Origin of the sequence: Spongiactinospora rosea (assembly GCF_003315795.1) — a bacterium.
GTDB classification, from domain to species: Bacteria; Actinomycetota; Actinomycetes; order Streptosporangiales; family Streptosporangiaceae; genus Spongiactinospora; species Spongiactinospora rosea.
Genome location: NZ_QMEY01000015.1, coordinates 1 through 199,366, shown reverse-complemented (window position 1 = coordinate 199,366; position 199,366 = coordinate 1). Strand labels below are relative to the sequence as shown.

Sequence of the window (199,366 nt, the reverse complement as noted above, 5' to 3'; positions counted from 1 at the left end):
CCTGACCAGCGGGGCTTTGCCGTCATTTCCCGGCGTTGGGTGGTGGAGCGGACCTTGGCCTGGCTGACCGCCTGCCGCCGCCTGGCCCGCGACTACGAACGCGACCCCACGGTCTCCGAAGCTCTCATCCGCTGGGCGGCCATCGGCGGCATGGCCCGGCGTCTCACCCGGGGCGGACCCGCACGACGGCAACCCCGCTACATCTGCCCATGAACCACCCTAAGCGATCTTCTCAAACACGCTCTGAGGGGTCACTCCGTTAAGCCTCCCAACGAACCACGACATCTTGTGTCGTGTATTGCTGCAAAGCTTTCAATGCGCGCCGACCGGTTGGTCTCGGTGATCCTGCTTCTGCGGTAGTGCGGTCGGCTGTCCGCAGTCGGCGCCCCGGTCTCTGCCGAACGCGGCCCACGGCGGGATCGCGTTGCTGCCCGGTTTCCAGACCGACCTCACCGGGCTGAACCACGACGAAGCGTTCGTCCTGCTGGTCGCCGGATCACGGCGTGGCGCGCAGGCATTCGGCCTCGGCTCGGGACTGCTTCGGCCATGCTCAGTGGCCGACGCCCCACCCGAAGGCCATCGAGACATCTCGGCCCGTTTCTGTCGTATTCCGGTGGTACCCCATCAGGGCTGGGTGGTTTCCATTGAGGCGTCCAGTCATCGACCCCAACGTTCGCCCTTACTGGAGCCTCGAAGGTGGACCAGTACGTGGCGGCGGAGGCGTTCGCGGCGAGCAACGGGTCATCCTGGCGCTGGCCGATGAGCCGGCTGCAGGCACCATCGAGGGGATGTTGGCCAGGTCGGACTTGGAGCTGGGTGTGGAGACATTGGCGGGGCGACGGCCGACGACACCGATGAGGCGTCGTGGCCGTGGTTGACGGAGCTGGTGGTGGCATGGTCGCTCCGGGGGAGTGGGAGATCTTGGCGCCCGATGACCGCCTGGTGGGGGGCTGGATGCCGGCGGGAATCCGGTCTATCCGGGTTTCCGCCGTGCGATCGAGGCGATCCGCCCGCGATGTGCTTTGGCGTTCAGCCGTTCTGACGGGCCTTGAGGGGCCCGGCCGGTCAGGTGTCGGTCCGCTGGTCGGGGTCGCGCAGAATGCGGCTGTTCGCGGCTGTCAGGACCCGGCTGTGGCGTGGTCGCGGTGGGCGCGGATCTCGTCGTGGTGGTCGGAGGCCCAGCCGATCAGTTGTTTGACGATGTCGAGCAGGCCGCGGCTGAGGGGGGTGAGGGTGTACTCCACGCGCGGCGGGACCTCCGCGTAGGCCGTGCGGGTGATCAGCCCGTCCTGCTGAAGCTGGCGCAGGGTGTGACTGAGCATGCGCTGAGAGATGCCGGAGACATCGTGCTGCAGGTCGGTGTAGCGCAAGGCGCCGTCCGCTAGGGCCGCGATGATCAGCATGCTCCACTTGTCGCCGACCCCGTCCAGGATCTGGCGGATGAAGGCCATCTGATCGGCCGGGATCGCCGCGCACGGCCCCCGGCTCGCGGCGGCCGCGGATCCACCTGCGTGCTCCATGACGCACATTCCCTTCCGTGACGCACAGCGATGTGCCTTTTGTAAGCCTCTCCATGCTGTCCTATCTTGACGTTACGCACAAATAGTAGGAATCGAAGGGGGTGTCATGAAGGTCGAGATCTGGTGCGGGGTGGGTGGTCATCGCCTGGAGCGAGCCGTCGAGCGGTTCGGGCACGGCGAGCACGTAGAGGTGGCCCACCGGTCCTTCCCGCTCGGCAGCGGCTTCCCCGAGGGCTCTACCTTCACCGTGCGTGACGCTCTGCAAGTTCGGTACGGCATGGGCGGCGGTCAGGTCGAGGTCTCGGCCCGGCGGACAGAAGCGCTGGCCGAGAGCGGGGCGGTCTTCCGCACCTACTTCGGCCGGGCCGAGCCCGTCTTCTCGCTGGAGGACCTGCTGACGCTCGCCGGCGAGCGAGGCCTGGACCGTGAGCGGACTCGCCGGGCGGCGCTTACGGCAGCAGGTCCTCCACGACGCCCGCCACGCGCAGGACAGCGACAGCGTGCTGCAGCTCCTGCGCAAAGTCTGGGATAAGGCCTATCCGGTCACCTTCGCCCTAAGCGGCCACGCCCCTGCCCGCGGCTCCGACGGCTGCACCGCCCCCTCCGCAAGCTCCTGACCTCATACTTGATGGAAAGTGAACTGATCATGCCTACTCTCGCCATCGTCGGCGCCGGCCCCGGCATGGGCCTCGCCATCGCCCGCACTTTCGGCGCCCAGGGCTACGATGTCGCTCTCATCGCCCGCAACCGAGCCAAGCTCGACGACCTCGTCGGCCGGCTCACCGCAGAGGGCATCACCGCCGCCGCGTTCCCGGCGGACGTGCTCGACCACGACGCGCTGACCCAGGCCCTCAAGGACGCCGCCGCTCACTTCGGCGGCATCGATGTCCTGGAGCACTCCCCGGCTCCGAGTATCGGCTCCCTGACCCTCGCCTCCCCGTCCGAGAGCAGCCCTTCCGATGTGCAGGCGCTGATCGACTTGCTGCTCTACAGCGCCATCACCGCCACCCGGGCCGTCCTCCCCGCGATGCGTGAGGCCGGCGCGGGCACCCTGCTCTACACCAACGGAGGCGGCTCGGTCGATCCCCACCCGGTGCTCGGCAACGTCAACGCCGCCCAGGCAGCGCTGCGCAACTGGGTGCTCAACCTGCACAAGGAACTGGCCGGCACCGGTATCCAGGCCGCACACGTCGCCATCGGTGTGTGGATCGGCGCGGGCGGCCCTCCCGGAGCCCCGACCGCGGAGGCCGAGGAGATCGCCCCTCTCTATTGGGACCTGCACACCCAACGCGACGAAGTCGAGCGTGTCTTCACCGTCTGACGGCTCCCAGCTTTCCTCCTTGCATCCTGATCTGTTCGATTCCCATCCGCTGCGGCGTTCGTGAGGTGCGACCGGCTCGGCTGGACCGCCGACTGCCCAGCTCCCAGAGTCCTTCAGCGTCGATAGGGGCGATCGCCCCGGCCTCACTGCCCCAGCGGACCATCGAACGGATGGGCAACTCCGCGCCACCTTGGTGATCTACTTTGTAAAGGCGCGCCGCACTTAGTTGATCAGTGGGTACGGCAGTGAGACCTCGGTGACCTTAACGATTAACGTGCTGGAGTCGCGCATCGCTCCGGTGAGGGGTTGCCCTGGTCGCCGCGCCGCCATGATCGCTCATGTCCGGGGTAAGTCCCTTAGCCTGCGGTGGGCCCGGGGCGGCCGGGCGTCACACCGAGTCGATGCCCGGCGCCAGCATCGCGGGCACGGGCGCTCCCTCGACGTCACCTTGCCCGCAGATGGGCGGCCAGGGCGGCGGCGATGCCGAGGGGACGCCGAAAGATGCCAATCAGGAGCCCGAGCGCGCCCGCACCGGGGCGGGTCCCGGATGAGTTCGGCGCGGCCGGAGCCCACCAGAGGCAGCGACAGTGAGATCGCGAAGACAGCGTGGGGCGTTGAACATGATTCCTCTACAAGAAAAGAGGTGCGGTTGTCGGACGGCTGAGAGATCAGCTCTGTCGCGACGGGGATGAAGCGCGGGTATGGGCGGCAGGACTGGAGAGGTGATCGGTGGCGGTCCGCCGCCGGGACGGGGCCAGGAAGGTCCAGACGACCAGTGCGATCAGGGCGCAGAGGGCGGCAATTGACCACAGGGCGACGTGCCAGGCGTCGGTGAACAGGGCGGCATGCCGGGCTCGGTCTGGGCCGGTGAGGTCTCCTGCGGCGATTCGGGTGGCGAGTCCGGCGGCCCCGATCCATGACTGGAGCAGGGTGATCAGGCCGGTGCCGAAGGTTGTCATGATCAAGGTGGAGCCGCCGGCGCGGATGGTGTTGAGCAGGCCGGTGGCCATCCCGATGCGGTCGGGTTCGATCTGGTCGAGGGCCTGGGCGTCGGCGATGCCGGCTCCCAGCCCCAGGCCGATGCCGATAGTGGCCAGCGGGCCGAGGAGCTCCGGGGCGGTGATGGCGGGGTGCAGCACGGTGAGCCAGGCGTTGCCGCCCGCGATCAGCAGCAGGCTGAGGGTGATGAGGGTTCGGGGCGGGATGCCGCGGTTGATCAGCCTGGCGGCGACCTGTGGCAGGAGGAGGACGGGGGCGGTCAGCATCAGCATGCTCAGGCCTGCCGACCGGGCCGAGGAGCTGCCCGCGCCTTGTAGGTAGATGGGCAGGTAGACCTCCACTCCGGCGGGCCCGGCGGTGACGAACAAGCCGGCCAGCGACCAGGCCATGAACCGGCGGTCGCGCAGCAGGCTCAGGTCGAGCACCGGATGGGAACTGTGGTGTTCGATCAGTGTGAAGGCCGCCAGCAGGAGCGTTCCGGCGATGACGGGTGCGAGTACTCGCGGGTCGCCCCACCCGGCCCCGGCGGCCTGGTTGATCCCGAACATGATCAGCGCGAGAGCGCCGATGAGGGTCAAGGTGCCGGGAACGTCGATCCTGCGCCGGTCGGCCGCCCGGGATTCCGGCATGAACCACGTGGCCGCGTACAACAGGATGCCCACGGTGGCGAAGGCGGCGAACGTGGTCCGCCAGCCGAGCGAGTCCACCAGGGCGCCGGACAAGGTGGGGCCGGCGGCCAGGCCGATGCCGGCGGTGGTGCCCATGGCCGCGAACGCCCGGGTGCGGGCCGTCCCGGTGAAGGTGGCGCCGAGGATCGCGCCGCCTCCGGCCATCACGCCGGCCGCGCCCACTCCCGACAGGGTTCTGGCCGTGTTCAGCAGCAGGATGTCACCGGCCAGGGCGCTGATCCCGGCTCCGGCGGTGTAGAGGACGGCGCCGGCGGCGAAGATGCGGCGACGTCCGAACAGGTCGCCCAGCGAGCCGGCCACCAGCATCAGCGACGAGGCGGCGAGGAAGTAGCCGACCAGTACCCACTGCAGGGCCGGGCCGGACGTGTGCAGGTCGGTCCCGATCCGCGGCAGCGCGACGGTCGTGCCGGACATCAGCATCGGCAGTGCGAGGTAGCCCAGCAAGACTGCGGCCAAGGTCACGGTGGGTCGGCCCGGGCGTGGGTGGGCGGGGGCCGCTGGCCCGCGTTCTTCGCTCATGGCAGGGGTCTTCCGTCGAGCCTGGCCGAGGCCTTGCCGGGCACCGCTTGGTCGGCTTGGGTGGGGAAGTCGCCGGGGGCGCTGGGGGTGAGGTCGGTGGCCGCCTCAAGGCGTCGTACGGCGTGGTCGGGCGGGGTGAGGTCCGGGGCGCGAAGGGTGTCTTGGGGTTGCGCCGCGTTTCTGGCGTCCAGGGTGGGGGGCACGGTGGCCGATCGTGTCCGGGGCCAGGGGATGGCCACTTGCGCGGAGGTGGCGTCGAGTTCGTGGGCGGTCTCCCGTACCGCCTGGGGGACGGCGTGCTCGGGGGCTCCGAGGGAGCGCGGGCCGGCTTGCGGTCCGCCGGCGGAGGTGGACGTGCCGGACGGGACGCCGTGGGCGTGCGGTCCCCGGGCGGGGACCGTCAGGCCGAGTGTCTGGGCCATGGGCGGCGGTTCGCGTTCGATGTCGCGGTCCTGCAGGTCCCCGAATGGGGTCCGGCTGTGCCGCTCGGCCAGGGTGTTGGCCTGCGTGGTCCCTCAGGCCGGCGCGTCGGACCTGCCGGTGTGGAGGATCTTCCCGGCGGGGACGGCGTCGTCTGGCGCCCGTAGCCGGTTTCACAGGTCGACCCAGTACAGGTCGAGATGGTCGGTACGCGGCCGGCGCAGGCCGGCTTCCAGGGGCAGGGTGGGGTTCTTGCGGTGGCTGTCCGCGGCGTTGGGGGCGCTGTGGAAGTCGGCGCCTCTGCGTACAGGTCCAGGATGCGGCGGGCCTTCTGGGGGAGGGCGCCGGTCTCCTCCTCACCGGAGGTCCTCGCGCGAGGGAAGACCTCTGGGACCCGTGGTCCGGTACGGCCGGGCAGCCGGTGTCGCAGGTTCATGCGCCCACTGCCTGACCGGTTTCCTGGCGCAGCGGCCGCAGTGCCTGTGACCAGGCGATGACCTCGTCGAGCAGTTCGTTCAGGGTCGGCTCCTGGTGCGGGCCGGGGGCGATGGTGCCGGGCTCGGCGGGGTCGGTGATGTCGAAGTCGGTGAAGGCCGACAGCGCGACCTGGGTGCGTACGTTGGCGACCTGGAGTTCGGTCATGATGTGCCGTAGGTGTTCGACGGCGCGCACGCCGCCGTGGACGCCGTGGCTGACGAACCCGGCGGCCTTGTTGTTCCACTCGGCGTACAGGAAGTCGATGGCGTTCTTCAGCGCGGCGGGGGCCGAGTGGTTGTACTCGGGGGTGACGAACACGAACCCGTCGAAGGAGGCGATGGTCTCGGCCCACCGGTTGGTGTGCGGGTGTCGGTAGTCGCCGAACAGGGCGGGCAGCGGCTCGTCCAGTACCGGCAGGCCGTGTTCGGCCAGGTCGACGACCTCGAAGGCGGCCTGGCCCGCGGTGACGGCGGGGTGGTGGGCGGCGACTTCGGCGACCCAGCGGGCCGCTACGGCGGTCCGGCGCCGTGGGCGGGTGCTGCCGATGACAATGGCGATCTTGATCATGCGTGGTTCTCCTCGTAAGGGGCCGCCTGTGTGCGGCATGAGGTAAAGTACAACGTGTATGGCAAATAGTAAAACGCTCACTGCAAACTTGTTGAAGGACCCCGGATGAGCACGGAAGACAGCACGACGCCCCGCCCTCGCCGAGGGCTGACCGGAAAGCGGCAGGCGATCCTGGACGGCGCCCTGACGGTGTTCGCCCGCGACGGTTACACCCGTGCCAGCGTGGATGCGATCTCGTCCGGGGCAGGAGTGTCCACCCGGACCATTTACAACCACTTCACCGACAAGGCCGAACTGTTCCGTGTCGTGATCCAGGAAAGCGCCAGACAGGCCGCCGACATCCAGGTCGCGATCATCGACCGCCACCTGCGCAAGGTCACCGACGTGGAGAGCGACCTCATCGATTTCGGACGGGACTGGGTGACACCGAGGCCCGACAGCGCCGTCCACTTCGCCCTGGTCAGACAGATCAACGCCGAAGCGGACCACATCCCCCAGGAAGCCGTCGACACCTGGCAGGAGACCGGACCACGGCGGGTCCGCCGCGAACTGGCCGCCCACCTGCGGCGGTTGGCGGGCCGAGGAATGCTCCGCATCGACGACCCCGACCGCGCGGCGCTACACCTGCTCCTGCTGATCTCGGCCGGGTTGCCGACGCCTCACACCACCCTGTCCGATGAGGAGATCACCGAGACGGTCACGGCGGGCGTCCACGCCTTCCTGTACGGTCACCTGCACCGCATCAGCACGCCCGGACACGAGTGACACCTGACGCAGCCGCTGACGCGAGCCGTAGAGGGCCCCTTGCGCAGCCATCGAGCTGGGATCGGGGTCCGCTGGCCGCCGACCTCAGACTCCACGTCCCGAGACCTGGCATGTACTTCGCCGCCGCGCCGCGCTGCTGCGTCGGCCGGACTGGGAGGCCGGCAGCGAGGATGCCACGGCTCTGCCGGGTCCTCGCCGGTCGCGGTGCTCGGCGACGACGGCCGCTACCACCTGCGCCTCGGTACGCGGTATTCCTGCGCCGAGGTGTGGCGGGGACGGAAGCGGCCACCGGCCATTGAGGAGTTCGACGCCCGCCACACCTGCGCCGAAGTCACCGGGCAGCGGCAAGGCGAATACGCCCAAGCCCGCACCGCCCGCGACGGAACAGAGGGCCGATGCGTCTATGGACGTCTTCAGCGCCATGGCCGAGAGCCGCATGGCCGCCCGACGGACGCTGTCGCTGCTGCACAAGCAGCGTGCAGCCGCTCCGCGAGGGTCGGTCAGCCGAACCGCAGGACGAACCGCCCGCGAACGCCGCGTCGTTCGAGCGAGCGGTGCGCGTCGGCGGTTCGGGAGGCCGGTAGTTCGCCGGCCACGCGGACGGTGAGCCGTCCTTCAGCGGCGAGTTCGGCGAGCCGGTCGAGCTCGGCCGCGGCCTCGACGTAGTCGCGGACGAAGATCGGCGCGACGTGGACCCGGCCGGTCCCGTCGCCCTGGTAACCGCGGAGGGTGACGACGGTGCCGCCGTCCTTGACGGCGGGGAGCACGGCGGCCTCCAGCACGGCGGCGTCGACGAGCCCGTCGACGCCGTCCGGGTGGTGGCGGCGGACCATGGCGGCGAAGTCGTCCCCCCGTGGCACGACCTCGTCGGCTCCGCACTCGCGGACGAAGGTCTCGTCCTGTGGGGCGGCGTCGGCGACGACGACCAGCCCGGCCTGCTTGGCGAGCTGGACGAAGTACCCGCCGACGGTGCCGGCGGCGCCGGTGACGGCGACCGTCGCGCCGGACGGGAGCGCCAGCGTGTCGAGTGCGAGCCGGGCGGTGAGCCCGTTCATCGGGATGGTGGCGGCCTGAACGTCCGAGAGCCCGGCCGGGATCTTCGCGACCGAGCGCGCCGGTACGACCAGGTCCGCCCGGTAGCCGCCGTGCTCGCCGGAGGGCACCACGATGGCCATGACGGCGTCCCCGATCGCGAACGGGCGGTCGACGGCGGGGCCGATCTCGGTGATCACGCCGGCGATCTCCATGCCCGGCACCCGCACCGTGTCCGCCTCGTCCTGCCGTGGACGAGAACGGATCATTGCGTCGGCCGGGTTCACCGTGGCGCTGGTGACCCGGATCCTGACCTGACCGGGACCGATCGTTTCGGCCGCCAGATCGAGCTCGCCGAGAGCGTCCGGTCCGCCTGGTCGTGTCACTCCGATTGCTTGGACCATGGTCGTTCGTACTCCTTGTTCGTTGCTGCCCGGGTGGTGTGATGGGCAGGACTTACCGCGCCGCTGACATCGGCCGCGGCGTGTGCTCACCCCATTCCGGCTACGCGGACGTGGGGGCCTGAACGCCTTTGAGCAGCAGGCTGCACACCTCGTCGAGCTCGGCGCCGATGCCGGGGTTCTGCCATTCGGCGGCATGGGCGATGTGGTGGAACTTGGCGGTGGCGTTGAAGACCACGCGGGCGGTGGCCTCCGCGTCGTCGGTGCGGAGGCTGCCGTCGGCGGCGCCGTCGGCGATGATGTCCGTCAGCTGGCCCAAGAGGTCGGCGACGTGGTCGGTGGCGACGCTGCTGTGCGCGGCCGCGAGGATTCCATAGGCGGCGAACAGTTCCGGGTCCTCGCGGATCTTGGCCTGCTTCACGGTCAGGACGGCGTGCAGCCAGGTACGTAGTCGCTGCACGGGCGGAACCGCGCTGTCGGCGGCGGCGACGGCGAGGGCGTCGCGGTTACGGTCGAGCCAGCGCCGGGTCACGGCCTCGCGCAGCGCCTGCTTGGAGGGGAAGTGCTTGTAGACGGCGGCGTGGCTGACCCCGAGTGCCCGGGCGACGTCGACGACGGTCGCCTTGTCCGGTCCGTGGCGGCGCAGGATCTCCTCGGTGGCGGCCAGGATGACGTTCGCGTCCAGCGGGGTTCGGGCGGGCATCAGCGCCTGCCGCGCGTTCGCCCGCCGTCCAGGAGCGCGAGCAGGTCGGCGCCGAGTGTTCTCTGCTCCATGCGAGGAACACTAAGCAAGCTGGTAACAGATGTCAAAACTTGTAACCTGATACCTTGGCCGCTATGGGTCCAGGGTGTGCAGCCGCCGCCGGTCGCGCGGGAAGCCTCATCCTGGGCTCGTGGAAGAGCGGCGAATCGGGTGGCGTTTCACGGCCGCGCCGCGAGCTCCTCGCCGCGTGCGGGGCAGGTCGGAGCACCAGCGGGCACGCCGTACTTGCCTGAGGAGATCATCTCGCCCTGACCTGCGAGAAGGGACCAGGAACCCTCTGCCGTACGAGGGATGCGTCCTGCTGGTGCCGGCCAGCACGACACCGAGCCGCGCGCATGGCTGCGCCCCTTCCGGAGGCGCAGCGGACGTTGTCGGCCGGGTGTCGCGCTGTCGGCAGGCCGCTCACGGCGGCGCATTCGTCTCCGTCACAGATGCGGGCGGAGGTGCAGGACGTGACCGATCCTCCGGCAGGGCTTCGAGGAGCAGGATCAGAGCCGGATGCCCTTGATGATCTTCGTCAGCCCCGGCACGAGAGGCGGGCTCGCCATCACGGTGACGACGACTCCCGGGCGCTCGACCCAGCCCGTGTACACACCGGCCCCCAGCGCGCCGTCACCCTTCTGGCGGAGCACCCGGCGATCGCCGACCTTCGTGGTGGTCGTGTCACCGGAGAAGGATCCGATGTTGAACGGCGCGTTCTTGAGCTGCGCCAACGAGGTCGCCTTCGGCCAGCACACCACCCTGACCCACAGCGCCCGGTGCCGGCGGCTCGCGTCGTCGCGGTCGTCGGACCACTGGTAGCCGTACTCGACGATGCCGTCGTGCTTGTTGACGATGACCTGCCCGTACGTGAAGCCCTTCGGGATGTGGTCGACGCGGACCCCCTTGATCGCTGTCGCGCCTCTCGCGGGCTTGTCGACCTTGTCGGCCGACGAGCGCCGCACCTCTGCCTTGGAGGGGGCGGGACAGCTCGGACGCTCCGCCGCCTGCGCGGGGAGGGCCACGAGGGTCGCGACAAGGGGGAGCACGGCCAGGGCGGCAAGTTTCCGAATCTTGTTCATGTCGGGGTTGGATGCGCCCGGATCGAGAAAGGTTCGGAAATCTTTGGAGTTCCGCCTGCCGGAACGTAGGCCAGACGGCCCGCTCCGGTGCGCCTCGAGGATGGGGGCGCTCGAAATCAGTGATGCGCAAATGGGGATTTGGGCGAAACTTCGTCCGTGATGAGCGCATCAAACCAAGCGTGTTGATAGAAGGAGACCCTCAGCGGCTCGGTCGCTACTGGCTGGCCGGGCGGCTCGGCGCCGGCGGCCAGGGCGTGGTGTACGAGGCCTACACCGAGGACGGCCGCCGGGTGGCGATCAAGGTGCTGCACGGCGATCAGGTGGCCCAGCTCGGCCGGGAGGCGGCGGCCGCCCAGCGGGTGGCCTCGTTCTGCACCGCGCCGATCATCGAAGCCGAGCTGGAGGGCCCGCGCCCCTACATCGTCAGCGAGTACGTGGAAGGCCCGAGCCTGCGCACGGCGGGCAGGATCTTCGCGGGTGATGACCTGCACCGCCTGGCCACCGCCATCGCGACGGCACTGACCGCCATCCACGACGCCGGGGTGATCCACCGCGACCTCAAGCCCGACAACGTGCTGCTGGGCCCGGACGGTCCCCGCGTGATCGACTTCGGCATCGCCAGGACCGCCGAGATGTCGCTCACCGCGACCGGCGTGGTGAGCGGCACGCCCACCTACATGGCCCCCGAGGTGTTCATCGGCCAGCGGGCGGACGCCTCGGCGGACGTGTTCGCCTGGGGAGCCGTCGTCGTCTTCGCCGCCACCGGCCGTGATCCTTTCCACGCCGAGAGCCTGGGAAGCGTCATGCACCAGGTGCTGTCCGCCACTCCCGACCTGTCCGCGCTGCCCAGGACGCTGCGCCGGTTGGTCTCCTCGGCACTGGCCAAGGAGCCGGCCCAGCGGCCGACCGCCCGCGAGCTGCTGCTGGCGCTGGTCAGCGGCGACGGCGACCTCGACACCTCCCGCCTGCTCGCCCAGGGCGGCCACCGGGCCGCCGGGATCGGCGCGCGGGGGCACGATCCCGCGCTCGGCACGCTGGCCGAGCAGGCGTACACGATGCTCGATCCGGCCGAGCGCGAGCTGGCCCCCGAGGTGTTCCTGCGCCTGGTGACCGTGGACGAGGAGGGCGAGCTGTCGGTCCGGCACGCCGAGCTGGCCGAGCTCGTCGAGGGGCGGGCGCCGCACGAGGTGGCCGCCGTACGGAGGATCCTCGCCGCGTTCGGCTACCTCCTGGCCAGGCAGGACAGCGGCGTACGGCTGGCCAGGCCGGCGCTGCCCCAGGCCTGGCCGCGTTACCGCCGGTGGATCGAGACCAACCGCGACGGCCTGGCCGTACACCGGCAGATCCTCGCCGCGGCGCGACGCTGGGAGGCGGCGGGACGCCGGGACGGCGACCTGTTCCAGGGCAGCAGCCTGGAGAACGCGTTGCAGTGGGCGGCCACCGCCCGCCGCGACATCACCCTGTCGCCCATCGAACGTGATTTCCTGTCCGCGGCGGCCGTCCTGGCCAGGCGCAGGGCCAGGCGGACCCGGCTGGCCTCGCTGAGCCTGGGCGGGCTGCTGGTGATCGCGCTGGTGGCCGGCGGGCTGGCCGTACAGCAGAGCGCGGTGGCCGATGACCGGGCCGAGCAGATCGCCAGGCAGCTGACCAGGTCGGAGGCGGCCAGGCTGGCGGCGGTGGCGGCCACGACCCGCGGGAGCGACCCGCACCAGGCGATGCTGGCGAGTGTGGCGGCCTGGCGGCTGGACGGCACGCCGGCCACCAGGGCGGCCTTGGTGGCCTCACTGGCGCAGCGCGAGACGGCGATGTTCCGCGACCCGTCGGCCGCGGGCGACACGGTACGGACGCTCGGCGCCGACGGCCGGACGCTGATCAGCGCCGATTCCACTGCGACGCGCGTGTGGGACGTGCGGAACGGCCGGCTCCTGCGGACGCTCGGCGCCCGGTCGGCCGAGCCGATGGACAGCGTGACGCTGAGCCCGTCGGGCAGGGTGCTGGTGATCGTGACGGCCAGGCGCGCCGCCGCGGTGGACCTCCTCAGCGGCAGGCTGATCAGCGACCACGCCTTCCCCACTGCCAAGGATTTCCTGGACGAGCGGGTCGACGTGGCGTTCGAGCGCGAAGGTTCCGTCCTGCTGGAGGAGGCCGACCGGCGTACCCGCTGGGACCTGCGAACCGGCGCCGCCCAGGAGCTCGGGCCCGCCCCTGCGGGCACGTTCAGCCGGGACGGGGTCTGGCGGGCCGCGCGGCGCGGTCGCCATCTGGAGCTGACCGACCTGAGGACGGGGGCGAAGGACTTCATCGGCGACACGGACGGCGCCGGCACCCAGGGCACCTGGAACGGTGGCGCGGCCGTGTTCGGCGCCGGCCTCGTCGCGACGGTGACATCGCGGTCCGTCCAGTTCTGGCGCAGGGCGGACACGCAACTGCTCACCACGGTCCAGATACGGGGGGACGGTGAGGCGGTGCAGGGGGCCTTCGACGGAAGCACGTTCCGCTACCTGCTGGGCGACCAGGTCTTCTCGGTGAACGTGGCCGACCTGACCACCACGGACGACGATCACTTTGCGGGCACGGCGGCGCTGAGCGGCGACGGGCGGCTCGTGGTCCGCGACGGCGCGCTGTGGGCCGTCGGCGGGCGGAAGGCCGGCGCGTTGCCAGAGGCGGAGCATGCGGTATTCAGCCCGGACTCCCGTTTCGTCGCCACCTACGGGCCCGGGGTGCGGATCGTGGACACCGCCTCGGCCGCCGTCCAGGGCACGCTGCGCACGTCCGCTGTCCAGGCGGCCTTCTCTCCCGACGGCGCCAGGCTGGCCGTGGTCACCGAGAAGGGCGGGGTCGAGCTGTGGGACCGGCGGGCCAGGCGGCGCGTGTGGTCGGCTGATGCGGGCGCGGCGAAATACGCGGCCTTCTCCTCCGACGGGCGGACGCTGGTGGTGGCGGGCGATCGCCTGCACCTGCTGGAGACGGCCGGCGGCAAGGCGTTGGGGTCGGCGTTCGGCGGCGGCGGCAGGAACGCCGAGGGGGTGCGCGCGTATTTCACCCGCTCCGGCAAGGCGGTCGTGGTGCTCGACGCGCGGCGGCGGATGACGGTCTGGGACCTGGCCACGCGCCGCAGGCTCGCCACCGCACGCGGGTTCGGCGCTCCCGCGGCCTACTCGCCGCGCGAGGACCTGCTCGCCACCTTTCAGGTGGGGGGCAGGGTGCGGCTCGTCGAGGTGATGTCGGGCACGGACCTGGGCGCGCTGCCCGACCAGGGTGGCGGGCAGGACCCGGAGGTCGGGCAGCCGCTCGACGTGGCGTTCACCGGCGACGGGTCGGCGGTGCTGACCGTGGACGGCAGCGGAGCCGTCAGGCGGCACGCCGTGGGCGGGGAGGCGCTGGCGGCGGCGGTGTGCGCGAAGGCGGGCGGGTTGAACGCGGCCCAGTGGCGGGAGATCGTACCCACACTGCCGTACAGAAAGGCGTGTCCCTAGCCTGGCGATCGTGACGAAGCCGGTACCGCACAGCGCGTCCAGAGCAGGCGCGGTCGCCACGGGTGTGGCCGCGCAGCGCGGCCAGGCGTACGGCGGTCCCCTCTGGCGAACGAGCGGCTCGATCCGGTTCCCCGGTTCTGCCGTGACGCCGGCCGATCCCGGCAGAATCGGCTTGGGACACCCCGGTCGCCGCGGTATCCGCTGCGAGCGTCCGGCTCTCGGGGTGTTCACGAGTGGGTCCGACGTGGGAGGAAGGGCAGCGTAAAAGATCGCTTCCCGGACGAGGAACGGCCGTTTCCCGATCCTCCACGGCCTACAGCGGGACGTCGGCCGTCGTGCGGACGCCGGCGGAGCATCGGAAAGTGCACCGATGTCGTCGAGGGACGGGCCGAGCTCGCCGTAGATGAGCACCCGGCGGATGCGTGCGACGTCCGGATTCGGCAAGTGCGCGCCGGTGCGCTGTCGGCCATGGCCGAACCGGTTCCTTTGATCGGCCGCCGATCGACTTGAGTTCGCCTATGGGCGAACTTCTAGCGTCGACGCCATGACACAAGACGATTTCAGCGGGCGGCTCCGGATCGCCGTGGTGGTCGGCAGCGTGCGCAGGCCCAGGCTGGCCGATCCGCTGGCCGCGTGGCTGGAGCGCGAGCTCGGCGCGATCGACTGGCTCGAACTCGACATGATCGATCTGGCTGCGGTCTCGCTGCCGATGCACGAGATGCAGCCGGGGGGCGCGGTCCCGTCCCCGATCGGGAGCCGGCTCGCGAACGCCGACGCATTCGTGTTCCTCACTCCGGAGTACAACCACAGCTTCCCGGCACCGGTGAAGAACGCGATCGACTGGCACTTCACCGAATGGGCGTACAAACCGGTCGCGTTCGTCGGATACGGCGCCTCCGGCGGCATCAGAGCCGTCGAGCAACTGCGGACGGTCCTCCCGGAGCTGCGGGCGACCACGGTGCGTGAGTCGGTACTGCTGCCGATGGCGTGGGAGCACCTTGACGCCGACGGCCGTTTCGTTCCTCCGCCGGGCACGGTGCACGCGCTGCACACGATGATGAACGAGCTGCGCACATGGGCCCGCGCGTTGCGCCCGCTCCGGGCGGCGGATCCGGCCGGTCGGGCATGAGCGGGCTGACAGGTCCGGAGCTGCGCGCCGCGAGCGTGCTGGCCTCCGGCGGGTTGATGGCGGTCCTGGACGCCACGATCGTCGCGGTGGCCTTGCCGCAGCTCATGACGGTGTTCGGCGCATCGCTGACCGCCGCCCAATGGATCATCACCGCGTACACGCTCGCGATGGTCGCGACGATGCCGCTCGCCGCCGGACTCGCCGGACGATGGGGAGCCCGCCGCGTGTATCTGGGGGCGCTGGCCGGTTTCGCGGTCGCCTCCGCCGCCGCGGGCATGGCCGGCGACCTGGGCTGGCTGCTCGCCGCACGAGCGGCGCAGGGCCTCAGCGCCGGCCTGATGACACCTTTGGCGATGGCGATCGGGTTCGGTGCGGTGGCCGCCGAGCGCCGCGGCCGGATGATGGCGGTCACCGGCCTGCCGCTGCTGGTCGGACCGATCCTGGGCCCCGCACTGGGCGCGCTGCTCTTGGGCACCGGGTCGTGGCGGGCGTTGTTCTTCATCACCGTGCCGCTGGCGCTGCTGGGCGTCGCAGGCACGCTGGCCTGGCTGCCAGGCGATGCCGCACCTCGGCGGCCGGGCCGGCTCGACCTGGCCGGAGCCATGCTGCTGGTGCCGGGCATCGTGATGGTGGCGTACGGCATCAGCGCCCAAGACGGCCCGGCCTGGGTGCGGATCGCCACGGCCCTCCTCGGTGCGGTGCTGGTCGCGGTGTTCTCGGCTCGGGCGCTGGCCCATCCTGAACCGCTGTTGCGGATCACCCTCCTGCGGAACCCGACGTTCGGCCGGGGCGTCGCGGTTCTTTCCCTGTACGCGGCTCCCTACTTCGGTTCGGCCTTGCTGATCCCCGCCTATGTGCAGATCCTGCGCGCGGACGGCGCGTCGGTGACGGCCGCGTTGATGGTTCCCGGCGCGGTCGGCATGGGCGTCAGCCTGCAGGTCGCCGCCCGGTTGCTGGAACGGCTCGGTCCCCGGCCGGTCGTCGGCACCGGGCTCGGCGTCGCGATCGGTTCCGGCCTCCTACAGGTGGTCGTTCTCCGGCCGGACACTTCCTACCTGGTGCTCGGCGTGCTCGGATTTCTCCAGGGAGCGGGCACCGGCGCGATCACGATGCCGACGATATCCAGCTCCAGCCGCGATCTCAACGGCTCCGATCTGGCCTCCGGCTCCGCGCTGTTGTCGCTGGTGACCACGATCGCCAACGGCATGGGCACCGTGGCGGTCAGCGTGCTGTTCACGGTGCTGGCCGCCACGATGACCGGCGGCGGGTCGCTCGCGGCCCTGGCCGGCCTGGGAACGGCGGACAGAGCCGCCGAGGTGGTCACCATCGTGGACGCCCTGCGCCTCACTCAGGTTGCGGGCCTCATCATCATGTCGTTCGCCCTGGTCGTACGGTTGCGTTCCCCGGGCCGGAGCTCGGGGATACTGGATCGGCGGGATTCATCGGCGAAGGCGGGAGGTGTGCGATGACCGTCACCGACCGCCCCGGCTTCGAGACGAGCCAGGCCCTGCTCACGGTCGGTCAGGTGGCCAGAGCCGCCGGGGTGACGGCCAACGCCGTTCGCTTCTACGAGCGCTACGGTGTCATCAGCGGTTACCGGAGCAGCGGCAACGCCCGCCGCTTCACCGTCGACGCGATCTGCCGCATCAAACTCGCCCTCGCCGCGCAGCGGGTGGGAATCACGCTCAAGGAGAGCGCCGACATCCTCGCCGGCATCCCGCCCCTCTCACACGATCTGGACGAGTGGGCCGGCGCGGGTGAAAAGCTCGTCCGGATCGGCCACGCCCGCATCGCCCGGCTTCAGGCGACCGTGAGCGAACTGGCCACCCTCGACTTCCTCCAGCGGGACACCCCGGAGGGCCGGCCTCGCCGTTGATCCCATTCGGGGAAGCGATCAGCGCGCGACACTCGCCATGATCGCGGCATCCGGGTTCCGCGTTCTCTGGCCGAGGCGCGGCGATCTCGTTTCTTGATCCTCACAGGTGACAGCCCGCCGAGCCCCGTCCGCTCGCACCCGTACTTCTGGCCTGACCCACGCGGCCCCTTCCTCGCACGGCCACCTGCCCGGCGTCATCGCACACCACCGGCAGACGACGTCCGTCCACCTCATCCCACCAGACACGGCAGGGAAACATCATGCACACTCTGCACGGCAAGGCCGCCCTCGTCACCGGCGCAAGCAGGGGGATCGGCCACTGGCTGGACGCCTCAGGAGGGACCCTGCTGTAACGGGCCCCTGTCATCCGGCCCGCGGCGAGCCACAAGAGTGGGAGGCGAGCCGGCGGAACGCCTGTGAACTCCGACCTCCCTCGGGCGAACGCCGCCAATCCGAGAGTGTAAATGGCGGAGGGCGTGAATGAAAAACTCCACAGCGGCCCAGGGCTCCATGGCGGCACTACCGCAAGAAAGGGAACCGCCGGACCGGCACGATGAAGGTGCCGGAATTACCGGGGGAGATCAGTCCGTGCGAGGGTGAGGCGAGGACACCGGCCCAGTGAACGGACCGCCGACCTCTTGACGCCTCGGGCACGACGCCGGCATGGCGAACGGCCCGCCAGGGCGCCGCGCGGATTCAATGCCGGATCAGGCCGCCGACCGGGACGGGATCGACGTGGCCGGTCGCCGGAAGGGTCCGGGCGAGGGTGAGGCCGATGTCGACCAGCGATGATCGGCGCAGGCCGGGAACGTCGGTGATCGGGGTCCAGGCCGATTCGGCGATCTCGCCGTCCGGTTCGGCCCGCGGCCGGCCGCCGGTCATGCGGACCTGGTAGAAGACGCCGATGTTCTGGTGTTCGGTGCCGGCGCGGGCGACGGCGGCCGGGATCACCCGGGAGTCCACGCCCAGCAGGCGTTCGACGACGGCGTCGCAGCCGGTCTCCTCGGCGACCTCCCGCACGACGGCGTCGAACGGGTCCTCGCCGTGCTCGACCCTGCCGCCGGGAAGCGTCCAGGTGGATTCGCCCTGCGGCGATACGTGCCGGGCGAGGAGCACCCGCCCGCCCTCGACGCACACGGCGTACGCCGCCAGCCGGAAACTCACTCCCACGCCTCCCTTGACGCATCGGCACCCGGCTACACCCTAAGGTCCGCCTCCAGCAGGCCGCGCCACGCGGTAAAACCACGCACTTATTGAGTTTTCAATGTTTCGGCGTACGCCGCCATCCGGATCAAAACCATCACGCGCCAGAAAGGAAGGAAATAGGCTGCCCGAATGGGTGACGACTTATTCGACCTCCCGCAGGCCGGTGAACACCTTCGTGGCGTCATGATCGGGCCGCCGGTGGGCGGCTACATCGCGCTGTGGGACGAGCACGACGTCGGTTTCTGGCGGCTGTCCGGCTCACCGCCCAGCATGCTGGGGGCGGGGGCGATGATCCGGATGGGCGATGAGACCGGCCGTTACCGCGAACTCGGTCTGCTCAACGAGGAGTCCGGCCTGCTGGTGCTGCGGGATCGGGATCAGGGGCCGGAGGCGACGCCGGTGGTCCAGCTCGTCCCGCTCACACCGGTCACGATGGAGGAGGCGAAGGCCGAGTCCCTTGAGGACGACATCAGCGTGGCGCGGTGGCTGGGCGACATCGCCTTCGCCGCCGCCACTCGGGGCGAGTGGCTGGCGATTCACCCGGGCAGTTGGCAGGGGCCCTTCGAGCCGATCGTCGTGGTCGAGCTGTTGCGCGACGCGGGCGGTAGGTGGTCCTCGGCGGTACGCGCGACGCCGGTGCCCTATGGAGCGGAGTTCTGGAGCGACCATACGGTGGGGGACGACTGGGCGGCTCAGCAGATCGCGACGGCGGCCAGCTCCAAGGCGTTGATGGACAGCGGGATCATGGCCGTCGCGGCGTTCCTGTCGTGGGGGATCCATCCGCTCATGCTGGGCATGACGTTCGGGCCGAACCCGCATGGACCTTGGTCGGAGCTGGTTTAAGAAAATCAAGACCAACCTCTTCAAAGTTGAGGTATTCTCTGGGATATCTTTGAGATATGACAGAGCAGGCGATGGACTGGCAGGAACTCACGAACCTGACCGGGGGCCGGCCGTTCGTCGTCGAGCGGGTGCGCCTGGCAGAGGGCGGCATCGCGATCGAGGGTGAGTTCGAGCTGCCGCAACTGGCTCAGCTCACGGTCGAGGACCAGGTCTTCGTCACGGCGTTCGTACGGTGCCACGGCTCCATCAAGCAGATGGAACGGATCTTCGGGGTGAGCTACCCGACGATCAAGTCACGACTGAACCGGATCACCCGGGCGCTCGACTTCGTGGAGACCGATCCGGCGCCGTCGCGGGCCGACATCATCGATCGGCTGCGCCGCGGCGAGATCACCGCGCAGCAGGCCCTGTCCGAGATGGAGGCGCTGACGTGATGCCGCGGTCGGCGGCCTTACAGGTGAAACGCGCCGGCCGCCGGGCCGTCCGGATCTGGATCCCGGTCCTTCCCGCGCTGCTGGCGCTCTCACCGATCGTGCTCCTGGTCGTCCTGGGGGCGGTCGTGGCCTGCCTGGTGTACCGCATCGACGTGGTGCGGGCCCTCGGCGCGGGCCGGCGCGTCTTCTTCGCGTCGCCCGGCACCCGGTTCGACATCGAGTACGGCGGCACGGCCGTGCTCGTGGCCATCCGATAAGAGAGGTCGCGATGAGCGAACAGCGCAAGGACATCCTCGACATGCCGGCCGAGGGCAAGATCACCGCGACGGAGGCCGAACGGCTCATCACCGCGCTCGACCGGGGCCGGCCGCCGGTGGCGGCCGGCCCGGTCGTGCGGCCGAAGGGCAGGGCGAAATACCTGCGGGTGGTGATGGAGTTCCTTGAGGACGGCGACGCGGGCCGGCTCAACATGCGGATCCCGCTGCAACTGCTGCGGGCGGGCGTACAGCTGGCGGCCCTGGTCCCGCCGCAGGCACTGGCCCGGGCCAACGCCGAGCTGAACAGATCGGGCGTGCCGCTCGACCTGACGCAGCTCAAGCCCGAACACCTGGAAGCCCTCGTGGAGCACCTGGACGAGGCGATCGTGGAGCTTGAGCAGTCCGACGGCCACCTGCGCGTCTTCTGCGAGTAGACGCCCCCCGCGCGCGCACCGCTGCGCGCCGTTAACCTGGCCGCATGCGCCTGGAGTGGATCACGAGCCTCAGAGCCACCCGTACGTTCACGCCCGACGACGTCTCCCAGGACCAGATGACCGCGGTCCTGGAGGCGGCGCGATGGGCCGGGTCGGCGCGCAACCGGCAGCCGTGGCGGTTCGCCGTGGTACGCGACCGCGCCCTCCTGCGCGAGCTGAGCGCGCTCGGCGCCTACGCCGGGCACCTGGCGGGGGCGCCGGTGGCGGTCCTGCTGGCCGTGGACGCCACGTTGAGCACCCAGGACGCCGAGTTCGACGCGGGACGGGCCGCCCAGAACCTCATGCTCGCCGCCCACATGCTCGGCCTCGGCTCCTGCCCCGTCTCCTTCTTCCCCGCGGGCAACGCCGAGACCGCCACCAGGCTCGCCGGGTTCCGGGAGCCGTGGCACGTCCGTACGGGCATCTCGCTCGGCCACCCGGCGCCCGCCGCCAAGGGCACCCCCGCCATCCCCCAGGGCAGGCTCCCGCTGGGCGACCTGGTCATCGACCTGCCCTGACCGGCGCGATGACGCTCACGACGATGAGCCGGGCGGGGTGCGGCCCCGGCTCTCCACCGCCGGGTCGTGGCCGGCGACGTGGGTGGTGACCGCGCCGGTCCGGCCTCGTCGCCGGTCGCGACCCCGAGCAGGTGACGCACCTCGGGCGAGGGAGCGGGCTACTCCGCGTAGGGCTGGTCCTTTCCCCGGGCGCTGTGGCCGAGGCTCCAGATGTAGCCGTCCGGGTCGGCGAAGGTGCCGCCGTACCCGCCCCACGGCAGGGCGCCGGCGGGCTTGAGAATCGTGGCGCCGGCCTTCTCGGCCTCCGCCATGACCTCGTCGACCCGCGCCTCGCTGCGGACGACGTAGGTCAGCACCAGCCCGCTGAAGCCGCTGCCCGCCGCATCCGTGCCCACCTGCTCGGCCAGCCCCTCACGGCCGTAGAAGCCGACGGGCGAGGCGCCGTCGGACTCGAAGAACACCGAGATGCCGTAGTCGTTCTTGATCTTCCAGCCCAGCCCCTCGGTGTAGAACCGCTTGGCCCGGTCCATGTCCTGGACGCCGAGAAGGATCGAGCTGACGTGCGCTTTCATGCCTTGCTCCCTGTGCGTTGGGTCGGTACGTGCCGGCCGGCCGGATGTACGGCTGTCACATCGGCGCGTATTCGCCGGTCAATCGGTATGACAGGCACGGACAGAGGAATGTGACGGATGGTTGAGCAGGACTGGCTGAGCGAACGGTTCGCCGAGCACCGGAGCCGCTTGCACGCGATGGCCTACCGGATGCTCGGCTCTCCCACCGAGGCCGAGGACGCGCTGCAGGAGACGTGGCTGCGGGTCAACCGCGCCGACACCGGCCAGGTGGAGAACCCGGGCGGATGGCTGACCACCATCGTCGCCAGGGTGTGCCTGAACATGCTGGAAGCGCGCCGGGCCCGGCGGGAGGACCCGGCCGGGACGCTGCCGCCCGATCCGCCCGATCCGCAGCCCGGTACCCACCCGGCCACACCGGAGGATGAGACGTTGCTGGCCGATTCGGTCGGTGCCGCGCTGACGGTGGTGCTGGACACGCTGACCCCCGTCGAGCGGCTGGCGTTCGTCCTGCACGACGTCTTCGCCGTGTCGTTCGCCGAGATCGGCGCCATCATCGACCGCTCTCCGGCGGCGGCCAGGCAGCTCGCCAGCCGGGCCAGGCGCCGGGTACGGGGCACGGCCGGCGCGTCCGGCACCGCACGCTCGGCGAAGCGGGAGATCGTCGAGGCGTTCCTCGCCGCGGCCCGGGGCGGGGACTTCACCGCCCTGGTCGAACTGCTCGACCCGGACGCCGTGGCCCTGGAGATCCGCGGCGCCGAGGCGGTGGCGGCGTTCTTCGCCGGACGGGCCCAGGCCGCCAGGCTCGCCCTGGTCGACGGCGTCCCGGCGGCCGTCTGGTCGCACCGCGGCCGGCCGAAGGCGGTCATCGCCTTCACCGTCCGCGCCGGAAAGATCACCCGCATCGCCATCGACACCGACCAGGACCGGCTCTGCGGCCTCCACATCGTCTACCTCCCCGCGGGCGGCAGGGAGGGGCGTTGACGGGCACGGACCTCAGGCTCTCCTCCTGCACCCTCCTCGTGCACGACCTCGGCGCGGCGCTCGCCTTCTACCGTGACGTGCTCGGCCTGGAGGTACGCGACCACGCCCGGCCCAGCGTCGGCCCCCCGGCACAGCCGGACGTGCGGATCATCCTCCAACCGGCCGACCGGCAGGTGATCGAGGACCTGACGTCCAACGGCCTGCTGGGCGGTCTCGGCTTCGTGACCGGCGACTGCGACGCCACCTTCGCGCGCATCGAGGCCGCGGGCGCCGAGGTGATGCAGGAACCGATCGACCGGCCCGGCGGCGTCCGCGACTGCGCCTTCCTCGATCCCTCCGGCAACCTGCTGCGATTCACGCAGCCTGCGGCAGATCCAGTGAGCGGATCCAGGCGGACACCGCCGCGGCGGTGTCCACGGCGCTTTCTCCCAGCATGGTGAAGTGGTCGCCGGTGACCTCCGCCGGGTCGTGGCCGAATGGCCACACCGCCCGCCAAAGGCCCGCGCGGTGGTGTTCGTGGAAGGGGGTGCTCGGCCGCACGAACAGGGTCGGGACCGGGAGCGGGGCCGGCCGCCAGGACGCGAACATCCGGAAGTACCACCCCATCGCGGTCAGCCTGGTCTGCCCCAGCGGGCCGGCGTCGCCGGGTACGCGGACCATGCCGGCGATCAGCTCCGGCAGGATCGCCGCGGTCTCGGCGTTGCCGGGCAGGTAGGTGTCGATGAGGACGACGCCCGCCGGGGCCGGTCCCTCCCGGGTCAGCCGTTCGGCGGCGAGGTGGGCGGCCCAGCCGCCCGAGGAGTGGCCGAGCAGGACGTACGTCCCCGGCCGGTGCCCCTGCCGCCGCACGCTCGCGGCCAGCACGTCGGCGAGCGCGTCCAGCGAGCCCGGCAGTTCCTCACCCGGGAGGTAGCCGGGGACCGTGAACGACGACAGGGAGCACGTCGCGCCCAGGGCCGCGGCCAGCCGGTCGTACTGCTGGGCCCCTGAGGTGACGTTGAGGGAGGGCAGGCAGATCAGCGCCGGTCCGTCCCCGCCGAGGGAGACCGGTTCCAGCGGCGCGATCGCCGCGTCCGAGCCGCCCAGCATCGGCCGCAGCGCCGCCGCAGCGCCGATGAGGTGCAGGGCCTCCACCGCGCGGCTCTCGCCCACCGCCTGCCGGAACAGGGCCGAGACGCTGTCCGGGGGCTCGGCCACCACCTGCGGTGCGCTCTCGTCTTCGGCCGCGACCTGGCTCAGCAGGTACTCCGACAAGGCCTGCACGTTGGGATGGTCGAAGACCACGGTCGCGGGCAGTCGCAGCCCGGTCAGCGCGCCCAGCCGGTTGCGCAGCTCCACCGAGGCCAGCGAGTCGAAGCCGAGATCCCGGAACAGCGCCGTGTCCTTGATCTCCTCCGGGTCGGTGTGCCCGAGCACCGCGGCCACCTCGCCGCGTACGGCGTCGGCCAGCGCCGAGGGCGGTTCGCCACCAGGCAGGCCCGCCAGGCGGCGCGGCGGGGCCGGTTCGCCGGCCGCGTGTTCTGCCGTGGCGGCGCGCTCGCGCAGCCCGGCCACGGTGCTGAGGATCGGCGTGGAGGCCGCGCGGACGTGCCTGCGCATCGCCGCCGGGTCGAAGGAGATGGGCACCAGCAGGCTCTCCGGCCGGTGCAGGGCCGCGTCGAACAACGCCATCGCCGCGTCGCCGACCAGCGGGATCATGCCGGAGCCCGCCAGCCGCGCCCGGTCGGCCTGGGTCAGCCTGCCGGTGATGTCGCTTTGTTCGGCCCACAGCCCCCAGGCCAGGGAGACGGCGGGCAGTCCGAGCGCGCGCCGGTGCCCGGCCAGGGCGTCCAGGAACGCGTTCGCCGCGGCGTAGTTGCCCTGCCCGGCGCCGCCCAGTACCGCCGAGGCGGAGGAGAAGAGCACGAACGCCGTCAGGTCCAGGTCCTTGGTGAGGTCGTGGAGGTTCCACGCGCCGTCCACTTTGGGGCGCAGCACCTCGTGCAGCCTGTCATCGTCCAAGGTGGCGATCGTGCTGTCGTGGGTCACCCCGGCGAGATGGATCACGCCCCGCAGCGGCCGGTCGGCGGGGACGGCGGCCAGCAGGCCGCGCAGTGCCGTACGGTCGGCGACGTCGCAGGCCGCGACGGTGACCTCGGCCCCCAGGGCGCGCAGCGCGTCGCGCGTCGGCGCGGCGGAGGGCGCCTCCAGGCCGCGCCGGCCGGTGAGGAGCAGGTGGCGTACGCCGTGCGCGGTCACCAGGTGCCGTGCCAGAATGCCGCCCAGCGTCCCGGTGCCGCCGGTCACCAGCACGGTGCCCGCCGGATCGAACGCGGTGCTCGCCTGTTCGCCGGTGGTCTCGCCGGTCAGCCGGGGCACCATGATCGTCCCGGCGCGCAGGGCGATCTCCGGTTCGCCGCTCTCCGCCGCGAAGAGCAGCGCCGCGCCGAGGCCGTCACCCCCGTCCACATCGACCAGCGTGATCCGTCCCGGTTCTTCGGTCTGGGCGCTGCGCACCAGGCCGCGGGCGGTGGCCGCGGCGAGGTCGAGGACCGGTTCGGCCGGGCCCGCCGCCACCGCCCGCCTGGTGATGACCACCAGGCGGGCGTCCGGGCCGGGTGCCTGCGCCGGCCGGCACCGCACGAGGCCCAGCGTGCGGGCGGCGCAGTCGTGCGCGTCGGCGGCGCCCGAGCCCTCGACGCAGGCCACCATCACCTGCGCCGTGTCCGGGCCGTCAGCCGCGGCCGGGCCGTCGCAGGTCACGCCGACGGCCGCCAGCGAGGACGCCACCGTGTGGACGTCCTCGCTGGCCAGGCGCCAGGTGTACGTGCCCCGCGGGCGTCCGGGGCGTACGGTCTCCCATGTCAGGCGGAGCAGGGCCGTCGTGGCGGGACGCCCGGCCTTGGCCAGGTCGTGCGGGCGCAGGGTGAGGGAGTGCACGGCGGCCACGGGACGCCCCAGGGCGTCGGCCACGTGGATGGAGATCCGATGGCCGTCCTGGCGGCGGACGTGGGCCCGCAGCCGCCTCGCGCCGGGCCGGTGCAGTTCGATGGCCGACCACGCGAAGGGCAGCCCGGCCTCGCGTAGTCCCAGCCGCTCCGACGCGATCAGGCCGGGGTGCAGGGTCGCGTCGAGCAGGGCCGGGTGCAGGCCGTGGCCGCCGGTCTCCAGCGACTCGGGGGCGGTGATCTCGGCGTAGATGTCGTCGCCGAGGTGCCAGACGGCGCTCACGCCCTGGAAGGCCGGACCGTAGTCGAATCCGGCGCTTTCCGCGTGCTCCTGGTAGAGGCCGTCGAGCGCGAGCCGCCGCGCGCCCGGCGGTGGCCAGGCCGCGGCGAACGCGAACGCGTCGGTGTCCTGCGTGTCGGTGTCCTGGCCGGGCGCGGCGCTCGTCAGGGTGCCGGTGGTGTTGCGCACCCAGGCCGTCCGCGCGCCGGCGGACTCGGGTCTGGAGTCGACGCTGATCGAGCGGGTGCCGTCCGCCTCGGCGGGGCCGAGGTGCACCTGCACGAGCACCGCCTCGTCCGGTTCCAGGATCAGCGGGACGTGGTGGACCAGCTCGCGGACGCCCGGGTACCCGGTCAGCCGTCCGGCGTGCAGTGCCACCTCGACGAACATCGTGCCGGGCACCACGATCTTCCCGCCCACCCGGTGGTCGGCCAGCCAGGGCCGCTCGGCCGCCGACCAGCGGCCGGTGAACAGGGTCGTGCCGGCCGCGGCCACGTCCAGGCGTGCGCCGAGCAGCGGGTGGCCGCCGGTGTCCAGCCCCGGCGCGGTCGCGTCGGCGGCCTGGGGGACGTCCAGCCAGTACCGCCGCCGCTGGAACGGGTAGGTGGGCAGGTCCACAGGCCGGGGCGAGGTGCCCTCGAACCACGGGCGCAGGTCCACCGCCAGGCCGTTGGCGAACATCTGCGCCATGGCGGACAGCAGTCCGCCGGTCTCCGAGCGCCCGGCCCGCATCGCGGCGAGCGCCCGCTGTCCCGCTCCGAGCGCGTCGCCGGCCAGCGCGGTCAGCGACCCGCCGGGACCGACTTCGAGCACCTGCCCGATCCCGGTCCCGAGCAGCGCCCGCACCCCCTGGCCGAACAGGACGGGGGCGCGGACGTGCCCGGCCCAGTACGCGGGCCGGGCCACGGCGTCCGGGTCGGCGATCCGCCCGGTGACGTTCGAGATGAGCGGGATGGCGGGGGAGTGGAAGGCGATGCCCTCGATCTCCCGCCGAAACCGGCCGAGCACCGGATCCATGGCGGGGGAGTGGAAGGCGTGGCTGGTGCGCAGCCGCTTGGAGCGCCGTCCGGTGGCGGCGAAGCGTTCGACGACCCCCCGTACGGCCTCATCCGGCCCGGACACGACGACGGAGGCGGGGCCGTTGACGGCGGCGACCACCACCGGCGTCCCGCTCAGCAGGGCGGCCGCCTCCTCGGCCGTGGCCTCCAGCGCCACCATCGCCCCGCCACGGGGCGCCTCGTTCATCCACCGGGCCCGCGCGCCGACCACCCGGCAGGCGTCGGCGAGGGTCCACACCCCGGCCACATATGCCGCCGTGACCTCCCCCAGGGAATGCCCCATCACATGGTCCGGCCGCACGCCCCAGGACTCCAGCAGGCGGGTCAGGGCGACCTCGAACGCGAACAGCGCGGCCTGCGCGTACAGCGTGTCGTTCAGGGCCTCGGGGTCCGCCGCCGACCACATCGCCTCGCGTACGCCCGGCACGCCCCCGGCCTCGGCCAGCAGGCGGCACACCTCCTCCAGTGCCGAGCCGAAGACCGGGAACCGCTCGGCCGCTTCCCGCCCCATCCCGATGCGCTGGGCGCCCTGCCCGCTGTAGACGAACCCCACGCCGGAGCGCACGGTGCCCTCGGGCACCGGCTCGACGACCCCGGCGTGCGCCTGACCGGCGGCCAGTGCCGCCAGGCCCCGCCGCGCCTCCTCAAGGGTCGCGGCCAGGACCACCCCACGGCTGCCGAACACCGCCCGGGTCGTGAGGGCGGACCAGCTCACGTCGGCGGGCGGCAGGTCCGGTTCGCGGTCCATCAGCGCGTGCAGCCGTCCGGCCTGGGCGCGGGCCGCCGGTACCGACGCGCCCGAGACGACCCACGGCAAAAGCGTCTCGGCCGCGGCGGGCCGCGGCTCGGGCGGGGCCTGCGGTGTGTGCTCCACGATCACGTGGGCGTTCGTGCCGCCGACGCCGAAGGAGGAGACCCCGGCCCGCCGTACGCCGTCGGCGGCGGGCCACGGCATGGCCCGGGTCACGACCCGCACGGCCCCGGCGGCCCAGTCCACCTCGGGCGACGTTTCGTCGGCGTGCAGCGAGGGGGGTACCGTGCCGTGCTCCATCGCCATGACCATCTTGATCACCCCGGCCGCGCCCGCGGCGGCCTGCGTGTGGCCGATGTTCGACTTGACCGACCCCAGCCACAGCGGGTCCGGCCGCCCGCGGTCGCGGCCGTAGGTGGCCAGCAGCGCGTGCGCCTCGATCGGGTCGCCCAGCCGGGTCCCGGTGCCGTGGGCCTCCACCACGTCGACGCCGTCGCCGCTCACCTCGGCGTCGGCCAGCGCCGTGCGGATCAGGCGCCGCTGCGCCGGGCCGCTCGGCGCGGTCAGCCCGTTGGAGGCCCCGTCCTGGTTGACCGCGCTGCCCCGGAGCACGCCCAGCACCCGGTGCCCGAGTTCCCGCGCCCGGGAGAGCCGCTCCAGGACCAGGAGCGCCGCGCCCTCCGACCATCCCGTCCCGTCCGCGCCGCGGCCGAACGCCTTGCTGCGCCCGTCGGGGGACAGCGCGCCCTGCCGGGAGAAGTCCACGAAGATCGACGGGGTGGACATGACCGTCACCCCGCCGGCGAGCGCCAGGTCGCACTCCCCGCCGCGCAGCGCGCGCATCGCCCAGTGCATCGCCACCAGGGACGAGGAGCAGGCGGTGTCCACGGTCACCGCGGGTCCCTCCAGGCCCAGCACGTAGGCGATCCGCCCGCAGACCACGCTGTGCGCGCTGCCGCTGCCGAGGTACCCCTCCAGGTCGCCGGCGTCGGCGCCACCGGCCATGAACCTGCCGCCGTAGTCGTTGTGCGCCACTCCGGTGAACACCCCGGTGTTCGATCCCCGCAACGAGGTGGGATCGAGGCGGGCCCGTTCCAGTGCCTCCCAGGCGACTTCGAGCATCAGGCGTTGCTGCGGGTCCATCGCCAGGGCCTCACGGGGCGAGATCCCGAACGGCTCGCGGTCGAACATCGCCGCGTCGTACAGGAAACCGCCGTTGCGGGTCGTGGACGTCCCGCGGGCGCCGGGGTCGGGGGCGAAGAGCCGCTTCATGTCCCAGCCGCGGTCTTCGGGGAAGCCGGAGATCGCGTCGCGGTGGTCCAGCACGAGGTGCCAAAGGTCCTCCGGGGAGGTCACCTCGCCCGGGAACCGGCACGCCATGCCGATGATCGCGATCGGCTCGCGCAGCCGCGCCTCGGTCTCCATCAGCCGGCCGCGCACATCGTAGAGTTCGGTGGTGACGCGGCGCAGGTAGCGGCCGAGCCGTTCGTCCTCGTTCATGTGAACACCCCTCCGCGCCGGGCTCACTCGGCCAGGCTCTCGTCGATCAGTCGGAAAAGTTCTTCGTTCGTCGCCGCCTGGATCTTGGCGGCGACGGCGGCGGAGCGCGGCTCGGCCGGCGTCTCCGGGGCCGCTTCGGCCGCGCCGGGCGCGTCGGGCGTCAGCCGGGTCCGGATGTAGCGGGCGACCGCGGCCGGGGTCGGATGGTCGTACACGGTCGTCGAGGGCAACCGCAGGCCGGTCGCCGCGCTGAGGCGGTTGCGCAGGTCCAGGGCGGCGAGGGAGTCGCAGCCGAGGCTGAGGAACGTGGCCTCCGGCCGGATCGCGTCCGGGCTGGAATGGCCGAGCACGTCGGCGACGTGGCCGGTGACCAGCGCGAGCAGTTCGCGCTGCCGCCCCTCCTGGCTCAACCGGGCCGTCCGCCGCCCGAGGGGATCGGTGGGCTGTGCCGCGCCGGTGGTGGGGCAGATCGCGTCCTCGCGTCGCGGGTCGAGCCGGATCGGCAGGACGGCGGGCGCCGAGCCGGCCAGCGCCTCGTCCAGCAGCGCGAGGGCGCGCTCGGTGGACATCGGCGACAGCCCGGTGGTGCGGCGCATCCGGGCCATGTCGCCGGGGGCCAGGTGGCCGGTCATCCCGCTGGGCTCGGCCCAGGGGCCGAAGGCCAGGGACACCGCGGGCGGCCCTTCGGCGCGGCGGCGGGCGGCCAGGGCGTCCAGTACGGCGTTGGCGGCGGCGTAGCCCGCCTGCCCCGCGCTGCCCAGCACCCCGGCGGCGGAGGAGTACAGGACGAGCGGCACCGGGTCGTGCCGGGTGAGGCGGTGCAGGTTCCAGGCGGCGTCCACCTTGGGGCGCAGCACCGCGTCGATCCGCCCGGGGGTGAGATTGCCGATCACGCCGTCGTCGAGGACTCCCGCGGCGTGCACGACGCCCGCCAGGGGATGGCGTCCGGGGATCTCCTCCAGCACGGCGGCCAGCGCCGCCGGGTCCGCCGCGTCGCAGGCGACGACGGTGGCATGACAGCCCAGCGCGGCGAGTCCGGCGACCAGCCCGGCCGCGCCCGGGGCGCCGGGGCCGCTGCGGGAGGCCAATACGAGGTGGCGTACTCCGTGGCGGGTCACCAGGTGGCGGGCGGTGATCGCGCCGAGGGTGCCGGTGCCGCCGGTGATGAGCACGGTCCCGCCGGCGGCGAACGTCACGGGGGCGGCGGTGGCCGTACCGGCCCGCCGCAGCCGCGGCACATGGGCGACGCCGTCGCGGATCGCGACCTCCGGCTCCCCGGACATCGCGGCGGCGCGCAGCGCCGAACGGCTCGCCGGGGCGCGGTCCAGGTCGATCAGCTGGAGCCGTCCGGGATCTTCCGCCTGCGCCGAGCGCACCAGGCCCCACACGGCCGCGGCGGGCAGGGCGGGCGCGGGATCGGCGTCGCCCACGGCGATGGCGCCGGTGGTGACCAGGGTGAGGCGCGTCCCGGCGAGCCGGTCGTCGGACAGGAAGTCCGCGACCAGGGCCAGGGCGCGATGCGCGGCGGCGTGCACGGCCGGTACGACGTGCTCCTCGTCGTCTTCGTGCTCGGCCGGGCCGGGGGACAGGAACGCGATGGCCACGTCCGGCGGCGAGGCGGCGAGCGCCGCGAGATCGGGATGGGATGGAATGTCGTCGATGCCCGGCTCCTGGCCGATCACCGACACGGTGCCGGGCCGCTGTCCGGCGGGCGTCTGCGGTGTCCAGTCCAGTTCGTGAAGGGCACCCTCGTGGCCGGTGCCCGAGGCCCGCACGGCGCAGGAGGCGCGCAGGGTCCACGCCTGGCCCGTGGCCTCGGGACGGGTGTGCAGGGTCACCGATCGGTGCCCGTCGTCTGTGGGCGGACCGGCGAGGACGCGGATCTCGTACGCCGCGTCGTCGCCGGGCGGCGGCTCGTGGACCGCGAGGTCGCCCGCGACCGTCGCGCCGAGCGTGGTGGCGGCGTGCCGCGCCAGGTCGAGATACGTCGTCTCCGGCCATGGGCGCAGATCCCGGCCGATCCGGCCGGTGAAGCAGGCGCCCCCGTCCGGAAGGCCGATCATCGCGGGCAGTAGCGGATGCCCGCCCGCCTCTTGGCCGAGCCCGGCGGGGCCAGGGGTGCTTTCGGCATCGAGCCAGAAGCGGGTGCGCTGGAAGGCGTACGTGGGGACATCGACCACGCGGGCGTCCGTCCCGAACGCGGGAGTCCAGTCCACGTCCACGCCCTGGGTGTAGGACTCCGCGACGGAGGTGAGGAACCGCTTCGCCCCACCGTCGTCGCGGCGCAGCGAACCCACCACGATCGCGTCGCCGCCGCACCGCTCGATCGTCCCCGCCGTGCCGAAGGCCAGCACCGGATGCGGGCTCGCCTCGACGAACGCGCCGATGCCGTCGCCGACCATCGTCTGTACGGCCCGGTCGAACCGGACGGTCTCCCGCAGGTTGCGATACCAGTAACGCGCGTCCAGGAGCAGCGGATCGACGCGTTCCCCGGTGACGGCCGAGTAGAACGGGATGTCCGCGGCGCGCGGCGTGATCGGGCCCAGCAGCCGGGCGAGTTCGTCTCGCAGCGCCTCGGCCTGCACGGTGTGCGAGGCGTAGTCCACCGCGATGACGCGGGACTCGGTGACGGCGCCGAACTCGCCGAGCGCCCCCGGCTCGCCCGAGACCACGGTGGAGGCGGGACCGTTGACGGCGGCGATCTCGATCCGGCCCGCCCACGGCCTGATCAGTTCGGCGACCTCCTCGACCGGCCGCGCAACCGACGCCATCCCGCCATGACCGGCCAGGTGGCGGCCGATCGCCCGGCTGCGCACGGCCACGACGCGGGCGGCCTCCCGCAGGCTCAGCGCACCGGCGACGCACGCCGCCGCGATCTCCCCCTGCGAATGGCCGACCACGGCCGAGGGGTCGACGCCGTAGGACCGCCACAACGCGGCCAGGGCCACCATGACCGCGAACGACGCGGGCTGGACGACGTCCACCCGCCGCAGCGCATCGGCGTCGCCCAGCACGTCGAGCAGGTCCCAGCCGGTGTGCTCCCGCAGCGCCCGCGCGCATTCGGCCAGGTGGCCGGCGAACACGGGCGAGGAATCGGCCAGTTCGAGGGCCATGCCGGTCCACTGCGCGCCCTGGCCGGGGAACACGAACGCCACCCGGCGCGGCCCGCCGCCCGCGCCGGTGATCAGGTCCTCGCCGAGGAGGACCGCGCGGTGCGGGAACCGGGCGCGGGCCGTGGCCAGGGTGTATCCGATGTCCATCGCGTCCGGGCCGCCGTCCCCGGCGTACGCCCTCAGCCGCTCGACCTGCGCGCTCAACGCCGCCGCGGTCGGGGCCGAGACCGTCAGCGGCACGATCGGCGGCCGTGGGCGTCGGCGTTCCGGCGCGGGGGCGGCGGGCTCGGCCGCTTCGATGATCACGTGCGCGTTCGTCCCGCTGACGCCGAAGGAGGACACCCCCGCCCGCCGGGGGCGCCCTGAGGCCGGCCACGGCCTCGGCTCGGTGAGCAGTTCGACCGCACCGGCCCCCCAGTCCACCTGGGGGGTCGGCCGATCGACGTGCAACGTCGCCGGAAGCACCCCGTGCCGCATCGCCTCGGCCATCTTGATGACCCCGCCGACGCCCGCGGCGGCCTGGGCGTGCCCGATGTTCGACTTCAGCGAGCCCAGCCACAGCGGACGCTCCCTGTCCCGGCCGTAGACGGCCAGTAGGGCCTGCGCCTCGATGGGGTCGCCGAGCGGTGTCCCGGTGCCGTGCGCCTCCACGGCGTCCACGTCCGCCGGGGACAGGCCGGCGTCGGCGAGCGCGGCGCCGATCACCCGCCGCTGGGCGCCGCCATTGGGGGAGGTGAGCCCGTTGGACGCGCCGTCCTGGTTGACGGCCGTGCCGCGGACCACGGCGAGGATGCGGTGCCCGTTCGCGCGGGCGTCCGCCAGGCTTTCCAGCACCAGCACGCCGGCGCCCTCCGACCAGCTCGTGCCGTCGGCCGCGGCGGCGAAGGACCGGGACCGCCCGTCCGGGGACAGCGCGCGCTGCCTGCTGAACTCCACGAACAACGACGGGGACGACATCACCGTCACGCCGCCCGCGAGCGCGAGTTCGCATTCGCCGCGGCGCAGGGCCTGCACCGCCAGGTGCAGCGCGACCAGGGACGACGAGCACGCCGTGTCCACGGTCAGCGCGGGACCTTCCAGCCCCAGGACGTAGGAGACCCGGCCGGACGCCACCGAGGCGGCGGTACCCCCGGCGAGGTAGCCCTCGAACTCGCCCGAGCCGGAGCCGGAGCCGGCCGGGGCGTGCATCTGCCGGGCGCCGTAGCCGCCGTTCATCACGCCCGCGAACACCCCCGTCCGGCTGCCCCGCAGCGAACCCGGGTCGATCCCGGCCCGCTCGACGGCCTCCCAGGAGGTCTCCAGCAGCAGCCGTTGCTGCGGGTCCATCGCGGTGGCCTCACGCGGTGAGATCCCGAAGAACTCCGCGTCGAACAGCGCGGCGTCCCGCAGGAAGCCGCCCTGGCGGACGTAGCTGTGCCCGGTCCGCGCCGGGTCGGGGTCGAACAGATCGCCCAGGTCCCAGCCGCGGTCGGCGGGGAACTCCCCGATCGCGTCGGTGCCGGACTCCACCAGCCGCCACAGGTCCTCCGGCGAGCCGACCGCACCGGGGTAACGGCAGCTCATGCCCACGATCGCGATCGGCTCCCCGGACCGCTCCGCGCGGGGAACGTCCGTGCGGCCCGCGCTGTCGGCCCGCGGTACCAGGCGGTCGGCGACCGCGGCCGGGGTCGGGTGGTCGAACACGAGCGTCGCCGGGAGCCGGACGTCGAACCGCGCGTTCAGCCGGTTGCGCAACTCCACCGCGGTAAGGGAGTCGAAGCCCATCTCCTTGAACGCCCGGCCGCTCTCGACGGACGCCGCCGAGTCATACCCGAGGGTGCTCGCCACCTCCTCGCACACGAGCCGCAGCACCGCCGCGCGCCGTTCCCCCTCGGGCAGCGCCGTGATCCGGCCGGTCACCGCCCGACCCGCCGCCCGGCCGCGCCCGGCCCGGGAACCGGCCATGCCGCGCAGCATCGCCGGGATCGGGCCCTGCGTGCGCAGCGTGCCGTGGTCCAGCCGGAGCGCGGTCACCGCCGCCGGTGCGGCGAGGGCCGCGTCGAACAGCGCGAGCGCGTCGCCCGTGGCGATCGGGGCGACCCCGAGCCGGGCCAGCCGGGCGCGATCGAGGTCGGTGAGGGTCGCGGTCAGGGCGCTCGCCTCCGCCCACAGCCCCCAGGCGATCGAGGTCGCCGGAAGTCCTTCCGCCCGGCGGATCTCGGCCAGCGCGTCCAGCACGCTGTTGGCCGCCGCGTAGTTGCCCTGGCCGGGGGTGCCCAGGACACCGGCGACCGACGAGAACATCACGAACGCCTTCAGCGGCTTGTCCCGCGTGAGCTCGTGCAGATGGATCGCTGTGGCCGCCTTCGGCGCGTGGACCGTGGCGAGCCGTCCGGGCGTCAGCGACTCGATGACGCCGTCATCGCGCACGCCCGCGGCGTGGACTACGGCGGTGATGGGGTACCGGTCGATGAGAGCCGCCAGCGCCGCGCGGTCCGTCACGTCGCACGCCACGACCTCCGCGCCGAGTTCCTCCCGCAGCTCCCGCGCCCTCGGCGCCCGGGGGCCGCCGCGCCCGGCCAGGACCAGCCGCACGCCGTGCCGGGCCAGGTGACGCGCCACCGACGCGCCGGCCAGGCCGGTGCCGCCGGTGATGATGACACAGTCGGCCGCCGTCCACTCCACCGGTTCCCCGGTGCTCTCGGCGGGGCCCAGCCGGGGTACGGCGAACGTGCCCTGGCGGATCCACACCTCCGGCTCGCCGGTGGCCAGGACCGCGGCGATGTCCACCGCGCCCGGGGAGTCGGTGTCGACCAGGACGAACCGGTCGGGCTGCTCGGTGATGGCCGACCTGATCAGCCCGCGGATCGCGGCCTGGCCGAGGTCCGTCCCGGCGTCGTGGGTGACGATCACCATCCGCTCGCCGGGGCGGCTCTGCACCGCCGCGAGCACCCGCTCGGCGGTCGGCTCCGCGACGACCGTGACATCGGCGGGGCCCGCCGCGGCCGGGGCCGGGATCGCCACGGGCCGGACGGTGAGCAGCGTGCCCGCGCCGCCGGCGGCGGCGAGCCCGGCCGGCTTCGGCCGCAGCGCCAGCGAGCCCACGGTGAGCACGGGCTCGCCCGTCTCGTCCGCGCAGCGGATCCCCGCGGGCGAGAGCCGGACGCGCAGGCGGGTGGCACCGGTACGGTGCAGGGCCACGTCGCGCCACTCGAAGGGCAGGCCGTCGGAGTCGAGCAGGAGGGCGTGCAGCGCCCCGTCGAGCAGCGCCGGATGCACACCGAAGGGGCCGGGGCCGCCCGCCAGGGCCACCTCGGCGAAGATCTCCTCGCCGCGGCGCCAGGCCCGGCGCAGGCCGCGGAACGCCGGGCCGTACCGGTAGCCCCTGTCGTGCAGGGTCTCATAGACGCCGGTCACGTCGATCTCGGCCGCGTCCGGCGGCGGCCACTCGCCGACCGGCGCCGCCTCCGGCGTGCCGCAGGCGAGTACGCCGGTGGCGTGCAACGTGCGGCCCGGGTCATCAGTGCCCGGATCACCAGGGCCCGGATCACCAGGGCCCGGATCGCCGAGTGAGTAGACGGCGATCCGGCGTCGTCCCGACTCGCCGGCGGCCGCCACCATGGCCTGCAGGCGGACCCCGCCGCCGGGCGGCAGGACCAGCGGCGCCTCCAGGGTCAGTTCTTCCACCAGGTCGCAACCGGCGTGGTCACCGGCACGCACGGCCAGCTCGGCGAACGCCGCCCCCGGCACGACGACCACGCCGTCCACCGCGTGGTCGGCCAGCCAGGGCAGGTCGCGCAGCGAGATCCGGGAGGTGAACAGCAGGCCGCCGGAGTCCGGCAGCTCGACCGCGCCGCCGAGCAGCGGGTGCTCGGTCGCGACCAGGCCGAAGTCCCCGGGCGCGGCGGCCGGGCGGCCGGCGTCGAGCCAGTGGCGTCTGCGCTGGAAGGCGTAGGACGGCAGCTCGATCCGCTCGCCGTGCAGTGTGCTCGCCCAGTCCACGGCGACACCGTGGGCGTACGCCTCGGCGAGCGCGGCGGTGAACCGATCGGGCCCGCCCGCGTCCCGGCGCAGCGAACCCACCGCGATGGCCTCCAGGGCGGGCACCAGCACGGGGTGCGGGCCGCACTCGATGAACACGTGCCCGTCCAGCGCGCCGACCGCTTCGGCGAACCGGACCGGCCGCCTCAGGTTCTCGTACCAGTACCCGGCGTCCAGGGAGGTGCCGTCCACGAACTCGCCGGTCACCGTGGAGAAGAACGGGACGTCCGCGCGCCGCGGCGTGATCGGCGCGAGCGCGCCGAGGAGGTCGTCGCGGATCGCCGTGACCTGCGGCGAGTGGGAGGCGTAGTCCACCGGGATGCGTTTCGCCCGCTCCCAGGTGGCCAGCAGTTCGTCGATCGCCTCCAGATCGCCGGACACGACCGTCGAGTTCGGGCCGTTGACCGCGGCGACGGAGATCCGGCCCTCCCACCGGCCCAGGGCCGCTCGCGTCTCATCGGCGGGCAGCGGTACCGAGGCCATGCCGCCCCGCCCGGCCAGGGAGTCGCGGATCGCCCGGCTGCGTGTCACCACGACGCGGGCCGCGTCGCGCAGGCTCAGCGCGCCCGCGACGCAGGCGGCGGCGACCTCCCCCTGCGAGTGCCCGACCACCGCGGCCGGTTCGACGCCGTGCGCCCGCCACAGCGCCGCCAGCGACACCATCACGGCGAACAGGGCGGGCTGGACCACGTCCACCCGCCGCAACGCCTCCTCATCCCCCAGTGCCTCGAACAGATCCCAGCCGGTGAACTCCGCCAGGGCCTCGGCGCACTCGGCCATCCGTGCGGCGAACACCGGGGCCGAGCCCATCAGCTCCAGCGCCATCCCCGTCCACTGCGACCCCTGGCCGGGGAACACCAGGACCGCCGCACGGCGGCCCGCCGTGCCCTGGACGACGTTGCCCGCGGGATCGCCCGCGGCCAGGGCGCGCAGCCCGGCCAGCAGCTCCGCGGTGTCCCGGCCGAGCACGACCGCCCGATGGTCCATCGGCGACCGGAAGGCGGCGGCGGAATAGGCCACGTCCGCCGCCCGTGCCGCGGGTAGTGCCGCCAGCGCCTCCGCCAGCCGGGCGGCCTGCCCGCGCAGCGCGTCCCGGCCGCGCGCCGACACCACCAGCGGCAACAGCCCGGACGACCGCCGGACCGCGGCGGTGGCGGGCGGCTCGAACCGCTCCAGCACGACATGCGCGTTCGTGCCGCTCACCCCGAACGACGACACGCCCGCCCGGCGCGGGCGGCCGGTCGCGGGCCAGGGCAGCGGCTCGGCCAGCAGCCCGGCGGAGCCGGCCGACCAGTCCACGTGGGAGGTCGGCCTGGTGACGTGCAGGGTCTTGGGCAGCAGCCCGTTGCGCATCGCCTGAACCATCTTGATGACCCCGCCGATGCCCGCGGCGGCCTGGGCGTGCCCGATGTTGGACTTCAGGGAGCCCAGCAGCAGCGGCCGCTCGCGGTCTCGGCCGTAGACGGCCAGCAGGGCCTGCGCCTCGATCGGGTCGCCCAGGCGGGTGCCCGTGCCGTGCGCCTCCACCGCGTCCACCTCGGCCGGCCGCAGCCCGGCGTCGGCCAGGGCCGCCCGGATCACCCGCTGCTGGGAGCGGCCGTTCGGCGCGGTCATCCCGCTGGACGCGCCGTCCTGGTTGACCGCGCTGCCCTTGACCACGGCCAGCACCCGATGTCCGCCACGGCGGGCCTCGGACAGCCGCTCCACCAGCAGTACGCCGGCGCCCTCGCCCAGGCCGAACCCGTCGGCGCTGTCGGAGAACGCCTTGCACCGGCCGTCCGGCGCGAGGCCGCCCTGCCGGGAGAACTCCACGAACATCCCCACCCCGGACATGACCGTGACCCCGGCCACGACGGCGAGACCGCACTCGCCCCGTCGTACCGCGCCCACGGCCAGGTGTAAGGCGACCAACGACGACGAGCAGGCGGTGTCCACGGTAATCGCGGGCCCCTCGAAGCCGTACAGGTAGGACATCCGGCCGGACATGACGCTCCCGGTGGTGCCGGTGAAGACGTACCCCTCGACCTCGGCGCCCTGGCCGGCCCTGGGCCCGTAGTCCATGGTCATCGCGCCGACGAACACACCGGTCCGGCTGCCGCGCAGCGACTCCGGGTCGATCCCGGCGTGCTCGAACGCCTCCCAGGAGGTCTCCAGGAGCAGCCGCTGCTGCGGGTCCATGGCGGCGGCCTCGCGCGGGCTGATCCCGAAGAAGCCGGCGTCGAACAGGTCCGCGCCGGTCACGAACCCCGCTTCGCGCTGGTAGAAGGTGCCGGGCCTGCGGGAGGCGTCGTCGTAGGAGGCGGCGAAGTCCCAGCCGCGGTCCTCCGGGAACGCCGACACGGCATCGACACCGTCACGGACCAGCCGCCACAGATCATCGGCGCTGCCGACACCGCCCGGATAGCGGCAGGCCATGCCGACGATCACCACCGGATCGTCGTCGCCGTCACCACCGGCTCTGGCCGCCGCCGGCGCGTCCTCCTGGGGGTCTGTGCCCAGCAGCGTGGTACGCACCAGCTCGGCCGCCCGCGCCGGTGTCGGGTGGTCGAACACCATGGTCGCCGGCAGGGCGGTGCCCGTCGCCGCGGCGATCCGGCCGCGGACCTCCAGCGCGGTCACCGAGTCGAAGCCCAGCTCATGGAACGACATGCCGGGCTCCACCGGCGTGGCCGGGTCCAGCAGCGCCCGGACCTCCTGGCACACGAGCGCGACCAGGAACGCCCGCTGATCCGTCTCCGGCATGCCGGCGAGCCGTTCGGCCAGTGAGGTCTCCGGAGGTGCCGCAGGCCGGGCATCGGCCTGCGGGAGCGGCACGAGCTGCGGGGCGTGGCCTTCGTACACGGCCGCCCAGTCGATGGGGACGCCATCGACGTACAGCCGACCCGGGGTGCGCATGACCTGGTCCAGGCCGGCCTGGCCGCGGCGGAGCGACGCGCGGACGGCGGGGCGCGCACCTGCGGCCTCGGCGGTCTCCTCGATGGCCGCGGTGAGCACCGGATGCGGGCCGACCTCCAGGAACACCCCGTGCCCCGCGGAGAGCGCGGCGCGGACCGCCTGCTCGAACCGGATCGTGCTCCGCAGGTTGCGCGCCCAGTGATCCGCGTCCAGCGGGGTTTCGGACGGTAACCGCCCGCCGGTCAGCGACGAGTAGAAGGGCACCGCGGGCGGGCCGGGGCGCAGCGGGGCCAGCGCCGCCCGCAGCGGTGCGATGATCCGGTCGATGTGCGCGGAGTGCGCCGCCAGGTCCACACCGATCGTCTTGGCCGCGACGCCCTGCGCGGCGAACTCCGCGCACAGCCGGGCGGCGGCCCCGGCGTCACCGGAGACGATCACCGCCCTGGGGCCGTTGACGGCGGCGATCTCCAGGCCGGGCGTCAGCCGCGGCAGCACGACGTCGAGCGGAGCCGGAACGGAGATCATCGAGCCCTGGCCGGACAGGGTGGCCTGCAACCGGCTCCACAGCGCGGCGATCCGCGCGCCGTCCTCAAGGGACAGCGCCCCGGCCACGACCGCGGCGGCGATCTCGCCGAGGCTGTGCCCCAGCACCGCGGACGGCTCGATCCCGTACGCCCGCCACACCGCGGCCAGTGACACCATCACCGAGAACAGCACGGGCTGCACGACATCGGTGCGATCCAGCGACGCCGCGCCGGGAACCGCGTTCACCACGTCGAGCAGGGACCAGTCCAGGAACGGGGCCAAGGCCGCGGCGCACTCGGCCATCCGCGCGGCGAAGATCGGCGAGGACGTCATCAGGCCGGCCGCCATGCCGGGCCACTGCGAGCCCTGGCCGGGAAAGACGAACACGACGCCGCCCTCGACCGGGGCGCCTTCGATCAGCCCCGCTGAACCGCGCCCCTGGGCGAGCGCCGTCAGCGCTTCGGCGAATCCTTCCCGGTCGGCAGCCACGAGCGCTGCGCGCCGCGCGCCGGGCGGGCGGTGGGCCAATGACCAGCCGATGTCCTGCGGCCGCCGGGCGGGCCGTTCGGTCAGCTCGTCCAGCAGCAGGCCGGCCTGGGCCCGCAGTGCGCCCGTGCTGTCTGCGGACAACGCCCACAGCAGCGAGTCAGAATCGCGCCACATGGCGTCGTTCCTCCTCTGTCACCACTGAATGACAAATACCTTTCCGGCGCCGGCGCTTTTGCGGGCGAGGGAGAATCGCTCATTCTGCCGATCCCGCACAGAGTCGGCCCGGCCGACCATGCCGGCCGTATATGCCGAGGTCAGGGGCGGGTGTTTGATGCCACCCGCGGCCGAACCCCGGTCGTGACGCACTTGAGGTCTTTCGTAAGTCTTTTGGAAAGTATCATAGCGATGAAGGGAGAAAGAAGAGGCTTTTCGCCGTGGCCTCCGGGTGGCGGCCGGAAATCGTTTGCCAGAAAGCGCGGAAAGCAGTGAAATGAAACGTGGAATGGCGTGGCAGCAGATACACGCGTCCTTCAGTGGAGGCGGAGGGTCAGGGACTGCCGGGCGCCGGGGGGAAGGGCGGGAGCTCGGGTGGGGGAGGGCCCGCCGGGTCGGGGGCGGTCCAGGTCGTTCCCCAGGTGGCGAGCGCGTGGAGTACGCCGGTGAGCGCGGTGCCGGCCGCGGTGGGCACGTACTCGAAGCGATCGGGACGCTCGGCGTAGATCTCCTTGCGGAGGATGCCCGCCTCGGTCAGCTCGCGCAGCCGGCGGGCGAGGGTGTTCTCGCTCACCGGCAGGCGCTCTCGTAGCTCGTCGAACCTGCGCGCGCCCTTGAGGATCTCGCGCATGACGATCAGCGCCCAGCGGTCGCCGATCACGTCCAGGGCGCGGGCCGCGGGGCAGTTGTCGTAAGCCAGGTTCCGGCGCACCGCCATGAGTCGGACAGTAGCAGCTTCCATAAGAGAAGCCACGCGGGTATCGTCCTTGCTCGTGACTTCCAAAACAGAAGTAACCGGCCGGGAGGTGGCGCCCGGCATCCACCGCTTCGGCGACTCCCACGTCAACTGGTACGTCCTGGAGGACAAGGGCGCGCTCACCGTGATCGACGGCGGCATGCCGGCGCACTGGTCCCAGTTGCTGGACTGGCTGGCCCGGCGGGCCCTGTCGCTGGACGCCGTCAAGGCGGTCGTACTGACCCACGGCCACGCGGACCACCTGGGCATCGTCGAGCGGCTGCGCAGGGAGACCGCCGCCCTCGTCCACGTTCACGAGGCGGACCGGCCGCTCAGCCGGGGCTTCGGGCTGCGGCGGCCGCCCCGGCGGATCGTCCGCAACCTGTGGCGTCCGCACAACCTGGCGCTGTTCGTGGCCTGGGCGCGCGACGGGGTCCTGCGGGTGCCGCCCGTGCTGCACGCCTCGACCTTCGGCCACGGGGAGGTGCTGGACGTGCCGGGCGGACTGCGGGTCGTTCACACGCCCGGGCACAGCGCGGGCAGCAGCACGCTCATCACCCGGGATGAGACCGTGGCGCTCACCGGCGACGCGCTCGTCACCCTCGACGTGGTCACCGGCCGGACCGGGACCGGCATCATGCCCGGCAAGCTCAACGACGACCCGGCCCAGGCGCTGGCGAGCCTGGACAATCTCAGGGGAGTGGAGGCACAGATCGTACTGCCCGGCCACGGACGCCCATGGCTCGACGGCCTGCCCGAGGCGCTGAACCGGGCCCACAAGGCGGGCATCGACTGGAGCGACGTCTCATCCTGCCACCACGGCCACGACCACGCCGCGCCATAGCCCGCCGGCCGGTGCCATTGACTGGGCGACCTCCCTGGGCCGGCATCCGGTGGCGTGAGCGACCGTGCCAAGAGCCCGCATATCGCCGTCCTGGTGTATGAGACCAAGGTCGAAGGGGGCTACGCGCCTCCCCGGTACAGCGAGGACATCGTGCTGATCCACGCCTCCTCCGTCGAGGAGGCGCGTACCACGGCCGAGGCGATGGGCCGGGCGGAGGCGACCTCGTACCAGAACGTCTATGACGAGACCGTCACCTGGTCCTTCGTGGGCGTCGCCGACGTACGCGCCGCCCTCTACGACACCCTGGGCGAGGACACCGCCCTGTACTCACGCGGCTTCGAAGACCTCAGGCGGTACCGGGAGACCTTCGCCCTCACATCGCTGAGCGACCCGGCGGCGGACCCCGGCGCCGCACACTAGCGGGCCCGCGACATATCGCGTTTCCTCCTACCATGTCTGATGGAGGTGGGCGGTGTGCGCACAGTGACGATTGGCCGGACGTCGCCACGGCTCGGCACAATTGCCGATGTGAGAGTCGGACTGCTCGGACCGTTCGAGGTCACCGGCCGCGATGGGGATCTGGTGCAGGTCCCCGGGGTCCGGCTGCGCGCACTGCTGGCCGCGCTCGCCCTCCAACCCGGCCGGGTCGTCACCCGGGCGCGGCTGGTCGACTGGATCTGGGGGGCGCGGCCGCCCGCCGACGAGGTGAACGCCCTGCAGGCGCTGGTGTCCAGGCTGCGCAGGGCGTTGCCGGACGGCGTGATCGAGGCCGGGTCCGGCGGGTACCGGCTGGCCGTGGCGCCTGAGGCCGTGGACGTGTGCCGGTTCGAGCACCTGGCCGGGCAGGCCCGTGCCGCCGAGCCCGCCGCGCGGGCGGAGCTGCTGCGCTCGGCCCTGGCGCTGTGGCGCGGCCCGGCCATGGCGGACATCGCGCTGCGCGACAGCGACGCCTTCGACGCCACGGTCGCGCGCCTGACCGAACTCCACCTCGCCGCCCTCGGAGACCGGGTGGACGCCGACGTCCGCCTCGGCCGGGGCGCGGAGCTGGTGTCCGAGCTGACCGGGCTGGTCGCCACCCATCCGCTGCGGGAGGGATTCGTGGCCGCCCTGATGCGCGCGCTGGCCGAGGCCGGGCGCGCGAGCGAGGCGCTGACCCTGTACCAGCGGACCCGCGAACGGCTCGCCGACGAGCTCGGCGCCGACCCATCACCCGAGCTCTCGGCGCTGCACACCGCGTTGCTGCGGGGCGAGCCGGGGGAGCGGGCCGAAGGCCACAAGACGAACCTGCGCGCCGGCCTGACCAGTTACGTCGGCAAGGACGACGACGTGGCCGCGGTCGCCGCGTTGGCGGGCGGGCACCGGCTGGTCACCCTGACCGGGCCGGGCGGCTCGGGCAAGACGCGCCTGGCCACCGAGACCGCGCGGACGATGCTCGCCGGGCTGCCGGACGGGGCCTGGCTGGTGGAGCTGGCCTCCGTGGGCGCGGGCGGTGACCTGGCGCAGGCCGCCATCACCGCGATCGGCCTGCGCGACCGGGCGGTGCTCGGCGGCGCGCGCGGCGGCGGACCGATCGACCTGCTCGTCGGCGCGGTCCGCGAGCGTTCGATGCTGCTGATCCTGGACAACTGCGAGCACGTGATCGAGGCGGCGGCGGCGCTCGCGGACCGGCTGCTCGGCGAGTGCCGCGGGCTGCGGATCCTGGCCACGAGCAGGGAACCGCTCGGCATCATCGGGGAGGCGCTGTGGCAGGTCGAGCCGCTGGCGCTGCCCGCGGACGGGGCCGGTCCCGCCGCGGCCGGGGCCTCGCCCGCGGTGCGGCTGCTGCGCGAGCGCGCGGGCCTGGTACGCAAGGACATCGGCTCCGGCGCGCCCACCCTGTCGGCCATGGCGCGGATCTGCCGGGCGCTGGACGGGATGCCGCTGGCCATCGAACTGGCCGCGGCGCGGCTGCGCACCATGTCCATCGACCAGCTCGAACGCGGGCTCGATGACCGCTTCCGGCTGCTGACCGGCGGCAGCCGGACGGCGCTTCCGCGGCACAAGACACTGCGCGCGGTCGTCGACTGGAGCTGGGACCTGCTGACCGAAGCCGAACGCGGCGTGCTGCGGCGGCTTTCGGTGTTCTCCGGCGGGGCGAGCCTGGAGGCGGCCGAACGGGTCTGCGCGGGCCCGGCGCTCGCCGGGGAGCAGGTGCTCGACGTGCTGACCGCGCTGACCGAGAAGTCGCTGCTGCTCGCCGACGGCGAGGGCGCCCCGCGCTACCGGATGCTCGACACCATCAGGGAGTACGCCGCGCACCGGCTCGCCGAGGCGGGGGAGACCGAGGCGGCGCGCCGGGCGCACCTGGCCTACTTCACCGACCTCGCCGAGACGGCCGAGCCGCACCTGCGCCGGGCCGAGCAACTGGAGTGGCTGGCCAGGCTCAAGGCCGAGCACGACAACATCGGCGCGGCCCTGCGGGTGGCGATCGCCGAGGGCTGGGCCGAGGAGGCGATGCGGCTGGTCGTCCCCGCGGGCTGGTACTGGTTCCTCAGCGGGAACAAGGCCGAGGGCACCGAGATGTGCGTCACGGTGGCCGCGCTGGACGGTGAGGTCCCCGACGAGCTGCGCGCGATGGCGTACTTCACCGCGACGGTGTTCGTGTCCTCCGGGCACGGCGACGAGTATCAGGCGCAGGAGTGGATCCACGAGGCGTACCGGCTCACCCGGCGCGGCCGGTACCGCAACCCGCTGCTCGGGTTCGTCGGGCTGCTGGAGCGGCTGCTGCGCGAACCGACGGGGTTCCTGCCCGCGTTCGATCCGCTCATCGCCGACGCCGACCCGTGGGTGCGCGCGCAGGCGAGGCTGACGCGCGGCAAGATGCGGCTCGCGTACGGCCGCGACACGACCGACATGGACCTCGACATCGACATCGCGCTCGCCGAGTTCCGCGCGCTGGGCGACCGGTACGGGATCTCGCTGGCGCTGACCTACCTGGCCGACCGGCTCGCCATGCGCGGCGAGCCGGCACGTGCGTGCCGCCACTATGAAGAGGCGATCGCGGCGCTGGCCGAGCTGGGCGCGGCCGAGGACGTGGTCGGCCTGCGGTCTCGGCAGGCCCGGCTCTACTGGCAGCTCGGCGACGAGCGCTCCAGCGCCTTCGCGATGGCCGAGGCGCAGCGGGCCGCGGAGGGGATCGCCTGGCCGGACGCGCTCACCGAGCTGGAGATCTCGATGGCGCAACTGGCGCGCTGGCGCGGTGAGCCGGAGCGGGCACGCGGGCACCTGGCCAAGGTCCGGGCGATGCCCGGCGCCGACGTCCTCCAAACCACGATCACCACGCAGTACGGCTACCTCGCCGAGGATGTGAAGGAGGCCCGCGCGCTTCTGGCCGAGACGTTCCGCGTGGCCGCCGATCACGCCTTCCCGCCGCTCATCGCCGAGGTGCTGATCGGCATCGCGGATCTCGCGCTGCGCCAGGGGCGGCATGAGCAGGCCGCACGGTTGCTCGGGGCGAGCGAAGCCGTGCGCGGTACGCCGGATCGTTCACACCCGGACGCCACGAGGATCGCCACGGCCGCACGCGAGCACGTGGGGGACGCCGTGTTCGCGGAGGCGGCCCGGACCGGGCGGCAGGGGGATTGGAGGGAACTGGCCGAGGCCGCCCTGGGCGGCTGACCCGGCGTCAGCGGGGGGATCCGGCCCAGGCGAAGTCGATAAAATTCGGACATATTATACTTTGTAAAGGCGTCGGGTTTAGAGCGGCCGAGCCTCCGGCAAAATCAAACGATCAACAGCCTCTCTACGACGATGCTCAGGGCGCCGGTCGTAGCGGGCCGTGGTGGCCGGGGAGGCGTGGCCGACCAGGGCCTGCGCGGTGGCCAGGTCGACGCCGGCGTCGAGCAGTTCGCCGATGAAGGTGCGGCGGAAGTCGTGCGGCGTCTTCCTGGACGCGCCCGCGGCGGCGAGCCTGCGGCGGATGATGTCGGCCACCGCCTGCCCGGTCATCGGCGCGGGCGCGCCGTCGCGGTGGCGCAGCCGTCCGGTACGGCCGATCGGGCAGAACAGCGCGCCCGCCGTTCCCCCGCGTACGGCCAGCCAGCGTTCCAGCCGGGCGACCGCCGCGCCGGTGAGGTAGGCCAGCCGCTCGCGGTCGCGTTTGCCGCGTACGCGCAGTGAGCGGGCGGCCGGGTCGTAGTCGGCGAGGCCGAGGGCGGCGATCTCGGCGCGGCGGCAGCCGGTGGAGTACAGGACGGCGACCAGGGCCGCGTCGCGAAGCCCGGCGGGGCCCTCGTCGGCCTCGCAGACGGCCAGTACCGCGGCCACCACCTCCGGCGGCACGTGGGAGCCGGTGGGCAGCCGGGTGTGCTGGACGGTCGGCAGATCGGCCGCGCGCTGGTACTCCTCGGCGGTCATCCGGCCCAGGCGCCAGGACTCGCGCAGCACCCGGCGCAGCGCGACGAGGTGTTTGTTGACGTGGGCGGGGGACCAGCCCTGCCCGATGAGCAGGGCGCGCATGCGCACGGTGTGCTCGTAGCGCAGCAGGTGCCAGGGCTGCCCGGCTCCGGTGGCGGTCTGGTCGCCGGTGAGGATGCGGGCGATGCGGTCCAGGCAGCCGGCCATCGTGCGGCGTGACTCGGCGCTGGTGAGGGAGTCGAGGTAGGCGTGGTAGGGGTCGGCGGCGGCCGGGGCCAGATCCGGGTGCCGCGGCGGTGCGGGTCGGGCGAGCGCGTCCACCCGGCCGATCTTAACCGCCGATCTTGGTCATGCGCCGGGCGGTACCTGTTCGGCCAGGGCGAACGGGTTGCCGGACAGGCCCCTCGCCGAGGCCGTCCGCGCACATGCCGAGCGCGGCGAGGACGGCGGAGAAGACTAGGCGCCGTCGCCCTCGCGGGCCCGGTCGTCGATCTCGCGCGCGCGTGCGGTCTGGGGTCGGCCGCTCCGGTCGCGGCCCAGTTTGCCCGCTTCGACCGAGGCGGCCAGTACGTCGCAGATCAGGCGTACGCCGAGCAGGGAAGTCACGTCCGAGCTGTCGTAGGGCGGTGACACCTCCACCACCTCCATGCCGAGGAGTCCTTCGGCGGCGAAGCGGCGGACCAGTTTGAGCGCTTCGCGTGGGTAGAGGCCGCCGGGTTCCGGCCAGCCGGTGCCGGGGGCGAAGCCGGGGTCGATGGCGTCGATGTCGAAGGACAGGAACACGCCTTCGGCGCCGTTGCTCCAGGCCACCTCCAGTGCGAGGTCGGCGACCGCGTCCAGGCCGTGCTTCTCCACGTCCTCGACGGTGATCACGACCGAGCCGCCCTCGCGCGCGCCCGCGACGCCGGGTCTGGGCACCTGCCAGCCGCCGATGCCGATCTGCACGAGGTTGCCCATGTCGAAGTGCAGTTCGTGCGCCGCCCAGTACCAGGGGGTGGTGTGCATGCGTTCGTCGAGGTCGCGTTTTTGGGTGTCCAGGTGGCGGTCGAAGTGAATGACGCCGATCTTCCGGCCGAACGCGTTCATCACGCCTCTGGCGGTGGGGAATCCGATGGAGTGGTCGCCGCCGAGAATGGCGGGGAAGACGCCGTTGGACACGATGTGCTCGATGCCCTTGGTGATCTGGTCGAAGGCCTTTTCGAGGTTGGCGGGGGTGATGAAGATGTCGCCGACGTCGACGATGTCGAGTTGTTCGCGTAGGTCCACGCCGCGTTCGTAGTAGTAGGGCGAGTAGAGGGCGGAGATGCTGCGCATGCCTTCGGGGCCGAATCGGGGTCCGGGGCGGTAGGTGGTGCCGGTGTCGAGGGGTACTCCGACGACGGCGACTTCGTGTTCTCCGACGAGGGTGACGTCTTCCAGGTAGGGGGTCTTGAGGAATGTCTTGATGCCCGAGAAATGGGGCACTTCGCCGCGTTGGAACGTCGAGGCCAGTTCCTTGTCCTGGATGGAGCCGGCCGGTGGCAGGCCCAGGCGGTGGATGCGCCGGAGTTCTTCCTGGTATTTGCGGTCGCTCAGTTCGCGCTCGAGGCGCTTCGCCCGCCCGCCGGTGAGATCTTCCGGATTTATGCCCATGTGGTGTACCTGCGCGCACGGCGGCCATGGACAACGTGGGAGAGCGCCTAGGTTCCGGAAAGCATCCGCGCGGCCCGCACCCGCAGCGCCGAGGACCGGCCTGGGGGATCGTGGCAGGTCCTGGGCGTCAAGAACGCATCAAGATCACAGGAATTCCCTCAGATGCCGTATATGGTCGCCTACCGGTTCTCTGCCGAGAACGAGCCGTGGCACGCCCGCCTGCCTGGGGGGATGGTGGTGGCCACGCCGCTGTGACGATGGAGGCGTTGATGCGACCGGGGCGAGGCTGCCATGGGGGGCGGGCGTGCTGAGCGCCATCGGCGCCGTCGTCTCAGGGCGGGGACGTCATCCCTCACGGGCGGTCGTGATCGGCTTCGCCGCCGCCGTGCTGGTCGGCACGGTCCTGCTCGACCTGCCCATCGCCACCGCCACCGGACGGTCGGCGGGCTGGGCGGCCGCGCTGTTCACCGCCACCTCCGCGGTGTGCGTGACGGGGCTGGCGGTGGTGGACACGGCGGGCCATTGGTCGGTGTTCGGCCAGGTGGCCATCGCCCTGCTGATCCAGGTGGGCGGGCTGGGCATCATGACCTTGGCCACGTTGTTCACCGCCGCGGTGTCGGGCCGGTTGAAGCTGCGTTCGCGGCTGATGGCCCAGGCCGAGACCAAGGCGCTGGAGGTCACGGGCATCGGGCGCACCGTGCGCGATGTCGTGCTGTTCAGCCTGGTCTGCGAGTCGGTGGTGGCGGTGGTGCTCACCGGCCGGTTCGCCCTGGGGTACGGCGAGCCGCTGGGGCGGGCGGTCTACCTCGGCGTGTTCCACGCGGTGTCGGCGTTCAACAACGCCGGGTTCGCGCTGTGGCCGGACAACCTGATGCGCTTCGTCACCGACCCGTGGATCTGCCTGCCCATCGCCCTCGCGGTGATCGTGGGCGGGCTGGGGTTTCCGGTGGCGTTCGAGTTGCTGCGTTCGCGGCGTCCGCGGAGCTGGTCGCTGCTGACCCGGATCACGGTGGGGTTGACCGGGGTGCTGCTGGCGGCCGGGACGCTGGCGTTCGTGGCGGGGGAGTGGCACAACCCGAGGACCCTCGGCCCGCTGGACGCGGCGGGCAAGGTGCTGGCCGGTTTCTTCGCCTCGGTGATGCCCCGTACCGCCGGTTTCAACAGCCTGGACGTCGCGGGGATGGAGCCCTCCAGCTGGCTGGTCACCGACGTGCTGATGTTCGTCGGCGGCGGCAGCGCGGGAACGGCCGGCGGCATCAAGGTGACCACGTTCGGCATGTTGCTGTTCATGGTGTGGGCGGAGTTGCGCGGGCGGCCTCGCGTGGACATCGGCCATCGCGCGCTGGGCATGGCGACCCAGCGTCAGGCCATCGCGATCACGGCGCTCAGCACCGCGGTGATCGCGCTGTCCACCCTGGTACTGCGCCGGCTCACCCCGCACAGCCTGGACTCGGTGCTGTTCGAGGTCATTTCGGCCTTCGCGACGGTCGGCCTGTCGACGGGGATCACGGCGACCGTGCCACCGGCCGGGCAGCTGCTGCTGATCGCGTTGATGTTCGTGGGCCGGGTCGGCCCGCTCACGCTGGGGTCGGCCCTGGCGCTCAAGGAGCGCAGGCGACGCTACGAGCTGCCCGAACAGCGGATGATCGTCGGCTGACCCGCCCGGCGGGCAGCAGGTCCCCCGTATGAGATGGATTTCACGTCCCGGGTGTGACATTTGGGCCATATGAGATAGTTCACGCACTTTGAAGGGGCCGCGCAGCTTATGTCCGTGTAATGATCTTTCAAAGCCAATGTAAGGAAAGGGATTGTCATGAAGCGCATTATCAAGACGATGTCCGTTGTCACCGCGACGGCCGCCGCCGCCCTTGTCCTCGGATCGGCTCCGGCGTCCGCGGCGACCCGGGTCATCGTCAAGACCTACCCGGGCACGGCCGCCGGTGCGAGGGCTTGTCAGATCGATCTCAAGCTGGCCCCCGCGAATTACTTCTGCACGCGCATCGAGGCGACCGGGCGTCACGCGCTCGCCTACTGGAAGTGACGATCGCCGCCGGTGCGGCGAACGCCTTACGCGCCCCGGTGAATCGGTGCTCCCGCCGCAGGCGGCACCTGGTCGCGTAAAGATTTGACACGGAATCCGGCGTTAACACGGTTCCCACTGCCCGGCGGGCCTTTTGGCCTCTCTTTCCGGCCGTGGTGGTTCGCGCCGGATTCCGATGTATTTCATGGGGAAATCCCGGCCTCATTCAGGGTTCTTTCCGGCGAGACATTCGCTGAGCGATCGCGTTTGGCGTACCACCTGCCCCATTCGTCGAGCAGGTGGACGATCCGTTCCAGCCTCCTGCCGGTATCGGTGAGCGAGTACTCCACCCGGGGCGGCACCTCGCGGTAGACCGTGCGCGAGACGATGCCGTCCTCCTCCAGTTCGCGTAGCTGGCGGGTGAGCATCCGCTGGGTGATGCCGTTCATCTCCCGCCGAAGCTCGCCGAACCGATGGGTGCCCAGAAGCAGCTTGGAGACGATCGACAGCTTCCAGCGGCCGCCGAGGATCTCCATGGCGACCTCGACCAGGCAGCCGTCCGGCATGTCCTGCAGCTTGGAACGCATGCTTCTGACCTCCATTGGTATACAAAACGGCACTATGTCACAAGAAAGACTGTACTTGTGGGTTCCATAGCGTCGTCCCCAGGCTGGGGGGCATGCACCGAGACGAACGCCCCCGCAGGTGGGCGATCCTGGCGGTGATGTGCGCGAGCCTGTTCCTGGTCGGGATCGACCTGACCGTGCTGCACGTCGCCCTGCCGACCCTGGCCGGGGAGCTGATGCCCTCCGCGACCGCGCTGCTGTGGATCGTCGATGTCTACTCGCTGACGGTGGCCGCGCTGCTGGTGACCTGCGGCACCCTGGGCGATCGGTTCGGCAGGCGGCGGATGGTGCTGGCCGGGTTCGCGGTGTTCGGCCTCGCGTCCGCCCTGGCCGCGGTCTCGGGTACGACGGCGCAGCTCATCGGCGCCCGGGTGCTGCTCGGCGTGGGCGCTGCGATGATCATGGCGTCCACCGTGGCGATCATCAGGTGGGTCTTCGCCGACGGCCGGGAGCGGGCGGTCGCCATCGGCGTGTGGACCGCCGCGCACAGCGCGGGGGCCGCGATCGGCCCGGTCCTCGGCGGGGCGCTGGTGGAACGCTGGTGGTGGGGCGCGGTCTTCCTGATCAACGTGCCCATCGTCGGCATCGCGCTGGGCGCGGGCGCCCGGCTGATCCCCGAGTCCAGGGACCCGGCACCGCGCCGCTGGCGGACCGCCGACGCGGCGATCTCCATCGCGGGCCTGGGACTCGTGGTCTACGCCGTCAAGCAGGCCGGGGAACACCCGTCACCGGGGGCGGCGATCACCGGGGCCGCGGGCCTGGCGCTGCTGGCGGCCTTCGTGCGGCGGCAGCGGCGTTCGGCGAATCCGCTGCTGGACCTGTCGCTGTTCGCCGACCGCCGGTTCACCGCCGCGACGGTGTGCGTACTGGCCTGCTTCGGCTGCTACACGGCGCTGTTGTTCTTCCTCACCCAGTCCTTTCAGCTCGCGGACGGGCTGGGCCCGCTCCGGGCGGGGCTCGCGCTCACCCCTCTGGCCGTGGCCAACGCGCTGGGCGCGGCGGCGGCGCCGTGGCCGGCGCGCCGGTGGGGTGAGCGCGCGACCGTGGTGACGGCGCTGGCGGCGTTCGGTGGCGCGGTGGCCGTACTGGCGGCGGCGCGCGGCGGGCCGGTCGTCCCGGTGGTGCTGGTCGTGGCGGGGGTGGCGGCCGGGACGGTGATGACGCTCGGGGCGGATCTGGTGATGTCGGCCGCGCGTGCGGAGCGGGCGGGGGAGGCCGCCGCCATCCAGGAGACCTCCTTCGAGCTGGGGGCGGGGCTGGGCATCGCGATCTTGGGTACGGTGCTGTCCGTCGTGTACCGGGCCGCGTTGCCGGCCGTACCCGCCGGGGCGGACCGGTCGCTGTCGGCGGCCGGTGAGATCGCGCGGACGCTGGCCCCCGCGCAGGCCGGTGACCTGCTCCGGGCCGCGCAGGGCGCCTTCCAGACCGGGCTGGGCGCGACGCTGGCCGGTGCGGCGGGACTGCTGTGGGCGACCGCCGCCGCGGCGGCGGTGATGCTGCGAACCCCGTTGCGGACCCCTTGAGGCCGCGTCTCCGGCAGGATGACCGCATGGCGGTCAACAACGGCAAGCGGTGGAACCACAACATCCACTACCACCCGCAGATCCTGCGCGCCGTCCCCGCGGGCGCGCGGCGGGCCCTTGACGTGGGGTGCGGCGAGGGCATGCTGGCCCGGGGGCTGCGGCGGGCCGTACCGCACGTCACCGGCATCGACCTGCACGCGCCCAGCGTCGAGCAGGCCCGGGAGCATCCGGGTGACGTGGAGTACATCGTGGGCGACTTCCTCACCCACCCGTTCGAGCCCGCGTCCTTCGACGTCGTCGCGTCAGTGGCCACGCTGCACCATATGGACGCCGCCGCCGGGTTGTCGCGGATGCGTGAGCTGCTGCGCCCCGGCGGTGTCCTGGCGATCGTCGGCCTGGCCCGCAGTGTCATGCCCCGCGACCTGCCGCGCGATCTCGCCGGGGTCATGGCCGGCACCTTCCATCGCGCCGCCAAGGGCAACTGGGAGCACCCCTCCCCGATGGTGTGGCCGCCGCCGGTGACGTATCCGCAGATGCGGGCACTGGCCGCCGAGCTCCTGCCCGGGTCGCGGTTCCGCCGTCACCTGCTGCTGCGCTACAGCATCATCTGGCGCAGGCCCCCGCACTGACACGAAGATCGGTCGCCGCGCGGACGAGCGATGCGACCTCCAGGGAGCGGCTGCCGGGCGGCCAGGCGATCACCGTGGTGACCCGACGTCACCTCCGATGACAGCGTCGCCGCCGCGGCGGTGATCGAGCGGGCGGCGGGGCGGCTGGACGTACTGGTCAACAACGCGGGCATCGGCGGCCGGGTCGCGGACGCCCGAGCAGGGCGCGGCGATCGCGATCCGGCTGGCCACCCTGCCCGATGATGGTCCGCGCGGCGGCTTCTTCGACGATGCGGGTGTCGTCGCCTGGTGAGCGCTGAGCGGGGCCGTTCAGGTGGTTTCGGCGCTGAGGGCCTGCGCCACGGGGCGGCGTGCCGCCAGGCGCGCGGGCAGGGCGGTCAGCGCCGCCGTGGCCAGCAGGATCGCGAGCGCGGCGCCGAGCAGCCAGGAGGCAGGGGGCTGTGTCGCGTTCCTGGCGGCGAATAACGCGTGCAGGCCGATGCCCAGGGGGACGCCGATGAGGGCGCCGGGCAGGCTGGGCAGCAGTTGGGCGGCGGACAGTCCCGTGGTGATCTGCCCGGGGGTGGCCCCGAGTGTGCGGGCGATGGCCATGTTCGCCTGGGCCTCCATGGCGGTGGTCCAGGTGAAGACGATGGTGTTCACGACGGCGAGCGCGACCAGCAGGACGGTGACGGCGAGCATCAGCCGCCGGTCCTGCGCGCCCCGCAGGTTGGGCAGGGCGGAGGAGCCGTCCAGGCCGTACCCTCGCTCTTGCTGGGCGTGGACGGTCAGCAGAGCGCTGATCGCGATCACCGTGGTGGCGGTGGAGCACGCGTGGAGTACGGCCCGGCCCGGCCGCCGGGCGGTCAGCCGCAGCCCGAGAAGGAGCGGTGTGGGCAGCAGCGCCGACAGCGCGGTGAGCCAGGGCCGGTGACGGGGCCGGTGCGCGCCGGCGGTCAGCGCCGTGACGGTCGCGGTGCGCAGGGCCCGCAGGGACGGGCGCAGCGTGGACAGCAGGGCCACCGCCATGGCCAGCGCGGTCGCGATGACGATGGTGACGCCGCCGGGCCCGGCCGCGTCGCCGATCCGGCTGGCGGTGGGGCTGGCGATGGCGGGCATGGCCAGGCGGGCGATCAGCAGTCCCAGCGCGTCACCGGCCAGGGCCAGCGCCAGGTACTCGGTGAGCAGGACGACGGCGATCAGGCCGGGGGTGGCGCCGACGGCCTTGAGCAGCCCGGCCCGGCGCGTCTGCTCGGCGGCGCGTCCCGCGGCCAGAGCCACCACGCCGGTGACGGCCAGGAAGCCGAGCAGCCAGCTGCCGATGACCAGGATCGGCTCGCTGTTCCTGAGGATGGTCATGTCCTGCTGGGCGGTGAACTGCCAGGAGTGGAAGTTGATCCTGACGGTGGCGTCGCGGTGTGCGTCGCGGAACGCCTCGGTCGCGGCGGGGTCGCGCAGCTTGAGGTCCAGGGCGGTGGTCACCGGGAGATTGTGGGAGGAGGCCAGTACGCGGGCATCCGATCGGGTCATCCAGGCCAGGCCGCTGTAGTCGCTGGGGCCTCCGTACGGGCCGATCTGCGCGGCCCAGGGGTAGATGGAGGTGGCCGTGGTGACGGCGATCCCGACGACGGGGTACCTCCGGCCGGCGATGGTGACGTGGTCGCCGACGCCGACGCCCAGCGCGGTGGCGAAGCCGCGTTCGAGGACCGTGCCGCCGGGGCGGACCCAGCGCCCCGAGGTGACCAGCGGCCGGTTGATCGCGCCGGGCGTCTCGGTGAAGCCCTGTACCACCACCGGGGAGGAGATGGAATCGCGCGCGGTGAGGTCGGCGTAGACGACGCGATAGGGGCCGTGGTGGGCGGCCACCTCGGGCGCGCTCGCCAGCGAGGTGAACGCGGAGGTCAGCGCGGGGCCGGTGTCGCCGGACAGCGCCACGACGTCCGGCCCGGCGGTGGCCGCGCGGGTCTGCGCGTACAGCGTGTCGCTCACGCCGCGCAGGGACAGGCCCAGGGCCAGGGTGGCGGTGGCCGCGGCGACCGCGAGCAGGAGCATCGCGGCCTGCGCCTTGTGGCGGCGTACGTCGGCCCACACCAGCAGCGCGACGAGCGCGAGGGAGCCCATGGCGTTCAGCCCTCCAGCCCGATCAGGCCGCCGAGCCCGCCGAGGCCGTGTGGGTGGGAGCCGGCCAGCCGGGTGTCATCGACGAACATCCCGTCGCGCATCGAGATCAGCCGGTCCGCGGTGGCCGCCACCCGCTCGTCGTGCGTGACGATCAGCAGGGTCTGCCCCGCCGAACGCAGTTCCTGGAAGATCCTCAGCACCTCAAGGGTGGCCGCGGTGTCGAGGTTGCCGGTCGGCTCGTCGGCCAGGACGACCAGCGGGTCGTTGGCCAGCGCGCGGGCGACGGCGACCCGCTGGCGCTGCCCGCCGGACAGTTGCGACGGCAGGTGCCCGGCCCGCTCGGCGAGCCCGACCCTTTCCAGCAGCAGGCCCGCACGCCGCTTGGCCTGGCGGCGCGAGCGCCCGGCCAGCAGCGCGGGCAGCTCGACGTTCTCGGCCGCCGACAGTTCCTCCACCAGGTGGAACGCCTGGAAGATGAATCCCACAGAGCGGCGTCGCAGGCGCGCGAGGGCCCGTTCGCTCAGCGTGTCGATGCGCCGCCCGGCCAGCCGCACCTCTCCATCGCTGGGCCGCTCCAGGCCGCCCAGCAGGTGCAGCAGGGTGGATTTTCCGCAGCCGCTGGGGCCCATCACCGCGAGCGTCTGCCCCTGGGGCACGTCCAGGTCGATCTCGTCCACGGCGCGGACCCGGCTCTGGCCCTGGCCGTGCGTCTTCACCAGGCCGCGGGCCTGCAACACGTTCATGCGTCCTCGGTTTCGCCTGCGGCCTTGGCCGTCCAGGCCCGTTCGCAGGAATCCAGCCAGCGCAGATCCGCCTGCAGCCGCAGCACGACCCCTTCCAGCAGCAGGCCCGCGCCCGATCCCGCCGGCTCGGCCAGCGCCGCCTGCTGGACCTCGCGCAGGCGGCGCAGCAGCGCACGGCGCTGCGCCGCCACCAGCTCGACCGGGTCGGCCAGCCGGGCCACCGCGGCGGCGGCGAGCTTGAGGTGGAACTCCGCCAGGTCCGGTTTGGGCCAGCCCACCTCGGCCAGCCAGGCGGCCACCCGCTGCTGCCCGGCGGCCGTCAGCGCATAGACCTTGCGCTCCGGCCGCTCCGGCAGGCCGTCGGCCCGCTCACAGGCCACGAGCCCGGCTCTTTCCAGCCGGGCCAGCGTCACATAGATCTGACCTCGGTTCATCGACTCACCGAGCGGGCCGAGGCTCCGCTGCAGCCGAGCGTGCAGGTGGTACCCATGCGACGGTTCCTTGGCGAGCATCGCCAGCACTGCGTCCTGCATCACACCCCTAACGGTTGGCCCATAGATAGCGGTTACCTATAGGAGGTGTCAAACGCCGCATCAAGGTCCGAGCGGCCTTTCGCCCTGCTCGGGCGCCCTAAGGGCTTGCTGGGGGATGCGTGAAACCATTCCGGCCCATCGGGCAATCAGAGGTGACCGCCTTTCCGAATCGGATGGAGAGCAGTGCGTGACCCAACTACGGATGCCAATGGGGCAACTGGGATGAGCGTTCCGACCCAGCTGGGCATCGACCTCGATCGGATCTTCGACGCGCACTTCGCCGAGATCCACCGCTACATCGCCCGACGGCTTTCCATCGACGACGCCGACGACCTGGCGGCTGAGGTCTTCCTTGTCGCGGCCAGAGGCGGATACGAATCCTCGCTCGGTCAGGTCAGGCCCTGGCTGTACGGCATCGCCACGAATCTCGTCTCCAGACACCGCCGTAGCGAGATCCGCAGGTGGAAAGCGCTCAGCCGGACATCTGAACGCGAGGCGCAAAGCCACGAGGACGCGACGCTCACTCGTGTCGCGGCCGGAGAGCTCAATGGCAGGCTCGCGGGGGCGCTTGCCGGTCTGAACCGTGGTGACCGGGACGTGGTGCTGCTGGTGGCGCTGGGTGGGTTGACCCACCAGGAGGTCGCCGCCGCCCTGGAGATCCCCTGCGGCACCGTCGCGTCCCGGCTCAACCGAGCACGTAAGCAGCTTCGCAAGGCGCTAGGCGACGTCAACCCGCTCAAGGAGGCGCACGGTGGATGAGGTCACGATGCTTGCCCAGGCGATACCGGACGTGCCGCCGCCGTCAGCCGAGACCGTGGCCAGGGCCCGCGCGCGGCTGGCCGCTCGCCAGGCTCCCGCACGGCGGCCTCGCACGCGCTGGGGCTGGACGGCAGGCGCCGCCGTCGCCACCACGGTGGTCGTCATGACAGTGGTCATGCTGGTGTCGAACCTGGTCGGCGTTTCCGAACCCGCGCCGCCGCCCGCGGCTTCCCCGGCCTTCGAGCAGGCGCCGCGTGTCTACAAGGGGCTGGATCGTCTGGCGGGAGCCAGGATGTCACAGTCGGCGACGAAAGTGAGCCTCCGGTTCCGTCCCACAAGCAAGAAGATCACGGTCGTGATCTTCTGCCAGATGCCTGGCTCGATCTTCTTCAGCACTGAGGGAGGGAGCGGCGCTGGCGGCATGTGCGGCCCGGACGGTGCGCTCAGCATGCTCGCGGACAAGGCGTATGAGCCGGGCTGGCTAGGCCGCGATCACAAAATCACGTTCTGGGTCTTCCCCCCCGATGCGCCCGTCGCGCGCGGACGCAGTTCGTGCCCGCCCAAGGGTGCATGCGAGAGGAAGTACGACCTGTCCAGCGCGAAGACAGCCGACCGGCTGGCCGCCAAACTGGGTAAGCGTCTCGGAGCCTGGTCGGTCGCGGCATACGACGTCCCGGCCGCGCCGACGGTCTCATCCGCCGATTAGGGGTGTTCCCCCGAGCGCAACCTTAACCGCCAAGTAACGCTCAGTAACCGGGCTTACGACGGGCGCGGAGCAGCCAGCTCAGCGTCCTTTCCACTACCCAGCGGCGGGGCAGTACGACGAACCCGCGTTGCCCGGGCGGGCGGGAGACGACCTTGATGGTCAGGGCGAGGAAGGTCCGCGCCCAGGTGACCAGCTCGCCGCCGTAGGCGCCATCAGCCCAGGTGAGCGTGATCTCGGGGTGGGTCAGGCGGGCCCGCCACAACAGCTCACGGGCCACCTCGCGGTCCGGGGTGCCCGCCGGGGTGACCATCACCGCCACCGGCAGCCCACCGCCGTCCACTAGAACGGTCCGCTTGCGACCATTAACCTTTTTGCCCGGATCGTATCCGTGCGTCGCCTTACTCATCGTCTCGGATGCTTTGACGCTTTGCGAGTCGATGATCAGCGCCACCGGATTGGGGCAGCGCCCCGAGCGCACCCGGATCGCGCGGCGCAGCTCACCGAGCAGATGCCGTACCACCCCGGCCCGGGCCCAGCGGGCGAAGAACCCGTACACCGCCTGAAAGGGCGGGAAGTCCGCCGGCAGGCTGCGCCACTTGCACCCGCTGTCCACCAGGTAGCGGATCGCATCGACGATGTCACGCCGCGGGTGGGCTTCCGGACGGCCACCGCGCGGCGTCCGGCAGGACGCGACCGGCAACAGCGGCTCGATCAACGCCCATTCGGCATCGTTTGTATCGGAGGGGTACAGGCGGGGTCGCACGGGTTCACGCCCCCGCCTTGGACAGCAAGGTGAGCGCCGCCTGGACGACGTTGAGCTGGCCCAGCACCAGATTGACCCATTCCTCCTCCGGCCGGGTGGCCGCGTGCGGAGCGACCGTCGCCGACAACAGCCGGCTGATCCGGGTCAGCTCCGAGCGCAATCGGGAGCGTTCGTAGGCGATCCAGTCCTCCGGGTGGGAGGAGAACCGGTACCTGTCCGGGTAGGTCCAGATCAGCGGGGTCAGGTGCGCCATCGCCGCCGGCTGGACCAAGACCTTCACCGAGCCGCGGCTCTGCGCTCATGCTTGGGTCTTCCCCCTCAAGATCATCCCAATGTGGGTTTTGGGCTTATGTGGGCTGACCCCCTGACACACCCACGAGGAGTGCTGGTCCGGGTCGAGCCGCGCCCAGACGTCGGCGAGGCCGCGCAGGTGCTCGTCGTCGAGCGGGTCGAAGAAGAGTCTGCGCAGATCGCCGTACTGCCGGCGCCATGCCTTGCCCAGGAGCGCCCTGCCGTCCTTGGTCAGGACCACCTCGAAGCCGCGCCCGTCGTCGGCCGATCGTCGTCTTTCGATCAGGCCGCGATGCTCGAGCCGGTCGGCGAGCCGGGTGAATCCACCGGTGGACATCAGGCGCTGCTGGGCGAGCTCCGACATCCGCATGCCGTTGCGACCGGCCTCGCCCAGCAGCGCCAGCACGTTGTATTCGGCCATGCTCACGTTCAGGGGAGCGAGACCCGCCTCGATCTCTCGCCAGATCCGATCGTGGGTGAGCAGGAACCCTCGCCACGCCTGGTTCTCGAGCTCTCGCAGTTTGTCGGTCGCCATGAGGAGCACGGTATCGGCAGCTCATCTCGGTGACGAACCGATGTGCCCGCCCACACGGGTGTGGCGGCCCGCGGTGAACCGCGGACCGCCACGTGGCCCTACTTGGCCGCGTGCTCCCGGACGCCGGCGGTAAGGACGCCCTGCTGCTTCCACGCGGGGGCGTGATCGTAGATCACCTCAGCGAACGCCTTCGCGGTCTTGCTGTCCTCGGTCCAGCCGCGCTGGAACTCGGACCCGACGGCAAGCCACCCCACCGGAATCGCTCCAGCCTGGATGAGCCGCTGCATCGCGAGCTCGTGAGTCTCCTTGGTGCCGGCGGCCGACGCGTCCCCGACCAGGTACACCTCGTAGCCGCGGTCAAGGGCGGTCAGCGCGGTGAATGACAGGCAGACGTCAGTCTGAACACCCGCCATGATCAGCTTCTGGCGTCCGGTTGCCTCGATGGCCGCGGTGAAGCCCGGGTCGCCGAAGCCGTCGTACATCGGGGGAATGCGCTCAACGACAGGGTGGTCACCCACGACCTGGGCAAGCTCCGGGTAGAGCTGACCTCCCAGGCCGTCGGAGGGGCCTGCCGTGACGACGAACGGTGCGCCGAAGATCTTCGCCACCTTGGCCAGGGCGACAGTGTTGTTCAGGTGCTCCTCCAGAGTGTGGGAACGGAGCAGGTTGGCCATTCCGACCTGGTGGTCGATCAGTACGATCGCCGCGTTGTCGGCGGAGAGCGGGTTGCGTGCCATCGTCTTTTCCTCTTCTGAATCGTGTCGAGTACAGAAAATGCGAGTGGATCCGACACCTGGTCAGTCGGCGTCCACGCCTACTGTAACTTGTCTGCGCAGGCAGGTATTCCAAGATTGTCGTGCGAAAAGCTGCTACCGCGCCCGGCCCGTACGCAGCAGCGCGCGCCCCGGCCAGCAGTACCAGCATGGCCGCCCCGAACACGAGTACGGCGATGGAGACCGGGACAAGCTGCATGAGGACGCCGAGCACGACGCCCTGGCAGCCGTCGGCGTCACCCGGATCTTCGCCGAGAAGATCTCCACCCGCGCCACCACCCGGCCCGAGCTCGACAAGGCCGTCGCCCTGGCTCATGAGTTCCGCACCGCCGGGATCGCGGTCACCCTCGTGGTGCACAAGCACAAACGGCTCGGCCGCGGCCTCGACCTGGCCGCCCTCGCCGAGCAGCTGCGCGCCACCGGCATCGGCCTGGAATTCCTCACCGGCGAGCTTCAGGGCTCCCACGACCCGTCCGGCGTGGTGTTCACCGTGCCGGCCGCGCTGTCGGGCATGGAGCGCAAGTACATCCGCGACCGCACCCTGGAAGGCCACGAATCGGCCCGCGCCCGCGGCAAGACCATCGGCGGCGCCACCGTCACCGACGAGAACATGCTCGCCATGGCCCTGCACCTACGCGATCAGGGGGTCAGCCTGCGCGACATCGCCGCCCGCCTCGTCATCACTAAGGCGCCAAGAAGGGACGGCACCCCTCCCCGGCCACCGTCCTGCGCATGCTGCGTGAACACGACGGAGCCGCCGCCGTGCCGACGACCATGGGGTAGGGGAACCCCTTTATCTCCTGCCGCTCACCATGGTTCGTCGCGGGCGGCCAGCCCTTGCTTGGTGACGAGCGCGGCCAACGCGGTGCGCAGCACGGTGATCCGGGCGGCGGCGTCCGTGCCGTAGATCCCGACCGTCACGGTGGTTTCGGTGGCGTGGAAGGTGGTGCGGCGCTGTTCGGCGGCGCTGCGTGCGGCCGCGAGGATCCGGCCGCGCAGCCGCATCGCCTTTCGCGGGTCGCCTTCGCGGTCCAGGCCGTCGATGGTCAGGTAGGCCAGGAACAGAGGATCCGAGGCGGTGTCGGTGCTGCCGGGCTCGGGTTCGGCGTCCAGCGCACGCCGCAGTTCGGCACGCTCGTCACGGGTCAGGGGCCGCCGTCCGAGCAGGTCGGGCCATCCGTCGGAGCGGGACGGCACGGTGAAGCCGGCCTGTGCCGCGTCCGGGCCTGGAGGGGAGTCGTCGCCCACCATGTGCTCTATTCCTCCGGCTCGTCCTCGACGGCGTTGGGGTCGCGCAGGTCCCGCAGGCTCCTTCCTCCAGTTGGGGGCGGTGGAAGGGGTGGGAGCCGTGGAAGTTGATGTGCTCGAACAGTAGAGGTGACAGGCGGGCCTTGATCTCACGGCCGATGCCCAGGCCGCCAGCCTCCAGCCGGGCGACGGCGGCGTCGATGTAGAGGCTGTTCCACCAAGTGATCGCGTTCAAGCCGAGGCCGAGGGCGCCGAGCTGGTTCTCCATACCGCGTTCATAGGCTTGGCGCAGCTGCCCGAGGTTGCCGAAGAACACGCGGCGGGCGAGCTGGTGGCGGGACTCTCCGGTGTTGAGCTGGGCGCCGATCATCCGCCGGTAGGACTCGACGTGGATGATCTGGAGCAGGTGCAGCGTCTTGAAAATCCGGCCGTAGGCGGCGAACGCGTTGCCCAGACCGGTGAGCCGCCCGCCCGCGGTCATCATCTTGATCAGGTCATAGGCGCGGACCTTGTTCGTCGACAACGATCCGGCGACCCGGACCATGTCATCCCAGTACTGGACGATCGCGGGGACCGACACCCGCCGCAGCTGAAGTTCGTTGAACGCGCCCCACCCGTTGGAGCCGCGGTGGTCGCGGGTGATCTCGCCCTTCAGCATGGCGGCGTCGACCCACCACAGCTGGGTGTCGGTGATGTCGGCATGACGGGGCGCGAACTGGTAGCCGCAGATCGCGAACATGCCGTAGACGACGTCGCTGTAAGAGCCGGTGTCGGTCGTGACGATGTCGGGCGGCTCGGTGGCGTCCAGGCGGTGGATGGCGTCCAGGATGAACATCGAGTCCCGCATCGTCCCCGGCACCACCAGACCGCCGAGCCCCATCACATTGTCCGAGACGGTGTTCAGCCAGGTCGTGCCGCGCGGCCGCTTCCCGATCCCGAAGTACAGCGGAGACGGCCGCGAGTGCAGGGAACGGACGGGGACGACGAACCGCAACCCGTCGGTGGAGGCGACCAGGCCGCCGCCCCAGCCCGCGGTGATCTCGATGCCGGCCTGCTTGTCCACCAGGATCGACGACGCCTTCCCGATGCCCTCACCATGGAAGTAGCCCTTCTCCACCCCGACCAGACGGCTCTCGCCCAACGCGGCGGTGCCGGGCTTGGCCACCGGCGTCAGCCCGATGTTGCACGACCTGACCACCAGCAACGCCGCCAGGCTCAGATCGAGGTCCTCGCGGCGCGCCTGCGACCCGGAGATGTGCGGCATCGCGTCCAAGAACCCCGTCCGGGCGTTGACCTCCAAGATCAGCTCCGGGTAGTCGATCCGGGGCAGCATCCCCGCGACCGCGTCGTGGATCGCGGCGAAACCCTCGGGGTGCGGGGCCGCCTCCAGCCGGGCCAGCGACAGCTTCCCGCCCGAGATCCTGGCCGTGTCGTTGCCCGCCAGGCCCTCCCCGACCTGCCGGAACGCGCCGTCCAGAAGGTCGGCGAGGTCGGCCAGGTGCTCGGCAGGATCCGCCGGGAGGCCGAGCGCGGTCAGCACCGTGTCCCGCTCCCGCGCCCACAGCCGGGGTTCGATCAGCTGGACGCGCGGATCGGCCCACTTGTCGGAGCCGACCGCGTAGACGTCCCGGCGGCGCAGCGCGTCGTGCAGCAGCTCCAGCACGCAGAACACGTAGGCGGGCCGGTCGATCGCCCGGGCCTGCAGCTTCGGATTGGCGAACACCAGCCGCCGCCACGACCCCGTCACCAGGCCCTCGAACCCCCGGACGTGCTCGGCGCCCGGCTTGCGGGCCGCGATCACCTTCGGCAGGCCGCGCAGCGCGGAAAGGACCTCGGCGCCGGCCTCGGTCGCGCCCCAGGGGATCACCGCCGACAGCATGTCGATGAACGGCCTCACCGTCGCATACCGATCGACCAGCGACGCCCGCCATTCGGCGTCGCCGTCGTCGTCTTGGCGTGCAGCCCGTAGGAGGCCAGCTCCGCCAGCTTCACCGGCGCGACCGCCGACAGATCCACCGCACCCGTCCCCAGCCCCAGCACACAGGAGGTGCGATCCAGCGCGGCGACCATCCCCTTGCCGGTCAGCTGCACCACCGGGGTACGCATCCACTCCAGCGTCGAGACCCGCTTGCCCTCCGGCACCTCCAGCGTGCCGATCAGCTCCCGCCGCGTGTGCACCGGCGTCGGTGCCACCACCGCCGCGTTGATCTCCTCCAGCGTCGACAACTGCACATCCCGCACCAGCCGCGCCAACGTCGTGAACCCCGGCAGCTGCACCCGCTTCTCGATCAGATGAAGCACCGCCCGGTCGAATAACTCCCGCCGCGAGTCGCGCGTCGTGGCTACCCGCGAGGCGACGAACCGCACGATCTCCTCTTCGGCCTCGGCGAACTCCCGGAACTTCAACAACTTCCGGATCTCGCCGGTGTGCTCGTACTGCGTCTCACTCCGCTCGGCGTACCGCTTGATACACGACGGATCGTCGATCCCCAGCTGCTCAGCGACGTAGTCGACCACCGCCCACGGGACCTCGATCGGATCCTCCAGGAACGTCCCCAGCATCCGTACGGTGCCCCACTGAACGCTCCAGCCCAGCCGATTGTGCTTGCGCCGCTTCTTCCGAGCCTCCACCAGCCCCTGCTCATCAAGAAAGAAGAACTGCTCCAGCTCCTCGGGCGTCGGGTCGGCCACGAACGCCCCATACCGCCGGACCTGCTCGTCCGAGAGATAGTCAACAGCCACAGAAACGCGACGCTATGGATGCAGACAGCCACTACCGGTCAGTACACCCAAATCGAAATCAAACCAAACGTCGGTCAACCTCACCCCTGCCGACCTGCGGATCCGTCCTTAGCATAGCTACCCGTCAGTAGAGTCCCGGTCCCCCTGATCAGCACACCACGTACGGCACGAAGATCATCGTTGCGACGAAGCGCGAAGCCCATTACGTCCTCGATGAAATCTTGGGGCACGCAACCGACATTCCCGTCACGGAGCACGCGACTGACACGCATGGGGTGACGCTGGTCAACTTCGGCCTGTTCGATCTGCTGGGGTTGCAGCTCTCGCCACGCATCCGGGATCTAAGCAAGATCACTCTCTACCGCGCCGGATCACGAGCACAGGCGGAGGCCGACTTCCCGCACACCGGGCCGCTGCTGACCCGCAAGCTGAACACCGACCTGATCGCCGAGCACTACGACGACCTGCTGCGGCTGGCGGCGTCGCTGAAGTTCGGGCACGCCACCGCGTCCCTGCTGGTCGGCAAACTGTCGGCCTCAGGCAGGCAGAACGCGCTGGCGGCAGCACTGAAGGAGTACGGGGCGCTGCGGAGAACGATCTACGCCGCCCGGTACTTAGCTGACCCGGCGTATCGGCGGAAGATCTCGCGGCAGCTGAACAAAGGCGAGTCGCTGCACGCCTTGAAGCGCGATCTGCTCTACGCCCACGAGGGCACCGTCCGGGCGCAGCACCTGGAGCAGCAGACCGAGCAGGCGTGGTGCCTGACACTCGTGACCAACTCCGTAGTTGCCTGGACGACGGAGTATTACGGCCTGGCCGTGGACTCGATGCGCGCCACCGGGCGGCGCGTCGACGATGAGGTGCTGGCCCACATATCCCCGGCGCACAGCGAGAACATCAACTTCTTCGGGTCCATCGACGTCGACATCGAGGGCGAGCTGGCCCAGCTTGGCCCCACTGGCTACCGGCCGCTGCGGGTGCGCGACACCCTCTTCTGACGTGCCGAGTCGGCAAGGGCGCTGTCGTTCGGGGGCATCTGATTGAAGGAAGAGTCGGGCAGTTTGATCAGGACGGGCCAGCAACGGACCGACCTACGCCACGCAGAACTCGGTCCTGCATGATCCACTGCTCGCCCTCTACTGGACGGCTTGCAGAAGGCAGTGACAGTCCTGCGCCAGGCCGTCCGGTCACCGTGATGAGGCGATAATTGGTTTCAGATGCGGGGCCGAAGGGTGCGCCGGACGGCGACACCGCCCAATGCGAGAGCGGGGATGAGCAAAATTCCCGCTTCGGTCCATTGGAACTGCCAGAACCTGCTCGCGCGGTGGAATTCTGCCACTCGTCGATAGCCGTGGCTGAAAGAGCACTTGGCGTACTTCTTGGTCGTCTCGTCTGTCCCGCAGGGGCCGGCGAGTGCGAGCTCTGCCTCCTGAGAGGTGAACTTCGCGCCGCTCCTGTCGATCCAGTAGCTGGCCACATATAGCGAGCCTTCCGGTTCGAGTTCGTCGATGACCTCGGCCTGCACGGCTCGTTCCGGCGTCGCGTAGAAGGACGGCGCCCTGAGGAGTCCGAAGAATGCCAACGCGCACACCGCCAGGATCACCGCCATCGCCGGCAGAGTCCGCCGGAACAGCGCGCCCGCGGCCATGCCGAGCACGAACGCGGCCAGCCACCACGCCGCCGGCACAATACCGACGAGACGGAACCATCTCAAGTCGAAGCGGTCGACGTCGAAGGGCGGAACGTCGAAGGCTGCCAGCCACGGACCCACAACGCCGGCCAGCGCCAGCCCTCCGAGCGTGACCGCGGCACCGAGCCCGACGATCTTGGCCGCCAACCAGTGGCGCCGCGTCACTGACTGGGTCCAGGTGAGCTGGTGCGTGCCCTGCTCGAACTCCCGGGCCAGCAGCGGAGCGCCCCAGAAGGCGCCGATCATCGCCGGGGCCAGCAGCGGAAGCCAGCCGAGGAGTTCACCCACCGGCCGTATGCGCTCGTTCATCTCCACGAGGTAAGCGCTGCATGCGGGCGTGTCCGCCACGCAGTCGGCCGCCGGAGCGTTCTGGGCGGCGAAGTCGGCCGCGCCCAGACCGTTGATGAGCAGAACCGCGCCGAGGACGGCCAGCAGCGCCGTGGTGACGAGCACCTGCATGCGGTGCTGCCTCCAGGTAAGCCACAACACTTCCATGTCTCCTTAGCGGTCAGGAAATGGTCAGGGTTGGACGAGGCAGTGAGGTGGTGTCGGGGCGGCGCAGGTAGGCCAGCACCAGTTCCTCCAGGCTCACACCGGACGCACTCCATCGGGGGTCGTGCAACGGCGTTCCCGGGCCGGTGCGGACCAGCAGGTCGGCCTGCCGTTCGCTACGGCCGTCGCTGATCACCGGCATCCGGGCCGCCACCCCGTCGGCCAGTTCGGCCGGACCGGACAGCATCTGGTGGGTGGCGAGCAACTCGTCGACCTCGCCGCTGATCTGGACCTGGCCGCGGTTGAGCACCACCAGCCAGTCGCAGGCGTTGGTCAGGTCGGACACCACATGGGAGGACAGCACGACGGTCAGCTGAGTCTCGGCCACCGCCGCCATCAGGGAGCGCATGACGTCGTGCCGGGCCAGCGGGTCGAGGTTGGCCAGCGGCTCGTCCATGACCAGCAGATCCGGCCGCTTGGCCACGGCGATGGTCAGCGCGACCTGCGCCTGCTGACCTCCGGAAAGCTTGCCGACCTTGCGGTTCAGCGGGATGTCCAGCTCCGCCAGCCGTTGCCGGGCGAGGGCGGCGTCCCACCCCGGATTGAGATGGTGTCCGAAGCGGAGCATCTCAGCGACGGTGAAGCCGTCGTAGAGGGGTTTGTCCTGGGCCAGGAACGCCACCCGCGCCAGGGCAGCCGCCCGCTGCCCGACCGGTTCGCCGAAGACTCGCACGCTGCCCCGGGTGGGGGCGATCAGCCCGGCGACCAGGTGCAGGAACGTGGACTTGCCCGCGCCGTTCGGTCCGACGAGCGCGACCACCCGGCCGGCGGGGACGGACATCGTGCACTCGCGCAACGCCCACGTGCCCCGATACCGCTTGGCGAGCCTCAATGCCTCCAGAGCCGTCGGGCTCCGTGCGGGGGCGGTGAGCTCACCGGATCCGCCGCCGAACATCCCCACTGTCCGATCCAGCATCATGCGATCCCCTCCTGGGCGGAGTCGGCGAGCACCGAGGCGAACAGCGCCTCCATATCTCCTTGGTCGAGCCCCGCCTCGCGGCAGTCGCGCACCCACCGGGCGAGGCCGCGGCGGAACCGGATGTGATCGGCCGTGGATCCGCCGCCCAGGGACCGCTGCACAAACGTGCCCAACCCGGGCCGGCCGACGACGAGGCCCTCGTGCTCCAGTTCTCGGTAGGCCTTGGCCACGGTGTTCGGATTGATCGCGAGGTCGCTGACGACCTCCTTGATCGTCGGCAGCCGATCGCCCGGCATGAGCACACCGAGCCGCAAGGCGTGTTTGACCTGATGCACCAGTTGCAGATATGTCGCCACACCAGAGCCTGGATCGAGGCGAAGCTTGATCACAAAAATACCCTTTTCCTATTGGATTGGTAAAAGGGTATTAGCACCCACGATCTTCGTCAACTCGGCCTCCTGGCCTCTCGCGCGGATTGTCGTCGCCTCTTCCCAAGAGCCCGTGCATTGCCAACCGCAAAGCAACTCTGCGACCAAGACGACAAGGCTTGGGAGGGATCGACGGAGGCCCGATTTCATCTCAGAACTCGTTCTCACGTGAACTGGGGTTTTGCGAGATGTTTGTGAAACGATTTCAGGGTGAGTAAGCCGGAAATCACTGCCGTGTCCGACGCCGATGAGATCGAGCGGCACCCGTGCCCGCGCTGCCTGGTGGAGCCCGGCTCGCCATGCCGGTCGCGCTCCGGCACCGTAGCCGGGACCTACCACACCGGGCGGTTCACCAAAGTCCCTCGGCTGGCGAAGCTGCTGCGCGCGCCGACCCCGACCGACCGAGGGCCGGGGCGGCTGTGGCGGCCAGGCACCCCGCCGCCGGCGCCGATCCCCGCCGACACCCCGGCCACGGACATCCGCGTCGCCTACGCGCGCTGCTCCCACCTCACCCAGGAACTTCAGTCCCAGATGGACGCGCTGGCCGCACACGGCATCCCGCGCGAGAAGATCTTCGCTGAGAAGGTATCCACCCGCGTGCGGGTCCGCCCGAAGTTCGAAGCCGCTCTGGAGGCCTGCCGCGAGATCAAGGCGCATGCCCCGCACTGCCGGGTCATCCTCACCGTGTACGAGATGAAGCGGCTGGGCCGGGACTCGGCCGAGCTGACCGCGCTGGCCGACCACCTCACCGCGCACGGCATCGCCCTAGAGATGCTCGCCGGGCCGCTGACCGGGATCTACGATCCGTCCGGCACTGGGCGGGTGCTGTTCGCATTCTTCGCCGCGATGGCCGAGACCGAACGCGAGAACATCCGCGAGGCCACCCTGGAAGGCTTGAATGCCGCCGCCCGCAAGGGAAACCACGGCGGACGCCCGCCGGTGATCACCGACGACATGCTGCACACCGTGCTCCGCCGCCGCGCAAACGGCGAATCGGTGGAGGGCATCCGCCCGGACCTGATCATCCCCACCGGCAAGCGCAAGGGACAGCACCCGAGCCTGGCAAGCATCTACCGGGCGCTGGCCGAGCACAACAAGCGGCAGGCATATCCCAAGGCCGTGGAGCAGGCCCACGCCGACTTCGCCATGCTCCAGGCAAGCACCTGATCGGCACGGCCAACCGGCCTCATATCGCTGGCCAGCCATATCCGCCCGATTTTCGGCGGCAACTACGCCTACCCCCAGGTGAGCGCCATCATCTGGTCGCGCAGGCCGTTGTTGCCCGAACCGGCGTACGCGCTGTCCATGCCGCCCAGCTCGGTCCAGCCGAGCACGCCCAGCCGGTAGTTGAGGGTGACCACCACCGCGTCGCCCTTGCTCGCGAGCCGGTCACCGGCGTATCTGGGCTCGTTCGCTGTGCCGAACCTGGCGGCGCCGCCGTGGATGAACACGATCACCGGCCGTTCGCGGCCGTCGTTCCTGGGGGCCCAGATGTTGAGCGTCAGGCAGTCCTCGTCGGCGTAGACCTGCCGCTTGTCGGGGTACTGCTCGGAGGTGTCGTCGCGGAACTGCGGGCAGACGCGGCTCCCGTCGTCGGCCTTCAGCGTGCCGGTCCGGCGCGCGACCGGCTGAGGGGGGCGAAAGCGCAGGTCGCCGACCGGTGGCGCGGCGTACGGGATGCCCTTGTACACGCACAGGCCGTGCTCGGCGATGCCCTCGGTCCGGGGGGCGGAGCAGGCGGCGGGGGCGGCGGGCCCGGCCGCCGCGCAGGACGTCATGGCGAGCAGAAAGGCCGCGGGCAGGGCCAGTGAGCGGGCGAACGTGACCATGGGGGCCAGGGTGCCGCCGGTCCGGGCCCGCGCGGATCGCCCTGGCGGGCGAACCGTCCCTCACTCTTGGGTGCCGGCCGCGATCAGGCCGGACTCGTACGCGAAGACCACCGCCTGGGCGCGGTCGCGCAGGCCCAGTTTGGCCAGCACGTTGCTCACGTGGGTCTTGACCGTGTGCTCGCTGACGACCAGGGCGGCGGCGATGTCGGCGTTGGACAGCCCGCGCGCGACCTGGGCGCAGCGTGTCGGTCTCGCGCTCGGTCAGCTCACCGAGCCGCCGCGCGAGCCGGGGCCTGGACGACGATGACGGTGACGCGCAGCGGCGCCGGGATCGCCGCCGCCGCGAACGTGTAGGTCCACACCAGCGCGCCGAAGGGGAGGAACAGCAGCATGATCGGGTGCGGCGGCGACGGGTAGCCGATCGTCAGCAGCGTGGTGGCGGTGCCGATGACCAGCCCGGAGGTCAGCAGCGCGGCCCGCCGCCACAGGGTCGGCGCCGAGGCCAGGAGCGCGAGCAGCACGACCCACCAGGGCTGCACGTACGGCACCAGCGCCGGGCCGACCATGGCGACGCCCACGACGCCGGCCACCACCGCGTCGACCGGCGCGACCTCGAAGACCCCGCGGATCCCGCCACCCTACCGCCCGCCCCCAGGCCGTCACCTCACTCCGCGGGGCGAGGGCTGCGGCGCGTCATGCGCCCTGATCCTTCCTGGCGAACAGCCTGTCCAGATGCAGATCGATCACGGTGAGCGCGTCCGGGGGCTTGATCACGTCCAGTTCGATGAGGGGGGTGAGGCCGGTGAGGGCGAGGAGCAGGTCGGTCTCGGTCACCGGGTCGCGGTCAGGGTCGATGTGCCCGTCGGCGACCGCGTGGCGGACCAGCCGCTCGATGAGGGCCCGTCCGTGCAGGAGGCCACGGCGGGCCTGCTCGTGGACGGCCTCGTCGTGCAGCGCTTCCAGGAGGTAGGCGGCGGTCATCCGGCTGGTGGCGCGGGCGCCGGCGTGCAGGGGGAGCATTTCGGTGAGCGTCAGCCGCAGCACGTCACGGGGGTGCGGACGGTCACCGAGCCTTTCGAGTCCCTGCTCAACGCGCCGCGCGGTCTGCTCGGACGCGAATTCCACGGCGAAGGAGAGCATGGCGGCCCGGGAGGCGAAGTAGTGCTGCAGTTGCCCGAGGGAGATGCCCGCCTCCTGCGCCACCACGCGCATCGTCAGATGCGCCACGCCGCGCTGCTCCGCCACCCGCCACAGCGCGCGGGCGATCGTCTCGCGGCGTCCGCGGTGATCCACCTGTTTCGGCATCGCCGGCCTCTCCCTCGTACCCCGGAGCCGTTCCCATACAGGTGACATAATACAGTTGACTTATAACCTTGGGGTTCACTTGAGGAGGAAAGCGTCATGCCTGAACAGCCGAAGGTGCGGACCACGGAGGGTGTGGTGCAGGGCCGCCTGCGGCAGGGGCACGCGGTGTTCCGCGGCATCCCCTATGCACAGCCGCCGGTGGGAGATCTGCGCTTCGCCGCGCCCGCCCCGCCACAGCGCTGGGAAGGGACGCGGCAGGCGGCGGAGTTCGGCCCGGTGGTGCCGCTGTCCCTGCCGATCGACGTGGGCCCGCCGCAGGGCACGGACTGGCTGACGCTCAACGTCGGCACCCCGGACCCGGGCGCGGCCGGACTGCCGGTGCTGGTGTGGATCCCCGTGGGCGGCTACGTCTCGGCGGCGTCGAGCGACCCGATGTTCGACCCGGCGGCGCTGGCCGAGGCGGGACTCGTCGTGGTGACCATCAACTGCCGGGTGGGCGCGGAGGGTTTCGCGTTCCTCGACGACGTGCCGCCCAACCGCGGGTTCCTCGACCAGATCGCGGCGCTGGAGTGGGTGCAGCGCAACATCGCCGCCTTCGGAGGCGACCCCGGCCAGGTCACCGTGGCCGGGGTGTCTGCCGGGGCAGGGTCGGTCGCCGCCCTCCTGACGATGAAGCCGGCGCGCGGCCTGTTCCGGCGGGCCATCGCCCATTCGGTGCCGGGGCTCCACAGCACCCCCGCGCTGGCCCGGCAGACCACCGCCGCGCTCGCGGACCGGCTCGGCGCGGCGGCTCCCACCGCCGCGGCCTGGCGCGACATCGACCCATGGCACCTGGCCGCGGAGCTCACCTCCTTCAACGCCGGCCTTCACGCGCACCGGGAGAGCTGGGGAGGCATCACGGTGACCGGAACCTCCCTGTGCCCCGTCATCGACGGCGAGGTGCTCCCTGAGACGCCCTGGACCGCGCTGACCGGCGCGCGCGCGAACGGGATCGAGCTGCTCGCCGGCCACACCCGGGACGAATTCCGGTACTTCAGCGTCATGGCCGGGCGGCAGGGCAGCTACACCGAACAGGACGCCCGTACGGCCTTGGAACTGCTCGCCCCGAAGCCGCACGGCGCACAGGCCTACCGTGCAGCGTTTCCGCAGGCCGGCCCGGAGGAGCTGGTGGAGACGGTGTACTCCGACGCCCTGTTCCGCATGCCTTCACAGAAGCTGGCCGAGGCCAACGCCGCGGCCGGCGGCACCTCCTACCTGTTCGAACTGTGCTGGGTTGCCCCGGCCCTCGGCGGCGCCCTGGGCGCCTGCCACAGCCTCGACGTGCCCCTGGCGTTCGGCACGCTGGACAGCCCCGTCGGCGTACAGCTCATCGGCGAGGAGCCCACCCCCGAGGCCATCGCGCTCTCCCGCGAACTCCAGGAGGCATGGATCCGCTTCGTCACCACCGGCGACGCGGGCTGGGCCGCCCACCGGCCTGGCCGGCGGCTCACCCGCGTCCTGGACACCGAGTCGAAGACTCTGCCCTACCCCGAACATGTCTCCCACGGGGTCTGGGAAGGCCACTTCCCCGCCCCGTTCGATCTCCCATAGTCAGGGGTGGGCGTGGCGCTCCAGGCCGAGTGTGGCGATGAGGTCTTCGTGAAGCTCGAACCAGACGCGATGGCAGGAGTCGACGTGGGTGGCGTCGACCCAGGCGTTCTCTCCGGCTCGTGCGCGGGCGAGAGCGCCGGCGAAGCGGGTGTCGTATCCGCGCAGCCGGGTCAGGACGCCTTCGAGCCGGGCCGACAGCGGGGTGAGGGCGAGTGAGATGCCGGTGAGCTCGTCGAGGATCTTGGCGTCCCAGGCGGGGTCGGAGTGGTCGTTGGGGGCGAGCCTGTCGCCGGCGGTGGGGCGGAGCTGCCAGTCGGTGCAGGCCCGCAGGAGGCGGGCGTTGAGCGGGAGGAACTCCCGGTGGACCTCGCCGACCTCCGCGGCTCCACCGGTGCCGGTGAGCTCGGCCGCGAGCAGGCGTTCGTTCTCGGCGCGGCCCCGTTCGGTGAGCGACCAGCCGCCCTCCCCGGCGAAGGCGGAGTAGGAGGCCCAGCCGTAGGCTTCGGCGTCGCGCAGCAGCTCCTCCGCCTCGGCCGCGTCGAGGCCGTACCGGGCGGCGACCGCCGGGGCCTCGGCGAACCCGAGGATGCGCACCGCGTGCAGGACCAGCAGCAAAGGCTCTGAGCTTCGGGTCACGGGGCCGTGTCCTGTCGCGCGGTCAGCCGGTTGTAGTGCTGCTGGCACGCCTGCGGCGAGTTGAACCCCAGCGCCTGCGCGATCTGCGCCCAGGTCAGGCCCGCGGCGCGCGCCGTGAACAGCAGCGCCGACTCCAGCCCTTCGACCTCGGCGCGGGCGGCGGGCATGAGGGCGAGCGCGGCCAGGACGTCCTCGGCGCTCAGCTCGGCGTTGCGCCAGACGGCGAACTGCACGAGGTCGAGCGCCGAGGGCGGGGCCGGCGCGGGCCGCCAGGGGCGGGGGCCGAGCCGGTCCGCGCCCATGGCCAGGAGCCGCTGGGTCGCGTCGCGCTCACGACCGGCCTGGGCGCGATCCGCGTGCCCGGCTTGAGAGAGTTCCGGCTTGCTTGACATGCCTCTATGATCCAGAATCAAGTAAATGTTGTCAACATTTTGTTGACGGGGAGGGGGATGGGGTGCTCGTGCCACTGATCTCGGCCGTCGCCGGGGAGTGCGGGGGCAAGGCCGGCGGACTCGGCGCGTTGCTCCGGGCGGGCCTGCCGGTTCCCGGCGGCTTCGTGGTGCCGTTCGCCGCCTACCGGGACGCCGTGCGGGAACTGAAGGATCCGGATGCGGCGCGGCGGGCCATCGAGAGCCGTCCACTCGACCCCGCCGTGGCCGAGGAGCTGGCGCGGGCACTGGAGGAGCTGGGCGATCCGCCCGTCGCCGTACGGTCGTCCGCGTCGGACGAGGACACCGGCCAGGTCTCGGCGGCCGGTCAGCACGAGAGCTTCCTGGCCGTACGCGGGACCGCCGACGTCGCCGACGCCGTGCGCGCCTGCTGGGCCTCCCTGCTCGCGCCGCGCGCCCTGGCCTACCGGGACGCCACCGGTCACGGCCGACCGTCCGGCGGGCCCGCGATGGCCGTCATCGTGCAGCGCCAGGTGGACGCCGACGTGTCCGGCGTCATGTTCACCGCCACAGGTCCAAGCGAGGAGACCAGGATCGAGGCGTCCTGGGGGCTGGGCCCCAGCGTCGTCGGCGGCACGGTGACCCCCGACGCCTACCGGATCGCCGGGGACGGGTCGGTCGAGCAGACCATCGCCTCCAAACGGACCCGGCTCGACCGGCAGGGCGGACGGCTCGTCGCGCGTGACGTCCCGGCCCCCGACCGGGACCGGCCCGCGCTGGACGCGGCGACCGCCGTCGAACTCGCCGGACTGGGCACGAAGATCGCCGAGGTGCGCGGCGGGCCGCAGGACGTCGAGTGGGCGATCGCGGGTGGGCGCGTCTGGATCCTGCAGGCCCGGTCGATCACCGCCGCACTCCCGTCCCGCGCGCCCGGCGAGGTTCAGGCCGCACTGGCAGGTACGCCGGGCAGTCGCGGAACCGTCACCGGCCCCGCGAGGATCGTCCGCGGCCCCGGCGACTTCGCCCGCGTGCGCCCGGGCGACATTCTCGTCTGCCCCTTCACCGACCCCGCCTGGACGCCGCTGCTGCGCGTCGCCGCCGGCGTCGTCACCGAGGTCGGCGGCGTGCTCTCGCACGCCGCGATCGTCGCCCGCGAGCACGGCATCCCCGCCGTCCTGGGCGTCGAGAAGGCCACGGGCAGGCTCCGCGACGGGGCCGCCGTCACCCTCGACGGCACCGCCGGCACCATCACCGTCATCCGAGAGGAGAAGGGAGGCGGGGCCGCACGACCGCCCCGCCCGAGCCGCCCATGACCACGCGACACCTCTACCTGGCACGCCACGGCGCCGCCGACGCCTTGGGAAATCTCACCGACATCGGCCACCGGCAGGCGGGCCTGCTGGGCGAACGCCTCGCCGGCCTGCCCATCGACGCCGTCTGGCACTCCCCGCTGCCGCGCGCCGTGGCCAGCGCCCACGAACTCGCCCGCCCCCTCCACCCGCAGGTGTTCGTGGACGAGGCCCCCGAACTCATCGACCACGTCCCGTACGTCCCCGGCGCGGCGGAGACGCCCTCCTCGTGGGCCGGTTTCTTCGACGGCTACGACGAGGCCGAGGCGGCCTCGGGGCACCGGATCGCCGCGGCCCTGCTCGCCCGCTTCGCCGAAGCCCCCGGCCAGGGCAGGCGCGACACCCATGAGGTCCTGGTGACGCACGCGTACCCGATCGCGTGGCTGGTGCGGCACGCCCTGGACGCGCCGCCGTCGCGGTGGCTCGACCTGAACAGCGCCAACGCCGCGCTGACGGTCGTCCACTACCGGGCGGGCCTGCCGCCCACGCTCGTGATGTTCAACGACATCAGCCACCTGCCCGCCGGCCTGCGCTGGACCGGATTCCCCGACGCCAGATGGCCCTGACCCCCATTGCGTTCGCCATGAACGTAGCGATACTGAGCGAACCGCGCTGGTTCTCCCGTTCCGCCGCCGAGATCAACGGCTGGGCCCCGGGCGGGCTGCCGGACACCTGACCCGCCTGGTGCTGAGCGACCACGGGTCCGGCAGGAGATCGTGTTCACCGCGCTGACCCACCGGTGTCCCGCAGGACGCCGCCGTGAGCGCGCTGCTGGACCGGTTCGGGTGATTCACCATAGTTCGAGCTGGCGCACGATCGGGGTGACGGCCTCGTTCAGCCGGCGGACCAGCAGCACGATCGTACGGCGGGCGGTCTCGGGCAGGTCGTCCTGCGGCTCCTGCGGGGCCTCCGGCAGCCCGTCGAGCGGGATCGGGGTCTGGGCCAGCAGCGTGCCGCGCAGGTAGGAGGTCTTGACCAGGTCCTGCTCGGAGGGTTCGAGGAACTGGCCGAAGGTCTGCGGCCAGTCGCGCCACTGCCGGTCGCCCTGCCAGTCGGGGCTCCAGGCCAGCGTGGCGGGCCGCGGGGAGACCAGCTCGACGCGGGCGGTGAGCGTGCCGTCCCACTGGTTGCGCACGCACACGGCCGACAGGATGCGCCGATGCCAGCGCACGTACCCCGGCGACAGCTCGGGCGAGGTGGCGATGCGCCAGGCGGTGCAGGCGAAGGACACCGGGGAGATGTCGTCGAGCGCCGGAGCGAACTCCTCGGCGTTGCGCCGCAGGTGCTCGCCGTAACGGCTGCGCCCGTCCGTGGCGCGCTCACGGTCGTATTCGTGGTCGATCCAGAAGGCCACGGGTTCGCTCATGGGTCACGGACCTCGCACAGGGACTGGACGCGGACGGGCAGGGGCCCGGCCGGTACGGCCGGGCCCGGCGTTCACTCTACGCCCGGTGCCGCCGGGTGCGCGGGGTGACCGGATGAGTACCATGGCGGGGCTGAAAGGAGCGCGACATGAGCGGCCTGGTGACCTCGGTGTCCCGCAGCGCGGGCCACACCTTCTCCAAACCGGTGAGCGACGGCGTGCGGCTGCTGGCCGGGCTGGGCGTCGAGGGCGACGCGCACATGGGCGAGACCGTCAAGCACCGCTCGCGGGTGGCACGCGACCCGAGCCGCCCCAACCTGCGGCAGGTGCACCTGATCCACGCCGAGCTGCACGATGAGCTGGCTCAGGCGGGCCTTGAGGTCTCGGCCGGCCAGATGGGGGAGAACATCACCACGCGCGGCGTGGACCTGCTCGGCCTCTCGGCCGGGGCGCTGCTGCGGATCGGCGGGCAGGCGGTGGTGCGCGTCACCGGGCTGCGCAACCCGTGCGTGCAGCTCGACGACTTCATGCCCGGGCTGATGGCCGCCGTCCTGGACCGCGACGAGCACGGCCATGTGGTGCGCAAGGCCGGGGTGATGGGCGTGGTGGTCACAGGCGGTGAGGTACGGCCCGGCGATGAGGTGCTGGTCGTGCCGCCGCAGGGCCCGCACGTGCCGCTGGCGCCCGTCTGACCCGGCCCGGCCCCGCCGTACGGCGGGGCCTTGCGCGGATCGGCCCTCGGATCAGGACGCGGGCTCCTGGTTGATCCGCACCATGTTGCCCGAAGGGTCGCGGAACGCGCAGTCGCGTGGGCCCCAGGCCTGGTCGATCGGCTCCTGCAGCACCTCGGCGCCGGAGGCCCGCACCTTCTCGAACGTCGCGTCGAGGTCGTCGGTGCGGAAGACGATCATCGACAGGACGCCCTTGGTGAGGAGTTCCTGCAGGGTGTCGCCGTCGGCCTGGGAGCGGCCCGCGTGCGGGTCGGACAGCACGATCTCAAGGCCCGGCTGGGACGGGACGCCGAGGGTCACCCAGCGGTGGCCGCCGGAGGCGACGTCGTTGCGGACCTCAAGGTCCAGCGCGTCACGGTAGAAGGCGAGCGCCTCATCGACGTCGTTGACGGTGATGTGGCAGTAGCGAAGTGCGATTGTCATGGGGTCAACGCTAGGCCGCCGCCTCGCGCCGGGCTTCTCCGATCCTGCTCGGCGTGGTGCGGGCCGGGCGGGTGTGCACCTTGGCCACGCACGGGGGCATGGCCGCCACCGCGCGGTGCTCACGGGCGCGGTAGGCGCTCGGCGTCTCGCCCAGCAGCTCGGTGAACCGCGAGCTGAACGAGCCCAGGGAGGTACAGCCCACGGCCATGCACGCGTCGGTCACGCTCACCCCGGCCCGCAGCAGCGTCATCGCCCGCTCGATGCGGCGGGTCATGAGGTAGCTGTAGGGCGTCTCGCCGTAGGCGGCCCGGAACTGCCGGGAGAAGTGCGCCGGTGACATCAGCGCGTGGCGGGCCATCGTCGGCACGTCGAGCGGGCGGGCGTAGTCACGGTCGATCAGATCCCGCGCCCGACGCAGGTGAGCGAGGTTGGCGAGGTCTTGCGGATTCATGGCAGCAGCGTATACCCGCCCACCGACAATTCCGCCCTGACCTGCGTGGAAGCGGCCTCGGATCAGTCGCCGAGACCGGCCAGGAGGCGGTGGAACTCGCGGTTGAACACCTCGGGGTTGTCCTGGTTGGCGTTGTGCCCGGCGTCGGGGATCACCACGTACCTGATCCGCGGGTCGCTCGCCGCCCACCCGGGGCCGTCCTTGCGGATGTCGCCGGTGCCGTCGTGTTCTCCGTGGGTCAGCAGGAACGGCACCTCGACGCGGTATCCCGGCAGTCCGCGCCGGGAGAGGGCACTGGCGACCGCGGCGAAGATCTGCACGGTCGCGCGCCGGCTCACCTGGCCGATCGCCTCCACCGCGTAGGCGCGGACGTCGTCGCGGACGCTCGTGGCGCGGGCGAACATCGTCCGCAGCGCGCCGCGCGGCATGAGGCCGAAGGACAGGTAGGTCAGGCGCAGGATCAGCGCGTCGGTGGCGGACAGCGGGGCCTCGATCGGCGTGCTGCCGATGACGACCAGGGCGCGGAAGCGGTGCGGGTGCAGCCGTACCGCGTGCTGGGCGATGTAGCCGCCCATGGACTGCCCGACGATGACCGTCTGCTCGACTCCGGCGTCGTCGAGCATCGCCACCAGGTCGTCCACGTGGTCTTCGATGCCCACCCGGCCGGGGCCGAAGGGCTGGGAGCGGCCGTGCCCGCGGGCGTCCCAGACGAGGGCGCGGCGGTGGCCGAGGATGCCGGGGATCTGCGCGTTGAACATGCGGTGGTCCATCGTCGCGCCGTGCAGGAAGGTGACCGGGGTGCCGCCGTCGCGCCCGCCGGTCCAGTAGTGCAGCGTGGTGCCGGGGCGTCGCAGCACGCGCATGTCGAGCCCTTGCGGGGTGCCGGTCCAGTCGGTCGGGGCGCGGTGGTGGGTCTCGCTCATGGTGTCTCCGGCGCGGGGTCGCGGGTGTCGGGGTGTTCGTTGTCGGTGGCGAGGCGGTCCAGCAGGTCGCGCATGCTCGCGTACGCCGCGGGCGACATCGCGGCCGGGGCGTGGGCGGGGGTGAGGGCGCGGTCCACGATGGTGGCGAAGGCGCCGATCGTGGCGGCGAGCCGGTCGCGGCCGAGCGGCCCGGCGACCTTCGACAGCGACAGCAGGCCGACGGTGAAGGCGGCGAGCGCGAGGGACAGCGCGTCGGGGTCGAGGCCCGCGTCCAGGGAGCCGTCGCGTTGCAGGAGCCGCAGGTATCCGTCCATCCAGTCGAACCTGCGCCGGTAGCGGTCATCGGCGCGGGTGGCGGCGTAGCCGCCGAGCACCGCCTCGTCGTCGAGGTAGGCGGCGGTGAGCAGGTCGTCGCCGAGCAGGGCGTCGGCGGCGATGCGGTATAGGTCGCCGAGGCTCGCCATCTCGCCGGCGGCCAGCCGCTCGGACAGCGCCGTGGTGATGCGCCGCATGCTGCGGGCGATCAGGTGGTCGACCAGCTCGTTCTTGCTCGCGAACTCCAGGTAGAGCGCGCCCTTGCCGATGCCGCAGCGCTCGGCCAGCGCGCTCATGCTCATCCCGTCGAACCCGCGCTCCAGGATGAGCTCCTGCGCGGCGTCGAGAATCCGCTCGCGCCGGTGCGGGATCTGCGGCCGGGGCATGCGATGACCCCCTTCCTCGTAGTGACCGATTTCAGATTATCGGTCACTACGAGGGCCGGCAACCAGCCGGGCCGCGCGTGTGTGCAGGTAGCGCTGCTGGGGGAGGCTGGTGGTGCGCTCGGCGGCGGCCAGGTAGGCCGCGCGCGCCGCGGCATGTTCGCCGGCCATCTCCAGCAGGTGCGCGCGTACGGCGTGCGGGCGGTGGTCGCCCGCCATCCGCTCGTCCGACTCGATGGCGGGCAGCAGGGCCAGGCCCGGGTCGTCCGGCGTGCCGCCGTCCGGCCAGCTTCGCGCCGCGGCCAGCAGCGCCTCCTGGACGGCGTCCTCGGCGGTGTCGAAGTGCCCGTAGCGGCGTACGACCGCGCCGAGGACCCGCGGCGTGAGCTCGCGCAGCAGATCCTCGGTCCCGGCCCGGCGCATCCGGCCGCTCACGCCTCGATCTGCGGCGGGCCCCCGGCGATCGGGCGCACGTCGACATACCACTCGTGAGAGAGGGCCGTGCCCTGCGGGTGCGGGGTGCCGGCCAGCAGCGCGGCGATCTGCGTGGCCCGGTCGAAGCCGTCGCACTCCACGATCGTGTAACCGGCCAGCACCTCCTGGGTCTCGGCGTAGGGGCCGTCGGTGACGACCGGCACGCCGTCGCGCAGCTCGACCCGCCGGGCGTGCACCGGGGCGCTGAGCCCCTGGCCGTCCACGAACTCCCCGGACTCCACCAGGTCCCTGTTCCACTTCTCCATGAAGGCGTGCAGGGCGGCGATGTCCTCCTCCGTCCACGGCGGAGTGCCGCCGGGCCTGCCGGTCAGCATGTCGTAGTCCCGCTGCGAACCGAACATCATGATCATGTACTTCACGGTCTCTCCTCTCGGCGCGCCCCCCTTGCCGGCGGCGCTCGCGAGGAACGTCGGAGCGGGCACGCCGTACCGGACACGGCCCGGGTCAGTCCGTGCGGGCGGCGATCAGGGCCGCCACACCGTCCAGGAGCCGGTCCAGGCCGAAGGCGAAGGACCGCTCGGGGTCGTACGCCGCGTCGAACTCCTGACCGGCGGCCACCCCCACCCGCGAGGCGGTCGGGTAGCGCTCGGGCCGCAGGACCTTGGACAGCACGGGCGCGGCCCGCTCCCACCACTCCTGGTCGGTGACCTCGGAACTGTCGCGGACCTGCACGGCGTGCAGCGCGCCCCTGGCCGCGCCGTGCACATAGTCGTTGATCATCGAGAGCGTCAGGTCCATCTCCACGTCGGTCAGGCCGATGCCGTCCAGGGCCCGCAGCTCGTAGTCGTACTTGGCGACCAGGTTGGGGCCGAGCGGCGGGCGGCTGGTGGCGACCTGGAGCAGCCAGGGGTGGCGCAGGTACATCGCGCGGTTCTGGCAGGCGATGTGCCGCAGCCGCCCGCGCCAGCCGCCGGGCAGGTCGGCGGGCATGTCCGGCTCGCCGTTGACGGTGTCGAGCATCAGGTCGATCAGCTCGGCCTTGCCGGGGACGTAGGTGTACAGCGACATCGCGGTGACGCCGAGCTGTTCGGCCAGGCGGCGCATGGACAGCGCGGCGAGCCCTTCCTGGTCGGCGACGGCGACGGCCACCGCGGCGATCTGCGGCACGGTCAGCTTCGGCTTGGGGCCGCGCCGCGGACGCTCCTGGACGCCCCACAGCAGTTCGATGCTGCGCCGTGGGTCACCGCTGCCGCTGTACTCGGTCGTCATCCTCACATTGTCCCCGCCAAAAACTCTCTACGCTGTACGTTGTTCCATGCTACTCTCTACGGCGTAAAGAGTTTAGGAGGTGTGATGAGCGATTCCCCCTGCCCCGCCGTACTGACCGAGGGCCTGCGCAAGAGCTATCGCGGGTCCGCCGCGCTGGACGGGCTGGACCTCGACGTCCCGGCCGGCGCGGTGTGCGGCCTGCTCGGGCCCAACGGGGCGGGCAAGACCACCGCCGTGCGGATCCTGTCGACGCTGCTGCGCGCCGACGCGGGCCGTGCCCTGGTGGCCGGCATCGACGTGGCCCGCGACCCGGCCGGCGTACGGCGCAGCATCGGCCTGGTCGGCCAGCACGCCGCCGTGGACGAACAGCTCAGCGGACGGCAGAACCTGGAGATGTTCGCCCGGCTCTCCCACCTGGGGAGTGCGGCCGCCGCCCGCCGCGCGGACGAACTGCTGGAGCGCTTCGGCCTGGCCGGCACCGGCCGAAAACCCGCCGGTCGCTACTCCGGCGGCATGCGGCGGCGGCTCGACCTGGCCGCCGGGCTGATCCTGCGCCCCAAGGTGCTGTTCCTGGACGAGCCCACCACCGGCCTGGACCCCGGCGCGCGCAACGAGATGTGGGACGCCGTGCGCGACCTGGTCGCGAGCGGCACCACCGTACTGCTCACCACCCAGTACCTGGAGGAGGCCGACCGCCTGGCCGGCATGATCTGCGTCATCGACCACGGGCGGGTCATCGCCCGCGGCACACCCGAGGAGCTGAAGTCACAGATCGGCGGCGACCGCATCGACGTGGTCGTACGCGAACGCCGTGACCTCGCGGCCGTCACCGAGATCCTGGCCAAGGTGGGCCTCGGTGAGCCGCACGCCGAGCCCGCCGTCCGCCGGGTCAGCGTCCCGGTGGAGGAACGGGTGGCCGCGCTCGGCGACCTGACCCGGGCCCTGCGCGAACGCGACATCGCCGCCGAGGACATCGCGGTGCGCCGGCCGACGCTCGACGAGGTGTTCCTGACCCTGACGGGAGGGCGGTCATGACCGCGATGTTCGGACGGCTCGGCTGGGCCGTCGCCGACACCTGGACGATCACCCGCCGCGACCTGACGCACTGGGTCAACCAGCCCGCGCAGATCGTGATCGGGCTGCTGTTCCCCGTGATGATCGTGCTGATGTTCGGCTACCTGTTCGGCGGGGCCGTCGCGCTGCCGGGCGGCGGCGACTACCGGGAGTTCCTGATGCCCGGCATGTTCGCGATGACCATGCTGTTCGGCATCGAGACGACCTTCGCCGCGGTGGCGGGGGACGCGGCCAAGGGCGTCACCGACCGCTTCCGGTCCATGCCGATGAGCGGTTCGGCGGTCGTGGCCGGGCGCAGCGTCGCCGACCTGCTCAACTCCGTTCTCGGCCTGGCCGTGATGGTGATCTGCGGGCTGGCCGTCGGCTGGCGCTTCCACGAGGGCGCGGGGCGGGCGCTGGCCGCGTTCGGGCTGCTGCTCCTGCTGCGCTTGGCGATGTTGTGGGTCGGCATCTGGCTCGGGCTGGTGGTGGGCAGGCCGGAGATGCTGACGGCGATGCAGATCCTGGTCTGGCCGCTGGCGTTCGTGTCCAACACGTTCGTGCCGCCGGAGACGATGCCCGCCTGGCTGGCGGCGGTGGCGGAGTGGAACCCGCTGTCGGCCACCGTCGCGGCGGTCCGGGACCTGTTCGGCAATCCGGGACCGGCGGCCGCCTCCTTCGCCGCCGAACACGCCATCGCGCTCGCGCTGGCCTGGCCGCTCGTGCTGATCGCCGTGTTCGCCCCGCTGGCCACCCGGCGCTACCGCGACCTGAACCGCTGAGCGCCCGCGGCGGCGGATCGAAAGTTCCGCTGCGGCGGCGGGGTTCCGCCGGGAGGGGGAAGGCGGGTTCGGCCGCGGTGCCGAGGTACGCGTACGTCGCTCGCCCTAGCGTCGTACGCGGGAGGCGGGTCGCCCGTGCGACCGCCCCCTCCTACCTCAGCCATCGAGCAGGGAGCCCCCGTTGCCGCAGTCGCATCGCACCGCCGCCCTGGCCGCCCTCGTGCTGGCCGCCACCGGCCTGAGCGTCGCCCCGGCCCAGGCGGAAAGCCGTTTCGGAGCCGACCGGCCGGCCCCCTTCCACCGGCAAGAACTCGACTGGCACGGCTGCCGGACGGCACCCGGCGACAAGACGGGCGAGGCCCTGGACGCGGCGGGCGCCCGGTGCGCCGAGGTCGTCGTCCCGCTGGACTACCGCAGGCCCTGGGGGCGGACCATCTCGGTGGCGATCTCCAGGGTCAAGGCCGCCGACCCGGCGAGGCGGCGGGGCGTCCTGCTGACCAACCCCGGCGGCCCGGGGGAGTCCGGGCTGGCGCTGGCGACCCTCGGCCAGGCCGTGCCCGCCCTCGGCGCCCGTTATGACGTGATCGGGATGGATCCGCGTTTCGTGGGCCGCAGCACGCCGATCACGTGCGACTGGAAGATCGGCACCTACCTCCAGTCCGCGGGGCCGGACCGCCGTACCTTCGACCGGAGCGCGGCCACGATGCGCAGGCTGGCGGCCGGGTGCGCGCGCGACTATCGCGACGTGCTGCCGTACGCCTCCACCCGCAACACCGCCCGCGACATGGACGTGATCCGCGCCGCCCTGGGCGAGCCCAAGCTGTCCTACCTCGGCTACTCCTACGGCACCTATCTGGGCGCGGTCTACACGCAGTTGTTCGGCGAGCGGGCCGACCGGTTCGTGCTGGACAGCGCGGAGGACCCGGCGGTTCGCGGGCCGGGCCCGATGGGCGGGAACGCCCCGGCGTCCAGCGCCGCGCTGCGGAGCTGGGCCGGGTGGGCCGCCGGGCGCGACGGCGAGTACGGGCTGGGCGCCACCACGGCCGAGGTCCTGGCCACCGTGGCGGGCATCGACCGGGCCGCCGCCCGGCGTCCGCTGCGGATCGGGGAGTACCGGATCGACTCCCGCCACGTCCCCCTGCTGTACTTCACGCGCCTCTACAGCGACACCGCGGAGGCGTACGCGGGCTTCGCCGCCGAGGTGCGGGTGCTGGCCGCCGCCGCCCGCGGCGGCCCTGCCGTTCCCACGCCGTCGCTGAAGGACTTCTTCACGCACATGGCCGCCGACCCGGGCTCCGGCGCGCAGATCTCGATCTTCTGCGCCGACCGGGCCGCCGCCCGCGACCCGGAGACCTACTATCGCGACATCCAGGCCCTCCGGGCCGCCGAGCCGCTGTTCGGGCCGCTGGCCCAGAACATCACCCCGTGCGCGTTCTGGCCCATCACGCCGGTGGAGGCCCCCACCACGGTCGCCAACGACGTCCCCGTGCTGATCACCGGTGCCGACGGCGACCCCGCCACGACCTATCCCGAGCAGCAGGCCATGCACCGGGCGCTGGCCGGTTCCCGCATGATCACCCTTCGCGGGGCCCACCGGCACGGCGCCTATCTCGTGGCGGGCAACGGCTGCGTGGACACCGCCGTCAACCGGTACCTGATCGACGGTGTCCTGCCCGGCGGCGACCTGACCTGCGAGGCGGGCGGCGCTCCGGCGGGCTGACATCAGCGGGTGCGGCGGACCGGCAGGGGCGGGATGGACTTCAGGCAGGAGCGGTCGCCGGTGGAGCCGGTGCGGATGAAGGTGGCCGCCAGCCGGGCCGCGCAGCCGCTGTCCTCCTCGGTGGGCACGTGCCCGGCGGAGGGGACCTCGACGAACGTGGCTGAAGGGAACTGCGCCGCCGCCTCACGTCCCTGCGGAACGGGGGTGTTGGTGTCGAGTTCGCCGGACAGCACGAGCACCGGGACGCCGGGGGCGGGACCCGGCTCGGCGGGGCCGAGGGCGCCCGGCCACTTCTGGCAGTTGTAGTTCTCGTTGAACGCCTCGTACCAGCTTCGCGCGCTGAACGGCCCGAACTCCCCCTCGGCCCGCCGCAGGGCCTTGGCCAGAACGGCGGGACGGCGGGAGGGCGGGGTCTTCCGGTCCCACACGGCCGGGTAGTCGTTGCACTGGATCGACACGGACATGGCCAGGACCGCCCGCGACTCGGGCGGCAGGGACCGCCCCAGCTGCTCGCTCACCTTCTGGGCCAGGGCGATGAGCGCCCTCGTGTCCCCCGCGACCGCCTCCGCGACCGCGGCGGGCAGTTCGGTCCAGGCGTGCGGGACGCCGCCGAGGCTGGCCACGTACAGGTGCATCAGGGCGAGCATGCGTTCGCCGAGCTTCATGGTCCGGGGGCGGCCGGAGACCTCGATCCGGAAGGGGATGGGCTTGTGCCGCAGGCGGGCGGCGAGCCGCTTGAGGTTCGCGACCGCCTCTTCACCGCGGCAGGCGCCGCCGCTGCGGGCGCACAGGCGCCGCAGCGCCCGCTCCACGGTCTGCGCGCCGGGGCGGGCCAGCGGGTCGAAGCGCACGGGGTAGGCCCCGGACTGGACGATGCCCTGGGTGTGGCCGGGGTGCCGCGCGGCGTAGATGGTGCTCAGGTAGGTGCCGTAGGAAAGGCCGTAAGGGAAGACCCGGTCGATGCCGAGGTGTTCCCGTACGGCGTCCAGGTCGTCGGCCAGTTCCGCCGAGGTGAACGCCCGCGCCTTGGCCCCGAACCGCCGTCCGCACCTGCCGACCTCGTCGGTCTGGCGCTCGTAGGACAGCCGCAGGTAGTCCGCGGGGAGGCCGCAGTCGTGCCGCTGGGAGCGGCCGATGCCGCGCGGGTCGACCAGCAGCAGGTCATGGTCGGCGCGCAGCGCCGCCGTGGTCGTGGCGAAGTCCTGTGCCTGGGCGATGGCCGGGTCGCCGGGTCCGCCGGGCACCAGCATGACCGTACCGGCCGCGGGGCGGCTCGTGCGGGTGCGGGGCAGCAGGGCGTAGGCGACGCGGGTGGTGCCCGCGGCGGGGTCGGACCGGATCAGCGGCACGGTGACGTTTCCGCACCGCGCGGCCGTTCCGTCCACGACCGGGCAGGCGTCCGCGGAGGCGGATGCGGGCGGGACCGGCGCGAGGGCGGCCAGCACGGCGCCGAGCGTGAGCGCGAGAGGTAAGTGCCGTTTCGGCATGGTGGTGTCTCCTTCGATGAGAAATCAGTGATTGGTCAGCGGGTGGCGTGCCACCGCCCCCGCCGGCATGGGCAGCGTGGACAGCAGGATCGGCAGGTAGAGCGCCGCCAGGTCGATGCCCGGGGCCTCGCCCCTGACCACGACCATCACCAGCGCGGTGACGGCCAGGGCGAGCGCCATCGCGGTCGGCACCATCAGGTTGCTCAGGAACTTGCCGAAGGTGTAGGCGAAGGCGCGCAGTGGAGTCGCACGGTGACTCACCTCCCGCGTTCGACGCTACGGTGATCAAGGTCGCCGTACCTCCGCACCAGCGCCGAACCGGTGCTCCCCCTCCAGGCGGAACCGCGCCGCACCGGCGGAACCTTCGATCCGTGAGCGGGCCCGACCCGCACGCGCGCGCCTAAGCTGTGATCGATGCATGGACCTCGGTTACGCGCCTGGGCCGGTGACGCGGCGCTCGCCGCCGTACTGGCCCTCTGGGCGGTGGTCTCCCCGCAGGGGACGGCGAGCCCGGCGGTGGTCGGCCTCGGGTTGCTGCAGACCGTCCCGCTGGCCGTCCGCCGCCTCTCGCCCTGGCCGGTGCTGGGCGTCACGGCCGCGGCGTTCGCGGCCGAGCAGGTCCTCACCCTGGGCGAGGAGCGGCTGAGCGCGGGCCCGTTGTACCTGGCGGTGGCCGTCTACACCGTCGCCCGTCATGTCGCCTGGCCGTGGAGCCTGGCCGCGATCGCGCTCTCGGTCGCGGCGGAGGTCTCGCCGAGGCTGGTCACCGGCCGGCTGCAGGCGGTGGAGGCGTTCGTGCTGATTTCGGTCCAGGTCGCGGCGTGGGCGGCGGGCAGCGGCCAGCGCCGGATCAGGGCGGACGCCGAACGCCTGCGCGAGCTGACCCGCAGGCTGGCCGCGGAACGGGAGATCAGCACCGCCAGGGCGGTCACCGCCGAGCGCGCCCGCATCGCCCGCGACCTGCACGACGTGGTCGCCCACCACGTGAGCGCCATCGCGGTACAGAGCAGGGCGGTGACCGATGTGCTCGCCGATGACCCGGTGCTCGCCCGCGACGGGGCCCGCAGGATCGGCGAGACGGCCGACGTCGCGCTGAGCGAGATGCGCAGGCTGCTGGGACTGCTCGCCACCGACCCCGGCCGGCCGTCGCCCGAGCCGTCCCTGCGGCACCTGGACATGCTGACCGAGGCGGCGGTGGCGGCCGGCTGCCGGGTCCGCGCCTCGCTCGATGAGAAGGCCGCAGATCTGCCGCCCGCGGTGGAGGTCTGCGCCTATCGGATCGTCCAGGAGGCGCTGACCAACGTGCTCAAACACGCCGGTCCCGTCGAGGTGGACGTCCGCGTCCGCGTCTCCGGCGGCGAGCTGTCGATCGTCGTGGACAACGGGCCGCCCGCCGCCGATCACCGTTCCGCGCCCGGCACCGGCCTGGGGCTGATCGGCATGCGCGAGCGGGCCGCGCTGCTGGAGGGCACCATCGACGCCGCCGCGACCGCGCGGGGCGGCTGGCGGGTGCGCGTGATCCTGCCCGTCGGGACGGTGTGAGGATGACGATCCGGATCCTGATCGCGGACGATCAGGAGATCGTCCGCACGGCGCTGCGCGTGGTCATCGACCGCCGTACGGGCCTGAAGGTGATCGGCGAGGCCGCGGACGGCGAGGAGGCGGTGACCCGCGCGGCCGAGCTGCGGCCGGACGTGATCCTGATGGACGTGCGCATGCCCGGTACGACCGGCGTGGAGGCGACCCGGCGGATCACCGCGTCCTGGCCGCACCCCGGCCCGCCGCCGCGCGTCCTGGTGCTCACCACCTTCGACCTCGACGAGTACGTCTACGCCGCGCTGCACGCGGGGGCCGACGGCTTCCTGCTCAAGAACAGCGAGCCCGACGAACTCGCCCAGGCCATCCGCGTCGTCGCCGACGGGCAGGCGATGCTGGCGCCCACCGTCGCCAAGCGCCTGATCAGCGCCTTCAGCGGGCTGCCCGCCGGGCTCCTGCCCGGCGGGGCGCAAAGGCCGGGCGCCGATCGGCTCGGCGCGCTCACCGACCGCGAGCTGCACGTGCTCATCCTGGTCGCGCGCGGCCTGTCCAACGCGCAGATCGCCGGCAGCCTCCAGGTCACAGAGGCCACCGTGAAAGGCCGGGTCAACCGCATCCTGACGCGTCTCGGGCTGGACAACAGGGTGCAGGCCGCGATCCTCGCGCACCGGGCCGGGCTGGTCCCGGACTAGCGAGGAGCCCCGCCCGGGGGCGGGGCCGGTCACCTCAGGCGACGGCGGTGCCCTCCAGTTCGACCATCAGGCCGGGGATCGCCAGCCGGGTCACCCCGAGCATCGTGGTGGACGGCGCCACTCCGGCGGCGCCCAGCCTCGACGCCAGCACGCCGTAGTGCTGGAAGAGCAGATCGACGTCGGTGGTGTAGACGTTGAGCCGGACGAGGTCGGCCAGGGTCATCCCGGCCTCGCCGAGCACGGCCTCCAGGTTGTCCAGGCTCGATGCCAGTTGCCCGGCCATGTCATCGGCGTGCTCGGGCTTGCCCTCGGCGCTCATCGCGGTCTGCCCGGAGCAGTACAGGGTCCGGGTCTGCCCGGAGACCAGCTCGCCCTGGTTGTACCCCAGCTCCACCGACCACGGCCACGGGTTGACCGCCGTCCGCTGCACTGCCATATCGACTCCATACGATCGCGTTGGTTGATGTCGCGGTGGCAAGCCTCCCAGCGAATCACGACATCCTTTGTCGTGTATTCCGGTAAATTTCTCGCTATGCGTGCCGACCGGTTGGTGTCGCTGGTGCTGCTGCTGCGCCAGCGCGGCCGGTTGAGCGCGACCGCGCTGGCCCGCGAGCTGGGGGTGTCCACCCGCACGGTGCTGCGCGACATCGAGGCGCTGTCCGCGGCGGGCGTCCCCGTCTACGCCGAGCGCGGCAGGCACGGCGGCTTCGCGCTGTCACCCGGCTTCCGCACCGAGCTGACCGGGCTGAACCACGACGAGGCCCTTGCCCTGCTGGCCGCCGGATCGGGGCGCGGCGAGCAGGTGTTCGGCCTCGGTCCGGCGCTCGCCTCGGCGTTGCGCAAGGTGGCCGACGCGCTGCCGGAAGGCCATCGGGCCACTGCCAGTGACGCGGCCCGGCGGTTCCTCATCGACCCGGAGACCGACCTGCTCTCCCGCAGGCCGGCCACCGAGGACGTGCCCGACGCCACGATGATCGAGGTCCGTAGCGCGGTGCTGGCCGGACGCAAGCTGCGCATCCACTACGCGGCCATGGGCCGGGCGCCGCAGTGGCGCACGGTGGACCCGATCGGCCTGGTCACCGTACGCGACCGGGCCTACCTGCTGGCCACCAGATCCGGCGAGGACCGCACCTACCGGCTGTCGCGGATGCTGGCCGCCGAGGAACTGCCCGAACCGGCGCAGCGACCGGCGGAGGTCGACCTGGACCGGCTCTGGCGCGAACGCTGCGCGCGGTTCCTGCCCGACCAGATCCCCGTGCGGGTGCGGGTGAAGCCGTCCCGGCGAGACCAACTGGCGGGCACCGCGGTGGCCGTCCGCGCCGAAGACCCCGGCACGGAATCCGACGCGGACGGCTGGCTCCGGCTGGAGGTGACCTACCAGGACGCCTGGCACGCCGAATGGGCGCTGTGGCAGCTCACCACGGACGCCGAAGCCCTGAGCCCGCAGTGGCTGCGCGACTCCCTGCGCGACCGCGCCGCCGCGATCGCCGCCCGCTACGAGGCGTCATCCTGACGGTCGCGGCCGACGCGGTGAACGGTCACATCTCCATGCCCGCGCCGTTCATCAGCGGCCGGACCTCCATGCCGGTGTAGCGGGCGTCCGGCCAGCGCGCGGCGATCTCGGTGGCCCGCTCCAGGCTCTCGCACTCGACCAGGCAGTATCCGGCCAGGTGCTCCTTGGCCTCCAGGTAGGGGCCGTCGGTGACGGCGGGCACCCCCTCGCGCACGCGTACCGTCCTGCTGGTGGACGGGTCCGCCAGCGCCTCGCCGCCGATCCACTCGCCGGTGCTCTCCAACTCGGCCATCAGCGCGCCCGCCTCGGCCATCGCCGACTCGCGTTCCTGCTCCGGCAGGGCCTCCCAGATGGCCGGGTTGTTGTAGATCATGAGCATGTACTTCACGGCTCCGCTCCTCAGCGTCGTCCTGGCGGCTTTCATCAGTAGATCGGAGACGTCCGGCCGTCCTCGACATCCGGCCGGTAAGAAACCCGGAAAGGACGATCTCCGCCGGGCGGGGGCGCGGGTCAGGCGCGGTGGATGAAGATCTCGCCGTAGGAGGTGCCCGCGCGCACCTCGACGGTCTCTTCGGAGGGCAGCGGGCCGTCCGCCGCCGAAAGGGACGTGCGCACCCCGCCGTAGGGCGCGCTCACGTCGAGCCAGGCGGCGCTGCCCGCGCGGATGCCGACCTCCAGGTCGCCGTAGCCGGTCTCCAGGGTGATCGAGCCGCGCACGGCCTCGCCGACGCGGATGCCGCCGGTCGAGGTCCGGGCATCGACCGAGGCCAGGGCCAGGCCCACCGATATGTCGCCGTAGGCGGTGCTCAACCGGCTGTCGCCGGTCACCTCGCCGACGGTGATGCCGCCGTTGGCGCTCTTGACCACGGCGGTGCCGTCGATCTTGCCGACCCTGATCGCGCCGTTGGCGGCGGTGATGTCGGTGGCCCCCTGGGTCGCCGACACGGTGATGTCGCCGTTGGCGCTGTCGGCGCGCAGCCTGCCGGTGCGGTCCAGCCAGATGTCGCCGCTGCCGGTCCTGAAGGTGGAGTCGGCCAGCCTGCCCTGGACGTGGATGTCGGCCGCCGCGTCGGCCTCGACGCGCGATCCGGCCGGCAGGTCGATGGTCACCTCGACCGAGCCGCCCCACCCGAACAGCGAGATCGTCCGGCCCCTGGCCGCCTTCACCAGCAGGTGGCCCTGGGAGAACTCGACCTTGGCCTGCTCGGCGGCCCGTACGTCGGCGTCGTTGAACGCGTCGCTGGGGCGCACCTCGACGAGGGTGTCGCCGCGGTCGCCGGCGTTGATCCGGACACTGCCGGTGCCGATCGAGATCGTGGCGGAGATCGGCTCGGGCGTGTCGAATGCTGGCACGGCGTGCCCTCCTTCATGGTCGCGGGGCCGTTCCGCCCCGGCGGGGCCGGCGTCTGGGGGTGGTCGGGGTTAACGGACCCAGCCGGTGTAGCGGTGCCCGCTCTGCTGCCGCCGGGGCTCCTCTCCCTGGACCGCGGCGGTCAGGGCCCGCACCAGCCAGGCGTTGAGCGACAGGCCCGCCCGGCCGGCGGCCTCCTCGACGCGCGTCTTCAGCTGCTCGGGGACGCGCAGCGAGACGCGTGCCGTGCCGCCTTCGTCGGCGTCGGGGACGGGCGGTGCCGGTTCGGGGGCCTGGCCGTACGGCGGCGGCGCGGAGTGCGAGGGCGGCACGGTCACCACGAAGCGCGGGTCGCGCCCGCGCAGCCGCACCTCGACCGAGCCCGGCGCGAGATCGCTGGTGATCTCGCCCGCGGCCGCGGACAGCGCTTCGAGCAGGGCGAGCCGGGCAGCCGGCTCCAGCGCCCCGGTCAGCCGCTCGGCCACGGCACGGGACTCCTCCCCACCGGTCGCGGCGGCGGCCGCCAGCTCACTGCGGAGCCGGTCGACGTACGGCATCAGATCCATGGCACCACTATGACGTCATCGTGGCGTCAACGCAACTTCCACGCGCTGCTCCACGATGGCGTCACCCCTTGCCCGCCGGGGCCGACTCGGCCGTGACGGTCGCCGAGGCGGCCTGTTCGGCCGTGCGGCGGGGGAGTGCGACCGCGGCCAGAATGGCCGGCAAGGCGCCCGCGCCGATCACGAACGCCGCGTCGCGCATGCCTCCGGCCATGGCCACGCGCAGCCCCTCACCCTGAAGCCCGCCCAGCCCCGCGTTGGCCACGGCCACCAGGACGGCGAGCCCCGCCCCCGCGCCCACCTGCAGCGCCGTGGAGGCCACCCCGGAGGCGAGCCCCTGGTCAGCCGCGGGCACGCCGGTCCCCGCGGCGATCCACATACCCTCGTAGGTCACGCCCATCCCCAGGCCGACCACCACGATCCCGGCCAGCACCGTGAGGTAGGAGCCGTCGGCGGTGAACCCGAGGCCCAGCAGGACGCCGCCGAGGGCGTTCAGCAGGATGCCGATGATCAGCGTGGTCCGGGTGCCCAGCCGGTGGACGAGCCTTTCGCTGATGTAGTTGGCGAAGGTGATCATCAGTGTGGGCCCCAGGAACGCCACACCCGTCTGCAGCGCCGAGAACCCGAGCACGCCTTGGAAGTACATGGTCAGGAAGTAGGGTACGGCCTGCATGGTCAGCCCGAACACCAAGATGATCACCACCGCCGCGCGGTGCGCCCGGTTGCCGAACAACCGCAGCGGCATCAGCGGCTGCCTCCCGCGCGCCTGCAGGATGAGGAACACGGCGATCAGTACCGGCGACAGCACCGCCGCGGCGACGGCGATGGGCGTCCAGCCCGCCTCCGACCCCTGGGCGATCGCGAAGATCAGCAACGTGACACCGGCCGTGCCGGTCAGCGCGCCGGGGATGTCCACGCGCCCCGCGGCGACGCGCCCGTCGGCGGGCAGCAGCCGCAGCGCGGCGATGATGCCGATGACGGCGGGCGGCACGTTCACGTAGAAGACGGCCTCCCAGCCCAGCGCCTGGGTGAGCACGCCACCGGCCAGCGAGCCGATGCTCAGGCCGCCCGCGCCCGCCATCGCCCACACCGTCAGGGCGCGGTTGCGTTCCCTGCCCTCGGCGAAGGTGGTGTTGACCAGCGAGAGCACGGCCGGGAACAGCACCGCGCCGCCCAGGCCCTGCAGGACGCGGGCGCCGAGCAGCATCTGCGGCGTGGTGGCCAGGCCGCCGAGCACCGAGGCGACCGCGTACAGGGCCATGCCGAGCACGAACATCCGGCGGCGGCCGAGCAGGTCGGAAAGCCGCCCGCCGAGGAGCAGGAAACCGCCGTAGAAGACGGCGTAGACGCTGACCACCCACTGCAGCGAGTGGGCGGAAAAGCCGATGTCGGCCCCCAGTTCAGGCAGCGCCACATAAATGATGGTGAAGTCCAGGCTGGTCATGAGATGGCCGAGCGCCAGCAGCGCCAGGCTCCATCCCGCTCGTGGACTCATCTGCGACATCACGAACTCCGCACATGATCTCGGGTGTGCCGGTCCCGCCGTCAGGTCGTCGCGCGGGCGGGCGGGCGGCAGGTCAACGACGCGACGAGATGACGCTACGAACCAGGCATTACGGGCCGAATCCGTAACGTTTCGGAATATCAGCCCTGTTCATCGGGTTCTGCACGACGTGCTGTACGGCAGAACCGCCCAGCAAGCGGAACTCGGCAAGCTGCTGGACGCCGCCCGCGCCGGCCGGAGCGGCGTCGTCGTGCTGCGCGGCGAGGCGGGCATCGGCAAGACCGCGCTGCTGGACTGGGCGGCCGGGACCGCCTCCGGCATGCGGGTGCTGCGCGTCCAGGGCGTGGAGGCCGAGTCGGAGCTGCCCTTCGCCGGGCTGGTGCAGTTGCTGTGGCCGATCCAGCGGCACATCGGCGCGCTGCCCGCCCCGCAGGCGGGCGCGCTGCGCGCGGTACTGGGCCAGGGGCCCGCCGAGGCCGCCGACCGGTTCAGCACGGGCCTGGCCACCTTGACGCTGCTGGCCGAGCTGGCCGAGTCCGGTCCGCTGCTGTGCCTGGTGGACGACGCCCACTGGCTGGACCAGGCCAGCGCGGACGCGCTGCTGTTCGCCGCGCGGCGACTGGCCGCCGAAGGCGTGGCCATGGTGTTCGCCGCCAGGGACGAGGACGGCTTCGCCGCCGCCGGCGCGGCCGAACTGCGGCTGCCCAGGCTGGACGGGCGCGTCGCCGCGGACCTGCTGGCCGGTTGGGCCTTCGCTCCAGACCTGCGGGACCGGATCATCGCCGAGTCGGCGGGCAACCCGCTCGCGCTCGTCGAGTTCGCCGCCGGGCAGGGCGCGCACCCGGGCGACCGGCCGGAGGCCGAACGGCTGCCGGTCGCCGACCGGGTGCTCGCCGCGTTCGGCGCGCGCCTGGCCGCGCTGCCCGAGCCGGTCCGGCTGGTCACCCTGCTGGCCGCCACCGGAGGGCGGAGCACGCCGGCCGTACTGCTGCGCGCCGCCAAGCGCCTGGAGACCGGGCCGGAGGACCTGGAGCGGGCCGAACGGGCCGGGCTGCTGCGCGTCGGCGCGGACGCCGTGACCTTCCGGCACCCGCTGATCGCGACGGCCGCCTACCAGGGCGCCTCCTTCGCCGACCGGATCGCCGTGCACCGGGCGCTGGCCGAGGAGACCGACGTCCCCGACTGCCGGGCCAACCACCTGCTGGCGCTCACGACCGCCCCCGACGACCAGGTGGCGGCCGAACTCGCCGACGCCGCCGGGCGCGCCCGGCGGCGCACCGCCTACGCCTCGGCCGCCCGCCTCTACGAACGCGCCGCCGCGCTCACGCCCGCCGAGCACGTGCGGGCCGAGCGGCTGGCCGAGGCCGCCGCCGCGGCGCTGCTGGCCGGGCGTACCGAGCAGGCGGCCGATCTCGCGCTGCGCGCCGAACCGCTCTTCACCGGCCACCACGGCGGACGGGACGACCTGGCCCGGGTGCGCTCGGCCGTGGAGTTCGAGCGGGGCGAACCGGGCCGCGCCGCCGAAATCCTCATCGAGCGGGCCCGGCACGCCGAACCGGACGCCGCCGCCGAGATGCTGCGGACCGCCGCCGGTCACGCGTGGTTCTCCGGCCGCCCCGACCCGATCCGCGCCGCCGCCGCGCGGCTTCGCGAACTGGGCCGCGCCGACGCGTCCGTGCAGGGGATGGCCCACCTGCTCGACGGCGACCCCGGCCGCGGCCTGCCGCTCCTCGCCGAGCACGTGGAAAGCGCCAGGAAGACCCCTCGCGACGGGGGCGACCGGCTGCGGGCCATCTACGGCAGTGTGATCCTCGGGGACGACGAGTCCACCCTCACCCTGGCCGCCGCCGAGATCGAGGAGTACCGGACCAAGGGGCTCATCGCGCGGCTGCCACCGGTGTTGCAGGCCCAGGCGCAGGCCCAGACCCGCGTGGGCCTGCACCGGGACGCCATCGCCTCGGTCGCCGAGGCCGCCGCCATCGCCCGTGACACCGGTCTTCGCCGCAGGGCGGAAGAATTGGACGTGGTGCTCGCCTGGATCGCCGCGATCGAGGGCGATGAGGAACGCTGCCGGGGTCTGGCCCACGCCGCGACCGACTCCAGCCGCGTCGCCGCCGACTGCGCGCTCAGCCTGCTCGACCTGTCGCTGGGCCGCCCCGAGCAGGCGCTGCGCCGCCTGGCCTCGGCCTGGCGGGGGCCCGGCCGGCACGTCTCGGTGCTCATGGCATCGGCCGCCGACCACATCGAGGCCGCCGTCCGGCTGGGCCGGCCGCAGGAGGCCGAGGCGCCGCTGCGGCGCTTTCGCGCGTGGGCCGAGGGCGGCGGGATTCCCTGGGCGCTGGCGGTGGCCGCCCGCTGCGCGGCGCTGCTCGGGGAGGGGGAGGAGGCGTACCTGCGGGCGCTGGAACTGCACCGGCAGGGCGGGCGGCCGTTCGAGCGGGCCCGCACCGAACTTCTCTACGGCGAGTGGCTGCGCCGCGCCCGCCGCCGGTCGGCGGCCCGCGCGCCGCTGCGGTCGGCGCTGGCGACGTTCGAGCGACTGGGGGCCGCCCCGTGGATCGAGCGGACCCGTACCGAACTCCGGGCCGCGGGCGATGACACGCACGCCTCCCGCCCGGCCGCCGCCGTGCTGACCGACCGGCTGACCTCCCAGGAACTGCAGGTGATCCGGCTGGCCGCCGAGGGACACAGCAGCCGTGAGATCGGGGCCCGCCTGTTCCTCAGCCGCAGGACCGTCGAGTACCACCTGTACAAGGCATATCCCAAGCTCGGGGTCACCTCGCGCCGCGAACTCGCCGCCCTCGACCTGGCCGGGCGGTAGGTGGGGATCACCCGCCTAGGTCCGGTCCCGGGTGCCCGCGAGGCCGATGCCGGCCGAGCGCAGCCGCGTTTCGATCAGCGCGGTCAGCCGGGTCCAGGCCGGCTTCCGCTCCTGGCCGTGGTGGGTGAGCAGGCTGTAGCGGATCGCGCTGTCGGTGCGGGCCTGGAGCCCGGCGGGGATGGGCAGCAGTTCGGGATGGGCCAGGAAGTGGCCGGCGATGGCCGTGGCGAGTTCGTCGATGCGAGGGTCGTCCGGCTCCCAGTCGGCGGCGCGCCACATGCGTTTGATCAAGGACGTGTACCCGGGATCGTCGAGGGCGCGCTGGATCCGGTCGATGTAGTCGTCGAAGCCCTCCGGCACCAGGGCCTTGATCAGTACCAGGCCCTCCCGGGCCGTCGTCACCTCATCCGGGGTGAAGCCGAGAGCGGCGGCCCTGTCCAGGAGGGCGAGCGCGCGGCCGGGCAGCAGGGCGCGGTCGCCGGTGGCGAGCCGGTGCAGAGTCTCACGCCGCGCGATGAGGTCGTCGATCCGGTCGGTGAGGCGACGTTCGACGTCGACGAGGGCGGCGGCGAACCGGTCGGGGTCGGCGTCGAGTATCGCCCTGACCTCGGCCAGCGGTACGCCGGCGGCGGCCAGCGTCCGGATCTGGACCAGCCGCAGCAGGTCGGCCGATCCGTAGCGCCGGTAGCCCGAACCGTCGCGCCGGGGTTCGTCGATCAGCCTGTGCTGGTGGTAGTGCCGGATGGTCTTCACCGTGACGCCGGCGAACGCCGCCGCCTGGCCGATCGTGACGCCGTCCGTCATGTGCCCTGCCGACCTCGTGATCATCAGGTGCCGGCGAGCCCGCGGACCGCGTCCGCGATGGCGCGGAAGTCCTTGCGCACGATCTTGCTGTGGTTGCCGGCGACCTTCGTGCTCGTGATGTTGGGGTTGCGGGCGAGCACCGGGGTGAGGGTGGCGCGCGCGCTCTCCATTTCATCATGGCCGCCGCCGAGGTTGGCGCCCGTGGCGACCACGTACCGGACCGGGCAAGGTCAGGCCGTCCAGGATCGGGCCGAGGGCGGCGCTGATCTCGATCAGTTCGATGTTGCTCCGGGCGTGCTGCTCGGCGGACATCTTCGCGGCCATGCCCAGCCTGGACAGCAGCGGCAGCAGCGGGCGCAGCCGGCCCCACCACTGCCGGACCCGTTCCGGGGGAGCGTCGGGATAGTCGTGCGGGTAGGCGCCGTCCACGGACACCACCCCGAGTGCGTGGTCCGGGTTGCGGGCGGCCCAGTGCACCGCGACCGCCGCACCGTAGGACCAGCCGACCACGATCGGCCGGTCCACGCCCCTGGCCGCGAGGACGATGTCGATGTCGCGGACGTGCGTCCGGAACGAGGCGGCCGCGGCCGAACGCCGCGACCGGCCGCGGGCCCGCATGTCATAGGTGATGTGCCGGTACTCGCCGCCGAGGTCGGCGATGACGCGCCGCCAGTACGCCTGAGTGGCGAACTGGCCGTTGAGGTAGATCACCGGGCGGCCCGGCCCGCCGGTGTCGGTCACGGCCAGCGCGGTGTCATCGACCGGCACCATGCCGGTCCAGGGGGAGTCGAAGTAGGTCACTCGTTCAGCGTGGACCCTGACCTAAGGTCAAGGTCAAACCCCGTGCTCGCGGGAAACTCGATCGGGCGGTGAAGAAACGTTTCGATAGACTGCCCGCGCCATGACAGAACCCAAGACCCACGGCCGGCCGGGGCGCTGGCGGACCGGCGCGGAGAGCAGGCAGCGGATCCTGGCCGCCGCCCGCAAGCTGTTCCACGAGCACGGCTACGGTGGCACGACCGTGCGGGCGGTCGCCGCCGAGGCCGGGGTCGACGCGGCGATGGTGTTCTACTTCTTCGGCACCAAGCAGGGCCTGTTCGGCGCGGCCCTGGAGATGTCCGAGCACGTCCCGCCGGCCATCGAGTCGGTCTTCGCCGGTGGCCTGGACGGCATCGGCGAGCGCATGATCCGCACGGTCGTGGAGAGCATCGAGCGATCCGACCGCGCCCCGCTGCTGACGCTCACCCGCTCGGCCGCCACCCACGACGAGTCAGAAGCGCTGCTCCTGGAGTACATCGACCGGGAGTTCACCGGGCGGCTGGCGGCGATGCTCGACACGCCGGATGCCGCCGAGCGGGCGGGGATGGTGGCCGTCCAGATCCTGGGGCTGGCCGTGGCGCGGTACATCGTGCGGATCGAGCCGGTGGCCTCCGCGTCGGTCGATGAGCTGGTGACCCGGTTCGGCCCGCTCGTCCAGCACTGCCTGACCGGGACCTTCACCGGCGCCCATCGCCCGGCGTGACCGTTCCGGCCCCGTGGAGGCGGGCTCCACGCGTTCGTACACCGTGACGGCGTACGAGCGCTCCGGATGCTCACAGGGATGCTCGGCCATTTTGCGGAAACCGGGACTCTCGTCCAGGTGCCGGTAGAGGCGGCGCGCCTCCGGCCATTCGTGAACCAGCACCAATACCCCGCCCGGCGCCATGAAGGTGCGAAACCGCTCGAAGACCAGCCGCAGCCGTTCACCGCGACCGACGTAATACAGCATTTCAGCACAGACGACCAGATCGAACATGCCGCCGGGATCCTCGTTGAGAAAATCGAGTGCCGCGAATCTCGCGGACCCGGCCGCCTTCGCCGCCGCCCTGCTGATGGCGTGATCCGAGACGTCCACGCCCAGGCATTCGGCCTGCGGAAACGCACGGGCCAGCCTGCGGGTGAACGCCCCTTCGCTGCAGCCCACGTCAAGGGCCCTCCGGTAGGGGCGGTCGGGTATGTGGCGCAACGTCATCTCGTATTTGCCGATCTCGTACGGCTCGGTTTCATAGCGCCATGGATCGGGGGCCTGATGGACCCATTGGAAGAAGAGGTGGAGCAGGCGGCCCTGCGCGCGGGCGGAAAGCAGCGAAACGGCTCGGAAGAACGTCCGGTGCAGGCGGTCGTGGATGTCGGGCATGCATTTCAGCCTGCTGACATCCGGGCCTCGAATCATCGGCGACGGGCATGATCTCCGGCTGAGACCCGGCTCCTGACATCACGGCGTTTTCCGGTACTCCGGTCCCGCCGGCGAGTGGTACTTCCGGCCGAGGCGCGGCATCGGATTCAGTTGGAGAATCCGCCCTTCGGGTGGATGATCTCCAGATTGGTGCCGTCCGGGTCGTTGAAGTAGGCGACCTGGGTGCCGAGCGCCGCGTCGGGGGTGACCTCGCCTTCGGCGAAGGTGTAGTCGTCGCCGAGGAAGTCGTAACCGGCGTCCTTCATGCGCCGGTAGACCGCGTCGAAGTCGTCCACCTTGAAGCACAGGTGCATGGAACCGGGGCGGTTGGCCCTCCCGTTCGTGCGTTCACCGGCCGGTTCCTGGAACTGGATGAGGTCGATGCCGAGCCCGTCCAGGTTGATCGTGGCGTAGCGCAGTTTCGCGGTGGGCAGCCCCTGGGTCCTGCCGAACGGCGCACTGCTCATGGTCCCCTCCGCGACCGGCTCCCGCCCGGTGAGCGCCCGGTAGAACGCGATCGACGCGTCCAGGTCCGAGACCGAGATCCCGACGTGGGCGGCCCGGGTGAGGTCCATCGGAGCGCTGGAAACGGTCATCGCCGATCCCTCCCGTTCGCCGCCGCCTCCTCCGCGTCGGCGGGGGCCGGTCTCGCATGTACCCGACTGGAGTCAGTTGCCCGGCAGCGGGAGGTCATCACCCAGGGCGGGTGAACATCGGGTCAGACGCTATCGAGGGGCGCGAGCGGGCCGGGGGAGAGGCGGTTCCGGCTCGCCGGTATCTCGCTCCGGTTCCTCCAGGGGGAACAGAACCGGGCTGATCAGGTATTGGCTGCGGTCCGGTGCGGGCGGGTTGGCCAGCTTGGGCGCGATCGCCTCGCGCAGCCGACCGATCATCTCCAGCAGTTCGTCCCGGCTGAGCCAGACGGCGTGCTGGCGGTACCCGACGAGGTCGGCGGCCGGGTCGGCGCCGTCCCGGCCGAGGTAGGCGTTGAACTCGGCGATGAGGGCGGCCATGGCGACGGCGAAACCGCGCCGGTGGTCGTCGAGGGTCAGTGAGCCGGTGAGGTCGGGGCCGATCGTGGCTCGATCATGGCGAAGCCGGTAGTGGCGTTCGACGGCTCCCCTGACGCGTTGCTCGCCGGCCACCTCCAGGATCCCTCCGGCGGCGAGAAGGTCGATGTGCCGGTAGACGGTGGCCTTAGAGACGTCGGAGATGCGCTCGCACAACTGGGCGGTCGTCAGGGTGTGCCTCCCGCGCATCGCGTGCACGATACGCAGCCGTACCGGGTGTCCGAGCAATTCGAAAGGGTCCACATCCCTACGATCTCACGGTGTGCTACCTTTCGCAAAGAATGAGAAAGGTGGGGATGGGCGATGACGACAGGCGATCCCGTCGCGATCGGGCAGGCGGTGGCCCGCATGCTGAACGAACAGCGCTTCGGCGAGGTGGCGGACCTCTTCTCTGCGCCGTTGCGGGCGCAGGTGTCGGCGACTGCGCTACGCGAGGCGTGGGCCGCCGAGGTGGGCAGGACAGGGCCGGTCTCGGCCGTCGGTGATCCGGTGAGCGAGCCCGGCGGTTCAGGGCAGACCCGGGTGAGTGTGGCGATGACCGCCGAGCGCGGCGGGTTCACGGTGGTGATGTCGCTGGACGACGCCGGGCTGCTGAGCGGATTGCAGTTCGCGGCCGCGGGCTGGGAGGCCCCGCCCTACGCCCGCCCGGACGAATTCGGGGAACGGCAGATCGTGCTCGGCTCCGGGGCACTGGCCGTGCCCGGGACGCTGAGCCTGCCGCGAGGGCGCGGCCCGTGGCCTGGCGTGGTGCTGCTCAGCGGGGGAGGGCCGTTCGACCGCGACGCCACCAGCGGGCCGAACAAGCCGCTCAAGGACCTGGCGTGGGGGCTTGCCTGCCGGGGCGTGGCGGTCGTGCGGTTCGACAAGGTGACCTATGCGCATGCCGCGCAGGTGGCCGAGCTCGAAGAGTTCACCATGGCCGAGGAGTACGTACCGCACGCGGTCCAGGCGGTCCGCCTCCTGCAGAGCCTGCCGGGCGTGGACGCCGCGCGGGTCTTCGTGGCCGGGCACAGCATGGGGGGAAAGGCGGCACCGCGGGTGGCGGCGGCGGAGCCGTCGGTGGCCGGGTTGGTGATCATGGCGGGGGACGCCGAGCCGATGCATCGGGCCGCCGTGCGGGTGATCGGCCATCTGGCGTCGTTGAGCGGCGATCCCCAGATGGCGGATCTGCTGGAGACCGTGACGCGGCAGGCCGCACTGGCCGGCAGCCCGGACTTGTCCGCCGCCACCCCCGCCGCGGATCTACCGCTCGGATTGTGGCCCGGCTCCTACTGGCTGGACCTGCGCGAATACGATCCGGTGGCCACGGCGGCGGCGCTGGGCCGGCCGATGCTCATCCTCCAGGGCGGCCGGGACTACCAGGTGACCGTCCAGGACGATCTCGTACGGTGGCAGGCGGGGCTGGAGCACCGGCCGGGTGTCACGATCCGCGTCTACGACGCTGACGATCACCTGTTCTTCCCGGGCGCCGGCCCGTCCACGCCCTCCGACTACGCGCGGGCACAGCACGTCGACCCGCAGGTGGTCGCCGACGTCGCCGAGTGGCTGATGAAGCAGGGCCGAAGGGCGGGCCGGTAAGGGCCCCACTGAGGCGAATCGCTCGGGGAATCTCCGCCGTCCTCGCCAAGGCGCACGAGCCGCCCGAGGTCATCGCCGCATCCGTACGGTCCGGTCAGCCGTCGTGGAGGTGGGCGGCCTGGTCTTTCAGGGCGCTGACCATGGCCTGGGCCTGGGCGGAAGGGCGCGGGCGGGTCAGGGCGAGGGTCGCGCGGCCCGTCCAGTGGCCGTCGGTGACGGCCACGGCCCGTACGCCGGCGGGCAGCGCGGGCAGGGCCTGCTCGGGGATGACCGTGAGGCCCAGGCCGGCCGCGACGAGGCCGAGCCGGGTCGACCAGCTGCGCGCCGTGTGGGCGATCTGCGGGTCCTGCAGGGTCGGCCAGGCCCCGAACTGCGGCTCGCCCGCCGCGCCGTCCCCGGCGATCCAGCGTTCCTGGGCGAGGTCGGCCACGGTGACGTGCGCGTGCCCGGCGAACCGATGCGCCGCAGGGACGGCCACCCGCAGGCCGCCCTGCAACACCGTGGTCTGCCGCAGCTCGCTCAGGTCGTAGTCCGGCAGGCCGTGCCCGACTCCGATGACCGCCACGTCCAGCCGCCCGGTCCGCAGCCGCCTGAGCAGGGCGGGCGTCGAGGCCTCCTCCAAGATCACGGCGAGACCCGGATGGCCGGACGTCACCTGCGCCATCGCGCGCGGGACCAGCGCCATGGCGGCGGTGGGATAGGCACCGATCACGAGGCGGCCGGCGAGCCGGTCGCGCAGGCCGGCCAGTTCCAGCTCGGTGGCCGCCAGGTCGGCGAGGATCTCGGTGGCGCGCCGGACGAGCACCTGGCCCGCCGGGGTGAGCGCCACGCCGCGCGCGCCGCGCTCGAACAGCGGCGCTCCGGCCGCCGTCTCCATGGCGGCGACCTGGCGGGAGACCGCCGACTGGGTGTAGCCGAGCAGCTCGGCGGCCCGGGTGAACGATCCCGCGGTGGCGACCTGGTGCAGCACCCGCAGACCGGTGACGGTGAACTCAGCCATGGCCGGAAGCTACCATGCGAGAAGCTCATGGGAGCGATGCCGAATCATCGTTGGACCGCATGGCTCACAGCGGGCACGCTGGAGTCATGACCAAGCGATTCACCGAAGACGACCTCGTCGTACGCCTGATCCGCGCCGGTGAGCTGGAGGTGTCGGGCGAGGACCCGGCCGAGGCGGCGACGTACTTCGACACCGAGAAGTTCCGCTTTCACGGCCCGGACGGCTTCGAGTCCGGTTTCGCCGGGCTCGACGCCTACTTCGCGGCGATCCGCGCCGCGTTCGACGACCGCTCGATCCGCCGCGGCATCATCGTGGCCGACGGCGACCACATCGCCTGCCAGACCTGGATCGAGGGCACCTTCGTCCGCGAGTTCACCCACTCCCCGGCCGGGCCGCTGCCGCCCAACGGCGAACGCGTGGTGTTCGACCTGATCAACATCTTCCGCTTCGACGACCGGGGCCGCCTCGTCGAGGAGTGGGTGCGCACCGACAACCGTTCGCTGCTGCGCCAGATGGGCGCCGAAGGAAGATAGCGACTCCCAGGCACTGCAAACCTCCTATGCAATCGGATAGTCTCCTCTCCAAGTGAACAACTTCCTAGTCGCTTGGATAGGAGGCACGGCACGTGCCGGCATCAACACCCGACCCCGAAGACCTGACCGCCCGCGCGCGGATCAGGGACGCGGCCTTGCGGCAGTTCGGGGAGCGCGGCTTCGAGGGGGCGACGACCCGGGCCATCGCCGAGACCGCCGGGGTGTCCCCGGGCCTGCTGCGCCACCATTTCGGCTCCAAGGAGAAGCTGCGCGAGGCGTGCGACGAGCACCTGGTCAAGCTGATCACCCGGATCAACGAGCAGGTGGGCGCCGACCCCTCCGGCGGCGGCGTCAACTACGTCGCGGCCTCCCTGGCGGCCCTCGGCCCCTACCGGCGGTACCTGGCCCGCGCCCTGACCGAGGGCTGGGCCGAGCCGGTGTTCGACGCGATGGTGCGGATGAGCGAACAGTGGCTCGCCGGGCTCGACGAACGCCGCTCCGATCCCCCCTTCACCGGCCGCAGGGCCAGGGCGACGGTCGGCACGGCGATGGCACTGGCCGTCGGGATCCTGCACGAGCACGTCTCCCGGGGGCTCGGGGCCGACGTGTCCGGCGAGGAGGGCGCCCACCTGCTCGCCCTGACCGTGCTCGACCTGTACTCCCACCCCTGGCTCACCCCCGAAGAGGCCGCCGGCCACCGCGACGCCCTGGAAAGGTCCCGGACCGGCGCCGGGACCGCGGCACGTCCGACCGAGGAGCACTCCGATGAGTGACGCGATTTCGGTGACCGGCCTGGTCAAGGCGTTCGGCGGCACCCGCGCCCTGGACGGCCTCGACCTCGTGGTGGGCACCGGAGAGGTGCACGGCTTCCTGGGCCCGAACGGCGCGGGCAAGAGCACCACGATCCGGGTCCTGCTCGGCATGCTCCGCGCGGACGCGGGCACCGCACGCCTGCTCGGCGGCGACCCGTGGGCCGACGCCACCGAGCTGCACCGCAGGCTGGCCTACGTGCCGGGCGATGTCACCCTGTGGCCGCACCTGTCCGGCGGCGAGGTGATCGACCTGCTCGGACGGCTGCGCGGCGGGCTCGACGAGCGGCGCCGCGCCGAGCTGCTGGAGCGCTTCGACCTGGACCCCCGCAAGAAGTGCCGCACCTACTCCAAGGGCAACCGGCAGAAGGTCGCGCTGGTCGCCGCGCTGGCCTCCGACGCCGAACTGCTCATCCTCGACGAGCCGACCTCCGGCCTGGACCCCCTGATGGAGGAGGTCTTCCGTGAGACGGTACGCGAGGGCCGGCGCGGCGGTGACCGGACCGTGCTGCTGTCCAGCCACATCCTGGCCGAGGTCGAGACCCTGTGCGACCGCGTGACCATCGTCAAGGACGGGCGCACGGTCGAGAGCGGTACCCTGGGCGACCTGCGCCACCTCACCCGCACCTCCATCCAGGCCGACCTGGCCGCGCCGCCGCGGGGCCTGGCCGAACTGCCGGGCGTTCACGGCCTGCGCGCCGAGGGCGGGCGAGTGCGGTTCGACGTCGACACCGACGCCATGGACGCCGTGCTGAGGCGGCTCACCGAGGCCGGCGTACGCGGCCTGGTCAGCCGGCCGCCCACGCTGGAGGAGCTGTTCCTGCGGCACTACGACCGCGCCGGCGCGAGCGGCGGACGGCACGCGGGGGCGGCGCGATGACCGCCCTGACCGGTACCGGGCACCTGGTCCGCCTGGCCCTGCGCCGGGAACGGGCGATCGCCCCCTGGTGGATCCTGCTGATCACGGGCCTAGGCCTGACGATGGTCGCCTACGTCAACCGCAACATGGGCACCGACGCCCTGAAACTCACCTACATCGACATCATCCGCGGCAACGCCTTCCTGCGAGGGCTCGGCGGCCCATCCGTCGAACCCCGGCTGGAAGTCCTCGCCACCTGGCGCAGCGGCGGCTTCCTGTACGTCGCCTGCGCGTTCGCGGCCGTCATGTCCGTCGTCCGGCACACCCGCAGGGAGGAGGACGCGGGCCGCAGCGAGCTGGTCCGCTCGGCCGTGGTGAGCCGGCAGGCCCAGTTGACCGCCGCGGTGCTGGTGGCGGCGGGGGTCGGCCTCACCGCCGGGCTCTGCACGGCCGTGGCGCTGATCGGGATGGGGCTGGAACCGCTCGGATCGTTCGCCTACGGCGCCGCCGTCGCGGCGGCGGGCTGGGTGTTCGCCGCGATCGCCGCCGTCGCCGCCCAGCTGGCGCGCAACGCCCGTACCGCCACCGCGATCGGCCTGGCCGCGCTCGCCGCCTGCTACGTCATGCGCTACGCCGCCGACGCGAGCGGGTGGCCGTGGCCGAAGTACCTGTCGCCGATCGGGTGGGGCCATCTGGTGCGGCCCTACCAGGACGAACGGTGGTGGATGCTCGGGGTATCGATCGCGGCCGGGGCCACCCTGCTCGCCGTCGCCTACCGGCTGCTCGCCCGCCGCGACCTCGGGGCCGGGCTGTTCCCCGAACGCCTCGGGCGCGCCCGGGCCCCGAGGCTGCGCGGCCCGATCAGCCTGGCCTGGCGGCTGCACCGGAGCCTGCTGGTGAAATGGGCGGCCGGGGTCGCGTTCTTCGCCGCGGCGGCGGCCGGGCTGAGCCCGCTGGCCCGGGACCTGCTGGCGCGGCCGAGCATCGTGGTGGACAACATCCGCAGCCTCCTCGGCATGTCGGCGACGCTCGGCGCGTACTCCTGGTACCTGATCCTGATCCTCGCCTACGCCGTCGCCCTCTACCCGGTGCTGATGACGCTGCGAATGCGCGCGGAGGAGACCTCGGGCCGCGCGGAGGCCGTCCAGGCCACCCCGATGACCCGGCTGCGGTGGGCGGCCGGGCATCTGGTGGTGACCGGGCTCGGCACGGCCGCGCTGATGGCCGTGGCCGGGCTGGTGTTCGGCACGCTGTACTCCCTGCTGGCCGGCGACCTCGCCACCGACCTGCCCCGCTTCTTCGCGGGGGCGCTGGGCACCGTACCGGCCGCGTGGTGCGTGGGGGCGGTGTGCGTGCTCGCGTACGGCCTGCTGCCCCGGGCGAGCGTGGCGATCTCCTGGACGGCCTGGGTCCTGACCGCCGCGCTCGGGCAGGTCGCCGGGCCCCTGTACGGGCAGTGGGGCGGCAGCCCGCTGGAGCCGTTCCACTATGTGCCGAACATCTTCACCGCGGCCCCGGTGGACGTCCTGCCGATCGTGGCCCTGCTCGCCGTCACGGCGGCGCTGCTCGGCGGCGGCCTGCTGGCCCTGCGCCACCGCGACTTCCACTGACGCTCACGCGCCGGCAGGGACCAGCCGGTCCAGCGCGACCGACGGGTCGGCGAGCGCGGCGCGGTCGATCGGGGCGGCGGCCAGGACGAGCGCCTTGAGCTGGTCGCCCTGGTCCCAGATGTTGACGTTCATCGCCGCGATCACCTTGTCGTCCCGCAGCCAGAAGGCCAGGAACGCCCGCTCGGCCACGTCGCCGCGGATGACGACGTCGTGGGCGGTACCGGGCGGTACGTGGCCGATGTACTCCATGCCCAGGTCGTACTGGTCGGTATAGAAGTAGGGGAGTTCGTCGTAGGCGACCTGGCGGCCGAGCATCGCGCGGGCGGCCACGGCGGGCTGGTTGAGCGCGTTCGCCCAGTGCTCGACACGGATGTGCCCGCCCAGACGGGGGTGGTAGGCGTTGGCGACGTCGCCGGCGGCGAAGATGTCCGGATCGCTGGTACGCAGGTCGGCCGTGGTCTTGACGCCGTTGTCGATCGTCAGCCCCGCGGCGGCGGCCAGTTCGGTGTCCGGTACGGCGCCGATGCCGGCCACCACCGTGTCCGCCTCGATGTGGGCGCCGTCGGCCAGCCGCACGCCGGTCTCGGTGACCGCGGCGAGGACGGCGCCGAGCCGCAGGTCCACCCCGTGATCGCGGTGCAGCCCGGCGAAGACGGCGCCGATCTCGGGGCCGAGGGCGCCGAGCAGCGGCTGCCGCTCCCGCTCCACCACGGTGACCTCGACCCCGGCCGCGCGAGCCGCGGCGGCGACCTCCAGGCCGATCCACCCGGCGCCGATGACGACGATCTTGCCGACGGCGGACAGCGTGGCGCGCAGCCGGTCGCACTCCTCGACGGTACGCAGGTACAGCACATTGCCACGGTCGTGGCCGGGGACGGTCAGGTGGCGCGGGACGGCCCCGGTGGCCAGCAGGAGCTTGTCGTAGCGGAGCCGTTCACCGCCGGACAGCGTCACCTGATGCGCGGCCGGGTCGACGCCGGTGACCGTCACGCCGGGGCGCAGGTCGATGGCGTGGTCGCGGTACCAGTCCGCGTCGTGCACGAAGATCTTCTGCCGTTCGTCGCCGCCCTGCAGGTGGCCCTTGGACAGCGGGGGCCGCTCGTAGGGCAGGTGCGGTTCGCGGCCGACGAGGACGATCGCGCCGTCGAACCCTTCCGCACGCAGGGCCTCTGCGGCCTTGGCGGCGGCCAGGCCGCCTCCGGCGATCACGAATGTGGCTGGTCGCGGCATCGTCTTTCTCCTGTCTGCTCGTTCGGCGAGGCGTCGATGGTCGGTGCGGGCGGCTAGGCGTTGACCCCGGACAGCGCGAAGAACTCCTGCCGGGAGCGCGCGTCGTCGCGCAGCACCCCCTGCAGGGCGGAGGTCACCGTGCGGGACCCGCGTACGCGTACGCCGCGCATCGACATGCACAGGTGCTCGGCCTCGATCACCACGCCGACGCCCTTGGGCGCCAGGTGCTGCTGCAGCCAGTCGGCCACCTGCTTGGTCAGCCGCTCCTGCACCTGCAGATCCCGGGCGAACAGCTCGACGACGCGGGCGAGTTTCGACAGCCCGAGGATGCGGTCGCCGGGCAGGTAGCCCACGTGCGCCACGCCCTGGAACGGCAGCAGGTGGTGCTCGCACAGCGACTGCACCGGGATGTCGCGGGCCAGCACCAGCTCGTCGTACCCCTCCTCGTTGGGGAAGGTCGTCAGGTTGAACTCGCGCGGTGCCAGCAGCTCGGCGTAGGCGTGCGCGACCCGCCGCGGCGTGTCCGCCAGGTGCTCGGAGTGCGCGTCCCGGCCCAGCGCGGTCAGCAGGTCGGCCACCGCCCGCTGCGCGGCCTCCAGATCCACGCCGTCACCCCGGCGGACCACGCGCAGGCGCGGCTGCTGGTGGTCGGCGGGCACGGCGCCCGGATCAGCCGGATCGACGGCCGGCCGCGCCACGGTCTCGCTCATGCCGCCCGCCCGCGATCGTCGGATGCGCCCCGCATCATGTGACCCCTTCTTCTATCAACGAGTTTCGTTAACATTAGAAGGGGCCCAGGGATTTGGTCAACAGGAGTGGGTTTTAGAATGGGCGAGGACAATGGTGCATGGCCGGCACGCATCTCCGCCATCGCGGCGCTGGACGAGCCGACCCGGCGCCGCCTGTACGAGTTCGTGGTGCGACAGCCCGAACCGGTGAGCCGCGACCAGGCCGCCGACGCCGTGCGGGCACCGCGCAACACCGTCTCCTTCCACCTGGACAAACTGGTGGCCGAAGGACTGCTCGAAGCCGTCTACCAGCGCCGCACCGGCCGTACCGGACCCGGCGCCGGCCGGCCGTCCAAGCTGTACCGCCGCGCCCCCGGGCAGATCGCCGTCTCCCTGCCGGACCGGCGCTACGAGACCGCCGCCCACCTGCTCGCCGACGCCCTGGAGGAGGCGCAGACCTCCGGGGAGCCACCGCGCGCCGTACTGGATCGCCGCGCCCGCGAACTGGGCCGCGACCTCGGCCGCGCCGCCGCTCCCGGGCCCGATGCCGGGGTCATGCAGGCCCTGGAAGCCCTCGGCTTCGAGCCCCGCGCCATCGGCGACACCATCGCGCTGGCCAACTGCCCCTTCCACAGCCTGGCCCTGCGGCACACCGAACTGGTCTGCGGCATGAACCTGGGCCTCCTCACCGGCGTTCTCGAAGGTCTCACCGAAACGGATGTCACCGCCCGCCTGGAACCCGACCCCGGCCTCTGCTGCGTCCGCCTCCACCCGGCCGGCCGGCCGGTCCGCTGAGGCCGAGATAAGCGTTGGCGCCGGGGTGATCGGCTGGGTTAGCGTTTCCCGGTGTCCGGCGGAGCGACGGGCTCCGCGACTTCGCGGATGGGGGATACGAGATGGCCATCGGGCTCGACGCGCTCTGCTTCGATGCGAAGGACCCATCCCGTCTCGCGCGCTTCTGGGCCGGAGTCCTGGACCGGGAGCCGACAGAGGACCCCCGTGACGGCATCGCGCTCCTGCCCGGCGATGAGACCGGCTTCCGGCTCCGATATGCGCAGAGCCGGGAAGAGAAGACCGTCCAGAACCGGATGCATTTCGATCTGACCAGCACCTCCCTTGAGGACCAGCGGCAGACCGTGGCCAGGGCGCTCGAACTCGGCGCGCGGCACATCGACGTCGGGCAGCGTCCCGAAGAGGGGCACGTGGTGCTCGCCGACCCCGAAGGCAACGAGTTCTGCGTCATCGGGCCGGGCAACAAATTCCTCGCCGGCTGCGGGTTCATCGGGGCGCTCGCGTGCGACGGCTCCCAGCAGGTCGGATACTTCTGGAGCGAGGCCCTGGGCTGGCCATTGGTCTGGGACCAGGACGAGGAGACCGCGATCCAGTCGCCGCTCGGCGGCCCGAAGGTCACCTGGGGCGGCCCGCCGCTGATGCCACGAGCAGGAAGAGAACGGCTGCACTTCGACCTCGCCCCGGCCGCACAGAGCGATCCGCAGGCGGAGATCGACCGGCTGGTCTCCCTGGGCGCGACACGGATCGGCGGCGACCGGCACGGGGACGGCCGGGTGCTGATGGCCGACCCCGACGGCAACGATTTCTGTGTGCTGACCTCTCGCTGAGAGGGCAGGCGCGGCTTGTTCGATTGTGGCGCCGTCCGGCGGACGTATAGCGTGCGCTCCAGCATCATCTGATCCGTCGTGGGGACTTCTCGCGTGACACCGCCTGCTTATTTGGAATCTGGACGATCTACCTTTGTCGTCCATGGTGGAGATCATCTGGGACAAGTTCCCCCTGGTCGCCGGGCAGGAGCAAGCACGGCGATGGCTGCAGTTCACGGCCAACATCGGACGCGCACCGAACACGGTCACGGCGTACGGCCGGGCCCTTGAGGATCATCTGCGGTTCTGCGCCTTGGTCGGTGCCGATCCGCTGACGATACGGGCCGACGTGATCGCCGCATGGATCGGCGACTTGCACGAACGGCCGAACCCTCGTACCGCCAAGCTCGTGCACCTCGATTCGGGTACGGGATTGGCCAACGCCACGATTCAGCAGTACGTGATCGCGGCCCGATCGTTTTACGAGTTCCTCGTCGAAGACGGGCTGCGCGAGCGCAACCCAGTGCGCCGCGGCCAGTCCGGACGGCGGGGCCGTCGCCCCCGGCAAGGCCTAGTGCGCCGGGTGGAGAAGGCGCCGTGGATCCCCAATGAGTGGGATTGGCAGAAGGTCCTCCAGGCCACCGGCACCGAGCCGCTACGCAACCGGCTCATGCTCGCTCTGGCCTACGACGGCGCGCTGCGCCGTGAGGAACTCGTCCACCTGGAGATTGGCGACTTCGAGCCCGCCTACTGCCTGGTCCACCTGCGGGCGGAGACCACCAAATCCAAGCACGCCCGGGAGGTCAGTTTCGGCACCACCACCTCCCGGCTGTTCATGGCCTACCTGGCCGAGCGTCGCCAGTTGGTCGGCCGTATGGCCGGGCGGCTGCTGATCAGCGTGTCGCGACGCAACCATGGCGCACCGCTGGGGCGGCGAGCTGGTCGAAGATCGTGTCGGGCATCGCCGAGCGGGCCGGTGTCCCGCGCCTGTCCACGCACACCTTCCGGAATCTGCGGTTGACCGATCTGGCGCGGGCGGAGTGGACGATCGATCAGATCGCTCAGTACGCCGGCCACAAAGACCTGTCCACGACGCTTCGTTACATCCATCTCAGTGGTCGTGAACTGGCCGCCAAGCTGCACCGGGCCACCGCTGCGATCCAGGCCGACCGGGAGCGTCTACTGGCAACCCTGGTGGAGGAGCGATGAACGCCATCAGCTCCGCCGACGACCGCCAGGAGCCGTTGCCGCTCGCGACGCTGTGCCAGAACGTGCGCGGCCAGAATCCCGCGCTCACTCCTGCCGAGCGCGCCGTTCTGTCTCACATCAGCGACTTCGCGCACATCAGCGTCCAGTTCGCCAACCGGGATACGCTCAGCCGACTCATCGAGCCCATCGAACACGTCGTCACCGCCGCGTGGGCGCCTGCCAAGACAACGGCCGCCCGCAACATCCTGCTCGGCGAGATGCACCGCCGAGGCAGCGCCTATTGGTCCTGGGATGAAGCCATCTGGGTCGCGCTGGCCGACGGGGACCGGGTCACTAATAGGAGGTGTCGGTTCCAGCTGGCCGCCTTGGGCTACCTGTTCGGCGGTCACCACCGGCTACATCACCACGCCGGCATCGTTCAGGTCCGCAAACTCGCCGACATGGTGTTCGGGCCCGCCGCCGTGGACCCTGCCCTAGAAGAGATCCGTTCGACCCTGACCGCCTGGCAGGCGAGCGAGAGTCTCATGTCGTGGCAGGTCACCAACGCGACAATTGATCTGCTGCTCAGCTGCGGCAGTCCGCGACTGGAGCACATCGGCGAGGAACAACTGCACGCTCTGGTCGAGGACTACCGCGCCGACCGCCCCTCGCGCAGGCAAGGGCTGTTCAAGGTCTCCCGCGTGCTGGCGGACAAGGGAATCGTCGCGGCGCCGCTGACGAGTAACGGACACCACCGCGGACCCAAACCGGAGACCCTGGCCAGCGTCCCACCCGAATGGCTGGAGTGGGCGCAACGCTGGCGCAAGCTGGCCACCTGCGAACCGGGCACGCTGCGGACGATGTTCTCTGTCATTCTCATCGCTGGACGGTGGGCCGCCGAGAAACACCCCGAATCGATCGCACCGGATGCGTGGACCAGGGACATGGCGGCCGAGTACGTCGCCGATACCCTGCAGGCCACCGTCGGGCAGTGGGCCGGGCACAACCGCAACCAGGTCCGTTTTGGCGAGCAGATCAGCGCCAGCGGCATGGCCAACCGCATCGACAGCCTCCGGAGCTTCTTCTGCGACCTGATCGAGTGGGAGTGGATCAAGCCCAAGTTCGACCCGCGCCGGGTGCTCAGCCTGCCACTGTCGCGGCGGGCCCAACTCGGCCCCAACCCGCGGATCATCGACGACGTCGTGTGGGCCAAGCTGATGGCCGCCGGACTGACCCTGAACACCGAGGACATCACGCCGTATGGCACCCCGGCGGCCAAGGCGGCCGGCTGGCAGGCCAACTACTACCCGATCGAGATGCTGCGCGCTCTGGTCGGAGTGTGGCTGTTCGGCGGCTGCCGCATCGACGAGATCCGCCGACTCGAACTCGACTGCATCATCTGGGATGAAGGCCAAGACCAGCGAACCGGCGAGACATACCCGATCTGCCTGTTACGCGTCCCGCAGAACAAGACCTCCGGACCGTTCAACAAGCCTGTCGATCCCGTCGTCGGCCAGCTCATTGAGGCGTGGAAGCTCGTCCGCCCACCCCAGCCCGACATCGAGGACCGCAAGACCCGGCGACGCCGCCAGCACCTGTTCACCTACCGCGCTCAGCTGATCGGCTCTTCGTACCTCAACGAAAAGATCATTCCCGCGCTGTGCCGCAAGGCCGGAATCCCGGAACAAGACTCCCGGGGCGCCCTCACCAGCCACCGGGCGCGAACCACCATCGCCACCCAACTGCTCAACGCCCGCGAACCGCTATCCCTCGCTGATCTGCAGCAATGGCTCGGCCATAAGAACCCCGCCAGCACCCGCCACTACGCCGCGATCCTGCAACGCACCCTGGCCGCCGCCTACAAGAAGGCTGGCTACTTCGCCCGCAACGTCCGAACCATCGAGGTCCTCATCGACCGCGAGAGCATTCTCACTGGTGCTGCGGCCGACGGGGGTCAGCCGTGGAAGTACTACGACCTGGGCGAGGGCTACTGCACTTATGACTTGCCCGCACCGGCTCGCCTGTGCACGCTGCCCGTTCTACCTGCCCAAGCAGTCCCACTGAAGGCAACTCCTCGCGGTCAAGGACGGCATCCAGCAGATGCTGGAACAACTCGACCTCACCGACGACGAGCGCCAGGCTCTCGAAGGCGACCGCGACTCCGTCGCCGCGCTCGCCGAACGCCTCACCGATGTACCCACTCCAGCTGGGCCTACACCCAACGAGCTCGGTGCTCAACCGGCGTTCATCCCGCTGACGGTCCTGCGCGACAGCCTCCCCGGAGGGGGAACATGATGCTTGCCGTTCACCCTCTCCTCGCCCAGCACGCACCGGTAGACCATCGACTCGCGTTGTGGAAGCCGGGCACGCTCATACAGCAGATTCGTCGCCTCTCTCGGCGGCGGATCGCGTGCTACCGTTCCGCAACGCGACGACGGCCTCGACTTCTACGGTGAGCTCCGGGGAGGCAAGCGCGGAGACGACGGCGAGAGAGTGCGCCGGGACGTCGCCATCGGGATACCAATCCGCGAAGACCTCCTCCCGGGCGGCGTAGAAGCCGGGCAGGTGGTCGGTGCCGGCCACGAAGGTCAACAGTTTGACCAGATCGCGCGGTGTCGCCCCCAGTTCCTCGAATGCGGCCTGCAGGTTGGCGAACACCTGGCGAGTCTGGGACAGTGCATCCGGGCCTGCGAGCGAGCCGTCCCGGAGATTCCCCACCTGCCCTGATACGAAAACCAGCGTGTAGCCCTCGGGCACCTCGGCCAGATGGCTGTATCGGCCGACAGGTGCGGGCATGGCCACCGGAGTCCAGCGCCTTGACAACATGATCACCTCATCTGATGACGTACGGTACTTGCACGGAGGGGTAACGCTTCATGTCCAGACCGCGCCCGGACAGAGTTCGCGTGCTCCGTCCTCGGTGATGAAGACGGGGCCGCCGATCATCGCGGTCTCCCCGCCAGGACGACGCACTGCTACGTGGACGGCGACTACGGCACCCGCGGTGACGGTCCGGCCTGTGCCGTAGAGCAGGCGTGGATGCTCGGGGGTGTCGCAGCCCAGGCCGTGGCCGAAGTCGTATTCCTTGCATGCTAGTAGCCCATGTTCGGCCAAGATGGTGTCGCCGGCCGTGACGACCGCGTCCACGGTGTTGCCGGGGCTCAGCGCGTCGATCAGCGCCGTCCGTGCCGCCCGGCACGCGGCGATTGCCCGGTGATCCGCAGGGCGTGACGGGGCGGGGGGAAGGGTGGTGTTGACGTGCATGAACGCACCCGCGGCGTACAGGCTGACCTCCAGGCCGACCGACTGGCCTGGAGCCACCACGGCGCCGGTCGCCTCGGTGATCACCGCGCCGTCTCCGATGCCGACCAGGCACAGGCAGCGCAGCGCCCCTGCGGCGCGGGCCGCCGCCTCGACCCGTGCGGCGATCTCGTAGTCGCTTATGCCGGGAACTGCCACGTCTCCTGCGGCGCGTAGCGCCAGGTCGCCGATGTGTGCGGCATGTGTGAGGAGCTCGCGTTCGGGACCGGTCTTGAGCTCGCGTGTTTCTGTGGCCCACGCGACTAGGTCGACAGGGTCGATGTTCCGGCTCCTCAGCCCTTCGAGCAGGGCGGGGGTTCTCTCGTCGATGACGAGGTCGCCGGCCAGCAGGCCGATCCTTTCGACGTCGGCCGGGATCAGGTCGAGCGGCGAGGACATGGGGACCGTGTGCAGCCCGCTGTGGTGGGCGCGCTCCACCTCGAAGGGGAATTCCACGCCCAGCACGGGCTCAGCTGCGGTGGGCATCCACAGTGCCGCGCTGTTGGAGATGAATCCTGGCGCGTATCCGGTCAGCCACGTGACGGCCGACCGTCGGCGGGAGTACACCAGGGCTCCAGGCAAGCCCAGTCGGGCGAGGTGGTCGCGCAGGTGGGCGCGCCGGGTGGCCGCCGCCATGGCGATGGTGTCTTTGAGGGATTCGGTGGGAGCAGGGAACCTCATCACAGTGTGGATTCACCTCGCAGGGCGCTCGCGGCCCTCTCGACATCGGAGTTGTTGTTGAAGTAGTGGAAGCCGACTCGGAGTCGGTCGCCGAGCAAGGTCGCCCGTACACCGTCTCGTGCCAGTTGGGCGCTGACCGCGGCTGGATCGGTCACGCGCACCACGGCGATGTGGCTCTGGCCGCTGCCGACGGCGGCGCCGATGTCGATCGCGCGGGCGCGAAAGTCGGTGGCGAGCTGTATACAGTGCCGTTCGACCTGCTCGGCGTCGAGGTCGAGCAGGAGGTCGAGCGCGGGCAGGGCGCCGATCCAGGACAGCCAGGACGGCGAGGTGTCACAGCGGGCGGCGCCGCGGGCGGGGACGAACGGTCCGCCGAAGTATCGATGTGGTGGGTCGGTCGACTTCCAGCTCGGCAGCAGGGGGATGAGTTCCTCGGTCAGCTCCGGCGTGGTCGCCAGCCAGGCGGTGCCGCGGGGGCACAGCATCCATTTGTAGCCGTGTACTGCGAGGTAGTCGGGGCGTATCTTGCCCATGTCGAGATGGAGGGCACCAAGTGACTGGGTCGCATCGACGAACAGGCGGGCGCCCACATCGTTCGTGGCCTGGCGCAGCGCCATGAGGTCGGCTCGGTGGCCGTCGATCGACAGCACATCGCTGATGGCGAGCAGGACGGTGCGCGTGTCGAGAGAGGCCACGATGTCCTCGGTTCGGGTGTGGCCGTCCCGGGCCGGTATCAGGACTATCTCGTGGCCGGTCCGCTCCAACTGCTGCCAGGGAAAGAGGTTGCTGCGGAACTCTTGGGCGGGCACGATGATCCGGCCGGGCGGCAGTGACTTGGCCACGGTCGCGGCTGCTTCGGCGACTGAGCCCATGAGGGCGATCTGCTCCTCGGGGATGCCCAGCAGCCGGGCGATGGAGCTTTTGCTCGCGGCGGGTGCGCGGTCCCACTCCGTCCAGTCGAACTCCCCGTACAGCCACGCGTCCATGGCGGACTGCAGCGCTCGCACGACACCGAGCGCTGCCGGCGGGCTGGCTGGTGTGTCCAGCCAGACATGGCGCTGCAACGCGGGAAAGTGTGCGCGAAACTGCTCCGAGGTGAGCATGTGATCCTTCTTGTCTGGATGATGGCTGCGACACCTGTCAGGTGCTTCGCAGCATGACCCTTTTGTGGGCACCAGCCCCAGTTGGTGGCGAGTCTTTTCGCTATAGTCGAAAAATCGGATCGACAGTCCTAAGGTGTACCTGGCCTGCGGCTTAGCGTGTGACCATAGGGGCCGACCATGGTGGCGGCCCTTCCCATAGAGGGCACACCTGGCGGCGCCCTCTATGGGCCGGCCTTCTCTGGGAGCGCATTCATGACCGACCCAGTCGTATCGAGTACAGCCACCGAGGACGACGAGAATGGCGTCCTGCAGACCTTGGTACGTGGACTCGATGTGTTGCAGGCGGTCGCGGATATGCGCGGCGGGGCCACGGCCAAGAGCCTCAGTCGGCACCTCGACCTCAGTCTGGGCCGCTGCTACCACATCTTGAGGACGCTTAAGACGGCGGGTTACATCGTACGGCTGCCTGGTGGAAGAGTTGACATCGGTGCGCAGGGCGCCTCGCTGGGACGGCAGTTGCGTGCGCGGTTCGAGCCACTGCCCGAGCTGTTCGCAGTCCTGTCACGGCTGCACAGCCGGACGCGGGAAACCTCCTATGTCAGTGGGTGGCACCATGGCGTCATCACACTCTTGCAGTTCATCACCGGCGAGCAGGCGCTCAGCGTGCGCGGGCTCGACGTGGGCTACACCGGCGACATGCACGCTCGGGCCTCCTGCAAAGCGGTGCTCGCCCATCTGCCGCATGAGCAGATCGACATCATGTTTCGCGGGGTCGAACTCCGACGGCTGACCACCCACACCCACTGCGACGCCGACAGCTTGACGGTGGAGCTGAGTAATGTCCGCCGGCAGGGCTACGCCCTCGACTTGGAGGAGTTCAGCGACGGCATCTGCTGCGCGTCGGCCGCTTACTTCGATCACGACGGCGCTCCCGCCGGCTCATACACAGTCTCGGTGCCCGTGACGAGGTTCAGGAGCTCGCAGCGTGAACTGGTCGCCGCGGTGCAGGAGGCCGCCGCGATCGCGACGAACCTCCTGCGCACTCATCGCCTCACGGTGCCTTGCCGGGACTGACTCGCTCGCCGGCCGTGCCGGACGACTTCGGCTGGAGGAAACCGGCGCTCTCTCCGCCGTCTACCGGGATCGCCACGCCGTTCACGTAGCTCGCCTCGTCGCCGAGCAGCCAGGCGATCACGTTGGCGACCTCTTCGGGCCGGCCGAGCCGGCCTGCGGGGATCTGCGCTGTCACGGCTGCGCGCAGGTCGGCGTCGGCCTGCACTCTGGCCATCATCCTCGTGGCGATCTGCCCCGGGCAGACGGCATTGAAGCGGATGACGTGGCCGAGTTCCAGGGCGAGCGACCTGGTCAAAGCGATGATCGCGGCCTTGGTGGCACTGTAGACGGACAGATCCTCCGCGCCGACGAGGCCGGCCACGGAGGCCACGCTCACCACAGCACCGTGTCCGGCGCTCAGCCCCTCCAGACAGGCCTGGGTGAAGGAGAAGAAGCTGCGGAGATTGACATCGTGGAGTCGCTGCCACGTCGCCTCGTCGCAGTCGGCGAAGCGGACGCGGGCGGTCTGGCCCGCGTTGTTCACCAAAGCATGGAGCCGCCCCTGGCCGATCTCCAGGGCTCTGTCGACGACCCGCTGGACATCCGTGGGCGATCGCACGTCGCAGGGCACGAACTCGGCACCCGCCACTTTCGCGGTCACCTGGGGCCCGGCATCGGCATCAACGTCGGCCACGACGACGCGGAAGCCGTCACCGGAGAGCCGTTGTGCGCAGGCCAGACCGATGCCGTTGGCGCCGCCGGTGACGACGGCCACCCGTGCACGGCCGTCCATCAGTCGTTCCCGGGCTTCAACACCGACAGCAGCCGGTCGGCCACCAGGTCAGCGCCGGGGATCGCGGCCCTCTGCAGCCCAGGCGCGGCGGGGATCCGCAGGTCATCGGTCGCGACACGCAGCGGCGGCGCCGACAGCGGGACGCCACGCTCGACGACGCGGGCGACGATCTCCGCGCCGAACCCGCCGGTGAGATTCGCCTCGTGGACCACGGCCAGCCGGCCGGTACGGGAGACGCTCTCACATACGGTGTCGATGTCGAAGGGATTGAGCCAGCGGGCGTCGATCACCTCGATGTCGATGCCGTCGTCTTCCAGGGCATGGGCGGCCTCCAGAACGGTGTGCAGCATAGGCCCCCAGGTCACTACGGAGATGTCGGAGCCCGGGCGGACGATGCGCGCGCCGCCGATCGGCGACCGGGGTGCGTCGAGGTCCACCGTGTCCTTCAGCGAGTGATAGAGCGCCCGGCTCTCGATGACGACGACGGGATCGTCGCACTCGATCGCGGCCAGTAGCAGGTCGTGGGCGTCCTGCGGGGTGGCGGGCAGGCATACCCGCAGGCCCGGGATGTGCGCGATCAACGCCTCCACGCACTGGGAGTGCTGGGCGCAGGAGCCGGGGGTCGCGCCTTGTTGGGTGCGGATGGTCATCGGCGCCTTCAGGCGGCCGCGGGAGACGTAACGGACATTGGCCGCCTGGTTGATCAACTGGTCGAACGCGACGAAAGCGAAGTCCGCCCACATGATCTCGACGATGGGACGCAGTCCCATCATGGCGGCGCCCACGGCTCCGCCAAGGATGGCGGACTCGGAAATCGGTGTGTCGAAAACCCGGTCGCCGAACTCCCGGCGCAGGCGGCGGGTCACTCCGTGGACGCCTCCTGGGAGGGCGACGTCCTCGCCGAACAGCAGGATTTTGGGGTCTTCTGCCAGAGCGCGACGCAGTGCGGCGTTGATGGCCTGGGCATAGGTGATCTCACCCATAGAGGTGCTCCTTCACAGCGGTGGGGTCGGCCGGCGGCGCCGCCAGGGCCGCGGTCGCGGCCGCGGCGATCTCGGCGCGGACTCGGGTCTCGATCCCGGCGAGTTCGTGTTCAGGGACGCCGTCGGCGCGCAGGGCCGCGGACAGGACGATGATCGGCTCCTTGGTCCTGGCTTGCTCCACCTCATCGTGTGGCCGGTAAACCTGTGCGTCTCCGATGTAGTGGCCGACCAGGCGCTGGGTGAGAGCCTCGATGAGTACCGGCCCTTGGCCGACCCTGCAGGTGGCGACCGCCTCGGAGATGGTCTCTCGGACGGTGTTGACGTCGTTGCCGTCGATTCGCGATGCCCGCATGCCGTATGCGGCGGCCCGTGAGGCGAGGTCGTCGCGGCGGACCATCGCGGCGATCGGCGTGAGCTCGGAATAGCGGTTGTTCTCGACCAGGAAGACGACGGGCAGGTCGAAGGCGCTGGCCATGTTCATGGCCTCGTGAACCGCGCCCTGGTTCATCGCTCCATCACCGAACACGGTGAGCGCGACGCGTCCGGAGTCGTCGTATCTGGCAGCCAGCGCGGCGCCCATTGCGATGGGGGCGCCCGCTCCCACGATCGAGTTCTCGCCGTAGAACCCGTGATCCGGATCTGACAGGTACGCTGAGCCGGCCCGGCCGCCGTTGGTGCCGGTCTCCCGGCCCAGGAGTTCGGCGAACAGTGCTACCGGGTCGGTGCCGCAGGCCAGCGCCCAGCCGTGGCCGCGGTAGGTGGCGAACACGGCGTCGCGGGTCAGGTCGAGCGCCGCACAGGCGCCGACCGGTATGGCCTCCTGGCCGATGCACAGATGGACGGAACCGACGATCTGCTCCTCGATCCGCATCCGGGTGACTTCTTCTTCGAAGCATCGGATCCGCCACAGGTTCGTCAGATCGGCCAGTGCTGCTTCGTTAGGGAGAGAGGACACGTCGTCCGCCTTTCTTGGGTTGTCCAACGGTGCGGTCGCAGCCACACCCAGGCCGCCGAAACGGGATGCCTTGTGCGGAGGCCGCCAGGAGCGAGCCGTCGTCGCTCATGACGCGGACTCGACGAGCGCATCGCCGGGCAGGCCGACCACCGGCACGCTCTGCGCGGGCACGATCACCCCGTCGCCGACTCGCCAGCACAGCGTCACCCGGTCACCAGGGATGGCGGAGGACTCCGCTCCGGCCGGTTCGCGGGCGCTTCCCGTCGTACCCGCGTCGGTCCGGAATGCCACTTTGCGGTACGAACCCTGGTAAACGATGTGAGTGACGGTGGCGGTCATCGCGTTGACGTCGTGCTCGACGGCGACGTCCCCGACTGTCAGACGGATCCGTTCCGGGCGCACCACGACGACGCCGGCCGTGCCTACGAGCCCCGCGCTGCCGCCATCCGTCAGCACCTCGAATCCTTCACCGACGAGGGACACGCGTCCGCGCCGTTCGGTGATCATCCCGTGGAACACGTTGGACTCCCCCAGGAACTCCGCGGCGAACAGAGAAGCAGGGCGTGCGTACAGTTCCTGCGCGGTGCCGACCTGCTCGATCCGGCCGCGGTCGAAGACCGCGATGCGGTCGGACAGGGCAAGCGCCTCCTCCTGGTCATGGGTGACGAAAACGAAAGTGATCCCCAGCTCGCGGTGCATACGGGCGATCTCGCCCTGTAGTTGCTCCCGCAGCTTCTTGTCCAGCGCGCCAAGCGGCTCATCCATGAGCAGCACGTGGGGTTCGAAGACGACGGCGCGGGCCAGGGCCACCCGCTGCGCCTGGCCACCCGAGATCTGACCGGGCAACCTGTCGCGCAGGTGTGCCAAACCGACAAGATCGAGCACGTCGTCCACGCGCCGCTGGATGTCGCGCTTGCGCATCTTGCGCTGCTGGAGGGGAAAGGCGACGTTCTGTGCGATCGTCATGTGCGGGAACAGCGCATAGTGCTGAAAGACCATGCCGAGGCCGCGCTTGTACGGCGGCAGGGACGCCACGCTCACGCCGTCGATGAGGATGTCCCCGGCGGTGAGCTGTTCGAACCCGGCGATCATGTTGAGCGTGGTCGACTTGCCCGAACCACTGGGGCCGAGCAGCGTGATGAACTCACCGGCGGCGATCTCCAGGCAGACATCGTTCACTACTGGTGGCTGGTGCTCCGAATACCGTTTGGTAACACTGGAGAGCCGAATAGCGGCCCCTCGCATGTCGGTCATTGGGGAGCCCTCCGTTTCAGGAAGTCAGGAAGGAGGATGAGCGCGGTGGTAACGACGAGGATCACCGTCGATCCCGCGGCGATGGTCGGGTCGACGTCAGAGGTAACGCTGGTGAACATCTGCACCGGCAGCGTGCGCAGGTGCGGGGACTGCAGGTACAGCGAGATGACCGCTTCGTCGAAGGAGGTGACGAACGCGAACACCGCTCCGGACATCACTCCCGGCGCGATCAACGGCAACGTGACGAGCCGGAAGGTCGCCAGCGGCGAAGCTCCAAGGCTCGCCGCCGCACGCTCCAGCCGAGGATCAAGGGTCCGCAGACCAGCGCTCACGGTGATCACGACGAACGGCAGAGCCAGCACGACATGGGCGAGTACGAGGCCTTCCACCGTGCCCACGAGCCCCCATCGAAGGAACGCCGTATAGATCGCCAGAGCGACGATGACGTTCGGCACGATCATGGGTGCCACAAGGAGCCCTTGGAGGACGGCTACTCCACGGCGGCGGCTTCGCGTGATCGCGAATGACGCCAGTGTTCCGATGATCGTCGCCATCAGCGTGACCATGATGGCGACCTTCAGCGAGGCCAGCAGTGGTTCTCTCCACGCCGGGTCGGTGAAGAACCGCTCGTAGTAGTGCAGCGACCAGCCCCGCGGCGGAAACTCGAAACTGTCCTTGTCGGTGAAGCTCAGAGGCACCACGACGAGGACCGGCGCGATGAGGAACGATCCGACCAGGACACTGAACAACCGCAGTGCCGGATTCGCGTGCCGATTGACGCCCATCAACGCTCCCCCCTCGTCGACATGCCGAGGGCGGCGCTCGGTGAGAGGAAGCGCGAGACCAGGGCCAAGAGCAGGAGCGTGAGCAGGAACAGCACCGTGGCGAGGGCTCCGCCCGCGCCGAAGTCCAGCAGTTGAGTGATCCGCACCGTCATCAACTGGGAGATCATCGACTCGCTTGGCGAGCCGAGCATCGCCGGCGTGACGTAGAAGCCCAGCGCGAGGATGTACACCATCATCGCGCCCGCCACGACCCCCGGCATGGAAAGCGGCAGATAAACGCGGCGGAATGCGGTAAGCGGCCGCGCGCCCAAGCCGACGGCCGCGTCGAGGAGGCGTCGATCGATGGTTCGCAGCGTGCCGTACAAAGGCAGGGTCATGAAGGGCAGCAGCACTTGCGTCATCCCGATCGTCACGCCGGCCTCTGTCCCGGCGAGTTCCAGCGGCCCGAGCCCGACCATCGCCAGCAGGTCGTTGATGGGTCCGTTGTCCTGAAGCAGGACGATCCAGGCAAACGTCCGTGCCATGAGACTCGTCCAGAACGGCAGCAGCACCAGGGCGACCATCACCGAACGGGCACGTCGACCGACCAATGTCATGAGGTAGGCGTACGGGTATGCCAACAGCAGCGTGACCAGCGTGACGATGGTGGCCATGCGCAGGGTCCGCAGCAAGACCAGCAGGCTGACCCCGTCGGTGAGCAGCCGATGATAATTCTCGAGCCCGAGAGACGGATCAGCGAAGCTCAGCCAAATGAGGGCCGCCACCGGATAGGCGAAGACGGTGGCAAGAAGACAAATGGCGGGCACGACGAGAAGAACGCCGTACCAGGGCCTGGCGCTCAGCCACAGCAGACGGCGTTCAGGCCGTTCAGGTGCCGAAGCGGACATGATGGGAGTGGACGAAATGGGCATGACGCCCCTACCTCCGAAACGTACTTCTTCGCGTTTGGCTCCACAGGCACCGCCGGGTCCGACCTCCTGAACGGGGCGGACCCGGCGGCGACTCAGCGGGAGATCCAGGCCGTCCACTTCTGCGTGGCGGTGTCCAGATTCTGCGCCCACCAGGACATGTTCCGCAGGAAGCCGGTTCCCTTGTCCTGACCGAGTGGCAGGTACTGCCGTGTCACCTCGTCCGCCGGCAGCTTCGCGTCGGGGTGAATCGGCGCGTAGGCGATGTGCTGCGTCAGCGTGGCCTGAGCCGCGGGAGTGATCGCGTGCGCGATGAACTTCATCGCCTCGGTCTTGTGCGCCGTTCCCTTCGGCACCACGAGCACGTCCCAGAAGAACATCGGCTGGTTCCACACCGGCGCGATCTTCGCGCCGTTGTGCGCAGCCTGGCTCGCTCTGCCCGGCCATGCGAGCACCATGTCGACCTGCCCAGTCTCCATCGCCTGCTGTTGCTCCGCACCGGTGGTGAAGAACTTCAGATCGTTCCTGATGGTGTCGAGCTTGCGGAAGGCCCGCGTGTAGTCGATCGGGTAGAGCTTGTCTGTCGGCACGCCATCGGCGACGAGCGAGATCTCCAGACCGCCCTCTTTGGCGTCGTTCATCATCCCGCGCTTACCGGGAAACTTCTTGGTATCGAAGAAGTCTCGCCAGGACGTGGGTGGGTTCTGGCCGAACTTCTCGGTGTTGTAGACCAAAAGGAAGGCCGACTTCATGTCGGGGACCCCGCACTCCGACACGAGTTCCTTGTCGATCTTCGAGACGTCGACGACGGTCAGGTCGATCTTCTCGATATACCGCCCGCAGTTGGCGATCGCGTAGAACGGATCGGCCTCGACGACGTCCCAAGTGACGCGGCCGCTGTCGACCATGGTCTTGAGCTTGGCGTAGGTCACCGGCTGATCCTCGACGACCTTGATGCCGGAGGACGCAGCGAACGGCTTGACGAACGCCTCCCGCTGCGCGGCCTGATACGCGCCGCCGGTCCCAACGAAGACAACGGATCGGTCACTGACCGTCGGACCGGTTTCACCGCCGCATCCGGCGAGCAGCGCGACGGCCGCCAAGAACGCGGTGGCGCAGGGGATGATTTTGATCATGACTGTACTCCGTCGGGGCATGTGCATGGGAGGCGGCCGGTCCGCCTAAACCTGCCGTTTCACATGAGCAGGCAGGCTGACGGGGTGAACATCAGATGGATTCACCGTGGATCCGGCGGACTCTTAGCACCAGAAAGTGCCAGCCGAATTTCGACTATCTCGAAATGAATCATCGATCCCGCCATCGCCCCGGCTCCGAGATTTTGCCTCGCACGGCCGCCTTCAGGCTTTCAGCCCCCCACATCGACGGCAGGCGGAGCCTCAGCGACTCAGAGCTTCCGGCATAGCGACACCGCAGGCCGCATCGTGGTAATCGCCAAGCCAGAGATCGTGCGGCCGAACGGGGGTACCTCCAGGTCCAGTCCGATGGCCTCAGCGAGGCAATGAACCTTTTTCAACCGGTCGCCTGGACCAGGTCGAGGGTGCCTCCGCCGAAATCGGACCGGGGCTGGTGTCCTGGCAGGACGCCTGGTCACGCGGATACGGCACCTCGCTTACCGCCTCTGGCCGGGGAATCTGAGGTTGAAAAAGGTTCAATCACTCCGCCGGTGATCGTTATCTCATATTCGCAACAACGTGCCTCTTACCGCCTGACATCTTCTTCTGCGCTCTCTCACCAGCCGCGTGGCCGGTCTCGCCGGGCTGCCCTGGGTCTTTGAGACCCTGAGCGGCCTGGCCTCTCAGCGTTTCGTGTCAGGTCTTAGAGAGATCATGTCTCCACGATCACATAGAGATCATTTCGTCCTGCCCTGGACCGTGCGCAGGACCCGGCTGCCGCTGCTCGCCATGCGCTGCCCGGACTGCCGCGCGGAGGCGTCCACCGTGGGCGAGGGCAGGTTCCGGATCAACGCCAACGGCAAGCTGCTGGATGTGTGGCTGCTCGTCCGTTGTGCCGGCTGCGCGCGTACCTCGAAGGTCACCGTCCATGAGCGGGTGCCGGTCCGGTCGCTGGATCCGGCCAGGCTCCGTGCCTTCGAGAGCAACGACCAGGCGCTCGTCGCGCGCACGCTGCTGGACCCCGCGGTCGCCCGGCGCAACCGCTTCGTCCTGGACTGGCGTGGCGCGTGGCGGCTGGAGTCGTCCGTCGTCGAGGCGGCCTGGCCGTACCGGGTCGACGTCGGCTTCCTCGATCCCGTGCCCGTCCGCCCTGAGCGGCTGATCGCTCAGGGCCTCGGGATCAGCAGGGGCGAGGTCGAACGCCGGATCAAGTCCGACCTCCCGCTCAAGCGCACGACGAGCACGGATTTCTCATTCGTCGTCATGCCCGCCGGGTAGGGGGTCAGGCACGGCCGAGGAAGAACGTCCTGACGTCCTCGGCGAGGAGTTCCGGCACCTCCATCGCGGCGAAGTGACCGCCGCGCTCGAACTCCGACCAGTGCCTGATGTCGTACAGCCGCTCGGCCAGCGGTCGCACCGACTGCGTGATGTCGTGCGCGAACACCGCCACGCCGAGCGGCACCGGGCACGGCTGCCTGCTCCCTCGCGGCACGTCGTGGTGCAGCCGTGCCGAGGAGGCCGCGGTGGCGGTCAGCCAGTACAGCGAGACGTCGGTGAGCATCCGATCGTCGCCGACCGGCGTGGCGGGGTCGGTCCACTGGGCGAATCGCTCGGCGATCCAGACCAGTTGCCCGACCGGCGAGTCGGTCAGCGCGTAGCCGATGGTCTGCGGGGTAAGGGCCTGCAGGGCCTGGTACGGCGGGCGGTTCGCCATCAGCCTCCTGACCTTCTCCAGCCGGGCCTCGTCCGCCTCCGACAGCTTGACGTCGGGGTCCGGGCGGGTCGGCAGGTAGTTGATGTGCACCCCCGTGACGCGTTCGGGCGCGACCGCGCCGAGCGCGATGGAGATGCCCGCGCCGAAGTCGCCGCCCTGCGCGCCGTAGCGCTCGTACCCCAGCCGGCGCATCAGCTCGGCCCACGCCCGGGCGATCCGCAGGGTGTCCCAGCCGCGCTCGTGGGTCGGCCCGGAGAAGCCGAAGCCGGGGATGGACGGGATCACCAGGTGGAAGTCGCGCGACAGCGGCTCGACCACGTCGAGGAACTCCAGGAACGAACCGGGCCAGCCATGGGTGAGGATCAGCGCGAGCGCGTCCGGCTTCACCGACCGGACGTGGACGAAGTGGATGTTCTGGCCGTCGATCTCGGTGGTGAAGTGCGGCAGCCTGTTGAGCTCGGCCTCGTGCGCGCGCCAGTCGTAGCCGGTGCGCCAGTGCTCGGCCAGCTCCTTCAGCCGCGCCAGCGGGAAGCCGTAGTCCCAGCCGGCGTCGGCGACCTCGTTGGGCCAGCGGGTGCGGGAGAGGCGGTCGGTCAGGTCGTCGAGGTCGGCCTGGGGGATGTCGATGCGGAACGGCTTGATCATGGTCCTTGCCCCCGGAGAGAAGTCGTTAGTGGCACGAACGTTAGTAACACTAACGAAGGTAGGCTGTTAGTGGCACTAACGCAAGAGGTGGAGGATTCCCGCATGAGCCCGACCCCTGAGCCCGCCCCGATCCGGCTGCGCGCCATCCCCAGCCGCCTGATCGCCGGGGTCGCGATCGTCGCCGACCGGCTCGTCAGCGAACGCCTGGCCGCCGAAGGCGCCCGCAAATGGCACTTCGCCGTGCTGGCCGCGCTCGCCGAGGCCGGCGCCGCCAGTCAGGCCGAACTCAGCGGCCGTACCGGCATCTACCGCAGCGACATGGTCGCCGTCCTCAACGAACTCGCCGACGCCGCGTGCGTCCGCCGCGAACCCGACCCCGCCGACCGCCGCCGCAACGTCATCATCCTCACCGCCGAGGGCCACCGCCGCCTGGAGCTCCTGGACCGGCTCATCACCGACGCCCAGCGCGACCTCCTCGCCCCCCTCACCCCCGGCCAGCAGGACGAACTCACCCGCCTGCTCACCGTCCTGACCGACCACCACCGCCCCGGGCACGACGCGGGGTAGCCCGCTCCAGGGCGAGCGGGCCGGCCGGTACGGATCGCTCGGGCCGCCAAGGGGGGTCCGGCGGGCCCGCCAGTGCAGGAAGATCTCGCGTGGTGGAATCGCCGGGCGCAGCTCGTGGACGCTGAGCCGGTCGTCGGACTCGTCGTCGGCGGCGTGGACGGCGAGCCACGGCAGCAGCGCCGATCTCATACCGGCGCGCACCATCGACGGCAGGGTCTCGTCGCCCGCCGTACGGAAGACGATCTTCGGGTTCACCCCGGCGCGGGCGAGCGCGTCCTCCGGCTTGGACTGGTCGCAGATCGACGGCCAGGCCACCATCGGGGCACCGTCGAGCCGTTCCAGCGGGACCGGCTCGTCAGGAGAAGTCGGGCATCGTCCCCGACGAGATCGCGGGCGGCCACTGCGCCGCACTCCGCCGCCCCGAACAGGTGGCCGGCCACGCCGGTCCGGTGATCACTTGCGGAGCCGGGAACGGTACTCGCCCGGGGGCATGCCCCGGGCACGCCGGAAGGCGCGGCTGAAAGCGTGCGGAGAGGCGTAGCCGACCGCGCCGGAGATCGACTCGACGGGCTCGTCGGTGTCGCGGAGCCGGACGGACGCCAGGTCCATGCGCCACTGCGTCACGTACGCGCCCGGGGTCTGCCCGAGGGCGGACCGGAAGTGCCGGGACAGCGTCGTCCGGGAGACCGCCGTCGCGGCCGCCAGGGACTCGGTGGTCCAGGGGTGTTCGGGCCGGGCGTGGACGCACACCAGGGCGTCGCGAACGACCGGATCACGCATCGCGCCCAGCCATGAGCCGGGCTGCTTCTCCGGGTGGCGGGCCAGCCAGACGCGCACGAACTGGATGAGCAGGAGGTCGACGATGCTGTTGACGGCGGCGGTGGTGCCGATCTGCGGCTGCGTGAGCTCGGCCGTGAGGAGTTCGACGGTCTTTCTGAGCTGTGCGTTCTCCCGGCTCGTGACGTGCATCGGCCGGGCGAGGGAGGTGAGCACCGGCGTGCTCACCTCCGGGTCCTGCTGGTAATGCAGGACGAGCACTTCGGTCTGCGCCGGCGTCGAGCCCAGGTGCATGGCGCTGCCGTCGGCGATGGCCTGGACCGCCGCCTCCCGGTCGCAGGGGGCCATCATCGCACCGGACCCGCCGGCGATCCCGTGGGCGGTGCCGGGCGACACCAGGACGGCGTCTCCCGCCCGCACCTCCAGGGGTCTCCCGCCCGGGACGTGGAGCCACATCGTGCCACGGGACACCACGTGCAGCGCCGCGCCCGGATAGGACTCCAGCCACAGGCCCCAGGTCCCTCCTGCTTTCAGCACGACCCCGAGCGCCCCTCGCGCGCCCGACACGCGCAAGGCATCGGCGAGTACGTCCATCGTTCCATTCTCGTCGGCTCTCGTCGGCGGGCGGTCAGACCACGTCAAGAACGATCTTTCCGTGCACCTTCCGCGCGAACAGTGCCTGGACGGCGTCGCCCACGTCCCGCCAGTCGCCGCGCAGGCCGACCGATGCCGAGAGCCGTCCGGCGGCCATGAGGCCCAGCAGGTCGGTCAGCTCGGCGCTGGTCGGCGTCATGTCGCCGAAGGTGGTGATGCTGCGGGGTTCGCCGAAGCCGAACAGGGTCCCTGACGGGAACGTGGTGTCCTGCCCGGAGGAGTAGCCGACCAGGTGGATGGTGCCGCCCTCGGCGAGGCGGCTCCACGCCTGGGCTGTCAGCGGCCCGCCGACGGTGTCCAGGACGAGGTCGAAGCGGTCCTCGGTCCCGGCCAGGTCGGTCAGGACCTTGTCGGCCCCGAGTTCGCGGAGTCCGGCGGCCCGGTCCGGGGAACCCACGAGCGCGGTCACCCGCGCACCCGCCAGCGCCGCCAGTTGGACGGCGAAGTGCCCCACGCCCCCGCTGGCGCCGGTGACCAGGACGTCGCGCGCCAGCAGGGACCGCTTGCGCAGCACCCGAAGCGCGGTGGCTCCGGCGATCCCCAGCGCGGCGCCGTCGGCCAGGTCCACGCCCTCGGGGACGGTGCCGAGCGAGGCGGGACCGACCGCTACCCGCTCCGCCCACGCGTGGGCGGACATCCCCAGCGCGACGCGCGTGCCTTCGGGTGGCCCCGAGCCGTCGGACGCGGCGCGCACCACGACGCCGGCCGCGTCGTGGCCGTGCACGGCTCCGGCCGGCCACTGGCGCGCGTACTTCAGCTCTCCGTAGTTGAGACCGATGTGCCGTATCTCGACCAGCGCCTCGTCGCTGGAGGGCACGGGCTCATCGACATCGGCGAACCGGACGGGTCCGGCCTCGCCGTGATCGACCACAAGGGCGCGCATGGGTGTGCTTCCTTCTCTCGTGGATACGCCTGAACACTCGGGACGGCAGCGGACGGAGTGCTCGAACGCCGCACTTCCGCCCCTTGAAGACCCTTACGCATGACCAGTGCGGCGGCCAGTCCCGGGAGAACCGATTAGTTGACGATCTGTATCAGCGCGGCCGGGTCCGGCCCGGCTACAGGCTCAAGCCCGACTCCAGGTGCGCCAGTGCGTCGTCGATCTCGGCCGGGCCGTCCAGGCCGGAATCCTGGGCCCACCGCACCCACACCATGGCCACCACGCCGAAGGCGGCACCGACCGCGTTCCGGACCCGCGGGTCGTCGGCCGCGCATCCGGCCTTGTCCGCCACGATGGCGCAGACCTCGCCGATCAGACCGGGGCTTCTGCGCAGGTTGGCCACCAGCAACTCGGGCACGGTGGCCGCGAACACCTCCCGCGCGTGCCCCGCGGCGATCTCTTCGGCGGACAGGGCGGCGAACGCCGCGCGGAACGCGCCGCGCAGCACGGTGACCGGGGCGCCGGGCGGCCGGGCGGCCAGCGCCTCGATCAGGGGTGGGAAGCGGTCGAGCCTGACCAGGTCCTCCTTCGCCGGGAAGTAGCGGAAGAAGGTGGCGGGGGAGATCTCGGCGGCTTCGGCTATCTGCTCGACGGTGGTGGCGTTGTAGCCGCGCTCATGGAAGAGCCTGAACGCCTCGCGCAAAATCGTCTCCCTGGTCCTGGCCTTCTTGCGCTCGCGTAGTCCGATCTCAGCCACGCAGGAATCGTACTGTACGCACCCAAATGATGGTCTACTCTCAAAAGAGAGTCGACTATCTTCACTGGGAGGTGCCCGTCATGGGCCATGAGATCAACGGACTGCACCACGTCGGCCACATCGTGCACGACATGGACCAGGCCATCGAGCGGTACCGGCGGCTCGGCTTCACCGTCGCCGCCCCCGCCTATCCCGTCCTGCCGACCGCGCCGGGCGGCCCCGCGGAACCGTTCGGAGTGGCCAACGCCCACGTGTACTTTCCACGCGGCTTCGTCGAACTGGTGGCCGTCATCGACGACACCGGCCGCGTCCCCGGCGGCGCCCGGCCGATCCCGTTGCGGGTGCCCGACGACAAGGCGCCCGGCCTGAGGGCCGCCATCCGCGCCACCGCGGCCGGCATCACGTCGTTTCTTGAGCGCTTCCAGGGCGTGCACATCATGATCGCCGACACGCCCGACATCGACCGCGTGGCCGCGCGGCTGACGGCCGATGGGGTCGGCCACGGCGGCGTACACGACATCCAGCGGCCCGTCGAGACCGGCACGGGGACCAGGATGGAGCCCGCCCGCTACCTGGAGATCTCCGGGCCCGGATCGTCCCCGGGACGCGCGCCGGAGGGCAGGATCGGATTCGCCGAGAACCCGCCGGTCGAGGCACCCCACGAGCAGGCCGATCACCCCAACGGCTCGACCGGGCTGGTGGAGTGCGTGCTGTGCGTGGCCGACACGGCGTTGCCCGACCTGGCACGCCGCTACGAAGCCTACTTCGGCCCCGCGCGACCTGGCCGGGTCACCCGTTTCGACCGGGCCAACGTCACCGTGGTGGCCGCGTCGGCACTGGCCGGCCTGCTGCCCGGTGAGCGCCCGGCGGCGCTGCCCGCGTTCGTCGCGTACGCCGTGTCCGTGCGCGACCTCTCCGCCACCGAGGCACTCCTGCGCGGCAACGACGTCCCGGTCACCCGGACCGGCCCGGCGGAGTCGTTCGTTCCCGCCGACGCCGCGCTCGGTGCGGCGATCATCTTCCGCCAGGACGGCCACGTCCGCGTCGGATGACGGCCGTCCGGCCGTCCCGGAGTTGCTTGGCTTGGCTCATCAGCGGCCGACCGGCCGACAACCAGGAGTCGTTCATGGAGCTGGACCTCGGTGCCGTCAGGGCCTTCCTCGCCGTGGTCGATGACGGGCACTTCACCGAGGCGGCCGCCCGCATGGGCATGTCCCAGCAGGCGGTGTCCAAGCGGTTCGCCGAACTGGAGTCCGACCTGGGCGTCCCGTTGCCGATTCGGTCCCGCGCCGGGGTCGGCCCGTCCCCGGACGGCCAGGCGTTCCTCCCGCACGCCCGGGCGCTGATCGGCATGGCCGACCAGGCCACCGCGATGTTCGCCGCGCGCCGCCGTCCGCGGCTCATCGCGCACGTGAAGGACCGCTACCGCCCCTTCACCCCCGAAAGCCAGTGGCTGCCCACTCCCGACCGCCCCCTGTATCCCGGTCCGTAGGCGGCTACGCCCGTGACACGACCATGACACGGCGCGGACGGGGCGGGGACACGGCTGGCCGACAGTTGGACGGGGCGGCCGGCGCCGGGATCGCGCCCGCCGCCGGACACAGAGTCGTGATCACAAAAGGAGAAGGCGTGGCGGATGACAGGCAGTGGGGCACCGCGGTGGCCGGTGGCGGTGACGCGGATGCGCTGTTCAAGGCCGGCGAGTTCGAGGCGGCGGGCCGCGCGTACGAGGAGATCCTGAAAAGGGACCCCGAGAACGTGCACGCGGCCCGCCGGCGCGGTTACGTGGCGCTGCTGGCCAACCGGTTCGCCGACGCCGAGAAGTACCTGTCGATGGCCCTCGCCCTGGCGCCCGGCGACAAGGAGGCCAACCACCTCCTGGCCGACTGTTACATCCGGCAGGACAAGCTCGCCCAGTCCGCGCCTCACTGGAAGGCGGCGGGCGAGGACGGCTACGCCGAGTGGTTCGCGGCGGTCCGCGGCGAGGCGTACCAGGTTCACGGCGAGACCGCGCACGTGCCGTGGAAGCAGTCGGACCCGATGCCGCTGGTGGAGGCATCGGTCAACGGCGGACCGGCGAAGCGGTTCTCCTTCTACACCGGCGCCCCGAACCTGAACATCCGCGCGTCGGTGGCCAAGGAGGCCGGGCTGACCCCCGTCGCCAGTCAGAAGATCGACTCCGAGGGCGGCGCCTTCTGGGCGTACTACGGGATACTGGACTCCTTGAAGCTGGGCGGCATCGAACTGCGCAACGTCCCGGTGGGCTGGTCGGCCACGGAGTCGGGCGAAGACATCGGCAGCGACAGCGACGGCCTGATCGGCACCTGGGTCTTCTACCACCTGCTCACCACCTTCGACTATGCGGGCAAGCAACTGATCCTGCGCCGCCGCACCCCCGAAACGGCCAGGAAGGCACGCGCCGCCGCCGTCCGGGCGGGCGCCCGGCCCCTGCCGCTGTGGCTGGCGCGTGAGCAGTACCTGCACAGCACGGGCGACTTCGCCGGCGCCACCGGCTCCCGCACAGGGCTGGTGGGCGTGAACCTCGGCGGAGGCAGCGAGATCACCGCGGGCATGCGCGGGGAGACGGCCGAGCAGCTGGGCATCCGCATCGACCATGACCGCCAGATCGGGACCTTCGCCCAGAGCCATCCGGCCGTCGTCTATCCCTGCTATCCGGAGAAGATCCGCCTCGGCAACGCCGTGGCCAGGGAGGTCTACTGCTACACGAACCCGAACCAGGCGGTCAACGTGCCCTGGCCCTATGGGACGGGCTTCGACACGATGGGCTGGTTCTCCCACTGCTTCTGGAAGCCCTACAACATCACCGTCGACTTCACCGGCATGAGCCTCTACATCGCCCGCGGCAAGGCCGCCTGACCGCCGAGACGGGCGCCTGGCAAATTTTCCAGTCTCTAGAAAGTTCCATGTGCTGTATATTTTGCGCATGGAGGAATCGCGCCGCGACCGCAAGAAGCGGCTGACCAGGCAACGGATCATCGCCGCCGCGATGAGGCTGTTCGCCGAGCAGGGGTACGAGCAGACCACGGTGACACAGATCGCCGTGGCGGCGGACGTCGACCCCAAGACGTTCTTCAACTACTTCGGCGCCAAGGACGAGGTCGTGTTCGCCGACACCGAGCACATCTTCGACCGGCTGCTCGGCGAGCTGGCGGCGCCGCGGCCGCAGGAGGGCCCGGGCGAGCTGCTGACCAGGGCGGTGCAGGAGTACGCCGCCCGGCGCCGCCCCGAGGTGCCCCGCAAGGAGCCCGAGGAGCTGTCGGCGGGGGTCCGCCTGATGATGACGACGCCGGCGCTGCAGGCCAAGGGGCTGTACCTGATGCTGGACCTGCAGCGGAGGATGGCCGGCGAGCTGCTGAAGGCGTTCCCGGACCGGCTGGATCCGATCACCGCCGCCGCGATGACCGGCGCCCTGATCGGCGCCGTCCAGCAGGCGAGCCTGGCGAGCGTCGAGCTCGGCCGGTCGCAGGACGAGCTGTGGCGGGCCGCGCGGCACGGCCTCGATATCGCCGCGCGCGGCCTGCTCTCGGTCCGCGCGGACATCGCAGAGGGGAGCGACCCGTCATGACGGAGAACGAACAGAGCCTCGCCCGCGACGCGCGGCGGGCGCTGCGCGAGGGCCCCGAGGGGATCACGCGGAGGCAGCGGGCCCGCCTGGCCGAGGCCGTGGCCCACGCCCGCGCCCACTCGCCCTACTACCGCGAGCTGTACCGGGCGCTGCCCGACGACATCGACGACCCTGCGCGGCTCCCGGCCACCGGCAAGAAGGCGCTCATGGCGCGCTTCGACGACTGGGTCACCGACCCGGACGTGACCCTGGCCAAGGCCCGGGAGTTCGTCGCCGACCCCGCCCTCGTGGGCGAGCGCTTCCAGGGGCGGTACCTCGTGGCCACCACGTCCGGCACCAGCGGGCTGCGCGGAATCTTCCTGCAGGACGAACGGAGCCTGGCCGTGGGCAACGCGGTCGGGCGGCGCGCGCGAGCCGGGCTGGGGGTCGGCGACCTCGTGCGCCTCATGCGCGGCGCCGGCCGCACCGCCATCGTCTCCGCGCCGCCCGGCCACTTCTCCACCGTCGCCGGGGCCGCGCGGTTCCGGCGCGACCACCCGCGGCTCGGCTGGATGCTGCGGGAGTTCTCCATTCACAAGCCGCTGCCGCAACTGGCCGCCGAGCTGAACCGGTACAACCCCAGTTCGCTCACCGGCTTCGCCGGCATGCTCGGGCTGCTGGCCGCCGAGCAGGAGGCCGGCCGCCTGCGCATCCACCCGGGGATGGTCATCGCCGGCGGCGAGGCGCTGACCGCGGAGAACCGCGCCCGGATCGCCGCCGCGTTCCACGCCCAGGTCCGCTCCGCCTACGCCGCCACCGAGTGCGGCTTCCTCGCCTACGGCTGCGCGCACGACTGGCTGCACGTCAACACCGACTGGGTGGTGCTGGAGCCGGTCGACGCCGACCACCGGCCCGTCCCGCCGGGGCGGCCCTCGCACACCGTCCTGCTGAGCAATCTCGCCAACCGGGTCCAGCCGATCCTCCGCTACGACCTGGGCGACAACGTCCTGGTGCGGTCCGACGCCTGCCCGTGCGGCAGCCCGCTGCCCGCCGTCCAGGTGCAGGGCCGCGCGGCGGAGATGCTCGAATTCCCCGCCGATGGCGGCGGGCACGTCCGCATCTCGCCCATGGCGTTCGGCACGCTGCTGGACCGCGTCCCCGGTGTCGGGCAGTTCCAGGTGGTGCAGAGCGTGCCGGCGACGCTGCGGGTGCGGCTGAGGCAGGCGGACGGCGCCGATCCCGATCATGTGTGGCGGACTGTACACGAGGAGATCTCGCGCCTGCTGGCCGAGCACGGGGCCGAGCACGTCACACTGGAACACGCCGAGGAGCCGCCCGAGCGGTCGGCCGGCGGCAAGTTCCGCAGGATCATCCCCCTGGCCCCCTGACCGCGCCACGGTCCGGTGCAGGCGAACGTGCCGGACCTTCGGCGGATGCCACGGCAAGGCCTCGTACTGCGACAAGACAGCGGAAAACTATGACATATCCCCTCCCGGCCGGACTCCCATCCGTGCGACGGTGCAGCTGGAGGTGGTGATGATGCCCACGATTCCGCAAGCGTTCGAACAGGCCGCGAGGAAACACGGCGTGCCGGAGAAGATCCTGCTCGCCGTCTCGTACATGGAGTCGCGCTGGGACTGCAACGGCGGCAGGATCAGCACGGCGGCCGGGTTCGGACCCATGCACCTCACCGACGGTGACGCGGTGAGCGGCTCGCGGCGCGACCAGGTCGACGGCCTTTCCTCCTCGCTGCACACCCTGGAGCGTGCCGCCGAGCTGACGGGGGAGAGCGCCGAGCGCCTGCGCAAGGACCCGGCCGCCAACATCGACGGCGGCGCGGCGCTGCTCGCCGAGTACCAGCGCGCCCTGGGCGCCCCGCCGAGCGCCGACCCCGCCGACTGGTACGGCGCGGTGGCGCGCTACTCGGGCGCCACGGCCGAGGAGACCGCCGCGAACTTCGCCGACGAGGTGTACGAGGTCATCCACGAGGGCGCCACCCGGATGACCGACACCGGTACGGAGGTGACGCTGCCGCCCTCTCCGGAGGTGCAGCCGTCCCGCTCCTGGCTGGCCAGACTGGATCTGCCCCATCTGGCCCGCGCGGATGCCGTGGAGTGCCCCGGCTCGCTGGCCTGCGAGTGGATCCCGGCGGTCTACGTCGAAACGCCGGAGGGCGGCTACGTCAACCACGACATCGCCGACCGCCCCAACAGCCAGACGATCCACTACATCGTCATCCACGACACCGAGGAGTTCTACGACGCGGCGATCGACCTCGTCCAGCACCCGACGAGACCGGCGAGCTGGCACTACACGCTGCGCTCACACGACGGCCACCTCGCCCAGCACGTGCGCACCAAGGACGTGGCCTGGCACGCACGCAACTGGTACCTCAACCCCAAGTCGATCGGCCTGGAGCACGAGGGCTTTCTCGCCGCCGGCGGCGCCTGGTACACCGAGGCGATGTACCGTGCGTCCGCCAAGCTCGTGCGTTACCTGGCCGGCAGGTTCGGCATCCCGCTGGACCGCGCGCACATCCTCGGCCATGACAACGTGCCCGGCCTGCTGCCGGAGAAGGTGGAGAAGATGCACGTGGACCCGGGCCCGTACTGGGACTGGGCCCACTACTTCTACCTGCTGGGCGCTCCGCTGCGCCCCGACGGCGACTCCGGCACGGCCACGGTCATGATCCTTCCCGACTACGACCGCAACCGTCCGCACTACATCGGCTGCGACAAGAAGTACCCCGAAGCCGACTGCCCGGCGCACGGGTCGGCCTCGATCTGGCTGCACACCGAGCCGCGCGAGGGGGCGCCCCTCGTCCAGGACATCGGCAAGCACCCGACGGGCGAGTCCACGTTCAACGTGTCCGACCACGCCGCCCGCGCCGTCACCGGCCAGCGCTACGTCGTCGCCGAGCGGCGCGGCGACTGGACCGCCATCTGGTACCTGGGCCAGAAGGCGTGGTTCCACAACCCGCAGTCCGATCCCGTGGCCGTGCCCAGCCGCACCCGGATGGCGAAGCCCCGGCCTGGCCTGAACTCCGTTCCGGTCTATGGCCGCGCGTACCCGGAGGCGGCGGCCTATCCGCCGGATGTGGAGGTGCAGCCGCTGGTCCCGTTGCAGTACACGTTCGCGGCCGGGCAGTCGTACACGGTGGGCCTGACCACGACCGGCGAGTTCTACAAGGCGACGACCTTCGACGCCACGCAGCACAAGGTGATCCGTGGCACCCTGGAGTACCACCAGATCCAGTTCGGCCACCGCGTCATGTTCGTCAAGAGCGAGGACGTCGTGGTGACCGAGGCGTGAGCGCCCCCGGCCACTGGCACGGTCACTGGTGGGCGAGACCTTCGCGAGTGCGGCGAAGAAGCTCCAGAACACGGTGTTCGGGCTCGTGGCCGGTGCCGAGCAGGCGGTTGCAGTGCAGGTGCACATGGCTGCGGCACACCGAGGGAGAGGGGTAGGTGGACGGCAGGTTCCGGCGGCGGACGGCGAGCAGGGACGTCAGGGCCCGGTCGTGGGGTGTCGTGCCGAGCGAACCCGGATCGCGCAGGAGCCGGCGCAGCTCACGCGAGCGCCTGCGATAGTCCCGGCCGCCGTCCGGTGAGGGGGAGACGCCGTCACGGTAGAAGCGCGTGCGCTGCTCGACGTCCAGCCCGAGGGCGTCGAGCAGGTCGTCGACGCTGAGCGCGGCCACGGTGGCCCGGTCGTAGGGGAATCCGTGGCTTCTGGACAGAGCGAGCAGACCGGCCACGGCCGGGCTGTCGGCGACGAAGACGCCCTCGGCGGCCGGCATGCCGGCAAGGCCGCCGTACCGCTCGATCTCGCGCTCGTAGGTGTCGAAGGCGAAGGTCGCGCACGCGCCCGTGGAGATCAGATCGGCCGCCCAGTCGCAGACGTGGCGCATGAGCGGGCCGAGCAGCGTGGCGGGGTCACCGTGGAAGCGGATGCGCAGGTGCGGGTCCGGATCGGTGTAACGCAGGAAGAACCAGCCGTCGGCCAGCCCCGCCCCGGTGACGAACTGCCCGAAGGGGCGCAGCGAATCGACGATCAGCTCGTCCTCGAAACGGCGGGGGCCGTACAGCTTGAGGTAGAGCCAGTCGCTGCCGGGCGGCCGCACGCGGGCCCCGGCGGGCACGACACCGGGGCTCCTGCGCAGCGGCGGGACGGTCCGCCGCTCCCTGAGCGCGAGCGGCACCACCACCTCGCTGAGGTGGAAGCCCTCCGGGCCCGGCAGCCACGCGTGATCCGGGTGGGGCAGGGCCTCCTGGAGCAGAACGGGACGTCCCGGCGGTTCATCGCGCAGCAGCCCGGCCTGCTCGGGATCGTCCAGGTCGAGCAGCAGCCGGTTGTCGCCACCGGCCAGGTACACGTGGCGCGGCACGCCGTACGCCTGCCGCCAGGCGGCCAGGCCGCCCGCCCCGCGCAGGTCCGCGGGATCGACTCGCCAGCGGGCCAGGGACAGGACGACACGGCCCCGCTGGATCCGGGGCAGGAAGGGAAGAGCGGCGGCCGGTCCCCAGTCGAACGACGTGAACACGCACCGGCCGTCGCGGGCGGCGTCCAGCAGGAAGCGGGCCGCCGGGGGTGCGTGCGACGGGTTGAGCATGTGGCACTGGGTGGCGACGACCTCCACGTCGCGTGCGGGCCACCGGACCGTGAACAGGCCGTCGCGCAGGCCCACGACCAGCTCGCCGACCGGTACGACCCACTCCTCCGCGAGGCCGGTGGAGGGGCCGAAACGGATCTCGTGGCGGTGCCCGCACCGGCGTACGGCGACGTTGCCGGAACGCGCGCGCTCCGGCGTGTAGACCACCTCGGCGAGGAGGCGGCCGGGCGCGTGCCGGGATTCGGCCTCCGCCGCCCGCGCCAGCGCGGTGGCCGCCGGGGGGCCGAGCAGATCGGCGAAGCGTCCGAGGGTGCGCCCGGCCCCGTTCGCGCCCAGGTTCGGACCCACGACGAGCAGGAAGTCGCCCTTGTCCACGGCCTCGGCGCTGGGGGCGGCCACCAGGACCGCGAGGTCGAGGGTCGGCGGGGGCGGCGCGGCCGCCGGGGTCCAGGTCTGGAGGCGTGCCAGCAGGTCGTCGTCGAGTTCGACGGCGGTCACCCGGTCGCGGCAGGCGTTCACGGCCAGGTCGGTCAGCAGCCGCTGCCGGGCGGTCGGCGCGTGGATCCGGTCGCCGCCGTCAGTGGGGCGGCCCAGCCCGAAGTCCGGGTCGACCAGCTCCAGCAGCGGGACCTCACGGCCCGCGCCGTAGCGCCTCTCGAACGCCCGGCGGCAGGCGTCGAGGTGGGGCGGTCCCGCGGGGTGCGGGCTCAACCGGAGCAGCACCTCGGCCGCGACCGCCGCCTGCGCCCCGATCCGCCTGTTCAGGCCGGTCCCCGACAGCGGCAGCGCGAGGTCCGTCTGGAGGAGGTTGCGCGGGTCAGTGGGAGAGGCGATCGTGGTGATCCGGTCGAGCAGGCCCGGCCACGTACGCGCCCGTTCGTCGAGCGGGCGGGCGTCCCACTCCCGCAGGGCCGCGCGCAGCCCGGCGAGGTCTTCTGCGACGGGGTGTCCGGCGAGCCGTTCCCGCACGTGGCCGAGGGGGTCGCGGGTGAGCGGCGGACGCAGGTCGTGGTGCAGGAACCCTTGCCGGAGCAGGTCCTCGATCAGCCCGTCCGCCTTCTCCGGCGTGGCGCCCGGGAGCGTGATCAGCGCTTCGGCGAGCTCCGCGCGCGAGACGGGCGCGCGGGCCAGGGCGAGGGCCTGCCGTACCGCCGAAGTGGCCCGTACGGAGGCCGTGCCGCCCGCCGGGAACGCCCGTCCGGCGCGGACCAGCACGGAGGGGTCGGCCACCAGGCGCAGCCGGGTGCGGACCTCGGGATCGGCTTCGAGGTGCGCGACCAGGTCCGTGAGCCAGCCCAGGTCCGGGCGGGTACGGGTGCGGGCGCGCGGCTCCTGCTTGGCGAGGGCCAGGTCGGTGCGGTGTCCCCAGTCGGCCAGGGCGACGCCCGCGAAGAGGCCGAACGGGGTCGGCCGCGTGCTCATGCGGATGAGGTAGCGCAGCAGCTTGCGGCCGACCCTCCGAGCCTTGGGATGGCCGGGCTGCGTTCGCGCCAGAGCGGCGGCCAGATCGCCGCTCGCCACCTGGATGGCCGCCACCACCGCCGGGGATCCGGGTAGCAGGCAGCCCGGATCCGCCGGCTCGCCCGCCCGCGCGGCGGCGTCCACCGGCAGGAGCGGGGCGCGCACCAGCGCCCAGTCCATCGGCGTGTACAGGCTCCGGTTCGCGCGGGTCATGACAGGAGGAAGAGCCGATCCCAGGCCGGTTCGACGTCTGTCGCCGCGGCCAGCAGTACCAGGACGACGCCCGCCGCGCCGTCCAGGACCCCGGCGCGGTCCACGGAGTTGCCCTGCGGCTCCAGCGAGGCGTACGCGAGCGGCCGTTCCGGCTGGTAGGCGGCCAGCAGCTCGTCCACGAGCCCGGCCGCCGCCTGGCGGAACAGGCCGGTGTCGCGGGTGAAGCGGAGCACGACCTGCAGCAGGCCGCTGACCCCGTGGCAGAACGTGGGCGACGGAATCGCGCGCAGTTCGGCCGGCCGGCGCAGGACGGCGTCCATCGCCTCCAGCGCCACCTCGCCCAGGAGGCCGTCGTCGAGCGCCTGGGCCGCCAGCCACAGGGCGCGGGCGACCCCCGGGGTCCCGTAGCACCACGCGCTCCGTGCCGAGTCGGCCCGGCCGGGCCGACCCTCGCCGGTCAGCGGTACGAACGCGGGCCAGTCGTCCCCGGCACGGTGGGCGATCAGCCAGTCGGCGATCCGCCTGACGGCGTCCGCCTGGCCCGGCACCTCGATGCCCGCGCGCAGGGCGAGCGACAGCAGGGCCAGCGGCCCCGGGATGCCGTGCGCGAGACCGCAGTCCAGAGCGCCGTGCGGGTGCAGCCGCGACATCGTCGCCTCGCCCATCAGATGGGCGGGCGTCATCCAGGCGGGCGGCTCCTGCTCCCGGGCGAGCGTCACGAGCCCCGCGAGGATCTCCGGGAGGATCCCGTGCGGGTCGTGCGTCAGCAGGCAGGCGCCTACCCCGCAGGCTCCGGAGATCAGGTCGAACGCGCTCACGGGGCCCGGCTCGCGGGTTTCGCCGAGCCGCCTGCCGATCGCCGCGGCGCGGGGTGCCAGGGCGTCGTCCAGCGCGGCGAGCATCCGCCGGTAGCGCGTCCCGTCCCGGCTCAGCGACACGGTGGCGAACGCCAGCCCGCTCAACCCGCCGAACAGGCCCGCCGGCGCCGTTTCCACGCCCGCCGCGGCCGCCGTGAGGAACCGGTGACCCACCGCGTCCCAGCCTTCGCCGGGCAGGCACGCGTTCAGATAGGCACAGGTCACCGCGAGGCCCGCGTCGCCGTCCGCCACCGCGTACGGCCTGCGGGCCAGGGACTTCGGAAACCGGGTCTGTTCGATGGACGCGGCGAGGGCCGCCGCCACCCGGCCCGGATCGGTCACCCGCGCCGCGACGTCGCGGGCGACGCGGAGGGCCGCCGCCTGCCGGTCGGGGCCGAGCAGGCTCTGCCAGGCGGTTTCACACCCCTGCGCCCGCCCGGACGTGACGGCGCTCACCGGTTCTCACCGCACCAGGGGTCGCACGTCACGCAGCTACCGCAGTTGGTGGGGATGACGCAGGTCTCGTAGCAGGATCCGCAGTTGGTCACGCACGTCTCGCAGGACGGCGCGCAGGTGCCCGGCGTCACGCAGTCCCCGCCGCCCGCCGCCGTCGGCTCCTGACAGTCGTGCTCGCGGGTGTCGGTCAGGCCCGGGATGCACTGACCGCTCCTCGACCGGCCGAACCGCACGTCGAGGTCGAACTCGTCGAGAGGGCGGCCCGTCCGGGTCCTGGTGAACTCCACCATCGCGTCGCGGCGCAGGGACACCTGGGTGGCCTCCTCGCCCCGGAACGGCTCCTCGTCGCGGGCGACCGTGGTCATGTCGATGACGTCGCCGCTGCCGAACTCCGCGTAGTAGTCGAGCGCGCGCGTGAAGTACAGCCGCTGGTGGTCCGGCCGGTCGCTGTCGCCGAGAAATCCGGTCATACGCAGAACCGCCGCAGGCGCCTGCGCCGGATCGGGCCGCACCCTGTCCACGATCGGGTCCTGTGATCTGCCGGCGCTCCCCGGTCCCGTCTCGTCCTCGTCGGGCATCGCCTGCGCTCCTTGACGTCCGCGGTTACCGGGTCGCGGGGACGTGGGCCCCGCGACCCCTTGATCAGCGCTCCAGCAGGGCGCCCAGGCGGCGGCCGGACTCCTCGACCATCGCCCGTACGATCTCGGCGACGGTCTCCTCCGGCCGGTGGGGCACGGGGCTCAGGAACGCGGCGGGCGGCACCGGGCCCAGTGCCCGCAGCACCAAGTTCCTCGTCCGCAGGAACGCCTCGGCGCTGTCGCGGAACGACGCCCCCGAGGATTCGAGCTCGGTGAGCACCCTGTCCTGGTCCTGAAGCTCGTGCCCCTGACCGCTCGGCTCGCCGGTCGCGGCCAGAACGGCGAGGCAACCGCTGATCTCCTGCCTCGCGGCGCTCCGCAGGCCGGCGGCGTCCTCGTCGGCGCGTCCGGCGTCCGGCCGGGACAGAGCCCTCCGGATCGTGTCCGCTTCACGCTCGTACAGGTCGAGCACGAGGTGCGCGTACGCGCCCTCCGGCGCGGGCGACGGGTCGAACGCCTCGTTGATCCCGCCCAGCCAGCGCAGGAAGAGCCGGCCACCGGCTCCGAGCCGTTCCGCGTGCCGGCCGAGTCGGTGAAGGAGGTACTGGGCCCGGTCGAAGGACCGCCTTGCCTGCCGGGCGGGATCCGCGCCGGTGATCGGCCCGTACCGGCCGGCCAGTTCGGCGTGCCTCGCGGCCACGGTGGAGTGGAACAGCGCCAAGGTGGTGTAGACGTGGCTGACGGTGAGGGCACGATCGAGCGGCCAGCCCTCACTCGCCTCCGGCCTGGCCCTGTTCCAGTGCGGACGGATCAGCGGCGACGCCGCCGCGTCGTAGTCCTCGTCCAGCAGGGAGTGGGTGTGCTCAAGGTCGGTGAACTTGACGTGCATCGCCTCGTGGAGCAGATACTCGGCGGCCTGCCACGCGTCGCCCAGCACGGCGGGCGACAGGAAGATCACCCCCGGGATGCGGGGATGGGTGAGCGACGCGAACCCGGGCGACGCAGAACCGGACGAGACAGAACCGGGCGAGACAGAACCGGGCGACGACTTTTTGCCGGCGACGACGACCAGGTGTACGTGGCTCAGTGCACTGGGCGCGAGCGTGGGGCACAGCTCGTGCAGCAGTTCCGCACCCCGCAGGAGCGTCTCGCGCACGCGGCCCCCGGGGCTCGTCAGGACGAGCCCCTGGAAACTCGCGGAGAAGACGCGGCGGAAGAACTCGCCCAGCGGGTCCACCTCCGCCCGAGGCTCGGACCACACCCACGTGCCCGCGGCCTCGTGCAGCCGCACCAGATCCGCGGCGCCCTCGGCCAGCGGCGGCACGGTGGCGCGAAGACCCTGAGCAGCCGCGGTCTCCAGAACGGCGTCCAGCTCCTCTTCGGGCCAGGGCAGCTCACGGCCGCCGCGCACGGCGCTCAGCCAGGTGTCCGTCGCCACCCGGACCGCCGGGTCGCCCAGCACCTGGTGGTGCCGGTCGCCGGAGGCGTCATCCTGCGCGGTGAGCAGCAGATGCGCGCCCTTGGAGTGCTCCTTGAGGAGGAGCAGGCGGTGGCGGTAGTGAAGATGGGTGCGCTGACGGATGTAGTCGCAGTCGCCGAAAGGGCGGTCGCCGGCGAGGATCTCCTCCATCTGCCGCCTCGCCTGAGTGGTGATCACCGGATGCCTCAGAGCTGGGGGCCAGAGTCGTACATGGCGGCGCAGTACAGGACGGGGCATCTGACCCTGGCCAGGCTGGCGGCTCCCTCGCCCTTGTCGCTCAACGCTCTCAGATCGTCCTCGGAGAGCTGGCTCTCGACGATCTCGGCTTCGGTGATGCGCAGGACCATCGGCCCCTTGATTTGCTGCCCCATCGGTACTCCCACTCAGCGGGCTCATCGGATCGATGCTTGTCCTGCTCGAAGTCGGGCAAGCGAGAACCATCGGCTTCTCCAAGGTTCTTCCGCCCGGACGCGGACCATCACGGCTGCTTGCCGGTGATCAGGTGGAGGCGTTGCGCGGTGGCGAGGAGAGGAGACGGCCAGGATCGCCGTCACGTCCGACCGGGAGCCGGTCCGCGGACTTCGACACCGACGCGGGGATCATCCCACAGCGCGTCGACGAGCTTGGGCCACCGACCCTGCCCCGACGATAACCGCGGAACCTGCGCAAGATCAAGAACGAGGTGGGCCGCCGCGGGGGGAGCAGTCCCGCTGATCGACATGCTGAAGGAGGCGGTGCTGCGTACCGGCTGCTGCTCGCCTCGGCTCACCCTGCGCAGGGCGGTGCCCATCGAGAGCACCTGTCAGCGGCCCAGGCCCGTCGCGCTGGAGGCGAGCGGCGGGTAGGGCTCGCCGCAGAAGTAACGGTTCAGCGCGTCGACGGCGGCCGGCAGCATGGGCGCGACCTTCGGATCGCTGCGTTGCACGTTGACCGACACCGTCATCCGGCGCTTGCCGGTGGCGTCGGCGAAGGCGAACGTTTGATAACCGGGGATGGAGCCGGTCACGCCCCACATCTCGCCGCAGGTGCGGCCGACCGACTCCAGCCCCAGGCCGTACTGGGGGAAGGCCGGCGCCTGCGGCGTCGCGACCCCGTATCCGGCGCGATCGTCAACTTCTCCTCCCTCGGCAGGTTCGTCGGCCTGCCCGAACCCGCTGCCGTGGTGGAATACAGGGTGCCGGCGGCCTGGTCGAAGAGCTGTTTCTTGGAGCCGAAGTAGCGGAAGACAAGGGTGGCGTCGGCGCCAGAGTCCCTGGCGATGTCGCGAACGCTGGCGGCGTCGTACCCCTGGCGGGCGAAGCGCAGCCTTGCTTGGTCATCGACCGTTGACATTCTGTGTGTAGGGTGTGCTACGTTCCCTCAAGTCAGCGTTCGATGACTTGAGGGGCGACATATGCGGACGTACGTTGTGGCGGGCGGAACAAACGGCATGGGCCGAGGACTCGCCCTGCACTTCCTACGCCGGGGTGACCACGTGACGGTCGTGGGCAGCGATCCGGCCAAGGGGCAGCACTTCCTCGACGACGCCGCCGGGCTGGACGCCGCCGGGCGGGCCGCGTTCCTGCGTGCGGACCTGACATCGGCAGCGGAGAACATGCGAGTGATCAAAGAGATCAAGGCACGACATGACGCGCTGGACGGCCTGATCTGCACCGCGCTCCGCCCCTTCCCGCAGCGGGTGGAAACCCCCGACGGCTATGAAGCCACCTTCGCCCTCTACTACGTCAGCCGTTTCCTGCTCGCCTACGGCCTGACCGACCTGCTGGAGCGCGGAGAGAACCCGATGATCGTGAACATCTGCGCTGTCGGCGTCACCAAGGGCCACATCCACTGGAATGACCTGTCGCTCAAGCGAGGTTACGGCAGTATCAAGGCCATGCTGCAGGGCGGGCGCGCCACCGACCTCCTGGGCGTCGCGTACGCCCTCAACCACCCGGACGCCCGTACCCGTTACCTGCTGCACCACCCCGGCTTCACCAACAGCGGCACAGACAGCCTCGAACAGCCCACCAAGACCGTCATCAAGCTCCTGGCCAGGTTCGCCGCCCAACCGGTCGAGAAGGCCATCGCGCCCATCGTCGAGCTGATGGATGATCCGCCAGGCAAGGGCGGCCTCCTGGCCTACGATCGTCGCCGCCCGCTCGAACCGTCACTATCCTCGCTCGACTCAGCCGCCGCCCGCCGCCTATACGACCTGACCAGCCACCTGCTGAGCTTCTAGCTCTTCACAGAACTTCTGTGTCACACCGCCGAACTGGACCTCTACCGCCGAGTGGACCACGGTCGAACACCGCTGGACGCTATCGGCCGACCCCGCCGAGAGGGACGCCCTGGCCGGCATCGCCGCCGGATGCCCCGACATCCTCATCGACATCCCGCCCGCCGCCTGAACAACTCGGCGGCAGGTCAGCGATCGCGGTCACCGAGCTCGTCCGAGACGTGGCGGAACCACGGGCACGGGACCACGAACTGTCCGTGATCCCGTGCCCGGCCGCCGGGCCGACCTTCCCGACATCGTCGCTGCGAGACCAGGCGGGGGCGGGTTGGCCCCTGGAACTTCTTGACGCTGAGCGCACGCCAGGCTTCTTCCCACTCCTCCACCTGCGCTCCGCAGGCGCCCACGATCGTGCGGACGATGGGCAGCGGAGGCATCCGGGGGAACTTGACGTTGAGAGGCCGTGTGGGGGACCTCCCCGGGGACGGGAGGCGAACCGTGCCCACACCCGCGGCTGATCTCCCGCATGGACACCCCGGACCAGGCTCGTAGCAGACTCAGCCGGTAGCGGCACTCCTGCGGTGTCCGAACCGCCCACGGGTCCGGCGGGGACGGGCCCCGTCTCACGGCGGCGGTCTTTCGAGCCCCGGCTCGGTTCCCGGCCGAGGAAGAACCCGCACGGCCCCGCCGCCGTGGCTCCCCCACGTGGGCCTGCGCCTCTTCTTCCTTGGCGCGCTCCCACAGCGTCGGCCACGGGGCCGGAGTTGAGGAACCGGCGGACAGCCGTTGTCGATGAGAACGATCTTGCTCGGTGGGATAATTGCTGGTCAGCGTCCCGCGAGTACCGCATAGGCCGTGGAGCGGCCGATTTCGAGGGTGCGGGCAGCCTCGCCCCGCGATGACCCCCGCAGGCGGAACCGACGGCGCTCTCTGGTGCGCCGGCCGGTTACGCCCGCGTCTCCACCGTCGGCCAACTCCTGGACCGCCGGCTCGCCGCACTCACCTCGGCGGGCTGCATCCGCATCTTCGCCGACAAGAAGTCCGGCAAGAACGCCGAGCGCGAGGAGCTGTGGAAAGCGCTGGACCATACGGCCCGGCGACCCCCTCGTGGTGCCCTCGCTGGACCGGCTGGGCCGCTCCATGCAAGACCTCATCTCGATCGTGGCGGGGTTGCGCAAGCGCGGCATCGGCTTCCGTTCCCTGTACGAGGCGCTGGACACCACCACCCCCGGCGGTCGGCTCGTCTTCCATGTCTTCGCCGCGCTCGCCGAGTTCATCCGCGAGTCATCGTGGAAGGCACCCACGAGGGTCTGGCCGCCGCCCGCGCCCGTGGTCAGCGCTTGGGCCGTCCGCCGGCCATGACGGCCGAGCAGATCCGGCACGCCCGCGGCCTGCTGACCCGGCCGGAGACCATCGCCCGGTCGCTCGGCGTCAGCCGTTCAACCATCTACAAGTACGCCCCCGAACTTGCGACAGGCCACTCTGCCGTCGAACAGCAAGCGAGGCGAGCCGAACTGGAAGCGGGAAGCTGATTTCCCAGTTCAGGGGCCTAAATGGCGGCTGGTGCCACGTTGGTCAACGGCACCCCTTCTTTCAGGATGAGCGTGCAGGAGCCTTTCCCCCTGGAAACCTCGACATCCATCTGGGACCGCCGCGCCGGCTGGCCGCGACCACACCCCAGTCCCTGGGAGTAGGTCATCTGCCGAGGGATCCGCGATCACGGCCGATGGCGGAAGCTGATGCGCATCAGCCGGCTGTCAGCCCAGTCTTCGAGCCGAGTCGGCCGGATGGTGCCGGGGTCGTGGGGTTGGTTGAGATCCGCGACGATCTCGGCCAGCACGGCCTGACGTTCGGCTGGGTCGGTGACCGGCGTGGCCCGTGCGGGCAGATCTGCGCGGATCCCGTTCTTGAGGTGGAAGGTGAAGTTCGGATTGGCGAGAAGGTTCGCATGCCAGTCGGTCGCGGCACCGCCGGCGCCGCTACACAGGTAGGTGGTGCCCGCGGCCCGGTAGAAGAAGATCTCGATGCGGCGTGGGCGGCCGGTGCGTCGCCCCTGCGTCGTGATGTCGATGATCCGCTCTCTGGTGCCCGCGGCGGGGGTGATCTCGATGGCTCGTCGGACGTGGTCGGGCAGGTGGGACAAAGATGCGTCCCGCGCGGAGTCATTCGACCCGGTCGTGTCCGGAGTGCTCATGCGGTCTCGGTCTGAAGCGCGGGGCCGAGGAGGAGTCCACCGTCGATGACGTACTCCGACCCCGTGATGAACGACGCGTCCGATGAGGTGAGGAACAGCAGAAGCCGGGTGACGTCGGCCGGCTCCCCGAGCCGGGGGATGGCGAACGGCTCGGGTGAGTAGAAGTCGGCGATCGGCGCGGTGGCGCCGGCTGCTGGTTCGTAGATGAAGGGGGTCGCGATCACGCCGGGGTGGATGGTGTTGACCCGGATATGGTCGCGGCCGAGCTCAAGTGCTGCCGTTCGGGTGAGACCTCGCACGGCCCACTTGCCGGCCACGTACGGCGCGTAGTGCGCCGTGCCGCCCAGGGCCATGATCGAGGCGATGTTGACAATGGCTCCCCCTGCCGCGCGGCGCAGAGCGGGGGCGGCGACCTTGATGCCGAGGAAGGTCCCGGTGAGGTTGATGTCGAGGATGCGCGACCACGTGGCCTGGTCCGTGTCTTCGATCGTCGCCGGCGGGTTCTGCACGCCCGCGTTGTTGACGAGCACGTTCAGGGCGCCGAAGGCGCTCTCGGCGGCCAGCACAGCAGCGGACCACGAGCTCTCGTCGGTGACATCGAGGCGGGTGAAGCGAGCGCGGGTCCCGAGCTCGGCGGCGAGAGCGGCGCCGCGTTCGGCGTCGATGTCGCCGATCACCACGTTCGCTCCTTCCGCGTGAAAGGCGCGTACGTGGCTCGAGCCCTGACCGCCGGTCCCACCGGTCACGAGCACGGTCTGGTTGTCGAAGCGGGGCATCAGATGTTCCTTGGGTAGGCGGATGAATGACCGGGATCACCAGTGATGACCGGCGGCCAGTGGTGAGCCGGGCGACTCACCATCCTGGACACTAGATCGGCAGCAGTGGCGAGTCAAGCCACTCACCTCGTATGCTCGACCCATGAGCAAGGTCGTGACGACGTATCACCAGCGCGTCGCCCAGGAGAAGCGCGCGCTGATCGTGTCGGCCGCCACCGCACTGTTCCTCGAGTTGGGCTACGACCGGACGTCGCTGGCGCGGATCGCAGAGCGTTCGGGCGTATCGCGGGCCACCTTGTTCAAGCAGTTTCCGAGCAAGGCCGCCCTGTTCGACGCCATCGTCACCGAGTCCTGGGCAACCGCCGACGAGGAGGATCCTCCGCCGGCGGGCAACATCGTCGACGGGCTCGGCATCATCGGCCGCCGCTACGCCGAGCTGCTAGGCCGCCCCCAGATGACCGATCTGTTCAGGATCGTCATCGCCGAGCTGCCGCGGTTCCCTGAGCTGGCCCATGCGCAGTTCTCGCACGGGAAGATGCCCTACTTCGAGTCCGTACGCGGCTACCTCCTGGCCGAGCACGAGGCGGGAACGGTGCGGGTCGAGGACGTGGACCTCGCGGCCACCCAGTTCCTGGGCATGATCTCCAACTACGTCTTCTGGCCGGCACTCCTTGTGCCGGGCTGGGAGGTGAGCGCCGAACGCGTCGCTCAGGTAGTGGACGAGGCCGTCCGCACCATCGCCGCCCGGTATGCCACAACTGAACCAGGACCGTCGGTCGCCATGGTGCGGTGAGGGTCAGCGAGGGCGGCGCCACTGGGTGGGGTCGGCAAAGTGCTGGTGGCGATGCTGGAGCGCCGAATGACGCAGCTGATGCAAGGTCCACCCCTGGCGGTGTGGCTCGGGCTCGGCCGAGGCGGTCTTGAACTGGTATTCGGCGCGTGGGCAGGACAGGCGGCCCCGCCCGGTGACGGGCCAGACGTCGCCGGATGCCGACGCGCGGCGGCCGGAGGGAGGAGCGCGCCGGTCGGCCAGGAACACCGGCCCGCAGGTGCGACCGGTCGGCAGGCGGGGCAACAGCCGGGCCGTCCTGGTGGCCCAGTGCACGTATTCGATGGCGCCGCCCTTGGTCATGCAACCCACCGGGGCGCTACGCAGGGCCTGACCTGCGGACGATGACCGCGTACCCGTTGACCGGCTGCCGGATCCTTGGTCACGCCGATTCGCAACAACCGATCGCCAAGCCGCAACGTCCGCACGTCACGGCGAGCCCCGGGCTGAGGCGAGACTGGCCGCATGAGCGCAAAAAGATCGCGTTTTGCCACGTCAATGGCGAGCCCGTCGATGCGGCGGCTACTCGCTCTGGTCACCGGCGGCTGCCTTGCCATGACCGCGTGCGTCACACAGGCCGCGGCGCAGCCACCCACGGCGCCGAAGCCGCGCCCGTCGATCGTGAAGCTGGACTCGGGCCGGATACGGGGAGTGGACGACGGTACCGTCAGGACGTACTCGGGGATCCGCTTCGCGCAGCCGCCGCTGGGGAGGCTTCGGTGGAAGGAGCCGGTGCGGGTCGCGCCGTGGCGGGGGGTGGCCGACGCCACCAAGCCCGGCCGGCAATGCCCGCAGGCGGATAAGGGTAAGCAACTCGGCGGGGAGGACTGCCTGTTCCTCAACGTCACCACGCCGGCCAAGGCGTCTCGAAAGCCGCTGCCGGTGATGGTGTGGCTGCACGGCGGCGGCTTCCTCGACGGCTCCGGCAGCATGTACAACGCCCGGCGGATGGCCGGCCAGGGCGAGGTGATCGTGGTGACGCCCAACTACCGGCTCGGGGCGTTCGGCTACCTCGCGCTGCCGGGGCTGCCCGGCTCGGGTACCTTCGGGCTGGCCGACCAGCTCGAAGCCCTACGATGGGTGCGGCGCAACGCCGCGGCCTTCGGCGGCGACCCTGGCAACGTGACGCTGATCGGCCAGTCCGCCGGCGGGATGAGCACCTGCGCGCTGCTGACCTCTCCGGCCACGCGCGGCCTGATCGACAAGGCCGTCATGCAGTCGGGGACGTGCACGCTCAACTGGCCGGCCGGCACCTACGCCCCGGTTCCTGACACGCCGCCGTTCACGCCATACGCCTCGCTGAAGACCAGCCGGGACATCGGTCTGGCCGCGGCCAAGCAGCTCGGCTGCGCGGCGGGCGAGGAGCTGGAGTGCCTGCGCTCCAAGCCGGTCTCTGAGCTGATGAAGATCAACGAAACGTTCGGCGCCTCCCTCGCCCACGGCACGCCGTTGCTGCCGCTGGACCCGGCGCAGGCACTGCGCACGGGCAAATTCCTGCGCGTGCCGGTGATCTCCGGCGCCACCAGGAGCGAGAGCAACGGCTTCGTCGCCGGCACGGCACAGGCTGGGATCCCGGTGACCGCCGAGAACTACCCGGCTCTGATGAAGAACGCGTTCGGCGAGCAGGCCGGCAAAGTGATGCGGGAATATCCGCTGAAGGCCTTCTCCTCGCCCGGCCTGGCCTGGGCGACGGTGAGCAGTGACCGCGCATGGGCCTGCCCGACCCTGGAAGGCAACGAGGCAATGGCCGCCCGCACCACGGTGTACGCCTATGAGTTCGCCGACGCCAAGGCCCCGAACATCGCCGGCATTCCCTCCGACTTTCCGCTGGGCGCCCAACACGCCAGCGACCTGCCCTACCTGTTCGACCTGGACGGCGAGGCATGGGACGGACTCACATCCGAGCAGTGGCGGCTGGCGCGGCAGATGATCGGCTACTGGACGTCCTTCGCGCACATCGGCAGGCCCCAGGCCGTCGGCGCACCCGCATGGCACGCCTTCACACCCTCCGGCCAGACCGTGCTCAGCCTGAAACCCACGAGCCAGGGCGGCATCGGCCCGATCGACCTCGGCGACGAGCACCGATGCGCCTTCTGGCGCGGACTTTCCAACTGATCACCGCGATGGTGCCCGGCCCAGACCCGGGCCGGGCACCATGGCGCGTGACGGCGAATGGCAGACTCAGCAGACGTGATCAGGATTCTGCTGGCCGACGACGACCCGATGGTCCGCCGGCATCTCAAGGCCATCCTCGGCTCCAGCACGGAGATCGAAGTGGTCGGCGAGGCACGGGATGGGGCAGAAGCGGTCGAGGAGGTCCTGCGCAACCAGCCCGACGTGGTACTGATGGACCTCAGGATGCCGGGCGTGGACGGGATCACCGCGACGAGGGAGATCACCGCGCTGGCCGCGCCGCCCGCGGTCATCACGCTCACGACGTTCGACTCCGACGAGCACGTGCTCGGCGCCCTGGAGGCCGGAGCCGCGGGCTTCCTGGTGAAGGCCACCCCGGCCGAGGAGCTGCTCAACCTGGTCAAGGTCGCCGCCGACGGGAACGTCGTGATGTCACCGAGCGCGGCGCGCAGACTGATCGCTCAGTCCTCCAGAGGCGACGAGCGGCGCGACGCCGCCCGGTCGCGGGTGGCCACGCTGGCCGAGCGTGAATGCGAGGTGCTGGCCTGCCTCGGTGAAGGGCTCACCAATCCCGAGATCGCCCGGCGGCTGTTCCTGTCGGAGACGACCGTCCGCAGCTATGTCTCCCGCCTCCTGGTCAAGCTCGAGCTCACCCACCGAACGCAGGCGGCCCTGCTCGCCCACCAGGCCGGACTCCTTGACGAGCCCGGCTGAACACGGACCCGCGACAACCCGGCCGCCACGGGCGACACCACGGCGGCCTTCCGAGGTACCCGCTGTGCACACACTGTCCCGTTGGCCGGAACTCATCGTCCGCGATCGAAGAATAATGCTCATGGTCGCCATCGGCGCGGCCACGCTGCTCGTCATCGTTCAGATCGTCCTGTACACCACGAGCGGGGACGACCGCGGCCCTGGCTCGCTCGCCGAGCTCGCCCTGAACCTCCTGCTCGACGCGTCCTTGCCGCTGATCGTCCGCCTCCCGCGGACGGTAGGGGGACTGGCCGTCGTGGTCACGACGGTGCTCGCTCTCGGGGCCGGCCTGACGCCGGATGCGGTGGCAGCGCAGATCGACCCGATCACGACACCCGTGGCAACCTCGGTCGTGGTGTCATTCCTGGTGACCCTGCTGCCCTGGCCTCAGGCGTTCGCCTTCGCCGCCGTCCTGGCGCTGCCGGCCATCCCGATCTGGTCTCCCTCGTGGGGAAACCTGTACGAAGCGCTGTCGTCCACCGCCCTGCCCGCGCTGGGCGCCCTGTACCTGAGGGCCCGGTACGAGCTGGTGCGATCGCTGCGCAAGCGGGCCGAGCTGGCCGACTCCGAACGCCGCCTGCTCGCCGAGCGGGCCGAGACCGCCGAACGGCAGCGCCTGGCCGCCGACCTGCACGACATCGTCACCCACCACGTCACGGAGATCGTGCTGCATGCCGACGCCCTCCGCGTCACCACCCGCGACGACGACGCCCGCGCGGCGGCCGAGCAGATCCGGCGAGCCGGCACGCGTACCCTCACCGAGCTGCGTGATCTCATGCACGTGGTCACCACAGGGGCCCGGCCCGCGCCCGCCGAGCGTCCCCAGAACGACACCGGCGGCGACCTCGCCGCACTGGCGGCGGCCGACCATGCGGCCCTGCACGTCGAGGGCGACCCCGATACGGTGCCCGCAGTCGTGGCCCGGGCGGTCTACCGGGTGGTGCAGGAGTCGCTGACCAACGCCCGCAAGCACGCTCCTGGAGCACCGGTCACGGTCGCCATCTCCTACCCCGGCGACCGGGCCGACGTCGAGGTGCGCAACGCGCCGCCCCGGCGGAGCGTCGATCCCACGCTGACCAGCGCCGGCTCCGGGATGGGCCTTACCGGGCTCGACCGCCGGGTGACCCTGCTCGGCGGCACCTTCAGCGCGGGAGACGACGGCGAGGGAGGCTTCACGGTCACCGCCAGCCTCCCCGCCTCCGCCACACGGAACGCCGCCACACCGGATCCTCGGGCACCTGCCGACTCCGGCGTGACGTGAGGAGACGCCCTCTGGCGGTTTCGTGCCGGCGGTGGACAGTTCCTCGGCTCCTCGGCCGGTCTGTCACCGGCAACGGTGGGTGCGCAGGCGCTCGGCGTGTTCGGTGGCTGCTACGAGGCGTGTGGTGATCTCGTCCAGCAGCGACACGGCACGAGGCGGGCCCGCCTCGACCGGGGGCGAGCCCACACCGCATCAAGGTCGCCTGGCCTTAGCCTTCCCGCAGCCACCATGGAAATCACTCACGACGCCGAGGCCCGGTGGCTCGGGACGGTACGCACACCGTCTGGAAGGGCTCACCGGGCAGGTACTGCTCCCACTCCCCGGCGCTGAGCGTACGGCCGGCGCGAGCGCAGGCGGTGGCCACCAGGTCCGCGGGTTCGGCCACGCCCCACACCCGGAAGGTGTCGTCATCGTTCACCGTGGCCAGCACGCCATCGCCGAACTCCACCTGCGAGACCCTGCTACGGCCAGGAAGAGCGGCGCCGACCTGCTCCTGCGTGGCCACGTCCCACAGCCGGACGCTCTTGTCGTCGCTCGCGGTGGCGAGAGTGCCGCCGTCGGCGCTGAAGGCCACCGCGGTGATCACGCCGGAGTGCCCACCCAGATCCCGGCCGAGCTGCTTGCGGGAGGCCAGGTCGATCAGCCGCGTTCCCGCGTTGCCGGCCACGGCCAGGGTCCTGACGTCGGGGGAGAAGGCGACGCTCTTCGCCCTGCTGATGGGCGGGCCGGCCTCGGCCTGGGTGGACAGCTCCCACAGCTGGGCGTTCTCCCCGATGTCCACCGCGGTCAGGTATCTGCCGTCGGGGCTGATGACCAGCTGCGCGATGTTCTCGGGGCGGACGATCCGGCCGATCCGGCGATGGGAGCGCGCGTCGAAGAGCCATATCTCGGGCTTCGCATCGGCCTGCGAGTCCGGTGTGAGCGCGATGGCCAGAATCCGCCCGTCCGGGCTGTAGGCCGCCGGCCCGATGACGTGACGAGGGGTTCGCACCGAGCTCACCTGGCGCCGGTCGGCGACGTCCCACCAGGTCAGCTCGGACTCCAGGCCGATCGCCAGCGTGCCCCCGTCCGGGCTGCGCACCGCCCTGTTGATGGGCTGCCCCGGCCTGATGGTGAAGATCGGTGTTCGCGAGGCGAGGTCCCAGAGCCTGACCTGCCGCGCGTCGGAGGTCAGGATGCTGCGCCGATCGCTGCTGAACGTCGCGGCGCGCGCGGTGGTGCCTGCCGTGGGCAAGGGAGCTCCCAGCTGCCGGTGTGTGAACGGGTTCCACAGCCGCAGCCCGTCGAAGCCACCGGCGGCCAGCAATTTCCCGTCGGGGCTGAAGGCCACGCTGTACAGGCCGATCGTGTGACCGGCGAGCCTGGGACCGAGCTCCTCGCGCGTGGTCAGGTCCCACAGCCGGGCCCGGCCGCCGTCGCTCGTGGTCGCCAAGACTGAGCCGTCCGGGCTGAACGCGACGCGGATGCCGCCGATCTGCCTGTTCATGAGCGGCTTGCCGATGGGCCGCCACGTGGCGACGTCCCACAGGCGCAACGCGTGGCTGCTGGTGACCAGCCGCTTCCCGTCGGGGCTGAAGGCGAGGTGGCTGATGCCGGAGGGGGAGAGGTGTGCTTCGAGCAAGGCGACCTGCCTGCGCGAGGCCACGTCCCAGACCTGGGCCTCGGTCTCGCGGGAGGAGTGGACCGCCAGCAGCCTCCCGTCCGGGCTGAAGGCGACGGCGTTGGCCCCGGGAAGCGCGTCACCGACCTGTGTGCGCGTAGCCACGTCCCACAGCCGAACCTTGTCGCCGCCGGTGGCCAGGAGCCTGCCGTCCGGGCTGAACGCCACGGTGCCGCCGCCCCGGAGCGGTTTCCCGAGCTGCTCGTGCGTGGTGGCGTCCCAGATTCGCACGTCCTCCGCCGCCGCCGCGACGAGCCGGCCGTCACTGCTGAACGCCACCTCGGTGACCATCTGCTTCTGGCCGGTCAGGGAGCCGGTCGGACGGTGTGTGACAGGGTCGCGGAGTGTCACGACGCCCTCGTCGTCCCCGTTGGTCGCCAGGACCCTGCCGTCGGGGCTGAAGGCCAGCGCGAGCGCCGGGCCTGGCCTGGTGAAGACGGCGGGCCCGGCGAGCGCGTTACGGAGGCTGTGGCGGGCCTCCTTGGTCGGCGCGAGCCGCCAGGCGGTGACAGCGAGCAGGTGTCCGACCGTCGGCTCGGTGCCGACGAGCCGGACGCTCTGCGTCGCCAGTTGCCGGGACAACGCCTGCCGTTTCTGCGCCTCCGCCCGCTTCCGCTCCCTGTTGGCCTCGCCCGCGGCGGACACGGCCGAGACCGCGCCGGCGAGAGCGACGACAAGCAACGTGACCAGCGTGACCAGCGCGCCGCGCCGCATCTTCCTGGATCGGGCCAGCGCTCGGCGACTGGAGTCGAGGAAGTCCCGTTCCAGCCTGGTGAGCGTCACGTGGCGGCGCTCGGAGACGGCCCAGCTCTCGACCGCCTGCAGCCGGCTGCCGCGCAGCAGGTCGCCGTCGCCGCGACCGTTGTCGTCCCAGTGGCGGGCGGCCTGGCTGAGCTGCCCGACGACCGCCAGGCCCGGTCTCTCCGCGCTCACCCAGCCGCGCAGGCGAGGCCACGCGCGCAGGACGGCGGGACGGGTCAGGACCATCTGGCCCTCACGCTCGGAGAGCATGTAGGAGAACGCTCGGAGGATGGCCCGCAGGTCCTGCCCGCCGTACTCCAGCTCGGCCACGGGCACCGGGCGGGTCGTCTCCATGTCGTACTCGTCAAGGGTGAGCAGCCGCAGGAACACCCCGGGCACCAGTCGCCGCTGCTCCTCCGGGAGCGCGGTGTAGGCGTCCTCGGCGATCGCCCCCAGCGCCGGGTCCAGGCCATCGTCCGAGGCGATCTGCCGCGCCCGCTCACTGCCCGCACGCAACAGCCCGGTCGCCTCGCCGTTCCCGCTGACCAGGGCGAGCAGCAACTCCCGGGCCGTCGGCCGCGCCTGCGGCTCCTTGGCCAGCGCCGCCGCCACCAACGGGCGCAGCGCCGGCGGCAACCCGTCCAGGTCGGGTGTGGCCGACAGGACCTGGTGGATCACCACAGCGGCGCTGTCCCCGGAGAAGGCGTCCGTTCCCCGTGCGGCGAAGAGCATCACGGCGCCCCACGCGAACACGTCGCCCGGCGCGCCCGCCCGCTGCCCACTGAACGACTCGGGTGGCATGTAGGCGGGCGTGCCGGCGATCAGTCCGGTGGACGTCACCGACATCTCCTCGGTACGCGCGATACCGAAGTCGATCACCCGCGGGCCGTCCGGGCCGAGCAGGACGTTGTCGGGCTTCAGATCACGGTGAATCACCCCCGCCTCGTGAACCGCGGCCAGCGCGGTGGCGATCGCCGTGGCCAGCCGGTGCAGGTCGTCCCCCGCGAACGACCGCCCATCCCGTACGGCTGTGCGCAGGCTGGGCCCGCTGACGTACTCGCTGACGATGTACGGCCGCGGGCCCGTCAGATCGGCGTTCAACACCCGAGCCGTGCAGAAGGAGGCCACCCTTCGCGCGGCCTCGACCTCCCGCGCGAATCGGTCCAGTTGCGTGCGGCCGCTGTCGGCGTGCAGGAGCTTGAGCGCCACCCGAGTGCCCTCACCGTCGTACGCCTCGTAGACGACACCCTGGCCTCCCTGCCCCAGGCGGCCGGCCAGCCAGTAGCCGCCGACCGTGTGCGGGTCCTCTCCCAGCAACGCTCTCATGGTCGCTGGGACGCGCACATGCGGCCAGGGGCTCGGGCGCTCGGAGGCCGCCGGCGGCGGCGCGGCCCCTGCCCGGGAACTCGGGCCGGCGCCGGCTGTAGTTGAACGGACATCTCTCTTGCGCATATGGGGTCATCCGTTGGGGGTGGGGACGCAAAGCGGCTGCTGCGGGTGATGGGGGAGGGAGGCGCCGACCACGTCATGATCTTCTGGGAGCACGGCTCAGTGGTCGGTGACCGAGATCCTCACGCCGACTGCGCCGTCGCCGTGGCGCAGGCAACCGTCGGCGTCGTTGACGCGCAGCTGGAGAAAGCCCGCCTGGCGCGCCTCGATCAAGGCCCTGCTGCCGACCCTGTAGTGGTCGTTGCTGATCCTCGCGATCAGCGAACTACAATGGATGCCTTTCCTGTCTATTTCAGGTTCGCCGCCTTGCGATCTCTTTCCGCCCCAGCTCAACGCGCTCAACCGCACGACCGCGAGTCAGCTGGTCGTACGGGCTGCCGCCACGAACTCCTCATGCGCACGGGACGTGATCGAAGGTCGTCAGTTGCGGGATGACCTCCGTTATCTGGCAAGATGGCGATCACCAGGGTAGCGCGAGCCGGGCGGCCGTCGCCCGGCGCGAGCGCTTCGATTCCCGGTTATCTGGCAACCCGGCGGATGGGGTCGGCACGGACGAACACGTCCGCATTCACGGCAAGGGCGGCAGCGTCCGCACCGTCCTGCTCGACGACCGCTGCTACGTCACCCTGCTCAAGCTCTACCTGACCCGCGCCGGCCACACCGCCGGGCCACAGTTCCGCGCCTCCATCAACGGTCGCGGCGGGCCCCTGTCCTACGACGCCGCCCACCACCGCCGGCAGACCTACTGCGCCGCAGCGAAAGTCGAGATCGACATCCACCAGCTGCGTCATGCCCACGCCACCGAGCTCATCAACGCCGGGGTGTCCATCGAGGCAGTTCGCCGCCGCCTCGGTCACGCTTCTGCCGAGACCACGCAGCTGTACGCGCTGCTCGACGACAAGGTCGCCGACACCGAGATCCGCGCCGCCCGCCGACGCCGCGACCAAGCGGCACATTGATCGCACAGTTGGCCCTCTCCCGGTTCAGGCTGCTCTGAGCAGGGATAACGCAATCGCGTGTACCTGGTGACAGCTTCGTCAACGTTAAGCCGAAGAGAGCCGCTTGCAGCGGCCGCAGGCCCTTGTCCGGGGCCGGGGAGGCGATGACGTAGCGGCCCAGGCAGTTGAGGTGGGCGTGTCCTGGCGGGCTGAGCCGGGCCACGCCCTCGTCCTTGACCGGCACTCCCCGGGCACGCAACTGCCGGTTCCTCAACCCCGTACCAGCCGAGTCACTGCCCGCCGTGAGGCACGCAACCACGATCATAAGGCTAGTCCGGGTCGCCTGCCGCGGGCGCCCGCGAAGCACCTTCAGGGGCGGGGCCGGGGGGCTTGGGGGTGGGGGCGCGGAGTTCGGCGGCCACGGCGCGTTCGCGGAGGGCGTCGGCTTCGGCGCGGACGCGGGCCAGTTCGCCGCGCAGGTCGGTGATGCGGGCGCGTTCCAGGGCCAGGTCCATGGTGAGGCGTTCGGCCTCGGCCGTGGCCGCCGCGCGTGCCTGCTCCGCCTCTGTCGCACGCTCCTGATCCCGGGCCGCGTGCTCTCTGGCCTGTACGGCCTGCGCCCGGCACTCCGCCGCCTCCGACAGCGCCTCCGCGCGCCCCTGTTCGGCGGCCTCCGCTCGTGAGACCGCTCTGTCCCGTTCCGCCTCGGCGGCCTGGGCCTGGGCGCGGGCGGCGGCGGTGGCGCGTTCGGCGTCCTGGGCGGCCTGCCGCGCGGTGAGCGCGTCGTCGCGGGCCGCGTCACGCTCCGCGTGGGCCAGCCGTACCTCCTCGGCGGCCTGCGCGGACTCCTCCTTCGCCTGCCGCGTCTCGGCCCGGGCGGTCTCCACCCGCTCGGCCATCTCTCTGGCGATCTCGTCACGTACGCGTTCGGCGGTCTCGACCTTCTCGGCCATCTCCCGCCGTGCCGTGTCGCGGGCCCGCTCCGCCTGATCGGCTCGGCGCTCGGCCTCCTGTGCGGCGAGTTTGGCGCGGCGTTCGGTCGTGGCGGCCTCGCGGAGCGCGGCCAGCGCCTGCTCGCGCGCGGTCTCAGCGTCGGCGAGCGCCGCGTCGCGGTCGGCGATGGCCTGCAGTTCGCTTTCCTGCATCGCCGCGCGCTCCCGCCGGGCGTGCTCGGTGGCCTCGCGCGCCAACCGTACCTGCTCGAACGCCTGCTCGCGCTCGGTGCGCGCGATGGCCACCCGGGTGTGCGCCTCGGCCTGGATCGCGCTGACCTTGGCCTCCACCCCGGCCGGGCTCAGCTCCTGCGCCAAGACCTCCGCCAGCGGGCTGATCGCGGCGGCCAGTCCCTTCTCCATGCGGTCGTAGAGATCTTCGACCCTGGCCAGTGTCCCTTCCAGGCCCGGGGTCGCGCGCCGCAGCTCACGTTCCCGCTTCGCCACTGCCTGGCAGTCATTCTGCGGGCAGTACTCCCGCGGCCTGCCTCGCCCCTGCCGCTGCTCGATCACCGCACCGCAGTGCTTACACGGCCGGGCCCCGCCACTGATCTTCGTGGTCACGTCGGTAGCGTAGCACCTTGATTTTCCAGAAATTCAAATTCAATAAAGCGGGTTTGTTGCGCCGTGATGTTGCCTACTCAACTCACGAGAATGTCAATTCCCGAAAGTTGATCAACGAGCCGGGGAGAGGCGCTTGCGATGCGCCCATCTGGGGGATGGCCGCGACAGCACAGCGGAGCAATAATCCAGGCGGCACGGTAAGCGGCCGTTCACGGTCGGCAGGGCCGACGCGCTCGTTCCTGCGCCGTGCATCGAGGCGCCAATCGGTGACGAGGAGGCCGATGTGGCAAGACGAAGGCGGAACCGGCACACCCGAGTGGCGGCCTTGGCGGCCGGTATCGTCCTTACGACGTCTCCGGTCGCGGCCGGTGCCGCGCTCGGCGACGCGGGCGACCGGGCCGCGCCGGCCCGCATCGCCGAGTGGGTGGTGGACCTGGACGCCACCGGGTTGCGCGACCTACTGGCGCGCGGCCAGGTCACCTCTGTCGGACTGGTCAAGGCGTACCAGGCGCGCATCGACGCCTACGAGCGGGCGTACGCCGACCAGCCCGGTGTCAATGCGATCATCCGCCGGGACCCGACGGCCATCGCCGATGCCGCCCGGCTCGACGCCGAACGCCGGAAGGGACGCATCCGCGGCCCGCTGCACGGCATCCCGCTCCTGATCAAGGACAACTACGACACCGCGGACATGCCCACGTCCAGCGGCTCGCTGGCGCTGCGGCACTGGCGTACCGCCGATGACGCCGAGCAGGTCGCGCGGCTGCGCGCGGCGGGCGCGATCGTCATCGCCAAGACCAACATGCACGAGTTCGCCTCCGGCATCGAGACCATCAGCTCGCTTGGCGGGCAGACCCGCAACCCCTACGACCAGACCCGCAACCCGGGCGGCTCCAGCGGCGGCACGGGTGCCGGTGTCGCGGCCGGCTTCGGCGCGGCCGGGCTGGGCTCGGACACCTGCGGCTCCATCCGCAGCCCGGCGGCGCACAACAGCCTGGTCGGGCTGCGTCCGAGCCAGGGCCTGTCCAGCCGCGACGGCATCGCGCCCCTCTCCGACACCCAGGACGTCGGCGGCCCCATGGCCAAGTCGGTCAGCGACATCGCCCTGATCCTGGACGCCACCGCCGGATACGATCCGGACGACCCGTCCACCAAGGCGTCCATCGGCCGGATCCCGCGCACCTACACCGCCACCCTGAACGACAAGGCTCTGGTCGACGCCCGCATCGGCGTGTTCACCGACTACCTGAGCACGTCGGCGCCCGCGCAGACGACGACGGCGCTGGTCCGGGCGGCCGCCGGGGACATGGCCGCGCAGGGCGCGACCATCATCGACCTGCCCGCCCAGCCCGCGCTGATGTCGGCGCTGGACGGCTCCAGCGTGTTCGCCGACGAGGTCGAACGCGACCTCAACCGCTACCTGGCCGCACCGGGTTCACGATTCCCACGCTCACTGGCCCGGCTGGAGCCACCGGCCGACATCGTGACCCTGGCCGACATCGTCACCTCCGGCCAGGTCACGCCCACGGTCTTGCAGCGACTCAAGGAACGGCTGGGCGGCTCGACCGCCCCGCAAGACGGCTATCGCCAGCGGCTGGCCCGGCGCACGGAGGCGCAACATCTGCTCCACGAGCTGTTGCGGGACAACGACCTGGACGCACTGGTCTACCCGGCGGTCTCCCAGCAGGCCGCCCCGATCGGGCAGCCCCAGGCGGGGCTCAGGATCTGCCCCCTCGCCGCCAACACCGGATTTCCCGCTCTGACGATCCCGGCCGGTTTCACACCCGACGGCATGCCGGTGGGAGTCGAACTGCTCGGACGCCCCTTCAGCGAACCGACCCTGCTCGGCCTCGCCTTCGACTACGAGCAGGCCACCCACCACCGCCGCCCACCGAAGAGCACCCCGCCCCTGAACCCCTGAGCCGACCTCGGCCCGCCCGGCACGGCAGATGGAGGCACCCGGATTCTCCTCAGCGAGAACCCCGTCACCGACCTGGAGGTGGCCGGGGGGAGGCTCCGCGGGCTCGGCGAGGACGGCCGCGGACAGGGCCAGAGCGCCGAGGGTGCGCAGGGCCACCACAACACGCCCCGATTGAGGGCAATTGATCATATTCAAGGGGTGGCCAGATGGCGGTGGCGGCGCCAGTCAGCGATCACCGGCGGCCCGCAGTGCGGTGTGGTGCAGCAGGCCGTCCAGGATGAGGGCCAGGCCGGCCTCGAATGCCGACTCGTGGTCGATCATCGGCACGTCCGCCGGTGGATCCGAGCCGTCGCCGGAGCCGGCGTCCGCCTGTTCTTCCAGGACACTGCCGACAGTGAAACGGCCGGCGGCCAGCATCGCCGTCTGGGCGTCCCGCTCCGGCACTCCGGAGGTGACCAGGAAGTCCATTTTGCGGCGGATCCGGTCGAGGTCGCCGACGGGAGTGCTGCCCGCGTGGAGGCGTGCGCCGTCCCTGCGCATCAGCAGGGTGCGCCGGAAGCTTCGCGTGTTGTCCAGGAACCACTCGCGCCAGTCGTCGTCGGGCGTCGGCAGCGGGGCGGCCGAATGCGGTGCCATCGCCGCCTGCGCCATGGCGGCCAGGAGGTCCTTCTTGGTGCGGAAGTACCAGTAGAGCGAGGGCTGTTCGACGCCCAGCCGCTGCGCCAGCCGCCGCGTACTGACCGCGTCCAGCCCGACCTCGTCGAGCAGGTCGAGCGCTTCGGAGACGACGATCTCGCGGTTCACCTTGGTCACGTTGACAAATCTATCACTGATAGATGACCCTGGGAGAGGAATCATTCACTGATAGATTTTGAGGTGATGGGTATGGCCGACAGTCCGGACCCCCTGCGGGTTCTTGTCGCCGGCGGCGGGATAGCGGGCCAGGCGCTGGCCTTCTGGCTCACGCGGGGCGGCCACAGGGTGACCGTCGTCGAACGTTTTCCGGTGCTGCGGGCCACCGGGGCGCAGGTCGACCTCCAGGGACAGGGCATCGAGGCCGTCGAGCGGATGGGGCTTCTTGACGCCGTCCGCGGCAGGCTGGTGGACGAGGCGGGCGTCGCCTTCGTCGACGCGCGCGGCAGGACCAAGGCGACGATCATGGCCAACACCTCCGGCCGGGGCCGGCAGACCCTCACCTCCGAGTACGAGATCATGCGCGGTGACCTGGTACGCATCCTGCACGACGCGTCGAAGGACGACGCCGAGCACGTCTTCGGCGTGAGCGTGGACGGCTTCGAGCAGGACGAGCGGAAGGTCATCGCTCACTTCTCCGACGGGACCTCCGGCGAGTTCGACCTCCTGGTCGGCGCGGACGGGCAGGGATCGCGCATCCGGCGGGCGATCCTCCCCGCGGGCCGCGACCCGTACTGGCGGGTCGGCATCCACATGGCCTACTGGTTCATCCCGCGCATCGCGTCCGACGGCGACATCCGGGACACCTACCTGGTCCCGGGTGGCCGTCAGATCATGCGCCGCAGCCACAACCCGACCGAGACGCAGGTGTACTTCGTGCTGCGGGAGGAGTCCGAGGAGGCCTCGGCGATCCACCGGGAACCGGTCGAGCGCCAGCGGAACTTCTGGGCGAGCAGATTTCGCGACGCGGGCTGGCAGACCGAGCGCTTCATCGACGGCATGCGGACCAGCCCCTTCTTCTACTCCCAGGAGATCGTCCAGGTCCGAACCGGCACCTGGTCCAAGGGCCGTGTGGTCCTGGTCGGCGACGCCGCCCACTGCGCCTCCCCTTACAGCGGCATGGGCGTCTCCGGCGGCCTGGCCGGCGCCCACGTCCTGGCGGGCGAGATCAACCGGCACCCGGGCGACCTGCCGACCGCGCTGGCGAACTACGACAGCGTGCTGCGGCCCTTCGTCAACGAGATCCAGGGCGAGGTGAACCCGCGTCTCCTGCGCCTGGGCATGCCGATGACCCAGCGTGCGATCGACGCCTTCCAGGCCGCCACCGCCCTGGCGTGCTTCCTGCACCTTCCCGGCCTCGCCGCGCGCTTTTCGAAGAGCGACCGCGGCGGCACCTGGCGGCTCCCTGGGAACCCGGCGCCGATCAGCACCCTCCGTTCGATACTCCCCGAGGGCCGGGCGGATGACTCCGGCGGGGTGTCCGGGTGCGGTAGGAGTGGCCGAGTTCCGGGCCGAGTCCGAAGTAGTGGCGGAAGTTGTAGATAAGGGGGCTCCACGCTGCGGGATCGATGTGGTCAGTGCCGGGAACGACGATGCGGGAGTCTGCGTGCACCTTGCACACGACGGCCTCGACGATGAGGAAGTCCCCGAAGACGTCCGGCTGCACCCGCCCGGCACGGGCCTCCAACTGGATCGGGCATCCGGCGACGCGAGGCGGCCGGACCAGATGGGAGGGCTCGCCGGTCAGATCCGCGGCGGCGAACTTGTCCGGCTCGAAGCGGCAGTCCTCGGGTTTGCCGGAAGGCACTGGACTTCGGCCGGTCAGTGCCGCCAGCCGCTCCACGGCCGGCCACTGGGCAGGGGCCGGCAGGTTGATGACCAGGTCAGGGCGGCTACCGAGATTGTGCGCGGTCTGCCCATCGGGGCCCAGCCCCATCACGACCGTCTGTCCGAGGGCCCATGCGGACGATATCGGGGCAAGGTTAAACGAGCCATCCTGATTCTCCGTCGACAGGAGCACCACCGGCGTCCCGAAGTACAAGATGCTCGGCTCGATCTCCACGTGGATGCGGGGAGGTGCCGTGTTCATGGCGGCAGCCTAGGGGCCGGTCGTTTCGGCCTGGGCCGAAGCGTCACAGGGGGACAATCGGCGGCATGGACACGCAGCGCGCGCATGTAGCCGGTCCCGACCTGGCCACCGTGGCGAAGCTTCTGGCCGACGGTACGCGGGCAGGCTTCTGTCTCGCCCTGCTCGATGGCCGGGCTTGGACGGCGACGGAATTGGCCCGCCATGGGAGAGTGGCGCCCTCGACCGCGACCGAGCACTTGCACGCGCTCGTCCGCGGAAACCTGCTGGCCGAGGAACGGCAGGGCCGCCACCGTTACGTGCGCTTGGCCGGTCCGCACGTAGCCGAGCTGATCGAGGGCCTCACCGCGATGGCGCCCGAGCGCGCCCCGGCGCCCCGTTCCCTGTCGGCGGCCGGTCGCCGGCGAACCCTCGCCCACGCCCGCACCTGCTACGACCACCTCGCCGGGACCGTGGGGGTCGACATCACCGATGCGATGCTCGAACGCGGGCTGCTGGACCTGGAACACGGACTCGGGCTCACCAGCGCCGGAGCGATCTGGCTCGAAGATCTCGGCATCACCGTCACGGCCGGTACGCGCCGGCCATCGGTACGGTCATGCCTGGACTGGACCGAACGCCGCCCTCACCTGGCCGGCGCCGTCGGTGCCGTCCTGTGCCGTCACGCGTTCGACGCAGGCTGGGTCACTCCCATCGGCACCACGCGCGCCGTCGCAGTCACAGCCCTCGGCCGGCGGGCGCTACATCGCCATCTCGGCTTGTCGTCAGAACTCCTCCTTGCGAAGAAGTGAGGAGTTCTGACACGGCCGCGGTCGACACTGGGCAGGGCTCGGCAAGGCGATGGACTTCGCCCGCACCATCAAGCGGAGATTGCGCATCAGCGGCTGATCCTCATGGTCCATGGGACGACGCGACGTCAGTGTCGAGGGGTGGCCGGTTCTCCCAGGAAGCCGCGCAGCGGCGTCCCCTCAGGCCAGGCCGATACATACACTTGCGTGTATATATGCTCTCGTGTATGTTCGAGGCGTGGTCAACAGCGTGCAACAGCGTTTAACGGCGATCTCGGAACCGAACCGGTTCCGGATCGTCGAGTTGCTCAGGGACGGTCCGCGGTCGGTGGGGGAAATCGTCGACGCACTGGGCCTGGGCCAGCCGCAGGTGTCCCGGCATCTGCGGCTGCTCGCCGAGGCGGGCGTGGTCGAGGTGTCCAGACGGGCCCAGCAGCGGATCTACCGGCTGCACCCCGAATCGCTACGCGAGCTGAGCGACTGGGTGCAGAGATTCGCCGTCCTGTGGTCGGAGCGCATGGATCGCCTCGGCTCCTTCCTCGAAGAGGACGACCGTTCACCCGACGAGACGAACCAGCAAGGAGATTGAGCATGTCCGAAGACACCGCGGACGGCATCGTGATCGACCGGTCGAACAACACCATCCACATCAGCCGCACCTACGCCGCCGGCGTCGACCGTGCGTGGTGGGCCTGGACCGACGCCGAGGCGATCACCCGCTGGTGGGGTCCGCAGGGCTGGGCGGCGACCGTGTACGAGATGGACGTGCGGCCGGGCGGACGCTGGCGGTTCCAGATCGCGCCGGTGGACGAATCGGCCGCCCCGGTCCGCAGCATCGCCACCTACAAGACGGTGGTCGCCCGCGCCGAGTTGAAGTACGACGACACATTCGCCGACGAGGCGTGGCAGTCCGACGGCACGGGCACCTTCCCGACCGCCGTCACCTTCGCCTCAGCCGGTACCGGCTGCACCGTCAACGTCACGGCCGGCTTCCCCGACGGCCAAGCCCTGCAGCGGGCGGTCGACCTCCAGATGGCCGAAGGGTACGCCGAAGCTCTCGACCGGCTCGGCACCCTGCTGGACGACCCGCACGGCAATCACGCCGACGCACAATCAACCGAAGGAGAAACGATCATGTCCCATCTTTCCACCGTCACCTCCGCCGACGGCACCACGATCGCCTACGAGAAGACCGGTTCGGGTCCCGCGATCATCGTGATCAGCAACGTCGCCGAGGACCACACCGGGGTCGCGGGCGTGGCCAAGGCGTTGTCCGAACACTTCACCGTGATCAGCTTCGACCGCCGCGGCCGCGGCGCCAGCGGTGATCCGCAGCCCTACGACCCGGCGCGCGAAATCGACGACATCGCCGCCCTGATCGACGTGGCAGGCGGCTCCGCGGCCCTGACCAGCGGATCCGGTGGCTGCGGACTCACCCTCGACGCGGCCGGCGCGCTGGGCGACAAGGTGACGGGGCTCTATCTCTACGAGCCGCCGTTCATCGTCGACGACTCTCGTTCTCCGGCGCCCGCGGACTACGTTGAACACCAGGAAGCCCTGGTCGCGGCGGGCAAGCGCAGCGAGGCCGTCGAGTACTTCATGACCGAGATGATCGGTGTCCCGGCCGAGTACATCCCCGCGATGAAGCAGGACCCATCCTGGGACGTCATGGCCGAATACGCCCACACCTACGCATACGACGGCCGGATTCTCCGAGGGCTCCAGGACGGCAAGCCGCTGCCCACCGACCGCTGGTCGATCGACGCACCGATCGCGGTGGCCGTCGGCGGCAACGGTGAGACCTTCATCCGCAACGGTGCCCACGCGCTGGCCGCGATCCTGCCGAACGTCACCGTACTGACGCTGCCCGACCACGATCACTCCGCGTTCTGGATGGCGCCGGAACCGGTCGCCCAGCAGGCACGCACCTTCCTGCTCGGCTGACGATCATATGTCGCCCTGCTCGCCCCCACCAGGAGCTGAGCATCACACGTCCAGCCCGGATACGGGCCAGTCAGCAGCAGACGCCGGGGGATGACCCTTCTCGCGCCGGCTGCCCCCGCCAGCACGCTGAAGTCCATCGCGGGCAGATCGGGGTCGAAGGCGGCGGCGAGCAGCGACACCTGCACGACATCTTCGGCGCCGACCTCCCGCCCCCTCAGCGTGGAATCAAGTGGGCTCTTCGACCCGGGCGGATATCAGCTTGCTCGTTCAAGTGCTGAAATTGGACAATCGCCTCTCGTGTTGGGCATTTCCGGCTTCGCGCCGACCTTCCTCGTCGGACTCAAAGCCGTCCGCGATGATCATGGACCGAGCCTGGCCGCGCTTGGCGGTCGGCGCCTGACTGGGTTCGCGATCGTGCGTTTCATCGAGGACGGAGACTGGTACGCCGATTGCCCCATCGTGCTGGACTTCGACGGTGTCCAGGTAGAGATCTGCCACTCGAAGTTCGATGAGCTGTCGATCGGCTGGAACACCATCGACACGACGGCTGCGATCAGCGGCTGGGAGTGGTTCGAGATGACTCCGGCATGGTCCGGCGCCGATGAACGGCTTGAGCCGTTCATCGGCCAGGAACTGCGCGAGGTCGCGCTCCTTGAGTGGCGGCCATCACGTCGTGACGTGGCGGCCGACACCCTCGCGGTGGAGTTCGTCTTCGGCACGGGCCGCTTCCACATCGCCAACGCTCTTGATGAGAACATCATCGAGGTCGGCGACGCCCACCCAGCATTCGTGCGGCACCTACTGGACCGTGGCGCGCAGCCGGACTAAGCCGGCCTCCGGTTGATCTCGATGACCGGCGGCAGGGTCACTGGGCCGGCGTGCTGATTCGCCCGGGTGTTGGCCGGATGGGGATTGGGGACGGCGGCGAGCATGCGCTAGGTCGTAGTACTGCCACGGCTCACCGGCTGAATAGGGGAGCCGTGGCAGTACCGAAACCGGTGCAGACTACATGGTCGGTGCGTGGCCTTGGGGTATACGCGATCTTTGTCTGCTCTGGAGTTCGGCGGCTGTCGTTCATCGCCCCCGGCCACCGCGCGCCCGGCCAGAGTCCATGACGCAGGCCCGCCCTTCCTGCTCAGCGGACGATCAGATCAGGCTGTCACCCCGTGCGAACCACGCTCCCGCCGACCGACCGCATCACTACCCAGAGCGGCGGGTGACTCGGGCCAGCCGGAGTCGAGAAGATCGAAGATGGCGTTCAGTGCGGCCAGGGGGTCGGGTTCCGTGCCCGCGAGTTCGGGGATCTCCAGGACGTAGCGGGCCAGAGCGCGGATGGTCATGTCGGAGGGGTCGCGGCCGCTCTCGGCGGCGATCGCCTCGGCCAGGGCTCCCTCGCCGGCTATCCAGAGCTTGCGTGAGTATTCCCGCAGGGCGGGCGTGCTGACGATCAGGTCGCGCTTGTGCCGCAGTTCGGGCGGGAGATCGTTGGTGAAGGGTGCACGGGCCGCCATGCTGCGGCGCAGGGCTTCCAGCACGGACTGGCCGGGGGGCCGGTCGTGGACCGCGGCGGTCAGCCAGATGTGTCGTTCGGCGCCGTCGTCGAAGATCAGCGGCTGTACGCCTCGGCGCGGGACGTCTCCCTGGGGCTGCTGCCGATGACCGTCGGCATCATCGTGGCCTCGGGAGCATGCACGGTGCTGATCAAGAAGCTGGGCCGCACCCTTCTCCTTTTCGGTCTCGCCGTCATCTTGATCGGCTGCGGCCGGCTGCTCGTCCTGGTCGCAGCCTTCGGCACGGACCTGAGTCTGTGGGCCTTCACACCAGCCGTCTTCCTCACCGGCCTGGGGATGGGCGCCTGCTATGGCGCGATCGGCGACATCGATCTCGACGAGGCCGACAGCGCCAGCGGTTCCCTGTCGGCGATCCAGCAACCGGCGGCCGGTTCCGGCTTCGGCTCCGCCATGATGGCCAGCCTCACCGCCATCACCGCCCCGGCCGTGCCCCTGATCCCTCCACCGGCCGAGCCCCCTGGGACGTACGACGCCTGCCACACGCCGAGGGCAAGAACTTCCTCGTCACGGGCGGCAACGCGGGCATCGGACACTTCGTCGCCGAACAACTCGCCCGCACAGGCGCCATCGTCATCCTCGCTGACCCCGGATCAGCCCTCAGTGCCAATGGCCCAGGGCGGATCGTCCTTTCGCGCCACCCGCACCAGGGCGACATGCGGGTACAGGCACTTCTGAAGGTGCCGGCCCGGCATGGCGCGCCGCCGGGACCAGGTTCGTTGGATGTTCCGCGCGTGCTACCTGCACCTTTCGAACACGACGTGCCGTTCGTAGCTCCACCTACACCGACCGACGGGACATCACCTCGACAGCCGGCAAAACGTTGAGACAGCGTTGCCCGGCTACGTAGATCTGCTGACTCTCGCAATCAACCGTGAGACAGAGGCGCGGTGAGCGGCCTTTCTTGCAGTCTTGAGCGTGTGTTCGGTCTTCGGGGAGACCTTCGCTCAGAGAAAGGAGGAAAACCACGAACATCGCAGCACGCCCCGGAGACGTGGATTGCGACCGCGAGGGCGGGGATCGGCATCTGAGTGGATGCCGGATCGGGGGCCCCGCCCTCCACTCGATCAGGAAGGTAGACATCATGCACAAAATCGTCCTGCTGGTCAGCTCATGCCTGATGCTGTTAGCGACTGCTCTCGCTGCGCCGTCGGCCGGGACTGCGCAGTCCGTCGACTACCCAAAGACGCGCTACAACGTCAGGTACGGCAACTCCTACGTGAAAGGCAGCCTGATCTGGTACAACCGGTCGGTCAAGGTCAGCGGCGCACTCAAGGCCGCCTCCGGCTGCCGAGACGTCGTGTACACCGCATTCACGGGTGGCACCATTCGAGCCAGAGAAACACGGGGCGCCTGCAACCGCACCCGCACGCACGGATTCACCATGGTCGTAAACCTTCGCGGCGGAGCAAAAAGGGTCTATGTGGACCTGTACGAGAACGGCCATCTTCGCGACTACGCCATCTGCACCCGTGACGGTTGCGCTTAACACTGGTCGGTGACGGACACATCGACGAGTCCAAAGCACGGCCAATGCGGTAAAAAGCGGGATCGGACATTTCCGATCCCGCTTTGATGTTCGTGCCACTGCGAAGCCGTACCCAGGTGCCTGCCGATTCTTATCGCAGCAACTGCCGTGCCACAACCTGAGTGGGCGCCTTGTCCGCCAGAGGGGCGAGTGTCAGCCGAGTCGGGTCAGGCCGTTCTCGTAGGCGAAGGTGACAGCCTGCACGCGGTCACGCAGGCCGAGTTTGGTGAGGATGTGGCTTACGTGCGTACGGATGGTCGCCTCCGACAGGTACATCCGCGCTGCGATCTCCATGTTGGACTGGCCGGCGGCGATCTCGGCGAGAACTTCTCGTTCGCGCGGGCTGAGCAGCGCGGCGCGCTGGTCGGGGGGTTTGGCGGAGCCCTGTGGGCGGGAGGCGAAGTGGGAGATGAGCCGACGCGTCGCGGACGGGGCGATGACCGCGTCTCCCGCGTGCACAGTCCTGATCGCTTCGACGAAGAGCCTGGGCGCGGTGTCCTTCAGCAGGAAGCCGCTGGCACCTGCGTGAATGGCGTCGAAGACATATTCGTCGAGATCGAAGGTGGTGAGGATGAGCACCTTCGGTCCGTCACGCGCGCAGATGTGCCGGGTGGCCTCGATCCCGTCCATTCTCGGCATACGCACGTCCATGACGACCACGTCGGCGGGAATCTGCTCCAGCAGGTCGAGTGCCTCTTGGCCGTCTGAGGCTTCGCCGACGACCTCGATGCCGGCTTCGCGGCGGAGCACCAGCCGGATTCCGGTACGAACCAATTCCTGGTCATCGGCCAAGAACACGCGGATCGTCTCTGCCACAGATCACACCCAGGGAAGTGTCGCCTCGACCTGGAATCCCCCACCGGGGAGCGGCACGGCCCGCGCCGTACCGCCGAGCATCGCAGCGCGCTCCTGGATGCCGATCAGACCATGTCCGGCTCCGGCCGGCCGCATTCCTGCGGGCTCCTGACGAAAACGACCGGCTCCGTTGTCGGTGACCCGGATGTGCAGCCCATCGTCGGCGTAGTTGAGTAACACCTCGGCGTTGGCTTCCTTCCCAGCATGCTTGAGCGTGTTGGTCAGAGCTTCTTGCACGATGCGATAGGCGGACAAGCCTATAACCGAAGACACCTCGTGAGCTTGTCCTTCGACCCGAAAGCGTACTTCCAGCGGCAGCCGCCTGACTAGATCGTGGATCGCCTGGATATCGGGCTGCGGCGCGGCCGGCGCCTGCCGTAACACTCCCAGCAACAACCGCAGCTCGATGAGCGTGGTGCGGCCGGACTCGCCGATCGCCTCGACGGCCGCGTCCGCCGCGGCGATGTCCTCATCGAGAAGCGCGGCAGCGGCCCCATGCGCCTGGATCACAATGGCACTCACATTGTGCGCCACGATGTCGTGCAGCTCTCGCGCGATCCGCACGCGCTCCTCGTCCAAAATGGCCTGCACCTGGCTCTCTTCGGCGCGAGTGACAGCCTCGGCCAGGGCTTCGGCCTCAGCGCGGCGCAGTCTGCCCATCCCCCAAGCGGCCAGGCACGACACGAACGACATCGTGAACAGATCGTCGGCGGGAGCGGGCATCGGGAACGGCACGACGTCTGGACCTGCCCATACCCGGACGGCACCCAGCGCCACGGGCACCAGCGTGCCGCCGAGGAACAGCCCCGCCCATCGGGAAGTGGTCCACCGACCCGTCGTGTAGAACATGAGCATCAGGGCGGTCGGGGTGCTCAACTCCGACCACGAGGCGTTCCACTCCGCCCAGATGTCCCACCGGCCGCCCATCAACCACAACGTCCACACCAGGGCCAACACCGGCAGTGGATGGCTCCGCCGCCAGGCCAGACTGGCGTAGGCCAGCAGATCACCCCAGAACGTCACCGCGATGTGACCGGGCTCGGTGACGCTCTGGTCGTGGTACGGAACCGTGATCAGCAGATACCCGCAGGCGACCGTGGCCAGTAGTGCGTCCGCCACCCGATGATGACCGCTCCACCACGATAAGAGCCGACGTATCATGACCTGACGCTATGACGCGACCCCCGCTCCCCGCCTCATCCCCACCGCGTACGGACCTACGCCTGAAGGCCGATGGCAGAAATCAGCTGTCACCCTCTACCGTCGCCAGGCGTGTAGCGCTCGCGGCGAGCGCCGGTCGAAGCCGGGGACGTCGATGATGGCGGCGTTGCGCCCGGCCTGGACTCGGCCGGGGTCTCGGTAGCAATGCGGAAATTTCCCAATGAAGTAATGCCTGACCTGTGGGAACGGCTGCTTTTGACAGGTGGCGATCACTGCCGCTACGCCCGTTCCGGCTTTGCCGGGTGCGGCAGCGCGTGACACCACCCATCCCGTAGGCGGGCGGCCGCGCGGGCGGAGACGGGAAAGCGCCGATGTGAGGTGCCGATTTGTCGGAGCCGATCTCTACGATGCGGGGCACCGACCATGTGAAGGGAGCACGATGACCGCCTTAGCGCCGAACGCCTGGGACGACGCCCTGACCCAAGCCTTCGCGATCCTCCTCGGCAAGCCGCTGGAGGACTACGACGCGGATGCGACGTACGGCACGTACTACGTCTGCCCCGACCTGTCGCTCGACCTGTTCGACAGGGACTTCGACGTCGCCCCGCTGGCGCGCGGGGAGATCGTCAGGCCGCCGTTCCCCAGCATGCCCATCCTGGGCAGACTCTTCGAAGGCTGGGACCGCATAGCTCCGCACTGGACCATCGACCTGGGCAACTCGATCTTCTACGCCGAGGACTCGGGGCACGGTGTGGACGGGCTGGAGTCCGGGTTGCCGGGCGTGGAGTTGGGCCGGATCCTCATCGAGCGCGGCATGAAGCCCAGTGATCTGTCGAAGGCGTCTCCCCTGGTCGCCTTCCGCGTGCACAGTGACGGATCGCTGCTGGACGCGATGCGCGTCATCACGGGAACCATGCGCGGTCCCGAACACCTGACGCCGCTGGAGTCCATGTACGGGGTCGAAGATCGTTGGAGGAATCGCCTGGCCGCCGTCGAACATGCGGGGCTGCGGGACCACCTGCTGGACCTGTGCAGGGACGCCGACAGTGCCAGGTGCGATGGCGCCCTTTACGTCGAGGACGACGAGAACCCCGGATGCGGTATTCCCCCGTATCCGGTGATCGCCGCGTGGGAGTTCGGCGAGGGACAGGCCTGGTCGGCCGTCGTCCGGCTCCCCACCGGCCCCGGACGTCCGGAAGCGGATCCGACCCCCTGACGATCGCGGCGACCTCACCGCCCTCCGACGGGCCGGCTCCGTTTCCCGGATGGTCCGGATGGCCCGGATCGCCGGCCGCCCCGGCCGCTTCGAGCCACGCCGCGCCGCCGCCCACGTAAGCGGGCGCCGCAGCAGTCATGAGGCGTCGGCCGTGGTGGCCCTTCGGACGCAGTCGCGGAGGAGGGCGCGGCGACGGTCGTGTACAGCTTGAGGTTCCTGGTCACTGGCCGCGTAGACGTTGCTGACCGGTGACCAGGCCATGGACATGGCGATGACCATGGCCATGATGTCGAACGGGTCGCCTGCGCGAATACGCCCGGCGGCCTGGGCCTGGGTGATGGCCGTGAGCTTGTGGTCGTCGTAGTGCTGGTGGGTCTCGACGAGGTGTCCGGCAGGTCGGCGTTCCAGGCGTGTCCAGGTCGCCAGCCGGATGAGGTCGGGGCGGCGCAGGTATTCGTCGTAGAGGCGTACGGCCCAGTCCGCGAGGTCGTCGGCGTCGATGGGGACGACGTTGGTGATGCGCTCCAGCGAGCTGAGGAAGATCGCGTCGAAGAGTCGTTCCTTGTCGCCGAAGTAGGCGTAGAGCTGCGCCTTGTTGGTGCGCGCCGCCGTCACGATGCGTTCGATGCGCGCCCCGGCGATGCCGTGCTGGGCGAACTCCTTGGTGGCGGCGTCCAGGATGCGCTGGTAGGTCTCGGCGCCGCGCGACGTCTGGGGTTGTTCCGGCATACCCTGATCCTACCAAACAGAACAGTTGGTTTGCTTTCGTGCGCGGCCGGACCTAAGCTGCGACAGACTGTACGGTCTATTTGAGGATTCAACTATGCGAACGACCACCGGATGGCAGGCGACCGGCCCGATGGCGCTGCGCCGCACGACGCTTGAGCGCCGTGACCTGCGCCCGGATGACATCGCGGTGCAGGTCGGCCACTGCGGCGTGTGCCACACCGACCTGCACGCCCTGCGTGACCATGACCAGCACACCAGTGCGCCTCTGGTGCCAGGGCACGAATTCACCGGCGTGGTGACCGCGATCGGCCCCGAGGTGAGCGTCTTCTCGGTCGGTGACCGCGTCGCGGTGGGCAACATCGTCGACTCCTGCGGCGTGTGCGCCATGTGCGAGGCCGGACAGGAGAACTTCTGCCACTCCTTCCCGACGCTGACCTACGGCGGCACCGACCGGCGGGACGGATCGACGACTCTGGGCGGCTACTCCCGCGAGTACGTCGTGCGCGACGCCTTCGCCTATCCGCTTCCCTCCGGCCTCGACCCGGCCGCGGCCGCCCCGCTGCTGTGCGCCGGCGTCACCGTCTGGGAACCCCTGCGCTCCCTCGGCGTGGGCCCCGGCAGTCGCGTCGCCGTGGCCGGGCTGGGCGGCCTGGGGCATCTGGCGGTCAAGATGGCCGTGGCGCTCGGCGCCACCACGACCGTCATCAGCCGCACGCGGGACAAGCACCGAGACGCCCGCCGGCTCGGCGCCCACGACCTCATCGACTCCACCGACACTCGGCAGATGGCCGCCGCGCGCGACACCTTCGATGTCGTCCTCGACACCATTCCCGCAGCTCACGACCTCGCCCCGTACCTGAGGTCGGTGGCGATGGACGGCACGCTCAGCCTCCTCGGATACCTCGGCCCGCTCACCGTCGAGGCCATGGATCTGCTCGTCGGCCGTAAGAAGCTCAGCTCCGCAGGCAGCGCGGGCCGTCCCGCGACAGCCGAGATGCTCCGGTTCTGCGCCGGCAACGGCATCGTCGCCGACGTCGAGGTGCTTCCCTCCGCGCAGGTGCTCACGGCGCTCGACCGCCTCCGGCGCGACGACGTCCGCTACCGTTTCGTGCTCGACTTGTCCGATCTGGACTGAAGTCGCGACCCCCCGCCTCGCCTTGGCCTGCGAACAAGCGATCCGCGTCACCGACACCCTCTGTGATGTTCCGGTGACGGAGGAGTGACACTCCGGTCCCGGAGCGGTTTTGCCGCCGGTGTCACGCTGGCTGCCACAGAGCAGGTCCGCTCCTCGCAGTGATCGTGGGTGATGGTCGGTGCCGCTACCCGCACGACCTTTGCCGCGGCAGCAGCCTCCGGGTAAGGCCAGGCCGGCGTCCGGGAGGGAGCGCCGGACGGCCGCGGAGATCCAGCATGGGCGGACGCCGGCTCCTACGGCCGAGATCTCGCTGAGCAACGCGATGACGGCGGCGGCTCTGCAGGCGGCGCCGCCCTGGCGAACACCGCCCCCGGATGATTCCCGGCGGTTCCTGAACGCCCAGACCCGGACCGGCAACGCCGCGGTCGCGGCCGCCGCCGTGCAGGAAAGGCCGATCGCGCCGCCACCCGTACGCGTCTTCCCGCCGCCCCTGATCACCCCGCCGGGCCCCAAGCCGAAGGGCAACCCCGGCCTGTGGGAACGATTCAAGGGCGCTGTCGGCGGCGCGGCCGGATGGGGCATGGAGCACGTCGTCCGCCCGCTGCGCGAGCTGGTGGCGCGGGCGGGCTCAGGGCTCATGCGCATGAAGGACATGATCGTCTCGGATTTCACCTCCGCCGATCTGACCTTCTGGGATTTCCTGAACCCCTGGCACATCGGCGTGAAGATGTTCTTCCAGCGGTGGCACAAGTTCTCCACTGACGCGATCGCCGCCGAACGCCGGGAGCGCGCTGCCGCCGCCGCCCAGCAGGGCAGCCCGCCGGGGAAGGTGGACCCGGGGCCGATCGAGCGGATGGACAGGGTGCTCGGCGGGATGGAGTCCATGGCCGAGGGGGCCATGGGCGTCCAGAACGAGGTCCTGGAAGGCGCGGTCATCGGCGACTTCAAGGAGAACCCGACCGTCTGGAACACCGTCGGGCAGATCGCCATCGGATTCGTGCCCTACGCCGGTCAGGTCGCCGACGCCCGCGACACCATCGCCTCCCTGATCAAGCTGCGCAAGAGCGGCTGGAAGGACCCGTGGGAGTGGGCCAACCTGGCGCTGACCTTGGTCGCCTGGGTCCCGGGAGTCGGCGACGTGGCCAAGGGCATCGGGAAAGGTGTCCTGCGCACGGTCCGCGGCGGGGGAGGGCGGTTCCTCAGGTTGGGCCGCAGGTTGTGGTCGGCGGCGTTCAGGCATGGGGGCACGCTGCTGAGCAAGGCCCGCAGGTTCGGGGCGCGCCTGCTGTCGGGCGTACGGCGCCTGGGCGGGCGGCTGACCCGCTGGATCGGCGGCCTCGGCCGTGGGCTCATCGCCACGGTGGAGGGCCTGGCCACCGGCGCGCGCAGGATGCTGGCCGGCGCGTTACGCCGGGTGGACGGCGTCCTGCGGTCGATCAGGGCCTCGGCGAACGGATTCCTCGACACCGCGCTGGGGCTGCTGCGGCGGGTGCCCGGCGTGCTGCGCGGGCTGGCCGAGCGGGCGATCGGCGCGCTGCGCCGGGGCGTCGATGCCGTGCTGGGAATGGTCCGGCGCGCGGTCGAGGCGGGAAGGCGGCTGGTCACACGCCTGCTGGAGATGTTGCGGACCAAGCTCAGCGAGGCCAGGAACGCCGTCGTCCGCGCCGGTCGCTGGGTCGCGGACAAGGCCAGGAGCCTGGCCGAGCAGGGTGCCGCGCTGGCCCGCCGGGCCTGGAACGACGCGAAGCGCGAGGCCGCCCGGCTGTGGGACGACGGCAAGGCGAGACTCGCCGAGCTGGCCGACAGTGCGAAGACCTTCATCAAGCAGAACGTGATCGAATTCGTCGGCAGGACCTGGCGCGGCGTCAAGGAGCGGTTCGTCGGATTCTTCCGGCGTAAGTGGGAGCAGTTCAAGCGCAAACTCTTCGGGGAAAAGCCACCGAAACCAAAACCGGGAGGGGCGGAAAAGGCGGCCGAGCTGCCCGCGGCCCTCCTGCAGGCGCGGGCGATCGCCGAAGCGAATGAGCGGATGGGCTCGCCGGTCCCGGTGGTGCTGACCGCGCTGACCGCGCTGAAGGCCCGCTATCGGTGGATCGATTCGTTCTTCGCGCGTCCGAAGGCGGCAGGCGCGGTCTCGCTGCACCTGCGGGCGAGCGACCATGAGGTCGATCCGGACTACCGGCCGCGTCATCGCCACAGCCGCCTGGTCGGCAGGTCGGGCCGGGAGGTGTTCGGCGAGACGCGGTTCAGGGGGCTGGTACGCGAGCGTCCCCTGCGCGAGCTGACCCACCAGGAGATCTACCGCGCGTTCAGGGACACGCCATTCCAGATCACCAACCATGGCATCATGCGGCTGAAGGATCCGCGCACGCGGGCACTGGGCATGCTGACCCTGAAGGATTTCGAGCGCGTGGTGAACAACGGAATCATTGAGCTGAATGCGGCAAATGTCGCCATGCATTTGGAGCGATTCATTGTGGTGGTCGATGTGGAGTTCCGCAGGATCATTTCGATCGTGCCGAGCTGAACGGTGATGAGCATGCGAGACAGCGCGCCGCGCCCGGAAAGGGTGCGATCGGCGGTCAAGGCGGCGATCGACGCGGTGGACGTCGAGGGGCTCTTGGAGGGAGGCGCCCCGGAGGACGAGTACGCCCCTGAGATTCAGGACCTGGCCGGCCGTATCGTCGCGGCGGGCGGCGTGGACCGGGACCTCGTGCGGCAGGTGTGGTCGCACTGGTTCGGCACGCCGTCCCGGATGACCGAGGAGAAGGCCGACGAGGTCGTGCGGCTCGTCGAGCGGCGACTGGCGGGGTGACCCCGCGGCGATGAGAGCACTGATGCTGATCACCGGCCGGCGCGGATGTTGGCGGGGCAATGTGCGGGTGGGGCGTTTCGTTCCCGGAACGCGGGTGATGCCGCATGCCGCCGTGGTGATCCACTGCGGGGCAGCGGGACGACGTACCAGGCGCTTCGGGCCGGTCGGCCCGCCGTGGTCATCCCGACGAACAGCGACCGGTTGATCAACGGCCGCCTCGTCCGCCTGCACGACGCCGGGCTGCCGCTGCCGCTGCGGCTGGACCGGGCCCGCGCGGTTGCGCGCCGCGATGGACGTGGTGCGCGAGGACGCGGGCGAGCACGCCGCGGCCGCGCGTTTCCGCGACCAGCTCGGCGCGCCGGACGCCCCTGTCCCCGCGGCGGCCCTGATCACCGCAGGCCGGTGATGCCGTCCAGGACGAGGGCGATGCCCGCGAGGTACTGCTCCCGGTCGTCGTGCTCGCGCATCTGGCCGCTGATGGCGTGCATGAACGGGTAGTCGCCGGGGTCGAGTGCCTGCCACGCCTTCGACGTCGCGCCAAGGAACTCCTCGCGTTCCGCGTCGGTCTCGATGGCCGGGGTCTCCCCGCCGATGCGGGCGTTCTGGCTGACCGCGCCGAGGATGTAGTGCACGAGCGTTGAGGCCGCGACGAACCACGAGGGCCGCGGTACGCCCAGGGCGCCTACCTGCCGGCCGATCCGCTCGAAGATCCCGACCGTCACCGGGCCCCACGGGTTCCGGGTGATCTGGAGGGCGAGCCGGGTGGCGAGCCACGGGTGTTCGGTGATCGCGTCGAACAGGGCCAGGGCGACGTCGCGGATCTCGTCCTCGGGTGTGGCCGGGGCATGGTCGGGCGCGGTCGCCAGGGCGGCGGCGATGACGGTCTCGGTCGCGGTGTCGAGCAGCTCGTCCCGGCTGCCCACGTGGTAGTAGACCGCCCCGGACCCGGTGGCCAGGCGATCGGTCAGCGCCCGGACGGTCAGGCCGTTCTCACCGCCCGCGTCGAGCAGGCCGATGGCGGTATCGATGATCTGCTCGCGGGAGAGCACCTGTCTACGCCGCTGTGCCGGGCGCGCTCGCGTTGCCATGTCCTGCATTCTGCCACCTTGGAGCACCGAACCAATTTGGTGTACTGTTCCAACATGGAATGTCGCACCAAAGTAATTGGAGTGAAGGAGCCGTCATGAACCCGGTCACGATCGTCGGCGCCGGGCTCGGCGGGCTCACCCTGGCCCGCGTCCTGAACGTCAACGGCATGCCGGCCGAGGTCTACGAGGCGGAGGCCTCAGCCGAGGCGCGGGCGCAGGGCGGGATGCTCGACATTCACCACTACAACGGGCAGCTCGCCCTGGCGGCGGCCGACCTGATGGCGGAGTTCCGCGCCATCGTGCTGGAGGGCCGCCAGGCGATGCGCGCGCTGAGGCCGGACGGCGCCGTCCTGTTCGAGAAGGCCGACGACGGCACGGGTGGCCGCCCGGAGGCGCAGCGCGCGGACCTGCGGCGGATGCTGCTGGACGCGCTGCCGGAGGGCACCGTCCGGTGGGGCCGCAAGGTCATCGGCGCCCGGAGCCTCGGTGGGGGCCGCCATGAGGTGATCTTCGCCGGCGGCGGTGGCCTCACCACGGATCTGCTGGTCGGCGCGGACGGCGCCTGGTCGCGGGTCCGGCCGCTGGTGTCGGCGGCGGTGCCCGAGTACGCCGGTACGTCGTTCGTCGAGACCTACCTGTTCGACGCCGACATCCGGCACCCGGTCGCCGCGGCGACGGTCGGCGGCGGTTCGATGTTCGTCCCCGCGGAGGGGAAGGGCATCACCGCCCACCGCGAACGTGGCGGCACCCTGCACACCTATGTGGAGCTGACCCGGCCGCTGGAGTGGTTCGACGACATCGACTTCGCCGATCCGGCCGCGGCCGCCGCCCGGATCGCGGCGGAGTTCGAGGGCTGGGCCCCTGAGCTGACCGCGCTGATCAGCGACTCGGACACCCCGCCGGTGCTGCGCCCGCACTACGCCCTGCCCGACGGGCACCGCTGGGACCGCACGCCCGGGGTGACCCTGCTCGGCGACGCCGCCCACCTGCTGGCCCCCAACGGCGAAGGGGCCAACCAGGCCATGTACGACGGCGCCGAACTCGGCAAGGCCCTCGCCGCCCATCCGGGCGACGTCGAGACCGGCCTCGCCGAATACGAGCAGGCCATGTTCACCCGCATGAGCCAGGCGGACGACGAGACGGCCGCGCACCTCAAGGAGATGCTCGGCGACACGACCTACGAAAGCCTCCTCGCCCAGATCCCCGAACACCTGCGTGACCACTGAGCCCGCCCCCGTGGCTCACCTGCCGTCGCGGGGACCCGGTTCCGCCCCACGGCGCCGGGCTTCGAGGGCGTCCAGGATCAGGTCGAGACCGTAGGCGAACTCGCCGGTGTGGTCGTAGCCCGGCCGCAGGGCGTGGTCGACGATCATCTCGGTGAGGTAGGGCAGGTCGTCCGCGGGCATGTGCGCCAGGATGCCGCCGGCCACCTCCTCCACGTCCTCGGGCGTCGCGATCGGCAGGTTCGCCTCCTGCAGGACGAAGCCGCCGATGTAGCTGTCGATGAGCGAGACGGCGTGCGCCGCCATCGGCAGCGTGAACCCCGCCTTCCTGAGCACGCCGAGGACGGCGTCGTGGTGGCGTAGCGTGGCCGGGCCCGGGTCGCGGCGGGAGTCCATCAGGCCCAGGGCCCAGCTGTGCCGCGACAGGACCGCGCGCGCGGAATGGGCGCGGACGCGGATCGCGTCGCGCCAGTCGGCGCGGTCGGTGCCGGGCAGCTCGATCGCCGCGAACACCATGTCGATGGCGCCGTCGAGGATGGCGTCCTTGTTCGGTACGTGGTGGTAGAGGGACATCGCCTCCACGCCGAGTTCCTGTGCCACCCGCCGCATGGTGATCGCCTCCGCGCCGCCGCGGTCGGCGACCCGGATGGCGGCCTCCAGCACCCGGGCCGTGCTGAGCGGCCGGCGCTGTGACCGGGGTGCTGGTGACATGGCGGCTCCAATGGAACAGGACGGGTTGACAAGCTTACACACGTAAGACAGCCTTACAGATGTAAGTCGCGCCGTGGGACAAGGAGCCTCCCGATGCCGATGCCCAGATGGTGGGGACAGGTGAACAAGCGGGTGTTCAACCCCCGCGCGATCGCAGGCGGGAAGTGGCCGGTGCTGATCCACGTGGGCCGCGTCTCCGGCGCGACGTACCGTACGCCGCTGGACGCCTACCCCGTCGCCGGCGGCTACCTGTTCGTCCTGGTCTACGGTTCGGGCTCGGACTGGACGCGAAACGTCCTGGCGTCCGGCCGCGCGCGGCTCCGGATCGACGGGCGGGAGCTGGAACTCGGCACTCCCCGCCTGGTCGGGGAGGCCGAGGCGTTCCGGGCGCTGCCCGAGGGGGCGGCACGCCCGCCCAGGCTGCTGCGGATCAGCGAGTTCCTGCGCATGGACCTGGTGGGCGGCTGACGCTCTGCTCACCCCGGCCTTGCCGGAGCTTCCGCTGCCGCTGGGCGCCTACGCCGAGGGCGGCCGTTCACCGCGCCGTTCAGCGTGGCGGGCACGCCCGCCATGTCGGTGCCGGTGATGGCCGACGCCGGGACGGGGCTGCCGATCGGCGTGCAGTTCGCCGCCGGTTTCGGGCGGGAGGACGGCTGTTCCACCTCGCCGGGCAGCTCGAACAGGCCAGCCCGTGGCCGGGCCGCACTCCTGCGGTCTGGGCGGGGAACCGGCCGGGCGACCGAAGCGTGCCGCCGGGCTCAGGGCTCACGGGCGTGGAGGTAGGCGTCCAGTTCGGCGGCGCCCCTGAGCATGGCGCGGCCGCGCGCGGACAGGCGGGCGTGCCAGTCGTGCAGGGCCGACTCCAGCGGGGCGACGCCCCCGGCGGCGCGGACCTGGGCGATCAGCGGGGCGATCTGCTCCAGCAGGTAGCCGCCCCGCCTGAGCTGGTGGGCCAGCCGCACGTCCCGTACGTCGGCCGCGCTGTAGACCCGATAGCCCGTCTGCGGGTCGCGGCGCGGCCGGACCAGTCCGGCCTTCTCCCATTTGCGCAGGGTGGCGGGACGCAGGCCGAGCCGTTTGGCCAGCGGCCCGATGAACGTCTCGCGGCGCTCCTGCGGCACGGGCGCCAGATCGCGCAGCGCCGCCTCGACGGCCTGCAGGGTGCGGCGGTCGTCCAGGAGGCGGCCGTGGCTCTCGTCGATCAGCCGGAGCGCGTCCTCGGTGGCGCCCTCGTTGACGGCCCGCATGATCGACGTGGCCGCCGGGTGGCCGTGCCCGGGCAGGAGGGCCAGGAACGCGCGCAGCGCCTGCGCGTGCAGGGGCGTGTAAGTGCGATAGCCGTGCGCGGTACGCGCGGCGGGGGGCAGCACCCCGGCGTCCTCATAGTTCCTGACCGCCTGGGTGGACAGACCGTGCTCGCGGGCCAGGTCCACCGGCCTCATGGATGTATCACCGATTGAAGGTTTCTCGCAGATGAGCGGGCGTTTTCGCGGCAAAGTTTATACCGAAGGTCCAGCGATACCGTTGAGGGCATGGATGTCATGGACACGGCCCGTCCGCTGGACGGCGCGGGCCTTTCGGCGTTCCTGCGATCGCTTCCCGCCAAGCCCCTGCTGCTCGGGCTGGGCGAGGCCCGGCACTTCGTGGGGGAGCTGGGCGAACTGCGCAACGAACTCTTCCGGCACCTCGTCGAGCACGAGGGCTACCGGTCCTTCACCATCGAGAGCGACTGCCTGCGCGGCCTGCTGGTGGACGACTACATCACGACGGGCGCCGACACGCTTGCGGAGGTGATGGAACGCGGCTTCAGCCACGACTTCGGCGCCTCCCCGGCCAACCGCGACCTCGTCGCCTGGATGCGCGCCTACAACGAGGAGCACGAGGAGAAGCTGCGCTTTTCCGGTTTCGACGGCCCGCTGGAGTACTGGGCCGAGAGCCCGCGCCAGGCGCTCACCGCCCTGCACGCCCTCCTGGACGGCCCGCTCCCCGGCCTGGCGACCCTTGACGCGCTGCTGGGCCCGGACGAGCGGTGGTCCAACGAGGCCACGGCGATGGACCCGGCCCAGTCGATCGGCCGGTCCGATGAGGCTCAGCGGTTGCGGCTGATCGCCGACGATCTGGTGGCGCTGCTGGACACGCAGGCGCCGCGCATGAGCGTGGAGGACCGGGAGCGGGCCGAGCTCTACGGGCGCACCGCCGTCGGCCTGCTGCGCTATCATCACTGGCTGGCCGACGACTCCCCGGTGCGGTGGGGCCGGTTGTCGGCGCTGCGGGACGCGATGATGGCCGCCAACCTGCGTGCCGTCGCCGAGCGCGGCCCGGCCATGGTCTTCGCGCACAACCTGCACCTGCAGCGGGAGAAGAGCCTGATGCGGTTCGGGGAGCAGACGCTGGAGTGGTGGGGCGCGGGGGCGATCACGGCGGCCCGCCTGGGCGACCGGTACGCCTTCCTGGCCTCGGCCTTCGGCACGGCCGGTGAGGACGTCCCGCCTCCGGACACCGTCGAGGGCGTCCTGTCCACGCTGCCGTGGGACCGGGCCATCATCGACTCCCGCCGCCTGGCCGGGGCCGTCGCCGGGCCCGCTCCGCGCGTGTCCCAGGATTTCGCCTATTTCCCGCTTGACCCCGGCCACCTCGGCACGATCGACGGCATCGTCTTCCTCAAGCGGGCCACGCCGCAGAGGTGACCCCCTCCAGTTGGACATATGACCATATGCCGGTCAATACTAATGTCCAACATTTGGAGGAGTCGTATGGAAGGTCTTGAGGCACCGCATCGGTCGGCGACCATGTCGGCCCAGCTGGTCAACAGCCTGCGGGCCCACATCGAGTCCGGCCGGTGGCCGGTGGGCACCCGGATCCCGCCGGAGCACGTTCTGGTCGAACAGCTCAAGGTCAGCCGCAACACCGTCCGCGAGGCGCTGCGCGCCCTGGTGCACCTGGGACTTCTGGAGGCCCGGGTCGGCGACGGCACCTATGTCCGGGCCGCGAGCGAACTGGAGTCCGTGCTGGTCCGGCGCGCGAGCGTGGCCCGGGAGGAGGAGATCTTCGAGCTGCGGGCGATCCTGGAGGAGTACGCGGCCGGGCTGGCCGCCGCGCGCCGCACCCAGCGCGAGGTGGGCGTCCTGCGGCGGCTGCTGGCAGCCGTGGAGGACGCCAACCGGGCCGGGGAGATGGCGGCGCTCGCCGCGGCCGACGGCGAGTTCCACCGCGAGGTGGTCAACGCCGGCCGCAACGAGCTGCTCGCCGAGGTGTACGCCTACCTCGGCACCGCCCTGACGGCGACGCTCAGGGCGGTGCCCTGGGACCCCGAGGCCGCCGCCGAGCACGCCCGCCTGCACGTCCGGCTGGTGGACGCCATCGAGGCCGGTGACGAGGCCGCCGCCCGGCACGCCGCGTCCTCGGTGGTGCGGGTCACGCGCCGCTCCGCCGCCCGGACCCCGGCCGGGGCGGGCGAATGAGCGCGGAGACCTCCGTCCGGGACGAGACGACGGCCGATGGCCGCGCCGTCTCGCTCGGGCTCGTCGTCGCGGTCGTCCTCGTCGCGGCGAACCTGCGGGCCACGCTCACCGGAGTGGGCCCGCTGCTGCCCGCCATCGAGCGGGGCAGCGGCCTGTCGCCGCAGTGGAGCGGCCTGCTCACCACGCTTCCGCTGCTGACCTTCGCCGCGACGTCCCCGCTGGTCGGACGGATCTCGCACCGGCTGGGCACCTCGCGCCTGCTGGTGTTGTCGCTGATCGTCCTGGCCGCCGGGACCGTGCTGAGGTCACTTCCCTCGGTGGCCCTGCTGTTCGTCGGCACCGTGATCCTGTCCGCGGCGATCGCCTGCGGGAACGTGCTGCTGCCCGCGGTGATCCGGCGCAGCGTGCCCGGCCACCGCATCGGAGCGGTCAGCGGCCTGTACGTGACCGTGATGGGCCTGGTGGCGGCGGTCTCCTCCGGGGTCTCGGTGCCGCTGGCGCAGGCGCTGCCCGGCGGCTGGCGTACGTCGCTGGCCTGGGGCGCGGTACTGATCGTGCTGGCCCTGGCCGTCTGGATCCCGCGCATGCGGGGCGACACCGCGCAGGGCGGACCGGCCGCGCCGCGCGGCGCGACCCCCTGGCGATCATGGCTGGCCTGGCAGGTCAGCCTGTTCATGGGGCTGCAGTCGCTCGCCTTCTATGTGACCATCGCCTGGCTGCCGAGCATTCTGGTCCATGAGGGCGTCTCGGCCGCCGAGGCCGGGTGGATGCTGTTCTTCTACCAGGTGGTCGGCCTGCTCTCCAGCGGCTTCCTGCCGCTGCTGACCCGGGGCCGCCACGATCAGCGGTGGGCGGCGGTGGCCGCCTCGGCGTCGATCGGCGCGGGCTTCGTCGTCCTGCTCGTCTCCCCGCAGCTGGCGCTGGTGTCGTGCGTACTGCTGGGCCTGGGCGGCGGCGCCTGCCTGGTGCTGGCCCTGACCTTCCAGAGCCACCGCGCGGGCAGCACCGCGCAGGCGCCCGCGCTGGCGGGCATGGCCCAGTCGATCGGCTACCTGGTGGCCGCGGCCGGGCCGTTGCTGCTGGGCATCCTGCACGACCGCACCGGCGGCTGGAGCGTTCCGCTCATCGTGGTGATCTGCCTGTGCGTGCCGATGGTGGCGGCCGGTTTCGGCGCGGGCCGCGACGTGCAGATCAAGGACCCGCACTCCTCCTGAAGCCGCCCGCTCAGTCGGCCTGGTCGCCGTCGGCGACGTCGGCGGCGAACCGGTCCCAGGCCGCCTGGCGGGTCACCCCCAGGGCCTCGCCGATCCTGGCCCAGGTCACTCCGCGATCACGCAGCAGCCGCACCCAGGCGCGCAGGTCGCGCTCGGCCTGGTCCACCGTGCGGGCCTGGCGGGGGAGCATGGCCAGCATGTCGGCGTCGGACATGCCGGTGAGGTATTCGTCGGTACGGGGGTCGGGGCCGCGGTGCACCCGTGGCGGGGCGCCGTCCGGCCGGGGCGGGGTGTCGGCGATGACCTGCCGGCACAGCTCCACGCAGGCGTCGCAGATGTAGACGCCGGGGCCCGCGACCACCCGGCCCGCCTCGGCGTACGGCGTGCCGCAGAACGAGCAGTGGGTCATCAGGGTCCCGGCCGATCCCACGGGGCGAGTACGTCTGCTTCGCGTCACCGGGCGATCATCCCATACGGCTGTCAGCCCGAGCTTGACAGAGATCACGTGTCAAGGGCAGGCTGACAGCCACGATCTCCTGAGAGGACGGCCCCATGGACGCCCCCCGGCCCGAGCCGCGCCCCTGCGACGGTGGCCGCGGCAGGCCCTTCGACGCCGGCCGCGCGGCCCCGTTACCGGACGGCTACACCGAGCGGGAGTACCTGCTCGGCGGTACCGCAGCCGCCTACCGCACAGACTCCGCCGAACCGGGCGGGATCGGCGTGCGCGCCCACGCCCCCTACACCACCCGGGTCCTCATCCGCACCCCCGAGGCTCCCGAACGCTTCAACGGCACCGTCGTCGTGGAGTGGTTCAACGTCTCCGGTTTCGTGGACGCCGGGGTGGAATGGCTCTACACCCACAGTGAGCTGGTGCGCGGCGGGTACGCCTGGGCCGGTGTCTCGGCGCAGTGCGCCGGGGTGACCGGCAGCGCGCTGCCGCCCGAGGGGGCCGCGCCGGGCGGGCTCAAAGCCTGGGACCCCGACCGGTACGCCGCCCTGCACCACCCCGGCGACGATTGCTCCTACGACATCTTCTCCCAGGCGGGGCGGACCGTCGCGGGCCTGTTCCCGGGCGCGCGGCTGATCGCCGCCGGGGTGTCGCTGGCCGCCCACCGGCTGTCCGCCTACGTCAACGCGATCGACCCCATCGCCGGTGTCTACGACGGTTATCTGATCCACAGCCGGATGGGCGCCGCGGCGCCGCTGACACTGCCCGACCCGCCGCGGTTCGACCCCCGGCCGGTGCCCTTCCGCGACGACCCGCGGGTCCCGGTCCTGGCGCTGCTCACCGAGACCGAGGTCATCACCCTGGACTACCTGTCGGCCAGGCGGCCCGACGGGCCGCGGCTGCGGGTCTGGGAGATCGCCGGGGCGGCCCACATCGACACCTATGTCGATGTCGCCGCCGCCAACGACATGACGCAGATGGACCCGGCCCGGCTGGCGGCGGCGCTCGCGCCCCGCGAGCGCGCCATCGGCATGGACGTCGGGCACACCGTCAACGCCGCGCCGCAGCACCACTACGTGGCCAACGCCGCCGTCCACCGGCTGGCCCGCTGGGCGGCGGGCGGCCCGCCACCGCCGCACGCCGCGCCCCTGGCGACCCGGCCCGGGCCGCCGCCCGAGCTGAGCCGCGACGGCCTCGGCAACGCGCTCGGCGGCGTCCGCACCCCGTGGATGGAGGCGCCGGCCGCCGTGCTGACCGGGATCAGTCCCAACGACGGCCTGCTCGAAAGGCTCTTCGGCCAGACCGTCCCGTTCGGCGCCGACGTTCTGGCCCGGCTCTACCCGGGTGGCGCGGGCGACTACCTGGCGGCCTTCGGCGCGGCCACCGACGCCGCGGTCGCCGAGGGCTTCCTGCTGGCGGCCGACGGCGAGGAGATCAAGGCCCTGGCCGCCGCCGCGTACCCCGCCGCCGAGTGAGCGCGCGCTACCGGCGGCGGGATGCGGCCTCCAGCGCGGGGGTGGCGGTGTGCCACATGTTGTCGGCGACGTTGACGGTGTGCCCGGGGGGCACGATCCCGTCGATGCGATCGAGCACGTCGGCGGGCAGTTCGACGCCGTCGGCGGCCAGGTAGGACTCCAGGTGGTCCATGGTGCGCGGGCCGACGATCGCGGAGGTCACCGCCGGGTGGCGGACGACGAACGCGATCGCCATCTGCACCAGCGACAGCCCGGCCTCGTCGGCGAGCGCGCCGAGGGCGTCGGCGGCTTCGAGCTTCGCGGCGTTCGCCGGGGCGGTGGCGTCGTAGGCGCCGGGGAAGCGGCGCTGCCTGGCCACCGAACCCGGCCCGGCGACCTCGCGGCCCTTGCGGTAGCGGCCGGTCAGCCAGCCGCCGGCCAGCGGGCTGTAGGTCAGCACGCCCATGCCGTGCCGCAGGCAGGTCGGCAGCACGTCGTACTCGGCGGCGCGCACGAGCAGGGAGTAGGGCGGCTGCTCGGTGCGGAAGCGTTCGCGGCCGCGGCGATCGGCGGCCTCGCGCGCCTCGGCGATCTGGGAGGCGGGCACGCTGGACGCGCCGAACATCCGGATCTTCCCGGCCCGTACCAGGTCGGACAGCACGCCCAGCGTCTCATCGACGTCGACCGACGTGTCCAGGCGGTGGACCTGGTACAGGTCGATCCGGTCGGTGCCCAGGCGGCGCAGCGAACCCTCGACCGCCTCGGTGATCCAGCGCCGGGAGGTGCCGCGCCGGTTGGGGTCATCGCCGAGCGGCAGGCCGACCTTGGTGGCCAGCACGACGTCCTCGCGCCGCCCGCCGGTGAGCGCCTTGCCGACGATCTGCTCCGACTCTCCGCCGGAGTAGACGTCGGCGGTGTCGATGAAGTTGATCCCGGCGTCGAGGGCGCGGTGGATGATCTTGATCGCGTCATCGTGGTCGGCGTTGCCGTAGGCGCCGAACATCATCGCGCCCAGGCACAGCGGGCTGACCGAGACGCCGGTGCGTCCGAGTGGACGGTAGTCCATGGAGGGCTCCTCATGTCGCCGCGGACGGGTCGCGGCAGACGGGTAGAATCGGGCTCCACAGGGAAGTGGATAGCCTATCCACTTCAGCGTACCGGATAACCTATCCACTTAGGAAACGATGAGCCCGGACCAGCCGCCCGCACCGCCCAGACGCGCCGACGCCGAACGCAACCGCGACAAGATCCTCACCGCCGCCCGCGCCGCGTTCGCCGAATCAGGCGCGCAAGTGTCGATGGCCGAGATCTCCCGGCGGGCCGGGGTCGGGATGGCGACCCTCTACCGCAACTTCCCCGGCCGCCGCGAGCTGCTGGAGGCCCTGTACCTCGGCGAGGTCGACGCCGTGTGCGCCGCCGCCGCGACCGCCGCAGGGGAGACGCCGGGAGCGGCGCTGGCGTCCTGGCTGTACCGGTTCTACGACTTCTTCACCGGCAAGCACGACATCGCCGCCGAGCTGCTGGCCCAGTCCGGCAGCGACAACCCGGTCTTCAACGAGAGCCGCCCCCGGGTGCTCGCGGCGGCCCGGCCGCTGCTCACCGCCGCGCAGCAGGCCCACGAGGTCCGCGACGACCTCACCCTTGAGCAGATCACCGACATGATCATCGCCATCGCCTCGATCCACGGCGACCGCGACTACGTCGAGCCGATCCTGCGTGCCGCCTTCGACGGCCTGCGCCCGGCCGCCCAGGCGGAGCCTTGACGATCTCCCCGGTGGTGCCCAGGCGGAGCATCGGGACGTCCGCGGCCATCCACGCCTTGACCTGCTCGGCCGCCTCCCCGGGCATCGGCTTCTCCAAGATCCCCGAATCGATCGGGCCGGGACTGATCGCGTTGACGCGGATATCGCGCGGCAGACCGGCGCCGCTGGGCCCCCTGGCCGTCGACCCCTACGAGGACGAGCTCGAACTCAGCGCCGACGGCGCGGCCGTCGGGCGTGCTGCCCGCCGGCGACCGGCGCGGCACGCTCAGGGACGACCTCGCCGTGATCGGCATCGATGACGCCCCGCCCTGCCAGACCGTGACCCGCTGGTCGTCCACTTCCAGGAGCCGGCCGGGCGGTTCCTCATCCGCGCGGCCCGACACCGGGCTCCGGGGTGCCGGATCCGCGCTATTCTCCCTGCATGGCACGTGATGAACGCGGTGTGACCCCTCAGAGCGAGGACTTCTCGGCCTGGTACAACGAGTTGGTCGCCAAGGCGCAGCTGGTGGACCGCGGCCCGGCCAAGGGCACCATGATCATCCGACCTTACGGCTACCGCCTGTGGGAGCTGCTGCAGGCCGAGCTGGACCGGCGCATCAAGGACACCGGCCACGAGAACGCCTACTTCCCGCTGCTCATCCCGGAGAGCTACCTGCGCCGGGAGGCCGAGCACGTCGAGGGCTTCTCGCCCGAGCTGGCCGTCGTCACCCACGCGGGCGGCAAGGAGCTGGACGAGCCGCTGGTGGTCCGGCCCACCTCCGAGACCATCATCGGCGAGATGATGGCCAAGTGGATCTCCTCCCACCGGGATCTGCCGCTGCTGCTCAACCAGTGGGCCAACGTGGTCCGCTGGGAGCTGCGGCCCCGGATGTTCCTGCGCACCACGGAGTTCCTGTGGCAGGAGGGCCACACCGCGCACGCCGACGAGGCCGACGCGATGCGCGAGACCATGCTCGCGCTCGACATCTACGCCGAGGTGGCCCGCGACATCGCGGCCATTCCGGTGGTGCCGGGGGAGAAGACGCCTGGTGAGCGGTTCGCCGGGGCCGTGCGCACCTTCACCATCGAGGGCATGATGCGCGACGGCAAGGCCCTGCAGGCCGGGACCTCCCACTACATGGGCACCAACTTCGCCAAGGCCTTCGAGATCCAGTACACCTCCGAGGCCGGTCGGCTCGAACTGTGCCACACCACCTCCTGGGGCATGTCCACCCGCATGCTCGGCGGCGTGATCATGACCCACGGCGATGACAAGGGCCTGGTCCTGCCGCCCGCGCTCGCGCCGCACCAGGTCGTGATCGTGCCCATCGGCCGTGGCGAGCAGGGCGAGCAGACCCTGGCCGCGGCGCGTGAGCTGGCCGGGCGGCTCAAGGCGGCCGGTGTCCGCGCCCATGTCGATGACCGTTCCCAGCTTTCGCCCGGTTTCCGGTTCAACGACTGGGAGCTGCGCGGCGTACCGGTCCGGCTCGAACTCGGGCCCCGCGACCTGGCCTCCGGCACGGCGGTCATGGCCAAGCGCCTCGGCGAGGAGGGCAAGGAGCAGGTCCCGCTCGAGTCGCTGCCCGAGCTGATGCCCGGTGTGCTGGCCGACTTCCAGGCGTTTCTGCTGGAGCGGGCCACCGCCTTCCGCGACTCCAACACCAGCAGGACCGACACCTGGGAGGCGTTCGCCGAGGCCGTCGCCACGGGCTGGGCGTCGGCGCTGCACTGCGGCGAGGCCTCCTGTGAGGACGAGATCAAGGCCAAGACCGCGGCGACGCCGCGCTGTATCCCGCTGGCGGGCGAGCCGGAGTCCGGGTCGTGCATCCACTGCGGCGCGCCCGCCGCGTACGGCAAGCGGGTGCTGTTCGGCCGCGCCTACTGACGCCGGTTCCATGCTGTGAGGATGACGGAGTGCTGATCCGCATCGAGGCATCCGACCTGCCCGGCCGCGACTGCCCCGAGGCGCCGGGTTTTCCCGGGTATCGCAATGTCCATGTGGGGGTGCAGCGGCGGGCGCGCCCGGGTGAGCTGCTGGGGCCACATCGCGGTGACGCGCCCGCGGCCGCCTGGGAGCTTGAGGTCACGGCCACGGCCCGGGAGGGCGGCTGGGATCTTCGCGGCCCGTACGTGCAGGGGCCGCCCGGCGGCCGGTTCGTGTACCTGTCGTGGGGCGCGGTGGACAAGGACGGGGTGTTCTCGATGTTCCGGCGGGCGAAGGTGTTGTTCGACGCCGTTCCCGCGGAGGTGCTAGAGGCCGCGGTGCGCTCCGGGCAGCTGGTCGCGCGGCTGGGCCTGACCGACGGCGCGGGGCATCCGCTGTGCGCGGCGGTCCGCCCGCCCCTCGTCCAGTGGTCGGCGGCCACGCCCTGATCCAGGGCTGCGCCATCGCGTAGCCGGCCCCGGGCGGCCGCGTTCGGCTGTTCGCCATGGCCGCCCCCTGTAGACGGCCCTCCGCTCCCGAACGTGTCCCCAGCCGCCAGGTAGCGGAATGAGAGATCACGATTGCGGTTCGTGATCGTTTCGGAGCGGTGAATGCGGCTGGTCGGGCGGGGTTTCTGCTTGATCGTGTTCGTGTCGGAGGCGGTCGGGTGGAGGGCGGTTCGGGTGCGTCGAGAGTGGGAGCCGGAAGAGCTGATCGCGGCGTGGACGCTGCTGGACGGCGACTGGGAGCTGGTGGGGAACAAGACGGGGGCGACTCGTCTGGGGTTCGGCCTGATGCTGAAGTTCTTCGAGCAGGAGGGCCGGTTCCCGCGGCACGTGGGTGAGCTGCCCAAGGCCGCGGTGGACTACGTGGCCGGCCAAGTGAAGGTCGAGCCGACGTTGCTGGCGGAGTACGACTGGTCAGGCCGGTCGATCGAGCGGCACCGGGCCCAAGTACGGGACGCACTGGGGTTCCGGGAGTCGACCCGGGCGGACGAGGACATACTGGCCGAGTGGCTGGCAGACAAGATCTGCCCGATGGTGTTCACGGACGAGGGATTGCGTGCGGCGCTGCTGTCCCGCTGCCGTACGTTGAAGATCGAGCCGCCGGGGCGGGTGGACCGGATCGTGGGCGCGGGCCGGGCTCGGTTCGAGCGGGAGTTCTGCCTGCATGCGCTGAATGGGCTGTCGGCGGATTCGGCGCGGTTGCTATGGGAGCTGGCCACGGGGGAGGACGGGTTGTTCCTGCTGGAGCTGAAGTCCGCCCCCGGACGGCTGGGACTGGAGACACTACTGGAGGAGATCGTCAAGCTGCGGCGGGCCAAGGCGCTGGGACCGTCAGCGGATCTGTTTGGCGGGTACTCCGACCGGCTGGTGGCCTCGTGGCGGGCGCGGGCGATGGCCTCGCATCCGTCAGACTTCGCGGTCAACCAGCCGCCGGTTCGGTTGACGTTGGTGGCCGCGTTGGCGTGGTCGCGGACGACGGAGATCACCGACGCGCTGGTCGATCTGTTCATCGGCCTGGTGTCGAAGATCAACACCCGGGCGGAGCGGAAGGTCGAGAAGGCGATCGAGGCCGAGGCCAAAAAGGTGCATCGCAAGACCGAGAAGCTGTTCTCGATCGCCGAGGCGTCGCTGCGGGCTCCGGAGGGCACGGTCCGGCAGGTGGTGTTCCCGGCGGTGCCCGGCGGGGAGGCGACGCTGCAGGCGCTGGTGGCCGAGGCCAAGGCGGACGCCAAGGCCTACAAGGCCCGCGTACGGACGGTGCTGACCAGCTCCTACACCTCCTACTACCGGCGGATGCTGCCCAAGCTGCTGGCCGCGATCGAGTTCAAGTGCAACAACACCGCCTACCGGCCGGTGATGGACGCCGTGGACCTGCTGCAGCGCTACGCCGACATCCCCAACACCACCCGCCACTACGACGCCAGCGAGAACGTCCCCATCCAAGGGGTGGTGCCGGACGGCTGGCTGGAGGCGGTCGTCGACGACAACGGCGTCATCGAGCGGGCCTCCTACGAGTTGTGCGTGATCGTGTCGCTGAAGGACGCGCTGCGCCGCCGCGAGATCTACGTCGCCGGCGCCCGCCGCTGGCGCAACCCCGAGGAGGACCTGCCGGCCGACTTCGAGGACAACCGGGACGTCCACTACGAGAACCTGCGCCAGCCGCTGGATGCCAGCGTGTTCATCACCGCGTTGAAGGAGGCGATGCGCGCCTCGATGGCGGCCTGCGGCCAGGCGGTCACCAGGAACAAGTCCGGCGGCGCGAAGGTGAAGACGCATCGCGGTGAGCCGCGCTGGCACATCCCCGACCTGGGCAAGCTGAAGGTCCCGGAGAACCTGAGGGCGCTGCACACCGTGGTCGCCGCCCGCTGGGGGATCATCGACTTGCTGGACTTCCTGAAGGAGTCGGACTTCGTCACCGACTTCACCGACGCGTTCACCACGGTCGCGACCCGGGAGGCGACCCCGCGGGAGGTGATCCGCAAACGCCTGCTGCTGGTGCTGTACGCGCTGGGCACGAACGTGGGGATCAAGCGGGTCGCCGACGGCGGCCGTCACGGCGAGACCGAGGCGGCCCTGCGGGCGACCCGGCACCTGTTCGTCAACCGCGACAACCTGCGCGCCGCGATCGCGACGCTGGTCAACGCCACCTTGAGGATGCGGGATCCGCTGTGGTGGGGCAACGGGACCGCGTGCGCGTCGGACTCTAAGAAGTTCGGGTCATGGTCATCGAACCTGATGACCGAATACCACACGCGGTACGGCGGCCCCGGTGTCATGATCTATTGGCACGTGGACCGGAAATCGGTATGTGTCTACTCCCAGCTTCGCTCCTGCAACGCCTCCGAGGTCGCCGCGATGATGGAGGGCGTGCTGCGGCACTGCACCGACGCCACCATAGATCGCCAGTACACAGATAGTCATGGCCAGTCGCTGGTCGGGTTCGCGTTCTCCTACTTGCTGGGGTTCAAGCTGCTGCCGCGGATGAAGAACATCGCCCGGCAGAAGCTGGTGAAGGCCGACGCTGATGACCAGGTCCCGTCATGCCTGACCGGCATGGTGGCCGACAAGCCGATCGACTGGGAGATCATCGCTCAGCAGTACGACCAGATGGTGAAATACGCCACCGCCCTGCGGCTGGGCACGGCCGAGGCCGAGCAGGTGCTGAGACGCTTCACCCGCGGCGGCCCCAAGCACCCCACCTACAAGGCCATCGAGGAACTAGGCAAGGCGGTCAAGAGCGTGTTCGTCGCCGAGTACATCGCCTCGCAGGAGTTGCGCCGCGAGATTCACGAGGGCCTTCAGGTCGTGGAGAACTGGAACTCCGCCAACACAGACCTGTTCTACGGCAGCGCCGGCACCATCCCCGGCAGCGACAAGGAACATCAGGAGGTCTCCATGCTCAGCCTTCACCTGCTCCAGTCGGCGCTGGTCTTCATCAACACCTTGCTGGTTCAGTCCGTCCTCAAGGACCCCGCCTGGCAAAAGAAGATGACCGACGCCGACAAGCGAGGACTCTCGCCGCTGTTCTGGTTCAACGCCAACCTCTACGGCACGATCGACATCGACATGGGCCGCCGTCTCGACCTCGACCTGGTCGCCTGACCCGTCCCGTCGATCACGCCGATGGCCGAGGCAGGACGCCCTGGCCGGGTAGCAGGTCGGCCAGTGCGGTTCGCACGGCCGCCCGGCTTACCCCATGAGCCCGTGCCAGGGCAGCGATCGAGGTGCCCTCGCCAAAGGCCGCCCGCACGTCCTCGCGCCGGTCACCGTCCAGCGCGGGCGGCCGGCCCCGGTAGCGTCCTTCGGTCTCGGCGGCGGCGATCCCCTCGACGGTGAGTTCGTTCTGGATGTCACGCTGAAACTGGCCGACTGCGGTGATCACGTTGATTATGACGGCGGTGGTCGCGTCGTTGGCGGCCAGGTCGTGGAAGTTCGACAGCGGTCCGGACAGGACGCGCAGGGCGACGCCGCGGGCTTGGCACCAGTTGCGGACGGCGTGGATATCGAGCAGGTCGCGGCAGAGCCGGAACAGCTCCGAGACCGTCAGGGTGTCGCCGGGGTGCGCCTTGGCGGCGATCTTCCCGAACGCGGGCCGGTCGAGGGCGGGGATCTTGGAGGTGGTGGCGGGGTCCTCGAAGAGCAGGACGCCGTCGGCAGGTTGAAATCCCTCCGCGACGCCTTCAGTGCGCACAAGAAGGCCGGCCTCGGTGAGGATGTGGCGCTGCCGCAGCAAGGACTGGGTCGCGGTGGAGACGCGGGAGTAGACGATCTGCACCGGGCTCTCCTCGGGAAAGGTTGGAGCCCGATCTTCCTGTCGGAAAATCCTGTCGTCAATTCGTGTGCGGAACTGGCCATCCGACGTCACGGTTCGTCGCTCGATGTCCGGTTTTCGAGAGGGCTTGCGGGGCCCAATCAGAGGGTGTCGTTAAATCTTCTAATCCCGACACCCCGCAAAACGGTTGCTGCCGCTGTCAAGCTCCCGACGCAGTGGCTCGCGCTAGTCCCCCGATCCGCCCAGCGCCTCGCACCGTGCGCCCTCTCGGTGGCGACGAGCGCGTACACGCACACGAAGACCGTTACCGCCAGCCACGCAGTCACCGTCATGAGGTACCGGTGCGGGCGTTTTCCGCTACGAGCCGGGCCCTGTGGCGGTTCGGGGGCGGCGCAGGGAAATGGGCAGGTGGAGGCGCCGGGCGGCCCAGATGATGGCCAGGTCGCACAGGAGGAGTCCAACCGCGGCGGGGAGGAGGACTGCCCAGCCGCTGTCACCTCCTTCGCTGATGCTCCAGGCGACTTTGAGCACGGCGATGAGGTTGATGATGACCAGGCCCCATCCCAGGGAACGGCGCCAGAACGCCAGGCACAGCGCGGTCAGGCTGCCGACGACGGCCAGGACGCTGAGCAGGTACAGGGGGGACAGTTCGCCGATGTTGAGGATGAGCTCCTTCTCCATGTCCAGGAACGCCTGCACCTGGGGGTCGACCTGTTGCGGCGGCGGGAACCAGAACATGCTCGTGAGTAGCGCCACGATCGTCAGGGCGATGCCTTTCCAGCTTCGCCGCCAAGCGAAGTAGGCCAGAGGGAGGACGAACAGCGGGCGGATGTACCAGCTCAGGGTGTTGGTGTGCCGGGCGTAGGCCCAGTCGAGGAATTCCTGCAGCATGTCGTTCACCGGACCCTGGGGAGGAGTTCGACGCAGGCAGGGGCGTCCGGTTGGTGAAGGATCACCTCGGCGTCAGCGAGTGGGAACATAGTCGAATTCTACTCGTTCGGAACGATCCGAACAATATAGAATGTTGGGCGTGGCAGACGTCGAGGAGTTCGTGGAGAGCGCGGGACTGTACTTCGAGCGGCTGGGCCTCAGCAGGACGGCCGGCCGCGTCATCGGCTCCCTGCTGGTCGACCCCGGCGAGTCGGCCGACGCACCCGGCCTGTGCGAAAGCCTGAACGTGGCCAAGAGCAGCATGAGTGTCGCCTTGGGGCAGCTTGAACGTGGCGGCCTCGTCGAACGATTCCGCCCGCCCAAGGGCCGCCGCGATCACTACCGGCTGGCCGACGACGTCTTCGGACGCGCGTTCCGGGCCAAGATGGCCGAGTTCACCACATTCGCCCAGCTCGCCGAACGGGGGTTGGCCGTGGTCGGCGACAACCCCCGGGGCAGGGCCAGGCTGGAGCTGATGCGCGACATGTACGCGTTCATGGGCCGCGAGTTCCCCAAGCTCCTCGACCAATGGGAGCAGGACAAACAGCGTTCACCAACAGGACAGGCTGTGACGTGCCACGGTTGATGTCGCTGTTTCTGCCGCGCTCTTGTCGTGCTGGCTCGGCAGCGGGTTGATGGATTGTTGGGCGTTATGAAGGCCGTTGCCCTGCCCCGAGGACCCGGGGCAGGGCAACGGCCTGTGTGGGTTTGCGGCTGTACTGGCGACTGCTCAGGAGATTTGGCGAGACAGGTGCCGGCTTCTCATCTGATGTGGCGAGGATGGCCGGATGATGTTGAGGAAGCAGTGAGTCCTCTGGGCCACCTCACTGACGATCTCGAAGCCGTTTCGTGGGCGGCGACAGAGTCAGCGCCGGGTGCCGTGTGTGCCAGGTGTCACGACAGCGTCGGTGACCATTGTCTGCGGATGTCAGTTGCGCCGCCACGAAACTGTCAGTAGCGGCTAGGCGCTGCCCCTACATCGTGCGCATCGCATCGCCGACGCCGAGCGGCTGCTCCGCTCCGGTCAAGAACCTCCTCGACGTGTGTGCGCTGTCCTCCGGGCGCTGGTGGGCTGCGGCGTGCGGGGGCGGTCGGCGCGGGCCCGGCCCTACGTCGGGTGTCGCACCTGCACCTCGGCCTACTTCCCGTGCGGTAAGGAATGGATCGTCCCCCCGCAGGATGCCTCGCATACCCGGCCGGGGCATGGTGGAGCGGTACGGGAAGCCGTTCCGAGGAGTTGAGTTAGAGCGATGCTGCTGATCGAGGTCTTCGTCCCCAAGGGAGCCCTGGATGAGGACGAGCGCCAGGCGCTGGGGCGCCGACGTTGGCCAGGTCGGTGAGGAAGTTGTCCAGGGGCGCCGCCAGCGGGTGCGCGCGGCCGAGCTCCTCGCTGATGACCAGATCCATGCCGCCTGCCCTCTGACTTCGTAGCCCCGATCGGCGAAGTTGCCAGATAACCGGGAAACGAAGCGTCCGCGCCGGAGACCGGCCGCCCAGGTCGTGCCCGGCCTGTGAGCGCTGTCTTGCCAGATAACGGAGGTTATCGAAGAACCCCTGGCGGCCCGGAGTTCGATCAGAGCTCTGGGGCGTTTCCGTGTGCCCGGCCCAGCGGTGAAATTCATGGCGGGACAGGTCAACCTGTCGGGCAAGGTTCGAGCTGGACATGATCAAAACGGCGCGACCTCGGGCTGGGCCCGCGCGTCGAGGTTCAACGGCCGGATGATCAGCGCCGCGTCGACCGTCGCCTCGTGACTCGGTGGACCATGTGGACACGGCCAGTAACGCGGCGGTGCCATGGCCTCAGGCGTCGTCGTTGTCTCCGCCCAGCGTCTCCGCGAAGCGCCGACCTGGCGTCGGGTCGACCCCGAAGCGCTCGGCGTAGCGTTCGTGAATGTTCTTCCACGGCTTGTTCGCCTCCTGTTCGGACAGGTGCCGGCCGGCGAGGTGAGACTCGAGCCGTGAAAGATAGGTGTGCCAGCCGGTTGCCACCTGCGCTGCGATCGCGCGGACGCCGAAGATGTGGGTGAAGATCAACCGGCAGCCGCCTTGCTGAGCTGAGAGCTCGAACCTGTAGTGCTCGCCGCCGAAGGTCCAGGCCAGGCGATGGGGCGCATCGACCTCCGTCACCTCGCCGGTCGCGCCGTAGGCCTGGAGGGTCTCACCTTCGGCCGGTGTCCAGTCGACGGTCGCGGGAAACCAGCGCTCCAGCTCTGCCGGTGTGCTGACCGCCCGCCACACGCGTTCGACCGAGTGGGGGAGCGTGCGTTCGAAGCGCAGCGCCGGGCGGCCGTCGATCGTTTCCAGGGTCCCGTCGGTCATGGATTCTCTTTCAGGTGGCGTTCGAGCGTGTCGAGGGTCCTCGACCAATAAACGCGGTAGGGCTCCAGCCACTGGTCAACATCCGTGAGGGGGCCTGGCCGCAGCGTGTACAGACGCCGCTTGCCATCCACGCGCACCGCGACGAGCCCGGCCTCGCGTAACACCTTGAGATGCTTGGACACGCCGGGCTGGCTGAGGTCAAGTCGCTCCACCAGGTCTCCGGCGGACCGCTCGCCATCACGCAGCAGGTCGAGAATCTGCCTGCGATGCGGCTCAGCCAGGGCAGCGAAGGTGCTCATTCCATCATATTACCAGATGGCGATATGACCTGTGGAGTCGCCGCATGATTTGTGGAGTCGCCGCCACGGCTCCCATCATGTCGGCCTTCCCGGCCCCGGGGCACGCCGGCGGCGCTGCCATCCAGATGCGTTCAGTCGCGATAGCCGAAAAAGGGCCAATCGCTCGAAGTGTCACCGGCGTGCGCAGGGGCGAACCCGGTGCGTGCCATGCTCTCTCAGTGCGCCCCGGCCACGAGTCGGCCTTGAAAGATCATTCCTGACCTGCGCGCAGAGTC

The 199,366-nt window shown here is 71.1% G+C and carries 185 protein-coding genes and 10 pseudogenes; 92 read left to right on the top strand and 103 right to left on the bottom strand.

Features of this window, described 5'->3' with window-relative positions; genetic code table 11:
- Positions 1 to 213 (top strand): transposase (locus tag DP939_RS29315; RefSeq protein WP_147268187.1); only part of this gene is annotated, 213 nt, incomplete at its 5' end.
- A gap of 156 nt (positions 214 to 369) precedes the next feature.
- Positions 370 to 595: pseudogene (locus tag DP939_RS48115) on the top strand (DNA-binding transcriptional regulator); the annotation flags it as partial.
- Between the two features lie 523 nt (positions 596 to 1,118).
- Here DP939_RS48115 and DP939_RS29305 read toward each other — a convergent pair.
- Positions 1,119 to 1,520, bottom strand: coding sequence for a winged helix-turn-helix transcriptional regulator (locus DP939_RS29305; RefSeq protein WP_199565491.1), 402 nt, complete (start codon positions 1,518 to 1,520; stop codon positions 1,119 to 1,121).
- A gap of 106 nt (positions 1,521 to 1,626) precedes the next feature.
- Here DP939_RS29305 and DP939_RS29300 point away from each other — a divergent pair, with 106 nt between their 5' ends.
- Complete coding sequence (locus DP939_RS29300) at positions 1,627 to 2,052, top strand: thioredoxin domain-containing protein (protein ID WP_199565490.1); 426 nt, start codon at positions 1,627 to 1,629, stop codon at positions 2,050 to 2,052.
- Positions 2,053 to 2,166: 114 nt separating this feature from the next.
- The gene (locus tag DP939_RS29295; protein ID WP_113984051.1) at positions 2,167 to 2,841 is read left to right on the top strand and encodes an SDR family NAD(P)-dependent oxidoreductase; all 675 of its coding nucleotides are present in this window, start codon (positions 2,167 to 2,169) and stop codon (positions 2,839 to 2,841) included.
- A 668-nt stretch (positions 2,842 to 3,509) separates the two neighbouring features.
- Here the strand turns inward: DP939_RS29295 and DP939_RS29290 are convergent.
- From DP939_RS29290 to DP939_RS29280, 3 genes are all read right to left on the bottom strand, one after another.
- A complete protein-coding gene (locus DP939_RS29290) occupies positions 3,510 to 4,985 on the bottom strand; it encodes an MFS transporter (protein WP_158578746.1) in 1,476 nt (491 codons plus the stop codon).
- 59 nt (positions 4,986 to 5,044) lie between these two features.
- The gene (locus DP939_RS29285) at positions 5,045 to 5,470 is read right to left on the bottom strand and encodes an aldo-keto reductase family protein (RefSeq protein ID WP_113984049.1); all 426 of its coding nucleotides are present in this window, start codon (positions 5,468 to 5,470) and stop codon (positions 5,045 to 5,047) included.
- A 430-nt stretch (positions 5,471 to 5,900) separates the two neighbouring features.
- A complete protein-coding gene (locus DP939_RS29280) occupies positions 5,901 to 6,512 on the bottom strand; it encodes an NADPH-dependent FMN reductase (protein ID WP_113984048.1) in 612 nt (203 codons plus the stop codon).
- Positions 6,513 to 6,617: 105 nt separating this feature from the next.
- On the opposite strand from DP939_RS29280, the gene DP939_RS29275 reads away from it, so the two are divergent.
- Positions 6,618 to 7,277 (top strand): TetR/AcrR family transcriptional regulator, encoded by a 660-nt coding sequence (locus DP939_RS29275; protein ID WP_113984047.1) that lies wholly within the window; start codon positions 6,618 to 6,620, stop codon positions 7,275 to 7,277.
- A gap of 500 nt (positions 7,278 to 7,777) precedes the next feature.
- Here the strand turns inward: DP939_RS29275 and DP939_RS29270 are convergent, their stop codons facing one another.
- The 3 genes from DP939_RS29270 to DP939_RS29260 form a co-directional block, all read right to left on the bottom strand.
- Positions 7,778 to 8,695, bottom strand: a complete 918-nt coding sequence (locus DP939_RS29270; protein ID WP_225878563.1) for an NADP-dependent oxidoreductase — start codon at positions 8,693 to 8,695, stop codon at positions 7,778 to 7,780.
- Positions 8,696 to 8,813: 118 nt separating this feature from the next.
- The gene (locus tag DP939_RS29265) at positions 8,814 to 9,413 is read right to left on the bottom strand and encodes a TetR family transcriptional regulator (protein WP_113984045.1); all 600 of its coding nucleotides are present in this window, start codon (positions 9,411 to 9,413) and stop codon (positions 8,814 to 8,816) included.
- 548 nt (positions 9,414 to 9,961) lie between these two features.
- Entirely contained in the window at positions 9,962 to 10,534 is a 573-nt protein-coding gene (locus DP939_RS29260) for a hypothetical protein (RefSeq protein WP_113984044.1), read from the bottom strand.
- A gap of 179 nt (positions 10,535 to 10,713) precedes the next feature.
- Here DP939_RS29260 and DP939_RS29255 point away from each other — a divergent pair, with 179 nt between their 5' ends.
- The 4 genes from DP939_RS29255 to DP939_RS29240 all read left to right on the top strand — a co-directional run bounded on the left by DP939_RS29255 (position 10,714) and on the right by DP939_RS29240 (position 17,015).
- A complete protein-coding gene (locus tag DP939_RS29255; protein WP_158578745.1) occupies positions 10,714 to 14,010 on the top strand; it encodes a WD40 repeat domain-containing serine/threonine protein kinase in 3,297 nt (1,098 codons plus the stop codon).
- Between the two features lie 544 nt (positions 14,011 to 14,554).
- Positions 14,555 to 15,139, top strand: coding sequence for an NADPH-dependent FMN reductase (locus DP939_RS29250; RefSeq protein WP_113984042.1), 585 nt, complete (start codon positions 14,555 to 14,557; stop codon positions 15,137 to 15,139).
- Complete coding sequence (locus DP939_RS29245; protein ID WP_113984067.1) at positions 15,136 to 16,608, top strand: MFS transporter; 1,473 nt, start codon at positions 15,136 to 15,138, stop codon at positions 16,606 to 16,608. The genes DP939_RS29250 and DP939_RS29245 overlap by 4 nt, the downstream gene beginning before the upstream one ends.
- Positions 16,605 to 17,015, top strand: coding sequence for a MerR family transcriptional regulator (locus DP939_RS29240; RefSeq protein ID WP_113984041.1), 411 nt, complete (start codon positions 16,605 to 16,607; stop codon positions 17,013 to 17,015). Before DP939_RS29245 ends, DP939_RS29240 begins: the two co-directional genes overlap by 4 nt.
- Before the next feature lie 696 nt (positions 17,016 to 17,711).
- Here the strand turns inward: DP939_RS29240 and DP939_RS29235 are convergent.
- Complete coding sequence (locus DP939_RS29235; protein WP_113984040.1) at positions 17,712 to 18,179, bottom strand: NUDIX hydrolase; 468 nt, start codon at positions 18,177 to 18,179, stop codon at positions 17,712 to 17,714.
- Between the two features lie 171 nt (positions 18,180 to 18,350).
- On the opposite strand from DP939_RS29235, the gene DP939_RS29230 reads away from it, so the two are divergent.
- The 5 genes from DP939_RS29230 to DP939_RS29210 are packed head-to-tail and all read left to right on the top strand — an operon-like array spanning position 18,351 to position 20,746.
- Positions 18,351 to 19,064 (top strand): hypothetical protein, encoded by a 714-nt coding sequence (locus tag DP939_RS29230; RefSeq protein WP_113984039.1) that lies wholly within the window; start codon positions 18,351 to 18,353, stop codon positions 19,062 to 19,064.
- A gap of 56 nt (positions 19,065 to 19,120) precedes the next feature.
- Positions 19,121 to 19,498: a DUF2089 domain-containing protein gene (locus DP939_RS29225; protein WP_199565489.1), complete on the top strand. Its 378-nt coding sequence runs from the start codon at positions 19,121 to 19,123 to the stop codon at positions 19,496 to 19,498.
- The gene (locus tag DP939_RS29220) at positions 19,495 to 19,755 is read left to right on the top strand and encodes a hypothetical protein (RefSeq protein WP_199565488.1); all 261 of its coding nucleotides are present in this window, start codon (positions 19,495 to 19,497) and stop codon (positions 19,753 to 19,755) included. The genes DP939_RS29225 and DP939_RS29220 overlap by 4 nt, the downstream gene beginning before the upstream one ends.
- An 11-nt stretch (positions 19,756 to 19,766) precedes the next feature.
- Positions 19,767 to 20,189, top strand: a complete 423-nt coding sequence (locus DP939_RS29215; RefSeq protein WP_113984036.1) for an SHOCT-like domain-containing protein — start codon at positions 19,767 to 19,769, stop codon at positions 20,187 to 20,189.
- Between the two features lie 44 nt (positions 20,190 to 20,233).
- Positions 20,234 to 20,746, top strand: a complete 513-nt coding sequence (locus DP939_RS29210) for a nitroreductase family protein (RefSeq protein WP_113984035.1) — start codon at positions 20,234 to 20,236, stop codon at positions 20,744 to 20,746.
- A 158-nt stretch (positions 20,747 to 20,904) separates the two neighbouring features.
- On the opposite strand, the gene DP939_RS29205 is transcribed toward DP939_RS29210, so the two are convergent.
- Complete coding sequence (locus DP939_RS29205; RefSeq protein WP_113984034.1) at positions 20,905 to 21,318, bottom strand: VOC family protein; 414 nt, start codon at positions 21,316 to 21,318, stop codon at positions 20,905 to 20,907.
- 117 nt (positions 21,319 to 21,435) lie between these two features.
- On the opposite strand from DP939_RS29205, the gene DP939_RS29200 reads away from it, so the two are divergent.
- Positions 21,436 to 22,299: a sigma-70 family RNA polymerase sigma factor gene (locus DP939_RS29200; RefSeq protein WP_113984033.1), complete on the top strand. Its 864-nt coding sequence runs from the start codon at positions 21,436 to 21,438 to the stop codon at positions 22,297 to 22,299.
- Positions 22,296 to 22,739, top strand: a complete 444-nt coding sequence (locus tag DP939_RS29195; protein WP_113984032.1) for a VOC family protein — start codon at positions 22,296 to 22,298, stop codon at positions 22,737 to 22,739. Before DP939_RS29200 ends, DP939_RS29195 begins: the two co-directional genes overlap by 4 nt.
- Here the strand turns inward: DP939_RS29195 and DP939_RS29190 are convergent.
- From DP939_RS29190 to DP939_RS29180, 3 genes are all read right to left on the bottom strand, one after another.
- Complete coding sequence (locus DP939_RS29190) at positions 22,654 to 28,815, bottom strand: type I polyketide synthase (RefSeq protein WP_113984031.1); 6,162 nt, start codon at positions 28,813 to 28,815, stop codon at positions 22,654 to 22,656. The genes DP939_RS29195 and DP939_RS29190 overlap by 86 nt on opposite strands.
- Positions 28,816 to 28,838: 23 nt before the next feature.
- Complete coding sequence (locus DP939_RS29185) at positions 28,839 to 40,031, bottom strand: type I polyketide synthase (protein WP_113984030.1); 11,193 nt, start codon at positions 40,029 to 40,031, stop codon at positions 28,839 to 28,841.
- Between the two features lie 373 nt (positions 40,032 to 40,404).
- Positions 40,405 to 40,788 carry a winged helix-turn-helix transcriptional regulator gene (locus DP939_RS29180; RefSeq protein WP_158578744.1) on the bottom strand — a complete coding sequence of 128 codons (384 nt, stop codon included), beginning with the start codon at positions 40,786 to 40,788 and terminating at the stop codon, positions 40,405 to 40,407.
- A gap of 55 nt (positions 40,789 to 40,843) precedes the next feature.
- Here DP939_RS29180 and DP939_RS29175 point away from each other — a divergent pair, with 55 nt between their 5' ends.
- The 3 genes from DP939_RS29175 to DP939_RS29165 all read left to right on the top strand — a co-directional run bounded on the left by DP939_RS29175 (position 40,844) and on the right by DP939_RS29165 (position 45,307).
- Positions 40,844 to 41,650 carry an MBL fold metallo-hydrolase gene (locus DP939_RS29175; protein ID WP_158578743.1) on the top strand — a complete coding sequence of 269 codons (807 nt, stop codon included), beginning with the start codon at positions 40,844 to 40,846 and terminating at the stop codon, positions 41,648 to 41,650.
- Between the two features lie 54 nt (positions 41,651 to 41,704).
- On the top strand, positions 41,705 to 42,070 hold the full coding sequence (locus tag DP939_RS29170; protein WP_158578742.1) for a DUF4288 domain-containing protein: 366 nt from the start codon (positions 41,705 to 41,707) through the stop codon (positions 42,068 to 42,070).
- Between the two features lie 108 nt (positions 42,071 to 42,178).
- Entirely contained in the window at positions 42,179 to 45,307 is a 3,129-nt protein-coding gene (locus DP939_RS29165) for a BTAD domain-containing putative transcriptional regulator (RefSeq protein ID WP_225878562.1), read from the top strand.
- Positions 45,308 to 45,385: 78 nt separating this feature from the next.
- Here the strand turns inward: DP939_RS29165 and DP939_RS29160 are convergent, their stop codons facing one another.
- Together DP939_RS29160 and DP939_RS29155 are read right to left on the bottom strand one after the other, a co-directional pair.
- Positions 45,386 to 46,366, bottom strand: a complete 981-nt coding sequence (locus DP939_RS29160) for a tyrosine-type recombinase/integrase (protein ID WP_225878561.1) — start codon at positions 46,364 to 46,366, stop codon at positions 45,386 to 45,388.
- A 135-nt stretch (positions 46,367 to 46,501) separates the two neighbouring features.
- Positions 46,502 to 47,677 carry an agmatinase family protein gene (locus DP939_RS29155; protein ID WP_113984025.1) on the bottom strand — a complete coding sequence of 392 codons (1,176 nt, stop codon included), beginning with the start codon at positions 47,675 to 47,677 and terminating at the stop codon, positions 46,502 to 46,504.
- Positions 47,678 to 47,981: 304 nt separating this feature from the next.
- Between DP939_RS29155 and DP939_RS29150 the strand changes: the two genes are divergently transcribed.
- Positions 47,982 to 49,334 carry a TrkH family potassium uptake protein gene (locus DP939_RS29150; protein WP_225878560.1) on the top strand — a complete coding sequence of 451 codons (1,353 nt, stop codon included), beginning with the start codon at positions 47,982 to 47,984 and terminating at the stop codon, positions 49,332 to 49,334.
- Between the two features lie 156 nt (positions 49,335 to 49,490).
- Positions 49,491 to 49,718, top strand: coding sequence for a hypothetical protein (locus DP939_RS29145; protein WP_113984023.1), 228 nt, complete (start codon positions 49,491 to 49,493; stop codon positions 49,716 to 49,718).
- Positions 49,719 to 49,900: 182 nt separating this feature from the next.
- Here DP939_RS29145 and DP939_RS29140 read toward each other — a convergent pair whose 3' ends face one another.
- Positions 49,901 to 50,284 (bottom strand): winged helix-turn-helix transcriptional regulator, encoded by a 384-nt coding sequence (locus DP939_RS29140; protein ID WP_199565487.1) that lies wholly within the window; start codon positions 50,282 to 50,284, stop codon positions 49,901 to 49,903.
- Between the two features lie 92 nt (positions 50,285 to 50,376).
- Between DP939_RS29140 and DP939_RS29135 the strand changes: the two genes are divergently transcribed.
- Together DP939_RS29135 and DP939_RS29130 are read left to right on the top strand one after the other, a co-directional pair.
- Complete coding sequence (locus DP939_RS29135; RefSeq protein ID WP_113984021.1) at positions 50,377 to 51,846, top strand: MFS transporter; 1,470 nt, start codon at positions 50,377 to 50,379, stop codon at positions 51,844 to 51,846.
- A 26-nt stretch (positions 51,847 to 51,872) separates the two neighbouring features.
- On the top strand, positions 51,873 to 52,475 hold the full coding sequence (locus DP939_RS29130; protein WP_113984020.1) for a class I SAM-dependent methyltransferase: 603 nt from the start codon (positions 51,873 to 51,875) through the stop codon (positions 52,473 to 52,475).
- A 69-nt stretch (positions 52,476 to 52,544) separates the two neighbouring features.
- Here the strand turns inward: DP939_RS29130 and DP939_RS46365 are convergent, their stop codons facing one another.
- From DP939_RS46365 to DP939_RS29110, 4 genes are all read right to left on the bottom strand, one after another.
- Positions 52,545 to 52,706: a hypothetical protein gene (locus tag DP939_RS46365; RefSeq protein ID WP_158578741.1), complete on the bottom strand. Its 162-nt coding sequence runs from the start codon at positions 52,704 to 52,706 to the stop codon at positions 52,545 to 52,547.
- Between the two features lie 78 nt (positions 52,707 to 52,784).
- The gene (locus tag DP939_RS29120; RefSeq protein WP_113984019.1) at positions 52,785 to 54,575 is read right to left on the bottom strand and encodes an ABC transporter permease; all 1,791 of its coding nucleotides are present in this window, start codon (positions 54,573 to 54,575) and stop codon (positions 52,785 to 52,787) included.
- Positions 54,576 to 54,580: 5 nt separating this feature from the next.
- A complete protein-coding gene (locus tag DP939_RS29115) occupies positions 54,581 to 55,318 on the bottom strand; it encodes an ABC transporter ATP-binding protein (protein ID WP_113984018.1) in 738 nt (245 codons plus the stop codon).
- Positions 55,315 to 55,851: a PadR family transcriptional regulator gene (locus DP939_RS29110; protein ID WP_113984017.1), complete on the bottom strand. Its 537-nt coding sequence runs from the start codon at positions 55,849 to 55,851 to the stop codon at positions 55,315 to 55,317. The genes DP939_RS29115 and DP939_RS29110 overlap by 4 nt, the downstream gene beginning before the upstream one ends.
- A 222-nt stretch (positions 55,852 to 56,073) precedes the next feature.
- Between DP939_RS29110 and DP939_RS29105 the strand changes: the two genes are divergently transcribed.
- Entirely contained in the window at positions 56,074 to 56,610 is a 537-nt protein-coding gene (locus DP939_RS29105) for an RNA polymerase sigma factor (RefSeq protein WP_113984016.1), read from the top strand.
- Positions 56,603 to 57,316 (top strand): hypothetical protein, encoded by a 714-nt coding sequence (locus tag DP939_RS29100; RefSeq protein ID WP_113984015.1) that lies wholly within the window; start codon positions 56,603 to 56,605, stop codon positions 57,314 to 57,316. The genes DP939_RS29105 and DP939_RS29100 overlap by 8 nt, the downstream gene beginning before the upstream one ends.
- Before the next feature lie 55 nt (positions 57,317 to 57,371).
- On the opposite strand, the pseudogene DP939_RS29095 reads toward DP939_RS29100, so the two are convergent.
- The 4 genes and pseudogenes from DP939_RS29095 to DP939_RS29080 all read right to left on the bottom strand — a co-directional run.
- Positions 57,372 to 58,079: pseudogene (locus DP939_RS29095) on the bottom strand (IS5 family transposase); the annotation flags it as partial.
- 4 nt (positions 58,080 to 58,083) lie between these two features.
- Positions 58,084 to 58,359: a hypothetical protein gene (locus DP939_RS29090; RefSeq protein ID WP_113984013.1), complete on the bottom strand. Its 276-nt coding sequence runs from the start codon at positions 58,357 to 58,359 to the stop codon at positions 58,084 to 58,086.
- An 18-nt stretch (positions 58,360 to 58,377) separates the two neighbouring features.
- Positions 58,378 to 58,905: a MarR family winged helix-turn-helix transcriptional regulator gene (locus DP939_RS29085; RefSeq protein WP_113984012.1), complete on the bottom strand. Its 528-nt coding sequence runs from the start codon at positions 58,903 to 58,905 to the stop codon at positions 58,378 to 58,380.
- 98 nt (positions 58,906 to 59,003) lie between these two features.
- Positions 59,004 to 59,642, bottom strand: a complete 639-nt coding sequence (locus DP939_RS29080; RefSeq protein WP_113984011.1) for an isochorismatase family protein — start codon at positions 59,640 to 59,642, stop codon at positions 59,004 to 59,006.
- Here DP939_RS29080 and DP939_RS29075 point away from each other — a divergent pair.
- Positions 59,632 to 60,585 carry a recombinase family protein gene (locus DP939_RS29075; RefSeq protein WP_199565486.1) on the top strand — a complete coding sequence of 318 codons (954 nt, stop codon included), beginning with the start codon at positions 59,632 to 59,634 and terminating at the stop codon, positions 60,583 to 60,585. The two genes, DP939_RS29080 and DP939_RS29075, sit on opposite strands and share 11 nt — an antisense overlap.
- Here the strand turns inward: DP939_RS29075 and DP939_RS29070 are convergent.
- Genes DP939_RS29070 through DP939_RS29060 form a run of 3 tightly spaced genes read right to left on the bottom strand, consistent with a single transcriptional unit; the run spans position 60,486 to position 63,668 of the window.
- Positions 60,486 to 60,875 carry a hypothetical protein gene (locus tag DP939_RS29070; protein ID WP_113984010.1) on the bottom strand — a complete coding sequence of 130 codons (390 nt, stop codon included), beginning with the start codon at positions 60,873 to 60,875 and terminating at the stop codon, positions 60,486 to 60,488. The genes DP939_RS29075 and DP939_RS29070 overlap by 100 nt on opposite strands.
- On the bottom strand, positions 60,817 to 62,823 hold the full coding sequence (locus DP939_RS29065; protein ID WP_113984009.1) for a Tn3 family transposase: 2,007 nt from the start codon (positions 62,821 to 62,823) through the stop codon (positions 60,817 to 60,819). The genes DP939_RS29070 and DP939_RS29065 overlap by 59 nt, the downstream gene beginning before the upstream one ends.
- The gene (locus DP939_RS29060; protein WP_113984008.1) at positions 62,820 to 63,668 is read right to left on the bottom strand and encodes a DUF4158 domain-containing protein; all 849 of its coding nucleotides are present in this window, start codon (positions 63,666 to 63,668) and stop codon (positions 62,820 to 62,822) included. Before DP939_RS29060 ends, DP939_RS29065 begins: the two co-directional genes overlap by 4 nt.
- Positions 63,669 to 63,826: 158 nt before the next feature.
- Between DP939_RS29060 and DP939_RS29055 the strand changes: the two are divergent.
- Positions 63,827 to 64,666: pseudogene (locus tag DP939_RS29055) on the top strand (Tn3 family transposase); the annotation flags it as partial.
- Between the two features lie 215 nt (positions 64,667 to 64,881).
- Here DP939_RS29055 and DP939_RS29050 read toward each other — a convergent pair.
- Genes DP939_RS29050 through DP939_RS29040 form a run of 3 tightly spaced genes read right to left on the bottom strand, consistent with a single transcriptional unit; the run spans position 64,882 to position 67,218 of the window.
- Complete coding sequence (locus DP939_RS29050) at positions 64,882 to 65,853, bottom strand: ABC transporter permease (protein ID WP_113984007.1); 972 nt, start codon at positions 65,851 to 65,853, stop codon at positions 64,882 to 64,884.
- 13 nt (positions 65,854 to 65,866) lie between these two features.
- The gene (locus DP939_RS29045; RefSeq protein WP_225878559.1) at positions 65,867 to 66,829 is read right to left on the bottom strand and encodes an ABC transporter ATP-binding protein; all 963 of its coding nucleotides are present in this window, start codon (positions 66,827 to 66,829) and stop codon (positions 65,867 to 65,869) included.
- Entirely contained in the window at positions 66,826 to 67,218 is a 393-nt protein-coding gene (locus tag DP939_RS29040) for a GntR family transcriptional regulator (protein ID WP_113984005.1), read from the bottom strand. Before DP939_RS29040 ends, DP939_RS29045 begins: the two co-directional genes overlap by 4 nt.
- A 249-nt stretch (positions 67,219 to 67,467) precedes the next feature.
- Between DP939_RS29040 and DP939_RS29035 the strand changes: the two genes are divergently transcribed.
- Positions 67,468 to 68,424 carry a recombinase family protein gene (locus DP939_RS29035; protein ID WP_113984004.1) on the top strand — a complete coding sequence of 319 codons (957 nt, stop codon included), beginning with the start codon at positions 67,468 to 67,470 and terminating at the stop codon, positions 68,422 to 68,424.
- 68 nt (positions 68,425 to 68,492) lie between these two features.
- Here DP939_RS29035 and DP939_RS29030 read toward each other — a convergent pair whose 3' ends face one another.
- From DP939_RS29030 to DP939_RS29015, 4 genes and pseudogenes are all read right to left on the bottom strand, one after another.
- Complete coding sequence (locus DP939_RS29030; RefSeq protein WP_199565485.1) at positions 68,493 to 69,086, bottom strand: carboxylesterase family protein; 594 nt, start codon at positions 69,084 to 69,086, stop codon at positions 68,493 to 68,495.
- Positions 69,087 to 69,146: 60 nt separating this feature from the next.
- Positions 69,147 to 69,360: pseudogene (locus tag DP939_RS29025) on the bottom strand (response regulator transcription factor); the annotation flags it as partial.
- Entirely contained in the window at positions 69,353 to 69,676 is a 324-nt protein-coding gene (locus DP939_RS29020; protein WP_147268186.1) for a hypothetical protein, read from the bottom strand. The gene DP939_RS29020 and the pseudogene DP939_RS29025, both read right to left, overlap by 8 nt.
- A gap of 103 nt (positions 69,677 to 69,779) precedes the next feature.
- Positions 69,780 to 70,391 carry a TetR/AcrR family transcriptional regulator gene (locus DP939_RS29015; RefSeq protein WP_113984002.1) on the bottom strand — a complete coding sequence of 204 codons (612 nt, stop codon included), beginning with the start codon at positions 70,389 to 70,391 and terminating at the stop codon, positions 69,780 to 69,782.
- A 96-nt stretch (positions 70,392 to 70,487) separates the two neighbouring features.
- Here DP939_RS29015 and DP939_RS29010 point away from each other — a divergent pair, with 96 nt between their 5' ends.
- Positions 70,488 to 71,981: a carboxylesterase/lipase family protein gene (locus DP939_RS29010; RefSeq protein WP_113984001.1), complete on the top strand. Its 1,494-nt coding sequence runs from the start codon at positions 70,488 to 70,490 to the stop codon at positions 71,979 to 71,981.
- On the opposite strand, the gene DP939_RS29005 is transcribed toward DP939_RS29010, so the two are convergent.
- Complete coding sequence (locus DP939_RS29005; protein ID WP_113984000.1) at positions 71,982 to 72,617, bottom strand: transcriptional regulator; 636 nt, start codon at positions 72,615 to 72,617, stop codon at positions 71,982 to 71,984.
- Positions 72,614 to 73,009: an SANT/Myb-like DNA-binding domain-containing protein gene (locus DP939_RS29000; RefSeq protein WP_113983999.1), complete on the bottom strand. Its 396-nt coding sequence runs from the start codon at positions 73,007 to 73,009 to the stop codon at positions 72,614 to 72,616. The genes DP939_RS29005 and DP939_RS29000 overlap by 4 nt, the downstream gene beginning before the upstream one ends.
- A 68-nt stretch (positions 73,010 to 73,077) precedes the next feature.
- Here DP939_RS29000 and DP939_RS28995 point away from each other — a divergent pair, with 68 nt between their 5' ends.
- On the top strand, positions 73,078 to 74,319 hold the full coding sequence (locus DP939_RS28995; protein ID WP_225878558.1) for a PEP/pyruvate-binding domain-containing protein: 1,242 nt from the start codon (positions 73,078 to 73,080) through the stop codon (positions 74,317 to 74,319).
- Positions 74,316 to 74,921: a histidine phosphatase family protein gene (locus DP939_RS28990; protein WP_113983997.1), complete on the top strand. Its 606-nt coding sequence runs from the start codon at positions 74,316 to 74,318 to the stop codon at positions 74,919 to 74,921. The genes DP939_RS28995 and DP939_RS28990 overlap by 4 nt, the downstream gene beginning before the upstream one ends.
- 224 nt (positions 74,922 to 75,145) lie before the next feature.
- Here the strand turns inward: DP939_RS28990 and DP939_RS28985 are convergent, their stop codons facing one another.
- Positions 75,146 to 75,721 carry a hypothetical protein gene (locus DP939_RS28985; RefSeq protein WP_113983996.1) on the bottom strand — a complete coding sequence of 192 codons (576 nt, stop codon included), beginning with the start codon at positions 75,719 to 75,721 and terminating at the stop codon, positions 75,146 to 75,148.
- A gap of 146 nt (positions 75,722 to 75,867) precedes the next feature.
- Here DP939_RS28985 and DP939_RS28980 point away from each other — a divergent pair, with 146 nt between their 5' ends.
- Complete coding sequence (locus tag DP939_RS28980) at positions 75,868 to 76,410, top strand: MOSC domain-containing protein (protein ID WP_113983995.1); 543 nt, start codon at positions 75,868 to 75,870, stop codon at positions 76,408 to 76,410.
- A 51-nt stretch (positions 76,411 to 76,461) separates the two neighbouring features.
- On the opposite strand, the gene DP939_RS28975 is transcribed toward DP939_RS28980, so the two are convergent.
- The 7 genes from DP939_RS28975 to DP939_RS28945 form a co-directional block, all read right to left on the bottom strand.
- Positions 76,462 to 76,872 carry a VOC family protein gene (locus DP939_RS28975; RefSeq protein ID WP_113983994.1) on the bottom strand — a complete coding sequence of 137 codons (411 nt, stop codon included), beginning with the start codon at positions 76,870 to 76,872 and terminating at the stop codon, positions 76,462 to 76,464.
- A 10-nt stretch (positions 76,873 to 76,882) separates the two neighbouring features.
- Positions 76,883 to 77,323, bottom strand: a complete 441-nt coding sequence (locus DP939_RS28970) for a helix-turn-helix transcriptional regulator (protein WP_113983993.1) — start codon at positions 77,321 to 77,323, stop codon at positions 76,883 to 76,885.
- A gap of 62 nt (positions 77,324 to 77,385) precedes the next feature.
- Positions 77,386 to 78,246 carry an alpha/beta fold hydrolase gene (locus tag DP939_RS28965; protein ID WP_113983992.1) on the bottom strand — a complete coding sequence of 287 codons (861 nt, stop codon included), beginning with the start codon at positions 78,244 to 78,246 and terminating at the stop codon, positions 77,386 to 77,388.
- The gene (locus tag DP939_RS28960) at positions 78,243 to 78,947 is read right to left on the bottom strand and encodes a TetR/AcrR family transcriptional regulator (RefSeq protein WP_113983991.1); all 705 of its coding nucleotides are present in this window, start codon (positions 78,945 to 78,947) and stop codon (positions 78,243 to 78,245) included. Before DP939_RS28960 ends, DP939_RS28965 begins: the two co-directional genes overlap by 4 nt.
- Positions 78,948 to 78,983: 36 nt before the next feature.
- Positions 78,984 to 79,379 (bottom strand): hypothetical protein, encoded by a 396-nt coding sequence (locus DP939_RS49150; protein WP_318656324.1) that lies wholly within the window; start codon positions 79,377 to 79,379, stop codon positions 78,984 to 78,986.
- On the bottom strand, positions 79,376 to 79,789 hold the full coding sequence (locus tag DP939_RS28950; RefSeq protein WP_225878569.1) for a YciI family protein: 414 nt from the start codon (positions 79,787 to 79,789) through the stop codon (positions 79,376 to 79,378). Before DP939_RS28950 ends, DP939_RS49150 begins: the two co-directional genes overlap by 4 nt.
- A gap of 94 nt (positions 79,790 to 79,883) precedes the next feature.
- Positions 79,884 to 80,648: a TetR/AcrR family transcriptional regulator gene (locus DP939_RS28945; RefSeq protein WP_113983989.1), complete on the bottom strand. Its 765-nt coding sequence runs from the start codon at positions 80,646 to 80,648 to the stop codon at positions 79,884 to 79,886.
- A gap of 84 nt (positions 80,649 to 80,732) precedes the next feature.
- On the opposite strand from DP939_RS28945, the gene DP939_RS28940 reads away from it, so the two are divergent.
- The 3 genes from DP939_RS28940 to DP939_RS28930 all read left to right on the top strand — a co-directional run bounded on the left by DP939_RS28940 (position 80,733) and on the right by DP939_RS28930 (position 84,203).
- The gene (locus DP939_RS28940; protein ID WP_113983988.1) at positions 80,733 to 81,683 is read left to right on the top strand and encodes an ATP-binding cassette domain-containing protein; all 951 of its coding nucleotides are present in this window, start codon (positions 80,733 to 80,735) and stop codon (positions 81,681 to 81,683) included.
- Positions 81,680 to 82,483 (top strand): ABC transporter permease, encoded by an 804-nt coding sequence (locus tag DP939_RS28935; RefSeq protein ID WP_113983987.1) that lies wholly within the window; start codon positions 81,680 to 81,682, stop codon positions 82,481 to 82,483. The genes DP939_RS28940 and DP939_RS28935 overlap by 4 nt, the downstream gene beginning before the upstream one ends.
- Before the next feature lie 181 nt (positions 82,484 to 82,664).
- Entirely contained in the window at positions 82,665 to 84,203 is a 1,539-nt protein-coding gene (locus DP939_RS28930) for an alpha/beta hydrolase (protein WP_199565484.1), read from the top strand.
- 2 nt (positions 84,204 to 84,205) lie between these two features.
- Here the strand turns inward: DP939_RS28930 and DP939_RS28925 are convergent, their stop codons facing one another.
- Both DP939_RS28925 and DP939_RS28920 read right to left on the bottom strand, forming a co-directional pair.
- Entirely contained in the window at positions 84,206 to 85,690 is a 1,485-nt protein-coding gene (locus DP939_RS28925; protein ID WP_113983986.1) for an alpha/beta hydrolase, read from the bottom strand.
- Between the two features lie 24 nt (positions 85,691 to 85,714).
- A complete protein-coding gene (locus DP939_RS28920; RefSeq protein WP_113983985.1) occupies positions 85,715 to 85,951 on the bottom strand; it encodes a hypothetical protein in 237 nt (78 codons plus the stop codon).
- Between the two features lie 153 nt (positions 85,952 to 86,104).
- Between DP939_RS28920 and DP939_RS28915 the strand changes: the two genes are divergently transcribed.
- A complete protein-coding gene (locus tag DP939_RS28915; RefSeq protein ID WP_113983984.1) occupies positions 86,105 to 87,232 on the top strand; it encodes a sensor histidine kinase in 1,128 nt (375 codons plus the stop codon).
- Positions 87,233 to 87,234: 2 nt separating this feature from the next.
- The gene (locus tag DP939_RS28910; RefSeq protein WP_113983983.1) at positions 87,235 to 87,918 is read left to right on the top strand and encodes a response regulator; all 684 of its coding nucleotides are present in this window, start codon (positions 87,235 to 87,237) and stop codon (positions 87,916 to 87,918) included.
- A 34-nt stretch (positions 87,919 to 87,952) separates the two neighbouring features.
- Here DP939_RS28910 and DP939_RS28905 read toward each other — a convergent pair whose 3' ends face one another.
- Complete coding sequence (locus DP939_RS28905; protein ID WP_199565497.1) at positions 87,953 to 88,348, bottom strand: RidA family protein; 396 nt, start codon at positions 88,346 to 88,348, stop codon at positions 87,953 to 87,955.
- A gap of 102 nt (positions 88,349 to 88,450) precedes the next feature.
- Between DP939_RS28905 and DP939_RS28900 the strand changes: the two genes are divergently transcribed.
- Entirely contained in the window at positions 88,451 to 89,431 is a 981-nt protein-coding gene (locus tag DP939_RS28900; RefSeq protein ID WP_113983981.1) for a helix-turn-helix transcriptional regulator, read from the top strand.
- 25 nt (positions 89,432 to 89,456) lie between these two features.
- Here the strand turns inward: DP939_RS28900 and DP939_RS28895 are convergent, their stop codons facing one another.
- From DP939_RS28895 to DP939_RS28880, 4 genes are all read right to left on the bottom strand, one after another.
- A complete protein-coding gene (locus DP939_RS28895) occupies positions 89,457 to 89,810 on the bottom strand; it encodes a YciI family protein (RefSeq protein ID WP_225878568.1) in 354 nt (117 codons plus the stop codon).
- Between the two features lie 131 nt (positions 89,811 to 89,941).
- Entirely contained in the window at positions 89,942 to 90,784 is an 843-nt protein-coding gene (locus tag DP939_RS28890; RefSeq protein ID WP_113983979.1) for a DUF4097 family beta strand repeat-containing protein, read from the bottom strand.
- Between the two features lie 69 nt (positions 90,785 to 90,853).
- Positions 90,854 to 91,348 (bottom strand): toxin-antitoxin system HicB family antitoxin, encoded by a 495-nt coding sequence (locus DP939_RS28885; RefSeq protein WP_113983978.1) that lies wholly within the window; start codon positions 91,346 to 91,348, stop codon positions 90,854 to 90,856.
- A gap of 61 nt (positions 91,349 to 91,409) precedes the next feature.
- Entirely contained in the window at positions 91,410 to 92,840 is a 1,431-nt protein-coding gene (locus tag DP939_RS28880) for an MFS transporter (RefSeq protein WP_225878557.1), read from the bottom strand.
- Positions 92,841 to 93,018: 178 nt separating this feature from the next.
- Here DP939_RS28880 and DP939_RS28875 point away from each other — a divergent pair, with 178 nt between their 5' ends.
- Positions 93,019 to 95,670 carry a helix-turn-helix transcriptional regulator gene (locus DP939_RS28875; RefSeq protein WP_113983976.1) on the top strand — a complete coding sequence of 884 codons (2,652 nt, stop codon included), beginning with the start codon at positions 93,019 to 93,021 and terminating at the stop codon, positions 95,668 to 95,670.
- 15 nt (positions 95,671 to 95,685) lie between these two features.
- Here DP939_RS28875 and DP939_RS28870 read toward each other — a convergent pair whose 3' ends face one another.
- The 3 genes from DP939_RS28870 to DP939_RS28865 are packed head-to-tail and all read right to left on the bottom strand — an operon-like array spanning position 95,686 to position 97,275.
- A complete protein-coding gene (locus DP939_RS28870; protein WP_113983975.1) occupies positions 95,686 to 96,474 on the bottom strand; it encodes a MerR family transcriptional regulator in 789 nt (262 codons plus the stop codon).
- 23 nt (positions 96,475 to 96,497) lie between these two features.
- Positions 96,498 to 96,644, bottom strand: coding sequence for a hypothetical protein (locus tag DP939_RS48105; protein ID WP_225878556.1), 147 nt, complete (start codon positions 96,642 to 96,644; stop codon positions 96,498 to 96,500).
- Positions 96,645 to 96,648: 4 nt separating this feature from the next.
- Positions 96,649 to 97,275: an alpha/beta fold hydrolase gene (locus DP939_RS28865; RefSeq protein ID WP_225878555.1), complete on the bottom strand. Its 627-nt coding sequence runs from the start codon at positions 97,273 to 97,275 to the stop codon at positions 96,649 to 96,651.
- Positions 97,276 to 97,375: 100 nt separating this feature from the next.
- Between DP939_RS28865 and DP939_RS28860 the strand changes: the two genes are divergently transcribed.
- Positions 97,376 to 97,996: a TetR/AcrR family transcriptional regulator gene (locus DP939_RS28860; RefSeq protein WP_113983974.1), complete on the top strand. Its 621-nt coding sequence runs from the start codon at positions 97,376 to 97,378 to the stop codon at positions 97,994 to 97,996.
- A 108-nt stretch (positions 97,997 to 98,104) separates the two neighbouring features.
- On the opposite strand, the pseudogene DP939_RS49380 reads toward DP939_RS28860, so the two are convergent.
- The 3 genes and pseudogenes from DP939_RS49380 to DP939_RS28845 form a co-directional block, all read right to left on the bottom strand.
- A pseudogene (locus DP939_RS49380) lies at positions 98,105 to 98,485 on the bottom strand (class I SAM-dependent methyltransferase); the annotation flags it as partial.
- A gap of 311 nt (positions 98,486 to 98,796) precedes the next feature.
- Positions 98,797 to 99,285, bottom strand: a complete 489-nt coding sequence (locus tag DP939_RS28850; RefSeq protein WP_113983972.1) for a VOC family protein — start codon at positions 99,283 to 99,285, stop codon at positions 98,797 to 98,799.
- 129 nt (positions 99,286 to 99,414) lie between these two features.
- Complete coding sequence (locus DP939_RS28845) at positions 99,415 to 100,002, bottom strand: helix-turn-helix domain-containing protein (protein ID WP_113983971.1); 588 nt, start codon at positions 100,000 to 100,002, stop codon at positions 99,415 to 99,417.
- Positions 100,003 to 100,062: 60 nt separating this feature from the next.
- On the opposite strand from DP939_RS28845, the gene DP939_RS28840 reads away from it, so the two are divergent.
- Entirely contained in the window at positions 100,063 to 101,337 is a 1,275-nt protein-coding gene (locus DP939_RS28840; protein ID WP_113983970.1) for an alpha/beta hydrolase, read from the top strand.
- A gap of 94 nt (positions 101,338 to 101,431) precedes the next feature.
- Here DP939_RS28840 and DP939_RS28835 read toward each other — a convergent pair whose 3' ends face one another.
- Complete coding sequence (locus DP939_RS28835; protein ID WP_113983969.1) at positions 101,432 to 102,337, bottom strand: LysR family transcriptional regulator; 906 nt, start codon at positions 102,335 to 102,337, stop codon at positions 101,432 to 101,434.
- An 86-nt stretch (positions 102,338 to 102,423) separates the two neighbouring features.
- Here DP939_RS28835 and DP939_RS28830 point away from each other — a divergent pair, with 86 nt between their 5' ends.
- The 4 genes from DP939_RS28830 (at position 102,424) to DP939_RS28815 (ending at position 106,148) form a co-directional block, all read left to right on the top strand.
- Positions 102,424 to 102,870, top strand: coding sequence for an ester cyclase (locus DP939_RS28830; protein WP_199565482.1), 447 nt, complete (start codon positions 102,424 to 102,426; stop codon positions 102,868 to 102,870).
- A 92-nt stretch (positions 102,871 to 102,962) separates the two neighbouring features.
- The gene (locus DP939_RS28825; protein WP_113983967.1) at positions 102,963 to 103,643 is read left to right on the top strand and encodes a TetR/AcrR family transcriptional regulator; all 681 of its coding nucleotides are present in this window, start codon (positions 102,963 to 102,965) and stop codon (positions 103,641 to 103,643) included.
- A complete protein-coding gene (locus tag DP939_RS28820) occupies positions 103,636 to 104,559 on the top strand; it encodes an ABC transporter ATP-binding protein (RefSeq protein WP_113983966.1) in 924 nt (307 codons plus the stop codon). The genes DP939_RS28825 and DP939_RS28820 overlap by 8 nt, the downstream gene beginning before the upstream one ends.
- Positions 104,556 to 106,148: an ABC transporter permease gene (locus DP939_RS28815; protein ID WP_113983965.1), complete on the top strand. Its 1,593-nt coding sequence runs from the start codon at positions 104,556 to 104,558 to the stop codon at positions 106,146 to 106,148. Before DP939_RS28820 ends, DP939_RS28815 begins: the two co-directional genes overlap by 4 nt.
- 3 nt (positions 106,149 to 106,151) lie before the next feature.
- Here DP939_RS28815 and DP939_RS28810 read toward each other — a convergent pair whose 3' ends face one another.
- Together DP939_RS28810 and folE are read right to left on the bottom strand one after the other, a co-directional pair.
- Positions 106,152 to 107,378, bottom strand: a complete 1,227-nt coding sequence (locus DP939_RS28810) for an NAD(P)/FAD-dependent oxidoreductase (protein ID WP_199565481.1) — start codon at positions 107,376 to 107,378, stop codon at positions 106,152 to 106,154.
- A gap of 53 nt (positions 107,379 to 107,431) precedes the next feature.
- Positions 107,432 to 108,088 (bottom strand): GTP cyclohydrolase I FolE, encoded by a 657-nt coding sequence (gene folE, locus DP939_RS28805; RefSeq protein WP_113983963.1) that lies wholly within the window; start codon positions 108,086 to 108,088, stop codon positions 107,432 to 107,434.
- A 117-nt stretch (positions 108,089 to 108,205) separates the two neighbouring features.
- Here folE and DP939_RS28800 point away from each other — a divergent pair, with 117 nt between their 5' ends.
- The 5 genes from DP939_RS28800 (at position 108,206) to DP939_RS28785 (ending at position 113,348) form a co-directional block, all read left to right on the top strand.
- The gene (locus tag DP939_RS28800) at positions 108,206 to 108,901 is read left to right on the top strand and encodes a helix-turn-helix transcriptional regulator (RefSeq protein ID WP_113983962.1); all 696 of its coding nucleotides are present in this window, start codon (positions 108,206 to 108,208) and stop codon (positions 108,899 to 108,901) included.
- A 101-nt stretch (positions 108,902 to 109,002) separates the two neighbouring features.
- A complete protein-coding gene (locus DP939_RS28795) occupies positions 109,003 to 109,725 on the top strand; it encodes a VOC family protein (protein WP_113983961.1) in 723 nt (240 codons plus the stop codon).
- Positions 109,726 to 109,867: 142 nt separating this feature from the next.
- On the top strand, positions 109,868 to 110,725 hold the full coding sequence (locus DP939_RS28790; RefSeq protein WP_199565480.1) for a tyrosine-type recombinase/integrase: 858 nt from the start codon (positions 109,868 to 109,870) through the stop codon (positions 110,723 to 110,725).
- Positions 110,656 to 110,913 carry a tyrosine-type recombinase/integrase gene (locus DP939_RS48865; protein WP_199565479.1) on the top strand — a complete coding sequence of 86 codons (258 nt, stop codon included), beginning with the start codon at positions 110,656 to 110,658 and terminating at the stop codon, positions 110,911 to 110,913. Before DP939_RS28790 ends, DP939_RS48865 begins: the two co-directional genes overlap by 70 nt.
- A complete protein-coding gene (locus DP939_RS28785; RefSeq protein ID WP_199565478.1) occupies positions 110,910 to 113,348 on the top strand; it encodes a tyrosine-type recombinase/integrase in 2,439 nt (812 codons plus the stop codon). The genes DP939_RS48865 and DP939_RS28785 overlap by 4 nt, the downstream gene beginning before the upstream one ends.
- Here DP939_RS28785 and DP939_RS28780 read toward each other — a convergent pair.
- The 3 genes from DP939_RS28780 to DP939_RS28770 form a co-directional block, all read right to left on the bottom strand.
- Positions 113,263 to 113,688: a RidA family protein gene (locus tag DP939_RS28780; protein ID WP_225878566.1), complete on the bottom strand. Its 426-nt coding sequence runs from the start codon at positions 113,686 to 113,688 to the stop codon at positions 113,263 to 113,265. The two genes, DP939_RS28785 and DP939_RS28780, sit on opposite strands and share 86 nt — an antisense overlap.
- Positions 113,689 to 113,766: 78 nt before the next feature.
- Positions 113,767 to 114,873, bottom strand: a complete 1,107-nt coding sequence (locus tag DP939_RS28775; protein ID WP_113983960.1) for a M24 family metallopeptidase — start codon at positions 114,871 to 114,873, stop codon at positions 113,767 to 113,769.
- Positions 114,873 to 115,880 (bottom strand): aminotransferase class V-fold PLP-dependent enzyme, encoded by a 1,008-nt coding sequence (locus DP939_RS28770; protein ID WP_225878554.1) that lies wholly within the window; start codon positions 115,878 to 115,880, stop codon positions 114,873 to 114,875. The genes DP939_RS28775 and DP939_RS28770 overlap by 1 nt, the downstream gene beginning before the upstream one ends.
- A gap of 348 nt (positions 115,881 to 116,228) precedes the next feature.
- Here DP939_RS28770 and DP939_RS28765 point away from each other — a divergent pair, with 348 nt between their 5' ends.
- Positions 116,229 to 117,050, top strand: a complete 822-nt coding sequence (locus DP939_RS28765) for an IclR family transcriptional regulator (RefSeq protein WP_113984061.1) — start codon at positions 116,229 to 116,231, stop codon at positions 117,048 to 117,050.
- On the opposite strand, the gene DP939_RS28760 is transcribed toward DP939_RS28765, so the two are convergent.
- From DP939_RS28760 to DP939_RS28730, 7 genes are all read right to left on the bottom strand, one after another.
- Complete coding sequence (locus tag DP939_RS28760; RefSeq protein ID WP_199565477.1) at positions 117,028 to 117,822, bottom strand: SDR family NAD(P)-dependent oxidoreductase; 795 nt, start codon at positions 117,820 to 117,822, stop codon at positions 117,028 to 117,030. The two genes, DP939_RS28765 and DP939_RS28760, sit on opposite strands and share 23 nt — an antisense overlap.
- A complete protein-coding gene (locus DP939_RS28755) occupies positions 117,822 to 118,805 on the bottom strand; it encodes an alpha-ketoacid dehydrogenase subunit beta (protein WP_113983958.1) in 984 nt (327 codons plus the stop codon). The genes DP939_RS28760 and DP939_RS28755 overlap by 1 nt, the downstream gene beginning before the upstream one ends.
- On the bottom strand, positions 118,798 to 119,760 hold the full coding sequence (locus DP939_RS28750) for a thiamine pyrophosphate-dependent dehydrogenase E1 component subunit alpha (RefSeq protein WP_225878553.1): 963 nt from the start codon (positions 119,758 to 119,760) through the stop codon (positions 118,798 to 118,800). Before DP939_RS28750 ends, DP939_RS28755 begins: the two co-directional genes overlap by 8 nt.
- Positions 119,761 to 119,865: 105 nt before the next feature.
- A complete protein-coding gene (locus DP939_RS28745) occupies positions 119,866 to 120,939 on the bottom strand; it encodes an ABC transporter ATP-binding protein (RefSeq protein WP_199565476.1) in 1,074 nt (357 codons plus the stop codon).
- A gap of 71 nt (positions 120,940 to 121,010) precedes the next feature.
- Entirely contained in the window at positions 121,011 to 121,799 is a 789-nt protein-coding gene (locus tag DP939_RS28740) for an ABC transporter permease (RefSeq protein ID WP_113983955.1), read from the bottom strand.
- Positions 121,799 to 122,686 (bottom strand): ABC transporter permease, encoded by an 888-nt coding sequence (locus DP939_RS28735; protein ID WP_113984059.1) that lies wholly within the window; start codon positions 122,684 to 122,686, stop codon positions 121,799 to 121,801. Before DP939_RS28735 ends, DP939_RS28740 begins: the two co-directional genes overlap by 1 nt.
- A 116-nt stretch (positions 122,687 to 122,802) precedes the next feature.
- The gene (locus tag DP939_RS28730; RefSeq protein ID WP_158578736.1) at positions 122,803 to 123,843 is read right to left on the bottom strand and encodes an ABC transporter substrate-binding protein; all 1,041 of its coding nucleotides are present in this window, start codon (positions 123,841 to 123,843) and stop codon (positions 122,803 to 122,805) included.
- Positions 123,844 to 124,554: 711 nt separating this feature from the next.
- On the opposite strand from DP939_RS28730, the gene DP939_RS28725 reads away from it, so the two are divergent.
- Positions 124,555 to 125,118: a DUF1062 domain-containing protein gene (locus tag DP939_RS28725; RefSeq protein ID WP_113983951.1), complete on the top strand. Its 564-nt coding sequence runs from the start codon at positions 124,555 to 124,557 to the stop codon at positions 125,116 to 125,118.
- A 4-nt stretch (positions 125,119 to 125,122) separates the two neighbouring features.
- On the opposite strand, the gene DP939_RS28720 is transcribed toward DP939_RS28725, so the two are convergent.
- Entirely contained in the window at positions 125,123 to 126,199 is a 1,077-nt protein-coding gene (locus tag DP939_RS28720) for an epoxide hydrolase family protein (RefSeq protein ID WP_113983949.1), read from the bottom strand.
- Positions 126,200 to 126,301: 102 nt separating this feature from the next.
- Between DP939_RS28720 and DP939_RS28715 the strand changes: the two genes are divergently transcribed.
- Complete coding sequence (locus tag DP939_RS28715) at positions 126,302 to 126,766, top strand: MarR family winged helix-turn-helix transcriptional regulator (RefSeq protein ID WP_113983947.1); 465 nt, start codon at positions 126,302 to 126,304, stop codon at positions 126,764 to 126,766.
- 66 nt (positions 126,767 to 126,832) lie between these two features.
- Here DP939_RS28715 and DP939_RS49375 read toward each other — a convergent pair.
- The 4 genes and pseudogenes from DP939_RS49375 to DP939_RS28695 all read right to left on the bottom strand — a co-directional run.
- Positions 126,833 to 127,177: pseudogene (locus tag DP939_RS49375) on the bottom strand (LysR family transcriptional regulator substrate-binding protein); the annotation flags it as partial.
- A gap of 42 nt (positions 127,178 to 127,219) precedes the next feature.
- Positions 127,220 to 128,137, bottom strand: a complete 918-nt coding sequence (locus DP939_RS28705; RefSeq protein WP_113983945.1) for an AraC family transcriptional regulator — start codon at positions 128,135 to 128,137, stop codon at positions 127,220 to 127,222.
- 34 nt (positions 128,138 to 128,171) lie between these two features.
- A complete protein-coding gene (locus DP939_RS28700) occupies positions 128,172 to 129,080 on the bottom strand; it encodes a zinc-binding dehydrogenase (protein WP_113983943.1) in 909 nt (302 codons plus the stop codon).
- A gap of 175 nt (positions 129,081 to 129,255) precedes the next feature.
- Positions 129,256 to 129,834, bottom strand: coding sequence for a TetR family transcriptional regulator (locus DP939_RS28695; RefSeq protein ID WP_113983941.1), 579 nt, complete (start codon positions 129,832 to 129,834; stop codon positions 129,256 to 129,258).
- Positions 129,835 to 129,914: 80 nt separating this feature from the next.
- Between DP939_RS28695 and DP939_RS28690 the strand changes: the two genes are divergently transcribed.
- The 6 genes from DP939_RS28690 (at position 129,915) to DP939_RS28665 (ending at position 136,711) form a co-directional block, all read left to right on the top strand.
- Complete coding sequence (locus tag DP939_RS28690; protein ID WP_113983939.1) at positions 129,915 to 130,886, top strand: VOC family protein; 972 nt, start codon at positions 129,915 to 129,917, stop codon at positions 130,884 to 130,886.
- A gap of 26 nt (positions 130,887 to 130,912) precedes the next feature.
- Complete coding sequence (locus tag DP939_RS28685; protein ID WP_199565475.1) at positions 130,913 to 131,326, top strand: LysR family transcriptional regulator; 414 nt, start codon at positions 130,913 to 130,915, stop codon at positions 131,324 to 131,326.
- A 137-nt stretch (positions 131,327 to 131,463) separates the two neighbouring features.
- On the top strand, positions 131,464 to 132,711 hold the full coding sequence (locus DP939_RS28680) for an aspartyl protease family protein (protein ID WP_158578734.1): 1,248 nt from the start codon (positions 131,464 to 131,466) through the stop codon (positions 132,709 to 132,711).
- Between the two features lie 67 nt (positions 132,712 to 132,778).
- Positions 132,779 to 133,420, top strand: coding sequence for a TetR/AcrR family transcriptional regulator (locus tag DP939_RS28675; RefSeq protein WP_113983935.1), 642 nt, complete (start codon positions 132,779 to 132,781; stop codon positions 133,418 to 133,420).
- Positions 133,417 to 134,787: a phenylacetate--CoA ligase family protein gene (locus tag DP939_RS28670; protein ID WP_113983933.1), complete on the top strand. Its 1,371-nt coding sequence runs from the start codon at positions 133,417 to 133,419 to the stop codon at positions 134,785 to 134,787. The genes DP939_RS28675 and DP939_RS28670 overlap by 4 nt, the downstream gene beginning before the upstream one ends.
- A gap of 199 nt (positions 134,788 to 134,986) precedes the next feature.
- A complete protein-coding gene (locus tag DP939_RS28665) occupies positions 134,987 to 136,711 on the top strand; it encodes an N-acetylmuramoyl-L-alanine amidase (protein WP_225878552.1) in 1,725 nt (574 codons plus the stop codon).
- Positions 136,712 to 136,733: 22 nt separating this feature from the next.
- Here the strand turns inward: DP939_RS28665 and DP939_RS28660 are convergent, their stop codons facing one another.
- From DP939_RS28660 to DP939_RS28630, 7 genes are all read right to left on the bottom strand, one after another.
- Positions 136,734 to 139,685, bottom strand: coding sequence for a lantibiotic dehydratase (locus tag DP939_RS28660; RefSeq protein ID WP_113983930.1), 2,952 nt, complete (start codon positions 139,683 to 139,685; stop codon positions 136,734 to 136,736).
- Positions 139,682 to 140,998, bottom strand: coding sequence for a lanthionine synthetase C family protein (locus DP939_RS28655; protein ID WP_113983927.1), 1,317 nt, complete (start codon positions 140,996 to 140,998; stop codon positions 139,682 to 139,684). The genes DP939_RS28660 and DP939_RS28655 overlap by 4 nt, the downstream gene beginning before the upstream one ends.
- Positions 140,995 to 141,576: a hypothetical protein gene (locus DP939_RS28650; RefSeq protein WP_113983925.1), complete on the bottom strand. Its 582-nt coding sequence runs from the start codon at positions 141,574 to 141,576 to the stop codon at positions 140,995 to 140,997. The genes DP939_RS28655 and DP939_RS28650 overlap by 4 nt, the downstream gene beginning before the upstream one ends.
- A gap of 64 nt (positions 141,577 to 141,640) precedes the next feature.
- Positions 141,641 to 143,233 (bottom strand): hypothetical protein, encoded by a 1,593-nt coding sequence (locus DP939_RS28645; RefSeq protein WP_147268185.1) that lies wholly within the window; start codon positions 143,231 to 143,233, stop codon positions 141,641 to 141,643.
- An 8-nt stretch (positions 143,234 to 143,241) separates the two neighbouring features.
- Positions 143,242 to 143,427, bottom strand: a complete 186-nt coding sequence (locus tag DP939_RS28640) for a hypothetical protein (protein ID WP_113983920.1) — start codon at positions 143,425 to 143,427, stop codon at positions 143,242 to 143,244.
- Between the two features lie 431 nt (positions 143,428 to 143,858).
- A complete protein-coding gene (locus tag DP939_RS28635; RefSeq protein ID WP_113983917.1) occupies positions 143,859 to 144,062 on the bottom strand; it encodes a hypothetical protein in 204 nt (67 codons plus the stop codon).
- A complete protein-coding gene (locus tag DP939_RS28630) occupies positions 144,059 to 144,388 on the bottom strand; it encodes a helix-turn-helix domain-containing protein (protein WP_113983916.1) in 330 nt (109 codons plus the stop codon). The genes DP939_RS28635 and DP939_RS28630 overlap by 4 nt, the downstream gene beginning before the upstream one ends.
- A gap of 61 nt (positions 144,389 to 144,449) precedes the next feature.
- On the opposite strand from DP939_RS28630, the gene DP939_RS28625 reads away from it, so the two are divergent.
- The 3 genes and pseudogenes from DP939_RS28625 (at position 144,450) to DP939_RS49660 (ending at position 146,803) form a co-directional block, all read left to right on the top strand.
- Positions 144,450 to 145,277, top strand: a complete 828-nt coding sequence (locus DP939_RS28625) for an SDR family NAD(P)-dependent oxidoreductase (RefSeq protein ID WP_113983913.1) — start codon at positions 144,450 to 144,452, stop codon at positions 145,275 to 145,277.
- 971 nt (positions 145,278 to 146,248) lie between these two features.
- Positions 146,249 to 146,633: pseudogene (locus tag DP939_RS28620) on the top strand (recombinase family protein).
- Complete coding sequence (locus DP939_RS49660; RefSeq protein WP_225878551.1) at positions 146,630 to 146,803, top strand: helix-turn-helix domain-containing protein; 174 nt, start codon at positions 146,630 to 146,632, stop codon at positions 146,801 to 146,803. Before DP939_RS28620 ends, DP939_RS49660 begins: the two are co-directional and overlap by 4 nt.
- A 185-nt stretch (positions 146,804 to 146,988) precedes the next feature.
- Here the strand turns inward: DP939_RS49660 and DP939_RS28615 are convergent, their stop codons facing one another.
- Positions 146,989 to 147,465, bottom strand: coding sequence for a nitroreductase/quinone reductase family protein (locus DP939_RS28615; protein ID WP_113983911.1), 477 nt, complete (start codon positions 147,463 to 147,465; stop codon positions 146,989 to 146,991).
- On the bottom strand, positions 147,462 to 148,241 hold the full coding sequence (locus DP939_RS28610) for an SDR family oxidoreductase (RefSeq protein WP_113983909.1): 780 nt from the start codon (positions 148,239 to 148,241) through the stop codon (positions 147,462 to 147,464). Before DP939_RS28610 ends, DP939_RS28615 begins: the two co-directional genes overlap by 4 nt.
- 142 nt (positions 148,242 to 148,383) lie before the next feature.
- On the opposite strand from DP939_RS28610, the gene DP939_RS28605 reads away from it, so the two are divergent.
- Entirely contained in the window at positions 148,384 to 149,034 is a 651-nt protein-coding gene (locus tag DP939_RS28605) for a TetR/AcrR family transcriptional regulator (protein WP_113983907.1), read from the top strand.
- A 3-nt stretch (positions 149,035 to 149,037) separates the two neighbouring features.
- Here DP939_RS28605 and DP939_RS28600 read toward each other — a convergent pair whose 3' ends face one another.
- Complete coding sequence (locus DP939_RS28600) at positions 149,038 to 149,373, bottom strand: hypothetical protein (protein WP_199565474.1); 336 nt, start codon at positions 149,371 to 149,373, stop codon at positions 149,038 to 149,040.
- Positions 149,374 to 149,535: 162 nt separating this feature from the next.
- Between DP939_RS28600 and DP939_RS28595 the strand changes: the two genes are divergently transcribed.
- The 3 genes from DP939_RS28595 to DP939_RS28585 all read left to right on the top strand — a co-directional run bounded on the left by DP939_RS28595 (position 149,536) and on the right by DP939_RS28585 (position 153,217).
- Positions 149,536 to 151,185: a carboxylesterase/lipase family protein gene (locus DP939_RS28595; RefSeq protein ID WP_318656323.1), complete on the top strand. Its 1,650-nt coding sequence runs from the start codon at positions 149,536 to 149,538 to the stop codon at positions 151,183 to 151,185.
- A 75-nt stretch (positions 151,186 to 151,260) separates the two neighbouring features.
- On the top strand, positions 151,261 to 151,917 hold the full coding sequence (locus DP939_RS28590) for a response regulator (RefSeq protein WP_113983903.1): 657 nt from the start codon (positions 151,261 to 151,263) through the stop codon (positions 151,915 to 151,917).
- A gap of 121 nt (positions 151,918 to 152,038) precedes the next feature.
- On the top strand, positions 152,039 to 153,217 hold the full coding sequence (locus tag DP939_RS28585) for a sensor histidine kinase (RefSeq protein ID WP_158578733.1): 1,179 nt from the start codon (positions 152,039 to 152,041) through the stop codon (positions 153,215 to 153,217).
- Positions 153,218 to 153,452: 235 nt separating this feature from the next.
- On the opposite strand, the gene DP939_RS28580 is transcribed toward DP939_RS28585, so the two are convergent.
- Complete coding sequence (locus DP939_RS28580) at positions 153,453 to 156,935, bottom strand: protein kinase domain-containing protein (protein ID WP_158578732.1); 3,483 nt, start codon at positions 156,933 to 156,935, stop codon at positions 153,453 to 153,455.
- Positions 156,936 to 157,166: 231 nt separating this feature from the next.
- Positions 157,167 to 157,415, bottom strand: coding sequence for a hypothetical protein (locus DP939_RS45580; protein WP_147268184.1), 249 nt, complete (start codon positions 157,413 to 157,415; stop codon positions 157,167 to 157,169).
- Positions 157,416 to 157,498: 83 nt separating this feature from the next.
- On the opposite strand from DP939_RS45580, the gene DP939_RS28575 reads away from it, so the two are divergent.
- The gene (locus DP939_RS28575) at positions 157,499 to 158,026 is read left to right on the top strand and encodes a tyrosine-type recombinase/integrase (protein WP_225878550.1); all 528 of its coding nucleotides are present in this window, start codon (positions 157,499 to 157,501) and stop codon (positions 158,024 to 158,026) included.
- Between the two features lie 308 nt (positions 158,027 to 158,334).
- Here DP939_RS28575 and DP939_RS28570 read toward each other — a convergent pair whose 3' ends face one another.
- A complete protein-coding gene (locus DP939_RS28570) occupies positions 158,335 to 159,561 on the bottom strand; it encodes a coiled-coil domain-containing protein (RefSeq protein WP_199565471.1) in 1,227 nt (408 codons plus the stop codon).
- A gap of 283 nt (positions 159,562 to 159,844) precedes the next feature.
- Here DP939_RS28570 and DP939_RS28565 point away from each other — a divergent pair, with 283 nt between their 5' ends.
- A complete protein-coding gene (locus DP939_RS28565) occupies positions 159,845 to 161,482 on the top strand; it encodes an amidase (protein ID WP_199565470.1) in 1,638 nt (545 codons plus the stop codon).
- A 225-nt stretch (positions 161,483 to 161,707) separates the two neighbouring features.
- On the opposite strand, the gene DP939_RS28560 is transcribed toward DP939_RS28565, so the two are convergent.
- Positions 161,708 to 162,295 (bottom strand): TetR/AcrR family transcriptional regulator C-terminal domain-containing protein, encoded by a 588-nt coding sequence (locus DP939_RS28560; protein ID WP_113983895.1) that lies wholly within the window; start codon positions 162,293 to 162,295, stop codon positions 161,708 to 161,710.
- A 66-nt stretch (positions 162,296 to 162,361) separates the two neighbouring features.
- On the opposite strand from DP939_RS28560, the pseudogene DP939_RS28555 reads away from it, so the two are divergent.
- Positions 162,362 to 163,327 (top strand): annotated as a pseudogene (locus DP939_RS28555) (FAD-dependent monooxygenase); the annotation flags it as partial.
- Between the two features lie 271 nt (positions 163,328 to 163,598).
- Here DP939_RS28555 and DP939_RS48090 read toward each other — a convergent pair.
- Positions 163,599 to 164,237 (bottom strand): flavin reductase family protein, encoded by a 639-nt coding sequence (locus DP939_RS48090; protein ID WP_225878549.1) that lies wholly within the window; start codon positions 164,235 to 164,237, stop codon positions 163,599 to 163,601.
- Between the two features lie 92 nt (positions 164,238 to 164,329).
- Here DP939_RS48090 and DP939_RS28545 point away from each other — a divergent pair, with 92 nt between their 5' ends.
- The 4 genes from DP939_RS28545 to DP939_RS28525 all read left to right on the top strand — a co-directional run bounded on the left by DP939_RS28545 (position 164,330) and on the right by DP939_RS28525 (position 167,821).
- Positions 164,330 to 165,052 (top strand): ArsR/SmtB family transcription factor, encoded by a 723-nt coding sequence (locus tag DP939_RS28545; protein ID WP_113983891.1) that lies wholly within the window; start codon positions 164,330 to 164,332, stop codon positions 165,050 to 165,052.
- Positions 165,053 to 165,287: 235 nt separating this feature from the next.
- Complete coding sequence (locus DP939_RS28540; RefSeq protein ID WP_199565469.1) at positions 165,288 to 165,638, top strand: ArsR/SmtB family transcription factor; 351 nt, start codon at positions 165,288 to 165,290, stop codon at positions 165,636 to 165,638.
- Positions 165,639 to 165,640: 2 nt separating this feature from the next.
- A complete protein-coding gene (locus DP939_RS28535) occupies positions 165,641 to 166,993 on the top strand; it encodes an alpha/beta fold hydrolase (protein ID WP_113983888.1) in 1,353 nt (450 codons plus the stop codon).
- Between the two features lie 90 nt (positions 166,994 to 167,083).
- Positions 167,084 to 167,821 carry a hypothetical protein gene (locus tag DP939_RS28525; RefSeq protein ID WP_199565468.1) on the top strand — a complete coding sequence of 246 codons (738 nt, stop codon included), beginning with the start codon at positions 167,084 to 167,086 and terminating at the stop codon, positions 167,819 to 167,821.
- Positions 167,822 to 168,144: 323 nt separating this feature from the next.
- Here the strand turns inward: DP939_RS28525 and DP939_RS28520 are convergent, their stop codons facing one another.
- Positions 168,145 to 168,528, bottom strand: coding sequence for an acyl-CoA-like ligand-binding transcription factor (locus DP939_RS28520; RefSeq protein ID WP_113983884.1), 384 nt, complete (start codon positions 168,526 to 168,528; stop codon positions 168,145 to 168,147).
- Between the two features lie 21 nt (positions 168,529 to 168,549).
- Between DP939_RS28520 and DP939_RS47155 the strand changes: the two genes are divergently transcribed.
- Together DP939_RS47155 and DP939_RS28505 are read left to right on the top strand one after the other, a co-directional pair.
- Entirely contained in the window at positions 168,550 to 169,239 is a 690-nt protein-coding gene (locus DP939_RS47155; protein ID WP_199565500.1) for an MFS transporter, read from the top strand.
- A 406-nt stretch (positions 169,240 to 169,645) separates the two neighbouring features.
- The gene (locus DP939_RS28505) at positions 169,646 to 170,050 is read left to right on the top strand and encodes a hypothetical protein (RefSeq protein WP_147268183.1); all 405 of its coding nucleotides are present in this window, start codon (positions 169,646 to 169,648) and stop codon (positions 170,048 to 170,050) included.
- A gap of 192 nt (positions 170,051 to 170,242) precedes the next feature.
- Here DP939_RS28505 and DP939_RS28500 read toward each other — a convergent pair whose 3' ends face one another.
- Both DP939_RS28500 and DP939_RS28495 read right to left on the bottom strand, forming a co-directional pair.
- Positions 170,243 to 170,905: a response regulator transcription factor gene (locus DP939_RS28500; RefSeq protein ID WP_113983878.1), complete on the bottom strand. Its 663-nt coding sequence runs from the start codon at positions 170,903 to 170,905 to the stop codon at positions 170,243 to 170,245.
- A gap of 3 nt (positions 170,906 to 170,908) precedes the next feature.
- The gene (locus DP939_RS28495) at positions 170,909 to 172,105 is read right to left on the bottom strand and encodes a sensor histidine kinase (RefSeq protein ID WP_113983876.1); all 1,197 of its coding nucleotides are present in this window, start codon (positions 172,103 to 172,105) and stop codon (positions 170,909 to 170,911) included.
- A 439-nt stretch (positions 172,106 to 172,544) separates the two neighbouring features.
- Here DP939_RS28495 and DP939_RS28490 point away from each other — a divergent pair, with 439 nt between their 5' ends.
- Complete coding sequence (locus DP939_RS28490; RefSeq protein WP_113983875.1) at positions 172,545 to 173,321, top strand: hypothetical protein; 777 nt, start codon at positions 172,545 to 172,547, stop codon at positions 173,319 to 173,321.
- A 135-nt stretch (positions 173,322 to 173,456) separates the two neighbouring features.
- On the opposite strand, the gene DP939_RS28485 is transcribed toward DP939_RS28490, so the two are convergent.
- Positions 173,457 to 174,050: a TetR/AcrR family transcriptional regulator gene (locus DP939_RS28485; protein WP_113983873.1), complete on the bottom strand. Its 594-nt coding sequence runs from the start codon at positions 174,048 to 174,050 to the stop codon at positions 173,457 to 173,459.
- Positions 174,051 to 174,144: 94 nt separating this feature from the next.
- Between DP939_RS28485 and DP939_RS28480 the strand changes: the two genes are divergently transcribed.
- The 3 genes from DP939_RS28480 to DP939_RS28470 all read left to right on the top strand — a co-directional run bounded on the left by DP939_RS28480 (position 174,145) and on the right by DP939_RS28470 (position 178,000).
- Entirely contained in the window at positions 174,145 to 175,185 is a 1,041-nt protein-coding gene (locus tag DP939_RS28480; RefSeq protein ID WP_113983871.1) for an NAD(P)-dependent alcohol dehydrogenase, read from the top strand.
- 322 nt (positions 175,186 to 175,507) lie between these two features.
- A complete protein-coding gene (locus DP939_RS28475; protein ID WP_113983869.1) occupies positions 175,508 to 177,712 on the top strand; it encodes a hypothetical protein in 2,205 nt (734 codons plus the stop codon).
- 12 nt (positions 177,713 to 177,724) lie between these two features.
- Complete coding sequence (locus DP939_RS28470; protein WP_147268182.1) at positions 177,725 to 178,000, top strand: hypothetical protein; 276 nt, start codon at positions 177,725 to 177,727, stop codon at positions 177,998 to 178,000.
- 389 nt (positions 178,001 to 178,389) lie between these two features.
- On the opposite strand, the gene DP939_RS28465 is transcribed toward DP939_RS28470, so the two are convergent.
- Positions 178,390 to 179,088: a TetR/AcrR family transcriptional regulator gene (locus DP939_RS28465; RefSeq protein WP_113984056.1), complete on the bottom strand. Its 699-nt coding sequence runs from the start codon at positions 179,086 to 179,088 to the stop codon at positions 178,390 to 178,392.
- Positions 179,089 to 179,183: 95 nt separating this feature from the next.
- On the opposite strand from DP939_RS28465, the gene DP939_RS28460 reads away from it, so the two are divergent.
- Positions 179,184 to 180,314 carry an FAD-dependent oxidoreductase gene (locus DP939_RS28460; protein ID WP_113983867.1) on the top strand — a complete coding sequence of 377 codons (1,131 nt, stop codon included), beginning with the start codon at positions 179,184 to 179,186 and terminating at the stop codon, positions 180,312 to 180,314.
- Positions 180,315 to 180,329: 15 nt separating this feature from the next.
- On the opposite strand, the gene DP939_RS28455 is transcribed toward DP939_RS28460, so the two are convergent.
- Positions 180,330 to 181,022, bottom strand: coding sequence for a TetR/AcrR family transcriptional regulator (locus tag DP939_RS28455; protein ID WP_113983865.1), 693 nt, complete (start codon positions 181,020 to 181,022; stop codon positions 180,330 to 180,332).
- Between the two features lie 93 nt (positions 181,023 to 181,115).
- On the opposite strand from DP939_RS28455, the gene DP939_RS28450 reads away from it, so the two are divergent.
- Positions 181,116 to 181,490 (top strand): nitroreductase family deazaflavin-dependent oxidoreductase, encoded by a 375-nt coding sequence (locus tag DP939_RS28450; protein ID WP_113983863.1) that lies wholly within the window; start codon positions 181,116 to 181,118, stop codon positions 181,488 to 181,490.
- A gap of 78 nt (positions 181,491 to 181,568) precedes the next feature.
- A pseudogene (locus tag DP939_RS28445) lies at positions 181,569 to 181,805 on the top strand (hypothetical protein); the annotation flags it as partial.
- On the opposite strand, the gene DP939_RS28440 reads toward DP939_RS28445, so the two are convergent.
- A complete protein-coding gene (locus DP939_RS28440) occupies positions 181,781 to 182,464 on the bottom strand; it encodes a TioE family transcriptional regulator (RefSeq protein WP_113983861.1) in 684 nt (227 codons plus the stop codon). The pseudogene DP939_RS28445 and the gene DP939_RS28440 overlap by 25 nt on opposite strands.
- 90 nt (positions 182,465 to 182,554) lie before the next feature.
- Here DP939_RS28440 and DP939_RS28435 point away from each other — a divergent pair, with 90 nt between their 5' ends.
- The 3 genes from DP939_RS28435 (at position 182,555) to DP939_RS28425 (ending at position 185,697) form a co-directional block, all read left to right on the top strand.
- Entirely contained in the window at positions 182,555 to 183,709 is a 1,155-nt protein-coding gene (locus DP939_RS28435) for an erythromycin esterase family protein (protein ID WP_113983860.1), read from the top strand.
- 66 nt (positions 183,710 to 183,775) lie between these two features.
- Positions 183,776 to 184,483, top strand: a complete 708-nt coding sequence (locus tag DP939_RS28430; protein ID WP_113983858.1) for a FadR/GntR family transcriptional regulator — start codon at positions 183,776 to 183,778, stop codon at positions 184,481 to 184,483.
- Positions 184,480 to 185,697 (top strand): CynX/NimT family MFS transporter, encoded by a 1,218-nt coding sequence (locus tag DP939_RS28425; RefSeq protein WP_113983857.1) that lies wholly within the window; start codon positions 184,480 to 184,482, stop codon positions 185,695 to 185,697. Before DP939_RS28430 ends, DP939_RS28425 begins: the two co-directional genes overlap by 4 nt.
- A gap of 10 nt (positions 185,698 to 185,707) precedes the next feature.
- Here the strand turns inward: DP939_RS28425 and DP939_RS28420 are convergent, their stop codons facing one another.
- Positions 185,708 to 186,154, bottom strand: coding sequence for a ClpX C4-type zinc finger protein (locus DP939_RS28420; protein WP_225878548.1), 447 nt, complete (start codon positions 186,152 to 186,154; stop codon positions 185,708 to 185,710).
- Positions 186,155 to 186,249: 95 nt separating this feature from the next.
- Between DP939_RS28420 and DP939_RS28415 the strand changes: the two genes are divergently transcribed.
- Positions 186,250 to 187,620 (top strand): alpha/beta hydrolase domain-containing protein, encoded by a 1,371-nt coding sequence (locus tag DP939_RS28415; RefSeq protein ID WP_113983855.1) that lies wholly within the window; start codon positions 186,250 to 186,252, stop codon positions 187,618 to 187,620.
- A gap of 7 nt (positions 187,621 to 187,627) precedes the next feature.
- Here DP939_RS28415 and DP939_RS28410 read toward each other — a convergent pair whose 3' ends face one another.
- Positions 187,628 to 188,665 carry an aldo/keto reductase gene (locus DP939_RS28410; RefSeq protein WP_113983854.1) on the bottom strand — a complete coding sequence of 346 codons (1,038 nt, stop codon included), beginning with the start codon at positions 188,663 to 188,665 and terminating at the stop codon, positions 187,628 to 187,630.
- A 118-nt stretch (positions 188,666 to 188,783) separates the two neighbouring features.
- Between DP939_RS28410 and DP939_RS49370 the strand changes: the two are divergent.
- A pseudogene (locus DP939_RS49370) lies at positions 188,784 to 189,329 on the top strand (TetR/AcrR family transcriptional regulator); the annotation flags it as partial.
- On the opposite strand, the gene DP939_RS28400 reads toward DP939_RS49370, so the two are convergent.
- Positions 189,262 to 189,459 (bottom strand): hypothetical protein, encoded by a 198-nt coding sequence (locus tag DP939_RS28400; RefSeq protein ID WP_263972354.1) that lies wholly within the window; start codon positions 189,457 to 189,459, stop codon positions 189,262 to 189,264. The pseudogene DP939_RS49370 and the gene DP939_RS28400 overlap by 68 nt on opposite strands.
- A gap of 324 nt (positions 189,460 to 189,783) precedes the next feature.
- On the opposite strand from DP939_RS28400, the gene proS reads away from it, so the two are divergent.
- From proS to DP939_RS28380, 3 genes are all read left to right on the top strand, one after another.
- Positions 189,784 to 191,226, top strand: coding sequence for a proline--tRNA ligase (proS, locus tag DP939_RS28390; RefSeq protein WP_225878547.1), 1,443 nt, complete (start codon positions 189,784 to 189,786; stop codon positions 191,224 to 191,226).
- A gap of 29 nt (positions 191,227 to 191,255) precedes the next feature.
- The gene (locus tag DP939_RS28385) at positions 191,256 to 191,714 is read left to right on the top strand and encodes a DUF5990 family protein (RefSeq protein WP_113983849.1); all 459 of its coding nucleotides are present in this window, start codon (positions 191,256 to 191,258) and stop codon (positions 191,712 to 191,714) included.
- A 234-nt stretch (positions 191,715 to 191,948) separates the two neighbouring features.
- Positions 191,949 to 194,873, top strand: a complete 2,925-nt coding sequence (locus DP939_RS28380) for a Tn3 family transposase (RefSeq protein ID WP_113984054.1) — start codon at positions 191,949 to 191,951, stop codon at positions 194,871 to 194,873.
- A 13-nt stretch (positions 194,874 to 194,886) separates the two neighbouring features.
- Here DP939_RS28380 and DP939_RS28375 read toward each other — a convergent pair whose 3' ends face one another.
- Positions 194,887 to 195,546: a recombinase family protein gene (locus DP939_RS28375; RefSeq protein WP_158578729.1), complete on the bottom strand. Its 660-nt coding sequence runs from the start codon at positions 195,544 to 195,546 to the stop codon at positions 194,887 to 194,889.
- Between the two features lie 354 nt (positions 195,547 to 195,900).
- On the bottom strand, positions 195,901 to 196,434 hold the full coding sequence (locus tag DP939_RS28370; RefSeq protein ID WP_113983847.1) for a hypothetical protein: 534 nt from the start codon (positions 196,432 to 196,434) through the stop codon (positions 195,901 to 195,903).
- Between the two features lie 139 nt (positions 196,435 to 196,573).
- Between DP939_RS28370 and DP939_RS28365 the strand changes: the two genes are divergently transcribed.
- On the top strand, positions 196,574 to 197,059 hold the full coding sequence (locus tag DP939_RS28365; protein ID WP_158578727.1) for a GbsR/MarR family transcriptional regulator: 486 nt from the start codon (positions 196,574 to 196,576) through the stop codon (positions 197,057 to 197,059).
- Positions 197,060 to 198,093: 1,034 nt separating this feature from the next.
- A complete protein-coding gene (locus tag DP939_RS48855) occupies positions 198,094 to 198,225 on the top strand; it encodes a hypothetical protein (protein ID WP_263972353.1) in 132 nt (43 codons plus the stop codon).
- Positions 198,226 to 198,273: 48 nt separating this feature from the next.
- Here the strand turns inward: DP939_RS48855 and DP939_RS28360 are convergent, their stop codons facing one another.
- Both DP939_RS28360 and DP939_RS28355 read right to left on the bottom strand, forming a co-directional pair.
- Entirely contained in the window at positions 198,274 to 198,792 is a 519-nt protein-coding gene (locus tag DP939_RS28360) for an SRPBCC domain-containing protein (protein ID WP_113983845.1), read from the bottom strand.
- Positions 198,789 to 199,091: an ArsR/SmtB family transcription factor gene (locus DP939_RS28355; RefSeq protein ID WP_113983844.1), complete on the bottom strand. Its 303-nt coding sequence runs from the start codon at positions 199,089 to 199,091 to the stop codon at positions 198,789 to 198,791. The genes DP939_RS28360 and DP939_RS28355 overlap by 4 nt, the downstream gene beginning before the upstream one ends.
- Between the last annotated feature and the right edge of the window lie 275 nt (positions 199,092 to 199,366).

Bases quoted from the DNA above. Each gene is read 5' to 3' on its own strand.
- DP939_RS29305 (WP_199565491.1), bottom strand. From the start codon at position 1,520: ATGGAGCACGCAGGTGGATCCGCGGCCGCCGCGAGCCGGGGGCCGTGC.
- DP939_RS29300 (WP_199565490.1), top strand. From the start codon at position 1,627: ATGAAGGTCGAGATCTGGTGCGGGGTGGGTGGTCATCGCCTGGAGCGA.
- DP939_RS29295 (WP_113984051.1), top strand. From the start codon at position 2,167: ATGCCTACTCTCGCCATCGTCGGCGCCGGCCCCGGCATGGGCCTCGCC.
- DP939_RS29285 (WP_113984049.1), bottom strand. From the start codon at position 5,470: ATGGCCCAGACACTCGGCCTGACGGTCCCCGCCCGGGGACCGCACGCC.
- DP939_RS29280 (WP_113984048.1), bottom strand. From the start codon at position 6,512: ATGATCAAGATCGCCATTGTCATCGGCAGCACCCGCCCACGGCGCCGG.
- DP939_RS29275 (WP_113984047.1), top strand. From the start codon at position 6,618: ATGAGCACGGAAGACAGCACGACGCCCCGCCCTCGCCGAGGGCTGACC.
- DP939_RS29265 (WP_113984045.1), bottom strand. From the start codon at position 9,413: ATGCCCGCCCGAACCCCGCTGGACGCGAACGTCATCCTGGCCGCCACC.
- DP939_RS29260 (WP_113984044.1), bottom strand. From the start codon at position 10,534: ATGAACAAGATTCGGAAACTTGCCGCCCTGGCCGTGCTCCCCCTTGTC.
- DP939_RS29250 (WP_113984042.1), top strand. From the start codon at position 14,555: ATGACACAAGACGATTTCAGCGGGCGGCTCCGGATCGCCGTGGTGGTC.
- DP939_RS29245 (WP_113984067.1), top strand. From the start codon at position 15,136: ATGAGCGGGCTGACAGGTCCGGAGCTGCGCGCCGCGAGCGTGCTGGCC.
- DP939_RS29240 (WP_113984041.1), top strand. From the start codon at position 16,605: ATGACCGTCACCGACCGCCCCGGCTTCGAGACGAGCCAGGCCCTGCTC.
- DP939_RS29230 (WP_113984039.1), top strand. From the start codon at position 18,351: ATGGGTGACGACTTATTCGACCTCCCGCAGGCCGGTGAACACCTTCGT.
- DP939_RS29225 (WP_199565489.1), top strand. From the start codon at position 19,121: ATGACAGAGCAGGCGATGGACTGGCAGGAACTCACGAACCTGACCGGG.
- DP939_RS29215 (WP_113984036.1), top strand. From the start codon at position 19,767: ATGAGCGAACAGCGCAAGGACATCCTCGACATGCCGGCCGAGGGCAAG.
- DP939_RS29210 (WP_113984035.1), top strand. From the start codon at position 20,234: ATGCGCCTGGAGTGGATCACGAGCCTCAGAGCCACCCGTACGTTCACG.
- DP939_RS29205 (WP_113984034.1), bottom strand. From the start codon at position 21,318: ATGAAAGCGCACGTCAGCTCGATCCTTCTCGGCGTCCAGGACATGGAC.
- DP939_RS29200 (WP_113984033.1), top strand. From the start codon at position 21,436: ATGGTTGAGCAGGACTGGCTGAGCGAACGGTTCGCCGAGCACCGGAGC.
- DP939_RS29190 (WP_113984031.1), bottom strand. From the start codon at position 28,815: ATGAACGAGGACGAACGGCTCGGCCGCTACCTGCGCCGCGTCACCACC.
- DP939_RS29185 (WP_113984030.1), bottom strand. From the start codon at position 40,031: ATGTGGCGCGATTCTGACTCGCTGCTGTGGGCGTTGTCCGCAGACAGC.
- DP939_RS29180 (WP_158578744.1), bottom strand. From the start codon at position 40,788: ATGGCGGTGCGCCGGAACCTGGCTTACGACAACTGCCCCGCGGCCCGC.
- DP939_RS29155 (WP_113984025.1), bottom strand. From the start codon at position 47,677: ATGGGCATAAATCCGGAAGATCTCACCGGCGGGCGGGCGAAGCGCCTC.
- DP939_RS29145 (WP_113984023.1), top strand. From the start codon at position 49,491: ATGAAGCGCATTATCAAGACGATGTCCGTTGTCACCGCGACGGCCGCC.
- DP939_RS29140 (WP_199565487.1), bottom strand. From the start codon at position 50,284: ATGCGTTCCAAGCTGCAGGACATGCCGGACGGCTGCCTGGTCGAGGTC.
- DP939_RS29135 (WP_113984021.1), top strand. From the start codon at position 50,377: ATGCACCGAGACGAACGCCCCCGCAGGTGGGCGATCCTGGCGGTGATG.
- DP939_RS29130 (WP_113984020.1), top strand. From the start codon at position 51,873: ATGGCGGTCAACAACGGCAAGCGGTGGAACCACAACATCCACTACCAC.
- DP939_RS29120 (WP_113984019.1), bottom strand. From the start codon at position 54,575: ATGGGCTCCCTCGCGCTCGTCGCGCTGCTGGTGTGGGCCGACGTACGC.
- DP939_RS29115 (WP_113984018.1), bottom strand. From the start codon at position 55,318: ATGAACGTGTTGCAGGCCCGCGGCCTGGTGAAGACGCACGGCCAGGGC.
- DP939_RS29110 (WP_113984017.1), bottom strand. From the start codon at position 55,851: ATGCAGGACGCAGTGCTGGCGATGCTCGCCAAGGAACCGTCGCATGGG.
- DP939_RS29105 (WP_113984016.1), top strand. From the start codon at position 56,074: ATGAGCGTTCCGACCCAGCTGGGCATCGACCTCGATCGGATCTTCGAC.
- DP939_RS29085 (WP_113984012.1), bottom strand. From the start codon at position 58,905: ATGGCGACCGACAAACTGCGAGAGCTCGAGAACCAGGCGTGGCGAGGG.
- DP939_RS29080 (WP_113984011.1), bottom strand. From the start codon at position 59,642: ATGGCACGCAACCCGCTCTCCGCCGACAACGCGGCGATCGTACTGATC.
- DP939_RS29050 (WP_113984007.1), bottom strand. From the start codon at position 65,853: ATGGAAGTGTTGTGGCTTACCTGGAGGCAGCACCGCATGCAGGTGCTC.
- DP939_RS29045 (WP_225878559.1), bottom strand. From the start codon at position 66,829: ATGATGCTGGATCGGACAGTGGGGATGTTCGGCGGCGGATCCGGTGAG.
- DP939_RS29030 (WP_199565485.1), bottom strand. From the start codon at position 69,086: ATGGTCACGTTCGCCCGCTCACTGGCCCTGCCCGCGGCCTTTCTGCTC.
- DP939_RS29015 (WP_113984002.1), bottom strand. From the start codon at position 70,391: ATGCCGAAACAGGTGGATCACCGCGGACGCCGCGAGACGATCGCCCGC.
- DP939_RS29010 (WP_113984001.1), top strand. From the start codon at position 70,488: ATGCCTGAACAGCCGAAGGTGCGGACCACGGAGGGTGTGGTGCAGGGC.
- DP939_RS29000 (WP_113983999.1), bottom strand. From the start codon at position 73,009: ATGTCAAGCAAGCCGGAACTCTCTCAAGCCGGGCACGCGGATCGCGCC.
- DP939_RS28990 (WP_113983997.1), top strand. From the start codon at position 74,316: ATGACCACGCGACACCTCTACCTGGCACGCCACGGCGCCGCCGACGCC.
- DP939_RS28985 (WP_113983996.1), bottom strand. From the start codon at position 75,721: ATGAGCGAACCCGTGGCCTTCTGGATCGACCACGAATACGACCGTGAG.
- DP939_RS28980 (WP_113983995.1), top strand. From the start codon at position 75,868: ATGAGCGGCCTGGTGACCTCGGTGTCCCGCAGCGCGGGCCACACCTTC.
- DP939_RS28975 (WP_113983994.1), bottom strand. From the start codon at position 76,872: ATGACAATCGCACTTCGCTACTGCCACATCACCGTCAACGACGTCGAT.
- DP939_RS28970 (WP_113983993.1), bottom strand. From the start codon at position 77,323: ATGAATCCGCAAGACCTCGCCAACCTCGCTCACCTGCGTCGGGCGCGG.
- DP939_RS28965 (WP_113983992.1), bottom strand. From the start codon at position 78,246: ATGAGCGAGACCCACCACCGCGCCCCGACCGACTGGACCGGCACCCCG.
- DP939_RS28960 (WP_113983991.1), bottom strand. From the start codon at position 78,947: ATGCCCCGGCCGCAGATCCCGCACCGGCGCGAGCGGATTCTCGACGCC.
- DP939_RS28950 (WP_225878569.1), bottom strand. From the start codon at position 79,789: ATGATCATGATGTTCGGTTCGCAGCGGGACTACGACATGCTGACCGGC.
- DP939_RS28945 (WP_113983989.1), bottom strand. From the start codon at position 80,648: ATGACGACCGAGTACAGCGGCAGCGGTGACCCACGGCGCAGCATCGAA.
- DP939_RS28940 (WP_113983988.1), top strand. From the start codon at position 80,733: ATGAGCGATTCCCCCTGCCCCGCCGTACTGACCGAGGGCCTGCGCAAG.
- DP939_RS28935 (WP_113983987.1), top strand. From the start codon at position 81,680: ATGACCGCGATGTTCGGACGGCTCGGCTGGGCCGTCGCCGACACCTGG.
- DP939_RS28925 (WP_113983986.1), bottom strand. From the start codon at position 85,690: ATGCCGAAACGGCACTTACCTCTCGCGCTCACGCTCGGCGCCGTGCTG.
- DP939_RS28915 (WP_113983984.1), top strand. From the start codon at position 86,105: ATGCATGGACCTCGGTTACGCGCCTGGGCCGGTGACGCGGCGCTCGCC.
- DP939_RS28910 (WP_113983983.1), top strand. From the start codon at position 87,235: ATGACGATCCGGATCCTGATCGCGGACGATCAGGAGATCGTCCGCACG.
- DP939_RS28900 (WP_113983981.1), top strand. From the start codon at position 88,451: ATGCGTGCCGACCGGTTGGTGTCGCTGGTGCTGCTGCTGCGCCAGCGC.
- DP939_RS28895 (WP_225878568.1), bottom strand. From the start codon at position 89,810: ATGCTCATGATCTACAACAACCCGGCCATCTGGGAGGCCCTGCCGGAG.
- DP939_RS28885 (WP_113983978.1), bottom strand. From the start codon at position 91,348: ATGGATCTGATGCCGTACGTCGACCGGCTCCGCAGTGAGCTGGCGGCC.
- DP939_RS28880 (WP_225878557.1), bottom strand. From the start codon at position 92,840: ATGAGTCCACGAGCGGGATGGAGCCTGGCGCTGCTGGCGCTCGGCCAT.
- DP939_RS28870 (WP_113983975.1), bottom strand. From the start codon at position 96,474: ATGACGGACGGCGTCACGATCGGCCAGGCGGCGGCGTTCGCCGGCGTC.
- DP939_RS48105 (WP_225878556.1), bottom strand. From the start codon at position 96,644: ATGGAGAGCGCGCGCGCCACCCTCACCCCGGTGCTCGCCCGCAACCCC.
- DP939_RS28860 (WP_113983974.1), top strand. From the start codon at position 97,376: ATGACAGAACCCAAGACCCACGGCCGGCCGGGGCGCTGGCGGACCGGC.
- DP939_RS28850 (WP_113983972.1), bottom strand. From the start codon at position 99,285: ATGACCGTTTCCAGCGCTCCGATGGACCTCACCCGGGCCGCCCACGTC.
- DP939_RS28840 (WP_113983970.1), top strand. From the start codon at position 100,063: ATGACGACAGGCGATCCCGTCGCGATCGGGCAGGCGGTGGCCCGCATG.
- DP939_RS28835 (WP_113983969.1), bottom strand. From the start codon at position 102,337: ATGGCTGAGTTCACCGTCACCGGTCTGCGGGTGCTGCACCAGGTCGCC.
- DP939_RS28830 (WP_199565482.1), top strand. From the start codon at position 102,424: ATGACCAAGCGATTCACCGAAGACGACCTCGTCGTACGCCTGATCCGC.
- DP939_RS28820 (WP_113983966.1), top strand. From the start codon at position 103,636: ATGAGTGACGCGATTTCGGTGACCGGCCTGGTCAAGGCGTTCGGCGGC.
- DP939_RS28815 (WP_113983965.1), top strand. From the start codon at position 104,556: ATGACCGCCCTGACCGGTACCGGGCACCTGGTCCGCCTGGCCCTGCGC.
- DP939_RS28810 (WP_199565481.1), bottom strand. From the start codon at position 107,378: ATGCCGCGACCAGCCACATTCGTGATCGCCGGAGGCGGCCTGGCCGCC.
- folE (WP_113983963.1), bottom strand. From the start codon at position 108,088: ATGAGCGAGACCGTGGCGCGGCCGGCCGTCGATCCGGCTGATCCGGGC.
- DP939_RS28800 (WP_113983962.1), top strand. From the start codon at position 108,206: ATGGGCGAGGACAATGGTGCATGGCCGGCACGCATCTCCGCCATCGCG.
- DP939_RS28795 (WP_113983961.1), top strand. From the start codon at position 109,003: ATGGCCATCGGGCTCGACGCGCTCTGCTTCGATGCGAAGGACCCATCC.
- DP939_RS28790 (WP_199565480.1), top strand. From the start codon at position 109,868: ATGGTGGAGATCATCTGGGACAAGTTCCCCCTGGTCGCCGGGCAGGAG.
- DP939_RS28785 (WP_199565478.1), top strand. From the start codon at position 110,910: ATGAACGCCATCAGCTCCGCCGACGACCGCCAGGAGCCGTTGCCGCTC.
- DP939_RS28780 (WP_225878566.1), bottom strand. From the start codon at position 113,688: ATGCCCGCACCTGTCGGCCGATACAGCCATCTGGCCGAGGTGCCCGAG.
- DP939_RS28775 (WP_113983960.1), bottom strand. From the start codon at position 114,873: ATGAGGTTCCCTGCTCCCACCGAATCCCTCAAAGACACCATCGCCATG.
- DP939_RS28765 (WP_113984061.1), top strand. From the start codon at position 116,229: ATGACCGACCCAGTCGTATCGAGTACAGCCACCGAGGACGACGAGAAT.
- DP939_RS28760 (WP_199565477.1), bottom strand. From the start codon at position 117,822: ATGGACGGCCGTGCACGGGTGGCCGTCGTCACCGGCGGCGCCAACGGC.
- DP939_RS28755 (WP_113983958.1), bottom strand. From the start codon at position 118,805: ATGGGTGAGATCACCTATGCCCAGGCCATCAACGCCGCACTGCGTCGC.
- DP939_RS28740 (WP_113983955.1), bottom strand. From the start codon at position 121,799: ATGGGCGTCAATCGGCACGCGAATCCGGCACTGCGGTTGTTCAGTGTC.
- DP939_RS28735 (WP_113984059.1), bottom strand. From the start codon at position 122,686: ATGTCCGCTTCGGCACCTGAACGGCCTGAACGCCGTCTGCTGTGGCTG.
- DP939_RS28730 (WP_158578736.1), bottom strand. From the start codon at position 123,843: ATGATCAAAATCATCCCCTGCGCCACCGCGTTCTTGGCGGCCGTCGCG.
- DP939_RS28725 (WP_113983951.1), top strand. From the start codon at position 124,555: ATGTCTCCACGATCACATAGAGATCATTTCGTCCTGCCCTGGACCGTG.
- DP939_RS28720 (WP_113983949.1), bottom strand. From the start codon at position 126,199: ATGATCAAGCCGTTCCGCATCGACATCCCCCAGGCCGACCTCGACGAC.
- DP939_RS28715 (WP_113983947.1), top strand. From the start codon at position 126,302: ATGAGCCCGACCCCTGAGCCCGCCCCGATCCGGCTGCGCGCCATCCCC.
- DP939_RS28705 (WP_113983945.1), bottom strand. From the start codon at position 128,137: ATGGACGTACTCGCCGATGCCTTGCGCGTGTCGGGCGCGCGAGGGGCG.
- DP939_RS28700 (WP_113983943.1), bottom strand. From the start codon at position 129,080: ATGCGCGCCCTTGTGGTCGATCACGGCGAGGCCGGACCCGTCCGGTTC.
- DP939_RS28690 (WP_113983939.1), top strand. From the start codon at position 129,915: ATGGGCCATGAGATCAACGGACTGCACCACGTCGGCCACATCGTGCAC.
- DP939_RS28675 (WP_113983935.1), top strand. From the start codon at position 132,779: ATGGAGGAATCGCGCCGCGACCGCAAGAAGCGGCTGACCAGGCAACGG.
- DP939_RS28670 (WP_113983933.1), top strand. From the start codon at position 133,417: ATGACGGAGAACGAACAGAGCCTCGCCCGCGACGCGCGGCGGGCGCTG.
- DP939_RS28660 (WP_113983930.1), bottom strand. From the start codon at position 139,685: ATGACCCGCGCGAACCGGAGCCTGTACACGCCGATGGACTGGGCGCTG.
- DP939_RS28650 (WP_113983925.1), bottom strand. From the start codon at position 141,576: ATGCCCGACGAGGACGAGACGGGACCGGGGAGCGCCGGCAGATCACAG.
- DP939_RS28640 (WP_113983920.1), bottom strand. From the start codon at position 143,427: ATGGGGCAGCAAATCAAGGGGCCGATGGTCCTGCGCATCACCGAAGCC.
- DP939_RS28630 (WP_113983916.1), bottom strand. From the start codon at position 144,388: ATGTCAACGGTCGATGACCAAGCAAGGCTGCGCTTCGCCCGCCAGGGG.
- DP939_RS28625 (WP_113983913.1), top strand. From the start codon at position 144,450: ATGCGGACGTACGTTGTGGCGGGCGGAACAAACGGCATGGGCCGAGGA.
- DP939_RS49660 (WP_225878551.1), top strand. From the start codon at position 146,630: ATGACGGCCGAGCAGATCCGGCACGCCCGCGGCCTGCTGACCCGGCCG.
- DP939_RS28615 (WP_113983911.1), bottom strand. From the start codon at position 147,465: ATGAGCACTCCGGACACGACCGGGTCGAATGACTCCGCGCGGGACGCA.
- DP939_RS28610 (WP_113983909.1), bottom strand. From the start codon at position 148,241: ATGCCCCGCTTCGACAACCAGACCGTGCTCGTGACCGGTGGGACCGGC.
- DP939_RS28605 (WP_113983907.1), top strand. From the start codon at position 148,384: ATGAGCAAGGTCGTGACGACGTATCACCAGCGCGTCGCCCAGGAGAAG.
- DP939_RS28600 (WP_199565474.1), bottom strand. From the start codon at position 149,373: ATGACCAAGGGCGGCGCCATCGAATACGTGCACTGGGCCACCAGGACG.
- DP939_RS28595 (WP_318656323.1), top strand. From the start codon at position 149,536: ATGAGCGCAAAAAGATCGCGTTTTGCCACGTCAATGGCGAGCCCGTCG.
- DP939_RS28585 (WP_158578733.1), top strand. From the start codon at position 152,039: ATGGTCGCCATCGGCGCGGCCACGCTGCTCGTCATCGTTCAGATCGTC.
- DP939_RS28575 (WP_225878550.1), top strand. From the start codon at position 157,499: ATGACCTCCGTTATCTGGCAAGATGGCGATCACCAGGGTAGCGCGAGC.
- DP939_RS28545 (WP_113983891.1), top strand. From the start codon at position 164,330: ATGGACACGCAGCGCGCGCATGTAGCCGGTCCCGACCTGGCCACCGTG.
- DP939_RS28535 (WP_113983888.1), top strand. From the start codon at position 165,641: ATGTCCGAAGACACCGCGGACGGCATCGTGATCGACCGGTCGAACAAC.
- DP939_RS28525 (WP_199565468.1), top strand. From the start codon at position 167,084: ATGACCCTTCTCGCGCCGGCTGCCCCCGCCAGCACGCTGAAGTCCATC.
- DP939_RS28505 (WP_147268183.1), top strand. From the start codon at position 169,646: ATGCACAAAATCGTCCTGCTGGTCAGCTCATGCCTGATGCTGTTAGCG.
- DP939_RS28495 (WP_113983876.1), bottom strand. From the start codon at position 172,105: ATGATACGTCGGCTCTTATCGTGGTGGAGCGGTCATCATCGGGTGGCG.
- DP939_RS28490 (WP_113983875.1), top strand. From the start codon at position 172,545: ATGACCGCCTTAGCGCCGAACGCCTGGGACGACGCCCTGACCCAAGCC.
- DP939_RS28485 (WP_113983873.1), bottom strand. From the start codon at position 174,050: ATGCCGGAACAACCCCAGACGTCGCGCGGCGCCGAGACCTACCAGCGC.
- DP939_RS28480 (WP_113983871.1), top strand. From the start codon at position 174,145: ATGCGAACGACCACCGGATGGCAGGCGACCGGCCCGATGGCGCTGCGC.
- DP939_RS28475 (WP_113983869.1), top strand. From the start codon at position 175,508: ATGACGGCGGCGGCTCTGCAGGCGGCGCCGCCCTGGCGAACACCGCCC.
- DP939_RS28470 (WP_147268182.1), top strand. From the start codon at position 177,725: ATGCGAGACAGCGCGCCGCGCCCGGAAAGGGTGCGATCGGCGGTCAAG.
- DP939_RS28465 (WP_113984056.1), bottom strand. From the start codon at position 179,088: ATGGCAACGCGAGCGCGCCCGGCACAGCGGCGTAGACAGGTGCTCTCC.
- DP939_RS28460 (WP_113983867.1), top strand. From the start codon at position 179,184: ATGAACCCGGTCACGATCGTCGGCGCCGGGCTCGGCGGGCTCACCCTG.
- DP939_RS28455 (WP_113983865.1), bottom strand. From the start codon at position 181,022: ATGTCACCAGCACCCCGGTCACAGCGCCGGCCGCTCAGCACGGCCCGG.
- DP939_RS28450 (WP_113983863.1), top strand. From the start codon at position 181,116: ATGCCGATGCCCAGATGGTGGGGACAGGTGAACAAGCGGGTGTTCAAC.
- DP939_RS28440 (WP_113983861.1), bottom strand. From the start codon at position 182,464: ATGAGGCCGGTGGACCTGGCCCGCGAGCACGGTCTGTCCACCCAGGCG.
- DP939_RS28435 (WP_113983860.1), top strand. From the start codon at position 182,555: ATGGATGTCATGGACACGGCCCGTCCGCTGGACGGCGCGGGCCTTTCG.
- DP939_RS28430 (WP_113983858.1), top strand. From the start codon at position 183,776: ATGGAAGGTCTTGAGGCACCGCATCGGTCGGCGACCATGTCGGCCCAG.
- DP939_RS28425 (WP_113983857.1), top strand. From the start codon at position 184,480: ATGAGCGCGGAGACCTCCGTCCGGGACGAGACGACGGCCGATGGCCGC.
- DP939_RS28415 (WP_113983855.1), top strand. From the start codon at position 186,250: ATGGACGCCCCCCGGCCCGAGCCGCGCCCCTGCGACGGTGGCCGCGGC.
- DP939_RS28410 (WP_113983854.1), bottom strand. From the start codon at position 188,665: ATGGACTACCGTCCACTCGGACGCACCGGCGTCTCGGTCAGCCCGCTG.
- proS (WP_225878547.1), top strand. From the start codon at position 189,784: ATGGCACGTGATGAACGCGGTGTGACCCCTCAGAGCGAGGACTTCTCG.
- DP939_RS28370 (WP_113983847.1), bottom strand. From the start codon at position 196,434: ATGCTGCAGGAATTCCTCGACTGGGCCTACGCCCGGCACACCAACACC.
- DP939_RS48855 (WP_263972353.1), top strand. From the start codon at position 198,094: ATGGCGGGACAGGTCAACCTGTCGGGCAAGGTTCGAGCTGGACATGAT.
- DP939_RS28360 (WP_113983845.1), bottom strand. From the start codon at position 198,792: ATGACCGACGGGACCCTGGAAACGATCGACGGCCGCCCGGCGCTGCGC.
- DP939_RS28355 (WP_113983844.1), bottom strand. From the start codon at position 199,091: ATGAGCACCTTCGCTGCCCTGGCTGAGCCGCATCGCAGGCAGATTCTC.